The sequence below is a fragment of the Streptomyces sp. NBC_00659 genome, assembly GCF_036226925.1.
Classification (GTDB): Bacteria; Actinomycetota; Actinomycetes; order Streptomycetales; family Streptomycetaceae; genus Streptomyces.
In genome coordinates, this window is record NZ_CP109031.1 from 6,830,465 (window position 1) to 7,061,150 (window position 230,686).

Genomic DNA, 230,686 nt, shown 5'->3' on the forward strand with positions numbered 1-230,686 from the left:
GGGAGAAGGAGATCTCCTTCGACCTGCTGGTCGAGGCGATCGAGTCGGCCCTCCTCATCGCCTACCACCGCACCGAGGGAAGCCGCCGGCGCGCGCGCGTGAAACTCGACCGGGAGACCGGCCATGTGACCGTGTGGGCGAAGGAGGACCCCGAGGACCTGGAGGAGGGGCAGGAGGCCCGCGAGTTCGACGACACCCCCTCGGGGTTCGGCCGGATCGCCGCCACCACCGCCAAGCAGGTCATCCTGCAGCGACTGCGGGACGCCGAGGACGACGCGACCCTCGGCGAGTACGCGGGCCGCGAGGGCGACATCGTCACCGGTGTGGTCCAGCAGGGCCGCGACCCGAAGAACGTGCTCGTCGACATCGGCAAGCTGGAGGCCATCCTGCCGGTGCAGGAGCAGGTCCCCGGCGAGAAGTACGAGCACGGCCTGCGGCTTCGCTCGTACGTCGTACGGGTGGCCAAGGGCGTCCGCGGTCCGTCCGTGACCCTGTCCCGTACGCACCCCAACCTCGTGAAGAAGCTCTTCGCGCTGGAGGTGCCGGAGATCGCCGACGGTTCCGTCGAGATCGCCGCCATCGCCCGTGAGGCCGGCCACCGCACGAAGATCGCCGTCCGGTCCAACCGCAGCGGTCTGAACGCCAAGGGCGCCTGCATCGGCCCGATGGGCGGCCGGGTGCGCAACGTGATGGCCGAACTGAACGGCGAGAAGATCGACATCGTCGACTGGTCGGACGACCCGGCGGACATGGTGGCCAACGCGCTCTCCCCGGCCCGTGTCTCCAAGGTCGAGGTCGTCGACCTCGCCGCCCGCTCCGCGCGCGTGACGGTCCCCGACTACCAGCTGTCGCTGGCGATCGGCAAGGAGGGCCAGAACGCCCGCCTCGCCGCACGCCTCACGGGCTGGCGGATCGACATCCGTCCGGACACCGAGCAGCCCGGCGAGCAGCGCGGGGAATAGTCCGGGAATAGATCCGGCCCGCGCATCGCTTACATCACGACAACAACCGTTCGATTCTTGCCCCAAAGGGGTGAGGTCGGTACGGGGAGGTAGACTCAAGAGTGTCTGGCCGGACGCGAGCCCGCGCATGCCCTGAACGCACCTGTGTGGCGTGCCGGGAGCGAGCGGCCAAGAGAGACTTGCTGCGCATCGTGGCGGTCGAGGGCGAATGTGCCCCCGATCCTCGCGGTACGCTGCCCGGCCGGGGTGCGTACGTGCATCCCGTTCTGGTCTGTCTCGATCTGGCGGTCCGCCGCCGGGCGATCCCACGGGCGCTGCGCGCCCCGGGACCGCTCGACACCGAGGCGTTGCGCCTCTACGTCGAGCAGGCAAACCCGTAAGAGAGCGTCGTGCGGAACCTCCGTGCGGCCCTGGTATTCCGCGAGTTGGAAGTAGGTCGAGATTGCGATGAGCACTCGATGAGCACGCGATGAGTACGCCCATGAAGTAGCGACGGTCCGGACGCAGACCCGGACCTAAAAGGAGCGAAGTGGCTAAGGTCCGGGTATACGAACTCGCCAAGGAGTTCGGCGTAGAGAGCAAGGTCGTCATGGCCAAGCTCCAAGAACTCGGTGAATTCGTCCGTTCGGCGTCCTCGACGATCGAGGCCCCCGTCGTACGTAAACTGACAGATGCCCTCCAGCAGGGCAACGGTGGCGGCAAGCCCGCCCCGCGCAAGGCTGCCCCGGCGAAGCCGGGCGCCCCCTCTCCGGCGCAGGCGGCCCGTCCGGCCGCCCCGCGCCCGCCGGCCCCGAAGCCGGCCGCGGCCGAGACGCCCGCGGCTGCTCCGGTCACCCCGGCCGCAGCGGGCCCGCGCCCGACGCCGGGTCCCAAGCCGGCCCCGAAGCCCGCTCAGGCGGCTCCGGCCCCGGTCGCGGCCGAGTTCACGGCACCGCCGTCGGCGCCGGTCGCGCCGCAGACCCCCTCGGCTCCCGCCGCGGGTGCTCCCCGTCCGGGCGCCCCGCGTCCCGCGGGCCAGGCTCCGCGTCCCGGTGCCCGTCCGGCCGGTGGTCCCGGTCAGGGTGGTCAGGGTCGTGGCGACCGTCCCGAGCGCGGCGACCGTCCCGAGCGCGGCGACCGTCAGGGCGCCCCGCGTCCCGGCGGCCAGGCTCCGCGTCCGGGTGCCCGTCCGGCCGGTCCCCGTCCGGGCAACAACCCGTTCACCTCTGGTGGCTCCACCGGCATGGCGCGTCCGCAGACGCCCCGCCCGGGTGGTGCCCCGCGTCCCGGTGGCGCCGGTGCCCCCGGTGGTCCGCGTCCGCAGGGCGCGGGCGGCCAGGACCGTGCTCCCCGTCCCCAGGGCGGTCCCGGCGGCGCTCCGCGTCCGCAGGGCGGTCCGGGCGGTGCCCGTCCCACTCCGGGCGGCATGCCCCGTCCGCAGGCCCCGCGTCCCGGCGGCGGTCCGGGCGGTAACCGTCCGAACCCCGGCATGATGCCTCAGCGTCCGGCCGCGGGCAGCCCGCGTCCCGGCGGCGGCCCCGGTGGCCGCGGTCCCGGTGCCGGTGGCGGTCGTCCCGGTGGTCCCGGTGGCGGCGGCGGTCGTCCGGGTGGCGGCTTCGCCGGCCGTCCGGCCGGTCCCGGTGGCGGCGGTGGCGGTTTCGCCGGTCGTCCCGGTGGTCCCGGTGGCGGTGGCGGCGGTTTCGCCGGTCGTCCCGGTGGTCCCGGTGGCGGTGGCGGCGGTCGTCCCGGCTTCGGCGGTCGTCCGGGTGGTCCCGGTGGCCGTGGTGGCACACAGGGTGCGTTCGGCCGTCCCGGCGGTCCCGCGCGTCGTGGTCGCAAGTCGAAGCGGCAGAGGCGCCAGGAGTACGAGGCCATGCAGGCCCCGTCCGTCGGCGGCGTGATGCTGCCTCGCGGCAACGGACAGTCCGTCCGCCTGTCGCGCGGTGCCTCCCTCACCGACTTCGCCGAGAAGATCGGCGCCAACCCGGCGTCGCTCGTCGGCGTGATGATGAACCTCGGCGAGATGGTCACTGCCACGCAGTCCGTCTCCGACGAGACGCTGAAGCTCCTCGCGGACGAGATGAACTTCGTCCTCGAGATCGTCAGCCCCGAGGAGGAGGACCGCGAGCTGCTCGAGTCCTTCGACATCGAGTTCGGCGAGGACGAGGGCGACGAGGACGACCTCGTGGTCCGTCCGCCGGTCGTGACCGTCATGGGTCACGTCGACCACGGTAAGACCCGCCTTCTCGACACCATCCGCAAGACGAACGTCGTCGCGGGCGAGGCCGGCGGTATCACGCAGCACATCGGCGCGTACCAGGTCGCGACCGAGGTCAACGGTGAAGAGCGCAAGATCACCTTCATCGACACCCCCGGTCACGAGGCGTTCACCGCCATGCGTGCCCGTGGTGCCAAGTCGACCGACATCGCGATCCTCGTGGTGGCGGCCAACGACGGCGTGATGCCTCAGACGATCGAGGCGCTGAACCACGCCAAGGCGGCCGACGTGCCGATCGTGGTCGCGGTCAACAAGATCGACGTCGAGGGTGCCGACCCGACCAAGGTGCGCGGTCAGCTCACCGAGTTCGGTCTGGTGGCCGAGGAGTACGGCGGCGACACGATGTTCGTCGACATCTCCGCCAAGCAGGGTCTGAACATCGACGCCCTGCTGGAGGCCGTGGTCCTGACCGCGGACGCCTCGCTCGACCTGCGGGCCAACCCGGAGCAGGACGCGCAGGGTATCGCGATCGAGTCCCACCTCGACCGCGGCCGCGGTGCCGTTTCGACGGTCCTGGTCCAGCGCGGCACGCTGCGAATCGGCGACACCATGGTGGTCGGCGACGCGTACGGCCGTGTCCGGGCGATGCTCGACGACAACGGCAACAACGTCGAGGAAGCGGGTCCGTCGACCCCCGTCCTGGTCCTGGGTCTCACCAACGTCCCGGGCGCCGGCGACAACTTCCTGGTTGTCGACGAGGACCGCACGGCGCGTCAGATCGCCGAGAAGCGCGCGGCGCGTGAGCGCAACGCCAACTTCGCCCGCCGGGGTGTCCGGTTCTCCCTGGAGAACCTGGACGAGGCCCTCAAGGCCGGTCTGGTGCAGGAACTCAACCTCATCATCAAGGGCGACGCGTCCGGTTCGGTGGAGGCTCTCGAGTCCTCGCTGCTCCAGCTCGACGTCGGCGAAGAGGTCGACATCCGTGTCCTGCACCGCGGTGTGGGTGCGGTCACCGAGTCCGACATCAACCTGGCGACCGGCTCCGACGCCATCGTCATCGGCTTCAACGTCCGCGCTGCGGGCCGCGCGGCGCAGATGGCGGAGCGCGAGGGCGTCGACGTCCGGTACTACTCGGTGATCTACCAGGCCATCGAGGAGATCGAGGCGGCCCTCAAGGGCATGCTCAAGCCGGAGTACGAGGAGGTCGAGCTCGGCACGGCGGAGATCCGCGAGGTCTTCAAGTCGTCCAAGCTGGGCAACATCGCCGGTGTCCTGGTCCGCTCGGGCGAGGTCAAGCGCAACACCAAGGCGCGCCTCATCCGCGACGGCAAGGTCATCGCGGAGAGCCTCAACATCTCCGGGCTGCGTCGCTTCAAGGACGACGTCACCGAGATCCGCGAAGGGTTCGAGGGCGGTATCAACCTCGGCAACTTCAACGACATCAAGGTCGACGACGTCATCGCGACGTACGAGATGCGCGAGAAGCCGCGCTCGTAAAGCGGTTCCCAGGCTGGCCGGCGGTGAGCAGTCACCGCCGGCCAGCCTGGCTTTTGCGAGATCACGCGATTCCCCGCGTCCCTTCCCGGGGCGCGGGGAATCGCGTGACCGGCCCCGGCCGGCCGCCGTGCCGGGTCACCCGTCCGGCTACGGCCCGGGCCCGGAAACCCCGTCGAGCGAGCCGACGGTTCGTTGTACGGTTCTGATGTCCCTGCCAAGCGCATTGGCAGGCCATCTACCCCGTACCGGCGGGACATCCGGTTACACATGTATGTGGGGACACTGTCCTTCGATCTGCTCCTCGGCGACGTCCACTCGCTCAAGGAGAAACGCTCTCTCGTCCGGCCGATCGTCGCCGAACTCCAGCGGAAGTACGCGGTGAGTGCCGCCGAGACGGGCAACCAGGACCTTCACCGCAGGGCCGAGATCGGCCTGGCGGTGGTATCCGGGGACACCAAGCACCTGACGGACGTACTGGACCGGTGCGAACGACTGGTCGCGGCGCGACCGGAGGTGGAACTGCTGTCGGTACGACGCAGACTCCACACCGACGAAGACTGACGAAGACCGACGCAACACGCAAGGCGAAGAAGGAGACGGACCAGTGGCCGACAACGCGCGGGCGAAGAGGCTGGCGGACCTCATCCGAGAGGTGGTGGCCAAGAAGCTGCAGCGCGGGATCAAGGACCCGCGGCTCGGCACTCACGTCACCATCACGGACACCCGGGTCACCGGGGACCTCCGGGAGGCCACCGTCTTCTACACGGTGTACGGGGACGACGAGCAGCGTGCCGAGGCGGCCGCGGGCCTGGAGAGCGCCAAGGGCGTGCTCCGCTCGGCCGTCGGCGCGGCGGCGGGCGTGAAGTTCACGCCGACGCTGACGTTCGTCGCGGACGCCCTGCCGGACACCGCCAAGACCATCGAGGACCTGCTCGACAAGGCACGGGCCTCGGACGAGAAGGTGCGCGAGGTCTCGGCCGGCGCGTCCTTCGCGGGTGACGCGGACCCGTACAAGAAGCCGGGCGAGGACGACGAGGACGAGGACGACTCGGCTCGATGACGCAGAAGACCAAAACGCCCGACGGGCTTGTCATCGTCGACAAGCCGTCGGGCTTCACCTCGCACGACGTGGTCGCCAAGATGCGCGGCATCGCCAGAACCCGCCGGGTCGGCCACGCGGGCACCCTCGACCCCATGGCGACGGGCGTGCTCGTCCTCGGTGTCGAGAAGGCCACCAAGCTCCTCGGTCACCTCGCGCTCACCGAGAAGGAGTACCTCGGCACGATCCGGCTCGGCCAGAACACGCTGACCGACGACGCCGAGGGCGATCTCACCTCCTCGACGGACGCCTCCGGTGTGAAGCGTGACGCGATCGACGCCGGGGTGGCCAAGCTGACCGGCGCCATCATGCAGGTGCCGTCCAAGGTCAGCGCCATCAAGATCGACGGTGTGCGCTCGTACAAGAGGGCACGCGAGGGCGAGGAGTTCGAGATCCCGGCCCGCCCGGTGACCATCTCGTCCTTCGCGGTGTACGACATCCGTGACGCGGTCGCCGAGAACGGCACCCCGGTGCTCGACCTGGTCGTCTCCGTCGTCTGCTCGTCCGGGACGTACATCCGGGCGATCGCCCGCGACCTCGGCGCGGACCTGGGCGTCGGCGGTCACCTCACCGCCCTGCGCCGCACCCGCGTCGGCCCGTACAAGCTGGACTCCGCGCGCACCCTCGACCAGCTCCAGGAGGAGCTGACGGTGATGCCGCTCGCGGACGCGGCCGCGGCCGCGTTCCCGCGCTGGGACGTGGACTCCAAGCGGGCCCGGCTGCTGCTCAACGGCGTCCGGCTCGAGATGCCCGACGAGTACGCGGGCAAGGGCACCGTGGCGGTCTTCGACCCCGAGGGCCGGTTCCTCGCGCTGGTCGAGGAACAGAAGGGCAAGGCCAAGAGCCTCGCCGTCTTCGCCTGAGGACCGCGCGCCCCTGCCGGGCGCGCGGCCGGGCGGACACTTCTGCCCGTGGAGCGGCGGTCACGGGGTCTCGTGCCCGCCGCTCCACGGTCCCCCCTCGGTTCCCCCACCAAGGGTGTATCCATCCGATCTGCCGTATTCACCCCATCGGGCGGGCGCTCGGAGTGAACCGGGGGAGTAGAGGGGGGCGCGTTCGCCGCGCGATCTGTCCCGCTGATCATCTCACCCCTACCGTCGGAGCAGGAGCGCGGCGGGGAGGTTCGAGTATGGCGGGGCGTGGCCCGCGGACCGGGAACGATGAGGCGGCGGACGACGCCGGACAGACGGGGGACGACGCCCTCGTACGCGTCTGCGACCTGGCCGGCCGCCCACGCGGCACGGGATTCGCGGCCGACCACCACGGGACCGTGATCACCAGCCACGAGGCCGTCGACGGACTGGCCCGGCTCGTCCTGCACGCCCCCGGCGACCGCACCTGCGTGCTGGGCGCCGAGGCCGTCACACCGCTGCCCGGCCTCGGTCTGGCCCTCGTACGCACCGAAGGTCTCGGCCTCGGCCCGCTCCCCGTCACCGTGCGGGACCGCGTCGCGACCGGCACGTACGTCAGGATCGCCGCGGGCGGCTGGCGCGAGGCGCGCGTGCTGGGCTCCGCCCCTGTGGCGTACCCGGTCCTCGGCGGCGCCCATCTCCTGCACGGCGCACTGGAGTTGGCGATCGGCACGGCGGGCGCGGACGCGCTCAGGCCGGGCGGCGGAGCGACCGGAGGGCCGGTCCTCGACGCCCGCACCGGCGCCGTGGTGGCGGTCGTCTGCGCCGCCCTGCGCGCCCGCACCCCGGACGGCACCGCGCCCGGGGAGACCCCGGCGGGCCATCGGGCGCCCGGACTCGCCGTTCCCCTGCGGCGCGGCGCGGGGCCGCTCGCCGAACTGCTGGCCCGTAACGCGGCCACCGTGCCCGCGTACGGCGCCGATCTGAACCTCGCGGGCGCGCTGGAGCTCACCGCGACCTCGGTGGGCTCGGACGGGCCCCGCCCGCCGGTTCCGTCCGGGACCGTGGGCGCGCAGCCCGGAATCGTCGAACGGGCCGACGTCGGCAGGGAGTTCGCGGCCTTCGAGAGCGGCACCGCCGTCGTCCTCGGGCTCGTCGGCCCGCCCGGCAGCGGCCGTACGACGGAACTGGCCGCCCTCGCCGCCCGCCGCCTCCGGGGTCCCGAACCGGCTCCCACCCTCTGGCTGCGCGGCGCAGATCTGCGCGCCGACGACATCTCGGTGGCCGACGCGGCGACGCGTGCCCTGGAGCGCGCCGGACGGATCGTGGCCGCGTCGCGGCGGAGCCCCGGAGCGACCGGGACGGCGGCCGCGCGGCGGGCCCCGGCCGACACGAGCGTGCTGCCTCCCGAGGGATACGGCGGCGAACTCGGCGACATCGCGCCGGACCGCCTGGCCGAGCCCGCACACGCCGGTGGCCGCCCGCTGTTGTTCCTCCTCGACGGCCCCGAGGAGATGCCCCCCGAACTCGCCCACCGCCTCCCCGCCTGGACCGAGGCGACGGCGGACTGGCTGACCCGGACCGGCACCCGACTCGTGGTCGCCTGCCGCGCGGAGTACTGGGAACGGGCCGGGGCGGAATTTCCCGCGGTCCTGCTGCACCGCCCGGCACCGGACCCGGACGGCCGCCGGACGCCGGACCCGGACGGACCCGCGTCGCCGGACGTCGGCGGGACTCTGCCCGCGTGTGTGCCGCTCGGTGATCTGACCGAGGAGGAGGGGCGGCTGGCGCGGGCGCGTGCCGGGATTCCGGACGGTGTCCTCGTGCCGGCCGACGCCCGTCGTCCGCTGGTGCTGCGCCTGCTCTCCGAGGTGCGGGCCGCGCCCGTGGACCTGCCGGCCCGGCAGCTCGACCGCGACGACGTGTTCGCCGCTCACCTCGACCTGATGTGCCTGCGCGTCGCCGTCCGGCTCGCCGCGGCGAACGGACTGCGCGGCGCCGCCGTGCGCCGGCTCGCGGCCCGTGTCTCCGGCCAGGTGCACGAAGCCGCTCGGTGCTGTCTGGGCCCCGGACAGGGCCAGCTGGACCGGGCCTCCTTCGAGAGCGTCTTTCCCTGGGGCCCCGCCCGGGGACCTCTCGCGGGCATCACCGGCTGGGCGTCCGCCGTCCTCACCGAAGGACTCCTCGTCCCCGCCGGCGACGGCTACCGCTTCGCCGACGAGGAGCTCGCCGACTGGATCCAGGGCACCCACCTCGACCTGGACGCCGCGCTGGACAGCCTGGTCCACCGCAGGCGCGGCAGCGGAACCGGCGCGGATACCGGCAGCGGCATGGTTACCGGCAGCGGAACCGGCACGGATACCGGCATCGACGCCGGCCGTACGGAGACCACGGTGTCCGGCCGCCGGCCCGTTCGGCGTACCCGGTCCGCCTCTCCCGACGCCGGGGCCCGTGACTCCAGGACCGCCGCCGACGGAACGAGCACCCTTCCCGTCCCCGGCCACAGGATCGGCCCCGTCGTCGAGACCCTGCTCCTGCTGGCCCGTCAACAGGCCACCGCCGAACTGACGCTCCACCTCGAGGACCTCGTCCACGCGGTCGACGACCTGCTGCCCGAAGCGCCGGACCGGCTCACCGCCCGCCACGGCGACCCCCTCTGGTGGGCGACCCGGCTCTGCACGACCGTCCTGCTCCGCGTGCCCGACGCGACCCCGTACCTGGGCGCGCTCCGGCTCCTCGCCGAGCGGATCGTGGTGTGGCGGCGGCAGGACAGAGCCGTACCGGCCGCGTTCGGTCCGGCCTTCTGGGTGGCGCTGCCCGTCCCGGACACGGAACGCTTCGACCTGCTCAGGCGCCTGGTGGCCGCCGACCCCCGCCGGGCCCCGGCCACCGAGCTCCCGCACCCGGGCGAGGCCCCCGCCGCCCCGCGCCATCTCGACACCGTCTCCCGCCTCCTCGCCGCCGACCCCGTCGCCGTGCACCGCCACCTCACCCGCTGGTTCGACGACGAGCGGCCCCTGCCCGCGACACCGGACGCGACCGTGGCGACGGCCGCGCAGGCACTGCTGTACGCGCACCGGCGGCGCGCCCCGGACGATCTGACCGAGGCCCTCATGGCCGGCGCCCATCCACGGGGCGACGAACTGCTGGCCGTGCTGGCGGAGGAGGAGCCGTCGGCCGTGTGCCGGGCGGTCGACCGGTGGGCGGGCGACGAACGGCCCAAGCGGCGCGCGGCGGCCCTCACCCTCGGGCTGCGCGCGGCACCGTTCGCGGCCACCCCGGCCGACCGCGAGCTGCTGCGCCACGCCGCTCTCACCCTGCTCGCCCGTCCCGCCGACCGCACTCTGCACGGCGGGGCGCTCGGCATCCTCGTACAGGATCCGCTCGCGCGTGCCCGTTGCCTGCCGCAGGCTCTGGAACGCTTCGCGGCCGGTGACCCACGGCTGCCGCCGAGCGCGCCGGCCGCCGCGCTCGCCACCGACCCGGAACCCGTGCTCGCCGCGTTCCGCGAACGGCTGCGGCGGCTCGGCCCCGACACGGGCGAGCTGCTGCGCGCCCTCGCCGACGTCACCACCCCCGAGCTGGCCCGCCCGGTCGCCGCCCTGGTGCGCGAGACCGTGGAGCTGTGCCCCGCGGTCGCGGCCTACGTGGCCGCGGACGTGGACCGCCGCATCGACCACGGAAGTGCTCCCCAAGAGGCGCTGTTCCCCCTGGTCAGCGGACTGCTGGAGACGTGCGGCCCGCCGGTGCGGAGCGCGCTCGCCCAGGTCCTCGCGTCGCCGGGAGACCAGGCGTCGGCCCCGTTGCGGCGCGAACTGCTCGATCTGCTGCTGGCGCACGAGCGAGATCCGGCCGTTCTCGGCACCGTGCTGAGGACCGCCGCCGACGGCCTCGACCGCGGGGGTGAGGGACCCACGCGTGAGCTGGTGCACCGCGTCGGCCTCCTTCTCGTCCGCACCCCGGCCGGGGCCACCGCCTTCGAACGGGGCCTGGCCGACCTGGCCCGGTGCGTTCCGGGCTTCGCCGCCCTGGTGGCCCGCTGGGTGACCGGCGCTCCCGAGGAGTGGTACGGCGTGGTCGGCCCCGGGACCCGCCACCTGATCGAGAGCCTGGCCGGGGCAAGGGCGCCCGTCTGAACCACGCCCACGCAACGGACTCCGCACCGCACCGGGCCCACCGCCGCGCGCCGGGCCGAACCCCGCACCGGACCCGGCGGCCGCACCTCGTCGGACCCGGCACGGCACCCCGCGGCGCTGAGCGATCGGTCACAGCCTGATGCCGATGCAAGCCGAGAGCGCACGGCATGGCACCCTTAGAGCTGCGAATAAGGCAATCACGGACACGGGTTCGACAAGGAGCGGTCACAGTGCAGCGCTGGCGTGGCTTGGAGGACATCCCCGAGGACTGGGGGCGCAGCGTCGTCACCATCGGTTCCTACGACGGGGTGCACCGCGGACACCAGCTGATCATCCGGCATGCCGTGGACCGCGCACGTGCTCTGGGCGTCCCCTCCGTCGTGGTCACCTTCGACCCGCACCCCAGCGAGGTCGTCCGCCCCGGCAGCCACCCGCCCCTGCTCGCCCCGCATCACCGCCGCGCCGAACTGATGGCCGAACTGGGCGTCGACGCCCTGCTCATCGTGCCGTTCACCACCGAGTTCTCGAAGCTGTCGCCCGCCGACTTCGTGGTCAAGGTGCTGGTCGACAAGCTGCACGCCAGGGCGGTCGTCGAGGGCCCCAACTTCCGCTTCGGCCACAAGGCCGCGGGCAACGTCGGATTCCTGCGCGAGCAGGGGGAGACGTACGACTTCGAGGTCGAGGTCGTCGACCTCTTCGTGTCCGGTGAGGCGGGCGGCGGCGAGCCGTTCTCCTCGACCCTCACACGGCGCCTCGTCACCGAGGGCGATGTCGAGGGCGCGCGCGAGATCCTCGGCCGGCCGCACCGCGTCGAGGGCGTCGTCGTCCGCGGCGCCCAGCGCGGCCGCGAGCTCGGCTTCCCCACGGCGAACGTCGAGACCCTCCCGCACACCGCGATCCCCGCCGACGGCGTCTACGCCGGCTGGCTGCACGCACAGGGCGAGGCCATGCCCGCCGCGATCTCCGTGGGCACGAACCCGCAGTTCGACGGCACCGAGCGCACGGTGGAGGCGTACGCCATCGACCGTGTCGGCCTCGACCTCTACGGTCTGCACGTCGCCGTCGACTTCCTCGCGTTCGTCCGCGGCCAGGCCAGGTTCGACTCCATCGAGGCGCTGCTGGTGGCCATCACCGACGACGTGAAGCGCTCGCGGGAACTGATCGAGGCGTACGACGGGGAGTAGCCCCTCCTCCCGCCTTCCTTCCGTTCCTGCCCGGTCCTTCCCCGGACCCTCTCCCGTACGTACGCGAAGACCCGCACCGTCCATGGACGGTGCGGGTCTTCGCCGTGTCCGGCCCCTCGGAGGAGCCGGCCGGACCCTACTGCTGCGGGGGTGCCGGAGGCGGCGGGTTCTGCCCCGGGTTCGGCGGGTAGGCCTGTCCGGGCTGGAACTGCTGCCCCGGCTGCGGCGGTTGCGGGTATCCCTGCCCCGGCGCCTGCGGATACGGCTGACCGGGCTGCTGCGGGTAGGGCTGTCCCGGCTGGGCGTACGGCTGCTGGGGTTGCTGGGGTTGCTGCGGAGCCTGCCCCGGCGCGGGCTGACCCGGAACCTGCTGCCCGGGAACGTACTGTCCGGGAGCCTGCTGCCCGGGGACGTACTGACCCGGCATCGGCGGCGCGGCCACCGGCGGCGGGTTGCCGTCGTTCGTCCACAGCCCGTGCGACTGCTGGTGCCGCGCGATGTCCTCGGCGACCATCGCGGAGAGGTTGAAGTACGCCTCCCGCACCTTGGGGCGCATCATGTCGAGGTCGACCTCGGCGCCCGCGGACAGGTGCTCGTCGAACGGCACGACCACGACACCGCGGCAGCGCGTCTCGAAGTGGCTGACGATGTCGTCGACCTTGACCATCTTGCCGGTCTCGCGCACTCCCGAGATGACGGTGATCGACCGCGCGACGAGGTCCGCGTACCCGTGTGCCGACAGCCAGTCCAGTGTCGTACTGGCACTGCTCGCCCCGTCCACCGACGGTGTCGAGATGATGATGAGCTGGTCGGCGAGGTCGAGCACCCCGCGCATGGCGCTGTACAGCAGACCCGTTCCGGAGTCGGTCAGGATGATCGGGTACTGCTTGCCCAGGACGTCGATCGCGCGCCGGTAGTCCTCGTCGTTGAAGGCCGTGGACACGGCGGGGTCGACGTCGTTGGCGATGATCTCCAGCCCGGAGGGCGCCTGGGAGGTGAACCGCCGGATGTCCATGTACGAGTTGATGTACGGGATCGCCTGCACGAGGTCACGAATGGTGGCGCCGGTCTCGCGACGCACCCGGCGGCCGAGCGTACCCGCGTCGGGGTTGGCGTCGATCGCGAGGATCTTGTCCTGTCGCTCGGTGGCGAGCGTGGAGCCGAGCGCGGTGGTCGTGGTCGTCTTGCCGACACCGCCCTTGAGACTGATGACGGCGATCCGGTAGCAGGAGAGCACCGGGGTCCGGATCAGCTCCAACTTCCGCTGCCGCTCGGCCTCTTCCTTCTTCCCGCCCAGCTTGAAACGCGACGACGCGGCGGCCGGACGACCGCTCTTGGCCTTCTGCCTCTTGTTGTTGAGCAGCCGGTCGGAGGACAGCTCCACCGCCGCGGTGTAACCGAGCGGGGCCGCACCGGGGTTGGTCGGCTGCCGCTGATCGTGCCGCACGGGCTGCGGCCAGGCGGTACCGGTCCGCGGGTCGACCGGGGCGGTCGGCGCGGCGGGCTGCTGCTGCACGGGCGGCGGGCCCGGCTGGTACGGAGCCTGCGGCTGTGCCGGCGACGGGTACGGCGGGGCGGCCGATGCCGGGGCCTGCGGCTGCGCGAGGCCGTAGCCCGGCTGCGGCGCGGGTGAGCCGTCCGCCGACTGCGGGAATCCGTAGCCCTGCTGAGGAGCTGGAGCCGGAGCGTGCGGCGGCACGGCACCCGACAGGGGCGGGGCGACCGGGGCCGGTTGGCCAGGTGCCTGCTGCTCCGGGGCCGGGGCGGGCTGAGGGAATCCGTAGCCGGGGGCCTGCTGCTCCGGGGCGTTCTGCTGCGGGAACCCGTAGCCGGGGGCTTGCGGGGCGGCGGGGTGGGCCGGCTGCTGGTCCTGGGGCGCGGTGTTCGGCTGGGGGAAGCCGTAGCCCGGTGCGGGGGCGGGCCGGCCGGGGGCCTGCTGCTCGGGGGCCGTGGCCGCGGCGGGCTGCGGGAATCCGTAGCCCGGTGCCTGGGCAGGCGGGGCCGCCGGAGCGGGCGGGCCGGGCTGCGGGAAGCCGTAGCTGCCCTGCGGGGCGGAGACGGGGTCCGGGGCGCCGGACTGGGGGAAGCCGTAGCTCCCCTGCTGAGGCGCTCCCGGGGCCCCGGGAGCGGGAGCGGGTGCTGCCGAGGGCGAGGGATGGGCGGCCTGCGGGGGAGCAGGCACGGCGTTCTCGAATTCCGCCGACGGTACCGGCGCGGGCGCCTGAGGCGAACCCGCAGGACCGGGAGCGCCGGGCGAGGACCACGCCGACGGCACGGGCTGCGGTGCCGGGGGCTGGAAGGGCTGGCCGGGGGCGGGCGCGGGCGCCGACGCGGGCGGCTGGAAGGGCTGGCCGGGCGCGGGTGACTGTGCGGCCGGGGGCTGGAAGGGCTGGCCGGGGGCGGGCGCCGGTACCGAGGCGGGCGGCTGGAAGGGCTGGCCCGGGGCCGGTGCCACGGGCGCCTGGTACGGCACCTGGCCCTGGGCGGCCGGCGCGGGCTCGGTGGAGGCGGGCCAGTGCGGAGCGGGTGCGGGGGCCGCGGGCTGGTAGGCGGGCGGCAACGGCGGCAGCCCACCCTGCGGCAGCGGCGGCGGAGCCCAGACGGGAGGGGTGTCCTGCATCCTCTCGGGCTCCTCCGGCCGGACCACGGGCACCGCGTCCTGGGGCTCGCTGTCCTGGGACGAGGCGTCCTGGAGCTCGAAGTCGCCGCCCCCGGGGGCGGCGGCGTCCGTACCGGCCTCGTCGTCCGACGATCCCGGCGGCACGGCGTCGGCGGCCCCGCCCGGGGCTTCGGCGTCGGCGGCCCCGCCCGGGGCTTCGGCGTCGGTCCCGGCCGAGGCGGCGCCCGCTTCGGCGACGGACTCGGCGCCGGGGGAAGCGGCGACGGCGTCGGCCGCGGCCGCCCGGTCCGCCACCGGTGCGTCGGCGACGCTCGCGCGCTGGGACTGGGAGGCCGCCTCCAGCGACTGATAGGCGAGCACGGGATCGATGACAGGCGCGGGCGCGGGCGTGGGCTCGGGAGCGGCGACGGGCGGGGCGGGCACCGGCTGTCCGGACCGGCCCACGTGGTGATCAGGCCGGACCACGGTCAAGGCCGCGCCCGGGGCCTCGGTTTCGTCCTCGCCCCGCACCGTGCCGTCGTCACCCCGGTCGTCACCGTCACCTTCGGCGGTGCCGGCCTCGGCCTGAGCGTCCGCGGCCGGAGCGTCCTCGGCCCCGGCATCCTCGGAAGCCGTCCGTTCCGCGATCTCACGCTTCAGTGCGACAGCGGAGAACCGCATGGTCGCCCCGCTGTCGAGGTCCCCGCTCCCGGCATCCTGTGCGTCGGGAGCGGCATCGGAGGCGACGGGCGGAGCGGCAGGCGTCCACGGAGCCGGGAATCCGCCCGCGGGGAGGTGCGGCAGAGCGCTCGGGCCACCGGCATCGGCGACCGGTGCCGCCACGGGCGCGTGGGGCTGCACGACGTCAGGCCTGACGACGTCGGGCTGTGCGAAGTGGGGTGCGACGTCGGGCTGTCCGGCATGAGGCTGTACGACGGCCGGCAGGAGGGCCTCGGGGCCGTCGACGGGCGCCGGGCCGGTCACCGTCACCGGAGCGGCAGACGGTCCGTCCGAGGCCGTCGCGTCACCCGCAGGTGCCGAATCCTCCGGCTCCCGCGACTCCCGCGGCTCCTCGGACTCCCTCACGTCCCCGGACTCCTTCGGGCCGTCGGATTCCTGCGAGTCCTGCGGACCTTCCGCGTCGCCCGCGTCGCCCGTGCCCCCGGAATCCCCGGAACCGCCCGAGGCGTTCTGCGTGTACCAGGCGGGCGGCGCGTAGTCGATGGTGAACTCGCCCGTCGTCTCGACGGCGGACTCGGCGTCGGACTGGTCATCGCCGGGCGTCGCCCAGCCCCCGCGGATCCCGTCCCGATCGCTGTTCACAATTCCTCCTGGTGTGGTCGAGCACCCTCAAGCCGTGCCGGGTCGACCGTCTGCTTGTCGTCCGCTGACGTTCACGGACGACCGAGGCCGCCCGAAGTGCGTACGAGACCGCCCGAATTGACCGGCCCCCCGGATAACGCGAGCCCCCCGTCCACGGGTTCAGGCGTCGCGCCCTGTCCCAGCCTAATCACCATGACTGTTCGCGGGGCAGGCCCGTCCACCGCACCGCTGCGACCCGTTACGGCACACCCTGCCCAGAAGTGGCGTACGTACGCTCACTATTGACCCCGAAAGCGGACAAACAACGGCACCCGGACGGCCACTTGCCGCCCGGTCGCTCACTCGGTGTTCACGCGCCTCCCGCGGACGCGCCGCCGGGCGGACAGACGAAAGGGCCGCCGCGGCATGTCTCCGCACCGGCCCCTGAGTTCCCGACGGCCCGCTACTCCGTGGCCGGACCACCCGCGTGCGGAGCCGGCTCCAGGTCGAACTCGCCGTCCCGCGCACCCAGCACGAAGGCCCGCCACTCCGCCTCCGTGTACCGGAGGACCGTCCCCGGGTCGAGCGACGACCGCATGGCCACCGCGCCCCCGGGCAGATACGCGATCTCGACCCGCTCCTCGTGCTCCTCGGTGCCCGGCGCGCTCTCCCACGCGACCCCCGAGATGTCGAGCGCGTAGAGCTCGTCCTTCTCCCGCTCCTTGCGCGCCTTGGCGTCGTTCTCCGGCTCCTCGGCCATGTTCGCCGGCCCCTTCCCCACGTACGGATGACCTCTGCCGTCACCCTAGTGGCCCGGTCCGCGCCGTCCGGGAAGGTTCGTGGACCCGGACAGACGTATCCGCCCAGGCTGGTACCCTGTGTAACGGCCGTTTGTGTACGCACCCCCGGAGCGCTGCTCTGGAGGCCGCGCCCAGCGGATCCCCGCCTTCCGAGTCACGGAAGCTCCCCTGAGAATTCGACCAGGGGCACTCGGTGGCAGACACGAGACTACAAGGAGTAAGCGTGCCGCTCGACGCCGCTACGAAGAAGCAGCTCATCAGCGAGTTCGGTCAGAAGGAGGGCGACACCGGCTCCCCCGAGGTCCAGGTCGCCATGCTTTCGCGCCGGATCTCGGACCTGACCGAGCACCTCAAGACCCACAAGCACGACCACCACTCCCGCCGTGGTCTTCTGATCCTGGTCGGCCAGCGTCGCCGCCTGCTTCAGTACCTGGCCAAGAAGGACATCCAGCGCTTCCGTGCGCTGGTCGACCGCCTGGGCATCCGCCGTGGTGCGGCCGGCGGCGCCAAGTAAGACGCCGTGAAGGGAGCGGTTCCCACTTCTTGGGAGCCGCTCCTTTTGCTGTATGTGCTGCCTCAGGTGCTCTCTACGTGCGGAGTGTCACCGACGCTTTGTAGTGTGGTAGCACAACGCAATACGCAGGAAACAGCACGGACGAACACAGCGTGACGACGCCGTACCCGCCGGGTAGGGCATCTCACGACAACGAACGAGGGGAAGCGCGCCTCAACGCCGCCGGTCCTCGGTAGTGGCCCCCGGGCGACAGAGCCCCGGGTGCTTCGATCGAAGACCGGCCCGCACGAGAAGGAGCGCTTCTCCGCCACCGTCCCCCTGCCACACGGGCAGGACGGGACGAAGACGAGGAGAAAACGCTAGTGGAGAACGAGACCCACTACGCCGAGGCCGTTATCGACAACGGTTCCTTCGGCACCCGCACCATCCGCTTCGAGACGGGCAGGCTGGCCAGGCAGGCCGCCGGCTCCGCCGTCGCGTACCTGGACGACGACACCATGGTGCTGTCGGCCACCACCGCTTCGAAGAAGCCCAAGGACCAGCTCGACTTCTTCCCCCTGACGGTGGACGTCGAGGAGCGGATGTACGCCGCGGGCAAGATCCCCGGCAGCTTCTTCCGCCGTGAGGGCCGTCCCTCCGAGGACGCCATCCTCACCTGCCGTCTGATCGACCGCCCGCTGCGCCCGTCCTTCAAGAAGGGCCTTCGCAACGAGATCCAGGTCGTCGCCACGATCATGGCGCTCAACCCCGACCACCTGTACGACGTCGTGGCGATCAACGCCGCCTCCGCGTCCACGCAGCTGGCCGGTCTGCCCTTCTCCGGCCCGGTCGGCGGCGTCCGCGTCGCGCTGATCAACGGCCAGTGGGTCGCGTTCCCGACGCACACCGAGCTCGAGGACGCCGTTTTCGACATGGTCGTCGCCGGTCGCGTCCTGGAGGACGGCGACGTCGCGATCATGATGGTCGAGGCCGAGGCCACCGAGAAGACGATCACGCTCGTCCAGGGTGGCGCCGAGGCGCCGACCGAGGAGGTCGTGGCCGCCGGTCTCGACGCCGCGAAGCCCTTCATCAAGGTCCTGTGCAAGGCGCAGTCGGACCTCGCCGCGAAGGCCGCCAAGCCGACCGGCGAGTTCCCGATCTTCCTGGACTACCAGGACGACGTCTTCGAGGCCCTCACCGCCGCGGTCAAGAGCGAGCTCGCCCAGGCGCTCACCATCGCCGGCAAGCAGGACCGCGAGGCCGAGCTGGACCGCGTCAAGGAGATCGCCGCCGAGAAGCTGCTCCCGCAGTTCGAGGGTCGCGAGAAGGAGATCTCCGCCGCGTACCGCGCGCTGACGAAGAAGCTCGTCCGCGAGCGCGTCATCAAGGACAAGGTCCGCATCGACGGCCGCGGCGTCACGGACATCCGTACGCTGGCCGCCGAGGTCGAGGCCATCCCGCGCGTGCACGGCTCGGCGCTGTTCGAGCGTGGCGAGACCCAGATCCTGGGCGTCACCACCCTCAACATGCTCCGCATGGAGCAGCAGCTGGACACCCTTTCCCCGGTGACCCGCAAGCGCTACATGCACAACTACAACTTCCCGCCGTACTCCGTCGGTGAGACGGGCCGCGTCGGCTCCCCGAAGCGCCGCGAGATCGGCCACGGCGCGCTCGCCGAGCGCGCGATCGTGCCGGTCCTGCCGACCCGCGAGGAGTTCCCCTACGCGATCCGTCAGGTGTCCGAGGCCCTCGGCTCCAACGGCTCGACGTCCATGGGCTCGGTCTGCGCCTCGACCATGTCGCTGCTCAACGCCGGTGTGCCGCTGAAGGCCGCCGTCGCGGGTATCGCCATGGGCCTGATCTCCCAGGAGATCGACGGCCAGACGCACTACGTCGCCCTCACCGACATCCTCGGTGCGGAGGACGCCTTCGGTGACATGGACTTCAAGGTCGCCGGCACCAAGGAGTTCGTGACCGCCCTCCAGCTCGACACCAAGCTGGACGGCATCCCCGCCTCCGTCCTGGCCGCGGCCCTCAAGCAGGCCCGCGACGCCCGCCTCCACATCCTCGACGTGATGATGGAAGCGATCGACACGCCGGACGAGATGTCCCCGAACGCCCCGCGGATCATCACCGTCAAGATCCCGGTGGACAAGATCGGTGAGGTCATCGGCCCCAAGGGCAAGATGATCAACCAGATCCAGGAGGACACCGGCGCCGACATCACGATCGAGGACGACGGCACCATCTACATCGGTGCCCAGCAGGGCTCGCAGGCCGAGGCCGCGCGCGCCACGATCAACGCGATCGCCAACCCGACCATGCCGGAGGTCGGCGAGCGCTACCTGGGCACCGTCGTGAAGACGACGACCTTCGGTGCGTTCGTGTCGCTGCTCCCGGGCAAGGACGGTCTGCTGCACATCTCGCAGATCCGCAAGCTCGCCGGCGGCAAGCGCGTGGAGAACGTCGAGGACGTCCTGGCCGTGGGCTCCAAGGTCCAGGTCGAGATCGCCGAGATCGACTCCCGCGGCAAGCTCTCCCTGATCCCCGTGGTCGAGGGCGAGAGCGACGATGAGAAGAAGGACGACACCGACCAGTGACGTCGAGTAGCTCCACGACGACGGCCCGCACCTCTTCGGAGGCGCGGGCCGTCGCCCGTACCCAAACCCTGATCAAGGGCGCGAACGGCATCGGCACGGTCCGCAAGACCACCCTGCCCGGCGGGCTGCGCATCGTCACCGAGACGCTCCCCTCCGTGCGCTCGGCCACGTTCGGCATCTGGGCGCACGTGGGCTCCCGCGACGAGACGCCGACCCTGAACGGCGCGACGCACTATCTGGAGCACCTGCTCTTCAAGGGCACCAGCCGCAGGTCCGCCCTGGACATCTCCTCGGCGATCGACGCGGTCGGCGGCGAGATGAACGCGTTCACGGCCAAGGAGTACACGTGCTACTACGCACGCGTGCTCGACACCGACCTGCCATTGGCCATCGACGTCGTCTGCGACATGCTGACCGGCTCGCTCATCCTCGAGGACGACGTCAACGTCGAACGCGGCGCCATCCTCGAAGAGATCGCGATGACCGAGGACGACCCGGGCGACTGCGTGCACGACCTGTTCGCGCACACCATGCTCGGCGACACCCCCCTCGGCCGCCCGGTCCTCGGTACGGTCGACACGGTCAACGCCCTCACCGCGGACCGGATCCGCCGCTTCTACAAGAAGCACTACGACCCGACGCACCTCGTCGTCGCCTGTGCGGGCAACGTCGACCACAACAAGGTCGTACGCCAGGTCCGCGCCGCCTTCGAGAAGGCCGGCGCCTTCAAGAACGCCGAGGCGGCCCCCATCGCCCCGCGCGACGGCAACCGCAGCATCCGTACCGCGGGCCGCGTCGAACTGCTCGGCCGCAAGACCGAGCAGGCCCACGTCGTTCTCGGCATGCCGGGTCTGGCCCGCACCGACGACCGCCGCTGGGCCCTCGGCGTCCTGAACACCGCCCTGGGCGGAGGCATGTCCTCGCGCCTCTTCCAGGAGGTCCGCGAGAAGCGCGGCCTGGCCTACAGCGTGTACTCGTACACCTCGGGCTTCGCCGACTGCGGCCTCTTCGGCGTCTACGCGGGCTGCCGCCCGAGCCAGGTCCACGACGTCCTCAAGCTCTGCCGCGACGAGCTCGACCAGGTCGCCGAGCACGGACTCTCGGACGACGAGATCGGTCGCGCCATCGGCCAGCTCCAGGGCTCCACCGTCCTCGGTCTGGAGGACACCGGCGCGCTGATGAACCGGATCGGCAAGAGTGAGCTGTGCTGGGGCGAGCAGATGTCGGTCGACGACATGCTCGCCCGGATAGCGGCGGTCACCCCGGACGAGGTCCGCTCCATCGCCCGGGACGTCCTCGGGCAGCGCCCCTCGCTGGCGGTCATCGGCCCGGTCAAGGACAAGCAGGCGTCCCGACTGCACGACGCGGTCGCGTAGATCCCGTCTCGAATCCCGTCTCGGTAAGGAACGAAGCAATGAGCAAGCTGCGCGTGGCGGTCCTCGGTGCCAAGGGCCGGATCGGAGCCGAGGCGGTACGAGCCGTCGAGGCCGCCGAGGACATGGAGCTGGTGGCCGCACTGGGCCGCGGCGACAAGCTGGAGACGCTGGTCGAGGCCGGCACCCAGGTCGTGGTCGAGCTGACCACCCCGGCCTCGGTGATGGGCAACCTCGACTTCTGCGTCCGGCACGGCATTCACGCCGTGGTCGGCACGACCGGCTGGACCGACGAGCGTCTCGCGCAGCTCGGCACCTCGCTCGCCGCGTCCCCGGAGACGGGTGTGCTCATCGCGCCCAACTTCTCCATCGGGGCCGTCCTGACGATGAAGTTCGCCGAGGTCGCCGCGCCCTACTTCGAGTCCGTCGAGGTCGTCGAGCTGCACCACCCGAACAAGGTGGACGCCCCCAGCGGCACCGCCACGCGCACCGCTCAGCTCATCGCGGCGGCCCGGGAGCGCGCGGGCAGCGCCCCGCAGCCCGACGCCACGGTGACCGCCCTGGACGGCGCCCGCGGCGCCGACGTCGACGGCGTCCCGGTGCACGCGATCCGGCTGCGCGGCCTCCTGGCCCACCAGGAGGTCCTGCTCGGCGGCGAGGGCGAGACCCTGACCATCCGCCACGACTCCCTCCACCACAGCAGCTTCATGCCGGGCATCCTGCTCGGCGCCCGCCACGTGGTGACCACCCCGGGTCTCACCTTCGGCCTGGAACACTTCCTCGACCTCGGCTGAGCCGGGGACGTACGACAGTTAGCCGGCAGACATGCGCGCGAAGATCACCTATGCCATCACGGCCGCCGTCCTGGTCGTCTATTTCGTCCTGGTCGGCAGCCGGGGCGTGCTGCTCATCCAGAACGGCACCCTGATCACCGTCACCTTCGGGGTCGCGGTGCTCATCCTGCCGGTCATCGGCATCTGGTTCCTCTGGCAGAACACCCAGTTCGTCCGGAAGGCCAACCGGCTCTCCGCCGTGCTCGACGCCGAGGGCGGACTGCCCGTCGACGAGCTGCGGCGCACCGAGGGCGGACGTATCGACCGCGACTCGGCCGACGAGGTCTTCGCCCGCCGCAAGGCCGAGACCGAGGACTCCCCGGACGACTGGCGGAGCTGGTTCCGCCTCGCCGTCGCCTACCACGACGCCCGGGACACCCCGCGCGCCCGCAAGGCCATGCAACGGGCCATCGCCCTCCACGAGGGCAGGACCCTGGAAGCCTGACCAGGCCGTACGGCGAAGGGGCCGGTCCGCACACCGTGCGGACCGGCCCCTTCGCCGTGATGTCTCAGGCCCGGCGGTACTCGTCGGCCCACACCTCTATGACGTCCGCCGCCCGGTCGAAGGCCTCGGTGCGCGCCAGGAAGTCGGCGTTGTGCGTGGTCATCAGCGGCGGTACGTCCCCGGGCTCGCGGCCCGCGCTCACCAGCGTCAGGGCCTGGCCCTGGACCGTACGGGGCAGCCCCAGCCAGCGCACCGGCTGCTGCACCGTGCGCACCGCCACGACCTGCTCCCACGGAGTCGTCCGCGTGACGAAGAAGCCCACCCGGCGTAGCCCTCGGGCGCTGACCCACACCCCCATGCGCAGCAGCCGCAGAGCGCACAGGATGACGGCCGTCGCGCCGGCCATGCAGGCGGCGGCGCCGGGCAGCGTCCCGGCGACGGCGATGATGACGGCCGCGACAAGCACGTACGAGGCGAGCAGCAGGACGAGCGCGGCCGCGCCCACCCGCCAGGGGCCGGGCCGGTAGGGGCGCCGCCAGCGGTCGCGGTCGTCGAAGGGCAGCGCGACATCCTCCGCCGCCTCGTCAAAGGCGCGGTCCGCCGTCAGGAAGGGCAGGGGCACGACTGATCCTCACTCGCTCCACGATGGGCTGTGCCCGGTGAGGTTATCGAGCCGGTTACCGGCTCACCACCCTCGGGGGTCCGGAAGAGTCAGCGGCCGTCCGACGCCACGGAGTGCTGCGTCTGCGCAGGTGACGGATCCTGGGACAGGGCGGGCATGCCGAGGATCAGGGCGCCGGCGATCCCGGCGGCCAGGGTGAGGCCGAAGAGGCATCGGCCGGCTATCTGTCCGGCGGAGGACCGCTCACGGGGCGGGGGAGCGACATTGCTGCGGAACGGGTCGGCTTCGGCGGTGAAGGCGAACGGGACGGGCTCGCGCCGACGGAACATGGGCGGTGCTTCTCCTCTGGGGACTTCTCCGGGCCCAGTGACGCGATCCGGGTGATCCGGGTGACCTGGGCGATCCGGTGGCAAGTGGTGCGATCGGCTCGAACGGCTCGAACGCATCGCTCCCACTCATACAGACGGCCGAACGTTACAAGAGGTGCCCGGAATCACCGAATTCGCAGAAGTTCGCCGATGAATGTCGCGGCGGGCACCGAACGCCCGGTTGCGGAAGCCGGGTGGACGCCGGGCCGTAGAGTGGTCGCCGCCCGAGCCAGTGATGGGAAGGACCCCGCGCACCGTGACCGACACCCCAGCCGACGACCTCAAGCCCTTCTTCCGCAGCGATGTCACCGTCGAGCTGATCAAGCACACGGCCTCCGACGCCGACGTGCTGTTCGCCGCCCGTGTCTCCACCGCGGGAGAGCAGTCGCTGGCAGAGCTGCAGAAGGACCCGGAGCGCTCCAAGGGCCTGATCAACTACCTGATGCGGGACCGGCACGGCAGCCCCTTCGAGCACAACTCGATGACTTTCTTCGTCAGCGCCCCGATCTTCGTCTTCCGTGAGTTCATGCGGCACCGCGTGGGCTGGTCGTACAACGAGGAATCGGGCCGCTACAGGGAGCTGGAGCCGGTCTTCTACGTTCCCGGTGAGGACCGCAAGCTGGTCCAGCAGGGGCGCCCCGGCAAGTACGAGTTCGTCCAGGGCACCCCCGAACAGCACAGGACCGTCACCACGGCCATGGAGGAGTCGTACCGGCAGTCCTACGCCGCGTACCAGGAGATGCTGAAGGCCGGTGTCGCCCGCGAGGTCGCCCGCGCCACTCTTCCGGTCGGACTCTTCTCCTCGATGTACGCCACGTGCAACGCCCGCTCCCTGATGCACTTCCTCGGACTGCGCACCCAGCACGAGCTCGCCAGGGTGCCGTCGTTCCCGCAGCGGGAGATCGAGATGGTCGCCGAGAAGATGGAGGCGGAGTGGGCCGGGCTCATGCCGCTCACGCACGCGGCGTACAACGCCAACGGGCGCGTGGCGCCCTGACACGCCACTGAGCACCGGTCCGGCACAGATGTACGGATCATCCGAGCGAAGTGTCCGTATTGCGGCATTTCGCGAAGTTCATCTAGCCTGATCAAACGGACCCGGTACTGCTTGAACCCCCGAGCAGGCAGTGCCGGGTTCCACCTTTGTCATGCTTTGTCGTGGCCCCCGAGGGCAGACCACGCGGTGAGCAGCGAGTAGCGTATTACCCATGGCTCCGACCTCCACTCCGCAGACCCCCTTCGGGCGGGTCCTCACCGCCATGGTCACGCCCTTCACGGCGGACGGCGGACTCGACCTCGACGGCGCTCAGCGGCTCGCGACCCACCTGGTGGACGCAGGCAACGACGGCCTGATCATCAACGGCACCACCGGTGAGTCCCCGACCACCAGCAACGCGGAGAAATCGGAGCTGGTACGCGCCGTGCTGGAGGCGGTCGGCGACCGCGCCCACATCGTCGCCGGTGTCGGCACGAACGACACCCGCCACAGCATCGAGCTCGCCCGCGACGCCGAGAAGGCCGGCGCGCACGGCCTGCTCACCGTGACGCCGTACTACAACAAGCCCCCGCAGGAGGGGTTGTACCGGCACTTCTCGGCCATCGCCGACGCGACCGAACTGCCGGTCATGCTCTACGACATCCCCGGCCGCAGCGGCGTCCCGATCAACACCGAAACCCTGGTGCGGCTCGCCGAGCACCCGCGTATCGTCGCGAACAAGGACGCCAAGGGGGACCTGGGCCGCGCCAGCTGGGCCATCGCCCGCTCCGGCCTCGCCTGGTACTCCGGCGACGACATGCTGAACCTGCCGTTGCTCTCCGTCGGCGCGGTGGGCTTCGTCTCCGTCGTCGGTCACGTCGTCACCCCGGAACTGCGCGCGATGCTCGACGCGTACATCTCGGGGGACGTCCAGAAGGCCACCGAGATCCACCAGAAGCTGCTCCCCGTCTTCACCGGCATGTTCCGCACTCAGGGCGTGATGACGACCAAGGCCGCACTCGCCCTCCAGGGCCTGCCCGCCGGTCCGCTCCGCGCCCCGATGGTCGAACTGTCGCCCGAGGAGACCACCCAGCTCAAGATCGATCTTGGCGCCGGCGGGGTAGAGCTCTGACCACAGACTTCACAACTGAATACGCCCGACCGCAGGCCACGGGCCTGCACCCCACATAACAGCTACTGCACGAACGTCACGCGCGCCACGTGCCTTGCCAGGTACGTGGCGCGCGTGGTGAGGAGAGTCTTTTGAGTCATCCGCATCCTGAACTCGGCAAACCGCCGGTCCTCCCGAAGGGCGGCCTGCGGGTCACCCCGCTCGGCGGCCTCGGTGAAATCGGCCGGAACATGACGGTCTTCGAATACGGAGGCCGTCTCCTGATCGTCGACTGCGGAGTGCTCTTCCCCGAGGAGGAGCAGCCCGGAATCGACCTGATCCTGCCGGACTTCACGTCCATCAGGGACCGCCTCGACGACATCGAGGGCATCGTGCTCACGCACGGCCACGAGGACCACATCGGCGGCGTCCCGTTCCTCCTGCGCGAGAAGCCGGACATCCCGCTGATCGGCTCCAAGCTGACCCTCGCGCTCATCGAGGCGAAGCTCCAGGAGCACCGCATCCGGCCCTACACGCTCGAAGTGGCCGAGGGCCACCGGGAGCGCATCGGCCCCTTCGACTGCGAGTTCGTCGCGGTCAACCACTCCATCCCGGACGCCCTCGCGGTCGCCATCCGCACTCCCGCGGGCATGGTGGTCCACACAGGCGACTTCAAGATGGACCAGCTCCCGCTGGACGGCCGTCTCACGGACCTGCATGCGTTCGCCCGGCTGAGCGAGGAAGGCATCGACCTCCTCCTCTCGGACTCCACGAACGCCGAGGTCCCGGGCTTCGTCCCGCCCGAGCGCGACATCCAGAACGTGCTGCGCCAGGTCTTCGCCGGCGCCAGCAAGCGGATCATCGTGGCGAGCTTCGCCAGCCATGTGCACCGCATCCAGCAGATCCTCGACACCGCCCACGAGTACGGCCGCAGGGTCGCCTTCGTCGGCCGCTCGATGGTCCGCAACATGGGCATCGCGCGCGACCTCGGCTACCTGAAGGTCCCGCCGGGTCTGGTGGTCGACGTCAAGACGCTCGACGACCTTCCGGACCACGAGGTCGTCCTCGTCTGTACGGGGTCCCAGGGCGAGCCGATGGCCGCGCTCTCCCGGATGGCGAACCGCGACCACCAGATCCGGATCGTCCAGGGCGACACGGTGATCCTGGCGTCGTCGCTGATCCCGGGCAACGAGAACGCGGTCTACCGCGTCATCAACGGTCTGACCCGCTGGGGCGCGAAGGTCATCCACAAGGGCAACGCCAAGGTGCACGTCTCCGGACACGCCTCCGCGGGCGAGCTGCTGTACTTCTACAACATCTGCAAGCCGCGCAACCTGATGCCGGTCCACGGCGAATGGCGTCACCTTCGGGCCAACGCCGAGCTGGGCGCCCTGACCGGTGTCCCGCACGACCGGATCGTGATCGCCGAGGACGGCGTCGTCGTCGACCTGGTCGAGGGCAAGGCGAAGATCTCCGGCAAGGTCCAGGCCGGGTACGTCTACGTCGACGGTCTCTCGGTCGGTGACGTCGGTGAGCCCGCGCTCAAGGACCGCAAGATCCTCGGGGACGAGGGCATCATCTCGGTCTTCGTGGTGATGGACGCCAGCACCGGCAAGCTCACGGCCGGCCCGCACGTGCAGGCACGCGGCTCCGGCATCGACGACGCGGTCTTCGCCGACGTCATCCCGAAGATCACGGAGGTCCTGGAGCGGTCGGCCCAGGACGGTGTGGTGGAGCCCCATCAGCTCCAGCAGCTCATCCGCCGCACGCTGGGCAAGTGGGTGTCCGACACCTACCGCCGACGCCCGATGATCCTCCCGGTCGTCGTCGAGGTCTGACCTCCGGCAACGCCCCAACCTGGAGCGGAGCACCTCGATTTGCATCGTGGCGCTCCGCTCCAGTACGTTTACGTCTCCACCCGAACGGGAACCCCGAAGCTTCATGCTCCGGAGGCACTCCCCGAACGGGGTGGAAATTCCGACTCAGAGAATCTGATAAAGTCGGAGCCGCTGGAAAGGGAAACGCGAAAGCGGAAACCTGGAAAGCGCCGAGGAAATCGGATACGGAAACGGTCTGATAGAGTCGGAAACGCAAGACCGAAGGGAAGCGCCCGGAGGAAAGCCCGAGAGGGTGAGTACAAAGGAAGCGTCCGTTCCTTGAGAACTCAACAGCGTGCCAAAAATCAACGCCAGATTTGTTGATACCCCGTCTCCGGCCGTTCGGTCGGGACGAGGTTCCTTTGAAAAAGTCCTGCCGGGCATTGTTCCGGCAGGCGCATCAGCGAGGACGCTGTGAACGCCGGTCCTATTCCGACCGGTTGTTCCGCTCTCGTGGTGTAGCCCCGACGTAGTCGGGAAAACATTCACGGAGAGTTTGATCCTGGCTCAGGACGAACGCTGGCGGCGTGCTTAACACATGCAAGTCGAACGATGAAGCCCTTCGGGGTGGATTAGTGGCGAACGGGTGAGTAACACGTGGGCAATCTGCCCTTCACTCTGGGACAAGCCCTGGAAACGGGGTCTAATACCGGATAACACTCCTGCCTGCATGGGTGGGGGTTAAAAGCTCCGGCGGTGAAGGATGAGCCCGCGGCCTATCAGCTTGTTGGTGAGGTAGTGGCTCACCAAGGCGACGACGGGTAGCCGGCCTGAGAGGGCGACCGGCCACACTGGGACTGAGACACGGCCCAGACTCCTACGGGAGGCAGCAGTGGGGAATATTGCACAATGGGCGAAAGCCTGATGCAGCGACGCCGCGTGAGGGATGACGGCCTTCGGGTTGTAAACCTCTTTCAGCAGGGAAGAAGCGAAAGTGACGGTACCTGCAGAAGAAGCGCCGGCTAACTACGTGCCAGCAGCCGCGGTAATACGTAGGGCGCAAGCGTTGTCCGGAATTATTGGGCGTAAAGAGCTCGTAGGCGGCTTGTCACGTCGGGTGTGAAAGCCCGGGGCTTAACCCCGGGTCTGCATTCGATACGGGCTAGCTAGAGTGTGGTAGGGGAGATCGGAATTCCTGGTGTAGCGGTGAAATGCGCAGATATCAGGAGGAACACCGGTGGCGAAGGCGGATCTCTGGGCCATTACTGACGCTGAGGAGCGAAAGCGTGGGGAGCGAACAGGATTAGATACCCTGGTAGTCCACGCCGTAAACGGTGGGAACTAGGTGTTGGCGACATTCCACGTCGTCGGTGCCGCAGCTAACGCATTAAGTTCCCCGCCTGGGGAGTACGGCCGCAAGGCTAAAACTCAAAGGAATTGACGGGGGCCCGCACAAGCAGCGGAGCATGTGGCTTAATTCGACGCAACGCGAAGAACCTTACCAAGGCTTGACATACACCGGAAAGCATTAGAGATAGTGCCCCCCTTGTGGTCGGTGTACAGGTGGTGCATGGCTGTCGTCAGCTCGTGTCGTGAGATGTTGGGTTAAGTCCCGCAACGAGCGCAACCCTTGTTCTGTGTTGCCAGCATGCCCTTCGGGGTGATGGGGACTCACAGGAGACTGCCGGGGTCAACTCGGAGGAAGGTGGGGACGACGTCAAGTCATCATGCCCCTTATGTCTTGGGCTGCACACGTGCTACAATGGCAGGTACAAAGAGCTGCGAAGCCGTGAGGCGGAGCGAATCTCAAAAAGCCTGTCTCAGTTCGGATTGGGGTCTGCAACTCGACCCCATGAAGTCGGAGTTGCTAGTAATCGCAGATCAGCATTGCTGCGGTGAATACGTTCCCGGGCCTTGTACACACCGCCCGTCACGTCACGAAAGTCGGTAACACCCGAAGCCGGTGGCCCAACCCCTTGTGGGAGGGAGCTGTCGAAGGTGGGACTGGCGATTGGGACGAAGTCGTAACAAGGTAGCCGTACCGGAAGGTGCGGCTGGATCACCTCCTTTCTAAGGAGCATCTAGGCCGCCGGGCTTGCCCGGTGGTCCAGGGCCATTACGTCGGCAGATGTCCGACGGTGGTTGCTCATGGGTGGAACGTTGATTATTCGGCACTCTCAGTCATCTCGGGCTGCAAGTACTGCTCTTCGGAGCGTGGAAAGCTGATCATGAGTGGCGAGGGTGCCGGGCACGCTGTTGGGTGTCTGAAGGTACGGCCGAAAAGGCTGCCTTCAGTGCCGGCCCCAGTGCACTCCGGTGGAAACCGGGGGTGATGGGTGGTTGGTCGTTGTTTGAGAACTGCACAGTGGACGCGAGCATCTGTGGCCAAGTTTTTAAGGGCGCACGGTGGATGCCTTGGCACCAGGAACCGATGAAGGACGTGGGAGGCCACGATAGTCCCCGGGGAGCCGTCAACCAGGCTTTGATCCGGGGGTTTCCGAATGGGGAAACCCGGCAGTCGTCATGGGCTGTCACCCATACCTGAACACATAGGGTATGTGGAGGGAACGCGGGGAAGTGAAACATCTCAGTACCCGCAGGAAGAGAAAACAACCGTGATTCCGGGAGTAGTGGCGAGCGAAACCGGATGAGGCCAAACCTCAAGCGTGTGAGACCCGGCAGGGGTTGCGCTTGGGGGGTTGTGGGATCTCTCTTTCACAGTCTGCCGGCTGTGAGACGAGTCAGAAACCGTTGATGTAGGCGAAGGACATGCGAAAGGTCCGGCGTAGAGGGTAAGACCCCCGTAGTCGAAACATCAACGGCTCGTTTGAGAGACACCCAAGTAGCACGGGGCCCGAGAAATCCCGTGTGAATCTGGCGGGACCACCCGCTAAGCCTAAATATTCCCTGGTGACCGATAGCGGATAGTACCGTGAGGGAATGGTGAAAAGTACCGCGGGAGCGGAGTGAAATAGTACCTGAAACCGTGTGCCTACAAGCCGTGGGAGCGTCGCGCATTGAGTTTACTCAGTGCGTCGTGACTGCGTGCCTTTTGAAGAATGAGCCTGCGAGTTTGCGGTGCGTTGCGAGGTTAACCCGTGTGGGGAAGCCGTAGCGAAAGCGAGTCCGAACAGGGCGATTCAGTAGCGCGCTCAAGACCCGAAGCGGAGTGATCTAGCCATGGGCAGGTTGAAGCGGCTGTAAGAGGTCGTGGAGGACCGAACCCACCAGGGTTGAAAACCTGGGGGATGACCTGTGGTTAGGGGTGAAAGGCCAATCAAACTCCGTGATAGCTGGTTCTCCCCGAAATGCATTTAGGTGCAGCGTCGTGTGTTTCTTGCCGGAGGTAGAGCACTGGATAGGCGATGGGCCCTACCGGGTTACTGACCTTAGCCAAACTCCGAATGCCGGTAAGTGAGAGCGCGGCAGTGAGACTGTGGGGGATAAGCTCCATGGTCGAGAGGGAAACAGCCCAGAGCATCGACTAAGGCCCCTAAGCGTACGCTAAGTGGGAAAGGATGTGGAGTCGCACAGACAACCAGGAGGTTGGCTTAGAAGCAGCCACCCTTGAAAGAGTGCGTAATAGCTCACTGGTCTAGTGATTCCGCGCCGACAATGTAGCGGGGCTCAAGCGTACCGCCGAAGTCGTGTCATTGCAGCGTATAGCCCCAACGGGTGTTGTGATGGGTAGGGGAGCGTCGTGTGCCGGGTGAAGCCGCGCCGGAAGGCAGTGGTGGACGGTTCACGAGTGAGAATGCAGGCATGAGTAGCGATACACACGTGAGAAACGTGTGCGCCGATTGACTAAGGGTTCCTGGGTCAAGCTGATCTGCCCAGGGTAAGTCGGGACCTAAGGCGAGGCCGACAGGCGTAGTCGATGGATAACCGGTTGATATTCCGGTACCCGCTGTGAAGCGTCAAACATCGAACCAGGCGATGCTAAGTCCGTGAAGCCGCCCCGGAGCCTTCGGGCAAAGGGGAGTGGTGGAGCCGACGGACCAGACCTGTAGTAGGTGAGTGATGGGGTGACGCAGGAAGGTAGTCCATCCCGGGCGGTGGTTGTCCCGGGGTAAGGGTGTAGGCCGTGTGATAGGCAAATCCGTCACACATCAAGGCTGAGACCTGATGCCGAGCCGATTGTGGTGAAGTGGATGATCCTATGCTGTCGAGAAAAGCCTCTAGCGAGTTTCATGGCGGCCCGTACCCTAAACCGACTCAGGTGGTCAGGTAGAGAATACCGAGGCGTTCGGGTGAACTATGGTTAAGGAACTCGGCAAAATGCCCCCGTAACTTCGGGAGAAGGGGGCCATCACTGGTGATCCGATTTACTCGGTGAGCTGGGGGTGGCCGCAGAGACCAGCGAGAAGCGACTGTTTACTAAAAACACAGGTCCGTGCGAAGCCGTAAGGCGATGTATACGGACTGACGCCTGCCCGGTGCTGGAACGTTAAGGGGACCGGTTAGTCACTCTTCGGGGTGGCGAAGCTGAGAACTTAAGCGCCAGTAAACGGCGGTGGTAACTATAACCATCCTAAGGTAGCGAAATTCCTTGTCGGGTAAGTTCCGACCTGCACGAATGGCGTAACGACTTCTCGACTGTCTCAACCATAGGCCCGGTGAAATTGCACTACGAGTAAAGATGCTCGTTTCGCGCAGCAGGACGGAAAGACCCCGGGACCTTTACTACAGTTTGATATTGGTGTTCGGTTCGGCTTGTGTAGGATAGCTGGGAGACTGTGAAGCTTGGACGCCAGTTCAGGTGGAGTCGTCGTTGAAATACCAGTCTGGTCGTGCTGGATGTCTAACCTGGGTCCGTGATCCGGATCAGGGACAGTGTCTGATGGGTAGTTTAACTGGGGCGGTTGCCTCCTAAAGAGTAACGGAGGCGCCCAAAGGTTCCCTCAGCCTGGTTGGCAATCAGGTGTTGAGTGTAAGTGCACAAGGGAGCTTGACTGTGAGACCGACGGGTCGAGCAGGGACGAAAGTCGGGACTAGTGATCCGGCGGTGGCTTGTGGAAGCGCCGTCGCTCAACGGATAAAAGGTACCCCGGGGATAACAGGCTGATCTTCCCCAAGAGTCCATATCGACGGGATGGTTTGGCACCTCGATGTCGGCTCGTCGCATCCTGGGGCTGGAGTCGGTCCCAAGGGTTGGGCTGTTCGCCCATTAAAGCGGTACGCGAGCTGGGTTTAGAACGTCGTGAGACAGTTCGGTCCCTATCCGCTGTGCGCGTAGGAATATTGAGAAGGGCTGTCCCTAGTACGAGAGGACCGGGACGGACGAACCTCTGGTGTGCCAGTTGTCCTGCCAAGGGCATGGCTGGTTGGCTACGTTCGGGAGGGATAACCGCTGAAAGCATCTAAGCGGGAAGCCTGCTTCGAGATGAGTATTCCCACCCCCTCGAGGGGTTAAGGCTCCCAGTAGACGACTGGGTTGATAGGCCAGATCTGGAAGCCCGGCAACGGGTGGAGGTGACTGGTACTAATAGGCCGAGGGCTTGTCCTCAGTTGCTCGCGTCCACTGTGTTGGTTCTGAAACCACGAACAACCCCACGTTTGTCACAGAGCGTGGTCCGGTTGACAGTTTCATAGTGTTTCGGTGGTCATAGCGTGAGGGAAACGCCCGGTTACATTCCGAACCCGGAAGCTAAGCCTCACAGCGCCGATGGTACTGCAGGGGGGACCCTGTGGGAGAGTAGGACGCCGCCGAACAAATTTTAGAGAGCTGGTCCCCGAACTTCGGTTCGGGGACCAGCTCTTTTTTGTTTTGCGTCACTTTAAGTTCACGTTGCGCGACCAATATCCCCATCATGAGTACTGCTGCAATGCTCACAGCCGCGGGCGTCGGAGCCGGTGACGAGGTCGTCGTTCCGGCCTTCGGGAACGTCGAGGTCGCCGACGCCGTCACCGAGGCCGGCGCCATCGTCGTCTTCGCCGACATAGACCCCGTGACGTACTGCCTCGACCCCGAGGCGGTGGAGGCGGTCATAACTCCCCGGACGGCTGCGTTCGTTGTCGTGCACCGCTTCGGGCGGACCGCCGACATGGTGCGATTGCGGGAGCTGGGGCAGCGGCATGAGGTGCTGGTCCTGGAACAGGGCGAGTCCGAGGCGCCGTACGACGAGATCGCGCAGCGCAGGGAGCGGGCCGCCTACCTCGACGGCCGGCTCAGGGGCGTACGCACACCCGTCAGCGGCGACGGACACACCTACCAGCAGTACGTCGTACGGGTGCCCGGCAACGGGCGTCCGGACCGCGACGCCTTCGCACGGGCCGTACGGGCCAGGGGAGTCGAGTGCCGGGTTCCGGTGAAGACGCCGGTGCACCGGCTGCCCGGCTTCCGTCGGGACGTACACCTTCCCGAGACCGAGCGGGCCGCCGACGAGACCCTCTCGCTGCCGGTGGACGGGACGTTGACGAAGCGGGAGATGCAGCGGATCGTCTCCGCGTGCAACGCGCTCGGCGGACTGCTGCAACCGGCCTTCTGATCAGGTCCGGACGGGTTGGGAGCACGGTCCAATTCAGGGTATGATCTCTCTTGTTGCCGCGAGGGAAACCTCTGAAGCGACAGGCCCCCCTAGCTCAGTCGGCAGAGCGTCTCCATGGTAAGGAGAAGGTCAACGGTTCGATTCCGTTGGGGGGCTCAGACTGAAAAGGCCTCCGCCCTTGTGGGCGGGGGCCTTTCGCATGTCCCGGGACTCGGGTCCCCGGAACATGCGAAAGGCCCCCGGGACCGGAGTTCCGGGAGCGTCGGTCGCCGGGTCTCAGTCCGTGTGGAGCCCAGGGACGCGCATCGCCAGAATCGCCATGTCGTCGGATGGGGCGTCGGAGGCGAAGCGTTCGACCGCGCGCATGATGCGCGCGGCGACAGCGCCGGCCGTCAGCCCCGTGCACGTGGTGAGGACATCCGCGAGACCGTCGTCGCCGAGCATGCGAGTGCCCTCGCGCCGCTCCGTGACCCCGTCCGTCACGCACAGCAGGACATCGCCCGGATCGAGCGTGACCGTCTGCTCGTACAGCTCCAGGTCCTCCATGACACCGAGGAGCGGCTGCGGTTCGGCGGCCGGCTCGACCGTTCCGTCCTGGCGCAGACGCAACGGGAGCGGATGGCCGGCGCAGACGACCTTCAGGATGGCGCTGCCGTCCTCCTGGGGCCACAACTCGCCGTAGAGAAGCGTCAGGAAGCGGCTGCGGGCGCCCTCGTCGAGGATCGCCGAGTTCAGCCGCTCCAGGACCGCGGGGCCGCCGTAGCCCTCGCGGGCCAGCAGGCGCAGTGCGTGCCGGGCCAGGCCCGTGACCGCCGCCGCCTCCGGGCCCGTACCACAGACGTCGCCGATGGCGAAGCCGTACGCGCCGTCACGGATCGGGAAGAGGTCGTAGAAGTCGCCGCCGACCTCGTTGCCCTCGCCGGCCGCACGGTAGATGACCTCGACCTCGACGCCCTCGATCTGGGGGAGTTCCGGGGGCAGCAGGCTGCGCTGGAGGGACTGGCTGATCGCCGTGCGCTCCGAGTAGAGGCGGGCGTTGTCCAGTGCGAGAGCCGCTCGCCGGGAGAGGTCCTCGGCCAACTCCAGGATCTCCTGGCGGAAATGCTCGTCCGACGGTTTGCCGAGGGTCAGCATGCCGATGACGCGGTTGCGGGCGACCAGGGGAAGGACGACGGTCTCCCCGCCGACAGCGGCGGCCGTCGCCAGGGTCGGGCCGATGCTGGAGCTCATCGACGTCTGCCCGCCGAGGCCCAGGCTGCGCATCGAGGTCCGCAGGGCCGCGTCGTGAGCGGCCGCGGCGGGAGCCGACCAGACACGGGCGCCCGGGGTGGGCACCGGGTCCGGTGGGGCGATCTTCGAGAGCAACGCCTTGAGGCCGTCGATGAGTTCCTCGTCCTCGTGCAGGACGTACGAGAGGTAGGGATCGGAAGCCTGGTCGGCGATCGTGTACACGGCGCACCAGGTGGCGAGGGTCGGGACCGTCATCTGGGCCATGAGGGCGAGCGTCTGGTCGCGGTCCAGCGTGCCGGCGAGCAGGTCGGAGGCTTCGACGAGGAACGACAGCGAGCCGCGGCGCAGGCGTTCCAGCTCGCCGAGGCGGGCCGATTCCACCGCGAGGGCGATGCGGTCGGCGGCGAACTGGAGCCGCAGGGCCTCCTCGTTGGAGTAGCGGCCGGGTGATTCGGCCGCGACGCCGAGGGAGCCGGTCAGGCGGCCCTCGACCTTCAGTGGGACCGTGACGACCGAGCGCATGCCGGTGCCGCCGAGGAGCGGTACGGCGCCGGGGACGAGCGTCAGGTCCTCGTGGACGGTGGGCATCCGGGCCGAGCCGTAGCGGCCGGGGCCCGCCTCGACGGGGACGCGGGCGAAGCGCTGGCGTGCGGAGGGCAGTCCCGTGGAGGCGCGTACCTCCAACTCCGTCTCGTCGTCGGTCGCGAGGAGCAGGAACGCGGAGTCGCCGTCCAGCATGTCGCGGGCCCGTTCCACCGTGCGCTGGAGAAGACCGTCGAGGTCGTCCGGGGCCGGCGAGCCGATGAAGACCTCGAACGGATCCGTGGCCTGACCCTCCGCGTGGGTGCCCGCGTCGGAGGCGGGACCGCGCAACGGGGTCTGCAGGACGGCACGTTCGTGGTCGCGTACGAGGAGGCAGACGGTGGAGGGCTCGCCGCTCGTGTCACGGACCCGCAGGTGCGAGGCGTACACCGGAGTGACGCGGCCGTCCGCGCAGCGGACGCCGTAACTGCCTTCCCAGCGCGAGAGTTGGAGGGCTTCGACGATGCCGGTGCCGGTGCCGGGGGTGTGCGGCCAGGCCGCGAGGTCGGTGAGCGGTTTGCCGGTGACCTGGTCGGCCGCGTACCCGAAGAGCTCCTCGGCGTCCTCGTTCCAGGCGTTGATGGCGCCGGTGCGGTCGATCTGGACGACCGCCACGCGCACGCGGCCGTCGGCCAGCGGGAGGAGGTCGGCGGGGAGCGGGGGGCCGGCGGTTCGGGTGCCGATCGCGCGCTCGGGGAGGTCGAGCTGGAACCAGACCTGCTTGTGGGTGGGCGTGTAGTCGACGCCCCAGCGGCGGGCGAGGGCCGCGCAGAGCTGGAGGCCGCGGCCGCCCTCGCGGTCGGGGCTGCCCATGTTGACGGCCGTGGCCTGGAGTGGGATCTCGCGTTCCGGGTAGCGGTCCGCCACCTCGATGCGCACGCCGTCGTCGCTGCGCAGACACAGGACGTCGGCGGAGGTGCCCGCGTGCACAACGGCATTGGTGACCAGCTCGCTGGTCAGAACGACGGCGTCGTCGACGATGTCGGCGAAGCCCCAGCCCTGGAGGGTGTCCCGGACGAACGAGCGGGCGGTCGCGACGGACCGTCCCACGGGTTCGAAGCTGGCGGCCGCGCGCGCGGTGATCACAGAACTCCTCGTCCGGTCGTCGGCATGCGGGGTTCCGTGGCCGGCCCGCTCCTGCGTGGGCAGAGCGTGGTTCCCTGTCGGCCGGGGATCCTGGGGTGTCCCTCCAGGATGCAGTCCGGTGGTCATGGTGCGGTGCCCCTCCGATGCCTGCCCGCTCGTACTCGTGCCACCGCCCAGGCCGGACGGGACCGGCACGGCTGGACAGCCGCTTGCAAGGTTACTTACCTTCGCGGGCCCTGCGGATGCCGGTCACGGGTGTTTCCGTCCTGAAGAGTGCGCTGTTTCCGTTCGGACAGGTGCGTGTGATTGCCTGCGGCCGGGGCCGGAGGACTGTCCCGTGGGTGTGCGGACGATGTGCGAAGCTGCCGAACTGTTATGGCCTGGTTCGGCCGGGGTGAAACACTGGGCAGGCTCCAGGAACAGGTCCGGGCAGGTCGCGTACCGCCCGCGGACCACGAACAGAAGTACCCGACAGAAGTACCCGAGTACGCCGAGCAGTATTGGTCGACCCTTGCGGGAGGGACACAGTGGAGTCTGGCGCAGCGACGCGGGGCGGTAGGACGCGCGCGAAAGGCGGACAGTCCCTGAACAGCGGGCGCACACCGCGCACCGGCACCACCGAGGTGGACACGGCGGCCCTGAACCGGTTGCTGGCAGCCCTGGTGGCGATGAGGGACGGCAACTTCCGTAAGCGGCTCACTGTTTCCGGTGACGGCGTGATGTCCGAGATCTCGGCGGTCTTCAACGAGGTCGCCGACCGGAATCTGCACCTGACGGGCGAGCTGTCGCGGGTACGGCGTGTGGTGGGCCGTGAGGGCAAGCTCACGGAGCGGCTGGAGGCAGGCGCCGGCGAGGGTGCCTGGGCGGCCGCGATCGACGCGTCGAACGCGCTGGTGGACGATCTCGTACGGCCTGTCTCCGAGGTCGGCCGGGTGCTGTCCGCCGTCGCGGAGGGCGATCTGTCGCCGCGTATGGACCTGCGAGCGCAGGCGGCGGACGGGAACGGGCATCCGCTGCGCGGTGAGTTCCTGAAGGTCGGCCGGACCGTCAACAACCTGGTGGACCAGCTCTCGACGTTCACCGACGAGGTCACCCGGGTGGCCAGTGAGGTGGGTACCGAGGGCAAGCTCGGGGGACAGGCCCGGGTCCGCGGTATGTCCGGTTCGTGGAAGGACCTCACGGACTCGGTCAACACGATGGCGCACCGGCTCACCGCGCAGGTGCGTGACATCGCTCTCGTGACGACGGCGGTCGCCAAGGGTGACCTGTCGCGGAAGGTCACGGTTCACGTGGCCGGCGAGATGCTGGAGCTGAAGAACACCGTCAACACGATGGTGGACCAGCTGTCCTCCTTCTCCTCCGAGGTGACCCGCGTCGCGCGCGAGGTGGGTACGGAGGGTGAGCTGGGCGGCCAGGCGCAGGTGCCCGGTGTGGCCGGTGTGTGGAAGGACCTCACCGATTCGGTGAACCTCATGGCCGGCAACCTGACGGCCCAGGTGCGCGGGATCGCCCAGGTGACCACGGCGGTCGCGAGCGGTGACCTGTCGCAGAAGGTGACCGTCTCCGCACGGGGCGAGGTCGCGCAGCTCGCCGAGACGATCAACCAGATGACCGAGACGCTGCGGACGTTCGCCGACGAGGTCACGCGAGTGGCCAACGAGGTCGGTGGCGAGGGACGGCTCGGCGGTCAGGCGAACGTGCCGGGGGCGGCGGGAACGTGGAAGGACCTCACGGACTCGGTCAACACGGTCTTCCGCAACCTCACGACCCAGGTGCGTGACATCGCCGCCGTGACCACCGCCGTGGCCAACGGCGATCTGTCGCAGAAGGTGAGTGTCCAGGTCGCCGGCGAGATGCTGGAGCTGAAGAACACCGTCAACACGATGGTCGACCAGCTGTCGTCGTTCGGTGTCGAGGTCACGCGCGTGGCCCGCGAGGTCGGCGTCGAGGGTGAACTGGGCGGCCAGGCACAGGTTCCGGGAGTGGCCGGCACCTGGAAGGACCTCACGGACTCCGTCAACACGGCGTTCCAGAACCTGACCGGCCAGGTGCGCAACATCGCGCAGGTGACCACGGCGGTGGCGAACGGTGACCTGTCGCAGAAGGTGACCGTCGAGGTCGCCGGGGAGATGCTGGAGCTGAAGGTCACCGTGAACACCATGGTGGACCAGCTGTCGAGCTTCGCCGACCAGGTGACCCGGATGGCCCGTGACGTGGGTACGGAGGGCCGGCTCGGTGGCCAGGCCCGGGTGGACGGCGTGTCCGGCACCTGGAAGGAGCTCACCGACTCCGTCAACTTCATGGCGGGGAACCTGACTTCGCAGGTACGGCAGATCGCGCAGGTGACCACGGCGGTGGCCCGGGGCGACCTGTCGCAGAAGATCGACGTGGACGCGCGCGGCGAGATCCTGGAGCTGAAGAACACCATCAACACGATGGTCGACCAGCTCTCCGCGTTCGCCGACCAGGTGACGCGGGTGGCCCGTGACGTGGGTACGGAGGGCCGGCTCGGCGGTCAGGCGCAGGTGCCCGGCGTGGCCGGTGTGTGGCGCGACCTGACCGACTCGGTGAACGGCATGGCCGGCAACCTCACCGCGCAGGTGCGCAACATCGCGCAGGTCGCGACCGCGGTGGCGCGGGGTGACCTGTCGCAGAAGATCGACGTGGACGCGCGCGGCGAGATCCTGGAGCTGAAGAACACCCTCAACACGATGGTGGACCAGCTCTCGAACTTCGCCGAGCAGGTGACGCGGGTGGCCCGCGAGGTGGGCACGGAGGGCATCCTCGGCGGGCAGGCCGAGGTGCAGGGTGTCTCGGGCACCTGGAAGGACCTCACCCAGTCCGTGAACTTCATGGCCAACAACCTGACCATCCAGGTGCGCAACATCGCCGAGGTCACGACCGCGGTCGCCATGGGAGACCTGTCCAAGAAGATCACCGTCGACGCCAAGGGCGAGATCCTCGAACTGGTCACCACCGTCAACACGATGGTCGACCAGCTGTCGTCGTTCGCCGAGCAGGTGACCCGGGTGGCCCGCGAGGTTGGCACCGAGGGCCAGTTGGGCGGTCAGGCGCGGGTGCCCGGGGTCACGGGCATCTGGAAGGACCTGAGCGACAACGTCAACCTGATGGCCTACAACCTGACCATGCAGGTGCGGAACATCTCGCAGGTGGCGGCGGCCGTCGCCAACGGCGACCTGACCCGGACGGTGACGATCGAGGCGCGCGGTGAGGTCGCGCAGCTCGCCGACACCTTCAACACCATGGTGAAGACGCTGAGTTCGTTCGCCGAGCAGGTCACCAAGGTGGCCCGCGAAGTGGGTACGGACGGCATCCTCGGCGGTCAGGCGCACGTACCGGGAGTCGCCGGTACGTGGAAGGACCTCACCGAGTCGGTGAACGGGATGGCGTCCAACCTGACCGGCCAGGTGCGCAACATCGCGATGGTCACCACGGCCATCGCCAAGGGCGATCTGACCAAGAAGATCGACATCGACGCGCGCGGCGAGATCCTGGAGCTCAAGACCACCATCAACACGATGGTCGACCAGCTGTCGTCCTTCGCGGAGGAGGTCACCCGAGTCGCCCGGGAGGTGGGTACCGAGGGGCAGTTGGGCGGTCAGGCGCGCGTCCGTGACGTCGACGGCACCTGGCGCGACCTCACCGAGTCGGTGAACGAGATGGCCGGGAACCTGACCCGGCAGGTGCGTGCCATCGCGCGCGTGGCGACCGCGGTGACCCGCGGTGACCTGAACCTGAAGATCGACGTGGACGCCTCCGGCGAGATCCAGGAACTCCAGGACTACATCAACAAGATGATCGCCAACCTGCGCGACACCACCATCGCCAACAAGGAGCAGGACTGGCTCAAGGGCAACCTCGCCCGTATCTCCGCCCTGATGCAGGGCCGCCGCGATCTCGACGACGTGGCCTCGCTGATCATGAGCGAGCTGACGCCGGTCGTCTCGGCCCAGCACGGCGCGTTCTTCCTGTCGATGCCGCTGGTCGACGGCAAGGACGCGGGCACGGAGGACGAGGAGGCGTACGAGCTGCGCATGCTCGGGTCGTACGGCTACTCGATGGGCTCCATGCCGACGTCGTTCCGGCCCGGTGAGGCGCTGATCGGGACGGCCGCGCAGGAGAAGCGCACGATCCTGGTGGAGAACGCGCCGAGCGGCTATCTGAAGATCTCCTCCGGGCTCGGCGAGGCGCCTCCGGCACAGGTCATCGTGCTTCCGGTGCTCTTCGAGGGGACCGTGCTCGGTGTCATCGAGCTGGCGTCGTTCACGCCGTTCACGCAGATCCAGAAGGACTTCCTGAACCAGATCGCGGAGATGATCGCGACGAGCGTCAACACGATCTCGGTCAACACCAAGACGGAGGTGCTGCTGCGGCAGTCGCAGGAGCTCACCGAGCAGCTGCGGGAGCGGTCGGCGGAGTTGGAGAACCGGCAGAAGGCGCTCCAGGACTCGAACGCGGAACTGGAGGACAAGGCCGAGCTGCTGGCCCAGCAGAACCGCGACATCGAGGTCAAGAACACCGAGATCGAGGAGGCGCGCCAGGTCCTGGAGGAGCGCGCCGAACAACTCGCGGTCTCGATGCGCTACAAGAGCGAGTTCCTGGCGAACATGTCGCACGAGCTGCGGACACCGCTCAACTCGCTGCTGATCCTGGCCAAGCTGCTCGCCGACAACGCGGACACCAACCTCACGCCGAAGCAGGTCGAGTTCGCCGAGACGATCCACGGCGCGGGCTCCGACCTGCTCCAGCTCATCAACGACATCCTCGACCTGTCGAAGGTCGAGGCGGGCAAGATGGACGTGTCGCCGACCCGTATCGCGCTCGTCCAGCTCGTCGACTACGTGGAGGCGACGTTCCGTCCGCTGACCGCGGAGAAGGGGCTCGACTTCTCCGTACGGGTCTCGCCGGAGCTGCCCGCCACCCTGCACACCGACGAACAGCGTCTTCTCCAGGTGCTGCGCAACCTGCTGTCCAACGCGGTGAAGTTCACCGATTCCGGAGCGGTCGAGCTGGTGATCCGGCCCGCCGGGGCGGACGTGCCGGTGGCCATCAGGGAACAACTGCTGGAGTCGGGGTCGCTGCGGGACGCGGACGCCGACCTCATCGCGTTCTCCGTGACCGACACCGGTATCGGGATCGCGGCGAGCAAGATGCGGGTGATCTTCGAGGCCTTCAAGCAGGCGGACGGCACGACGAGCCGCAAGTACGGCGGTACGGGGCTGGGGCTGTCCATCTCTCGGGAGATCGCGCGGCTGCTGGGCGGCGAGATCTACGCCCAGAGCGAGCCGGGCCGCGGCTCCACCTTCACGCTGTACCTGCCGCTGTACCCGAGCGAACTGCCGCCGCAGGGCTACGGGCAGCTCGCGCCGGCGCTGGAGGCCGGGGAACTGCTGGCCTCCGAGGGCGAACTGCACAGCATCGGGATGCCGGCCGAGGTGAAGTCGTATCAGGACGCCCAGAACGGGCCCGCCGCGCTGTTCAGGAGGCGCCGCAGGGCGCTGCCCACGGCCGAGCAGCGCGCGGACGTGTCGGGCCAGCCGGACGGTGCCGCGGGCGCCGCTCAGGAGCCGTGGGGGGCCGCGGGGCAGCAGGACGCGGGGCAGCAGCAGGGCCGGGGTATTCGCTTCGAGGGCGAGAAGGTGCTGATCGTCGACGACGACATCCGCAACGTCTTCGCGCTGACCAGCGTCCTTGAGCAGCACGGACTTTCGGTGCTGTACGCGGAGAACGGCCGTGAGGGCATCGAGGTCCTGGAGCAGCACGACGATGTGACGGTCGTTCTGATGGACATCATGATGCCCGAGATGGACGGCTATGCCACGACCACGGCGGTCCGGCGGATGCCGCAGTTCGCGGGGCTGCCGATCATCGCGCTGACGGCGAAGGCCATGAAGGGGGACCGGGAGAAGGCGATCGAGTCGGGCGCCTCCGACTACGTGACCAAGCCGGTCGATCCCGATCACCTGCTGTCGGTGATGGCGCAGTGGATGCGCCAGGGGTGACACACTCGGGGGAGCGACCCGGGTCGTCACGGTGTGACCGGTATCGGCACACCGTGCGGCACGGCCGTTCGGACGGCCCGGCGTCGGATGACTGACTGTGGCGGAAGCCGTGTAGAAGCACGGGATACGGGGAACCTTCTGGTCCCCTGCCGCGTTTTTGCTACGTGCACAGTGACATCACGGTGACAGGGTGTGGCGACGGGCGGGGTGCGGCTAGCATGACCGGCACAAGGACGGGCGGCGCAAGGGAGTCGTCCCCAGGGGCGGCGCCCGGCGCTTCCCCAAGTCCTGCGGACAGGGGAGGCCCCATGCCGGGGCGAGGAGGGCGGGCCATGGTGCAGAAGGCCAAGATCCTCCTGGTCGATGACCGGCCGGAGAATCTGTTGGCGCTGGAGGCGATCCTCTCCGCGCTCGATCAGACACTGGTACGGGCATCGTCCGGGGAGGAAGCGCTCAAAGCGCTGCTCACGGACGACTTCGCGGTCATTCTGCTGGACGTTCAGATGCCCGGCATGGACGGATTCGAGACCGCCGCGCACATCAAGCGGCGGGAGCGGACCCGGGACATCCCGATCATCTTCCTCACCGCCATCAACCACGGCCCCCACCACACCTTCCGGGGGTACGCGGCCGGCGCGGTGGACTACATCTCCAAGCCCTTCGACCCGTGGGTGCTGCGCGCGAAGGTCTCGGTGTTCGTCGAGCTCTACATGAAGAACTGCCAACTCCGTGAGCAGGCGGCCCTGTTGCGGCTCCAGCTCGAGGGCGGCGGCAAGGCGGCGCTCGGCGAGGCCAAGGAGCCCGCCGGACTCCTCGCCGAACTCTCCGCGCGCCTCGCGGCCGTCGAGGAGCAGGCCGAGGCGCTGTCCAAGCAGCTCGACGACGACTCCGCGGACGCGGCGGCGGTGGCGACCGCGGCTCATCTCGAACGCAAACTCACCGGGCTGCGCAGGGCGCTGGACGCGCTGGAGCCGGGCACGGGGAGCGGGGCACCCTCGGTGCCGTCGCAGGGCTGAAGCCCGTACGGGCATGCGCGGTCTGCCCCGCCGGACCTTGAGGAAGCTTCAGTTCCGTTTCTGGCGAGGGTGACACGATCGGGTGAAACTCGGCGTCCCCCCTGTTCGAGCGAAGTCGAGAACTTGGGGGAGGCACACGTGTCGCCGCCATCTCCACCGGTAACCTCACACACATGGCCTCACGTCAGTCCGCAGCCAAGAAGCCGCCCGCGAAGAAGGCGGCCGCTCCGACGAAGGCTCCGGCGAAGAAGGCCCCGGCGAAAAAAGCTCCCGTGAAGAAGGCGGCCGCCGGCAAGGCGCCCGCCAAGAGGGCCGCCGCGAAGAAGCCCGCCCCCCCGCCGGCGCCCAACCCGACCGCGGGTGTGTACAGACTCGTACGCGCCCTGTGGCTGGGCATCGCCCATGCCGTCGGAGCCGGCTTCCGCGGGATAGGGCGCGGCGCCAAGGGGCTCGACCCGGCGCACCGCAAGGACGGACTCGCGCTCCTGCTGATCGGTCTCGCGCTGATCGTCGCGGCGGGTACGTGGTCCAACCTGCGCGGTCCCGTCGGCGATCTCGTCGAGATGCTCGTCACCGGCGCCTTCGGCCGCCTCGACCTCCTCGTCCCGATACTTCTCGCCCTGATCGCGGCGCGGCTCATCCGGCACCCCGAGCAGCCCGACGCGAACGGCCGGATCGTGATCGGTCTGTCGGCGCTCACGATCGGCGTGCTCGGGCAGGTGCACATCGCGTGCGGTTCGCCGGCGCGCAGCGACGGGATGCAGGCGATAAGGGACGCCGGCGGGCTCATCGGCTGGGGGTCGGCCACCCCGCTGACGTACACGATGGGTGACGTCCTGGCCGTACCGCTCCTGGTGCTGCTCACGATCTTCGGGCTGCTGGTCGTCACGGCGACCCCGGTCAACGCGATTCCGCAGCGGCTGCGGCTGCTCGGACAGAAGCTCGGCATCGTCCAGGCCGACTTCGACGAGGACGCGTTCCGTGAGGACGAGGAGCGCTACGACGAGCAGTGGCGTGAGGGGATCGCTGGGCGCTCCGGCGGGCGCACGCGCGCCCCCGAGTCGTACGACCCCGACAGTGTCGAGCAGGAGGCGCTCACCAGGCGCCGGAGCCGCCCCCGGCGGCCCGGCGCGCAGCAGCCCGACATGAACCGGCCGATGGACGCCGTGGACGTCGCGGCGGCCGCCGCCGCGGCGCTGGACGGCGCCGTGCTGCACGGGATGCCACCCTCGCCGCTGGTCGCCGATCTGACGCAGGGCGTCAGCGTGGAACGCGACGGGTACGAGGAGACGGCACCGGTGCCTGCCGCCCGCGCCAAGGTCGTCCCGGGCGCCAAGCGGCCCAAGCAGGAGGCCCTGCCGGTCGAGTCCGTCGTGCCCGACCTCACCAAGGCCGCGCCCGACGCCCCGCGCGAGCTGCCCCCGCGCGCGGAACAGCTCCAGCTCTCCGGGGACATCACCTACGCGCTGCCCTCCCTGGACCTCCTGGAGCGCGGCGGCCCCGGCAAGACCCGCAGCGCCGCCAACGACACGGTCGTCGACTCCCTGCGTCAGGTCTTCGCCGAGTTCAAGGTGGACGCCGACGTCACGGGCTTCACCCGCGGACCGACGGTCACGCGGTACGAGGTCACGCTCGGCCCCGCCGTGAAGGTCGAGCGGATCACCGCGCTGACCAAGAACATCGCGTACGCGGTCGCCAGCCCCGACGTGCGGATCATCAGCCCGATTCCCGGCAAGTCCGCGGTCGGCATCGAGATTCCCAACACCGACCGCGAGATGGTCAACCTCGGTGACGTGCTGCGCCTCGCGGACGCGGCGGAGGACGACCATCCGATGCTGGTCGCGCTCGGCAAGGACGTCGAGGGCGGCTACGTGATGGCCAACCTGGCGAAGATGCCGCACGTCCTGGTCGCCGGAGCCACCGGTTCCGGCAAGTCGTCCTGCATCAACTGCCTGATCACCTCGGTCATGGTCCGGGCGACCCCCGAGGACGTGCGGATGGTCCTCGTGGACCCCAAGCGCGTCGAGCTGACCGCGTACGAGGGCATCCCGCACCTGATCACGCCGATCATCACCAACCCGAAGCGGGCCGCCGAGGCGCTGCAGTGGGTCGTGCGGGAGATGGACCTGCGCTACGACGACCTCGCGGCGTTCGGGTTCCGGCACATCGACGACTTCAACGAGGCCATCAGGAACGGCAAGGTCAAGCTGCCCGAGGGCAGTGAGCGGGAGCTGACCCCGTACCCGTACCTCCTGGTGATCGTCGACGAGCTCGCCGACCTGATGATGGTCGCGCCGCGCGACGTCGAGGACTCGATCGTGCGCATCACCCAGCTCGCGCGCGCGGCCGGCATCCATCTGGTGCTCGCCACGCAGCGGCCGTCCGTCGACGTTGTCACCGGTCTGATCAAGGCGAACGTGCCCTCCCGGCTGGCCTTCGCGACCTCGTCGCTCGCGGACTCGCGGGTCATCCTCGACCAGCCCGGTGCCGAGAAGCTGATCGGCAAGGGCGACGGACTCTTCCTGCCGATGGGGGCCAACAAGCCGACGCGTATGCAGGGCGCCTTCGTCACCGAGGGCGAGGTCGCGGCGATCGTGCAGCACTGCAAGGATCAGATGGCGCCCGTCTTCCGGGACGACGTCACCGTGGGCACCAAGCAGAAGAAGGAGATCGACGAGGACATCGGCGACGACCTCGACCTGCTGTGCGCGGCCGCCGAGCTGGTCGTCTCCACGCAGTTCGGGTCCACCTCGATGCTCCAGCGCAAGCTGCGCGTCGGCTTCGCCAAGGCGGGCCGTCTCATGGACCTCATGGAGTCGCGCGGGATCGTCGGGCCCAGCGAGGGGTCCAAGGCGCGTGACGTCCTGGTGAAGGCCGACGAGCTGGACGGGGTGTTGGCAGTGATGCGCGGGGAAGCAGAAGCGTAGGAGTCCCCGGCGAGGGGGGACGGGACAACCGGCAACGGCGCGGTGAGCGCGTGGCCGTCGCTCAGGAAGCGGCCGCACTGTCGGGCGGATGGCGGAACGTCATGTTCCGAACCCGGCTGATATGTGAATGTGACTCACCCGTAAGGAGTTGGTGAGCAACCGTTTCGCCTTGTCGCACGTCAAGTTGAGCGAAGGGGCGCCACCATGTCCCTATATCAGGATGACCGGCCATTCTGATGGCGTACAAAGTCCCACCGCCCGGTTGCCCCACCCTTTCGTACCCCCCCTAGACTGAACTTCCAGCACAGGTGGCTACACGCTCGAAAGGCGCCCCCGTGTCCATCGTCAACTCACCTGACGGCAACTCCCCCGAAGACGAGCGTCCGTTCGAAGACGACCCTACGGCTGAACGGCTCTCGATCGGACGTGCCCTCCAGAAGGCACGCATCGAGGCCCATCTGACCGTCGACGACGTCAGCAACGCCACCCGCGTCCGCATCACGATCATCCACGCCATCGAACAGAACGACTTCGCTCCCTGTGGTGGCGATGTCTACGCGCGCGGGCACATCCGTACCCTGGCCCGCGCCGTCCGGCTCGACCCGGCTCCGCTGCTCGCGCAGTACGACGCCGAACACGGCGGACGTCCCGCGCCGACGCCCGCCGCCCCGCTGTTCGAGGCGGAACGCATCCGCCCCGAGCGCCGCGGGCCGAACTGGACGGCCGCCATGGTCGCCGCGATCGTCGCGGTGATCGGCTTCGTCGGGTTCACCATGGTCAAGGGCGGCGGCGACGGCGACGACTCGAAGACCCAGGTCGCCGAGGGGTCCACGCCGACCACCAAGAAGTCCGCCGCTCCGTCCGCGACCGCCACCAAGCCGGCCGACCCGAAGCCCGAACCGTCCGACAGCGCCATCGCGGCCGCCCCGCAGGACAAGGTGACCGTCCAGGTCAGCGCCGCGGACGGACGCAGCTGGATCTCCGCCAAGGACCACAACGGGCGGATGCTGTTCGACGGGCTGCTGAAGCAGGGCGAGTCCAAGACCTTCCAGGACAGCTCCAAGATCAACCTCATCCTCGGCGACGCCGGAGCCATCCAGCTCTTCGTCAACGGCAAGAAGATCGAGGATCAGTTCCGGCCGGGCGCGGTGGAGCGTCTGACGTACACGAAGGGCGACCCGCAGGTGGGATAGGGGTCCCCAGCAGCACACCGTCGACGGGGTTGGCCAAGATCGGCCAACCCCGTCGACGTGGGGTGTCGGCCAGACAAAGTAGTCTTGAGCCCATGCCTGAACGCCGTACCGTCGCACTCGTCACCCTTGGCTGCGCCCGTAACGAGGTGGACTCGGAGGAGCTCGCAGGCCGCTTGGAGGCGGACGGCTGGCAACTCGTGGAGGACGCCGAGCAAGCGGACGTCGCCGTCGTCAACACCTGCGGGTTCGTCGAAGCCGCCAAGAAGGACTCCGTCGACGCCCTCCTCGAAGCCAATGACCTCAAGGGGCACGGCAGAACCCAGGCCGTGGTCGCGGTGGGCTGCATGGCCGAGCGCTACGGCAAGGAACTCGCCGAAGCGCTCCCCGAGGCCGACGGCGTGCTCGGCTTCGACGACTACGCCGACATCTCCGACCGCCTCCAGACCATCCTGAACGGCGGCATCCACGCCTCCCACACCCCGCGCGACCGGCGCAAGCTGCTGCCGATCAGCCCGGCCGAGCGGCAGAGCGCCGGCGAGGAAGTGGCCCTTCCCGGCCATGGCACCCCCTCCGACCTCCCCGAGGGCGTCGCCCCGGTCTCCGGCCCCCGTGCGCCCCTGCGCCGCCGCCTGGACGGATCCCCGGTCGCCTCGGTCAAGCTGGCCTCCGGCTGCGACCGCCGCTGCACGTTCTGCGCCATCCCCTCCTTCCGCGGTTCGTTCATCTCGCGCCGCCCCAGCGACGTCCTGAACGAGGCGCGCTGGCTGGCCGAGCAGGGCGTCAAGGAAGTGATGCTCGTCTCCGAGAACAACACCTCCTACGGCAAGGACCTGGGTGACATCCGTCTCCTGGAGACGATGCTCCCCGAGCTGGCCGAGATCGACGGCATCGAGCGCGTGCGGGTCAGCTACCTCCAGCCCGCCGAGATGCGCCCCGGGCTCATCGACGTCCTGACCTCGACGCCGAACGTCGCGCCCTACTTCGACCTGTCCTTCCAGCACTCCGCGCCCGACGTGCTGCGCTCGATGCGCCGATTCGGTGACACCGACCGGTTCCTGGAACTGCTCGACACCATCCGTGCCAAGGCCCCGCAGGCCGGCGTGCGCTCCAACTTCATCGTGGGCTTCCCCGGCGAGAGCGAGGCCGATCTCGCGGAGCTGGAGCGCTTCCTCACCGGAGCCCGCCTCGACGCGATCGGCGTCTTCGGGTACTCCGACGAGGAGGGCACCGAAGCGGCGACGTACGAGAACAAGCTGGACGAGGACGTCGTCGCCGAGCGCCTCGCGCGGGTGTCCCGGCTCGCCGAGGAACTGGTCGCCCAGCGCGCGGAGGAACGCGTGGGCGAAACCGTGCACGTGCTGGTCGAGAGCATCGACGACGAGGACGGCGCGTACGGCCGCGCCGCGCACCAGGCGCCGGAGACGGACGGCCAGGTCCTGTTCACGAGCGGCGAAGGTCTGATCGTCGGCCGTATCGTCGAGGCCAAGGTGGTCGGCACGGAAGGTGTCGACCTGGTGGCCGAGCCGCTTCCGGGCTCGCTCGCGAGCGCTGAGGAGGCGGCCAGATGACCGGAGCCCCGGCATCCGCGGCAGGCGGCTCCCCGGGCGCCAAAGGTGCGGCGGGCGCCCCCGGCGCATCCGGTGCTCCGGGCGCGGGCGGTGGCTCGGGCGCATCCGGCACCTCGGGTGCGTCGAGCGCTCCCGGCACCTCCGGTGCTTCGGCTGCGTCCGGCGCTCCGGAAGGCCCGAAGACGCCTCGTGGCGGCAAGCTGGGCGCCGCGGCCGTCAACCAGGCCAGCCTCTGGAACATCGCCAACATCCTGACCATGATCCGGCTCGCCCTCGTGCCGGGTTTCGTGGCGCTGATGCTGGCCGACGGCGGCTACGACCCCGCCATGCGGGCATGGGCCTGGGCCGCCTTCGCCGTGGCCATGATCACCGACATCTTCGACGGTCATCTGGCGCGCACGTACAACCTGGTCACCGACTTCGGGAAGATCGCCGACCCCATCGCCGACAAGGCGATCATGGGCGCGGCGCTGGTCTGCCTGTCCGCCCTCGATGACCTGCCCTGGTGGGTCACCTTCGTGATCCTGGGCCGTGAGCTCGGCGTCACCCTGCTGCGCTTCGTCGTGATCCGCTACGGGGTCATCCCGGCGAGCCGCGGCGGCAAGCTGAAGACGCTGGCCCAGGGCACGGCGGTCGGCATGTACATCCTGCCGCTGACCGGGGCGCTGGCCACCCTGAGGTTCTGGGTGATGGCCGTCGCGGTCGTGCTGACCGTGGTCACCGGCATCGACTATGTGCGGCAGGCCGTCGTGCTGCGCCGCCGCGGAATCGCCGAGCGGCGGGCGGCCGCCGCGGAGGCCGAGCGGTGAGTCCCACGGCCGCCGAAGTGGTGCGACTACTCACAGTCAGGGGCGAGACGCTCGCCGTCGCCGAGTCGCTCACCGGTGGCCTGGTGGCCGCGGAGATCACCGCGGTGCCGGGTGCCTCGAAGGCGTTCCGGGGCTCGGTGACCGCGTACGCCACTGAACTGAAGCACGAACTGCTCGGCGTCGATGTCACTCTTCTGGCTGAACATGGTGCGGTGGATGCCCAGGTCGCGGCACAGATGGCGGCCGGGGTGCGCAAGGCGCTCGGAGCCGACTGGGGGATCGCGACCACCGGCGTCGCCGGTCCCGAACCGCAGGACGGGCAGCCGGTCGGTACGGTCTACGTGGCCGTCGACGGCCCCTTCCCGGCGCCTTCCGGCACCCTTCGCGATGGGAAAGTGGTGCCACTGCGGTTGAACGGCGACCGGGCGGAAATCCGTATGGAGAGTGTACGCAGCGTACTCGCGCTGCTTCTTCGGGAGCTCGCGGGCGAACAGACCGGGAATGAGCGGGCACAGGATACGGAACAGAACGGGGGGTTTTGATGTTTGCAGCCCTGAGTGAACACGACATCGCTCCCCGCACGGCCGCGGCGCAAGGCGGTACGGTGGGGCGTGAAGGATGCGGCTACGCGGTCCGAGGAGGGAGCCACCGATGATTCTGCTCCGTCGCCTGCTGGGTGACGTGCTGCGTCGGCAGCGCCAGCGCCAGGGCCGTACTCTGCGCGAAGTCTCCTCGTCCGCCCGAGTCTCACTCGGCTATCTCTCCGAGGTGGAGCGGGGGCAGAAGGAGGCATCCTCCGAACTGCTCTCCGCGATCTGCGACGCGCTGGACGTACGGATGTCCGAGCTCATGCGGGAAGTGAGCGACGAGCTCGCCCTCGCCGAGCTGGCACAGTCGGCTGCGGCCACCGCACCGGTGTCCGCACCGGTGCGTCGCCCGATGCTCAATTCCGTATCGGTGACCGGTGTGCCACCGGAACGGGTCACGATCAAGGCGCCTGCCGAAGCGGTCGACGTCGTCGCCGCCTGACGCTCACCAGCTCGCGTTTCCTGAGCTGAGAGACGTTCCACCGAAGCCCCGGCCGGGGCTTCCCCGGGGAGACCCGGAGAAGCCGGCCGGGGCTTCCGTGTTCCCCGCGGTCCCTCATGGGCCCATTTGCCGGTATCCGGCGCGGCCTCCATGGTGGAGGGACCCGGTGAAGCCGACGCCGGCCGTCGTGACCGCCGCGGCCCGCGAGGCCGGCCGGCGGAGGCGTCGTGAATCGGAGGATGCGGATGTACGTCGTGAAGAGCTCCCTGTCCGACGCGGACCTGAAGACCGTCGCCGAGGCGCTCCAGGGCGCCCTGGTCGATCTGGTGGACCTCTCCCTCGTGGCCAAGCAGGTCCACTGGAACGTGGTGGGGCCCCGCTTCCGTTCCGTCCACCTCCAGCTCGACGAGGTCGTGGACATTGCGCGACTGCACTCCGACACCGTGGCGGAGCGTGCCTCGACCCTGGGTGTCCCGCCGGACGGGCGGGCCGCCACCGTGGCGTCGAGCAGCGGCGTCGGAGACACGCCCGCGGGCTGGATCAAGGACGCCGACGCCGTACAGACGCTCGTGGAGGCGCTCGGTGCGGTGATCGTACGGATGCGGGACCGGGTCGCCGTCACCGCGGACCCGGATCCGGTGAGCCAGGACATCCTCATCGGGATCACGGCCGACCTGGAGAAACATCACTGGATGTTCCAGGCGGAGAACGGGTGAGCGCCCGGGAGCCGCTTCTCCCGGGCCGGTGCCGTGTGCCGCCGGTGTGCCCTGCTCGCGCGTGAGATCGGCGGCCCGGTGCCGCGCCGGAGGAGGTGCCATGGCAGGGCGAACAGTGCGCCGGGGGGCTTGCCTGGCGCTCGGCGCGCTGTGGTGGTTCAGCGTGCTCCGGCTCGCGCTCGCGCCCGGTGCCGGGGTCCTCGAAGGAGCGGTCGCCGCGGGCGGGTGGGGGCTCAGCCTGCTGCCGGTGCACTGCGTCCCGAAGTCCCGGGCCGCCGGTGCCATGGGATCGGACCGGTGGCGGGACCGCCGGCGGGGTGGCCGGCGCGGGTACGGGCGTGGTGGCGGGTGGGCTACCAGGGCATGGCGACGCCGCCGTTGGGGCGGAGGATCTGGCCGGTGGTGAATGCCGAGGCGTCCGAGGCCAGGTGGAGAACGGCGTGGGCGATGTCCTCGGGCTCCCCGACGCGGCCCAGCGGTGACAGACGTGCCATGAACGCCTCGGTATGCGCCTGGCGCTCGCCGTGACGGTCGGTCATGGGCGTGCGGATCCAGCCGGGTGCCACGGCGTTGACGCGTATGCCGTGCGGGCCGACCTCGGTCGCCAGCGTCTTCGTCAGCTGTACGACGGCCGCCTTGGCCGCGCTGTAGCACAGCAGACCCGGACCGCCGGAGTCGATGGCGCCCGATGCCATGGTGATGACGCTGCCGCGGACACCGTTCTCGATCATGGATCGTGCGGCCTCCTGGCAGGCGTACAGGACCCCCTTGAAGTTGACGTTCAGCACCCGGTCCAGATCCTCGTCCAGAGTCTCCAGGACCGGGCTGCTGTGCATGATCCCGGCCACCGCCGCCATGACGTCGACACGGCCGCACGACGCGACGGCTTCTTGGACCCGGGCCCGGTCGGTGACATCGAGCGGGTGACTGAGCGCGGTGCCGCCCCGGCCCTTGATCAGCGTCGCCGTCTCGTGCAGGCCCGGCTCGTCGACGTCCGCGCAGTGCACGGTGGCGCCCGCCTCCGCGAGCAGGACGGCCGCCGCGCGGCCGATGCCGCCGGCCGCGCCGGTGACGAATGCGGTGCGTCCGGTGAGGTCGTACGCGGAGAGGCCCATGAAGGGGACGGTACGAAGGGATCTGACGGTCCGTCAATCGGTCGCGCGCGAGTTGATGCGGGGCCGGACGGCAGGCCGGGCGGCAGGGCGGACGGACAGGCGGGCGGGCCGGATGAGGTGGGACGCGTGGCCTGCGGTGCGGTGCCGGTACGACGCGGGGCTGGGCGGTGGTTCCAGGGGCCGTTCTGTCCGAGGCTCAGCGATGCGGTCGGCCGGGTGCCTGGGACTCGTGCCCGGTGGGACGGTGCGCCCTGACGGTGCGCCGGCCGGCGCCCGGTCGTGGGGTGGGGCCCGTCTGGCAGTAGGGACACCAGTACGTGGGGCGCTCACGGGATCCGTCGCCCTGGTTCCCCGAGCGGACCGGTGTCCCGCAGCGCAGACATGGGCGCGGGGTGCGCCCGTACACGAACAGGTTCTGTTCGCGGCGCCCGGTGGTGACACGGACCGGACGGTCGCGGTTGAACTCCAGCAGCTTCTTGGCGAGGGCCGGCAGTTGGGCGGCACGGCCGGCGGGCAGCGCGCCGACGGACAGCCAGGGGGTGACGCCGAGCAGGAAACACAGCTCGCTCTTGTACACGTTCCCGATGCCGGCGAGATTGCGCTGGTCCAGGAGGGCCTCGCCGAGGGCGCGGTCGGGGTCGCGAAGAAGGTTCTCCAGGGCTCTGTCCGGGTCCCAGTCGGGACCCAGGAGGTCGGGGCCGAGGTGACCGACCGCGCGGGTCTCGTCGGTGGTGCGGAGCAGTTCCAGCACGGGCAGGCGGTAGCCGACCGCCGTACGGTCCGCCGTGCCGAGGACGGCCCGGATCTGGTGTGCGGGGCCTCCGCTCCAGGGTCGGCCGGTGTCGTACACCTTCCACGAACCGTCCATCCGCAGATGCGAGTGCAGGGTCAGACCACCCTCGATCCGGGTGAGGAGGTGCTTGCCGCGCGGGGTGACGTCCAGGACGGCGCGACCGGTGAGGTCGGCCGTGGCGTACCGGGGCACCCGCAGGTCGGAACGGGTCAGGACCTTGCCCGCGAGGGCGACGTGCAGGCGCCTCGCGGCCTGCCAGACCGTGTCTCCTTCGGGCATGACTCCAGGGTGGCACGGGTGGGGACGGTCGGTCAGGCGCGAAGGCGGAGTCCGCGCGGGGTGGCGATGAAGCCCGCTCCTTCCAGGAGAGTGCCGAGGGGTGAGGTGAGGGCCGAGGCGCCGTTGACCCGCTCGACGGTGACCGTGCCGAGCGAGCCCGCGCGGGCGGCGGCGGCGAGGGCCTCCGACGCGGCGCCCAGGCGGGTGTCCTGCGCGAGGGGGCTGTCCGGGTCGGCCGGCCAGGCCAGCAGTGTCTTGCCGCCGCGTTCCATGTACAGAGCCAGTTCACCGTCGACCAGGACGACCAGGGAACCTGCCTTGCGGCCCGGCTTGTGGCCCGCTTCGGTCGGGGACTCGGGCCACGGGAGGGCCGCGCCGTAGGCGTTCGCGGGGTCGGCGGCGGCCAGCACGACGGCCGGGGAGGCGGTACGGGAACGGGAACGGGCGCCAGGGAAACCCGCACCGCCGGGGTAGCCGGAACCGTTCGCCGGGTACGGCGAGCCGCCGCGGTCGGACCGGGCGTTCCGGCTGTGGGGCGCGCCGGGGTGGGACACATCGGGGTGCGGGGAGCCGGCCGTGAGCGCGGAGTCGCCGGAGAAGGTGTGGTCGTCGCCGAAGTCGAGGTCGAGGGCGGATCCGGGGCCGAGCGGGGAATCGGGGCCGAGGGCGAGGTCGCGCGTGAGGTCGTTCAAGAAGTCCGGGCCGTCGGAGACATCGTCCCGGTCCACGGAGGACTCGCCACGGTCCTTGCCGCCGAAGCCCGAGCCGGAAGGCGGGAAGGCGGCGGTGTCCGGGAAGCCGTGGGCGGCCGGGGAGTTGTCCGGGACACCGGGGCCGAAGAGAGCGGCGCCCCGGTCACGCGCGTTCGCCGCGGCCCGCAGCCGGTCCACCGCGCCGTCCATGGCGAACTGGGCGGCGCCGAGCCCCTCGACCACATAGCCCCGCCGTGCCTGGCCGCTGTCCTCGAAGGCCGACAGGATGCGGTACACCGCCGAGAACCCTCCCTCGACACCTTCCGCCGCGACGGCTCCCCGGGTCACCACCCCGTGCCGGTCGAGCAGCGTGCGGGCCAGGGCGTGGGCGCGGACGGTGGTGTCGGGCTCACGCTCGGGCAGCAACGACCAGCGGCCCGCCACGGTGGGGGGACCCGTACGCGACTGGGGGCGCGCCCCTCCCGTCAGGGAGCCGTAGCGCCCGCGGGGGACCGAGCGCTTGGCGCGGTGGGCGGTCGATCCCGCGGTGCGGCCCGAACCCAGCAGGGAGCGCATCGGCGCGAGCGTGTCGTTCGTCAGTCGCCCGGACCAGGCCAGTTCCCAGATCGCGTCGGCGAGCTGCGGATCGGTCGCGTCGGGGTGCGTGGTGGCGCGGACCTGGTCGGCGATCTGACGGAAGAACAGGCCGTAGCCCCCCGAGAGGGCGTCGAGGACCGACTGGTGCAGCGCGGTCGGTTCCAGGGGGTGCGCGGCCGGAAGGAGCAGAGGGGCGGCGTCCGCGAGATACAACGACACCCAGCCGTCCTTGCCCGGCAGCGAACCCGCCCCGGCCCAGACCACCTCACCGGCGGCCGTGAGCTCGTCGAGCAGCGCGGGCGTGTAACCGGCGACCCGGGACGGCAGCACGAGCTTCTCCAGCGCGGACGCCGGCACCGACGCGCCCTGCAACTGTTCGACGGCACGCACCAGTCCGTCGATGCCGCGCAGCCCGTGGCCGCTGCCCACGTGCTGCCACTGCGGCAGGAACTGGGCGAGCGCGGCGGGCGGGACCGGCTCGAGTTCATGGCGCAGCGCCGCGAGCGAACGGCGGCGCAGCCTGCGCAGCACCGCCGCGTCGCACCACTCCTGGCCGATGCCCGCCGGATGGAACTCTCCTTGGACGACCCGGCCGTTCGCCGCGAGACGATGCAGCGCGCCGTCGGTGACGGCCGTGCCGAGACCGAAGCGGGCGGCGGCCGTAGCCGAGGTGAACGGGCCGTGGGTGCGCGCGTACCGGCCGAGGAGGTCGCCGAGTGGATCCTTGACCGGCTCGGTGAAGGCTTCCGGGACGCCGACGGGCAACGCCGTGCCGAGCGCGTCGCGCAGCCGGCCCGCGTCCTCGATCGCCGCCCAGTGGTCGGCTCCGGCGATCCGGACCCGGATGGCGCGGCGGGCGGCCGCCAGCTCCTTCGCCCACCGCGGCTCCGCGCCCCGCTCGGCCAGCTCGGCCTCCATGAGCGGCCCGAGCAGCCGCAGCAGGTCGGCGACACCCTCCACGTCCTTGATGCGGCGGTCCTCGGTGAGCCACTGGAGCTCGCGCTCCAGCTCGGTCAGGACGTCGGCGTCCAGGAGCTCGCGCAGTTCGGCCTGGCCAAGCAGCTCGGCCAGCAGGCGCGAGTCCAGCGACAGCGCGGCGGCCCGCCGCTCGGCGAGCGGTGAGTCGCCCTCGTACAGGAACTGGGCGACGTACCCGAAGAGCAGGGAGCGGGCGAAGGGGGAGGGCTCGGGGGTGGTGACCTCGACGAGGCGGACCTTGCGGGACTCGATGTCGCCCATCAGCTCCGTGAGACCCGGGACGTCGAAGACGTCCTGGAGGCATTCGCGCACTGCTTCCAGGACGATCGGGAACGAACCGAACTCACTGGCGACCTGGAGCAGCTGGGCGGCGCGCTGGCGCTGCTGCCACAGCGGGGTGCGCTTGCCGGGGCTGCGGCGCGGCAGGAGCAGGGCGCGGGCGGCGCATTCGCGGAAGCGGGCGGCGAAGAGGGCCGAACTGCCGACCTGGTCCGTGACGATCTGGTTGACCTCGCCCTTGTCGAAGGCGACGTCCGCCGCTCCGACCGGCGCCTGCTCCGCGTCCCACTCCGTGCCCGCCTTTGTGGGCGCCTGGTCGAGCAGGTCCAGGCTCATCAGGTCGGCGTCGGGCAGCCGCAGCACGATGCCGTCGTCCGCGTGCATGACCTGGGCGTCCATGCCGTAGCGCTCGGAGAGTTTGGCGCCCAGGGCGAGGGCCCAGGGAGCGTGGACCTGGGCGCCGAAGGGGGAGTGCACGACCACACGCCAGTCGCCCAGTTCGTCGCGGAAGCGCTCGACGACGATCGTGCGGTCGTCCGGGACGTGCCCGCACGCCTCGCGCTGTTCGGTGAGGTACGCGATGACGTTGTCGGCGGCCCAGGCGTCCAGGCCGGCGGCGAGCAGACGCAGGCGGGCGTCGCCCTCGGGGAGCGAGCCGACCTCGCGGAGGAACGCGCCCACCGCGCGGCCCAGTTCGAGCGGGCGTCCGAGCTGGTCGCCCTTCCAGAAAGGCAGCCTGCCGGGGACTCCGGGCGCCGGGGAGACCAGGACGCGGTCCCGGGTGATGTCCTCGATGCGCCAGGAGCTGGTGCCCAGGGTGAAGACATCGCCCACCCGGGACTCGTAGACCATCTCCTCGTCGAGTTCGCCGACCCGGCCGCCGCCCTTCTTGGGGTCGGACCCCGCGAGGAACACCCCGAAGAGTCCGCGGTCGGGGATGGTGCCCCCGGAGGTGACGGCGAGGCGCTGGGCGCCGGGGCGGCCGGTCACCGTGCCCGCGACACGGTCCCACACCACCCGCGGCCTCAGCTCGGCGAAGGCGTCCGACGGATAGCGGCCCGCGAGCATGTCGAGCACGGCGGTGAACGCCGACTCGGGGAGCGAGGCGAAAGGGGCCGCCCGGCGGACCGTGGTGAGCAGATCGTCGACCTGCCAGGTGTCGAGCGCCGTCATGGCGACGAGCTGCTGGGCCAGTACGTCCAGGGGATTGGCGGGGACCCGGAGGGATTCGATGGAGCCGGTACGCATCCGCTCGGTGACCACCGCCGCCTGCACCAGGTCGCCCCGGTACTTCGGGAAGACGACACCGGTGGACACCGCGCCGACCTGGTGACCCGCACGGCCCACCCGCTGGAGCCCCGAGGCCACGGACGGCGGCGACTCCACCTGGACGACGAGGTCGACCGCGCCCATGTCGATGCCCAGTTCGAGACTGGAGGTGGCGACCACGGCGGGCAGACGTCCGGCCTTCAGGTCCTCCTCGACCTGCGCCCGCTGCTCCTTGGAGACCGAACCGTGGTGAGCGCGGGCGATGACCGGCGGGGCCCCCTGCGCCGCGCCCGAGCCGCCCATCAGCTCGGCCGGCGCGTGCGCCTCGTCCAGGGGCTCGCCCGTCGCCCTCTCGTACGCGATCTCGTTGAGCCGGTTGCACAGACGCTCGGCCAGGCGGCGCGAGTTGGCGAACACGATCGTCGAGCGGTGGGACTGGACGAGGTCGGCGATCCGCTCCTCGACGTGCGGCCAGATGGACGGCTTCTCCGCGCCCTCCTTGCCGTCGGCGGCCGGGGACCCGCCCAGCTCGCCCAGGTCCTCCACGGGGACGACCACGGACAGGTCGAACTCCTTGCCGGACGGCGGCTGGACGATCTCCACCTTGCGGCGGGGCGAGAGATAGCGCGCAACCTCGTCCACGGGACGCACCGTCGCCGAGAGACCGATGCGCCGGGCCGGCTTCGGCAGCAGCTCGTCGAGGCGCTCCAGCGTGAGCGCGAGATGGGCGCCGCGCTTGGTGCCCGCGACCGCGTGCACCTCGTCCAGGATCACCGTCTCGATGCCGGTCAGCGCGTCGCGCGTGGCCGAGGTCAGCATCAGGAACAGCGACTCGGGGGTCGTGATCAGGATGTCCGGCGGACGGGTGGCCAGCGCCCGGCGCTCGGCGGGCGGGGTGTCGCCGGAACGGATGCCCACCTTCACCTCCGGCTCCGGCAGCCCGAGCCGCGCGGACTCCTGCCGGATGCCGGTCAGCGGGCTGCGCAGATTGCGCTCCACGTCGACGGCGAGCGCCTTGAGCGGCGACACGTAGAGAACCCGGCAGCGCTTCCGCGGGTCCGCGGGAGGCGGAGTCGAGGCCAGCTGGTCGAGCGCGGCGAGGAACGCGGCCAGCGTCTTGCCTGAACCGGTGGGGGCCACGACCAGCACGTCCGAGCCCGCGCCGATGGCCGCCCATGCCCCGGCCTGGGCCGCGGTGGGCGCGGAGAAGGCCCCCGTGAACCAGCCTCGGGTCGCGGGGGAGAAGCCGTCGAGCGCTCGGTGTGCGGAGCTGACCATGCGTCCATCCTGCACCCGCCCACTGACAACCGAGCTGACCTGCGAGAACGCCACGGCTGAGCGGAGCGGGGGCGCGGTGCGCCGCCGGATCCGGGCAGAAGCGGGCACAGCGGGCAGGCGTCGGCGGTCGGTCCCGGCACGGTGGCGGACAATGAGGACGTGGCAGGTTCGGGGCAGGAGCGGGCACGGCACTGGCAGTACGCGGAGCTGCCCGGTGTCGATCTGCTGCGAGCCCGCTACGTCGAGAAGATCTTCGTGCGCCACACCCACGAGAACTTCGTCATCGCCGCCGTCACCGAGGGCGTCGAGGTCTTCCACCACGGCGGCGCCGACCGGTACGCGGGACCGGGTTCGCTGGCACTGGTCAACCCCGACACACCGCACACCGGACGCGCAGGCGTTCCCGAGGGATGGAGATACGGGGCTGTGTACCCCTCGCCGGACATGGTCGCCGAGATCGCCGCCGAGACCACCACCCTTCGAGGCACCCCCGGCTTCAGCCGCCCGGTACTCGACGACCCGTATGCGGCGGGCCTGGTCCACCAGGTGCTCAGGGCCGCGGAGGAGGGCAACGCGCTGGCCGCCGACACCTTGCTGAGGGTCGCCGTGACCCGGCTGCTGCGCCTGAACGGAGGGCCACTGCCGCAGCGGGCCGTGCGCACCGCGGGTGCCCGGCTCGCGGCACGCGCGCGTGGCGTGCTGGACGAGCGGATGGCCGAGCCGCCGACCCTGGAGCGGCTCGCGGCGGATCTCGGCACCAGCCCGTTCGCGCTGCTGCGCGCGTTCCGGGACGCCTACGGCATGCCGCCCCACACCTGGCTGACCGATGCGCGGGTGCGCCGCGCACGGCACCTCCTGGACGCCGGGTCCACCCCCGCCGAAGCGGCCGTCGCCGTCGGCTTCACGGATCAGCCGCACCTCAACCGCCACTTCGGCCGGATCGTGGGCGTGCCTCCGGGCGCCTACCAGCGGGAGCGCAAGAACGTACAAGACACCGAGGGGCGACTCCTCGTACCGTCCGACGCGTGGCACAACAGACAGCTCTCCCAGACATACGCAGTGAAGAAGGCGGAAAACCCGACACGGCCGTCGTCCGCGACGCCCTTGGAGTCGGGGTCGCCGTCGGACTGTCCGGTTTCGCCTTCGGGGTGACCTCGGCCGGCAGTGGGCTCAGCCTGCTCCAGACCTGCGCCCTCAGCCTCCTGGTGTTCACCGGGGCGTCGCAGTTCGCGCTCGTGGGCGCGCTCGCGGCCGGAGGCAACCCGCTCACCGCGGCCGCCGGCGCGTTCTTCCTCGGGGTCCGGAACGCGTTCTACGGGCTGCGGCTGTCCCAGCTGCTGGCCCTCCCGCGCGCGGTACGCCCGTTCGCCGCGCAGTGGGTGATCGACGAGACAACGGCCGTGGCGCTCGCACAGCCCACCCGCCGCAGCGTCCGGATCGGCTTCACCGTCACCGGCCTGTCCCTCTACCTGCTGTGGAACCTCACCACCTTCCTCGGCGCGGCCGGGGCCGAGGCCATCGGGGACACCGACGCGTGGGGCCTGGACGCGGCCGGGCCCGCGGTGTTCCTTGCGCTGCTCGCGCCGATGCTGAAGACCGCCACGGAACGTGCCGTCGCCGGAATCGCGGTCCTTCTCGGGCTCGGGCTGCTGCCCGTGCTGCCCGCCGGAGTCCCGGTGCTGGTGGCCGCCCTGGCCGCCCCCGCCGTGCTCTACGCGACGGGGCACCGCCGCGCGGACACAGCCCGCGACGCCTCCGCGGGCGGGTCGGACGAGGCACCGGCCGGCGCGGTGAGCGGGTCACCGGCCGGTGCGCACGACGACGGGTCGGACGGGTCAGGTTCGGACGTGTCAGGAGACGTGCGGTGAACATCTGGATCGCCATCGGCGTCACCGCCGTCGGCTGCTACGCCGTCAAGCTCATCGGTCTGCTGATTCCCGCGGGCGTCCTGGAGCGGCCGCTCGTCCAGCGCCTCGCCGCTCTGCTGCCCGTCGCGCTCCTGGCCGCTCTCACGGCCCAGCAGACCTTCGCCGACGGGCGTGTCCTCGTCCTCGACGCGAAGGCCGCCGGGCTCGCCGCGGCGGCCGTCGCGCTGATCCTGCGCGCCCCGTTCCTGGTGGTGGTCGCCGCGGCGGTGGTGGTGACGGCCGGGGTCCGCGCGCTGACGGGCTGAGAACCGGGCGAGGTGCTCCGCAGGGGCACTCCGGAGCACCTGGCACGCCGGAGTGCCCCTGATGTCCGGCGCGCACCAGCAGGCTTGGACGCCCGACGCGCCGCCGGCCCGGACACCAGCGCGCCGGCCGGCCCCGGCACCTCGGCGCAGCGGAGCGACCGGCAACCGGGCCCGGTGACCTCAGTCGACGGTCCGGCCGTACGCACTGAGCGTGCGCAAGGCCTCGATGGTCACCATGGGGCGGCACTCAAGGGCCGTGCCCGGTGCCCACTGGCGCCAGTGGACCGGCCACCCGCCGTCCTCCTGCTGCTCGTCCGCGAGGTGGTCCAGTGAGCGGGCCATCTCCTCGTCGGTGAACCATGCGCGCGCGAGCGAGTCCGGCGTCCGCGCGTAGTCGTGCGGGAAGTGGTGCTCACCCGGCGCGTACCCGGGTGCGACGGGGTAGGCCTCCAGTCGCCCGGGGTCCAGCGCGGCGAGCCGCTGCTCACGGACGAGCCGGCCCAGCCGGTCGGCGTTCGCCTGCGCGCGCGGGCGGTCGGTCGCGGAGTCCAGGAAGGCGACCGCCGCCTCGATCTCGTACGGATGGGACTTCTCCAGGGACTCCACCGCCTGCCAGCAGAAGTCCGTGGCCCGGAACAGCCAGGCGTTCCACACCTCGTTGCGGTGCAGCAGGCCCACGACGGGGCCGGTGGCGAGGAGTTCGCTCGGCGGATCGTCGACGACGGGAACGAAAGGGGCCGCCGGATAGCCGCGCTGGCTGGGATGGACTGCGGGCAGCGCGCCGTCCGCCGTCGACACGGAGGTCAGATAGCGGCACACCCGCTCCACCCGCTGCCCGCCGCAGCGCCCGATCGAGTCGAGGACACGCAGCGCGTGAGCGGTGTGCAGCGGCTGGCTGACCGGGCCGCGCAGATCGGGTTCGAGCGCGTGGCCGTATCCGTCGTCGTCGTTGCGGTAGGCGGCCAGCGCCGTCTCCACCGCGTCGGCATCGCCTCCGAGGAAGTGATAGGCGAAGCGGCGCTGCTCCAGCACGCGCGCGGTGAGCCAGACGAAGTGCTCGGCACGGGCCAGGAGGGAGTGCGCGGGGGGCTTCTGGGGGAGTCGAGATGCTCCGGTTTCGGCCATGCGTCAGACCGTAGGGCGGAAAGCGGTCTCGGCACGCGGTCCCGGCTCGGGCCCACTCTCAGGGGCGGGATACTGGAGTCATGCGGTTGACGGTCTTCTGGCAGCGAATGGCTGATCACTTCGGCGCGGGCACCGCCGAGACGTTCGCGCGCGATCATGTGATGTCGGAACTCGGCGGGCGCACCGTCCACGAGGCGCTGGACTCGGGCTGGGAGGCCAAGGACGTGTGGCGCGTGGTGTGCGCGAACATGAATGTTCCGCACGAGAACCACTGAACGGAGCCCAGGACCGGGAAAGACCGGGGGGACGTGGATCCGGTGTCGGTGGCGTGGGCCAGACTTGGCGGGTGGCCCCGACAGATGAGAACACGCAGGTCGATCAGCAGTCATCACCGCTCGGCACGACGCCGCCCGGTCCGCCGGGCGCCGACGCCGCCGGGCAGGGCGCGCGCATGCCGCGCTGGCTGCCCCGCGCCATGGTGCTCGCCCTGGCGCTCATCGCCGTGTTCCAGCTCGGCAGTTGGGCGTTCCACCAGCTCACCAACCTGCTGATCAACATCCTGATCGCGTTCTTCCTCGCGCTCGCGATCGAACCCGCGGTCAGCTGGATGGCCTCACGGGGCATGCGCAGGGGGCTGGCCACCTTCCTTGTCTTCCTGGGCTCGTTGATCATGGTCGCCGGGTTCGTCACCCTGCTCGGCTCGATGCTCGCGGGCCAGATCATCAAGATGATCGAGGGTTTCCCCGACTACCTCGACTCGGTCATCAACTGGATCAACACGCACTTCCACACCGACCTCAGACGGGTCGACATCCAGGAGGGCCTGCTCCACTCCGACTGGCTGCGCAAGTACGTGCAGAACAGCGCCACCGGCGTCCTGGACGTGTCCGGACAGGTGCTCGGCGGCCTCTTCCAGCTGCTGACGGTCGCCCTGTTCTCGTTCTACTTCGCCGCCGACGGACCCCGGCTGCGGCGCGCGCTGTGCTCGGTGCTGCCGCCGGCCCGGCAGGCCGAGGTGCTGCGCGCCTGGGAGATAGCCGTCGACAAGACCGGCGGGTACCTGTACTCACGCGGCCTGATGGCGCTGATCTCGGGCGTCGCGCACTACATCCTGCTGGAGGCGCTGGGCGTGCCCTACGCGCCCGTGCTCGGTGTGTGGGTCGGTCTGGTCTCGCAGTTCATCCCGACCATCGGCACCTATCTCGCGGGCGCCCTGCCGATGCTGATCGCCTTCACGATCGACCCCTGGTACGCGCTGTGGGTGCTCGTCTTCGTCGTGGTCTACCAGCAGTTCGAGAACTACGTGCTCCAGCCCAAGCTGACCTCCAGGACGGTGGACATCCACCCCGCGGTCGCCTTCGGGTCCGTGATCGCGGGCACCGCGCTCCTCGGGGCCGTGGGCGCGCTGATCGCCATCCCCGCCGTCGCCACCCTGCAGGCGTTCCTGGGGGCGTACGTGAAGCGCTACGACGTCACGGACGACCCACGGGTGCACGGGCACCGCACCCGCGGCTCGGCAGGCATCCTCGCCGGCGTGCGGCGGCGGCTCGGCCGGTGACGTCCGCGGTGGCCCGGCCGGTGGTGACGTTCACCAGGTGAGGACGGCCTGGACACCGGCGGCCACGACGGCCGCCGTGTAGAGGCCGACCGCTCCCCGCACGATCCGCCGCCAGACCTCCTCGCTCCAGCCGGTGCGGGAGAGCAGCCAGGCCAGCGCGGGCAGCACGAGGACGGCGTGCAGGCTCACTCCGTGCAGCGGCTTGAGCGGAGCCGTCGAGTGGTACGCGGCCTCCTGGTGGCCGGTCCTGGTGAGGACGACCCCACGCGCGATCATCACGGCGCCCGAGGCCAGCGCGACGAGCAGGATCGCGAACCCCGAGCGCACGGCGAGCGGCATGCCCGCGGGCCCCGTGGGCCGGTCGCGGAAGGAGGCGACCGCGAACGCGGTCAGCACCACGACCAGAATCCCGCCGCCCACCGCGAGCATCATGGACACCGCCGTGTCGAAGCCGGTCTCCATGTCGAGATGCGAGGGAACCCGGCGCCACGCCTGAAGAGTGATCCCGCCGACCTCCAGCACGCAGTCCGCGGCGAACACGAGGAGCAGCGCGGTGCGCCGCCTCGCCTCCATCCGCACGTACGACGTGACCCAGGTGATCGCGATCAGGGTCAGGCCGAAGGAGAGCCCGAAGGTGACGGGCTTGCGCCAGGAGACGGGGCCGTCCCACGGACCGCCGTCGACGGCGAAGACCAGCAGATGCAGCAAGCCGGAGAGGACGAGCAGGGCGCCCGTCACCCGGCAGAGCCGCTCTGCCGGCCGGAGCGAGGGCTTCGGCGGTGTCGGTGCAAGGGTCGTCGTCGGCATGGCCCACAGCCTGCCGGGCGGGGCCGGCGGTGTCGTCGTACGGCCGAAGGCGCCGACCCTACGCCCCGGGGAGTAGCCCCGGTCCGGGCGGGTAGCGGGTTCCGGAGATGCGCCGGGGCGGGGTCCGGGGCCCGGAACCGAGGGATCCTCGGTCGTGGTCGGAGCGCGAACGTAGTCTCGGAAGAGTCGTGTGGTGCGCTTGACACGAAAATCGAACATCCATTCTTATGGAGGTTCCGGCGAAGCTTTCGACGGGTGATTCGGCATGGTTTCGACAGAGATATGCCCGAGTTATCCACAGGCTGGACGGGCGTCGGGGCGCATTGTCAGTGGCAGGCGTTAGCGTCTTTGACGTGAAGCGATCGACTCAAGCAAACCGGGTGGAACCCATGGCAGGAAACGACCGCGAGAAGGCGCTCGACGCCGCGCTCGCGCAGATTGAACGGCAGTTCGGCAAGGGCGCAGTGATGCGCCTGGGCGAGCGGCCGAATGAGCCCATCGAGGTCATCCCCACCGGGTCGACCGCGCTCGACGTCGCCCTCGGCGTCGGCGGCCTGCCGCGCGGCCGAGTGGTGGAGGTGTACGGCCCGGAGTCCTCCGGCAAGACGACCCTCACCCTGCACGCGGTGGCGAACGCGCAGAAGGCCGGCGGCCAGGTGGCGTTCATCGACGCCGAGCACGCCCTCGACCCCGAGTACGCCAAGAAGCTCGGCGTCGACATCGACAACCTGATCCTGTCGCAGCCGGACAACGGCGAGCAGGCCCTGGAGATCGTGGACATGCTGGTCCGCTCTGGTGCGCTCGACCTCATCGTCATCGACTCCGTCGCCGCCCTGGTGCCGCGGGCCGAGATCGAGGGTGAGATGGGCGACTCGCACGTGGGTCTGCAGGCCCGTCTGATGAGCCAGGCCCTGCGCAAGATCACCAGTGCCCTGAACCAGTCGAAGACGACGGCGATCTTCATCAACCAGCTCCGCGAGAAGATCGGCGTGATGTTCGGCTCCCCGGAGACCACGACCGGTGGCCGGGCGCTGAAGTTCTACGCCTCGGTGCGCCTCGACATCCGCCGCATCGAGACGCTGAAGGACGGCACGGACGCGGTCGGCAACCGCACGCGCGTCAAGGTCGTCAAGAACAAGGTCGCGCCGCCCTTCAAGCAGGCCGAGTTCGACATCCTCTACGGGCACGGCATCAGCCGCGAGGGCGGCCTGATCGACATGGGCGTGGAGCACGGCTTCGTCCGCAAGGCCGGCGCCTGGTACACGTACGAGGGCGACCAGCTCGGCCAGGGCAAGGAGAACGCGCGCAACTTCCTGAAGGACAACCCCGACCTCGCCAACGAGATCGAGAAGAAGATCCTGGAGAAGCTGGGCGTCGGTGTGAGGCCCACGGCGCCCACCGCCGAGCCGGGCGCGGACGCGGCGGTCTCGGCCGCCCCGGACGACGCCGCGAAGACGGTGCCCGCTCCGGCTGCCAAGACCACCAAGTCCAGGGCCGCGGCGGCCAAGAGCTAGTCCATGACACGACGAACCGACTGGGCCGAGTACGCCTATCCCCTCACCCCCGACGGGCCGGGGCAGGGGTACGACGGGGGTGACGGCGGTCCGGCCGGAGACGGTGACAGGCCGTACGGCGGTGCCGGGGGGTACGGAGGCCATCCGTACGGCACCGACGGCGGGTTCCACGAAGCCGACGGTTTCTACGGCGTCGCTCCGGAGGAACGGGATCCGGACGGCGGAGGTTCGACGGGCGGTGACGCACGGCACGGTGACGGCCTGCCGCGCGGTCACGGCTCGCCGGACGCGGTCTCCCGGCGCGGTGGACGCGCCGACGGCGGACCGCGTGGTGGAAGGGGTCGTCGACGGCGCGGCGGTTTCGGTGAACCGTCCGGCGACCCGCGGGACGGAGACACCCCCACCTCGTCGAGGGCCGAGAAGGGGGAGTCCCCGGGGGACCCGGCTGAGCGGGCGCGAGCGATCTGTCTGCGCCTGCTCACCGGGACCCCGCGCACGCGCAAGCAACTGGCGGACGCGTTGCGCAAGCGCGAGATCCCCGACGAGGTGGCGGACGAGGTGCTGTCACGGTTCGAGGAGGTCGGGCTGATCAACGACAGCGCCTTCGCGGACGCCTGGGTCGAGTCCCGGCACCATGGCCGGGGGCTGGCCCGGCGGGCGCTCGTCCAGGAACTGCGGACCAAGGGCGTGGAATCGACGCTGATCGACGAAGCCGTCGGACAGCTCGACGCCGAGCAGGAGGAGGCGACCGCGCGCGAGCTGGTCGCGCGCAAGTTGCGCTCCACCCGCGGACTGGACCGCGACAAGCGGCTGAGACGCCTCGCCGGCATGCTCGCCCGCAAGGGCTACTCCCAGGGCATGGCCCTGCGTGTGGTCCGCCGGGCGCTGGAGGAAGAGGGCGAGGACACGGAAGGGCTCGGGGACGAGGGATTCTGATCCGACGGGCGCCCGTCCGCGAGGAGCGCGGTCAGCTCCCCGTGCCGGTGGCCGTCACCGGAAGGCCCGCGCTCTTCCACGCCTGGAAGCCGCCGATCAGATCGGTGGCCCTGTGCAGTCCGAGCCGGCGCAGGGACTCGGCGGCCAGGCTGGAGGCGTACCCCTCGTTGCAGAACAGCACGACCCGCAGGTCATGGCTCGTGGCCTCCGGGGCGCGGTGACTGCCCGTGGGGTCGAGCCGCCACTCCAGTTCGTTGCGCTCGACGACGAGGGCGCCGGGGATCAGGCCGTCCCGTTCCCGCAGGGCGGCGTACCGGGTGTCGACCAGAAGGGCTTCTCCACTCCGCACGGCCTCGTAGGCCTCCTCGGCCTCCACCCGGTCCAGGCCCGCGCGGACCTGCTCCAGCAAGGTGTCGATGCCGACGGGCTGCCGGGTGTCACTCACTGCCAGTCCTCCGGACGTTCGACATGCTCCAGACGCAGGACCGGGCCCGTACGGCTGTAGCGGCGGATCTGCGGGAGCGGCGGGTAGTAGGCGTGGACCGAGATCGCGTGCTCCTCGGCGGACTCGTTCAGTACCTCGTGCACGTGATGGCGCCCGAAGCCGCGGCCGGTGCCCGCCGGCAGTTTCCGCTGCCGGTCGATGTCCTCGGTGAGTTCCAGGGTCTTCCAGCCGTCGGCGGGCAGCCGGGCGGCGAGGGAGTTCTCCTTGAGTTCGCCCCGCGCGGTGAGGAAGGCGCCCACCGATTCGGCGTGGTCGTGCCAGCCGGTTCCGGTGCCCGGCGGCCAGCCGATGAGCCAGGCCTCACTGCCGCCGGGGCCTTCGAGCCGCACCCAGGTACGGCCCTCGGGGTCGAGGGGGAGCGAGGCGATCAGCTCGGCGTCGGCTGCCGTGCGGCGTACGAAGGCCAGCAGGTCGGCCTGCGTGGGGGTACGGGGTGCGCCGGATACCGCGGAGGCGGCGGCTGCCGAGGCAGACGTGGAGACAGGGGGTGGTACAGACACTCGGACCGTCCTGAGAGTTCGCGAGAAAGACGCGGCGGCACGGCGGCTGCGCGCGGGAGATGAGGATGCGAAGTCAGAAGGACGGACGACACACGCAGCCCGCATAGCGGACGAGGTCCATATGGACCCTCCGCCACAGGCGCACACAGGTGTCGGTCACGATCCGGAGTAGACCATGGCGGCGGGGACCGGTCAACTCACCGTCACTATGTGGACCATGGAGGCCCGAAGGACCGGGAAACCCCGGGCCGGACGGTCACGGGGTGTTCATCTCCTGCCCGCGGTCGCCTCCGCGGCGCTCTCCGCGTCCACCTGGGCCGCCGGACCCCCGAGGGTCGCCTCGGCCGCCTCGTACAGGTCGGCCGGCCGGACCCCGCTGAGCGCGGTGACCAGGTGCCCGTCGGGGCGGACCAGCAGCACGGTGTGCGCCGCCGCGCCCGGGTAGCTCTCCGCGACGAGCAGTTCGGCGGGGTGCGGCAGCGCGGTCACGGCGGCGGCGAGCCGGGGCATGACGCCGGCCGTCACCCAGTGCTTGCGGGCCCACACCCCCGTACCCGGAGCGATCAGCACGACGAGCAGGACCCCGCGCCCGAGCCGTTCCCGCAGCGGTACGAACGAACCGTCCTCCGCAGTCACCCGGACATCGACGACCGGAGCACCGGGCTCGGTGTCGACAGGGGCGTGCGACTCGGCGGGCGGAGGCATGAGAGGGGAGTGGGCGTACGCCCCCGGCGCACCCAGCGGGCCGCGACCCAGGTGGCCGTCCGTGAGCAGGGCGTCGTGGCCGCGGGCGGCCCCGGGGACGTAGGCGCGCAGACCGCCGCCGCTGCGCAGCAGGGGCAGTGCCTGGTCGGCGGCGCGCAGCCGGGCGGCGACCACCGCGCGCCGTTCCGTCTGGTAGCTGTCGAGGAGCGCGGGGTGCGGGCCGTGGTGCCAGGTGAGCGCCAGCTTCCAGGCGAGGTTGTCGGCGTCCCGCAGCCCCTCGTCCAGGCCCTGGGTGCCGAGGGCGCCGAGCAGATGGGCCGCGTCCCCGGCGAGGAAGACCCGACCGGCGCGCCAGCGGCGGGCCAGCCGGTGGTGGACGGTGTGGACTCCGGTGTCGAGCAGTTCGTACGCGGGTGTGGCGCCGCCGCTCCAGCCCCCGAGGGTCTCCCGGATGCGGGCCACCAGCAGGTCAGGCGTGACGAGGTCCTTGCCCGGTGGCAGCAGCCAGTCAAGACGCCAGACGTCCTCGGCGAGCGGACGGGCGCTCACCTCGCCGGCCGAGGGGCCGGAGCTGCGCCACGGCATCATCCGGTGCAGCAACGCCTCCCCGGGCCAGGGGAGTTCCGTGCGCAGGGCCGCCACGGCGTGGCGTTCGACGGCGGTGCGCCCGGGGAAGCGGATGTCCTGGAGCTTGCGCACCGTCGAGCGCGGTCCGTCGCAGCCGACCAGGTAACTGCCACGCCACCAGGTGCCGTTGGGTCCCCGGGTGTGCGCCGTGACGCCGGAGGTGTCCTGCTCGACGGAGTCGAGGCGGCTGTGCACGGCGACCTTGATGAGCCGCTCGTGGATGATGGCCTCGCGCAGGGCGCCGGTCAGCGCGTGCTGGGCGATGTGCAGGGGGGCGCTGAACTCCTCACCGTCCGCGGCGCTTTCCGTATCCCGGGACGGGCCGGTGCCGCGTGGGGCGACGATCCCCCGAGGATCGTCGCCCCACGCGGCACCGGCGCCGAGAGGATCGGCGACGCCCTTCGTGCTCCCGGGAGTCTTCCCGTCGAAGGTGATCTCGCGCATCACCTGCCTGCGCCGCATCGACCGCCATCCGGCCCAACGGAAGCCGGCGTCGTCGAGAGGCAGTCCTGTCAGCCGTTCGACCAGCGCGACCGTGTCCTCGCGCAGCACCACGGTCCGCGCGAGCCGCTGTTCGTCCTTGCCCGGTCCCTCGTCGAGGACCACGGAGGGGACTTCCTGGCGAGCCAGCGCAAGGGCCAGCGTGAGCCCCACGGGCCCCGCTCCGACGATGATCACCGGGTCCACGGCGCGGTGCCCCCTGCACGGAGCTGTGTCCTGAGGGACGTACGGGAACAGGCAGGTGGAGCAGGGTGCACGATCACAGAACGTATGCAACCCATTGCCGCTGCTTGCGTCAAGTGACGGGGTCAGTGGCGGTCCCGTCACTGACCCCTTCGGTCACACCGATCGACTGATGTTCGGACGATTCGTCAGATCGCGCCCCCGCCAGCACCCGTGGCCGTCGTACCGGCGATGGTCGCGTCGTTCGGCGAGAGCACCGCGCCGGTCGACTTCTTGCCGCGGCGCAGTCGCCCCTCCAGCCAGGAGGCGAAGCTGGTGATCGCGAAGTTCACCACGATGAAGATGACGGCGACCACGATGAAGCTCGGGACGACGTTGGCGTAGTTGGCCGCGAGGGTGCTGCGTGCGACGAGGAGTTCCGTGTAGCCGATCATCACACCGCCCAGCGCGGTGTCCTTCACGATGACGACGAGCTGGCTGACGATCGCCGGGAGCATCACGGTGACCGACTGCGGCAGCAGGATACTGGTCATCGTCTGGCCCTTGCGCAGCCCGATCGCGTACGCGGCCTCCGTCTGTCCTCTGGGGAGCGCGAGGATGCCCGCCCGTACGACCTCGGCGAGGACCGCGGAGTTGTAGAGCACCAGACCGGTGACGACCGCGTAGAACGGACGGTCCTCGCTCGCGACGTTCGCGGACTTGGCGTAGAGCTCGTTCGCGAACAGCATGAGCAGCAGGACCGGGATGGACCGGAAGAACTCGACCACGGCGCCCACGGGAACCCGCACCCAGCGGTGGTCGGACAGACGTGCGATACCGAGGGCGGCGCCCAGGGGAAGGGCGATCACCATGCTGAGCGCGGCGGCCTTCAGTGTGTTCCAGAGACCCGGCAGCAGATACGTGTTCCAGGCGTCGGCTGTGGTGAACGGCTCCCACAGGTCCCACTTGAGCTGGCCCTTGTCGTCCATCACCAGCCAGATCCACCACAGGAGCAGTCCGAGCAGGACGACGAAGAGCACCGAGAGGACCACATTGCGGCGCTTGGCGCGGGGGCCGGGGGCGTCGTAGAGGACGGAGGTCATCGCTTTACCGCCAGTCGCTTGCCCAGCCAGCCGAGGACGAGGCCGGTGGGGAGGGTCAGGACCACGAAGCCGAAGGCGAAGACCGCGGCGATGAGGACCGTCTGGGCCTCGTTCTCGATCATCGTCTTCATCAGGCTCGCGGCCTCGGCCACGCCGATGGCGGCGGCCACGGTCGTGTTCTTGGTCAGTGCGATCAGCACGTTCGCCAGCGGGATGATGACGGAACGGAACGCCTGCGGCAGCACGACGAGCCTCAGGGTCTGGCTGAAGCTGAGCCCGATCGCGCGGGCCGCCTCGGCCTGTCCGACCGGCACGGTGTTGATGCCGGAGCGCAGCGCCTCGCAGACGAACGCCGCGTGGTAGCCGACGAGACTGAGCACCGCGAGCCGGAAACCCTGGACATCGAAGTTGTCGGACGCGCCCATCGTCACACCGAAGATGTCCGCGAGGCCGAGCGAACTGAACACGATGATGACCGTCAGCGGGATGTTCCGGACGATGTTCACGTAGGCGGTGCCGAATCCGCGCATGAGCGGGACCGGGCTGACCCGCATCGCGGCCAGCAGGGTGCCCAGGACCAGGGAGCCGAGGGCGGAGACGACGGTGAGCTTCACCGTCGTCCAGAACGCCCCCAGGACGTCATAACCTTGAAGAAAGTCGAACACGATCTCCCGCGCTTCCGGGTGGTGGCGTACGTGGCGGACTGGGCGGGCGCGGCATGCCGCCGCCGTGATCGCGACGGACGGCGGCACACCTGCGCAACCCCGTGTGAACCGCGGATTCCCGCGTCGTCCGAGGTCCCTGCGTTTCTCGCGGTGCCCGTGTCACCGGGCGGTGTCCGCGCTACTTGACGATGACGCCGACCTTCGGGGCCTGCTCGTACTGGTACTTCGCCGGGCCGAAGTTCTTCTCGACCGCCTGCTTCCAGGCGCCGTCGCTGACCATCTTCTCCAGCGCGGTGTTGATCTTCTTCTCCAGCTCGGCATCGCCCTTCTTGACGCCGATGCCGTAGTTCTCATTGCTCAGCTTGAGGCCGGCGAGCTTGAACTGGTCCTTGTACTTGTCCTGCGCGGCGAAGCCCGCGAGGATCGAGTCGTCGGTGGTCACCGCGTCGACGGCACCGCTCTGCAGGGCGGCGATGCACTCCGAGTAGCCGCTGTACTTCTTCAGGTTGGCCTTCGGGGCGATGGTGTCGTGGATGTTCTGCGCCGAGGTCGAACCGGTCACGGAGCAGAGCTTCTTGCCGTTGAGGTCCGTGGCCTTCGAGATGTTCGCGTCCTTCTTGACCAGCAGGTCCTGGTGGGCCAGCAGGTACGGGCCCGCGAAGTCGACCTTCTGCTTGCGCTCGTCGGTGATCGAGTAGGTGGCCGCGATGAACTTCACGTCGCCGCGGGCGAGCGCGTTCTCGCGGTCGGCGCTCTTGGTCTCGATGAACTCGATCTGGCTGGGCTTGTAGCCGAGTTCCTTGGCCACGTAGGTCGCGACGTCCACGTCGAAACCGGCGAAGGAGCCGTCGGGCTGCTTCAGGCCGAGACCGGGCTGGTCGTACTTGATGCCGACCTTGACCTTGCCGCCGCCCGAGGGCGAGGACCCGCTGTCGTCCTTGTCGCTCGAACCGCACGCGGTGGCGGTCGCGGCGAGTGCGAGTACGGCGGCCGAGGCGGCGGCTGCCTTGCGGAGCTTCATGGTGAACATCCTTTGAGTCAGGGCGAAGTACGGGCCGTCGACGGGCGGGATCCCCGTGGACCGGGACGTGGTCCCCCCGCAGGGGGAGGCGGTCTCCCGGCGCGGAGACATCAGTGGTGGAGGATCTTCGAGAGGAAGTCCTTGGCACGGTCGCTGCGCGGATTGCTGAAGAACTGGTCCGGCACAGCCTCTTCGACGATGCGGCCGTCGGCCATGAAGACGACCCGGTTGGCAGCCGAACGGGCGAAGCCCATCTCATGGGTGACGACGATCATGGTCATGCCGTCCCGGGCGAGCTGCTGCATGACCTCGAGGACCTCGTTGATCATCTCGGGGTCCAGCGCCGAGGTCGGCTCGTCGAACAGCATGACCTTCGGGTCCATCGCCAACGCCCTTGCGATGGCGACGCGTTGCTGCTGGCCGCCCGACAGCTGCGCCGGGTACTTGTCCGCTTGCGTGCTGACGCCGACGCGGTCGAGCAGGGCGCGCGCCTTCTCCTCCGCCGCCTGCTTGCCGCTCCTGCGGACCTTGATCTGCCCCAGCATCACGTTCTCGAGCACGGTCTTGTGCGCGAAGAGGTTGAAGGACTGGAAGACCATGCCCACATCGGCGCGGAGCCGGGCGAGCGCCTTGCCTTCCTGGGGCAGCGGCTTGCCGTCGATCGAGATGTCACCCGAATCGATCGTCTCCAGACGGTTGATGGTGCGGCACAGGGTGGACTTCCCGGACCCGGAGGGCCCGATGACCACGACGACCTCGCCACGCGTGATCGTCAGGTCGATGTCCTGGAGCACGTGCAACGCGCCGAAGTGCTTGTTGACGCTCTTCAGGACGACCAGTTCGTCGGTCCCGGCCGTGGCGTCCTTGGCCGCCGATGCTTCGGTCATCGCTTTTGGGCTCCGTCCTCCTCGTTTCGGAGGACAGTAGTAACCCCTCACGACCAGCGTCATTACATCTGAGGGGAACTTGAGCATCACGATCCGGTAGCAATCGGACACGTGTCGTAGCAGTCGTACGGACGCGCGTACCGGCTGGGTAACGGAAGCCCCGGGCAACCCGAAGCCCCTTGACGCCGTCCTTGTCCATCGGCGTGACTTCCTTGGTGCACGCGCGCGTGCACCGACGTTCTTGAAAAGGACCGTTCGACCGATGAGACCCGAGACCGTACGACCGACGAAACGGGTACGACCGATGAACCGGAGGGGGCCGGAATGAGACTGCTCCTCGTAGAGGACGACAACCATGTCGCCGCCGCCCTGTCCGCGGTGCTGGCACGGCACGGCTTCGAGGTCACGCATGCCCGGAGCGGCGAGGAGGCCCTTCAGGCCCTCGTCCCGGAGAGCGACGGCTTCGGCGTCGTCCTGCTCGACCTGGGACTGCCCGACCAGGACGGCTACGAGGTCTGCGGCAAGATCCGCAAGCGGACCGCCACGCCGGTGATCATGGTCACCGCGCGCGCGGACGTACGGTCCCGCATCCACGGCCTCAACCTCGGCGCCGACGACTACGTCGTGAAGCCCTACGACACCGGGGAACTGCTCGCCCGGATCCACGCCGTCAGCCGGCGCAGCGCCCACGACGACGTGTCGGCTTCCGGCGAGACCATGGTGCTGCTCGGCCCCGTACGCATCGAACTCCCGAACCGCCAGGTCACCGTGGACGGTTCGACGGTCCAGCTGACCCGCAAGGAGTTCGACCTGCTCGCTCTGCTGGCCCAGCGCCCCGGGGTGGTGTTCCGCCGGGAGCAGATCATCAGCGAGGTGTGGCGTACGAGCTGGGAAGGAACCGGCCGCACGCTGGAGGTGCACGTGGCGTCGCTGCGCTCCAAGCTGCGCATGCCGGCGCTGATCGAGACCGTACGAGGCGTCGGGTACCGGCTCGTCGCCCCGGCCGCGTAGCGGGCACGGTGCGTACCCGTCTGCTGCCGCTGCTCATCGTCCTGATGGCGGCCGTGCTGCTCGCGCTCGGCGTCCCGCTCGCGGTGAGCGTCGCCGCGGCGCAGCAGCAGCGCGTGGTCGTCGACCGCATCGACGACACCGCGCGCTTCGCGGCCCTGGCCCAGTACGTCACCGACTACCCGAGCCGTTCCCGGGCCGGCTTCCCCGACGAGCGCGGCGAGACCCTGCGCGCCGAACTCACCCGCTACCGCGAGGTGTACGGCATCCGGGTCGGCGTCTTCTACCGCGACGACGAGCCGATGGCCAACGCGCCGGCGAACTGGTTCCTGCCCAAGGCCGGAGCGGCCCGCGGCGCCTTCAAAGAGGCGCTCGTCAGCCGCCGCAGCCACGATCCCGAACAGGTCTGGCCCTGGCAGCACCACCGTCTCGTCGTCGCCTCCCCGGTCGTCAGGGACGGTGACGTCGTCGCCGTCGTCGTCACCGACTCGCCCACCGGGCAGATGCGTTCCAAGACGCTGAACGGATGGCTGATCATCGGCGCGGGCGAGATCGCCGCGATGCTGCTCGCGCTCGGTGCCGCGCTGCGCCTCACCGGCTGGGTGCTCAAGCCCGTACGCGTTCTCGACGCCACCACCCACGACATCGCGACCGGCCGGCTGAAGTCCCGGGTCGCGCCCGCCGGCGGACCGCCCGAACTCCAGCGCCTGGCAAGGTCGTTCAACGAGATGGCGGACAACGTCGAGAGCGTGCTGGAACAGCAGCGCGCCTTCGTCGCGGACGCCTCGCACCAACTGCGCAACCCGCTCTCGGCGCTGCTGCTGCGAATCGAGCTGCTGGCCCTCGAACTCCCCGAGGGCAACGAGGAGATCGCGTCCGTCCGCACCGAGGGCAAGCGGCTGACCCAGGTGCTCGACGACCTGCTCGACCTGGCACTCGCCGAGCACGCCGAAGCCGATGTGCGCCTGACCGACATCGGCGCGCTGGCCGCCGAGCGCGTGGCGTCCTGGCAGCCGGTCGCCGACAGCAGAGGCGTCCGGCTGGCGGGGAACTGCCCGCCTACGACCGCCTGGGCCGACCCCATCACGCTGTCCAGCGCCCTGGACGCGGTGATAGACAACGCGGTCAAGTTCACGCCGGAGGGGGAGACGGTCGAGGTGACGGTCGCCTCGAACGGCGCGTCCTCCACCGTCGTCGTCACCGACGGCGGCCCCGGCCTCGGCGACGAGGACCTGGCCCGCATAGGCGACCGCTTCTGGCGCAGCGCGGCCCATCAGAACATCAAGGGATCGGGCCTCGGCCTCTCCATCTCCCGGGCCCTGCTCGCCGCGGGCGGCGGCTCCATCGCGTACGGCCACCACGAACCGCACGGTCTGCGGGTGACGGTGACCGTGCCCAGGTCGGAGCCGGTGACCTGACGGATCCCGCGGCGAGCCCCCACCGCGGGTGCCGCTACGGCTTGATCGACCGGTAGTAGCGGCGCGCGCCCTCGTGCAGCGGCAGCGGGTCCGTGTAGATCGCCGTGCGCAGGTCCACGAGCTGGGCCGCGTGCACCACGGCGCCGATGCGGTCGCGGCTCGCGATCACCGTGCGGGTGAGCGCCTCGGTGAGGTCCGCGTCCGTGTCCTCCCGGGTGATCAGGAAGTTCGCCACGGCCAGAGTCGGCACTGCGGAACCACGCTGCGACGCGGGATAGGCGTCCGCGGGCATCACGGCCGAGCGGTAGTAGCTGGAGGCACCGCCCTGCGCGTGCAGCTTCTCGACGAGGTCGCTGCCGATCGGTACCAGCCGGATGTCATCGGTCTCGGAGAGGTTCTGGACGGCGTTCGTCGGCAGACCGCCCGACCAGAAGAACGCGTCGATCTTGTGCTCTTCGAGCAGGCCGGGCATGGTCGCGATGCCCTCGTCGAGGGGCGTTATGTCCGTCTCGGGGTCGAGGCCCGCCGCCTCGAGCACATGGTTCGCGATCAGCCGGACCCCGGATCCGCCCGGTCCCACGGCGACCTTCATGCCCTTCAGGTCCTCGACGGACTGCACGGGCGAGGAGCGCGGGACGACCAGGTGCACATAGTCGTCGTAGAGCCGCGAGCAGCCGCGCAGCCGGCGGGCGCCCGGTTTGTGCTGGTGGAGGTACGTCTCCACGGCGTCGGCCGCCGCGATGGTGAAGTCGGCCTTGCCGGTGGCCACACGGCTGATGTTCGCCTGCGATCCGTCGCTGTCCCACAGCCGCACGTTCAGGTCGGGCATGTCCTTGGCGATGGCGCCCTGCAGGAGCTTGCCGTACATCTGGTAGACCCCGGTCGCGGTGCCCGTGCTGAAGGTGATCGTCCCGCTCGGGGATTCCTCGCCCAGCGGCAGCAGCCACCACAGCAGCAGCCCGACGACCGCGAGGACGGCCGCCGAGCCGGACAGCGCGAGTCGCCGGCCGATACGGGTCAGTGCCTGGAACATGCGCGCGATCCTGCCAGCCCGGGCCCGGTCCTGGCCAGGCCGGGCCCGGGAGGGGCGCGGCGGATCGGTAGGCTCGTCGAATGCAGTCGCCGCCGCCGTTGCCGTCGCAGGTCCCACCGTCCGGTTCTTCCGTGTCCACGGTCCCACCGTCCGGTTCTTCCGTGTCCACGGTCCCGCCGTCCGGTTCGCCCGTGTCCTCGGTTCCGCCGTCCGGTTCTTCCGTGTCCACGGTCCCACCGTCCGGTTCTTCCGTGTCCACGGTCCCGCCGTCCGGTTCGCCCGTGTCCTCGGTTCCGCCGTCCGGTTCTTCCGTGTCCACGGTCCCGCCATCGCCCTCCCTGGCTTCCCCGGCTTCCCCGGCCTCACTGGTCCGTGAGTTCCATCTCGCCTTCGGCCTCGATGTCCGCGGCACCCCGACCGAGGTCTCCCCGAAGCTCGCCGCACACCGGGGCGAGCTGCTGGCGGAGGAGGCCGCCGAGGTCGCCGAGGTCTCGGTCGGCGGCCCGCTCGACCGGCTGGCGCACGAGCTCGCCGATGTCGTGTACGTGGCGTACGGCACGGCCCTCGTCCACGGGGTCGACCTCGACGCGGTGATCGCCGAGATCCACCGGGCCAACATGACGAAGCTCGGCCCCGACGGGCACGTCGCCCGCAGAGCCGACGGCAAGGTCCTCAAGGGCGAGCACTACCGGGCACCGGACGTGTCGGAGGTGCTGCGGCGGCAGGGGTGGAGCGCGCCGGACGCGTAGGACCCGGGGCGCGCCCACGGCGGAGGCCGTACGGGCCGCCGCCACCAAACGGGCCGCCCCGAGGGGAGGCCGAACGGGCACAGCGACGACCAGGAGAGCGCATGAACGAGCCGGCCGGGTCCGACCTGCCCGTCGAGGGCGGAACCCTCCGCGTCCTGAGGTTCGGCAGGGGGCCGCGGATCGCTCTGGCGGCACACGGCATCACCGGATCCGGGATGTCCTTCCGCGCCATGGCCCGTCACCTCCCCGACGAGTGGAGTCTGTTCGCACCCGACCTGCGCGGACGCGGCGGAAGCGCGGACACCCCCGGCCCGTACGGCCTCGACCGGCACGCCATGGACCTGTGCCGTCTGGCCCAGGACGTGGGCGGCGGCCGGCCGGTCGCCCTGACCGGGCACTCGATGGGCGCTTACACCGCGCTGAGAGCGGCCGCGCTCCGTCCCGCGCTGTTCGACCGGCTGCTGCTCGTCGACGGCGGTCTGCCGCTGCCCGTCCCGCCCGGCACGGATCTCGACGCCGTCCTCGACACCACGCTCGGACCCGCGCTGGCCCGCCTCGGCCGGACGTACGAGACCGACGCGGCCTACGTCGACTTCTTCCGCGCGCATCCGGCGCTCGGACCGCACTGGAACGCGGACATCGAGACGTACGTGCGCTACGACGTCACGGGCCCCCGGGGTGCCAGGCGCTCGAAGGTGCGGGAGGAGGCCGTGCGGCACGACGGGCGCGATCTGCTGACATCCGCCGACCTGTTCGCCGCCGGCCTCACGGGGCTGGGCGTCCCGGTCCTGCTGCTGCACGCGTCCCTCGGACTGCTCGGCCAGGAGCCGCCGATGCTGGAGGCGTCCGTCGTCGCACGCTGGACCGGCGGGCCGGTGAACCTCCCCGCCGAGCTGGTCGAGGGCTCCAACCACTACACGATCCTGCTCGGAACCGCCGCGAGGACCGTCGCCGAGCGGTTCGTCGCGCTGGGCGGGTGACGGAGGGGTGCGGGGGAGGAGGGGGTGCCGGAGGCCTCCGACCGCACGCCGGGTGCCGGAAACCGCACGTCGTGTGACGGGCAACGGGTGGCCCCGGCTCCGGCGTCCGGACGTACTCCCGGCACCGCCTACCCTTGTCCCATGAGCAGCGGCGACCGGAGTCAGGCAGTGGACGTTCAGGAATCCAAGACGTACGAAGTGCGCACCTATGGGTGTCAGATGAACGTCCACGACTCCGAACGGCTCTCCGGGCTCCTCGAAGGCGCCGGTTACGTGCGGGCGCCCGAGGGCGCGGACGGGGACGCGGACGTCGTCGTCTTCAACACCTGCGCCGTACGCGAGAACGCCGACAACAAGCTCTACGGCAACCTCGGCCGCCTCGCCCCGATGAAGACGAAGCGCCCCGGCATGCAGATCGCCGTCGGCGGCTGCCTCGCCCAGAAGGACCGCGACACCATCGTGAAGCGGGCGCCCTGGGTGGACGTCGTCTTCGGCACGCACAACATCGGCAAACTGCCCGTCCTCCTGGAGCGCGCCCGCGTTCAGGAAGAGGCGCAGATCGAGATCGCCGAGTCCCTGGAGGCCTTCCCCTCCACGCTGCCGACCCGCCGCGAGAGCGCGTACGCGGCCTGGGTGTCGATCTCCGTCGGCTGCAACAACACCTGCACGTTCTGCATCGTCCCCGCGCTGCGCGGCAAGGAGAAGGACCGCAGGACCGGCGACATCCTGGCCGAGATCGAGGCACTGGTCGGCGAGGGCGTCTCCGAGATCACCCTCCTCGGCCAGAACGTCAACGCGTACGGCAGCGACATCGGCGACCGCGAGGCCTTCAGCAAGCTGCTGCGCGCCTGCGGGAAGATCGAGGGCCTGGAGCGCGTGCGCTTCACCTCGCCGCACCCGCGCGACTTCACCGACGACGTGATCGCCGCCATGGCGGAGACGCCGAACGTGATGCCGCAGCTGCACATGCCGATGCAGTCCGGATCGGACACCGTCCTGAAGGCCATGCGCCGCTCGTACCGCCAGGAGCGCTTCCTCGGGATCATCGAGAAGGTCCGGGCCGCCATCCCGCACGCGGCGATCACCACCGACATCATCGTGGGCTTCCCCGGCGAGACGGAGGAGGACTTCGAGCAGACCCTCCACGCGGTCCGCGAGGCCCGCTTCTCGGCGGCGTTCACGTTCCAGTACTCCAAGCGCCCCGGAACTCCGGCGGCCACCATGGAGGGGCAGATCCCCAAGGAGGTCGTCCAGGCGCGCTACGAGCGTCTCGTCGCCCTCCAGGAGGAGGTCTCCTGGGACGAGAACAAGAAGCAGGTCGGCCGCGTCCTGGAGCTGATGGTCGCCGAGGGCGAGGGCCGCAAGGACGGCGCCACCCACCGCCTCTCGGGCCGCGCCCCCGACAACCGGCTGGTCCACTTCACCAAGCCCGACGCACAGGTCCGCCCCGGTGACGTGGTCACCGTCGAGATCACGTACGCCGCCCCGCACCACCTGCTCGCCGAGGGCGCCGTCCTGGACGTGCGCCGCATGCGCGCGGGGGACGCCTGGGAGAAGCGCAACGCCGCCGAGACCGCCAAGCCGGCCGGCGTCATGCTGGGCCTGCCGAAGATCGGCGCCCCCGAGCCGCTTCCGGTCGCCACGGGCAGCGGCCGCGGCTGCGACTGACCGGGACCGCCGGGGCGGACCGGGCGGTGTGCGGCGATACGCTGCGGCTCATGCTTGTAGCCGCCGCAGTCTGCCCCTGCCCTCCGCTGCTCGTCCCCGATGTCGCCGCGGGAGCGGCCCCCGAGCTGGACGCCGCGCGCGCCGCGGTCACGGACGCGCTGGGCGTGCTCGCCGCGTCCCGTCCCGACCTGCTGGTGGTCGTCGGCCCGGCCGAGAAGAGTGGTCGCGGAGTCCATCCGGAGGGCACCCGCGGCTCCTTCAGCGGCTTCGGGGTCGACCTCGACGTGTCCCTCGGCCGTCCGGACGCCGGCGACGCGAACCGCGACACGGACGGCGAGGGTTCCGGTTCACCGGAACGTGAGCTGCCGCCCTCCCTGTCCGTCGCCGCATGGCTGCTGGAGCGCACCGGCTGGTCCGACGCCCCGGTGGAGGGGCTCGGAGTCGGGGAACCCCTGGAGGCCGAGCGGTGCGTCGAGACCGGGGCGCAGATCGGCGGGCGGGCCGGGCGGGTGGCCCTGCTGGTGATGGGGGACGCCAGCGCGTGCCGGACCCTCAAGGCGCCGGGCTATCTCGACGAGCGCGCGGTGGCCTTCGACGCGGAGGTCGCGCGGGCGCTCGGAGCGGCCGACCTCGCGGCCCTCAAGGCGCTGGACATCGATCTGGCGTACGAGCTGAAGGCCGCGGGGCGCGCGCCCTGGCAGGTCCTCGCGGGCGCGGCCGAGGGCGCGGGACTCGGCGGCGCCCTGCTGTACGACGACGCTCCCTACGGGGTGGGATACCTGGTGGCGGCCTGGTCGTAGGCCGGGGTCGGATGCCCGGCCGCACGCGGCGGACCGCCTGGGCGTGCTCCTCGGACTCCCCGCCGCTTTCTCGGACGCACCAGCCGACACGCCGTCACCGGACGCGGCGGACGGCCGGAAGCAGCCTGAGCTCTTCGCGGCCGTCCGCCGATGCGCGGGTCGTTCAGGACGCCGGGGGCGGGGCCGGCATGTCCGACGGATTCGCGTCCCCGCCGCCGCCCTTGTGCGCGAGGCTGTCCATGGCGTCCTTCGCCTTGCCGGTGCCTGTATGGATCGTGCCGCTGTACTTGTGCCTGGTCTTGTCGTCGACCACCTTCGCGGCCTTGTCGAGACCGTGAGCGACCTTGTGCCCGTGCTGTTGCGCGAGCCCGGAGACCTTGTCCTTGGCGGGCTCCAGCTTGGCTTTCAGATTGTCCATCAGACCCATGGTTCGCCTTCCCTCGCGGGACAGTCAGGTGCGGGAGCCCTTGTCGGCCTCGTTGTCGGCGGCCTCTTCGGGGGTCTGCTGCCGGGGGATGCCGGCGTCCTCCGCGGCGGTGGCCCCGGCGGTCCGAGCCGTCGCCTCGCCCTCGTTGCCGGACGAACCCTCGGCCTGCACCGCTCCCCGCGCCTCGACAGCCGGTGCCTCGACGGCCGGCGCCTCCTGGGTGGCCTTCGACCTCCGGAGAAGTCGTTCAAAAACGCCCATATCAGCTCCATACGTTACTCGTGAGGGCGAAATTCCGCGTCGCCCGGTGCGGCCCATTGCGTCAACCGGGTCACCGGTCCTCGGAACCGGCGGCCGGAACCTCGCTTGAGGGAACGAACCCGGAAGCCTGGCGTCACGCTGCTCGTTGCCGGAGAGGTCCCAGGGTTTGCGAGACTGGGACCGTGAGCAGCACACCCCCCGCACCCCGGGTCATCGCCGTCGTCGGACCGACCGCCGCAGGAAAGTCCGATCTGGGCGTCTTCCTCGCCAGGCGTCTCGGCGGTGAGGTCATCAACGCCGACTCGATGCAGCTGTACCGCGGGATGGACATCGGCACCGCCAAGCTGACGCCCGCCGAGCGCGGCGGTGTCCCGCACCACCTCCTGGACATCTGGGACGTGACGGTCGCCGCCAGCGTCGCCGAGTACCAGCGGCTCGCCCGAGCCCGGATCGACGCGCTGCTCGCCGAGGGACGCTGGCCGGTCCTGGTGGGCGGCTCCGGACTTTACGTCCGCGGAGCCGTCGACAAGATGGAGTTCCCGGGGACGGACCCCGCCGTGCGCGCCCGCCTGGAGGAGGAGCTCACCCTGCGCGGCTCCGGAGCCCTGCACGCACGGCTCGCCATGGCCGACCCCGGGGCCGCCCAGGCGATCCTGCCCAGCAACGGCCGCCGGATCGTCCGCGCCCTCGAGGTCATCGAGATCACCGGCAAGCCCTTCACCGCCAACCTGCCAGGCCACGACTCCGTCTACGACACCCTCCAGATCGGTGTGGACGTGGCCCGCCCCGAGCTCGACGAGCGCATCGCGCGGCGGGTGGACCGGATGTGGGAGGCCGGGCTCGTGGACGAAGTGCGCACGCTGGAGGCGCACGGCCTGCGCGCCGGGCGCACGGCCTCCCGCGCGCTCGGATACCAGCAGGTCCTCGCGGCGCTCGCCGGGGAGTGCACCGAGGACGAGGCCCGCGCCGAGACCGTTCGCGCCACCAAGCGCTTCGCGCGCCGTCAGGATTCATGGTTCCGGCGCGACCCCAGGGTGCATTGGCTCAGTGGGGCTGCGGCAGATCTCACAGAACTTCCGGAACTCGCACTGGCGTTGCTCGAACGACCGGTCACAGCCTGATCACGTCATGGCATCGGGACGCTCCGGCCGTCATCCGGGCCTCCGGCGCCGTGCCATCATCAAGCTTCGATCGACCAGTGAAGTCCGAGTTGGGAGGGCGCGTGGCGATGGAGGCCGGCCCTCGCGACACTGCACGAGGCACCGAGTACGGTGCTGATCGGGACGGAGTTCGTCTGAGCATCGATCCGGACGCCGACCTCGGCGTCGAGCCGGAGCTGGGCGGAGAGCGACTGAGCTCCGACGGCCCCGAGGACGCCCCCGGCGGGGTGATCGCCGACGGCCCCGGCCCCGGCGAGATGTCCCCTGAGCCGGAGGTCGAGGTAGAGCTGCGCCCGCAGCGCCTGCTGCGCATCTGGCAGCTCGCGCCCATCGTGGCGCTGGCCGCGACGGGCTCCCTGATGTTCGCCTTCCCGCTCGCCTTCGAGTTCGGCGACGGCGGTGCCGTGGTCGCCATGCTCGGCCTGCTGATCTGCCTGTGCGCCGCCGGCTGGGGCCTGATGGCCGCCCGCCGGGTCGGCTACGCGCTGCCCGGCTTCCCGCCGCGCGGCTCCGGCCGACGCGCCGACTGGCGGGTGGTGCTCGCCTACGTCGTGATCGTCGCCGCGGTGGCCGTGCTCGCCGTGGGACGCGTGGCCCGACTGCGCTGACCCCGGGCCTGTTCCACGGTGGACCACTGCGGGCCGGTGCCGGCGTGAGCGCCGTCCCGGCACCCGCACCGCGCGGGCAGGGCTGTCGTGGCGACCCCGTACGATCGAGGAATGAGCACGCGGATCGCCTTCCTCAAGGGCCACGGGACCGAGAACGACTTCGTGATCATCCCGGACCCGGAGAATGTCCTCGACCTGTCTCCCGCCGCCGTCGCCGCCCTGTGCGACCGCCGCGCGGGCATCGGCGGAGACGGTCTGCTGCACGTCGTGCGGTCCGCCGCGCACCCCGAGGCCGAGAAGATGGCGGCCGAGGCGGAGTGGTTCATGGACTACCGCAACGGCGACGGTTCGGTCGCCGAGATGTGCGGCAACGGAGTGCGTGTGTTCGCCCACTATCTCCACCGCGCCGGACATGTGGCCGAAGGGGACACCGCGATCGCCACGCGCGGCGGCGTGAAGCCCGTCCACATCGCCAAGGACGGAGACGTCACCGTCGGCATGGGCAAGGCACGCCTCCCCGAGGGCGAGGTCACGGTGAGCGTCGGCGCGCGCAGCTGGCCCGCGCGCAACGTGAACATGGGCAACCCGCACGCGGTCGCCTTCGTGGACGACCTCGCGCACGCCGGCGATCTCTTCGCACCGCCGCCGTTCACCCCGGCCTCCGCCTACCCGGACGGGGTCAACGTCGAGTTCGTCGTCGACCGCGGGCCGCGCCATGTCGCCCTGCGGGTCCACGAACGCGGCTCGGGCGAGACCCGCTCCTGCGGCACGGGCGCCTGCGCCGTGGCCGTCGCCACCGCCCGGCGCGACAACGCCGACCCCGCCGTGACCGGCACCCCGGTGACGTACACCGTCGACGTGCCCGGCGGACGCCTGGTCATCACCGAGCACGCGAACGGCGAGATCGAGATGACGGGCCCCGCCGTGATCGTCGCCGAGGGCGAGATCGACGCGGAGTGGCTGGACGGTGCGCCGCGCTGAGCAGCAGGGGACGGACGTCGTACGTCCTTGCCGTCCGTTCCAGGAAATCGAAACCGTAAACCCCAAAACCTTCGCTCGATCGGGTGATCCGTTTCACGCTCGGCGAGAGGCGGTCAACCGGGCGTGGTGGGGTCGGTAGCATCAAGCACCGGCCCGGACGGGGGATCGACACCATCCCCTGAGCCGAGTACGCCATGGGGCACCCGTCCGCCGGTCTGACGCAGCCGGAGGTGCCCATGAGTGCGGAGGCGACGAATCCCGCGAAGCCAGGCCCTGCCACGCCCGCCGACCGGCGCCCGGCGTCGCTGGAGCCCGGGGTGCCCCCGGCGCACCGCAAGAAGGCACGGGCCCGGATCGACCTGCGCCGGCTCGGGCGGGCCGCGCTGCTCGGGCCCGCGGCCCGCGACCGGCTGCCGGACGCGATCGGGCATGTGGCCGAGGCCCACCGCGCCCACCACCCCGACGCCAAACTGGAGCCCCTGCGCCGGGCTTACGTGCTCGCGGAGTCCTCGCACCGCGGCCAGATGCGCAAGAGCGGCGAGCCGTACATCACCCACCCGCTCGCCGTGACCCTGATCCTCGCCGAACTCGGCGCGGAGACGACGACGCTGACCGCGTCCCTGCTCCACGACACCGTCGAGGACACGGAAGTGACGCTCGATCAGGTCCGTGAGGAGTTCGGCGACGAGGTCTGCTACCTGGTCGACGGTGTCACCAAGCTGGAGAAGGTCGACTACGGCGCCGCCGCCGAACCGGAGACCTTCCGCAAGATGCTCGTCGCCACGGGCAACGACGTCCGGGTCATGTCGATCAAACTCGCCGACCGGCTGCACAACATGCGGACCCTCGGGGTCATGCGCCCCGAGAAACAGGCGCGCATCGCCAAGGTGACCCGGGACGTGCTCATCCCGCTCGCCGAGCGCCTCGGCGTGCAGGCCCTCAAGACCGAGCTGGAAGACCTCGTCTTCGCGATCCTGCACCCCGAGGAGTACGAGCACACCCGGGAGCTGATCGTCGAGAACGCGAGCCGGTCGGACGACCCGCTCGCGGAGATCGCCGAGGAGGTGCGCGTCGTCCTGCGCGACGCGGGCATCCAGGCCGAAGTCCTCATAAGGCCGAGGCACTTCGTCTCCGTGCACCGTGTGTCGCGCAAGCGCGGCCCGATGCGCGGTGCCGACTTCGGACGCCTCCTGGTGCTCGTGAACGAGGACGCCGACTGCTACGGCGTCCTCGGCGAACTGCACACCTGTCTCACCCCGGTGGTCTCGGAGTTCAAGGACTTCATCGCCGTCCCCAAGTTCAACCTGTACCAGTCGCTGCACACGGCCGTCACCCGCGGCGACGGCCAGGTCGCCGAAGTCCTCATCCGCACCCACCAGATGCACAAGGCCGCCGAGGCCGGAGTCATCGCGCTCGGCAATCCCTACGCCCCGCCGTCGGAGGAACAGCCGGACGGCGGAGGCGAGCGCTTCTTCGACGGCGAGCGCGCCGACCCCACCCGCCCCGGCTGGCTCTCGCGGCTCCTCGACTGGCAGCAGGGCGCCCCTGACCCGGACACCTTCTGGTCGACGCTGCGCGAAGACCTCGCCCAGGACCGTGAGATCACCGTCTTCCGCGCCGACGGAGGCTCGCTCGGCCTGCCGGAGGGCGCCAGTTGCGTCGACGCGGCGTACGCGCAGTATGGCGAGGACGCGCACGCCTGCATCGGCGCCCGCGTCAACGGCCGCCTGGCGACGCTGAGTACGGTCCTGAGGGACGGCGACACCGTTCAACTGCTCATGGGCCAGGACCCCGCCTCCGAGCCCTCCAGGGAGTGGCTGGAGCACGCGCACACGGCCGCCGCGCGGATCGCCATCCAGCGCTGGATGGCCACACACCCCGCACCCGGCGACGAGGAGGCGGCCCGGGCCTCCGCCGCGGGCCCCCGGCCGCCCGTCGCGGTCCCGCCCCGCCCCGTCGAGACGCAGACCGCCCGCCCGGCGAGCGCTGTCGCCGACCCGCCCGGCGCGTCCGTACGCATGGCCGGCTGCTGTACGCCCGTACCTCCCGACGAGGTGACCGGCTTCGCCGTCCGCGGGGGAGTGGTCACCGTGCACCGCGTGGAGTGCGCCGGAGCGGCGCGCATGAAGAGCGCGGGGCGCCCGGAGGTGGGAGTGCGCTGGGGCGACACCACTGAGTTCCGCGTCACCCTGGTCGCCGAGTCGTTCGGGCGCCCGCATCTGCTCGCCGACCTCACCGAAGCCATCGCGGGAGAGGGGGTCGCCGTCGTCTCCGCGACCGTCGAACCCCCGAGCCAGCAGCGGGTACGCCACACCTACACGCTCCAACTCCCGGACGCGGCCCACCTCCCGGGCCTGATGCGCGCGATGCGCAACGTGCCGGGCGTGTACGACGTGAGCCGCGCCCAGCATCCGGCGACCGCGGCACAGTAGACCGGGCTTCACGCGGTCGTCCGGCGGCGGGGGCGAAAACGGCGGCCCGGGCGGCCGGGCACGGGATGCCGGGTCCGGAAGCCGCGCGCTGCCCCCAAAGAGTCCTGGGACCTACTCGTTCGGGTGGGCCGGGTGCGAGTCGGCCGCGCGGAGGAGGTGCGCGCTGGTAGCCGTGGTCCATGCCGCACAACCCCACCCCCACGCCCGCACGCCCGAGAAGCCGCCGCGTCACGGCGGCCCTGCTCGCCTCGGCCGTCTCCGTCTGCCTGATCGCCGCGAGCGCCCCGGACCCGGCCGGGCCCCTGGGGGTCGGCGACCGCCTCTTTCCGACCCTCGGCAACCCCGGGTACGACGTCGAGTCGTACGACCTCGACTTCGTCTATCCCGGCCGGAACGACAAGCTGCTCACCGCCGTGACCACGATCGACGCCGTGACCACCGAGTCGCTCGACCGGGTCAACCTCGACTTCGCGCACGGAAGCGTCCGGTCGGTCGAGGTCGACGGAGCTCCCGCCCGCTTCACCAAGGCCGGCGAGGATCTGGTGGTGACACCGGCCGAACGGCTGCCCGCCGGGAGCCCGGTGCGCATCACCGTGCGGCACACCAGCGACCCGGTGAGCGCGAAGGGTCAGGACGGCGGCTGGGTACGGACCAAGGACGGGCTCGCGATGGCCGGTCAGGCCGACGCCGCGCACCTGGTCTACCCGTGCAACGACCACCCCTCCGACAAGGCCGTGTTCACCGTCCGTGTCACGGCCCCGGACGGGTACACGGTCGTCGCCAACGGACTGCCCCGAGGCACCCGCAAGGCCCGCGGTGCCACGACCTGGACGTACCGGACCGAGCACCCCATGGCCACCGAGCTGACCCAGGTGTCCATCGGCCGCTCGGCCGTGCTGCACCGGCAGGGGCCGCACGGCCTGCCCGTCCGGGATGTCGTCCCCAGCGCCGACCGCGCGGCGCTCGAACCGTGGCTGCGCAAGACCCCCGGCCAGATCGCCTGGATGGAGAGCAAGGTCGGACGGTATCCCTTCGAGACCTACGGGCTGCTGATGGCCCAGGCGCAGACCGGCTTCGAGCTGGAGACGCAGACGCTCTCGCTCTTCGAGAAGGAGCTCTTCACCCAGCCCGCCTACCCGAAGTGGTACGTCGACTCGATCATGGTGCACGAGCTGTCGCACCAGTGGTTCGGCGACAGCGTCACCCCCCGCACCTGGTCCGACGTATGGCTCAACGAAGGCCACGCCACCTGGTACGAAGCCCTGTACGCCGAGGAGAAGGCGCACAAGCCCATGGAGAAGCGGATGAAGGCGGCCTACCGGCTGTCCGACTCCTGGCGCGCCAGCGGCGGTCCGCCCGCCAGGCCCAAGGGACCCAAGCCCGGCCAGAAGATCAGCATCTTCCGGCCGAACGTCTACGACGGGGCGGCCCTGGCCCTGTACGCGCTGCGCCAGGAGATCGGGCGCGCCGACTTCGAGCGCCTGGAGCGCACGTGGGTGAGCCTCAACCGCGACGGCGTGGCCTCGACGGCCGACTTCGTGGACCTCGCCTCCGCCGTTGCCGCACGCGATCTGAGCGGCTTCTTCAAGGAGTGGCTGTACGCCGCGAAGACACCGCCGATGCCGGGGCACCCGGACTGGAAGAGCGACGCACCGAAGAAACGCAAGAGCGCGTGAGGCCCGCGCAGGGGGTCCCGGAGCGTCGGGAGTGCCCCCGGAACCCCGGGGCCGGGCCTGCCGCGGCATCCCGCGGGCAGCGATGCCCGCGGGTGTCCGGCGGGTCACGATAAGTCGCGTGACGGGCCAGGCCGTGCCGTGCGACCATCTTCGAGCCGGCGGCGCGGCCCCCCATGGAGGGTTGGTCCGGCCGGAACCGGGAATCTCCCGGTGGCCACGCGCGTTGTTCCCTTTGCGGGGCGGCGTCCGTCGGCCCGCGGCTCAGCCCATCTACGTAAGGATCCAATGACCTCCTCTTCTTCCCCTTCCCAGGACGCGCAGACTTCCGCGCAGAACTACCCCGAAGGTCTTCGGGCCGATGCCCTGATGGAAGAGGACGTCGCCTGGAGCCACGAGATCGACGGAGACCGGGACGGCGAGCAGTTCGAACGCTCCGAGCGCGCGGCCCTGCGCCGTGTGGCGGGCCTCTCCACCGAGCTCGAGGACGTCACCGAGGTCGAGTACCGACAGCTCCGTCTGGAGCGCGTCGTCCTCGTCGGTGTCTGGACCTCGGGGACCATCCAGGACGCGGACAACTCGCTGGCCGAGCTGGCCGCGCTCGCGGAGACCGCGGGAGCGCTCGTGCTCGACGGCCTCGTCCAGCGCCGTGACAAGCCCGACGCGGCCACGTACATCGGTTCCGGCAAGGCCAACGAGCTCCGGGACATCGTGATCGAGACCGGCGCCGACACCGTGATCTGTGACGGTGAACTGAGCCCCGGCCAGCTGATCCACCTCGAGGACGTCGTCAAGGTCAAGGTCATCGACCGTACGGCCCTGATCCTCGACATCTTCGCCCAGCACGCCAAGTCCCGGGAGGGCAAGGCGCAGGTGGCGCTCGCGCAGATGCAGTACATGCTGCCGAGGCTGCGAGGCTGGGGTCAGTCGCTGTCCCGTCAGATGGGCGGCGGCAAGGGCGGCGGCCTCGCCACCCGTGGTCCCGGTGAGACCAAGATCGAGACGGACCGGCGTCGTATCCGCGAGAAGATGGCGAAGATGCGCCGGGAGATCGCGGAGATGAAGACCGGCCGCGAGATCAAGCGCCAGGAGCGCCGCCGCAACAAGGTGCCCTCGGTCGCCATCGCCGGTTACACGAACGCCGGCAAGTCGTCCCTGCTCAACCGCCTCACCGGCGCGGGCGTCCTCGTCGAGAACGCGCTGTTCGCGACCCTCGACCCGACCGTGCGCCGGGCCGAGACCCCGAGCGGGCGGCTGTACACGCTGGTCGACACGGTCGGATTCGTACGCCATCTGCCGCACCACCTGGTCGAGGCGTTCCGCTCCACCATGGAGGAGGTCGGCGACTCCGACCTGATCCTGCACGTCGTGGACGGTTCGCACCCGGCACCGGAGGAGCAGCTGGCCGCGGTCCGCGAGGTCATCGGTGACGTCGGCGCGACCAAGGTGCCCGAGATCGTCGTGATCAACAAGGCGGACGCGGCGGACCCGCTGGTGCTCCAGCGCCTGCTGCGGATCGAGAAGCGTTCCATCGCTGTCTCGGCGCGTACGGGCCAGGGCATGGACGAACTGCTCGCGCTGATCGACAACGAGCTGCCGCGCCCCTCGGTCGAGGTCGAGGCGCTCGTTCCGTACACGCACGGCAAGCTCGTCGCCCGCGCCCACACCGAGGGCGAGGTGATCTCCGAGGAGCACACCGAGGAGGGCACCCTGCTCAAGGCGCGGGTGCACGAGGAGCTGGCGGCGGACCTCGCACCGTACGTCGCGGTGCCGGCCCTCCGGTAGGCGACCGGATCGGCACCCCGGCGGGCGACCGCTCGGCATGCGCGAAGGCCCGCCCCCTCCCGAGGGGGCGGGCCTTCGCGCATGCCGGCCTGTCACGTCGTGCGGGTCAGCGCCCGGCGAACTTCGCGCTCACCGAGTCGTACACACCCTTGGCCACATCGCCCAGCCGCGGGCCCGCCAGCCAGCCGAACTTGACCGGGCCGATCGAGGTGTTGGACACCAGAGCCGGCTTGCCGTCCGAACCCGTGGCCACCCAGCCGCCGCCCGAGGAACCGCCGGTCATGGTGCAGCCGATGCGGTACATGGTCGGGTCGGACTGCGCGACCGACAGCCGTCCCGGCTTGTCCGTGCACTGGTACAGCTTCTGGCCGTCGAACGGCGCCGCGGCCGGGTACCCGGTGGCCGTGATGCTCGACACCTGGGGCACGGCCGGAGCGTTGAAGTTCACCGGCAGCGCCGAACCCACCGTCTCCTCGAGGGACTTGCCGTTGCCGCCCTTCTCCGGCGTCACATGCAGCACCGCGTAGTCGTACGAGGCTCCCTGGCCGCCCGTGGAACCGCCCTGCTCGATCCACTGGTCCGAGGTCTGCGCCCAGTCGCTCCACCACACACCGTACGGAGCGACCTCCTGGCGCGGGGCGCTCTCCAACTGCGCCTCCGTCCTGCCGGCGTCGTTGTACGAGGGCACGAAGGCGATGTTGCGGTACCAGCCGCCCTTCTTGCCGGCGTGCACACAGTGGCCCGCGGTCCACACGAGGTTGGACTTGCCCGGGTGCGCCGGGTCCTCGACCACCGTCGCCGAGCAGACCATCGTGCCCTCGGGGGCGTCGAAGAACACCTTGCCCGCCTCGGGCACGCCGGCGTGGTACGACGCCTTCACGGCCTGAGCCGTCACCGGGGCCGGTTCCGGGTCGGTGACGCCCTGGTCACCGGTGAGGTCGGCGTCGTCGACGCCCTTGTTCTTGTCCGGGTCGTCCGCGCCGCGCATGCGGGCCGGGTCCCAGAGGTCCTTGATGATCGGGTTGATGAAGTCGTCGGCCTGGCGCAGCCATTCGTCCTTGTCCCAGTTCTTCCAGGCGCCGTCCTTCCACTTGTCGACATCGATGCCGTGCTCTTTGAGCTTGTCCTTGATGTCGTCCGGGATCTGGATCTTGCCGTCACCACCCTGGGACGCGGAGGCGGTCGGCTCACCGCTCGCCGTGTCGCTGCCCGAGTCGCAGGCGGTGGCCGTCAGCGTCAGGGCCGCTGCGAGGCCGACGGCGGCCAGGAGGGGGGACGTTCTGCGGCGCGCGCTCCTGCCTCGACGGGTGGCGAAGGGCGGGCGTATGGATCGCATGGTGTAACTCCCCCTGGAATCATGGGAACGGTGCGGTGCGTCTGCGGGTGCCTGAGCGGCTTGTTCGGCAGGGCCGAACGGCATCACAGACTATGCGGTCGCCATGAGGGACGGCCGACGGAACGGCAACGGTTCAGCTACGGGGGCGCTCCCGCGGTACCCGGCGGTCTCTGACGGAGAGCCATCGCGCGCGCCGCCGATCCACCCCGGCGAAGAACCGGCGAAGAACCCGGCGAGGAACCTCGAATTCACCCGCTTCCCAACGCGACCGGCGTCGTTGGTACGTACGGGGGGCCTGCCGCCTGCGTCCGGACCCTTCTGCCAACTCGCCTCTGAACAGCGGGAGGACCTGAAGTCGTGGCCGTGACCGAGTCAGTGGTGGTGCCGGTGGAGGCGCCAGGGGCATCCGAGAGGGCGCGGGACACCGGCGCCGAGGCGCCCGAGCGGGCGCGCGCCGCGCACGAAGGTATTCTGCGGCGCCAGTCGGCGCGCGAATCGGCGGCTCGCACCTACGCGCGCGCCCTTCCGATCGTTCCCGTACGGGCCCGCGGACTGACGATCGAGGGTGCCGACGGGCGCCGCTATCTCGACTGCCTCTCCGGAGCCGGGACCCTGGCCCTCGGACACAACCACCCCGTCGTCCTGGAAGCGATCAGAAAGGTCCTCGACTCGGGCGCGCCCTTGCACGTCCTGGACCTCGCGACACCGGTCAAGGACGCCTTCACCACCGAGCTGTTCAGCACCCTTCCGCCGCGGTTCGCGGACCGCGCGCGGGTCCAGTTCTGCGGACCGGCCGGGACGGACGCCGTGGAGGCCGCGTTCAAACTGGTGCGCGCGGCCACCGGCCGCACCGGAATGCTCGCGTTCACCGGCGCCTACCACGGGATGACCGCGGGGGCGCTGGAAGCGTCGGGCGGCGCGACCGACGTACGCGTCGCGCGCCTGCCCTATCCGCAGGACTACCGCTGCCCGTTCGGCATCGGCGGCGACCGCGGCGCCGAACTCGCCGCGCGCTGGACGGAGTCCCTCCTGGACGACACCAAGTCGGGCGTCCCGCTCCCCGCCGGGATGATCTTCGAGCCCGTCCAGGGCGAGGGCGGGGTCATTCCCGCGCCGGACGCCTGGACACGGCGGATGCGCGAGATCACACAGAACCGGAACATCCCGCTGATCGTGGACGAGGTCCAGACGGGTGTGGGCCGGACCGGCACCTTCTGGGCGGTGGAACACAGCGGGATCACCCCGGATGTGATGGTGCTGTCCAAGGCCATCGGCGGCAGCCTGCCACTGGCCGTCATCGTCTACCGCGACGACCTCGACGTCTGGGAGCCCGGCGCCCACGCCGGCACCTTCCGCGGCAACCAACTGGCCATGGCCGCCGGCACGGCCACCCTGGCGTACGTCCGCGAGCACGGCCTCGCCGAACGCGCGGCGACCGTCGGGGCCCGCATGCTGGACCGGCTGCGCGCGCTCGCCACGGAGTTCCCCTGCGTCGGCGACGTTCGCGGCCGCGGTCTGATGATCGGCGTCGAACTCGTCGACCCCGAAGGGCCGCCGCAGCCCACGCCCGACGGTCCCACGCCCGACGGCCCCCGCCCCGCCGCCCCCGAACTCGCCGCCGCCGTCCAGCGGGAGTGCCTGAGCCGGGGCCTGATCGTGGAACTCGGCGGCCGCCGGTCCAGCGTCGTACGACTCCTGCCTCCCCTGACGATCAGCGACGAACAGGCGTCGGCCGTGCTCGACCGGCTTGCCGACGCGGTGAGCGCGGTGAGCGCCACGGCCCTGCGCGACCGGAGACCCGGGAGGGACGGGACACGGGGTGCCGACGGTCCTGAGTGACGGCCCGGCCTCCGCCGCACCGGGCGTACGCATTCCGGTGTGACCCGCCGGAACACCCGCCCGAGGACACCACGGACCCGGCGGGCCAGGTCGGAGCGGAACCACCCGCGCCCACCGCCCTCCCCGCCCCACCGACCGACCAGGAACGCAGAGCGTGCGACGCCCGTCGGTTCCGCCCCGGTCCCGTCGCCGCACGAGCCCGAACGACCCGCAAGGAACTTCTCGTGAACACCACACCCGCATCCGACAGCCTTCCCTCCCCGTACGACAGCCCTCCCGTCCCGTACGAGCGAACGGCCGCCGGCACACCGGCCCCGTACGTGCCCGGCCCGGAGTCCGTCCCCCGGCAGACCGAGGCGGCCAGGGCGCCCGTACGGCCGGGCGGGGCCACGGTCGACCTGCTGGACCTCCTCGACCACCCCGACATCCGGACGGCGGCGCAGGCGGCGGCGGTCGAGAACCTGCTGCGCTGCTGGGCACGGGAGAACAACCTGGCCGCCCCTCACGACGGCACCCTGCGCATCCCTCTGCCGGCCAGCGGAGCGACCCTGCTCGTTCCCGTCCACCACTGGTCCCCCTCCGGCTGGCACCGCTTCGGGCTCCCCCTGCTCGCCGGAGCTCCCGCACAGGCACCGGCCGTCGACGCGGTGACCGTGGCGGCCCTCTTCGCACGGCAGACGGCCCCCGGAACACCGGCCGCGGAGACGCGTCTCCCGGCACCGCCGGCACCCCCGGCCCCCCGCGGTGAACCGGCGGCAGCCGTCCCGGACGAAGTCGACGCCCGGGACACGGACAGCCCGGCCGGTGAAGGCGCCGACCTCGTCGGCCGCGTCGCCGACTCGGTCCGGCGCACCGCCGTGTTCATCAGGGACCGCAGGGAGCACCCCGCCGACCCACCCGACCTCTTCCTCGCCGCGGAACAGGCGCTCCTCCTCGGCCACCCCCTGCACCCGACGCCGAAGGGCCGCGACGGCCTCTCCGATGCGGAGGGCAGGCTCTACTCACCCGAGCTGCGGGGCTCCTTCCCCCTGCACTGGATGGCGGTCGCCCCCTCGGTACTGGCCTCCGACTCGGCCTGGACGGAACGCGGCCGCCCGGTGTCGGCGGAGCAGCTGACCATGCGGCTGGCCGGGCCCGGACTGGCGCTCCCCGAGGGCTACGCCGCCGTACTGCCCCTGCACCCCTGGCAGATGCGCGAGGTCCGGCACCGCCCCGGGACCGCCGCCCTGCTGGATGCCGGGCTGCTCCGCGACCTCGGTCCGCAGGGCACCCCGTGGCACCCCACCTCCTCCGTCCGCACGGTCTACCGCTCCAGTGCCCCCGCGATGCTGAAACTGTCGCTGGGCCTGCGCATCACCAACTCCCGTCGGGAGAATCTCCGCAAGGAACTCCACCGCGGCGCGGAGGTCCACCGACTCCTGCGCGGCGGCCTGTTCGAGGAGTGGCACTCCGTCCACCCGGGCTTCGACATCGTCCGCGACCCGTCCTGGCTCGCCGTCGACGACCGGGACGGCAACCCGCTTCCCGGGCTCGACGTGATGATCCGCCACAACCCGTTCCGGCCCACGGACGACGTCGGCTGTGTCGCGGGTCTGGTCTCACCCCGGCCGTACGCGCGACTGGGCACGCACAACCCGGCCGAGCGCGGCCCCTTCATGCGCTCCCGGCTCACCGAGATCGTCACCGGGCTCGCCGGCCGGACCGGCCGCCCGCGCGGCGCCGTCGCCACCGAATGGTTCCTGCGCTACCTCGAACAGGTCGTACGCCCCGTGCTCTGGCTGGACAGCGAGGCGGGCATCGCGCTGGAGGCGCACCAGCAGAACACCCTGCTCCTGCTGGACGCGGACGGCTGGCCCACCGGCGGCCGCTACCGCGACAACCAGGGCTACTACTTCCGCGCGTCCCGGCGCGCGGAACTCGACCACCGGCTGCCCGGCATCGGGGCGCACAGCGACACCTTCGTCTCCGACGAGGTCACCGACGAACGCTTCGCCTACTACCTGGCCATCAACAACGTGTGCGGTCTCATCGGAGCCTTCGGCTCCCAACGGCTCGCCGACGAAAGCCTGTTGCTCGCCGCGTTCCGGCGCTTCCTCGGCGGCGTGGCCACCGGCCCGGCCCGGCTGCGTACTCCGCTGCCCGCCCTGCTGCTCGACTCACCCGTCCTGCGCTGCAAGGCCAACCTGCTCACCCGGCTGCACGGCCTCGACGAACTCGTCGGCCCCGTCGACACCCAGTCCGTCTACGTCACCATCACCAACCCCCTTCATTCCTGAGGGGCTTGGCCCACTCCGTCTCCCGAGAGGAGCGTCGTCGTGCCTCCCACCGACGAGAGCACCGACGCCGGCACCGCCCGCGCCGCCCGAGCCGCCCTGGGATCGGCGCCAGGATCCCGCACGGGCACCGGCTTCGACCCCGGCGCCGGCACAGACTGCGAGGACACGCTCGACCTGCGCCTTTCGGACGAACTGATCGCACTGTTCGCCGGGGACACCGGCTCTCGGGACGGGACCGTGGACGGGACCGCTCACAGGACCACGGAGGGCGCCGTCCACGGGGCTCGGAGCGGATCTCGGGAAGAGACCCCGGACGCGGACGATCTGCTCGACCGGGTCGGCGGCTGGGGACCGGCCAGGACGATCGCGGGCGCCCTCCACCTCGTCCCGGTGCGTGCCGGCCGCGATCTGGCTCTCGTCCACCGCTGGATGAACGACCCCGCCGTCGCGGAGTTCTGGGAGCTGGCGGGGCCCGAGGCCGTGGTCGAGGACCATGTGCTCCGCCAGCTGGACGGCGACGGACGCAGCGTGCCGTGCATCGGGGTGCTCGACGGCACCCCGATGAGCTACTGGGAGATCTACCGGGCGGATCTCGACCCCTTGGCACGCCACTACCCCGCCCGACCCCACGACACCGGGATCCATCTCCTCGTCGGCGGTGTCGCCGACCGAGGGCGAGGTCTCGGCTCCATCCTGCTCAGAGCCGTCGCCGACCACGTGCTCGACAGGCGCCCCTCGTGCGCTCGGGTCGTCGCGGAACCGGACCTCCGCAACACCCCCTCCGTGTCCGCTTTTCTGAGCGCGGGCTTCCGGTTCTCGGCCGAGGTCGACCTGCCCGGCAAAAGAGGGGCTCTCATGATCCGGGACCGGTCCTTGCGCGATCTGCTGTAGAGCCGTGGCTCTCGGCCCACGGGGCGACCCGGAGTAGAACCGTCACTCTCGGTTCGCCGGTCAGTCCTCTGTGGAGCTGTGGAGCTGTGGAGCTGTGGTTCGTGGGCCACCGACCGCCCATCGACCGCTCGTCCCGATCCGGTCCCCGTCGAGGAGTCTCCGTGTCCCACCCATCCGTCGTCCCGGACGCCCGGGAGACGCCCGCCTTGATCACGGCGTCGGTTCCCGCCTTGATCGCTCGGTTGTCAGTGGCGCCCCGTAGGCTGGCAGCGCTATGACAAAGCCCTCACTCCCCGAACTCCTGCATGCTGCCGTCACCGCTGTCGGCGGCACGGAGCGCCCCGGCCAGGTGACCATGGCCGAATCCGTCGCCGCCGCCATCGACGACAGCTCCCACCTGCTGATCCAGGCGGGCACCGGCACCGGAAAGTCGCTCGGCTACCTGGTGCCCGCGCTCGCGCACGGCGAGCGGGTGGTCGTGGCGACCGCCACCCTGGCGCTCCAGCGCCAGCTCGTGGAACGGGACCTGCCGCGCACCGTCGACGCGCTGCACCCGCTGCTCCGGCGCCGCCCCGAGTTCGCGATGCTGAAGGGCCGGTCGAACTACCTGTGCCTGCACCGCCTGCACGAGGGCGTGCCGCAGGACGAGGAAGAGGGCCTCTTCGACCCGTTCGAGGCGGCGGCGCCCACCAGCAAGCTGGGACAGGACCTGCTGCGGCTGCGCGACTGGTCGGACGAGACCGAGACCGGCGACCGGGACGACCTCACACCCGGTGTCTCCGACCGGGCCTGGGGCCAGGTGTCGGTGTCCTCCCGGGAGTGCCTCGGCGCCACGAAGTGCGCCTACGGAGCGGAGTGCTTCGCCGAGATGGCCCGCGAGCGGGCCAAGCTCGCCGAGGTCGTCGTCACCAACCACGCGCTGCTCGCGATCGACGCCATCGAGGGCGCACCGGTGCTGCCGCAGCACGAGGTACTGATCGTCGACGAGGCCCACGAGCTGGTCTCCCGGGTCACCGGCGTCGCCACCGGCGAGCTCACACCGGGGCAGGTCAACCGTGCCGTGCGCCGCTCCGCGAAGCTCGTCAACGAAAAGGCCGCCGACCAGCTCCAGTCCGCCGCCGAGGGCTTCGAACGCCTGATGGAGCTGGCTCTGCCGGGCCGCCTGGAGGAGATCCCCGAGGACCTCGGGTACGCGCTGATGGCGCTGCGCGACGCCGCACGCACGGTGATCACCGCCCTCGGGTCCACCCGCGACAAGTCCGTCCAGGACGAGGACGCCGTACGCAAGCAGGCCCTGGCCTCCGTGGAATCCGTGCACGCCGTGGCGGAGCGCATCGCCAACGGCTCCGAATGGGACGTGGTCTGGTACGAGCGTCATGATCGCTTCGGAGCCTCGCTCCGGGTCGCCCCGATGAACGTGTCCGGGCTCCTCAGGGAAAAGCTGTTCGCCGACCGCTCGGTCGTCCTGACGTCCGCGACCCTCAAGCTCGGCGGCGACTTCAACGGCGTGGGAGCGTCGATGGGGCTCGCCCCCGAAGGCACCGAGGGCGAGGACGTCCCTCAGTGGAAGGGCATCGACGTCGGTTCGCCCTTCGACTACCCCCGGCAGGGCATCCTGTACGTCGCCCGGCATCTCTCGCGCCCCGCGCGGGACGCCGATCGCGGGGACATGCTCGACGAGCTCACCGAGCTGATCCAGGCCGCCGGCGGTCGCACGCTCGGCCTGTTCTCCTCGATGCGCGCGGCCCAGCTCGCGGCGGAGGAACTGCGGACCCGCATCCCCGAGTACCCGATCCTGCTCCAGGGCGAGGAGACGCTCGGCGAGCTGATCAAGAATTTCGCGGCCGACCCGAAGACCTGTCTGTTCGGCACGCTCTCGCTCTGGCAGGGCGTGGACGTGCCGGGCCCCAGCTGTCAGCTGGTCGTCATGGACAAGATCCCCTTCCCCCGCCCCGACGACCCGCTGATGAGCGCACGCCAGAAAGCAGTCGAGGAGAACGGGGGGAACGGTTTCATGGCTGTCGCCGCCACCCACGCCGCGCTCCTCATGGCCCAGGGCGCCGGGCGTCTCGTCCGGGCCTCCGGGGACCGGGGGGTGGTCGCGGTGCTGGACCAGCGTCTGGCCACGGCGCGTTACGGCAGCTACCTGAAGGCCTCGCTCCCCGACTTCTGGTACACCACCGACCCGAACCAGGTCCGTAGATCCCTCGCGGCGATCGACGAGAAAGCCCGGGTGGCCGAGGAGTCCGCGGCGACGGCCAACGACGCGGCAGGCCAGGCGGACGAGATCGAGGCGGTCGAGGCGGAGGACGCGTAGCGCACCTCCACGAGTCCGTCCGGCCGGCCGCCTGGCCACCGGACGGACCGGCGAGCGAACGAACAGGACCCCGGAACCGGCGCAGTTGGTTCCGGGGCCCGGTCAGGGGCGGGGGCGGCGGACCGCCCGTCGCGGTGTCACACCCGGCGCAGCACGGCGACGACCTTTCCGAGGATGGTCGCCTCGTCACCGGGGATCGGCTGGTACGCCGAGTTGTGCGGCAGCAGCCACACGTGTCCGTCCTCGCGCTTGAATCGCTTCACCGTGGCTTCGCCGTCCAGCATCGCGGCGACGATGTCGCCGTTCTCGGCGACCGGCTGGCGGCGGACCGTCACCCAGTCCCCGTCGCAGATGGCGGCCTCGATCATCGAGTCACCGACGACCTTCAGGACGAACAGCTCCCCGTCGCCGACGAGCTGGCGGGGGAGGGGGAACACGTCCTCCACCGACTCCTCGGCGAGGATCGGGCCACCGGCGGCGATACGGCCGACGAGCGGAACGTAGGACGCGGCCGGCTTGCCCGCCGTGTCCGTCGGCTGCACCGACGACTGGTCGGACCCCCGTACCTCGTACGCGCGCGGGCGGTGCGGGTCTCGCCGCAGGAAGCCCTTGCGCTCCAATGCCATCAGCTGGTGTGCGACGGAGGAGGTGCTGGAGAGGCCCACGGCCTGCCCGATCTCCCGCATCGACGGCGGGTAGCCGCGCCGCTGCACGGAGTCCCGGATCACCTCGATCACCCGGCGCTGCCGGTCCGTGAGTCCCGAGCTGTCGGCCCGGATGCCTGGAGGTCGGCCAGGCAGGGAACGCTTTGGCCCCTCATGATTCGCGGCTTCGTTCATCGCATGCACCGGCTCGAGTCGGCCCTGGGAGCGGTCCTGGGCGGTGATGGTGGCGCTGTCTGCGGTGGTGGTCACGTCGGCCCCTCTCGATGGTCTCCCTGCTGGACAACGGTAGTTGCTTTCGAAAGGTTGCGCCAAACACACGTTCGAGTGAAAAAAAGCGAATTGCCTGACGTGGGCATGTGTCTGGGTGTATGGCTGGGCGATGCGCCTTACGGGCGAAAGGGTCCATTGCTGCACCCTCCACCGCCGGAGGCGGCGGCCGTGCCGGCTGGCCTGGGCCGCCGTCCAGTCTGCCACCCGATGGCCGGCAGGCCGGGAACCGGCCCTCTTTCCGTGTGCCGACCACGCTATCCCCGTGTGTCCGGGATGGGTATGCCTGTGCGGCACGTGCCCTTACGTGTACGACACGCAGGTCGTGGGCGAATTCGCGAGCCGATCCCCACATCTAGTGGTTGGATTGCGGAGGCATCCCAGAAGTTGTGGTCCCCCGGGTCTCCGGGCCCTCGGGCATCGCCTATGCTTGAGGCTGCTTCGAGGGACCGGTGAGGTCCCGCGAGGTTCCTGAGTCGTGCTGTGAAGGAGGGTTGGAGCCATGCACTGCCCCTTCTGCAGGCACCCGGACAGCCGCGTCGTCGACAGTCGTACGACCGACGACGGCACGTCGATCCGCAGGCGCCGCCAGTGCCCCGACTGTTCCCGTCGTTTCACGACCGTGGAGACGTGCTCGCTGATGGTGGTGAAGCGCTCCGGTGTGACCGAGCCCTTCAGCCGCACCAAGGTCATCAACGGTGTGCGCAAGGCCTGCCAGGGACGGCCCGTCACCGAGGACGCGCTCGCCCAGCTCGGTCAGCGGGTCGAAGAGGCCGTGCGGGCCACCGGGAGCGCCGAGCTGACCACCCACGACGTGGGGCTGGCCATACTCGGACCCCTGCAGGAACTCGACCTCGTGGCCTACATGAGGTTCGCGTCCGTGTACCGGGCCTTCGACTCGCTCGATGACTTCGAAGCCGCCATCGCGGAACTCAGGCAGGTGAATCAGCGCCCCGCCGCGGACGACGACGTCCCGGACGTGGTGCGCCAGGAGACCGATCGCGGGTCCGGTGGAACCGCTGAGGTTCCCGTGCCCGCCACCGCCGCCGACTGACCGCGGACCGGACCCTTCCGGGCGTCCGGGCCCGCCCGCGGGCGGCGACCACAGACTTGCAGCGCACGGCCGTACCAGCGGCGCGCGCGGCATCAGACACAGACCGTGCCACGGGAAGTTCGCGGCACTTCAGCGCGTTTTAGCCTGTTACAGGGAGGCGGCAATGACAGAGACGACGAGCGGTCCGGCACGAGGTTCCCGCGCGAAGAGCGGAGCCAAGGCCAGCAAGGGACTGCGCATCGAGCGCATTCACACCACCCCCGGCGTGCACCCGTACGACGAGGTGGAGTGGGAGCGCCGTGACGTCGTCATGACCAACTGGCGCGACGGCTCGATCAACTTCGAGCAGCGTGGCGTCGAGTTCCCCGGCTTCTGGTCGGTGAACGCGGTCAACATCGTCACCAGCAAGTACTTCCGCGGTGCCGTCGGCACCCCGCAGCGCGAGGTGGGCCTCAAGCAGCTCATCGACCGCATCGTGAAGACGTACCGGAAGGCCGGCGAGGACTACAAGTACTTCGCCTCGCCCGCCGACGCCGAGATCTTCGAGCACGAGCTGGCGTACGCCCTCCTGCACCAGATCTTCAGCTTCAACAGCCCCGTCTGGTTCAACGTCGGGACGCCGCAGCCCCAGCAGGTCTCCGCCTGCTTCATCCTGTCCGTCGACGACTCCATGGAGTCGATCCTCGACTGGTACAAGGAAGAGGGCATGATCTTCAAGGGCGGCTCCGGCGCCGGCCTGAACCTCTCCCGCATCCGCTCCTCCAAGGAGCTCCTGTCCTCGGGCGGCAACGCCTCGGGTCCCGTCTCCTTCATGCGCGGCGCCGACGCCTCCGCGGGAACGATCAAGTCGGGCGGCGCCACCCGCCGCGCGGCCAAGATGGTCATCCTCGACGTCGACCACCCCGACATCGAGAACTTCATCGAGACCAAGGTCAAGGAGGAGGAGAAGATCCGCGCCCTCCGTGACGCGGGCTTCGACATGGACCTGGGCGGCGACGACATCACGTCCGTCCAGTACCAGAACGCCAACAACTCGGTCCGTGTGAACGACACGTTCATGAAGGCGGTCGAGGAGGGCGGCAAGTTCGGCCTCACCTCGCGCATGACCGGCGAGGTCATCGAGGAGGTCGACGCCAAGTCGCTCTTCCGCAAGATGGCCGAGGCCGCCTGGGCCTGCGCCGACCCGGGCATCCAGTACGACGACACGATCAACAACTGGCACACGTGCCCGGAGTCCGGCCGTATCAACGGCTCGAACCCGTGCAGCGAGTACATGCACCTGGACAACACGTCCTGCAACCTCGCCTCGCTGAACCTGATGAAGTTCCTGAAGGACGACGGCAAGGGCCGCCAGTCCTTCGAGATCGAGCGCTTCGCCCAGGTCGTCGAGCTGGTCATCACCGCGATGGACATCTCCATCTGCTTCGCGGACTTCCCGACGGAGAAGATCGGCGAGAACACCCGCGCCTTCCGTCAGCTGGGCATCGGCTACGCCAACCTCGGCGCCCTCCTCATGGCGACCGGCCACGCGTACGACTCCGACGGCGGCCGCGCGCTCGCCGGCGCGATCAGCTCCCTGATGACGGGTACGTCGTACAAGCGCTCCGCCGAACTCGCCGCGGTCGTCGGCCCGTACGACGGCTACGCCCGCAACGCGCAGCCCCACCAGCGCGTCATGAAGCAGCACGCCGACGCCAACACCGCGGCCGTCCGCGTGGACGACCTGGACACCCCGATCTGGGCCGCCGCCACGGAGGCCTGGCAGGACGTGATCCGCCTCGGCGAGAAGAACGGCTTCCGCAACGCGCAGGCCTCCGTCATCGCGCCCACCGGCACCATCGGTCTCGCGATGTCCTGCGACACCACCGGCCTCGAGCCCGACCTCGCGCTGGTCAAGTTCAAGAAGCTGGTCGGCGGCGGCTCGATGCAGATCGTCAACGGCACCGTGCCGCAGGCCCTGCGCCGCCTGGGATACCAGGAGGAGCAGATCGAGGCGGTCGTCGCCCACATCGCCGAGAACGGCAATGTCGTCGACGCCCCCGGCCTCAAGCACGAGCACTACGAGGTCTTCGACTGCGCCATGGGCGAGCGTTCCATCTCCGCGATGGGCCACGTCCGCATGATGGCCGCGATCCAGCCGTGGATCTCCGGCGCGCTCTCCAAGACGGTCAACCTGCCGGAGACGGCGACCGTCGAGGACGTCGAAGAGGTCTACTTCGAGGCGTGGAAGATGGGCGTCAAGGCGCTCGCGATCTACCGCGACAACTGCAAGGTCGGCCAGCCCCTCTCCGCCAAGACCAAGGAGAAGGAGAAGACCGAGGTCACGGCCAAGGCCGAGAACACCATCCGTACCGCGGTCGAGAAGGTCGTCGAGTACCGCCCGGTCCGCAAGCGTCTGCCCAAGGGCCGTCCCGGCATCACCACGTCCTTCACGGTCGGCGGCGCCGAGGGCTACATGACCGCCAACTCCTACCCCGACGACGGTCTCGGCGAGGTCTTCCTGAAGATGTCGAAGCAGGGCTCCACCCTCGCGGGCATGATGGACGCCTTCTCGATCGCCGTCTCGGTCGGCCTTCAGTACGGCGTGCCGCTGGAGACGTACGTCTCGAAGTTCACCAACATGCGCTTCGAGCCGGCCGGCATGACGGACGACCCGGACGTGCGGATGGCGCAGTCGATCGTCGACTACATCTTCCGTCGCCTGGCGCTGGACTTCCTGCCCTTCGAGACGCGCTCCGCACTCGGCATCCACTCCGCCGACGAGCGCCAGCGCCACCTGGAGACGGGTTCCTACGAGCCCACCGACGACGAGCTCGACGTCGAGGGCCTGGCCCAGTCCGCGCCCCGCGCGCAGGAGCTGAAGGCCGTCGCCGCCCCCAGGGCCGAGGCCGTCGTGGCGGTGCCCGACCCGAAGCAGGTCCGCACCAGCGCCGAGCTGGTGGAGATGCAGCTGGGCATCCAGGCCGACGCGCCGCTGTGCTTCTCCTGCGGTACGAAGATGCAGCGGGCCGGGTCCTGCTACATCTGCGAGGGCTGCGGTTCGACGAGCGGCTGCAGCTGACACCGGGCGCCGGTCCGGCGAGCGGTCGCGGCTGACACCGGGCGCCCTTCGGGCGTGAACAGCTGATCAGGGCGGTGGAGCGGGCAGTCGGCTCCACCGCCCTCGGCGTTGCCGTCGGGGGCGGCACCGCGCCCCGCGGCGGGCCCGTCGTGTGCGCGCTCACCCGTCCGGCGGCGAGCCTGTCGTGCGCGCCGCCTCCCGGTGTCCCGGGTGCCGCGCGGCGACGGCCCGGGGCCCGGCGGAATTCGCCTTTCATACGAAACGATCAACGGTTAGTCTCCCTCCGCGCGCATGGAGCGCGATGGGGAGGCGGGGGACATGACCGACAAGGTGACCGGTTCGAGGAGAGGCCTGAACACGGGGGTTCAGGCCGTCGCGGCGGTGGTGCTGGTCGCGGGCGTCACGGGGGGCATATGGGGGCTTTCGCGGGTCCTTCCGAACAGCAACGGCACCAACGACCCGGCCAGGTGCTCCGACCGGCTCAGCACCCCGCCGCCGCCGAAGCGCGTCTCCGGTGAGCAGCTGTGCCAGGCGCTCAACCGCGCGGACCTGCCGGCCCTCCTCGGGACGCCCGACGAGCACGCGCAGACGGCCGACGGCGACGACAGCTGGATCACCCTCGACGGCGGCACCAAGATCGCCAGCCCTGAAGCGAACGTCACGCTGAAGACCTACTCCGTGAAGCTGTCGGCCTCGGACGACCGGCTCTCCGTCGCCCAGGGCCTGGATCTGCTGCCGAAGGCGGAGCCGAGGCAGATCCTGGGCCACCCGGCGGTCCTCTACTCGGACCGGACGATCGCCCTCAGCTTCGGCGGGGGCAAGGCCGAGAGCGGCCCCGGCGGCGTCGCCCGCAGTCTGCTGGTCGCCAGGGACGCCAAGGGGGGCGGTGGTTCGTTCGAGATCTCCGTCTGGCGTCAGGACGATGTGGTGCCCGACGACGCGGCGCTGTTCCGCGTCGCCGAGCTGGTGCTGCCGACGGTCCCGGGCTGGAAGAGCGGCTGAACACCCGCTGCTGGACAGGCCCCCGGGCGGGTCCGGGACCGACGGCCGGCACAGCGCGGACAGGAGGACACCGGGCTGTGCCTCACGCCTCCTGCGGGCTGCCCATGACCCGCGCGAAGGTCGCCGGATCGGTGTCGTAGCCGTGGATGCCCGGGTGGAACGTCCATTCTCCGGAGTGGTCGCGCACGAACTCCCCGATGGTGGCCGCCGTCGAGCCCAGGACGTCGCCGAAGTCGCCCTGCGTCAGGACGGTGTAGCCCTCACGCAGGCGGAAAGCGGGGTTGAGGACACCGACGAAGGTCCGGGCCTCGGTGCGCTGCTGGATGAGGACACCGACGACCACGCGCCCGTAACGGCTGTCCAGGCGCTCGAGTTCCAGGGTCATGACCTCGTCCCAGCCGAAACCCTTGCCGTCCTTGCTGTCGCGGTTCAGATAGATGGTGCCGTCCGGAGAACGGCTGCCGAAATACACTACGTAGTCCGGGTTTCCGTGCGGCGCGGACGCCAGGTACGTCGCCGCGACGATGTCGAGATCGGTCGCGGGCTCACCCGTGGGACTGGGATCCCATTTGACCGCCAACTCGGCTTTGCGGATTCCCTTGTTGAGACCGTTCACCGGATGTCCCCTCCCCGTTCCTCAACAGTGGCCAAACCAACTCCCCTGAGAGTAGGGCCGGTTGTCCATCGTGCCACGCACACCGGGGCGTGCGCCCGGATCCACTCCGCCCGAGCGTGACCGGCGCCACGTTCCGGGGCCTTACGATGGCGCGGTGCTGGTCAAGTGGATTCGCTGCACCGTGGTCGACCGCCGCGGTTTCGAACGGGGGCAGCGAAAGTGGGCGGGGCTTCTGGGAGAGCCGGGATTCCGGGGACAGGGGGGAGGGTGGAGCGCGGGGCGGTCCGGCGTCGCTCACATCTTCTCCTTCTGGGAGAGCCGCGCCTTCTACGACTCCTTCATGGCCCGGTCCCATGACCGGCTCGCCGCATCGCAGTCGGGCACTTTCAAGGACTCCCAGGTCAAGCTGTTCGACTACCGCTTCGACGTGAAGACGGGCTTCGAGCCGCGCTTCACGGACTCGGACGTGGTCCGGGTCGCGCACTGCCGTGTCCACGAGGAGCGCGCGGAGCACTTCGCGCTCATGCAGGAGAAGGTCTGGAACCCCGCGATGGCCGGTTCGCCCGGCATGATCCGGGGCATGTTCGGCGAGGCGCCCGGCAGCGAGTTCCTGGTCCTGTCCATGTGGCGGTCGGCCGCCGAGCACGGCAAATACCGCGCCGAGCGGCTGGAGAGGCTCGCGCTGCGCGCCCAGCTGGACGCCGACATAGCTGCTCTCGCGGGGGACGTCGTACAGCTGGAACCCGGCTGGATCGTCTGACGGGACCCTCCCTTCCGGCGAACTGATGTGCGGGAACGGTGTGACCTGCGCCTTATGAGACCGTACGACTGCTCGAACGGTGCTGGCACGATCTAGGGTTTTGGCATGGCACGACCACGGCGCATCGTCCTTGTCCGGCACGGCGAGTCGGTGGGCAATGCCGACGACACCGTGTACGAACGCGAGCCCGACCACGCTCTGGCGCTCACGGAGACGGGGTGGCAGCAGGCGGAGAACACCGGCAAGCAGTTGCGCGAACTTTTCGGAAGGGAGCGCGTAAGCGTTTACGTCTCGCCTTACCGCCGTACCCACGAGACGTTCCGGGCCTTCCATCTCGACCCCGGGCTCGTCCGGGTGCGCGAGGAACCGCGCCTGCGTGAGCAGGACTGGGGCAACTGGCAGGACCGTGACGACGTACGTCTTCAGAAGGCGTATCGCGACGCGTACGGGCACTTCTTCTACCGGTTCGCGCAGGGCGAGTCGGGCGCCGACGTCTACGACCGGGTCGGCGGCTTCCTGGAGAGCCTGTACCGGAGCTTCGAGGCCCCCGACCACCCGCCCAACGTGCTCCTGGTGACCCATGGCCTGGCCATGCGGCTGTTCTGCATGCGCTGGTTCCACTGGTCGGTCGCCGAGTTCGAATCGCTCTCCAACCCGGGGAACGCGGAGGTGAGGATGCTCGTTCTGGGGGAGGACGGCCGGTACACCCTCGACCGTCCCTTCGAGCAGTGGCGTGATCCGGAAATCGTACGGAGCCACCGGATAGAGTGGCAGGGCGATGATCGCTGACACCTCTCCCGACGGGCGCTTCGAGCGCGCCCTCGCCAGCCTGCGCGGAATCGCGGTGGGAGACGCGCTGGGCTCGCAGTTCTTCGTGCCCGCGAACTACCCGCTGCTCAAGCGCCGAGAGCTGCCGCCCCAGCCCTGGCAGTGGACCGACGACACCGAGATGGCCTGCTCCGTGGTCGCCGTCCTGGCCACGCATTACCGCATCGACCAGGACGCGCTGGCGCACTCCTTCGCCCACCACCACGACTTCGACCGGGGCTACGGCCCGGCGGTCAACCGGCTGCTGCGGCTGATCCGGGAAGGCGGAGACTGGCGCGAGCTCGCGTCTGCCCTCTTCAAGGGGCAGGGCTCCTGGGGCAACGGCGCCGCGATGCGGATCGCCCCGCTGGGTGCCTGGTACGCCGACGATCCGGAGCAGGCGACCCACCAGGCGGAGATCTCCGCCTACCCGACGCACCAGCATCGCGAGGCCGTGGTCGGTGCCATGGCCGTCGCCGCGGCCGCCGCGCTGGCCGCCGACCCGGCGGGACCGCCGAGCGCCGAGGCCCTGCTGGACGGCGTCATCGCGCTCGTACCGCGCAGCGCCGTGGGGGCCGGCCTGAGGCGCGCCCGCGACATGCTCGACTACGGGGACGCCGCGACCGTGGCCGCCGTACTGGGCTGCGGACGGCGTACGTCCGCCCACGACACCGTGCCCTTCGCCCTGTGGTCCGCGGCCCGTGCCCTGGGTGACTACGAAGAGGGCTTCTGGACCACCGCCCAGGTCGGTGGCGACGTGGACACGACGTGCTCCATCGTGGGCGGCGTGGTCGCCTCCGGTAAGGCGGGAGTGCCCCCCAGGGCATGGCTGGACGCCACGGAGGCGCTGCCGGAATGGCTGCCCGGGCTCCCGTCCGGAAGTGGCGCAGGCGCCGCGTAGGGCGTACGGCAGGGGGTTGCCGGGCTCCTGGGCCACCGAGTGTGCGGGCGGCGTGCGGGGGCGCGGGCGGCGGGCGCAGAGGGGGCGCTGGGCTGTGTCACAGGCTTGCTACAGCCCCGCAGCGCCCTCGTGAGCCGCTTTGCCCCCGGATACCGTGTGCGCCACGCCGCCCGTTGATCATGACGGGCGTGTGCCGACGAAACACCGGCCGACAGCCTCCCCGCCCCAGTGGCGCAATCCGGGCTGCCCGGTGACCGGCTGGGAGGGGATCCCTTGTCCGACATACCGTCCACGCCCGAGCCCGTAGAGGGGTCATCGGCGCAGCGGAAGAGCCCAGAAGCGAGCGAGGAGAATCCGGGAGCCGAGTCCCGGCCCACGCGGACACCGGAGCCCGCGGACTCCACGAGCCCGGCCGAACCGGGATCCACGGTGCGGCGACCGGAGACCGGTCCCGGCGCGATGGCGAAGTCGGCCGAACTGGGGGGCGCGGACGGGCCTGGGGGTAAGGCTGCGTCCGGGGGTACGGAAGAGTCTGAGGGTGTGGCCGAACCGGGGGGTGCGGACGGGCCTAAGAGTGTGGTCGAACCGGGGGGTGGCGACGAGCCTGAGGGTTCTGCCGAGCCGGGGAGTGCGGCCGAGCCGGTGGGTGCGGACGGATCCGAGGGCGGGGATGTGTCCGGCGGTGGGGACGAGCCCGAGGGTTCGGACGCCTCCGGGGATGACCGGTCGACCGGCGGCGGGCTAGAGCCTGGCATGAGGTCCTCGTCCGAGCGGGTGGCCAGGGTCGACGGCCAGCCGCGTTCCCAGGCCTCCCGATCGCCGCAGGCGAGGACCGGCAAGACGGCTCCGTCGGCCGCCCCCGAACTGTGGTCACCGGAGTTGTGGGCCACGTCGCCCGCCCCGGTGCGTACGCCCACGCTGTGGGCCGTGCTCGCGACCGGCCTGCTGAGCATGCTGCTCCTCGACGGCGGTCTGGCGGTCAACCTTCTGCTGGTCGCGATCCCCACAGCACTCGCCGCGTACTTCGCGGGCCGGGACGCGGGGCGCCGCACGCGCGCGTGGAGCGTGGTCTGGGGCGTCGGCGGCATCGGTCTGCTGGCCGTGCCCGCTCTGCGGGACGCGGACTGGCCGTCGTTCCTGGCCGTCGTGACGGCGATCGGGCTCGGCTCGCTCGCGCTGAACGGCGGCCGCACCTGGCCCGCGGTTCTGCTCGGACCCGTCGGCGTGGTCAACTCGGTGGTCACCGGTGTCGCCTGGGGCTGGCGCGGGCTGCGGGAACGATTCGGCGGAGCCCGTCGGGGAGTGGGTGTCGGGCTGCGCGCGTTCGTGGTGAGCGCCGTCCTGCTGCTCGTCTTCGGGGCGTTGTTCGCCGGAGCCGACGCCGCCTTCGCCGATCTGCTCGGCGACCTGGTGCCGGACACCTCGGTCACCGGTGGACCCTGGCGCGTGGTGCTTCTGGTGTCGGGCCTGGTCGTGGCACTGTCCGTGGCCCACACGGCGGCCGCACCGGTGCGACTGGACCGGGTCGTGGTGCGACCCGGTCGCCCGCGCAACCGTGTCGAGTGGGCCCTCCCGCTGATCGTGCTCACGGTGCTCTTCGCGGCCTTCAACGCGGTCCAGCTCGTCGTGCTCTTCGGCGGTTATGACGCGGTGCTGAAGAAGACCGGCCAGACGTACGCCGAATACGCGCGCCAGGGTTTCTGGCAGCTGCTGTTCGTCACGCTGCTGACCCTGCTCGTCGTGGTGTTCGCGCTGCGCTGGGCACCGCGGGACGGCGCCGGCGACCGGAAGCTGGTGCGCGGTGTGCTGGGAACTCTGTGCGGCCTGGCGCTCGTTGTCGTGGCATCCGCTGTGCGGCGTATGGACATGTATGTGGAGGCTTATGGGCTGACGCGGCTGAGGATCTCGGTGCTGGCCGGAGAGCTGTGGCTGGGCCTGGTCATCGTGCTCATCATGGCGGCCGGTGTGTGGGGCGCCCGCTGGCTGCCCCGCGCCGTCGCGGCCAGTGCGGCGGCCGGCGTCCTCGCGTTCGGGCTGATGTCGCCCGACAGCCTGATCGCCGAGAGGAACGTCCAGCGGTACGAGGACACGGGCAACTTCGACGTCCTGTACGCCCGCGATCTGTCGGCCGACGCCGTACCCGCCCTCGACAAGCTCAAGGAGCCGATGCGTTCCTGCGTGCTGAGACCGATCGCCGACGAACTGGACCAGGACGACGCGCCCTGGTATGCGACCAGTTGGGGTGAGGCCCGGGCCCGGGACATCCTCCGGGACCACCCGCCCGCCAAGTCCATCAGCGAGAGCGAGTGCGACTCGTTGACGGAGTTCCCCGAGTACCGCTGAACGCGTTCTTCCGATGCGTCCATGTCCAAGTCCGCGTCCACGTCAGGTTCGCGTCCAGGTCGACGTCGACGTGGACGGGCCTGGCCACCGGCTCCGTGTCGCGGACGGCCGGATCGTGGTCACCCCGGGTCTCCCTGACCCGGACCACGGCCCGGCCCTCCGCGGGGCCGCCCGGAGCCGCTTTCAGCCCGCGGCCGCTCTCGGCCCGGAGCCCCTTTCAGCCCGCGGCCGGTCCCGCCGTACCGGCGAGAGCGTCCAGGTCGCTCTTCCTGACCTTGATCACCAGCGTCGCGGTGGTCAGGGCCAGCAGAGCCATGCCCACCGCCGGCACGAAGGCGGTCGAAATGCCGTGGGCGAGCACGTCATGACCCCAGGGGGCGGGCAGCTGCTGGGTCTTGGCGAACGCCGCCTTCTGCTCGGCCGAGCCGTCCGCCAGGAACTTCGGTACCTGCTTCTGCGCCTCGTCGCGGCTGGCCGTGCCGAAGACCGTGGTGAGGATGGAGAGGCCGAGCGAACCGCCCACCTGCTGCGTGACGTTGAGCAGACCGGAGGCCGCCCCCGCCTCGTGCTGGGCGACACCGGAGACGGCGGTGACCGTCAGCGTCACGAAGTTCAGGCCCATGCCGAAGCCGAACAGCAGCATCGGGCCGAGGACTCCGCCGGCGTACGAGTCGTCGGGGCTGATGAAGGTCAGCCAGCCGAGCCCGAGGGCGACGAGTGACGAGCCGGTGACCATGAACGGCTTGGGGCCGAGCACCGGCAGGAAGCGCTGCGACAGACCCGCGCCGACCGCGATCGCGACCGTCACCGGGAGGAAGGCCACACCGGCCGAGATCGGGGTGTACCCCAGCACGTTCTGCACGAAGAGCACGATGTAGAAGAACATGCCGAACATCGCGGCGGCGAGGCTCAGCATGATCAGATACGTGCCCGAACGGTTGCGGTCGGCGAACATCCTCAGCGGGGTGATGGGTTCCCTCGCGCGCGTCTCGATGATCCCGAAGGCCAGCAGCAGGGCCACGGCCGCGCCGAACGACCCGATCGCGAGACTGTCCCGCCAGCCGTTCTCCGCCGCGCGGATGAAGCCGTAGACCAGGGACGCCATACCGGCCGTCGAAGTGACCGCGCCCGCGATGTCGAAGCGTCCCGGGTGGCGCTGGGACTCGTTGATGTACATCGGCGCGAGAACGGCGATCAGGATGCCGATGGGCACGTTGACGAACAGGACCCATCGCCAGTCGAGCCACTCCGTGAGCATGCCTCCGGCGAGCAGGCCGATGGCGCCGCCACCGGCCGAGACCGTCGCGAAGACGGCGAACGCCCGGTTCCGCTCCGGGCCCTCGGGGAAGGTCGTCGTGATCAGGGCCAGCGCTGTCGGTGAGGCGATCGCGCCACCCACGCCCTGAAGGGCCCGCGCCGCCAGCAACTGCCAGGGCTCCTGGGCGAGTCCGCCGAGCAGCGAGGCCAGGGTGAACAGCAGGATGCCGGTCATGAAGACCCGGCGCCGGCCGAGGATGTCGCCGGCCCGTGCGCCGAGAAGCAGCAGGCCACCGAAGGTGAGGGTGTAGGAGCTGATCACCCATGTCAGGTCGGTGGTGCTGAAATTGAGGGCGTCTTGAATGTGCGGGAGTGCGATGTTCACAATCGTCGCGTCGAGTACCACCATGAGTTGGCAGGCCGCGATGACGGTGAGGGCGATGCCGGGATGTCCCTCCCGGCGGGCCGCACCCGGCTTGCTGTCCTTAATCAACTGAGAGGTTGTCACTATGCTTCCCCCACAAGTGAGTTAGTGAACGCTCGCGTTCACTTGCGCGTCAACGGTAGTGACTCCCCTTCAGTGAACGCAAGCGTTCACTGAAGTCGCTGCCCGCTGGCGACGAGCCGGTCATCCGTCCCGCACGGAAGCCCGGCTCCTCCGAATACCGCTCCCTGTACGACGGAGAACTCTGATGGCTACTTCGCGTTGGACGGCCGCCCCCGCTCAGGCGCCACCCTCGCGCCGGCGCGGCGCCGTGCTCGAGCGCGCGATCCTGGAAGCCGCGCTGGAACAGCTCGGCGCGGTCGGCTGGAACGGCCTCACCATGGAGGGGGTGGCCGCCGCTGCGCAGACCGGCAAGGCCGCGGTCTACCGTCGCTGGCCCTCGAAGGTGGACCTGGTCGCGGACGCGCTCCAGGCCGGACTGCCGGATCTGACTCGGGCTCCCGACCTCGGCAGTGTCCGGGAGGACCTGCTGCAGGTGTGCCGGAGGGTACGTGAGGCGATGTTCTCACCGCCGGGAATCGCACTTCGCTCTGTGCTTCACGAATGCGATGTGAGGCAGGCCGAGCGCTTCAACCGAGTCATCCGCGGCGGGGTCGTCGAGCCCACCCTGCACCTGCTCCGCGAGGTCGTCCAGCGCGGGATCGAACGGGGAGAGGTGCGTCCCGACGCAGCGAACTCGTACGTCTTCGACGCCGTCCCGGCGATGATGATGTACCGCTCCAAGGTGTGCGCGAGCGAATGGAGCGAGCTGGATCTCCAGGAGATGATCGACCAGATGATGGTCCCGCTGCTGTGTGTACGCGTCGCCTGACCGGCCTGACCGGCCTGACCGGCCTGACCGGCCTGACCGGCCTGACCGGCCTGACCGGCCTGACCGGCCCTGCGCGGGTCGGTCGGCCGGTGTACGGGAGCGGGTTAGCCGGTGCGGGCGGGCCGGGTCGGCTGGTGCGGGCGGGCTGGTGAGCGGGTGTGTACGGGCCGGTCGGCCGGTTGTACGGGAGTCGGTCGGCCAGTGTGGGCGGGCCTGCTCGCCGACGCAGGGGAGGGCTTTACGGCGGCCCGGGGGCCTGGGTGTCGCGAGGCGCTCCGGGCGGCGTAGTCTGAGGGCGCCATGCCGTACGAACCCCCCACTCATACCGTCGAGCGCTCCCTCCGCGCCACGACCGGAGCGAAGGTCATCGCCGGTGTCGACGAGGTGGGGCGCGGTGCCTGGGCGGGCCCTGTCACCGTCTGCGCCGCCGTCACCGGACTGCGCCGCCCGCCCGAAGGGCTCACCGACTCCAAGCTCCTGACCGTCAAGCGCAGGACCGCGCTCGCCGTGGAGTTGGAGAAATGGGTGACGGCGTACGCTCTCGGGCACGCCTCCCCGGAGGAGATCGACCGGCTGGGCATGACGGCCGCCCTGCGCCTCGCGGCCGTACGCGCCCTGGATGCCTTGCCGGTCCGCCCCGACGCGGTCATTCTCGACGGGAAGCACGACTATCTCGGCGCTCCCTGGAAGGTCCGTACGGTGATCAAGGGCGACCAGTCCTGCATCGCCGTCGCGGCGGCCTCGGTGATCGCCAAGGTGCGGCGCGACAAAATGATGGCCGAACTGGGTGTCGACCATGCAGACTTCGGCTTTGCGGCCAACGCCGGGTACCCGGCGCCGGTCCACAAAGCCGCGCTGGAGGAGCGGGGCCCCACCCCGTACCACCGGTTGTCGTGGGCGTATCTTGATGCGCTGCCCCAGTGGCGGCACCTCAAGAAGGCCCGCAGCTTGGCGGACGGACGCGTTCCGGAGATCGAGGGCCAGCTCGGCTTCGATTTCTGACGATTCCGTTCGCACTCATGTGCCACCCGCCGGGGCGAGTCGTACCGGCGTTTGATAGATATCAGCTCATGCCTCTCATTCCCGAGGAGCCTCAGATTCACGAGAGTGCCCAGGGTCCCCGCGTCACTCCGGCCAGTGGCCGCACCGCGCCGACCCCTCGCCCTGTACCCGGTCCCCGTCCCGCGGCTCCGCCGCGTCCCGGCCGTCCGGGTCCTGTCCGGCCCATGCCGGCCCAACGCACCCCGCGCGAGCCGGTCGTGGCCGCACCGGGGCCGTCCCCCAAGCCGGCCGCACCCGTGGCCGGCGCCCCGCAGATCCAGCTCGTCCCGGCCTCGGCCGACGGTGCGCTGGACGCGGCGGAAGAAGCCGTCGACCTGCTGCTGGAGTCGGGCCGCGTTCCCGGTGAGGTGCTGGTGATCACCACCGGCGATCCGCACCCGTGGGCCGCGCACGAACTCTCGTTCGGCGAGGCCGCCTACTGGGCGCAGCACGACGCCGGCGACGACGTCTTCTACACCGACGCCGCTGCCGCCCGTCGCGCCGCTTCCCGTCCCGTGGTCGTGGTCGCGGTCAACGGTGGTTCCGGCGAGGTCGCCGCGACCGCCCTGCCCCTGGCCCTCGGCCGGGCCGGTGCCCTGCTGATCGTCTGCGGCGACCCGCAGCAGATCAACTCGGTCCTGGCCGCAGGCGTCTGAGCGCGTTCCGGACCCGGTCCGGAACGCGCCCGGCGGGACGCTGAGGGTGCCGCCACGGCGGCACCTCCACGGCGGTCGCCTCGGCGTACCCGTATGCGTTCGCGCCCTCAGGCTGCTCGCCTGCCGCTCGTTCGTGTGATGTCGAGGCGGCATGACGCCGGCCTGCCGCTCGACTGAGGACCTTCGGGCTCCCGGTAGGTGTCACCGGGGCCTCTGGTGGGTGTGACAGGGGGCTTCCGGTGTGTGTCACCGGACCGGGAGGCCGACCGCTCTCCGCGTGCGTTTCCCCGATCGCTCGCCTGTGCGCGCATGGGTGCTTCGTGTTTCGTCCCGCAGGCGCAGAGTCATCCAGCGTGCCCCTGCTCGCTGTGTGACCTCCTGGCCGCCGAGCGTGGGTGCGCCCCGGATCCGAGCCACACGTTGGTGCCGCACCGGCGCATGGGTGGTACCACCTGTACCGCCCCGCCCTGGTGCCCGTCCGGCCGAGCGTGTGCGGTCCGCCTTTCCCCCGGCGGGCCGCCGCCCACGACTCGCCCGCCTCTCAGCGGGCGGCCGCCCGGCGCATCACCTCGGAAGCGACGCCTCCGGTGCGGGGCAGCGGCGGCATCACCTCACCCACATAGAACTCCGGCGCCGAGTCGGAGTTGGGGCGGCGTCCGCCGCGGCCCTCGCCCAGAACCTGCCAGCCGTCACGTGTCAGCGTGATGTACGCGCCGCACCGCAGTCCGTGGAGCGTGCAGGCATCGCGCAGTCCCCACATCCAGGCCCCGTCCTCCTCCGTCCAGCGCGCGTCACCGTCCCGGCAGTACAGCAGTACGGCCGTGCGCGCGGGAGTGCGGCGCCGCAGGTCGTGCGGGATGACCCGGCGCAACTGTGCGAGCAGCGCGTTGCGGAACATCCAGCCGTCGGCGGGTGCCGAACGCCGGGTGAAGGACGCGCTCGCCATCAGCCGTTCGTCGTGGTCGAGCACGGCGACGACCGCGGTCGACGGTCTGGGCCGGTGCCGGGCGTGAAGGCCGCTCACGACCTCACGGGGATCGCGCAGAAGCGGAATTCCGGCCGAGGCCCATTCGGCGGGTTCCAGCATGCGGGTCAGTGGGTTGGTGGAAGCGGCGGACAGGTCGGGAGACGTCGACATGGTTGCCGCCGAGGACGGAGCGAATCCGAAGGTCACGGTCCTCCCTTCGGCTACGTGCCCATACAGCGGGCGGGGTCGGACTTGGGGGATGGCACGCCGCAGCAGAGCCCTACCGGACCACGGGCAAACCGTGCGGGGAGCGGAGCTCAATTCTTCCTGTCGAACTGGAATGCGGCAACGAGCAATTGGGGCCACGGACCACTTTCAGGCGATTAGTGGCTTATATACCTGCCCGGTGTTCCGAATCGCGACACGCGGGTCACGCCTGTACGGCGAGGACCAGCGGCAACACTGCCTCGGCACCCGCTCTGCGTAGCATCCGCGATGCCACCGCCAGCGTCCAGCCCGTGTCCGTGGCATCGTCCACCAGCAGGACCGGACCCTGCGCTTCTCTCAGGGCGTCGGCCAGCCGCGGTGGCACGGTCAGGGCCCCGTCCAGCGCCTTCAGTCGCTGTGCGCTGTTGCTCCGGGAGATCTGGGCCGCCTCGCCGACGTACTCCACGGAGCCCAGCAGCGGCAGTCGGCCGATCTCCGCGATCCGCGACCCGAGCGAGTGGATCAGCTGCGGCCGCGAGCGCGAGGCGATGGTCACCACGCCGACCGGGCGTGGCTGGGCGTCGGTCTGCCCCGAGGCCCAGCCGCCGGGGCCCTTCGCCCAGTCGGCCAGGACGCCGACCACGGCTTGGGCGACATCGTCCGGAATGGGCCCGTCCGGGGCCTGCGGGGTGAGCATCGGCCGCAGCCGGTTGCCCCAGCCGATGTCCGAGAGCCGTCCCAGGGCACGCCCCGGAGCGGCTTGTTCGCCGGCCGGGATGCGGCCCTTCAGCTCGACGCCGACCGCGGCCAGCCCGGTCGGCCACATCTTCCGGGGCTCGACCTCGACGCCCGCGCGGTCCAGCTCGCCGTTCGCCGCGTCCAGCGCGGCGGCGGACACGGATGCCTGGAACCGCCCGCCGGCACAGTTGTCGCAGCGCCCGCACGGCGCGGCGCCCTCGTCGTCCAGCTGCCGCCGGAGGAACTCCATGCGGCAGCCGGTCGTCGACACGTAGTCCCGCATCGCCTGCTGTTCAGCCGCCCGCTGTTTGGCCACCCAGGCGTAGCGCTCCGTGTCGTACGTCCAGGGCATGCCCGTGGAGATCCAGCCGCCCTTGACCCGGTGCACGGCCCCGTCCACGTCGAGAACCTTGAGCATGGTCTCCAGGCGGGACCTGCGCAGCTCGACCAGTGGTTCCAGCGCGGGCAGGGAGAGCGGGCGCTCGGCCCGGGCCAGTACGTCCAGAGTGCGTCGCACCTGCTCCTCCGGGGGGAAGGCGATCGAGGCGAAGTACTCCCAGATCGCCTGGTCCTCCTTGCCCGGCAGAAGCAGCACCTCCGCGTGCTCCACACCACGGCCCGCGCGTCCCACCTGCTGGTAGTAGGCGATCGGGGAGGAGGGGGAGCCCAGGTGCACCACGAAGCCCAGGTCGGGTTTGTCGAAGCCCATGCCCAGCGCCGACGTGGCGACCAGCGCCTTGACGCGATTGGCGAGCAGGTCCTCCTCGGCCTGCTGGCGGTCGGCGTTCTCGGTCTTCCCGGTGTACGACGCCACGGTGTACCCGCTCTGGCGCAGGAACGCGGTGACCTCCTCGGCCGCGGCCACGGTCAGCGTGTAGATGATTCCCGAGCCCGGCAGGTCGTTCAGGTGCTCGGCGAGCCAGGCCATCCGGTGCGCGGCGTCCGGCAGCCGCAGCACGGCGAGACTCAGGCTCTCTCGGTCCAGGGGGCCGCGCAGAACCAGAGCGTCGGTGCTCACACCGGTGCCCAGCTGCTCCGCGACATCGGCCGTCACGCGCGCGTTGGCCGTCGCGGTCGTGGCCAGTACCGGGGTGTCGGGCGGGAGGTCGGCGAGCATGGTGCGCAGGCGACGGTAGTCCGGCCGGAAATCGTGGCCCCAGTCGGAGATGCAGTGCGCCTCGTCGACCACCAGCAGACCGGTGGCCGCGGCCAGTTTGGGCAGCACCTGGTCGCGGAAGTCGGGGTTGTTCAGCCTTTCCGGGCTCACCAGGAGGACGTCGACCTCGCTCGCCGCCACCTCGGCCTGGATGGTCTCCCACTCCTCCGTGTTGGAGGAGTTGATCGTCCGTGCGCGGATTCCGGCGCGGGCCGCCGCCTCCACCTGGTTGCGCATCAGCGCGAGAAGCGGTGAGACGATCACCGTCGGCCCGGCACCCGCCTCGCGCAGCAGCGCGGTCGCGACGAAGTACACCGCGGACTTGCCCCAGCCGGTGCGCTGCACGACCAGCGCTCTGCGCTTGTCGGCCACCAGCGCCTCGATCGCGCGCCACTGGTCCTCGCGCAGCCGTGCCTCCCCCGCCCGCGCGCCGACCAGGCGGGCAAGGACGGCGTCGGCCGTGGCGCGGAGGCTTTCGCGGGAGGCGTCGTGTGCGTTGTCGGGGACTGGTGTGGGTCGCGGGTCTTCGTTGGTCATGGCTCCATGCAACCGGATGGGTCCGACAAAGCGCGAACGAGCCGTCGAGCTGTGGACAACTTCTGGCGTGATCATGCGGACTGTTATCCACAGGCTCAACCGGAATTCGGCGATCCGCGAGATGGTCGCCGCATGACGAATCACGACGAATCGGCCGGTACGTCCGGCGACAAGAACATCAGCCCGGAAGTCCACGACGGTACGGCCATTCCCGGCGGGCTGCGCCATGGTGGCGGCGGGGGCCGTGCCCGCGACAACCGACACGCGGGCGGTGTGAGCCTCCCGGGCGGGGAGCATCAGGTGACTCTCCGTACCCCGGCAGAGCTGGCCGACGCGCTGCCCTATCTCCTCGGGTACCGCCCCGACGACAGCATCGTGCTGGTCGCCCTGCACGACCGGGAGCGGCGGGGCCGGTTCGGCGGCCGGGCCCGACTCGGTATCCCGGCCCACGCCGAGGACTGGCCGTCCGCCTCCGATCAGCTCGCCCAGGGACTGGTGAAAGGGGGCGAGCGCCGAGGCGCCCGCCCCGAGAGCATGGTGGCGTATCTGTGCCAGGAACCCGGGAACGGTGAATCGGGACGGGACGTGATGGAACGACTGCGCCCGCTCGCACAGCTGCTGCGGACGGCCTGCGGACGTCTCGACGTTCCGGTGATCGAGGCACTGTGCATCTCCGACGGCCGTTTCTGGACCTACACCTGCCCAGGTCAGGGATGCTGCCCGGCGGAAGGCACCTCGATGGGGCTGCCGGGCACGTCCGTCCTCGCCGCTGCCGCGACGTACGCGGGCCTTCAGGTGCGCGGATCCCTGAAGGACCTGACAGCCAGGTTTCTTCCCTGGGAGTCCACCGCCGCGCTGGGCCAGGAGGTGGCGCTGGACACGGCCAGCATGGCTCTCGTACCGAGGATCTTGGAGGAGCGCAGCCGAGCCGAGGTGGCCGAGGAGGCCCTCGCGCTGGCCCGGCGGATCAAGGACCGGTTCGTGGCAGCCTTCCCCGTGTCGGGAACGCGTCCGTCGGACCTGCGCGACGACGGACTCCTGGAGAACGACGAGGCCGCCACGCTGATTCTCGGCCTGCAGGACCGCACCACCCGTGACCGCGCCGCGCAGTGGATGGAGGGCGACGAGGCCGCCCCGGCGCTGCGCCTGTGGCGGGCACTGGCCCGTCGCTGCGTCGGCCCCTACCGCGAGCACGCGGCGGCACCCCTCACCCTCGCGGGATGGGTCGCCTGGTCCATGGGCGACGAACTGGAGGCACGGGAAGCGCTCGCCATGGCGCTCGGCGCCGATCCCGACTATCTGTTCGCCCGCCTTCTCCACCAGGCATGCAACGAAGGACTGGATCCGGAATCCGTCCGGCGCTGTCTGCGCGCCGAGCGCACGGACCACGGCCCGACCGGCACGGAGCGGCCGATCGACTCCGGCAGGCCACTGCCGGAGGACGGCCTGACGGTGCCCGGTTCCGCCCGGGAACCGGCCGGCCCGAAGACGACCGGCTCCCACGCGCCGGACACCCCGCCCCCGGCGCCCGGCGCCCGGCGTCGCCGCAGGCCCCGACCGGCCGCGATCGGCGGCGGCCGACCGGGCCGTCGAGGTCCCGGGACCTCGAACAACCAAGGGTGCCGCCCGGAGGGCGGTGCCTCACCGGCCGGGGACCGGCCACGGCGAGCGGCGGACCGGGCGGACGGCCGGCCGCGCAGGCGGGGCGACAGCGAGCGGCATGGTGCCGGGGAGGACTCGTGAGCGGCTGGGGTACAGCACGGCGGGTCAGGTCCGGGACGAAGTCCGGCCGACATGCTCGGCCGAGGCGGGGCGGAGTTCCCGACGCCCCGAGGGCGGGCCGCGTCCCCGTCCCACCGCTGCCGGACGGTGCGTTTTCCGCCGGGCCCGGTCACCTTCCGCGCGGTTGGCGACCGCTCGACCGGTGCTCGTGCAACCGATGGGCCGCCCCACCGCCATTCGGTCGGCTTCCTGGGCACATGCGTGACCCCGGACAGGGCTGTCCCGTTCACCTGAGTGGCGGAATCCCTGGCCGGATTGCGCCGCCGCAACGCCCGCGACCCCGCGGAGCCCCCACCCGGAGCAGAGCGCGCTCCAGGCGCACCGAGCGCGGAGGAAGCCACCCCATGCCCATGCCTCATCCGTCCTCGGCACCCGACGGCGGCCGTCCGACCGGGCACGAGCCCGCACGGCCCGCCGGACGCGGGGGCGCTCCGGCGGCCCCACGACCGGGCCGCGACGCGGGTGCGCCCTTCGTCCCGGCAGGGCGCGGACCCGGCACTCTCCGGACAGCCCTTCCCGTGCCGGGCCGGCCGGCGGACCTGCCGCCGGCCCACACCACCCTGATCTGTGCCGCCCTTCCCGGACTGGTGATCTCGACGGAGGAAGGACAACTGACCGGCCGCGGCCTCGAGGGCTTCTACATGGCGGGCCGGCGGACTCTGTCCCGCTGCCTGGTCCGGGTCGCGGGCCGGGAGCCGCTCGCGATGCAGGCCCGGATGCTCGCGGCCGACCGGGCCCGCTTCGTGGGCACGCTGCGCGCCGCCCCTGACACCGGACCGGATCCGGACGTGGTCGTCGAGAGAACCCGCCTTGCGGAGGGCATCGAACGGATCACCCTGCGCAGCTCGGCCCTTCGGGCCCTGCGCCTGCCCGTCGAGGTCGCCCTCGGGACTGACCTCGCGGAACTGGGCGACGTCGCCTCGGGACGGGGAGGGCCCGAACTGCCCGCCACTGTCCACGCCGCCGGCCTGCGCTGGTCCTGCCCCGCCGGCCACGTGACCGTCTCCGCCGACCCGCCGCCCACCGACGCGCTGGCCTCGGCGGGGATGCTGCGCTGGGAACTCGAACTGCCACCGGGCGGCACCCTCACACTGGAACTGCGCGTCAGACCGGACGGTCAGGGGCCGGTCAGGGCGGTGGGCCGCGGCGCGGCGAGCCCGTTCGCCGAGGCCCGGGTGCTGAGCGACGAGCCCGGAGCAGAAGCGCTTCTGAGCACCTGTGTCGATGACCTGCGGGCCCTGCTGCTGCGCGACCCCCGGCATCCGGCCGACACACACCTCGCGGCGGGAGCGCCCTGGCGCTGCGGACTGGCGTCGGCCGAGGCGCTGGCCGCGGCCCGGATGACCCTGCCGCTCGGCACGCGTCTCGCCGCGGGCACGCTGCGCACCCTCGCCCGCACCCAGGTCGCCGGTCCGGGACCGCACTCCGGACTGATTCCGGGACCGCTCCGGGACAGCGGGCCGCACCTGCCGCCGGGCTGCACGGCGACCGAGGCGACCCTGCTGTTCCCGGTCCTGCTCGCGGAGGCCTGGCGTTGGGGGCTGGCCGAGCGGGACGTGGAGGAACTGCTGCCCGCGGCCGAGCGCTGTCTGGAATGGCTGCGGACCACGGTCGGCGACGGCACGTATCTGCCCGACCCGCAGCCGGGCGGACCGTTCCGCTGCGAGACGCAGGCACACGCGCATCGCGCGGCCCTGCTCGGCGCCGGTCTGCTCGACGCACACAATCGGACCGGTGGCACGGGGCTGCGGCAGTGGGCCCAGGCGATGCGGGCGGCGTTCCATGACGACTTCTGGGTCGAGGACCCGACCGGTGGCCGACCAGTCGCCGCCCGTACCCAGGACGGGTGCCTCGTGCCCCAGCTCGGTTCGGTCACCGCCCATCTCCTCGACACCGGCTTGTCGGGTTCGGGAGAGACGGCTCCCGGTCTGCTCGACAAGGCGCGGACCGAACAGCTCGCGAGGCTCCTCGGCAGCCCGGCCATGGACTCGGGCTGGGGGCTGCGCAGCCTCGGGGCGAAGGAGGCGGCATACAACCCGTTCGGTCATCGCAGCGGGGCGGTGCGCGTCCACGAGACGGCCGTCGCCGTCACGGGGCTCGCCGCCGCGGGCCACGAGAAGGAGGCCGGCTCGCTGCTGCACGGCATCCTGGCGGCGGCCGAGTTCTTCGGCGGCAGACTGCCCGAGATGTACGCGGGGGAGCAGCGCACGCGGGGGAGCGCACCGCTTCCCCATCCGGCCGCCTCCCGGCCCGCGGCCACCTCGGCCGCCGCCGGGGTGATGCTGCTCTGCTCCCTGGCCGGCATCCGCCCCGATGCGCCCGCGGGCACGGTGACCCTGCGCCCGTTCCGGGCCGCGCACCTGGGAGAGATCGTGCTGACGGGCTTGAGGATCTCGGGTGCTCCCTTCTCCGTGCGCGTCAGCAGACTCGGGCTCGCCATGGTCGAGGAAGCGGACGACGGACTGCAGTTGCGGGTGTGACGTCGCGATACGCGTCCCTGACCGGCAGCCCCGCCGGCGAGGCTGCCGGTCAGGGACGGAAGTCGATCAACCATGGACCGGGCTCCCCAAGGAGGTGTTTATCGTCAGGAAGACGACTATGATCGCGGCATGCCCTACGACCCGTCAGCCTTTCCGCCCTTCGCCGTGACCGTGGACCTGGTCGTGCTGACCGTGCGCCGCCATGCCCTGTGCGCGTTGGCGGTACGGCGGGGCGAGCAGCCGTTCCAGGGGCGATGGGCACTGCCCGGCGGCTTCGTGCGCACCGACGAGGACCTGGCGCAGGCCGCGGCACGCGAGCTGGCCGAGGAGACGGGCCTGTGCGCCCACGACCCCTCCGTGCCCGCACAGGACAACGGCGCACACCTCGAGCAGCTCGCGACCTACGGCGACCCCAAGCGCGACCCCCGGATGCGTGTGGTCAGCGTCGCGCATCTCGCCCTCGCCCCCGACCTCCCCGCTCCCCGCGCGGGCGGCGACGCGAACAGCGCGCGCTGGGCACCGGTCGAGGAACTGCTGCAGCAGGGCGGGTACGGGCGGGACGGGGAACAGGCGGCGCCCCTCGCCTTCGATCACGCGCAGATCCTCTCGGACGGTGTGGAGCGCGCCCGGTCCAAGATCGAGTACTCGTCGCTGGCGACCGCCTTCTGCCCCACCGAGTTCACCGTCGGCGAGCTGCGTCGCGTCTACGAGGCCGTGTGGGGCGTGGTGCTCGACCCGCGCAACTTCCACCGCAAGGTGACCGGTACGCCAGGCTTCCTCGTGCCCACCGGGGGCACGACCACGCGCCAGGGCGGCCGCCCCGCCCAGTTGTTCCGCGCGGGTGGCGCCACGCTGCTCAACCCCCCGATGCTGCGCCCCGAGGTCTGAGGGAGGCGGCGAACACGGTTCCGGGCCCACGGGTCTCGGCGAGCTCGCCGGACCTGCGAGGCCCGCCGGAGGCGAGCCGCATGGTGCCCGGAAAATCCGAAATGTCGCGCTATCTTGCTGTAAGTGATCCAGGCCATCGGACTGACCAGCAACATGCGCAAGGCGCGTCCGCCCGCCGTCGACGACGTGTCCTTCGAGGCGCGCGCGGGCCACGTCACAGCGCTCGTCGGAACCCCGGGCGCGGGCAAGACGACGGCGCTGAGGCTCATGCTCGAACTCCAGCAGGGTCGCGGAATCACCTACTTCCGCGGCCGGCCTCTGCATCGGATCGCCCATCCCTCGCGTGAGGTCGGCGTACTCCTGGGCGAGGTGCCGGGCCATCCGGCACGTACGGTCCGCGGCCAGCTCCGCATGCTGTGCGCCGCCGCCGGGGTGCCCGTGCGCCGCGCGGACGAAGTCCTCGAAGTGGTTGGGCTCGTCAGCCTGCGGGACGAGAGTCTGGGCACGCTGTCCCGTGGCATGGACCGCCGGCTCGGACTGGCCTGCGCGCTCCTGTCCGACCCTCACACCCTCGTGCTCGACGGCCCCGCGGACGGCCTGTCGGCCAGGGAAGGACGATGGCTGCACGGGATTCTGCGCGCCCACGCGACCCAGGGCGGCACGGTGCTCTTCACCACGGACGACCCCAAGGAGGCCGCGCGAACCGCCGACCGGGTCGTCACGCTGGAGCAGGGACGCCTGGTCGCCGATCAGGAGGCCGCGGAGTTCGCCCGCACCCGGCTCCGGCCGCGCGTGGCCGTTCGCAGTCCTCACGCCGCCCGGCTCGGCTCCCTCCTGACCAAGGAAGCCCGCACGGCGCGGCGCTCCGTGGAAGTCGTGCGTGAGGAGGGCAACCGGCTCTCGGTGTACGGCAGCACCTGCGCCGACATCGGCGAGACGGCCTTCCGGCACGGCATCCTCGTACACCAACTCGCCGACGAGACAGGGGACATGGGTCCAGCGTCGGCCGCGGTGTCCTCGAACGAGGGCGAGTACCCCGCCGAGGAGCCGGGCCCCGCCGATACACCAGCCGCGGACGCCCTGTCCGTCCTTCCGCCCCCCATCGCCGTACGCCAGGCCCGGAGCCCGCTGCGCCCCCTGCGCTACGAACTGCGCAGGGCCGCCGGTGTCAGCACCGGCTACCTCACCGCCGCCGCCGTTCTCGTCACCTCGGTCCTCCTGTCCGTCCTCCTGGCCAGAATCGGTCACACGCCTCAGCCGCGCCTGCTGGCCGCGTGGCCGCGCGAACTCCCGCTTCCGCCCGCCGCGCTCGGCGCCGGGCTGCTGGGCGCCGTCGCCTTCGGCGAGGAGTTCCGCCACCCTGCCCTGGCCGCGGACCGCGGCACCGTCCCGCGCCGGCTGGGACTGCTGACCGCCAAGCTCCTCGTCGCCTCGGCCACCGCGTTGATGCTGGCGTTCCTCACCGTGGGATGCGACCTCGAAATGCTCTACCTCGTCTACGGACGGGAGCTCACCGGAGTTCCGTCGGACTGGCTCTCACTGAGCGCGAGTTGGTTCGGCCTCGTGATGGGCTGCGCGTGGGCGGGTGTGCTGGCGGCCGGCATCTTCCGGTCCACCGCCGCCGGGCTCGCGGCGGTCCTTGCCGTGCCGGTCGTCGTCGTACCCCTCGTACAAAAGGTTCTGTGGGGGCCGTCTGTGCGGTCGGCAGCCGGATTCCCGGAGCGGCTTCGGGAACTGGTTCTCGTGCAGTGGCCGTTCGGCGGGGAGCGCTACCTGGCTGCCGGTGTGCGGGTACTGGCCCAACCCGTAGGCGGAGCACTGCTGTTGTCACTGACCGCACTGCTCTGCGCATATCTGCTCACGACCCTGCGGAGCCGAGTCCGATGACGACCGTCCGCACCCTTCCGTTCTCCCTGTGCGCACAACTCCCCGAAGAACGCCCATTTCTTTCCGATAAGGCGTCAATTGCGACGGTGTGAGCGATCACCCTTTCGTGTGCTTTTCACCAAAGACCTCAAGGCAGTTGGAGTAGGCGCCGACAAAAGACCCGTGAGTACCCTTGCGCAGACCATGATGACCGCCGCCCGTTCCTCAGACTCCGGCCTCGCCGGACCGGGCGAACTCGACCGTTACCCCTATACCGACGCGTCCGGTGCCGACCGCGTCGGCCCTTCTGTGTGGGAGAGCGCCGAACCGGAGCTCGGCCGTGTCGGCCGACGCGCCACCGGCAGCCGCGGACGCGGACTGCACGGCCAGCTCGTCCAGCAGCTCGGCCAGATGATCGTCTCCGGAGACCTCGGTGCGGACCGCCCGCTCGTGCCCGAGGAGATCGGCCAGCGGTTCGAGGTCTCCCGGACCGTCGTCCGTGAGTCCCTCCGCGTACTGGAGGCCAAGGGGCTGGTCAGCGCCCGCCCGAACGTCGGCACGCGCGTGCGTCCCGTCAGCGACTGGAACCTCCTCGACCCGGACATCATCGAATGGCGGGCCTTCGGGCCGCAGCGGGACGACCAGCGGCGCGAGCTGAGCGAGCTCCGCTGGACCATCGAGCCGCTCGCCGCGCGCCTCGCCGCCGGACATGGGCGTGAGGAGGTCCAGCAGCGGCTCGGCGACATGGTCGAGATCATGGGCCATGCCATGACGCAAGGTGACGCCCTCACCTTCGCGCGTGCCGACACCGAGTTCCACTCGTTGCTCATCCAGCTCGCGGGCAACAGGATGCTGGAACACCTCTCGGGGATCGTGTCGGCGGCGCTCCAGGTCTCCGGTGGCCCGGTCACCGGCTGTGACCGGCCGAACGAGGCCTCGCTGGGTCACCACGCGCGCATCGTCGACGCCCTCGCGGCGGCCGACGGCGCGGCGGCCGAGACGGCCATGCGGCAGCTCCTCATCGTCCACCCCGAGGTGGAGCGTGTCGTGCCCGCGCCGCGCGAGCACTGATCGCGCGCCGAGGGTGACGCGGTCCGGGGCGCGTCAGCGTCCGTGGCGGCGTCGGACCCGTGAGTCATCACCCGTCGGGATCTCGCCAAATCCTTCGTGGATGAGGTGGGGTCCCGACGGTGCGACCGGTCGGCGGATCATGAACTAACCTGGCTTGATAGGATCTGTCATCTTTTGGGCACTTACGGGGTGTGACTCGGGCCACGCAGATTGGGCGTAACGCTCTTCGGAGCAGCGCGATGACCTAAGAGGTGATAGCCGAGGAAGGAATACAGACGCCGTGTGTGGCGCTGTGCATCTTCCCGGCCCCGCCCGCGCCGTCGGCCCATCCCCAGTCGGCGGTCGTCGGTTCCTGTCCGCAGTGGACGGGACCGGAAGCCGTTTTCCAACGTTCCGAGAGGTTGTTCGTGTCGGCCAGCACATCCCGTACGCTCCCGCCGGAGATCGCCGAGTCCGTCTCTGTCATGGCGCTCATCGAGCGGGGAAAGGCTGAGGGGCAGATCGCCGGCGATGACGTGCGTCGGGCCTTCGAAGCTGACCAGATTCCGGCCACTCAGTGGAAGAACGTACTGCGCAGCCTCAACCAGATCCTCGAGGAAGAGGGTGTGACGCTGATGGTCAGTGCCGCGGAGCCCAAGCGCACCCGAAAGAGCGTCGCAGCGAAGAGTCCGGCCAAGCGCACCGCCACCAAGACCGTGGCGGCCAAGACGGTGACCGCCAAGAAGGCCACCGCCACGGCGGCTCCGGCTGCCCTCGCCGACGATTCGGCTGAGGACGCCTCCGCAGGCAAGCCCGCCGCAGCCAAGAAGACGACGGCGAAGAAGGCCGTCGCCAAGAAGACAGTCGCCAAGAAGACGGCGGCCAAGAAGACGAGCGCCAAGAAGGACGACGCCGAGCTCGCCGACGACGAGACGGCCGAGGAGACCCCGGGCAAGTCCGGTGCGGAGGAGCCCGCCGAGGACGGCGCCCAGGGCTTCGTCCTGTCCGACGAGGACGAGGACGACGCGCCTGCGCAGCAGGTCGCCGCCGCCGGTGCCACCGCCGACCCGGTCAAGGACTACCTCAAGCAGATCGGCAAGGTCCCGCTGCTCAACGCCGAGCAGGAGGTCGAGCTCGCCAAGCGCATCGAGGCCGGTCTGTTCGCCGAGGACAAGCTGGCGAACGCCGACAAGCTCGCCCCCAAGCTCAAGCGTGAGCTCGAGATCATCGCCGAGGACGGCCGCCGCGCCAAGAACCACCTTCTGGAGGCCAACCTCCGTCTGGTGGTCTCCCTGGCCAAGCGCTACACCGGTCGCGGCATGCTCTTCCTGGACCTCATCCAGGAGGGCAACCTCGGCCTGATCCGCGCGGTCGAGAAGTTCGACTACACCAAGGGCTACAAGTTCTCCACGTACGCCACCTGGTGGATCCGTCAGGCGATCACCCGCGCCATGGCCGACCAGGCCCGCACCATCCGTATCCCGGTGCACATGGTCGAGGTCATCAACAAGCTCGCGCGCGTCCAGCGCCAGATGCTCCAGGACCTGGGCCGTGAGCCCACCCCGGAGGAGCTGGCCAAGGAACTCGACATGACCCCCGAGAAGGTCATCGAGGTCCAGAAGTACGGCCGTGAGCCCATCTCCCTGCACACGCCGCTGGGCGAGGACGGCGACAGCGAGTTCGGTGACCTCATCGAGGACTCCGAGGCCGTCGTGCCGGCCGACGCGGTCAGCTTCACGCTCCTCCAGGAGCAGCTGCACTCCGTGCTCGACACCCTGTCCGAGCGTGAGGCGGGTGTGGTCTCGATGCGCTTCGGTCTCACCGACGGTCAGCCGAAGACCCTCGACGAGATCGGCAAGGTGTACGGCGTGACCCGTGAGCGGATCCGCCAGATCGAGTCCAAGACCATGTCGAAGCTGCGTCACCCGTCGCGTTCCCAGGTGCTGCGCGACTACCTCGACTAGGCCTCGGCCGCACGTCGGCGAGGGCCCGACCTCCTGTGGGGGTCGGGCCCTCGCCGTATGCGCGGAGTGCGTGCCTTCGCTCGCTGGATCACTCTGGGTGTTCCAAGACCCTCCCAGTGTGAGGAGCGCGCATGCGCCGTCCCTACGCCCCGACCTTGGCCCTTGCGGCCGCCGCAGCGGTGATATCACTGACGACCCCCGCCCTGGCGTCCTCCGACAGCGTTGTCATAGGAAGCCGTCCGGTCCAGATCTCCGAGAGCCCGTGGACGGTCGCGCTGTCCAGCCGTGACCGGTTCGGGGGTACCCGCGCGGGACAGTTCTGCGGAGGAGTGGTCATCGGCCCGACCACGGTCCTGACCGCGGCCCACTGCCTGGGCGAGGATGTGCTGGGGGCGCCACCGCGCGACGCGGGCGATCTGAAGGTCATCGCCGGACGCGGGGACCTGGCGTCCGAGGACGGCGAGGAGATCCCCGTACGAGACGTCTGGGTCAATCCGCACTACGACAGTGAGACGAACGCCGGGGACTTCGGCGTACTGACGCTCGCCGAGCCGCTGCCGGCCTCCTCCGTGATCCGTATGGCCGCTTCGGGGGACCGGGCGTACGAGCCGGGGACCGCCGCCGTCGTCTACGGCTGGGGCGACCTGACGGGCGGCGGTGACTATGCGAGCAGCCTGCGTGCCGCCGACGTGCACGTGCTTCCCGACGCCGCGTGTGAGCGGGCCTACCCCGGTGACGAGTCCGGGACCTACGACGCGGCGTCGATGGTCTGCGCGGGAGAGCCGGCGGGCGGCCGTGACGCCTGCCAGGGGGACAGTGGCGGGCCGCTGGTCGCCCAGGGCCGTCTCATCGGCCTGGTGTCCTGGGGGAGCGGCTGTGGGCGCGCGGAGAGCCCTGGTGTCTACACGCGGGTGTCAGAGGCTGTCCAGGCGCTGAACGCGGGCCGCTGAGAGCTCTCGGCGATGCGATACGAGTGCGGGCGGTCACACCCTGTGTCCAGGGTGTGACCGCCCGCTCACCGGCCTGTCGCCGGTACCCGCTCGTCGTTGATGCGAAGGGTCAGCGATCTTCGTCGTTGACGCTCTCGGGAACGGACGTGAGCCGCTCCGTCTCGTCCTGTATCTCAGCGGCGATCTTCTTGAGTTCCGGCTCGAACTTGCGACCGTGGTGGGCGCAGAAGAGCAGTTCTCCGCCGCTCAGGAGGACGACGCGCAGATATGCCTGGGCGCCGCAACGGTCGCAGCGGTCAGCGGCCGTCAGCGGGCTCGCGGGGGTCAGAACAGTAGTCACGTCGCCTCTTCTCTAGCTCGACGAGCTGTCGTACCAGGGTCAACATCCAACCAGGCCGAAAACGTTCCCGCTCGCGGCTTTTCCTCGAAATTTTCTTTCGAGCCGGCTGTCTGCTGCCGGTTGGCGGCGAATGAGCCGTATTGCGTGTCTTTGTGTCTGTACGGGTTCGCGCTGTCTGTCAGGTGTCGGTCCTCCCGGCTGGATTGCCGGTTGTTCATGAGGACGTGCCCGGAGCCTAAATGGTTCATGCCTCGAAGGGAACGTGATATGTACTTCACTCCATCGAGGGATCGAACACCCATGCGATCCTGGACTAGGGTGAGTTCGTGCGAGGGTGGTGCTACAACGGCTCTACCAGGCCTCGGTACCCTCTGAACGGCGACCGAAGCCGGGCCCTTACCCAAAAGGGTCTCCCATGAAATTCAGCGAGGAGCGAACCGCGTGACCGCCGATACGTCCGTGCCGTCCACAGCGCTGCTGACCGGAGCAGACCGTGACGGTTCCAACTACACCGCGCGGCACCTGCTCGTCCTTGAGGGGCTCGAGGCAGTGCGGAAGCGCCCGGGCATGTACATCGGGTCGACCGACAGCCGTGGCCTGATGCACTGCCTGTGGGAGATCATCGACAACTCCGTGGACGAGGCCCTCGGGGGCTACTGCGACCACATCGATGTGACCCTGCACGACGACGGCTCCGTCGAGGTGCGGGACAACGGCCGCGGCATCCCCGTCGACGTGGAGCCCAAGACCGGCCTCTCCGGCATCGAGGTCGTCATGACCAAGCTGCACGCCGGCGGAAAGTTCGGCGGCGGCTCGTACGCGGCCTCCGGCGGTCTGCACGGTGTGGGCGCCTCCGTGGTGAACGCGCTCTCCGCCCGTCTGGACGTCGAGGTGGACCGCAGTGGGAACACCCATGCCGTGAGCTTCCGCCGAGGCACCCCGGGAGTCTTCAAGGCCGACGGCCCCGACGCCGCCTTCGACGCTTCGAGCGGGCTGCGCAAGCTCAAGCGGATCCCGAAGACCCGCACCGGCACGCGCGTGCGCTACTGGGCCGACCGCCAGATCTTCCTCAAGGACGCCAAGCTCTCCCTGGAGCACCTCCACCAGCGCGCCCGCCAGACGGCCTTCCTGGTGCCGGGCCTGACCATCGTCGTCCGTGACGAATTCGGGCTGGGCGAGGGTGGCAGCAAGGGTGAGGAGTCGTTCCGCTTCGACGGCGGCATCAGCGAGTTCTGTGAGTTCCTGGCCGCCGACAAGCCGGTCTGCGACGTCCTCCGCTTCCATGGGCAGGGGACCTTCAAGGAGACCGTCCCGGTCCTCGACGAGCACGGGCAGATGACCCCCACCGAGGTCACGCGTGAGCTGGGCGTCGATGTCGCGATGCGCTGGGGCACCGGATACGACACGACTCTGAAGTCGTTCGTGAACATCATCGCCACGCCCAAGGGCGGCACCCATGTCGCCGGCTTCGAGCAGGCCGTCGCCAAGACCATGAACGAGGTCCTGCGGACCAAGAAGCTGCTGCGGGTCGCCGAGGACGACATCGTCAAGGACGACGCGCTGGAGGGCCTCACGGCCGTCGTCACCGTGCGTCTCGCCGAGCCCCAGTTCGAGGGGCAGACGAAGGAGGTCCTCGGCACCTCGGCCGCCCGCCGCATCGTGACGAACGTGGTCACCAAGGAGCTCAAGGCGTTCCTGACCTCCGCCAAGCGGGACGAGGCCGCGCAGGCGCGGGTCGTCATGGAGAAGGCCGTCGCCGCCGCGCGCACGAGGATCGCGGCCCGGCAGCACAAGGACGCGCAGCGCCGCAAGACGGCCCTGGAGTCCTCCTCGCTGCCCGCCAAGCTCGCCGACTGCCGCAGTGACGACGTCGAGCGCAGCGAGCTGTTCATCGTCGAGGGCGACTCCGCGCTGGGTACGGCGAAGCTGGCCCGGAACTCCGAGTTCCAGGCGCTGCTGCCGATCCGGGGCAAGATCCTCAACGTTCAGAAGGCGTCCGTGACGGACATGCTGAAGAACGCCGAGTGCGGTGCGATCATCCAGGTCATAGGGGCCGGTTCCGGCCGGACCTTCGACATCGACGCCGCGCGCTACGGGAAGATCATTCTCCTCGTCGACGCCGATGTCGACGGCGCGCACATCCGGATTCTGCTGTTGACGCTGTTCCAGCGCTACATGCGGCCCATGGTCGAGGCGGGGCGGGTGTTCGCGGCGGTTCCGCCGCTGCACCGGATCGAGCTCAGCCAGCCCAAGAAGGGGCAGGACAAGTACGTCTACACGTACTCGGACCGTGAGCTGCGGGAGACCGTGCTGGAGCTGCAGCGCAAGGGTGTGCGTTACAAGGACTCGATCCAGCGGTACAAGGGTCTCGGCGAGATGGACGCCGATCAGCTGGCCGAGACGACGATGGATCCGCGGTTCCGGACGCTGCGCCGGATCAACATCTCCGACCTGGAGGCGTCCGAGCAGGTGTTCGACCTGTTGATGGGTAACGACGTGGCGCCGCGCAAGGAGTTCATCTCCAGCTCTGCCGCGACGCTGGACCGGTCGCGTATCGACGCGTAGCCCTCCGGGCGTATTCCGGGTGGGTCCGCCAGGTGGATGGGAGCCGTGCCGGTACATCCGCCCGTCGCCGTCGGATCAGATGCGGGCTTCGCAGGGAGCCACAGCTCGATCCGGACGTGAGCGGCGGGCACGCGATGTACAGGCACGGCCCTCCCGCGTGTCACCGTCTGCGGGTGCATCGTGGGTCCCGAGGGCCCTCCGGCTGCTCCGACCACGGGTGCGTGGGGGCCTGGGCGTGGTGCCTCGCGTGCGTGAAACCAATCCGCTCCGGCCGGCCTTTCGGCCGCGGGTCAGATTTCCGCCCCTCCGGCGCACCCATCGGCTCCGGTGCGTCTCTCGGGTACGGGGGAAATTCGGCCCCTCCGGCGCTTGAGGAGCGGGGTCTGGGGCCGGAGCCCCAGGTACGGGACGGGTAGGGCGGAGGGGGCGAACCAAGCTTTTAGGTCCCCTGGGTCCGGGCTCGGGCCGCCTGGTCGGGGCACTGTATGGGTGGGATCCACCCGTGGGTGGAGAGACGCGGGTGCGGGGGATCCACCCACGATCCACCCGGGCGCCGATCTGCCAGGTGCTCGATTTCCGTAGCGTCGATGGGGTCGGCAGCGCTCGCTGCGGACACCCGAATCCCGCTCACGGAGGCCGCGCATGTCCGGGCTCATGAATGCAGTGGTGATCTTCGCTGTCGCCGCAGTGGTGATCGCGCGCCAGTTCAGCGCACGCCGGATCAGCTCGGACCTGCGCTGGTGGATCGTGCCCGCCGTTCTCGCCGTCATGGCAATGCGCGAGCCCGGCCTGATCGACCCGCACCACCAGACCGAGGCGTCCCTCCTGCTCGGCACGGAACTGGTGACGGCGCTGGCCATCGGAGCCGGATGGGCGTGGACGACGCGGATATGGACCGAGCCGGACGGCGCCGTGTGGAGCAGGAGCACCAAGGCCGCCGGAGCCGTCTGGGGCGCGGGTATCTGTCTGCGGCTGGGCCTGTTCGGCATAGGTGCCCTGCTCGGTGTGCACCAGAACTCCTCCGCCCTGATGCTCGGCCTGGCGGCCACCCTGCTGGTCCGCTCCGGGCTCCTGACCTGGCGGGTGCAGTCCCTGCGGCCGACGGTGACCGGGCAGGGCCCGGCGTACGGTGACGGGGCCGGCCGCGTTCTGAGGAAGGAGCGCCTGTGACGGACAACGCCTGGATGCACTGGCCCTCTCGTGAGGCGCTGTCACGTATGGGCGTGCACAAGGCCCGCCGTGTGCTCTCCCGGGTCACGCGCGCCATCGTCCTCGGCATGCTCGTCGCGACGACACTCACGAACCCGGAGCTCAGCGGCTGGGCGCTCGCCGGAGGCATCACGGGGATCGCGGTGTGCGGGTTCCTCGCCCGGTGCTTCTGGCGGACCACACTGGAACACCGTCTGCTGCCGTCGCTGGTACTGCTCGCTCTGCTCCTGGCGGCCGCGGCCGCGGGACACAGTGCGGGCTTCCGGATTCCGGCGCTCGTCCTGCTGTGCGGGATTGCTGTCGCCGCCATCGAACGGCTGCCCCTCGCGGCGGCCCTCCCGGCGATGGCGGTGGCGCTGGGCGCTTACGCGATGTTGGACAACGACGCCTGGCTGACCACGGCGGCCACCACCGTGGGCCTGGCGCTGGCGGGATACGTCCTGCGCCTCGACGCGGAAGCACGGGCGAGTGCCCAGCGGCTGCTGGCCCAGGAACGCGTGGCCCGCGCGGCCGAGGCGGAGACCGCGGCCCTCGCGGAGCGAGCGCGGATAGCCAGGGAGATCCATGACGTCCTGGCCCACAGCCTGTCCGCGCAGCTCGTGCATCTGGAGGCGGCACGACTGCTCATCGAGACAGGAGCGGACCGGGAGCTCATCCTCGAACGGGTCGTGGCGGCACGGGGAATGGCCCGGGAGGGGCTTTCGGAGACCCGGCAGGCACTCTCCGCGCTCCGGGGTGAGATGTCTCCGCTGGAGGATTTCCTCGGCGAACTCGTGGCCACCGCCGACCGCGCCGGTGTCACGGTGACCGGGGAGCGTCAGCCGCTGCCGGCGGAAGCATCCCAGGCGGTGCGCCGAGTCGCCCAGGAGGCTCTGACGAACGTACGCAAACACGCTCCGGGAGCCGAGATTCACATCCGGCTGGACTACGGAGAGCACGAAGTGACGCTGGATGTACGGGATTCGGGTGGAAAACCGGGCGAACTCAGCGGTTCGGGTGCCGGGTACGGTCTGCTGGGGATGCGGGAGCGCGCAGAGCTGCTCGGCGGCTCGCTGGACGCAGGACCGGGCGAGGAGGGGTTCGTGGTGACGTTGAAGGTGCCGGTATGACCGAGCGGGCGGAGGGCAGGGCACCGGCGCGGGTCGTGGTCGCGGACGATCAGACGGTCGTGCGCGAGGGCATTGTGATGCTGCTGGGACTGCTGCCCGGGATCGAGGTCGTCGGAGCGGCCGGTGACGGTGCCGAAGCGGTGGAGCTGGTGGCCGAACTCGCCCCGGACGTCGTGCTGATGGATCTGCGCATGCCTCGCTGCGACGGGGTCGAGGCGACCCGGCGCATCCGTGCCGAGCATCCCGGGACTCAGGTCGTCGTGCTCACGACGTTCGCGGACGACGAGTCGCTGTTCCCCGCACTGCGCGCCGGAGCCCGCGGCTATCTGACCAAGGACGCGGGAGGCGACGAGATCGTGCGGGCCGTGGAGAGCGTGCTCTCCGGGGACGCGGGGCTCTCGCCGAGCATCCAACGACGGCTGCTGGAGCGGCTGTCGGACCCGGAACCGGAGCCCGGCCCGCCTCCGGAGGCCCCGGACGGGCTCACCTCGCGCGAGACGGAGGTGCTCCTGCTCATCGCCGAGGGCCTCAGCAACCACGAGATCGCCCGCAAGCTCCATGTGTCCACGGCCACCGTGAAGACCCACATCAACAATCTCTTCGCCAAGGCAGGTCTCAAAGACCGTGCTCAAGCAGTCCGTTACGCCTATGGCAAAGGTCTCGTACGGCCGCCCGCGGGATGAAGTCACCTGATGGGGTGAAGAGCGCGGAGACAGGAGTCAGGGAGCCCTCCGATCTGCACATCCTTGGGTACGCGGCAGCAACGGGTCGCGGACAAGGAGAGTTCGGTGGACAAGCACGACGGCGGCGACACGGGGGAGGTCCGGTTCGACGACCCCTGGTACGACGCGCTCGCTTCCGGCTGGGGCGAGTTGGACGGTACGGGCGCGCTCGCTCCCACCGTGCCGGCCGCTCGCTCGGAGCACCAAGGACGACCGGGCGGGACCGCCCTCGTCTACCTGGAGGTGCAGCGCAGTGCCGCCTTCCAGGAAGTACGCGGCCGGTACCGCAGGTTCGTGATTCCGGCCGTCGCCGTCTTCTTCCCCTGGTACGTGGGTTATGTGGTGACCGCGACCACCGCGCCGGGGTTCATGGCGCGGCCTGTCGTCGGTGTCGTGAACGTGGCACTGCTCGCGGGACTCGGACAGTTCCTCACGACATTCCTGCTCGCCTGGGCGTACGCGCGGCACGCGCGGCTGCGCCGTGACCGGGCCGCGCTGGAACTGCGCTGGAACACCCAGGAGATGACGCGGAACGCCAGGAGTGGTGAGCGGTGAGCGGCCACCATCAGACCCTGGCCCTGCTCCTGTTCAGCGCGTTCGTCGCGGTGACACTAGGGATCACGACATGGGTGAGTCGCCACCGGCACGGTTCGGCCGAAGAGTTCTACGCGGGCGGGCGGCTGTTCTCGCCGATGGAAAATGGATTTGCCCTCTCCGGGGACTACATGTCGGCTGCTTCCTTCCTCGGCATCACGGGACTCATCTCCCTGTACGGCTACGACGGTCTGCTGTACGCCGTGGGATTCCTGGTGGCCTGGCTGGTCGTTCTCTTCCTCGTCGCCGAGCTGGTGCGCAACTGCGGCCGGTTCACGCTCGCGGACGTCGTCGCGGCCCGGATGGACGCGCGGCCCGTGCGGGTCGCGGCCGGAACGTCCTCGGTGGTGGTGTCCGTTCTGTATCTGGTGGCGCAGATGGTGGGCGCGGGCAGCCTGGTGTCGCTGCTGCTGGGAGGTACGAGTGACGCGGCGCGCAACTGGACGGTGATCGGGGTCGGCGCGCTCATGGTGATCTATGTGTCGATGGGAGGGATGCGGGCGACGACCTGGATCCAGATCGTCAAGGCGGTTCTGCTCATCGGCGGGGCCATCGTTCTCACCGTGCTGGTCCTGATGCGGTTCCACGGGGACATCAACGAACTGCTGCGCACGGCCGCGGGGCGCAGCGGCCACGGCCAGGCCTTTCTCGCACCCGGCCTCAAATACGGCGGTGACTGGACGGCACGCTTCGACTTCATGAGCCTCGGGCTCGCACTCGTGCTCGGCACCGCCGGGTTGCCGCACATCCTGTCGCGCTTCTACACCGTGCCGACCGCGCGAGCCGCCCGACGCTCGGTGCTGTGGTCGATCGGGCTCATCGGCGGCTTCTACCTGATGACGATCGTGCTGGGCTTCGCTGCCGCTGCCGTCGTCGGTCCCGAGGCGGTGCGCGGATCGAACGCCGCAGGGAACACAGCCGTTCCGCTGCTGGCCCTGGATCTGGGCGGCGGGGCCAACTCCACGGGAGGAACAGTGCTGTTCGCGATCGTCGCTGCCATCGCCTTCGCCACGATTCTCGCGGTCGTCGCAGGAGTCACCCTCGCGTCCTCGGCGGCCGTGGCCCACGACCTGTACGCCTCGTCGCGTCGCCGCCGCGCCAAGCCGCACGGCGAGGTCGCGGTGGCGCGTGCCGCGTCGGTCGGCATCGGCGTGATCGCCATCGGCCTGAGCCTCCTGGCCCGCGACCTCAACGTGGCCTTCCTGGTCGGGCTCGCCTTCGCCGTCGCCGCGTCCGCGAACCTGCCGGTTCTGCTGTTCTCCTTGTTCTGGCGGTCCTTCACGACGCGTGGCGCCGTGTGGGCCGTCTACGGCGGCCTGGTGCCCGCGGTGGTGCTCGTGCTGCTGTCGCCGGTGGTGTCGGGCAGTCCCGAATCGCTCTTCCCGGGCGTGGACTTCCAGTACTTCCCGCTGCAGAACCCGGGGCTCGTCTCGATCCCCCTGGGCTTCGTCGCCGGCTGGCTCGGCACCGTCACCTCGGCGGAGCCGCCGGACGAGGCCAAGCACGCCGAGATCGAGGTCCGCGCGCTCACGGGCGCCGGGGCCGTCTGAGGGCCGCAGGCGACCGCCCTGAGACGGCATGATCCAGACGGCATCCAGCTGTCGGGGAGTGCCGGCTCAGGGCGCCACCCATGCGTACCGGTGTTCCGGGCGCCCCGTGTCGCCGTACTTGAGGGAGAGGCGCAGCCGCCCCGCTTGTTCCAGGTGCCGCAGATAGCGCTGGGCGGTGGATCGGCTCAGGCCGGTCTCGGCGGCCACCTCGTGGGCCGACAGCGGCTGCTTCGCCTGGTGCAGCACATCGCAGATGAGGTCCGTGGTCGGCTCCGAGTGGCCGCTGGGGAGCCCGGGGGAGGACGGCGCGGGTGCGGTGCGCAAGGCCCCGAAGATCCGGTCGACCTGCTCCTGGCCCGTCACGCCGCGGCCGCCCACCCGGTCGACGGTACGGCGCAGGGCGGCGTAGGAGTCGAGGCGTGTGCGCAGGGCGGTGAACGTGAACGGTTTGATCAGGTAGTGCAGGGCACCCAGGCGCATCGCCGCCCGTACGGTGGCCACATCGCCGGCCGCGGTGATCATGATGACGTCGGTGCCGTGACCGTTCTCCCGCATCCGGTGGACGAGTTCGAGTCCCGTCCTGTCCGGCAGATAGTGGTCGAGCAGCACCAGATCGACCGGAGTGCGCTCGATCGCGGCCAGAGCCTGGGCGGCACTGTGCGCGCGGGCGGCCACCCGGAACCCGGGAACCTTGCTCACGTACTTCGCGTTGATCTCGGCGACGCGGAAGTCGTCGTCCACGACCAGGACGTCAATCATCGGGCCTCTTTCTCTCAAGGCCTGGGCGTATGTTGCGCCCGTGTTTCGGCTCCGCTGTTGTAGCGCGAGCAAAATGAGCACAACAGACCCTTGCGAGCAGAAGAACTCCTTGCGCCCACAAGACTGATGCTGTGGCCCGCACCACATCTACCGTCCCGGGCCATGAGCACAGACACCAGCCCCGCCATCGAGCTGCGGGGCGCGAGCAAGATCTTCAAGACCCCGTCGGGGGGTTTGCACACAGCCGTCAGGGACCTTGACCTGACCGTCGGCCGCGGCGAGTTCGTGGCGGTGGTAGGACCGACCGGCTGCGGGAAGTCCACGACGCTGACCCTGGTCAGCGGTCTCGAGGAGCCCACCGAGGGCGAGGTCCTGGTCGCCGGGGAGCCGGTCGTCGGCGTCGGGGACAAGGTCGGTTTCGTCTTCCAGCAGGACGCAACCTTTCCCTGGCGCACGGTGCTGTCCAACGTGATGGCCGGGCCCCGGTTCCGTGGCGTGCCCAAGGCCGAGGCGAGGGAACGCGCCAGGGAGTGGCTCGCCAGGGTCGGGCTCGCGGCCTTCGAGGACCGCTATCCGCACCAGCTCTCCGGTGGTCAGCGCAAGCGCGTCGCCCTCGCCGCCACCTTCGTCAACGACCCCGAGATCCTGCTGATGGACGAGCCGTTCTCGGCGCTCGACGTGCAGACCCGGGCGCTGATGTCCGACGAACTGCTCGAGCTGTGGGCAGGCACGGGCGCCTCGGTCGTCTTCGTCACCCACGACTTGGAGGAGTCCATCGCGCTCGCCGACAAGGTCGTGGTGATGACCGCGGGCCCCGCCACCGTGAAGCAGGTCTACGACATCGATCTGCCGCGGCCGCGCAAGGTCGAATCGGTGCGCCTGGAGCCGCGGTTCATCGAGATCTACCGCGAGATCTGGGAGTCCCTCGGCGAAGAGGTCCGCATCACCCGTGAAAGGGGCGCCGCTGATGTCGCCTGACGTTCTCAGTGCTCCGGCCGTCGAAACGGCCAGGACTCCGGGCCGTGCGCACACCCGTGCCCGTGCCGCCCGCAGACGCAGGATCGTGGTGGGCACCGCCCGGGTGCTGCTCCTAGTCGCCGTACTCGGACTGTGGGAGGTCCTCTCGCGGGCCGAGGTCATCGACCCGTTCAACTTCTCGATGCCCTCGAAGATCTGGGAACAGATCCAGACCTGGGTGATGCACGGGACCGCGCTCGGTTCTCTCGGCGAGCAGATCTGGTACACGCTTCACGAGGCGCTGCTCGGCTGGGTCATCGGTGTGGTCGCCGGTGTGCTCTTCGGTATCGCCCTGGGGCGTATCACCTTGCTGGCAGACATCCTTGGTCCATACATCAAAGTGCTCAACTCCATACCGAGGATCGTCCTCGCGCCCATCTTCGTGATCTGGTTCGGGCTCGGACCCGCCTCCAAGGTCGCCTCGGCCGTGGTGCTCGTCTTCTTCCCGGTGTTCTTCAACGCCTTCCAGGGCGCCAGGGAGGTCGACCGGAACCTGGTGGCCAACGCCCGGATCCTGGGAGCGAGCGACCGCAGGGTGACGCTGCAGGTCGTCATACCGTCCGCCACCTCGTGGATCTTCACCAGCCTCCATGTCAGCTTCGGCTTCGCGCTCATCGGCGCGATCGTCGGCGAGTACATCGGCGCCACCAAGGGCATCGGCCTGCTCGTCGCCCAGTCGCAGGGCACCTTCAACGCGGCGGGGGTGTACGCGGCGATGGTCATCCTCGCCGTCGTCGCCCTGCTCGCCGAAGGACTGCTGACGTTCGGTGAACGCCGCATCTTCCGCTGGAAGCCGTCGGAATCCGACCGCTGACTTCACCCCGGCAAGCGCGTACGACCTCTTCCTCGCACACGTACGAGTCCGCCCGTACGCACGATCCCGCCTCACCGGTACGCACCATCCCGCCGTACGCACGGCCTCCCCTCCACTCACAAGGACGTGAACCACCATGCGCAAGACCGCCAGATACTCCGCGCTGGCAGCTGCCGGTCTCCTCGCTCTCTCCTCGCTCACCGCCTGTGCCAATGACGCGGCGAGCACGACGGCCGACTCCGGCAGCGGCGGGGGTGGCGGCAAGGGGGAGCACGTCAAGATCATGGTCGGTGGGCTGGACAAGGTCATCTACCTGCCGGCGATGCTCACTCAGAGGCTCGGCTACTTCGAGGACGCCGGTCTGAACGTCGAGCTCCTCAGCGAGCCGGCCGGTGTCCAGGCCGAGACCGCCCTCGTGTCGGGACAGGTGCAGGGAGCTGTCGGCTTCTACGACCACACGCTCGACCTGCAGACCAAGGGCAAGGCGGTGGAGTCCGTCGTGCAGTTCTCACACGCTCCCGGTGAGGTCGAGATCGTCTCCGCCAAGCGCGCGGGCGACATCACTTCACCCAAGGACTTCAAGGGCAGGAAGCTCGGCGTCACCGGACTCGGCTCCTCGACCGACTTCCTCACGAAGTACCTCGCGGTCAAGAACGGTGTGCGGGTCAGCGAGTTCACGCCGGTCGCCGTCGGTGCCGGCCCGACGTTCGTCTCCGCTCTCCAGAAGGGCGCCATCGACGGCGGCATGACGACAGATCCCACCGTCGCCACGGTCATGGAGAAGAAGCTCGGCAAGGTACTCATCGACATGCGCACGCCCGAGGGCTCCCAGAAGGCACTCGGAGGGCCGTACCCCTCGTCAAGTCTGTACATGCAGACGGACTGGGTCAACGGTCACAAGGAGACGGTCCAGAAGCTCGCGAACGCCTTCGTGAAGACCCTCCGGTGGATGGCTGCGCACAGCGCCTCCGAGATCGCCGCCAAGATGCCCGCCGACTACTCGCAGGGCAGCCAGACGCTGTACGCCGGGGCGATCGAGAGCACGCTGCCGATGTTCACCGAGGACGGGGTGATGCCCGAGAACGGTCCCGAGACCGTCGAGAAGGTCCTCAAGGCGTTCAACCCGAACATCAGGAACGCCGATGTGGACCTGAGCAAGACGTACACCACGGAGTTCGTGAAGAAGGCGGCCGGCTGACCGCCCGCCGCCGATAACACGCGGAGCCGCCCCGCCGCCCGTACGACCGTGCTCCCCCGCCGGTCGTCCGGGCGACGGGGCGGCCGTTCCCCCGCTTCGTCGGGGGTGTCCCTCAGGTGTGGGCGACCCAGGCGTAGCGGTGCTCCGGGCGGCCCGCGTCGCCGTATCGGAGGGTCAGACGAGCCTTCCCCGTACGCTCCAGGAGCTTCAGATAACGCTGGGCGGTCTGCCGGCTCAGTCCGGTCGCCTCCGCGACCTCCTGGGCCGACAGCGAGCCCTCCGCGTTCAACAGGGCGCGCCGTACGAGTTCGGCCGTCGGCGGGGAGTGGCCCTTGGGCAGGTCGGGCACGACGCCTGACGAGAGGGCCCCGAAGATCAGGTCCACATCGGACTGCTCGGCCGTGCCGCCGCGGTCGAGCGTGCGTCGCAGATCCGCGTAAGTCTCCAGTTTGGCGCGCAGCCCGGCGAACGAGAACGGCTTGACCAGGTACTGGAGCACGCCCTGTCGCAACGCCGCACGGACGGTCGCGAGGTCACGTGCGGCGGTCACCATGATCACATCGATCTGATGCCCGCGTCGGCGCATCTCCTGGACGACCGCGAGACCTGTCTCGTCCGGCAGGTGATGGTCCATGAGGACGAGGTCCGGGTGCGGAACTTCCTCCATGCGGCGCAGCGCCTCGGCCGCGCTGTGCGCCTGCCCCACGACACGGAAGCCCGGCACCCTCTCGACGTAGGCGGCGTTGACGCGGGCGACCCGCGTGTCGTCGTCCACGACCAGGACGTGGATCATCACGACTCCCCGTAGGGGTACCCGGTGCTCCGGTCGGTCCCTGTGTTCTCGGCACTCCAGGTGGTCCCGGTGGTCCCGGTGTTTTCGGTGGCGTCCTTCTGCGCGAGCGACGGGTCGGTCAGCGCCTCCGGCAGGACGACGACGAACTCCGCGCCGCCGCCGTCCGCGTCGGCCACCTTCGCGCTGCCGCCCTGCCGCTCGGCGAGGCGCCGCACCAGCGAGAGGCCGATTCCACGCTTGCCGTGTGCGGGCGGCTGCTTGGTGCTCCAGCCGTCCGTGAAGATCAACTCCCGCCGCTCCTCAGGGATGCCGGGCCCGGTGTCCCGTATCCGCAGCACGGCGGTCCGCCCCTCGGCGCGCAATTCGACCTCCACGCGCGCGTGCGGTGTGCCCGCGACGGCGTCGAGCGCGTTGTCGACCAGGTTGCCGACGACGGTGACGAGCCCACGCGGGTCGACCAGCCGGTCCGGCAGCAGCGTCCGGTCCGAGACCCACAGTGCCACTCCACGCTCGGTCGCCACGGTCGCCTTGCCGACCAGAAGGGCGGCGAGCAGCGGATCGTGGATCTTCTCGGTGACCTGTTCCGAGGTGACCCTGTGGTCGCCGACCACCTCCCCGATGAACTCCACGGCGTCGTCGTACATCTCCAGTTCGAGCAGCCCCAGGAGCGTGTGCATACGGTTGGCGTGCTCATGGTCCTGTGCGCGCAAAGCGTCGATCAGGCCGTGCGTGGAGTCGAGCTCACGGCCGAGCTGCTCCAGTTCGGTCCGGTCGCGCAAGGTGGCGACAGCTCCGCCGTCCTCGGTGGGCATCCTGTTCGCGACCAGGACGCGCTGGCCGCGGACGGTGAGCAGGTCCGTGCCGGTGACGCGTCCCGCCAGCACATCCGTCGTACGGCCCGGGCCGAGCGCGTCGTCGAGCGGCCGCCCGATGGCCTCGGCGCCGACCCCGAGGAGCCGCTGCGCCTCGTCGTTCAGAAGACGTACGCGACCGCCGCGGTCCAGGGCGACCACGCCCTCCCGGATGCCGTGCAGCATCGCCTCGCGTTCGGCCAGCAGCGCCGCGATATCGGAGAAGGCCAGGTCACGGGTCTGTCGCTGGACCCTGCGGGAGATCAGATACGCGGCCAGCGCGCCGACGGCCATGGCTCCGCCCGCGTACGCGAACAGTCCCGGGATCGCGTCGATCAGCCGGGCCCGCACACTGTCGTACTTGATACCCACCGACACCGCGCCGACGATCCGGTCGCCGGCGTCGCGCAGCGGCACCTTGCCCCGTGCGGACCGCCCCAGGGTTCCGGTGTCGATCTCCATGACATCCCTGCCGGCCAGGGCCTGCTTCGGGCTCGTCGAGACCGGTTTGCCGATCTGGGCGGGGGATCTGTGCGACCAGCGGATGCCTCGCAAGTCCATCACGACGACGTACTCGGCACCGCTCGCCTTCCGTATCCGCTCGGCCTCGGCCTGTACGGGGCCGGTCCTGGAGGGGGCCGTCCGCTGGAGGTCCACGGCGATCTGCGGCTGGGCGGCCGTGGTCTGCGCGATCGCGAGAGCGCGCCGCATGGCCTCGTCGTCCAGCTGTGCGCTCAGCGGGGCCAGGAACAGCCCGGTGGCGAGTACCGCGACTCCCACCGCGATCGCGATCTGCATCAGCAGCACTTGGGCGAACACCCGCCGCGGCAGACCGAGGCGCAGTCGTCGTGCGAGGGGAGTGGGGCTCATGGCCACGACGGTACGGGGGAGTGCGCGTCCCTCCGAGGGGAGTGTGGTGTGGATCTCTTGATCAATGGATGATGCGGCTGTCGGTTCAGCACAGCGCCGCGGGTCGGATGGTGGGGGCCTGACACGACCTCTGGCCGGTTCGTGCGTCGCACCCCGGCCCCGTGGAACTATGGTCTGTGTGATGTCGTGATCAATCGGCTGCTGGGCGGAGAGCTGGGGAGTCTCCTTCGAGAAACTCAACAGGGAAGCAATTGCAGAGGATCGCCCGTCAGCGGCTGGTTCGCCGGTTCCTGCTCACTGTGGCCGGCCTTCCACGATCCGCCGCATCGACCCCGATGTTGGAACGGATCACCGCGCAGCCCACGGAACCGGACCAACGCGCAGCACAGTCTGAGTCGGAGCCCCCTGGGCCGAGCCGTCCTTGGAGGCATACTCCGGGCTTTCCACGATGACGGACAGAGCCCATGATGGCGGCATGGCTGCCAGCGAAGACCTGCTCTGGGACGCGGACGACAAGAGCATGCAGATGGTTCCGCGGCTCCGGCGCATCGGGGTGACGGTCGGCTGCCTCGGCTTCCTCGGGGCGCTGTGGGCAGACTCGGACGCCACATGGGTCCTCTACGCAGGTGCTCTCTACCTACTGGGGGAGATCGCGTACTGGGCGTGGGATTGGCGGCGTCTGGTCGAGGCGCACATCGTCCCGGGCGAAGCCGACGGCCCTGCCAGACTCCGTCTCCGCCGCGTCGGCGGACAGATCACCGAACACGACCCCCACCACGTAGCCCGCGTCCTCCTCATCCACGACAACGTCCACGACCTGGCAAGACTCCGCCTGGGCCTGCACGGTCGGCAGCTCCTCTTCGGACGCCCGGGCCGTCCCCCGGCCCTCACCACATGGCGCCAAATCTGCCCGAAAGCCCAGGTCAGCGACAGAGCCGCCCAATGGGGCATGCCAGGAATCCCCGACTAGGGCCTGCGTGATGTCGTGATCAGGCGGTTGCCTGCAGCAGGTCATTGATCCAGATCATCGAGGCGCGGAGGTGGAGGCCGGCGAGGTAGCTCTCGGGCATCTTGATGCCCCTATGGATGTCAAGCTGCGAGGGCCTGGTCGCGGGGCCGAGCGTGGGCTCGGATGATGGTCGTGTAGAGCTCTCGGGCGACGTAGCGTTTCAGGCATCGGATGGCTTCGCGTCGGGTTTTGCCTTCGGCGACGCGTCGCTCGACGTAGCTGCGGCTGCGTGTCTCCCAGCGGAGTCGAGCAAGGACGATCGTGTAGAGAGCCGAGTTGGCCTGACGGTCACCGCCTCGGTTGAGCCTTCTGCGCTGTGTCTTGCCGGAGGAGGCTTCGACCGGGCTCACCCCGCAGAGCGAGGCGAACGAAGCCTCGCTGTGGAGTCGTTCGGGATTGTCGCCTGTGGCGATGAGCAGTGCTGCGGCGGTATCCGGGCCTACGCCGTAGCAGTCAAGCAGCGGCGGGACGTGCTGCCTGATCATGTCGGTGATCTGCTGCTTGAGAGCGGTGATCTCATCGTCGAGTTCCTCGACTCGACGGGCGAGCAACCGCAGGGTGAAGACCGCGGCCGCCGTGGCCGTGCCGGCCATAGACCTGTGCAGTGACTTGCAGGCTCGGACCAGTTTGGGAATGGTCAGCCCGTCAAGGGGTTCTCGCAGTTCTGGACTGGCCGTCACGAGTACGGCTCTGAGCTGGTTGACGGCCTGTGTGCGGGCTTTGACCGCGGAGTCCTTGGCCATCTTGAACAGCCGGAGAGCTTCAACGGGACCGTCGGCGAGCTTGGCTGTCGCAGTGGCTCGGCCGGACAGCACAGCGTGGGCTGCAGCTTCGGCATCGATGGTGTCGGTCTTGCCGCGACGGCGGCGTGTCGCCTTGTCCGGCTGGTTCACCGTCGATGACGGTCAGCTCGTTGGTGCGCAGAAATCGGCTCAGCGCGGCTCCGTAGGAACCGGTGCACTCGACGCCGGCGCGGCTGACCAGACCTGATGAACGGGCCCAGCCCAGCAGTTGCTGGTAGCCATCGGCCGTGGCAGGAAAGCTCCGGGAGCCGATCAGCTTGCCCGTTGTCGAGATCACGGCTGCCACATGAGCGTCCTTGTGGGTGTCGACCCCCAGGACGACCTCACGCTGGCAGTCCTGAAAACGGATCGGCTGGGTCGTGTTGGTACTGGTCATCGGTCTCCTGCCATCGAACCGGAGCTGGTGGCTGCTGCCGGGCCGGCAGGGTGGTCAGGACTGTGACGGTGCCTGTCGCGAAGGCCCCTATCGGGACACATCCGCCGGTCTGGCGACAGCGAGTGCCGTCCCGGACAGTGACCGACAGATCAAGACTCAGGACATGACAGTCAGTCGTATCGCGGGTCAAGCCACCACCGAGACGGCACCGTTATCCTCACAGTCGTATCGAGTCGCGATGCCCCGCCAGGCTTTCAGCTTGCTGATCAGACGCTCGACGGTGTTCCGCTCCTTAGCTTCGCTTTTATCCCTGTGAGTGTCGGATCGCAGGTCTTGCGGCTGTTTTGACTGCGGGGTGGCGGGTGGCTGGGCCTCGTCGGGTGCCTTGTGGACGGCCTGTGGAGCGTCCGCAGGGTTGTGGCGGCTTGGCCGGTGTTCCCACTGCTGTCTGAACGTGACGAAATCGTCGGCGGACGCGGCCGGGTGTGAGATGGGTCTGCGGCAAAGGCTGTTCCCAGGGCAGCCGATGGTCGGCCACCAGGGAGCGGGCAAGGCGGAGTTGGGTGTAGGCGGCGATGACCAGCCAGGTCCATCGGTCGGCCTGCTCCGGAGTGCGGGGCCGGGGCAGAGTCCAGTTCAGGGTCTGGCGGGCGAACCGGAAGGTGTGCTCGATGTCGAACCGGCGGGTGTAGGCCCGCCAGAGCAGGTCCGGATCGGGGGTCTGGCCAAAGGGGCCTGTCCACCACAGCCACAGAGTCTTCGGGGCCCGGCTCCGGCCGGGCAGCCGGTCGACGGTGAGCCGGACCAGGGTGCCGGGGACGATGGGGCGAGGGCCTCGGCTGCCGTGTCCGTCGTGCTGCTGGGTCTTGGCGTGCAGGCGGTGCCACATCTGCACGCTCACCGCGCCGTATTGCTCGTCCGCGCAGGTGTGGACGGCGTCCGGGACCGGCCAGGTGGTGGGGTCGGGACAAGTGAACTTCGCGCCGTGGCGGCGCGGCCGCCCCGAGCCTGTCGCCCTGATGGGTGGCGGGTCGGCGTAGAACGACCGGTCGGAGCGGACCCGGACCAGGATCTGGGCCGCAGTTCCGGCGAGTTCGAGAGCCAGGCGGACGGAATCGTAGCCGCCGTCGAATACGAACAGCGGGGTCTTGAGGCCAAGTTCGGGACTCCGTCGCAGCAGACCGTGGATCTGGAGGGCGGCGACCGTGCTGGGATTCTGCCCCGGCAGCAGCCGCTGGGCATCTACTGGCGCGGTCCACGAGTTCGTCGTCAGCTCCAGGCCAACGAGCCAGGAGTAGGCCCAGCCGGCAACGATTGGCTGTCCCGCCGAGTGCTTGGAGGGGTGGTAGTAGTAGCCGCGGTCAGGCGAGCACTCGGCATCGCTGCGGACCCACACGCTCACGTCCACCGCGAACACAGGGCACGAAGCACCGGGCAGCGAGGCAGCGAGCAGCTCACGCACCTTTTCGGCATCCACGTAGCCTTCAGCCAGGGCCGCATAGGTACTCCCGTGGCCGCGGCGGTGCAGCCCATCGAGTGACAGGTAGGGCAGCGAGATGACCGGGCCGGCCGCCAGCAGGGCATCCGTCAGCTCGAACAACGCGTCACCCCGCCGGGCCAGGCAGTCGTACCAACCCCTGCGGAACCGCGCCAAGTTGGTCCCGCTCTGGCGGCCCACCCCCGCCCCGAGCACACTGACAGCGACGGCCATCGCACCCTCCCCTGGTCTTCACCTACCTGGAGAGTCCCGCGATGGCCGTTCCACGTCCCGGCTACCGAGCAACCAACCATGCACGACCAGAGCACACGGATAAAAGCGAAGCTTAGAACTCCTAACGAAATGATCTTCGGGGTGGTTGGATCACTCCGGGACTGGTGATCTGGGGGTGCGGGTGGCTCGGCCGAAGCCGTGGGAAGTTGACGACGAACTGTGGGCGGTGATCGAGCCGCTGCTGCCCAGGGTCGAGCGGCGGAGCCGGCATCCGGGACGCAAGCGGCATCCGGACCGGCTGGTGTTCCAGGGCATCCTGTTCGTGCTGCACACCGGGATCGCCTGGGAGCACCTGCCGCAGGAACTCGGCTTCGGCTCGGGGATGACCTGCTGGCGCCGCCTGGCCGAGTGGACCAAGGCCGGGGTGTGGCCCCGGCTGCACGAGGTTCTTCTGGCCGAGCTGCGCGGTGCGAACGCCCTGGACTTCTCCAGGGCGGCGGTCGACGGCTCCCACATCCGGGCGTTAAAGGGGGCCCAAGACGGGACGAAGCCCTGTCGACCGGGGCAGGGCGGGCAGCAAGCACCATTTGATCACCGATGCCACCGGCATCCCGCTCGCCGCTACCCTGACCGGCGGCAACCGCAACGACGTCACGCAGTTGATCCCGCTGCTCCAGGCCGTGCGGGGCAAGCGCGGGCGGCCCCGCCGCCGCCCGGACGTTGTGCTGGGCGACCGCGGCTACGACCACGACAAGTACCGCCGACTGGTCCGGGACCTCGGCGTGAAGCCGCTGATCGCCCGCCGCGGCACCGAGCACGGCTCCGGCCTGGGCACCCAACGCTGGGTCGTGGAACGCGCGTTCGCCCACCTGCACTGGTTCCGCCGCCTGCGGATCCGCTGGGAGATCCGCGACGACATCCACGAAGCCTTCCTCACCCTTGGGTGCGCACTGATCTGCTGGCGGCGCCTGAAGTCATCGCACTAGGTGTTCTTACAGTTCGGCGTCGCCCCACTCCTGGACGACCACCTCGTCGCCGACCGACAGCTTCCCCGGCCGTATCACGGAGAACTTCGCGCCGAACACTACGCCCCCGCTCGCCGCTCGCCGGTAGCCCGCGAGCGTGCGCAGGGGCTCCCGCCCCCGCCGCGCTCCGACCTCCTGCTCAACCAGAGTGACCGCACAGCGCACCGCGAGTTTGGCATAGCCCAACTCGGCCCCGCCGATGGTGATGCGGCGTGCGCGGTCCTCGGCGTGCGGTACGGCTGCCCAGTCGCCGCCGTCACTGTCATGACCGTGACCGTCGCGGCTGTCGACGACGATGTTCGGGCGAAAGCGGTTCATCGACAGGGGCGGGGCGCCACGCTCGGCCATCCGCCGGTTGAGGAGAGTGAGGGAGGCGCGGGACAGCAGGTGCACGGCGCTGCTGTCGGCATAACCGGAGGGGCCAGGGGTCAGGCCGTCGGCGACCCGGTCGTGCTCCGGCGGCACGCGGACCAGACGGCTGGAGGTGCCGAGGACCTCCGAGAGCCAGGCAGCGACGTCGTCACCCTGGTCAATCCCCTGGAAGGCGGCGCCGAACAGATCGATGTCGCGGCGCGGCGCGGACGTGGTCACGTCGAGGCGCACCGTGCCGTAACGGCCTGTGCTGTCGGCCGAGTCGAGCGTGAGTCGAGTGCCGTCGGCGCTGACGGCGGGCCGGATCAGGGCGAGGCGCGGGTGGCGGCGCTGGGTTCGGTAGACCCCGTCCTCGCTGATGACCATGAAGCTGCGGTCGTGCGCGAGGCCCGCCGGCGTGAGGAGCGCATCGCTCATCGAAGTGCCTGCGCATCCCTTGATGGGGTAGCAGATCAGATCCATGACGTCAGCCATGTGCCGCCTCCTTCGGTCGACGGCCACATTAGAACGTCAGTCTTGCTGAGGTGACGTCATCGGTCCCGGAGTGATCCAACCACCTCGTAGATCATTTCGTTAGGAGTTCTTAGCCCGCCACGGGACCTGCCGAGCAGGGCTTCCTTCAGGCGGAGCCTGCGCCGTCGTCTGATGTGCCGGCGTTCTTCCCGACCGGGGGCGTCCCTTCCGCCCTGTCCGTTCTGTTCCGGCGGGCCGCCCCCTTTTGCCGGGCCCGTTCCCGGTCGGCGGCGGCTTCCTCAAGAGCATCCATGACCTCCCTGCCGATGCGCATCCCGGCGGCGTCGTGGTGGGCGCGGGCGGTGGTGGAGTCCACACTGACCAGGGACAAGTCCGTCTTCCCCTGACGGGCGGCCTCAGCGATCACGCCTTCCAGCAGTGCGGTGAAAACGCCGGCGTCCCTCCAGACCCGGAAGCGGCCGTAGACCGTCGGCCACGGGCCGAACTCACCCGGCATCTCCCGCCACTGACTACTGGTACGGAACCGCCAGATCACCCCCTCGAACTGCTCACGCAGCCGCTCAGGGTACGGGCCGTACTCGCCTATCGGCAGAAACGGCTCGATCGACTTCCATTGCTCGTCGGTGAGTTGCCTGCGCGTCACGATCGCCTTCCTACCGGATCCGCCTTCCAGACGGATCCGGATCGGCAAGATTGATCACGACGTCACACAGGCCCCAGGGGCCCGGGTCGTCAGCAGGCCACGGCGACAGCCGTCTCCTCCAGTTGCCGTACAGCCACCACGTCCATCCGCGCCGGTGAACCGAGTGCCGAGCCGCAGCTTTCCGGGCGAGGCGGCAGAGAGGCGCCCCGCGCCACGACGACCCGCCACAGGCGGCCGTCGGAGTGGGCGACGGTCACCTCCCAGCGCGGCGCGGTGCCGTCCGTGCGGATCACCGTCAGGACATCGGCGGCGTGCTCCCCCGACGCCGTCCGTACGGCCAGCTCGGCCGCCTGGCCGGGGCGTTCCCAGGCGGAGTTCCCGCGACACCCCTCGGTGACGACCCGGCCCTCCCGGACGCCTTGGAGGATCTCCTTGACGGCATGGGCCTCGGCACGGCCGTACGCGTACCCGTACGGAAGGATCAGCACGGTGGGGGAGAAGCGATGACCCCCCAGATGGGTGACCTCCCAGGTGCCGCCGACGCCGGAGGCGGCCAGTTCCGCCGCCAGCGGGCGTCCGAGCAGGGCGCAGCAGCGGTCGCGCTTGCCGTTGGTGCAGACGAGGGCCAGCGGATCGCCGGTATGGGGCCGCCCTTGGAGAACCTCTTCGAAGGAGCGCGGATCGCCCGCGCCGAGCGCGGCGAAGTCGAGGTCGAGCAGGTGTCCGGGGTCGTGCGTCATGGCGCTGTGCAGCCATACGTTTCCCGGAGTGGTGTGGGCCACGTACACATGCCGATCAGCGGGAGAGCCGCAGTCGGCATGGCGCCCGGGACGCCGGATCAGGGCGATCCGTACCCCTGTGCCCTGCGCGGCCGCTTCGAGGGCGCGGCCGAGCGTGGGATCCAGGTGGCTCGAAGTGAGCGCCTTGGCACCCCAGGGGCCGGACTGCTCGATGAGCAGCCATGTCCTCGCAGTGGCCGCGGTTCCGGAAATCGGCTCGTCGAGCTGCCGTGACGCGGTCGTGCACGTACTCACAGAGGTGAGCCTAACCTGACTTCGCCCGGGGTGACTTCCCGCCGTCCGCAGGGGGCGCCCCAGGGGTGGTCCGGTCGCGTGGCGAGGCGTACGGAAGCGCGGGCGGGGAGGCGGCGCTCGGAGGGGGTGCAAAGACCCTCTATGCGCGCCCGGCGCGCGCTGTCTAGCTCCGGCGGGGGAGGGGCTGGGGCGGCCGCTCGCCCACGTAGTGGCCGCTCGGCCGCATGCGCAACGGGCGCTCCGCGTACTCCTCCAGGGTGTGGGCGATCCAGCCGGCCGTCCGTGCGACAGCGAAGATCGTCTCTCCCGCAGCGGCCGGCATCCCGGACGAGACGGTGAAGACGGCCAGCGCCAGATCGACATTGGCGTGCAGAGGGGTGTGCCGGGCCGTGGTGGTCACCACGTCATGGGCCGCCTCCAGTGCGGGTGCCGCGCCGGGCACCTCTTCCAGGAGGGCGAACAGGGCACGCGCGCGTGGGTCTTCGCCGGGGTAGAGCCGATGGCCGAGTCCGGGGACACGGCGCCCTGCGCGCAGTTCGTCGGCGACCACGGGAGCGGCGGTGCCCTGGTCCAGGACGTCCAGCAGCAGTCGGTGAGCGAGCCCGCTGGCCGCCCCGTGCAGGGGCCCTTCGAGGACGCCGAGGCCCGCCGACACGGCCGCGTACGCGTGGGCGCGCGCCGACGCCGCGACCCGGACCGCCAGCGTCGAGGCTGCCAGGTCGTGGTCGACGAGCAGCCCGAGTGCCGTGTCCAGCACCCGCACCGACGCGTCGTCGGGTTCGCGCCCGCTGAGCCGTGCCCACAGCCGACGGGCCAGCGGGCCTTCGTCGCGGTGGTCGAGCCGCACGGTCGGAAGCGCGGCGACGAGGGTGGGAATGAGGGTGCGTCCGGTGCCGAGTACGGCGTTCTCGGAGAGGTCGAAGCGCAGCGGGTCGGCGGCCGCCGCGGCGATCGCCGCGACGCGCAGCCGGTCGGTCGGGCCGCTGTGCTCGGGCAGCGCTTCGACGCCGCGTCGGGCGGCGGTCACGGCTGCCTCCGGGGCCGTGAACGTGACGCCGGGGCGCAGTTCGCCGGTCCACAGCCATTCGGCGATCTCCTCGTAGGAGTACCGCGCGGCCAGTTCCGTCGCGTCGACGCCCCGGAAGTAGTACCGGTCCTTGTCGATCAACGTGATGCGGGTGCGGACGGAGAGCTCGCCGCCACTGCTCGAACTGCCGCCGCCTTCGCGTCTGTTGCGCCGCGCGAGGGCCTCGACCTCCTTGGGGTCGAACGTGCTCCCGCGCCCTCCCTGCTCCCGCCTGCTGCTGAGCTGACCCCGGCTCACATACGCGTACACGGTCTCCGGCTTCACGCCGAGCAGTTCGGCGGTCTCCTTGGTGCTGAGCCGCCGGCCCTCGTGCGCAGGTACTGCCGCTTCTCGATCCCTCATGAGCGCCACCGTATCTGTGGATCAGCATATTGATTGGATCAATATTGACAGTTATAGAGTCAAGCATGGACAGTCGAATCAAGTCCAGGGAGGAAACATGCCGATCAGCCAAGCCGCGTCCACCTCTGCCGTCGTATCTGCCGATGTTCCACGAGGTCTCGCCGGCGTAGTCGTCACCGACACCGAACTGGGTGACGTCAGGGGGTTGGAGGGCTTCTATCACTACCGCCAGTACTCGGCCGTCGACCTCGCGCAGGCGTGCGGCTTCGAGGAGGTCTGGCACCTGCTGGCCCACGGTGAGCTGCCCGACGAGCCCCGCCGTGCCGCCTTCACCGCGCGGACCGCGCGGTTGCGCAGACTGCCGGACGACGTGCGCGACGCGCTGCCCGCGATCGCGGCGGCGACCGGACCGTCGGGCCCCCTCGCCGGGCTGCGCACCGCGTTGTCGCTGCTCGGGGCCTCCCTGGGCTTCCGGCCGGTGTACGACATCGACGCCGGGCGGCGCCGCGACGACGGCCTCGCGGCGACGGCCGCCGTGCCCACACTGCTCACCGCGCTGTACCGGATCGGGCAGGGACTGGACCCGGTGGAGCCGCGCGAGGATCTGGGATACGCCGCCAACTACCTGTACATGTTGACGGGTTCGGAGCCGGACGCAGCCCGCGCTCGAGCGGTCGAGCAATACCTCATCTCAACCATTGACCACGGATTCAATGCATCAACGTTCACGGCACGGGTGATCGCTTCCACCGGCGCGGATGTGGCGGCCTGCCTCGTGGGCGCGGTCGGGGCTCTCTCCGGTCCTCTCCACGGAGGCGCTCCCAGCCGAGCGCTGGACACCCTCGACGCGATCGGGACGCCCGACCGCATCGACCCCTGGATCCGCGAACGTGTCCTCGCCGGCGAGCGCATCATGGGCTTCGGACACCCCGTCTACCGCACCGAGGACCCGCGCTCGCGGATGCTCCGAGGGATGGCTCAGGAGTTCGGTGGCCCGCTCGTGGAGTTCGCGGTCGAGGTGGAGCGACAGGTGGAAGCGATTTTGGCCGAACTCAAGCCGGGCCGGGAGCTGCACACCAACGTGGAGTTCTACGCCGGTGTGGTCATGGAACTCTGTGGGCTGCCCCGAGAGATGTTCACACCCACCTTCGCCGCCGCCCGCGTGGTCGGCTGGAGCGCGAACATCATGGAGCAGTCGGAAGACTCGAAGATCATCCGCCCGGCGGCTCGCTATGTGGGTCCGGTTCCGCCGGTGGCGGTGCCTGCTCGCGGCTGACCAGAGACCGAGCCGACCGGAGATCGAAACGGGCTCGGCAACAAGCTGTTGCCGAGCCCGGGTGGAGGTTGCTCCGAAAACGCCTCCGCTAGGCCGGGGGAATGTCGTCCTTGGCCCGCAGGAGTGTCTCGCGTGTGATGACCACGATCCGCTCGTAGTCGGCTCGTGCGGCATCGGACGGGAGCTCTGGCTCGAGCTCCAGGGTTGCATCGCGCCCGATGACGGCGAAACTGCCGTCGCTCAGCTCGAAGATGTCGGGACAGGACTGACCTGATGCGCTGCCTCGTGCACGGGGAGGGGCACCAATCCGACGGATGACAGTAGTCATTGTCTTGAGCCTTTCGTGCGGTGATCGTGAGGTCAAGGTGTGGATCGTCCCGTGAGCGCCCACCACGCAGGAGTGGCATGCGGAACCGGGCTACCAAGGGCGAAGCGAACGCACGACGACGTGTGGGTTGTGCCGATGCTCGAGTGAGAGTGTGGTGTTCAGCCGCCTATGCGTCGGGAATATCCGCCTTCGCGTGAATGAGGGTTTCGCGGGAGACTACGACGATGCGCTCGTAGTCTGCGCGGGAAGCGTCGAAGGGCAGTTCGGCGTCTAGCTTCTCGGTGACATCTGTTCCGATCACAGCGAACGTACCGTCGGACAGTTCGAAAATGTCCGGGCAATTAGCACCAGAAGAACTTCCCCGCATGGTGGGGGGAGTGCCGATCCGACGGATGATGTGACTCACTGTTCTCGGTCTTCCTTTGGTCTCGAGGTGGGATGGCCTGCGCGCTGTTGCTGCGCGGCGCGATGCGGCCCTGTGGGGCCGCGACCTCGGTCCGGCGGCTGGAGCGACTTTCGGTGGGGATCGGCCCGATACGTGATTGCGCAGTATTCAACCCTGTTGGCATCTGGGGAAACGCGCAGGTTTACTGGTTCGTTATCGCCCGACCGTGTGATTCGCTCGGCAGGGTGGCGTGGGTGAACGGGTTTGCGCCGGAGCGCGACAAACGAAAGGCGCTACTCGCCGGGTGGTTCACCCACCACCCACCACTCGTCCGCGTCCGCCTCCTCGAGCTGCGCGAGCAGATCTTCGACCATGAGTCCGATTTGAGCTTCTTCTGATGTGCTGATCAGGGTTGCCCGATGAGGGCGTGTTGCGTACCAGTACTCGCGAAAGATCGGGTTTTGGAGCCATCCGCGGGCAAAGCCGAAGAATTCCTCCCGGGTCATGTTGCCCATCCGGTAATAGCAGAGCGCGTTGGTGTACAAGGCGTTACTGAACAGGAACTGGCGCTGTTTCCTCGGGGACACGGTCCCGTCGTACGCGTCCAGGACCTCCGCCAGCTCGGGATCGTCCATGGCCTTGCTCAGCAGCTCCCAGTGGAGTCGCTGCTGGTGCGCGAGATTGGCCTGTCGCTGGGTCTGGGCGGCCTGCTCCAGCAGTTCGATCCGCGCGTGCAGCGCGTCAAGCGTGGATCGCTGCGCGACGAGGGTGACGGCGGCCCCCGCGAGCAGGCCGACCGCCGCCGCGGCGGCGGCGCGCAACCCGTGAACCTTGACTTTCAGTGTGGCCATGTCAACCCCCGAATCAGGCGACCGTCCGCCGGTCGTCGGTTGTGGGGCGACAGGGAGCGGACCGGCGAGCGGTGGGCGGCGCGCTTGCCGTCTCCCAGTGTTGCCGAGCGGCTCTGATCGGCGGGGAGGCGGAGAAGAGGCGCACGGAGGGATGTGCGGGTCTCATCCACCGGCGCCATGTCCAACGTGTGCCCCGCGAGCGCCGCTAACAATCGTTCACTTCGGGGCGATTCCCCCCACTCGTATGCTGGGTCGGCATTCATTCCCCGTGTGAGCGCCGGTCCCGTCAGCCGGTGTACGCACAGCTTCAGAAAGGGCGCGTGGTGAGTCGGTCGAGTACCCGCCAGATCCCGGTCATCGTTCTCGCCGGCTTCCTGGGTTCCGGCAAGACCACACTGCTCAACCATCTCCTGCACCGCAGCGGTGGCAGTCGCATCGGAGCCGTCGTCAACGACTTCGGCGCGATCGAGATCGACGCGATGGCCGTGGCCGGAGCGCTCGGCGACTCCACCGTCTCGCTCGGCAACGGGTGTCTGTGCTGTGCGGTCGATGTCAGTGAACTTGATCAATATCTGGACAGGCTCGCTCAACCCTCCGCCCGGATCGACGTCATCGTCATCGAGGCGAGCGGGCTCGCCGAGCCCCAGGAACTCGTACGCATGGTGCTCGCCAGCGAGCACCCCGGGATCGTGTACGGCGGGCTCGTCGAGGTCGTCGACGCCGCCGAGTTCGCCGGCACGCGCGAGAGGCATCCCGAGATCGACCGGCACCTCGCTCTCGCCGATCTCGTCGTCGTCAACAAGACCGACCGGGCCGAGGACGCCGGACGTGTACTGGGTGTCGTCCGGGAGCTCACCGACCGTGCCGCGGTCGTCCCCGCCACCTACGGCCGAGTCGATCCTGAGTTCCTCTTCGACTGCAGGCCCAGCGAGGAGCGCATCGGACAGCTGTCCTTCGACGATCTCCACCGGCACGACGAGGGCGACGGCGAGGCGGACGGTCCGGGAGAGGGCGGTCATGAGGATCACGGCCACCTCGGTCACCTCCACTCCGCCTACGAATCCCTCTCCTTCAGCTCCGCAGCGCCTCTGGGGCCACGGCAGTTGATGGCTTTCCTCGACAGCCGGCCCGAGGGGCTCTACCGGATCAAGGGGTACGTCGACTTCGGCGTCCAGGACATTCGCAACCGGTACGCCGTGCATGCCGTCGGGCGGTTCCTGCGCTTCTATCCGGAGCCCTGGACCGACGCGGACGAGCGGCTCACCCAGCTCGTCCTCATCGGCTCCGGGATCGACACGGTGGCGCTGGCCAAGGAGCTGGAGGCATGCAAAGAGGACGCCCCGCATGCCGACGAACACAGCATGTGGGGCGTCCTCCGCTACGTACAGGAGCCCAGCCCGGAGGGCTGACCGCGCACTACACCGGGCCCGCCACCACCGAAACCGGCTTGCCGAGCGAGATGCCCGAGCCGTCACGGCGCGGGTCGATCTCCGGCAGGTCGACGGGCATACCGGTCTTCTGCGCCGCGCGTCCCGGCACCGGGCCGGCCCAGGCCAGCGACAGGCAGTCCTCGCCCTTCAGGAACCGCTGGCAGCGCACACCGCCGGTGGCACGGCCCTTGCGCGGATACTGGTCGAAGGGAGTCAGCTTCGCCGTGGTCTGGACGGAGTCGTCCAGTGTTCCGCGCGAACCCGCCACCGTGAAGACCACGGCGTCTACCGCCGGGTCCACCGCGTTGAACGAGATCACCTTCGCGCCGTCCGTCAGCTTGATGCCCGCCATGCCGCCCGCGGCACGGCCCTGTGGGCGTACCTGCGAGGCCTGGTAGCGCAGCAGCTGGGCATCGTCAGCGATGAAGACCAGGTCCTCCTCGCCGGTGCGCAGCTCGACGGCGCCGACGATCCGGTCGCCGTCCTTGAGGGTGATGACCTCCAACTCCTCCTTGTTCGAGGGGTAGTCGGGCACCACACGCTTGACGACACCCTGCTCCGTGCCGATCGCGAGGCCCGGCGACGTCTCGTCGAGCGTCGTCAGACAGATCACCGTCTCGTCCGGATCGAGGGAGGACAGGAACTCCGTGATCGGAGCGCCCCCGGAGAGATTGGGCGCCGACGCCGTCTCGGGCAGCTGCGGCAGGTCGATCACGTTCAGGCGCAGAAGGCGGCCCAGGGACGTGACCACGCCGATCTCGCCGCGTGCCGTCGCGGGCACCGCGGAGACGATCACGTCGTGCTTGGTGCGCTTGCCGTCCGGGTCCTCCCCGAAGGGGTCACCGGTCGCCGTACGCGCCAGCAGCCCCGTGGAGGACAGCAGGACGCGGCACGGGGCGTCGGCGACCTGGAGCGAGACGGTCGCGGCGGGAGTTCCCGCGGACTCCAGGAGAACCGTGCGCCGGTCGGTGCCGAACTTCTTGGCCACCGCGGCCAGTTCGCCGGAGACCAGCTTGCGCAGCTCCGAGTCCGAGTCCAGGATGCCGGTCAGCTCGTCGATCTCGCCGTTGAGGCGGTCGCGCTCCGACTCCAGCTCGATGCGGTCGAACCGGGTGAGCCGGCGCAGCGGCGTGTCCAGGATGTACTGCGTCTGGATCTCGGAGAGCGAGAAGTGCTCGATCAGGCGTTCCTTGGCCTGCGCCGAGTTGTCGCTGGAGCGGATGAGGCGGATGACCTCGTCGATGTCCAGGAGAGCGACGAGGAGGCCTTCGACCAGGTGCAGCCGGTCGCGCTTCTTGGTGCGGCGGAACTCGCTGCGGCGGCGTACGACGTCGAAGCGGTGGTCGAGATAGACCTCCAGCAGCTCCTTGAGGCCCAGGGTGAGCGGCTGACCGTCCACCAGTGCCACGTTGTTGATGCCGAAGGACTCCTCCATCGGCGTCAGCTTGTAGAGCTGTTCGAGGACCGCCTCCGGCACGAAGCCGTTCTTGATCTCGATGACCAGGCGCAGGCCGTGCGCGCGGTCGGTGAGGTCCTTGACGTCGGCGATGCCCTGCAGCTTCTTCGAGCCGACCAGGTCCTTGATCTTGGAGATCACCTTCTCCGGACCGACGGTGAAGGGCAGTTCCGTGACGACGATGCCCTTGCGGCGCGCCGTGACGTCCTCGACCGACACCGTGGCGCGGATCTTGAAGGTGCCGCGGCCCGACTCGTACGCGTCCCTGATCCCGGAGAGACCGACGATCCGGCCGCCGGTGGGCAGGTCGGGGCCCGGGACGTGCTTCATCAGCGTCTCGAGGTCGGCGCCCGGGTAGCGGATGAGGTGCCGGGCGGCGGCGATGACCTCGCCGAGGTTGTGCGGCGGCATGTTCGTGGCCATGCCGACGGCGATCCCCGACGCGCCGTTGACCAGCAGGTTCGGGAAGGCGGCCGGAAGGGCCACCGGCTCCCGCTCCTGGCCGTCGTAGTTGGGCGAGAAGTCGACGGTGTCCTCGTCGATCGACTCGGTCATCAACGACGTCGCGTCGGCCATCCGGGCCTCGGTGTAACGCATCGCGGCCGGCGGGTCGTCGTTGCCGAGCGAACCGAAGTTCCCGTGGCCGTCGACCAGGGGCAGACGCATGGAGAAGGGCTGCGCCAGACGCACCAGGGCGTCGTAGATCGACGCGTCGCCGTGCGGGTGCAGTTTACCCATGACCTCGCCGACGACACGGGCACACTTCACATAGCCGCGCTCGGGACGCAGGCCCATCTCGTTCATCTGGTAGACGATGCGACGGTGAACCGGCTTGAGGCCGTCGCGGGCGTCCGGCAGGGCTCGCGAGTAGATGACCGAGTACGCGTATTCGAGGAAGGAGCCCTGCATCTCGTCCACGACGTCGATGTCGAGGATCTTCTCCTCGTACGAGTCGTCGGGCGGCGGGGTCTTCGTGCTGCGGCGGGCCATCGCTGCTGCGGCTCCTTCACAGTCTCTGCCGGGGCATGAACGGGTTCTGACGCGCACCATTGTGGACCGCCCCACTGACAACGCCGACCGCGACCCGTCCGTAGCGCCCCTGCGGCGCGCTGCACGGGCCTCGCGGGGACCGCTCCCGGACGGCCGTCCGGCCCGGTGCCAGACGGCCCCGAGCGCGTTCGCGGCGGTTCCCGGTGGGCTTCCCCAGGTGTGTCGGCAACACGCACAAGTCTCGCTCTCGGCGTACGAGGTGCGGGAACTTCGCCAGCCGTCCGCGCGCTTGCATACAGTGGCAGGACCGACAGGAATGACGTAGTTCCGCGATCGAAGGGACGTACATGCCCATGGGTCACACGGCCACAGCTGAGGCAGGCTCCGGCGGCCTGACAGCGACCGAGCACCGCCTGGCCAACGGCCTGCGCGTGGTGCTCTCCGAGGACCATCTGACCCCGGTCGCCGCGGTGTGCCTCTGGTACGACGTCGGCTCGCGCCACGAGGTCAAGGGCCGGACCGGTCTCGCCCACCTCTTCGAGCACCTGATGTTCCAGGGCTCCAAGCAGGTCCACGGCAACGGTCACTTCGAACTCGTCCAGGGCGCCGGCGGCTCCCTCAACGGCACGACGAGCTTCGAGCGCACCAACTACTTCGAGACCATGCCCACCCACCAGCTGGAGCTCGCCCTCTGGCTGGAGGCCGACCGCATGGGGTCGCTGCTCGAGGCACTGGACGACGAGTCCATGGAGAACCAGCGCGATGTCGTGAAGAACGAGCGCCGGCAGCGTTACGACAATGTGCCGTACGGCACCGCCTTCGAGAAGCTCACCGCGCTCTCGTACCCCGAGGGCCACCCGTACCACCACACCCCGATCGGGTCGATGGCGGACCTGGACGCGGCCACCCTGGAGGACGCCCGCGCGTTCTTCCGCACCAACTACGCGCCCAACAACGCGGTCCTGTCGGTCGTCGGCGACATCGACCCGGAGCAGACGCTCGCCTGGGTCGAGAAGTACTTCGGCTCCATCCCCGGGCACGACGGCAAGCCTGCTCCGCGGGACGGATCGCTTCCCGACATCATCGGCGAGCAGGTGCGCGAGGTCGTCGAGGAGGACGTACCCGCGCGCGCCCTGATGGCCGCCTACCGGCTCCCGGAGGACGGCACGCGCGCGTGCGACGCGGCCGACCTGGCGCTCACCGTCCTCGGCGGCGGCGAGTCCTCCCGGCTCTACAACCGGCTCGTACGCCGTGACCGCACAGCCGTCGCGGCCGGGTTCGGCCTGCTGCGGCTCTCCGGAGCACCCTCCCTGGGATGGCTGGACGTGAAGACGTCCGGCGACGTCGAGGTCCCGGTCATCGAGGCCGCCGTCGACGAGGAGCTCGCCCGGTTCGCCGAGGAGGGCCCCACGGCCGGTGAGATGGAGCGCGCCCAGGCCCAGTTGGAGCGCGAATGGCTCGACCGGCTCGGCACCGTGGCGGGCCGCGCCGACGAACTGTGCCGGTACGCCGTCCTGTTCGGCGACCCGCAGCTCGCCCTGACCGCCGTGCAGCGCGTTCTCGACGTCACGGCGGATGAGGTCCGGGAGGCCGCCAAGGCTCGCCTGCGCCCCGACAACCGCGCGGTGCTCGTCTACGAGCCGACCACCGCCGAAGCAGCCGACGCGGCTGACTCCGCCGACGAGACCGACGAGGAGGCGGCGAAGTGACCGAGCTCGCCACCATGGACTTCCACCCGCAGCCCCAGGCCGGCCAGCCGAAGCCGTGGGCGTTCCCCGCCCCCGAGCGGGGCACCCTGGACAACGGTCTGACCGTGCTGCGCTGCCATCGCCCCGGCCAGCAGGTCGTGGCCGTCGAGGTGAACCTCGACGCGCCGCTGGACGCCGAGCCGACGGGCCTGGACGGCATCGCCACGATCATGGCGCGCGCCTTCTCCGAGGGCACCGACAAGCACTCGGCCGAGGACTTCGCCGCCGAACTGGAGCGCTGCGGCGCCACGCTCGACGCGCACGCCGACCACCCCGGTGTGCGCCTGTCCCTCGAAGTGCCCGTCTCGCGCCTGGCCAAGGCCCTCGGCCTGCTCGCCGACGCGCTGCGGGCCCCCGCGTTCGCGGACAGCGAGGTCGAGCGGCTGGTGACCAACCGGCTGGACGAGATCCCGCACGAGACGGCCAATCCCGCCCGCCGTGCCGCCAAGGAGCTCTCCAAGGAGCTGTTCCCGGCGAGCGCGCGCATGGCGCGCCCGCGGCAGGGCACCGAGGAGACCGTCCAGAACATCGACTCGTCGGCCGTTCGCGCGTTCTACGAGAGGCACGTGCGCCCCGTCACGGCCACCGCCGTCGTCGTCGGTGACCTGACCGGTGTCGATCTCGACGAACTGCTCGCCGACACGCTCGGTTCCTGGACCGGCTCGGCCGCCCAGCCGCGCCCCGTGCCGCCGGTGAGCGCCGACGACACCGGCCGTGTGGTCATCGTCGACCGCCCCGGCGCCGTCCAGACGCAGCTGCTCATCGGCCGGGTCGGCGCCGACCGGCACGACCGCGTGTGGCCCGCGCAGGTCCTCGGCACCTACTGCCTCGGCGGCACCCTCACCTCGCGCCTGGACCGCGTCCTGCGCGAGGAGAAGGGCTACACCTACGGCGTGCGGGCGTTCGGACAGGTCCTGCGCTCCGCGCCGGACGGCACGGGCGCCGCGATGCTCGCCATCAGCGGCTCGATCGACACCCCCAACACCGGTCCTGCGCTCGACGACCTGTGGACGGTGCTGCGGACCCTCGCGGCCGAGGGCCTGACCGACGCGGAGCGCGACGTCGCCGTGCAGAACCTGGTGGGCGTCGCGCCCCTCAAGTTCGAGACGGCCGCGGCGGTCGCGAGCACGCTCGCGGACCAGGTCGAGCAGCACCTGCCGGACGACTATCAGGCGACGCTCTACCGGCAACTGGCCGCCACCGGCACCGTGGAGGCCACCGCGGCGGCCGTAAGCGCCTTCCCGACGGACCGTCTGGTGACCGTCCTGGTGGGCGACGCGGCGCAGATCGCGGAGCCGGTCAGGGCCCTCGGAATCGGTGAAGTCACCGTGGTGGCCGCCGAGTAGAGCCCGAGCGACGCGGGAGGGCCCTGACGGCTGAAGAGCCGTCAGGGCCCTCCTTTTTCCGGAAGCCGCTCCCAAGATGTCCGTATTCGTATGACGGTCACCCTTCTGCCCTGTGGGATGCGTTACAAAAATCGTGATCCGTTTGTTGTTCGAAAGTTGCCCCGCTTAGCGTCAGTGCGGCTGTTCGTCACGCAGTGCGCCGCGCCCGCGGCACCGGACAGTCATCGCCGAGTCCCCCATGACGCGAGTCAGGGGAGCCGGGGACCCACACGTAGTCCCTGGGGTGAATCGGACGCCCTCTCCGGAGGGGGCCCGTAGGAGACCTTCCTGCTCCGAACCCGTCAGCTAACCCGGTAGGCGAGAGGGAAGGAAAGGATCAGCCCCTACATGGCGTTCACCTGTGGCACCGGCAAGCACCGTCGTACGAGCCGCGTGCACAGCACGACCACCACGACCGCCGTCGGGGTCGCGGCGCTCACCACCACCGGTGTCATCGGAACCCTGGCCGCCCCCGCGTTCGCCGCGGAAGCCTCCGTCGAGCAGACCGGACTGACCCAGACCGTCACCCTCAACGACACGGTCGCCGACCAGATCGACGCCCAGGCCTTCGCGCAGCTGCGCGCCGCCGACGAGGCCGCCGCGCGCAAGCAGGCCGAGCAGACCGCGCGCAAGCAGGCCGCGGAGCAGGCACAGAAGCTGCGCGAGACCAAGGAGCGCGCCGCCCGCGAGGCCGAGCGCAAGCGCCTGAACACGTTCGTCATGCCGATCGCCGGTTCGTACGTCTCCACCGGCTACCAGGCCAGCAGCAGCCTCTGGTCCTCCGGCAGCCACACCGGCGTCGACTTCCACGCCGCGTCCGGCACCTCGGTCCACGCCGTCGGCTCCGGCACGGTCGTCACGGCCGGCTGGGGCGGCGCCTACGGCAATCAAGTCGTGATCAAGATGCACGACGGCACGTACACCATGTACGGCCACCTCTCGTCCATCGGTGTGTCCGTGGGGCAGACGGTCACTCCGGGGCAGCAGATCGCTCTGTCGGGGGACACCGGCAACACCACCGGTCCGCACCTTCACTTCGAGGCCCGTACGACCGCCGAGTACGGATCGGACATGGACCCGGTCGCGTACCTGCGCTCGCACGGCGTCAACGTCTGACGACCGCTTCGCGGCTTCTTCACCGCTTTCGATGCCCCGGCTCACCGAGCCGGGGCATCGTCGTTTCCGGATGCCGTCTGTCCAAAAAATATCCATGGATTCAGGCCTGCCATCGGAAATTCAGGCTTCCTGCAATAGAGTCACTGAACAAGCGTCAATCGACGGCGTTTCACGGGGATTAAAGCGGAGGTCGGTCATGCGTATTCCGGCGCACTCGGTGTGCACGGCGATCCGTGACGACATCGTCGCGGGTGTCTACGAGCGCGGCGGCCGTCTCACCGAGGAACTGCTCGCACGCCGATACGGCGTCTCGCGCGTCCCCGTGCGCGAGGCCCTGCGCACGCTGGAGGCCGAGGGGTTCGTGGTCACCCGCCGGCACGCGGGCGCGTGTGTCGCGGAGCCTTCCGAGCTGGAGGCCGCGGACCTCCTGGAGATGCGCATGCTGCTGGAACCGCTGGGTGCCGCGAGGGCCGCGCAGCGGCGCACGGAGGCCCACCTGAAGGTGCTGCGGGGTCTGGTCAGGCTGGGGCAGGAGCGCTCCAGGCGAGGCCACAGCGAGGATCTGCGCTCTTTGGGCGGCTGGTTCCACGAGACGCTCGCGCAGGCGTCCGGCAGCCCCGCGCTCACCTCGACGCTCGCCCAGCTGCGTCACAAGATCGCCTGGATGTACTCGGTGGAGGCGCCGGCCGACCCCGCGGAGTCCTGGGCGGAACACGGCGGCATCGTGGACGCGGTCGCCCGCGGGGACAGTGAGCGGGCCCGCGCGATCACGGCCCTGCACACCGAGCGCGCCACGGCCGCGCACCGGCTCCGATTTCCCGGCGGCGACCGGCCGGACCGTGTGAGAAGTTCGCAACATCCCGTAAACATGACGGGCCCGCGTCATTAACACGGGCGCCGTATACAAAGAGGGATATTCGGCAGGGGCTCATTTCTGATGCCCTTTTATGCGTGTGTCCGGAATTTCGGCGCACGCCATTCCCGTGGTCATGGCGCGAGGTCGTACGTGGCATGTGGGGAATTCCGAGCGAGGGTACGGAAAAACGGCCGAGCCGCGCCACCCGGCGAAGGGGGGCGCGGCTCGGCCGTGTGTGTCCGGGTGCCTCGTGGGCGGCTCAGACGGTCTCGGGGAGCTCGTCGAGTCCCTCGGCGACCAGCTTCGCCAGGCGGTCGAGAGCGGCATCCGCGCCCTCGGAGTCCGACGTGAGGACGATCTCCTCGCCGCCCTGGGCACCCAGGCCGAGGACCGCGAGCATGGAGGCCGCGTTGACGGGGTCCCCGTCGACCTTGGCGATCGTCACGGGGATGCCGGAGGCCGTGGCGGCCCGGACGAAGATGGAGGCGGGGCGGGCGTGGAGGCCCTCGGTCCAGCCGACGTTGACGCGGCGCTCAGCCATGTGATGCTGCCCTTCGGGTGTTCAAGGTTGTCTAGACCATTCTTTCATATCGCGAGGCGTGCCCGGACGGTCCCGGATCTCACCCGCCGCGGTGTCGGCCGAGGACCCGCTCCGACGCCCGTCACCCTCAGACTGCCTCGCGCCGTTGTCGTACGCGAGCCGTACTCTGGGGCCCATGCAGACCTCGGCGGACCGGCACGAGTACCCAGCCCACTGGGAGGCCGACGTGGTGCTGCGCGACGGCGGCACCGCACGCATCAGACCCATCACCGTCGACGATGCCGAACGCCTGGTCAGCTTCTACGAACAGGTGTCGGACGAGTCGAAGTACTACCGCTTCTTCGCGCCCTATCCGCGGCTGTCCGCCAAGGACGTCCACCGCTTCACCCACCACGACTTCGTGGACCGCGTGGGCCTCGCGGCCACGGTGGGCGGCGAGTTCATCGCCACCGTGCGCTACGACCGGATCAACGCGGACGGCATGCCCGCCTCCGCGCCCGCCGACGAGGCCGAGGTCGCCTTCCTCGTGCAGGACGCCCACCAGGGCCGCGGTGTCGCCTCCGCGATGCTCGAGCACATCGCCGCGGTGGCCCGCGAGCGCGACATCCGCCGCTTCGCCGCCGAGGTGCTGCCCGCCAACAACAAGATGATCAAGGTGTTCACGGACGCCGGATACACCCAGAAGCGCAGCTTCGAGGACGGTGTCGTACACCTGGAGTTCGACCTCGAACCCACCGACCGGTCCCTGGCCGTGCAGCGCGCGCGGGAACAGCGCGCCGAGGCCCGTTCCGTGCAGCGACTGCTCGCCCCCGGCTCCGTGGCCGTCATCGGCGCCGGGCGCACACCGGGCGGGGTGGGCCGCAGCGTCCTCGACAACCTCCGGGAAGCAGGGTTCACCGGGCGCCTGTACGCCGTGAACGCGGCCCTCCAGGAGAAGGAACTCGACGGAGTCCCGGCCCACCGCTCCATCAGGGACATCACCGAACCCGTCGACCTCGCCGTCGTCGCCGTGCCCGCCGAACACGTCCCCGAGGTCGTGACGGAATGCGGCGAACACGGCGTACAGGGACTGGTGGTGGTCTCCGCCGGCTATGCCGAGAGCGGCCCCGAGGGACGCGAGCGCCAGCGCGAACTCGTACGGCACGCCCGCACGTACGGGATGCGCATCATCGGGCCCAACGCCTTCGGTGTCATCAACACATCGCCCGACGTGCGCCTGAACGCCTCGCTCGCCCCCCAGATGCCCCGCCCCGGACGCATCGGCCTGTTCGCGCAGTCCGGAGCCATCGGCATCGCCCTGCTGTCCCGGCTGCACCGGCGCGGCGGAGGTGTCACGGGTGTGACCGGGGTGTCGACCTTCGTCTCCTCCGGTAACCGCGCGGACGTCTCCGGCAACGACGTACTGCAGTACTGGTACGACGACCCGGACACCGACGTCGCCCTGATGTACCTCGAATCCATCGGCAACCCGCGCAAGTTCACCCGGCTCGCGCGGCGGACGGCGGCCGCGAAGCCGCTGGTCGTGGTCCAGGGGGCACGGCACGGCGGGGGCGCTCCCCAGGGGCACGCCGTACGGGCCACGCGACTGCCGCACGCCACCGTGTCCGCGCTGCTGCGCCAGGCCGGAGTGATCCGGGTGGACACGATCACCGAACTCGTCGACGCGGGCCTGCTCCTGGCCCGCCAGCCGCTTCCCCGGGGACCCCGCGTGGCGATCCTCGGGAACTCCGAGTCCCTGGGGCTGCTGACGTACGACGCGTGTCTCGCCGAGGGACTCAGGCCGCTGCCGCCCCGGGACCTGACCACGGCGGCCTCGGCGGAGGACTTCCACCGGGCCCTGTCCCAGGCGCTCGCCGACGACGGCTGCGACGCCGTTGTCGTGACGGCCATACCGACGGTGGGGGAGACCTCGGCCGCCGACGTGGCACTCGCCGAGGCGCTCCGCTCCTCCGCCCTGGAGGCTCCGGCGAAACCCGTGCTCGTGGTGCACGTCGAACTCGGCGGACTCGCCGAAGCCCTGTCCGCCGCCGCGAGTACCGCCCCGCAGGCCTCCGCGACGGCGCCCGGCGCGGCGCCCGGCGCCCGCTTCCACCCCTCGGACCGGTCGCCCGCCGCGGTCCGTGCCGAGCCCGCGCCGGACTCCCGGCTCATCCCCGCCTATCCCGCCGCCGAACGTGCCGTCCGCGCCCTCGCCGAGGCCGTCAAGTACGCCCAGTGGCGCACGGATGCCGGCGAGCCCGGCAAGGTGCCCGAGTACGAGGACATCGACGAGAAGGGCGCCGCCCGGCTGATCGACGACCTCCTCGCGCGCGGGGAGGGTCTGACCCTGGGAGGCGAGCAGACGGCGGAGCTGCTCGGGCTGTACGGCGTCGACGTGCACAGTGCCCTGCCCGCCCCGACTCCGGACGACGCGGTGGCGGCCGCGCACGCCATCGGATACCCCGTGGCCCTCAAGACCACCGCCCCGCACCTGCGGCACCGCGCGGACCTCGGCGGCGTACGCCTGGACGTGGCGGACGAGGAACAGCTGCGACGCGCGTACGCGGAGCTGACCGAGCTGTTCGGGCCACCCACGGTGCTGCGCCCGGTCGTGCAGGCGATGGCACCGCGCGGTGTCGACACGGTCGTCCGCGCGGTGATCGACCCGGCGGCCGGGGCGGTCCTCTCCTTCGGGCTCTCCGGAGCCGCCTCCGAACTGCTCGGGGACACCGCCCACCGGCTGATCCCGGTCACCGACCGGGACGCGGCCTCGCTGGTCCGGTCGATCAGGACGGCGCCGCTCCTGTTCGGCTGGCGGGGCTCCGCGCCGGTCGACACGGCGGCCCTCGAAGAGCTGATGCTGCGCATCTCCCGACTGGTCGACGACCACCCGGAGGTCGTCGCGGTCTCGCTGGAGCCGGTGGTGGTCGCCCCGGCCGGCCTGAGCGTCCTCAGCGCCACGGTGCGGCTGGCCCGCGCCCCGCTCCGGGACGACCTCGGCCCCCGGACACTGCCTGTCGTCTGAGCAGTCCGATCCGCCTGAGCCGTCCGGGCCGTCCGGGCCGTCCGGGGCGCCGGAAGGGGCGGCACTGTGACGGCGGGCACCCCGCCCGGACGCCTGCCGTGCCCGCGTCGCACCGGTCACCCTGCGCAATTCGGTCTGATCCGTCCACGACAGACCCGAGCGAGCGGTGCCTCGCAGTCAGTGGGCCCCCGTAGGATGGACGTCATGGCCAAGACCAGTACGACGACCCAGGGGCTGCGAGCGGCGATCGAGCGCAGCGGCTACTACCCGGCCCTCGTGGCCGAGGCGGTGGAGGCCGCGATCGGCGGCGAGACCATCCGGTCGTACCTGGTCCACCAGGAGACGACGTTCGACGCGAACGAGGTGCGGCGGCACGTCACCGTGCTGGTCCTCACCGGCAACCGTTTCATCGTGAGCCACACGGACGAGCAGAACGCGGACACCACCTCCCCGACCCCGTACGCCACGACCTCGACGGAATCGGTCAAGCTCGGCCGGATCTCCTCGGTCGTCGTCAGCCGCGTCGTCGCGAACCCGGAGTCGTACACGCCCGGCACCCTGCCCCGTGAAGTGGTCCTGACCATCGGCTGGGGCGCCGTCTCCCGCATCGACCTGGAGCCGGCCGCCTGCGGTGACCCCAACTGCGAGGCCGATCACGGCTACACCGGCAACTCGACGGCGGACGACCTGAGCCTGCGGGTCAGCGAGGCGGGCGACGGTCCGGAGACCGTCCGCCAGGCCCTCGTCTTCGCGCAGTCCCTCTCCGAAGCTACCGCGGACGTCGCCCGCTGATGGCCCTGCCCACCTGGGATCACCCGGAACCGCTCGCCGTCGACTCCGCGCCCGTCCCCGAGTACGGCTCCGGTTCGCTGGCCGATCTGCTCCCTACGCTCGCCGCCGGCATGTCCGTTCCCGGCGCGACCGCCGCCATACCCGAGCTGACCGCAGCCGACCGGAACTGCGTGTTCCTGATCGACGGTCTGGGCTGGGAGCAGCTCAAGGCTCACCCGGACGAGGCACCCTTCATGACGTCGCTGCTGGCGTCCTCGCGCGGCGGTACGGGACGCCCGATCACCGCCGGCTACCCGGCCACCACCGCGACCTCCCTCGCCTCCGTGGGCACCGGCCTGCCCCCGGGCGCCCACGGCCTGCCCGGCTACACCGCGCGCAACCCCGCCACCGGCGAGCTGATGAACCAGCTCCGCTGGAACCCGTGGACCGAGCCGCGCGCCTGGCAGCCCTACCCCACGATCTTCCAGCTGGCCGACGCGGCCGGTGTGCACACTGCCCAGGTCTCCTCGCCGACCTTCCAGAACACTCCGCTGACGAAGGTCGCGCTGAGCGGCGGGACGTTCCACGGCCGGCTGTCCGGCGAGGAGCGCATGGACTTCGCCGCCGAGCAACTGTCCGCCGGTGACCGCTCGTTGGTCTACACGTACTACGCGGAGGTGGACGGCAAGGGCCACCGCTTCGGCGTCGACTCCGACCCCTGGCGCGGCCAGCTCATGTACGTCGACCGGCTGGTCCAGCGCCTCGCGGAGCAGTTGCCGCCGCGCACGGCCCTGTATGTCACCGCCGACCACGGCATGATCGACATCCCGTTCGACGAACAGCACCGCATCGACTTCGACGAGGACTGGGAGCTGCGCGCCGGTGTCGCCCTGCTGGGCGGAGAGGGCCGTGCCCGTCATGTGTACGCGGTCCCGGGCGCCGAGGCGGACGTGCTGACCTGCTGGCGCGAAGTGCTGGGCGAGCAGTTCTGGGTCGCCTCCCGTGACGAGGCGATCGACGCGGGCTGGTTCGGCCCGCGGGTCGACGAGCGGGTCTACGCCCGGCTGGGTGACGTCATCGCCGCCGCCCGGGACGACGTCCTGATCATCGCGTCGGAACGGGAGCCGAAGGAGTCGGTGATGGTCGGCAACCACGGCTCGATGACCCCGGTCGAGCAGCTGGTGCCCCTCCTCCAAGTACGCTCCTGACGCCCTCCCCCTTCCCTGTTGCCCGAAAGGTGCTCAACTCCCCATGCCCGAGCTGGTGTTCTTCTCCGGAACGATGGACTGCGGGAAGTCCACGCTGGCTCTCCAGATCGAGCACAACCGCTCGGCCCGGGGGCTGCAGGGCATGATCTTCACGCGTGACGACCGCGCGGGCGAGGGCAAGCTCTCCTCGCGTCTCGGGCTGGTCACCGACGCGGTCGAGGTCGGAGACGACCAGGACCTGTACGCCTATCTGGTGGACCACCTCTCGCAGGGCGGCCGGGCCGACTACGTGATCGCGGACGAGGCGCAGTTCCTTGCCCCCGCGCAGATCGACCAGCTGGCCCGTGTGGTGGACGACCTGGACGTCGACGTCTTCGCCTTCGGGATCACCACCGACTTCCGGTCCAAGCTCTTCCCCGGCTCCCAGCGCCTCGTCGAACTCGCCGACCGGGTCGAGGTGCTCCAGGTCGAGGCCCTGTGCTGGTGCGGCGCCCGCGCCACGCACAACGCCCGCACCGTGGGCGGTGAGATGGTCGTCGAGGGCGCCCAGGTGGTCGTCGGTGACGTCAACCAGCACGAGAGCATCGGCTACGAGGTCCTGTGCCGCCGGCACCACCGACGTCGTATGACAGCCGCCACGGCCCGCGCGAGCGCCCTGTCCCCCGACGTCCTGCCGATCGCCCCGGGCTGAGGCCTGTACCGGAACTCCGTCTCCGGAAAGCTGCCGTCTACGGAAAGCTGCGGGGCCAGGAAAGCTGCGAGGCCAGGAAAGCTGCCGGGTCGGGAGAGCTGCTGGGTCACGAGACGGCGTGGATCAGGGAGAAGACGGCGCCCTCCGGATCCGCAACCGTCGCCACGCGGCCGTACGGGGAGTCGTGGGCCGCCCGAAGGAGGCGTCCGCCGAGTTCCGTGACGAGGCGGACGGTGTCGTCCGGTTCGGCGGCCTCGAAGTACGTCAGCCAGTGCGGGCCCCGGTCGCGCGGCAGAGTGTTCCCGACGCCGTGGACGCCGGCCACCGGCCGTCCGTCGATGTGCAGGGTCACGTAGTCGAAGCCGGGCGAGCCGGCCGGTTCCAGGTCGTAGCCGAAGACCGCCTGGTAGAACTTGACGACGCTCTCCGTGTCGCGCGTCACGAGCTCGTTCCACGCCGGGGTGCCCGGCACGCCGGTGAGCTCCGTGCCCAAGTGGGCCATCCTCTGCCAGATCCCGAAGACCGCGCCCGACGTGTCGGAGGCGATCGCCAGGCGGCCGGCCTCGGCGGCGTCCAGCGGTCCCACGCCCACGGTTCCCCCGCTGTACCGCACCTTCTCGGCGGTCCGGTCCACGTCGGCCGACGCGAAGTAGGGCGTCCAGGCGATCGGCAGATGCCGGTCCGGCGGCAACTGGCCGATCCCGGCCACCTCGCGGCCGTCGAGCAGCGCCCGGGCGTAGGGGCCGAGCTGCGGGGGGCCGGGCTGGAACTCCCAGCCGAACAGCGCTCCGTAGAACTCCTGGGTCGCGGCCGTGTCATGCGCCATCAGGCTCACCCAGCAGGGTGTCCCGGGCGTGTGCCGAGCGTGCGTGGTGCCGTTCGGGCCGGCCGATTCCCGTGCCTCGGTCATCGTCACTCTCTTCTCGGCCCCTCGCGGTGGCCGGTCACCTTCCGCCTGCGAACACGCGTACTCAGTCGCGTGCGTGCGCGCCCGTGCCGATGCTCGCACCACCGGTCATGCCGGAGGTCCCTCCCGCGCCGCGGTCGAGCGGTGCGGGAACGGACGACGTCCGATCCGCCGCCTCTCCTCCGTCGCGGAGCGATTGCCGTGCGGTGCCCATCGGTTGTACAGCATGTGCCCGATCCCGTACGCCTGGTGATCGGACCTGCCCGGCGGAGCAGAGTAACCGGACATGGACGAAGCGGCCACCCCGTGCGCAAGGATGGGGCCATGAACGCCATCATCACGGCACCCGAACTCGCCAGTGACCTGGCCGGGCCGACCCCGCCGGTCCTCCTCGACGTCCGCTGGCGGTTGGGCGGTCCCAACCTGCGCTCCGAGTACGAGAACGCGCACATCCCCGGTGCCGTCTTCGTCGATCTGGATTCCGAACTCGCTGGTCCGGCCGGTGCGGCGGGCCGGCATCCGCTCCCCGACCCCGAGGTCTTCGGCGCGGCGATGCGGGCCGCGGGAGTGTCCCGGAACCGCGATGTCGTCGTGTACGACGGCGGGCAGGGCTGGGCGGCCGCGCGCGCCTGGTGGCTGCTGGGCCATTCGGGTCATCCGTCGGTACGCGTGCTTGACGGCGGGTTCGCCGCCTGGAGCGGGCCGGTCTCCTCGGAGGTCCCCTCGCCGGCGCCCGGAACGTTCGTACCGACGGCCGGCGACCGGCCGTCGCTCGACGCGGACGGGGCGGCCGCGCTCGCCCGCACCGGGCTGCTGCTGGACGCCCGCGCGGGGGAGCGGTACCGGGGCGAGGTCGAGCCGATCGATCCGGTCGGCGGTCACATCCCGGGTGCCGTGTCCGCGCCAACCACCGAGAACGTCACGGAGGACGGACGGTTCCTGCCGGCGGACGAACTCGCCGACCGTTTCAAGTCACTCGGGGTGACACCGGCGTCCGAGGTCGGTGTCTACTGCGGTTCCGGCGTCTCGGGCGCCCATGAGGTGCTGGCCCTCGCCGTGGCCGGCATTCCCGCGGCGCTGTACGTGGGTTCGTGGTCGGAGTGGTCCCAGGACACGGACCGCCCCGTCGCGGTGGGCCCCGATCCGCAGTGACACCCGCAGTGACACCCGCGGTGGCGAGCGCGGGGACGCCGGGGGAGGACCACCCGTAGGAACGCTGCGGGGGCGTCCACGGGAACACGCGCATGACGACGGGGACCGTACCGGATCGGTGCGGTCCCCGTCGTCATGGAACTGGCCAGTCCTGCTTCTTCTGGCTAATCCTGCTTCTTACGGCGTGTGCCGAAGACGATCTCGTCCCAGCTCGGGACCGCCGCTCTGCGGCCCGGACGGACGCCGTCGGCCTCGGCCTGGCGGTCGGTCGCGCCGACCAGCCGGTCGCGGTGGCTGCCCACCGAGCGGGGCATGAGCACGTCCGCGTACGCGGAACCGGCACCCGCCGAGGCGGCGGGAGCCGGGGGCTCCTCCTCCTCGGGCTCGGGGACGGGCTCCTCGGCCGCGGGGCGCTCGGCGGGGGCGGGCCGCTCGGGCACCACCATGTCGCCCCGGAAGCTGGGCACCGCCTCCAGAAGGCTGGTCAGCGAGTCCCGGTCCTCGGCCTCTTCGGAGGATTCCGGAGACGCCGGGGGCAGACTCGGCCGCTCCGTCTGGCGGTCCAGGGCGCGGTCCAGCGGACGGTCACGGGGCAGCCGGGCGATCCGCGGTACGAACGGGAAGCTCGGCTCGGGCGCGGCGAGATCGTCGGACTCGCCGATCAGCGAGCGCGCCTCGTCGTCGACGGCCTGGACGAGCCGCCGGGGCGGGTCGTAGGTCCAGCTCGCCGCGTGCGGTTCGCCCGCGACCCGGTAGACCAGCATGACTTCCCAGGTGCCGTCGTCGCGGCGCCAGGAGTCCCACTGGACGGTGTCCTTCTCGGCGCCCCGGATCAGCAGCCGCTCCTGGACGGCTTCACCGAGCTGGGGACCGGCGTTCTCGCCGGGGCGGCGGACGGGAGTCTTCCTGGCGCGCTCGGCCATGAAGGCGCGCTCGGCCAGCACGGGTCCCTCGAAACGGCGTACGCGATCGACGGGGATGCCGGCGAGCTGGGCGACTTCCTCCGCGGAGGCACCGGCGCGTATACGCGCCTGGATGTCGCGGGGGCGGAGATGGCTCTCCACCTCGATCTCGATCTGGCCGAGGCGGGGACGGTCGCCGCGTACGGCGGCGCGCAGCCGCTCGTCAATCGGAAGCGTGTATTCCGTACTGTCCGCAGCCTTCAGCACCAGCCGTGTGCCGTCGTTAGAGACGGCCACGACACGCAGTTCGGGCATGGGGACCTCCCGGGTGGTGCCTGCCGACGTCACGTGCGTCGCTGCTTCCGCTAGTCGAGTGTGGCCTGCCCGGGTGCAGCCTGCCACAACCTTGCCGAGTTGCCCGGCGTGTCGGGCGCGGGCCCGGGGTCGCCGTTATGGCACGGTTACCTATTCGCAACGCTAAGTGACGAACTCCATCACCCTGTGCAACGAGCCCCCTCCCGGTGGTCCTGCAAGGCCCCGGACACCCTGGCGGGAGTCCGGACCCAGGGCTCGCAACAGTACTCCATTCGGGCCACTTGCGTGGATCGGCACGCCGCCCAACTTCTAGCGGGGGGTGCTAGTTGGTCGATCCTGGCGCACTTTCGGCGGCCGGGCGCTGTGGCACAGTTCACGCAATCGGCAGAAACGGAACTTATCGTTTCGCCTGTACGTCCCTTTCTCGTGCGGTCGGTCGATCGAGTACGGGAAAGGCAGGCAAGGTCCGGGAATGCGTGAGAAGCCGGAAGTCGGCGGCGAACAGCCGGGTGCCGACAGGGAACCGAGGAAGAGGCGGCTGGACCTGAGCGTCCCCCAGGTGGCGGGGAGCGCGGTCGCCGCGGTGGTCGCGGCGAAACTGGCGTCGTACTTCGGCGTCTACGGGACGATCCTGGGCGCCGGGCTGGTCAGCGTCGTCGCGACCTGCGGAGGAACGCTGTTCCAGCACTTCTTCAGGCGCACCGGCGAACAGTTCCGTGACGTGACGGTGCAGCCGAGACCGATGCCCCGGCAGCTGCCCGGTGCGCCCGGGGAGTTCGGCGAAGGGACCGTGTACCGCGCGCGGGTCAGGAGCTGGAAGAGGCCGCTGGTCGCGACCGCTCTCGTCTTCGGCGTCACGATGGCCGGAATCACCACGTACGAAGCGGTCTCGGGGCAGAGCTTCAGCGGCGACGGCACCAGCACGACGGTCGGCGACGCCTTCAAGGGGAACAACGCCGGCTCGGGGAAGCGGGAGCCGGGCACGGCACCGTCGACCGGGTCCTCGCCGTCCTCGCCGGCGGCCTCTCAGGAGGCTCCGACGCCTTCCGGCGGCACCGCCGGTTCGGGTGACACGGGCGGTGACGGCACGGCCACCGCGCCGGCCCCGGGGGACGGCACGGCATCGGAGCCGGAAGCCGGGGACGGCACCCCGGCTCCCGAAACCAGCGAGACCGCTACGACCCCAGAACCCTCCGCAAGTAGTCGTTCGCAAAGCGCCGGTCAGGATCAAGACGGTCCCGCAGCGCGGTGAACTCGCCGAAGCGCGGATAGGCCCGGGAGAAGTACTCCGCGTCGCGGGTGTGCACCTTGCCCCAGTGCGGCCGGCCCTCGTGCGCGGTGAAGATCCGCTCGGCCGCGGTGAAGTACGCCTGATAGGGGGTGCCCTTGAACATGTGGACGGCGATGTACGCGCTGTCCCGCCCGGACGCCGTGGAGAGGGTGATGTCGTCGGCGGGCGCCGTCCGCACCTCCACGGGGAAGCTCACCCGCAGGGTCGAGCTGTCGACCATCGCCTTCAGCTCGCGCAGCGTCTCGACCAGGGCCTCGCGCGGCACGGCGTACTCCATCTCCACGAACCGCACGCGGCGCGGAGAGGTGAAGACCTTGTACGGGATGTCGGTGTAGGTCCGCGCGGACAGCACGCGGCTGGAGAATCCGGCGATCGACGGGATGGCCGCGGGAACGGCCCGACCGAGCAGGTTGGCCACCTGGAAGGCGCCGTTGGAGAGGAACTCGTCCTCGATCCAGCCGCGGACGGGGCCGACCGGGTTCTCGGGGCCCGCGCTGCGGTTGTTGCGCTTGGTGTTGCAGTTGCCGGTGTGCGGGAACCAGTAGAACTCGAAGTGCTCGTTCTCGGTGAAGAGTTCCTCGAAGTCGGCGGTGACCTTGTCGAAGGTCATCGGCTCCTCGCGGGCCGTGAGCAGGAAGACGGGCTCCACGGAGAACGTGATCGCGGTGACGATTCCCAGGGCGCCGATGCCTATGCGGGCCGACGCGAAGACCTCCGGGTTCTCGCTCTCGGAACAGGTGAGCACCGAGCCGTCGGCCGTCACGAGTTCAAGTCCCGTGATCTGGGCGGCGATCGAGGCCGAGTCCCGCCCGGTGCCGTGGGTTCCGGTGCTGGTCGCCCCTGAGACCGTCTGCTCCATGATGTCGCCCATGTTCGTGAGCGACAGGCCCTCGCGAGCCAGGGCCATGTTGAGCCTCTTGAGCGGGGTGCCGGCCTCGACGGTGACCGTCATGGCCGCACGGTCGATCTTGCGGATCCCGGTCAACAGTTGAGGGCGGATCAATACGCCGTCGGTCGCGGCGGCGGCCGTGAAGGAGTGCCCGGTGCCGACGGCCTTCACCGTCAGACCGTCCTCGGCCGCCTTCCGTACGGCGGCGGAGAGTTCGTCCACCGAGGCGGGGGTGACCTCCCGTACGGGAAGGGCGGTGACGTTGCCCGCCCAGTTACGCCACGTGCCGCTCTTCTCGCTCACTGCGGTGCTCATGAGACCCTCCCCGCTGCAGAACCGGCCTGCTGAGCCGGCGGTAGCCGAGGAAACCGACCGCGACCGCGACGGCCCCGGACACCGCCGGAACCCCGTACCCGGCCTTCGCGCCGGCGGAGTCGATCACCCAGCCGGCCACGGAGGAGCCGAGCGCGACCCCGACGGCGAGCCCTGTACTCACCCAGGTCATGCCTTCGGTCAGTTTCGCGCGAGGTACGTGCTGCTCGATGAGGGACATCGTCGTGATCATCGTGGGAGCGATGGACAGGCCCGCAACGAACAGCGCCACGGCCAGGAACGGCAAGTTTCCGACCAGTAGGAGGGGGATCATACTCACGGCCATCGCGCATATGCCCAGCAGCCACCTGCCTTCCGCCGACCCCTTGAAGTGCAGCAGTCCGAAGACCGCTCCCGCGAGGCAGGAGCCCGCCGCGTAGAGGGCCAGGACGATGCTCGCGGCGCCCTTGTGGCCCTGCTCCTCGGCGAAGGCCACGGTGACCACGTCGACGGCTCCGAAGATCGCCCCCGTCGCCACGAACGTGGCCACCAGGACCTGGAGTCCCGCGGAGCGGAGCGCCGAGCCGCCGCTGTGCTGTCCGCGCGGATGCGGCTGGGGCTCGGTGGCGCGCTGGGAGGTCAGCCAGAAGACCCCGGCCGTCAGGAAACAGGCGGCGAGCAGTGGTCCGGCCTCCGGGAACCACACCGTGGACAGGCCGATGGAGATGATCGGTCCGAAGATGAAGCAGATTTCGTCCACCACGGACTCCAGGGAGTACGCGGTGTGCAGTTGCGGGGTGCCTCCGTAGAGCGCCGCCCAGCGGGCCCGGATCATCGCGCCGATGCTCGGGACGCAGCCGATCCCGGCCGAGCACACGAACAGGACCCAGTCCGGCCACTTGTAGTGCGCGGCGACCAGCAGCATCCCGGCCGCCGCGAGCGCGAAGACCGTCACCGGGCGCAGGATCCGCCGCTGACCGTGCAGGTCCACCAGGCGGGAGACCTGCGGGCCCATCGCCGCGGCCGCCAGCGCGATGGTCGCCGACAGGGCGCCCGCGAGGCCGTAGCGCCCGGTCAGCTGGGAGATCATCGTGACGACGCCGATGCCCATCATGGACAGCGGCATCCGGCCGAGCAGGCCCGCGGCGGAGAAGCTCTTGGAGCCGGGAGCGGCGAACAGGGCGCGGTACGGGCTGGTCACGAGGGTCTCCGTCGGCTCCGTTCGGCCCGCCCCGTCACGTGGGCGGCCCGAACCTGGGTAAGGCGTGAAGGTGGCCGATACAGCTTACTGGTTAGGTAACCCTAACGCAGCCTCTCGTGGCTGCCCGACGGCGCTGCCCGTCCCGTCCGTCCGACACGGAGTCCAGGGTGCCCGTCCGGCAACGCAGCCCCTCGTGCCCCTCCGGCCGTCTGTCCGGGCGGCGCCCGTCCGGGCACGCTCCCGCCGCGCGCCCCGCCGTCGTCGTCCGCACGCCACCCCGCCGGTTATCGCCTGTCAGTGACGGGTGGCAGGATCGGATCCATGCCAGAAGTGCTCGATGCCACCCCCTACGACGCCCTGCTCCTGCTCTCGTTCGGCGGTCCGGAGGGCCCGGACGACGTGGTCCCGTTCCTGGAGAACGTGACGCGGGGCAGAGGCATCCCCAGGGAACGCCTCAAGGAGGTCGGGCAGCACTACTTCCTGTTCGACGGAATCAGCCCCATCAACGGCCAGAACCGCGCCCTGCTCGACGCGCTGCGCAAGGACTTCGCCGAGCACGGTCTGGATCTGCCGGTCTACTGGGGCAACCGCAACTGGGCGCCCTACCTGACCGACACGCTGCGCGAGATGGCCACCGACGGGCGGCGCAGGATCCTGGTACTGGCCACCAGCGCGTACGCCTCGTACTCGGGCTGCCGGCAGTACCGCGAGGATCTGGCGGGGTCCCTGGCCGTCCTGGAGGCGGAGGGGCTGGAGCCGCCGAAGGTCGACAAGCTGCGGCACTACTTCAACCATCCCGGGTTCGTCGAGCCGATGACCGAGGGCGTCCTGAGGTCGCTCGCGGAGCTGCCCGAGGAGGTCCGAACGGGCGCGCACCTGGTGTTCACCACGCATTCGATCCCGGTCGCCGCGGCGGACACGTCCGGTCCGGCCGATGGACACGGCGACGGCGGTGCCTATGTCCGGCAGCACCTGGACGTGGCCCGGCTGATCGCGGAAACGGTGCGCGAGCAGACCGGGACCGACCGGCCGTGGAAGCTCGTGTACCAGTCGCGCTCCGGGGCCCCGCACATCCCCTGGCTGGAGCCGGACATCTGCGACCACCTGGAGGAGCTGCACGGGGCAGGAGCCCCGGCGGCGGTGATGGTGCCGATCGGCTTCGTGTCGGACCACATGGAGGTCCTGTACGACCTGGACACGGAGGCGCGGGCGAAGGCGCGGGAGCTGGGGCTGCCGGTGAGCCGTTCGGCCACGGTGGGCTCCGATCCCCGGTTCGCCGCGGCGGTCCGTGACCTGGTGCTGGAGCGTGCCGCGGCCGAGAGCGGCCGACAGGTGACACGGTGTGCCCTGGGCGCGCTGGGCGCGAGTCACGACCTGTGTCCGGTGGGCTGCTGTCCGGCCCGTTCGCCCAAGCCCGCCGTCGCGGGCGCCGACAGCCCTTACGCATGAGGAGCCACGTGACCGACCCGCTGCACACCGAACTCCTCCAGCTCGCGCACGAGGCCGCCCGCCGTGCGGGTGAGCTGCTGCGCGACGGCCGCCCGGCGGACCTCACGGTCGCCGCCACGAAGTCCAGCCCGATCGACGTCGTCACCGAGATGGACATCGCCGCCGAGAAGCTGATCACTTCGCTGATCGCCGAACACCGGCCCCGTGACGGCTTCCTCGGCGAGGAGGGCTCCGCCACCGAGGGCACCAGCGGAGTCCGCTGGATCGTCGACCCGCTCGACGGCACGGTCAACTACCTGTACGGGCTGCCGACCTGGGCGGTGTCCATCGCGGCCCAGCAGGACGGCGAGACCGTCGTCGGCGTCGTGGCGGCACCCATGCGCGGCGAGACGTACCACGCGGTCCGCGGCCGGGGCGCCCGGGCCTCCGGCGCCTGGGTCGGCGAACGACGGCTGGCCTGCCGTCCGTCCCCGCCGCTCGACCAGGCCCTCGTCTCGACGGGCTTCAACTACGTGACCGAGGTCAGGACCCATCAGGCCGATGTGGCCCAGCGGCTGATCCCGCTGGTGCGCGACATCCGGCGCTCCGGCTCGGCGGCGGTCGACCTGTGCGACGTCGCGGCCGGCCGCCTCGACGGCTACTACGAACGCGGTCTGCACCCCTGGGATCTGGCGGCGGGGGACCTGATCGCCAGGGAAGCGGGCGCGGTGACCGGTGGACGCCCCGGAGAGGGCCCTACGGGCGATCTCGCGGTGGCCGCCTCCCCGGGCGTCTTCGAGCCCCTCCAGCGGCTCCTGGAGGACTTCGGGGCCTGGCACGACTGACGCACCCCTGACGGCACGCCCGTCAGCGCCCGTCGGCCGCCGATCAGGGACGGCGCAACGCGCGAACGAGAACGAGAGCGGGGCCCCGGTACTGGATCGATACCGGGGCCCCGCTCTCGTACGTGCTGATCAGACGCGTGTGGCGCCGACCTCCACACCGTGCTCGGCGGCAAGGCGGTGCAGGTCGTCGAGCTCGGCCTGCTCGACCTCCGCGAGGAAGTCGTCGCCTGTCTCGCGAGCCCGCGTCAGGTCGGACTCGGTCGTCCTTATGCGCTGCAGAAGTCCTGTGGTGAATGCGTCCATGCTGCGCCCCCTCGTCCTGGGTCGTGGGTCGTGGGTCGGGTGGCACGGGGGTGTGCCGATGGAAAGGGGCGATCACGTCTCCGAATGGGGTGCCCAGCGCTGCCCGCTCTGGGCGGCGACGGTGCCGGACATCCACGCCCGCTCTGCGGAAGCGGTTGGACGTACCACAATGTGGCTTGCCACATGCAGAGCGTGATCGCGGGGTGTAAAGCCGTCCTCCCCCCGCTCTCTTCCACGGAAACCTCAACCCGACGAGAAAATCTCGCATTCCCGGCCCCCGGGACGCGCCTCCCTGGCGCCTCCCCCGTCTTACAGCCGGTTTATGGCCGAAACGGGCAGGATGGAGCTCTCATCCGTGACGGACCCGCCCGCGTGGTGCGCTGAAACGTGCCCGCCGGTGACAGAGGAAGGACAAGCGACGTGCGCGTACTCGTCGTCGAGGACGAGCAGCTGCTCGCCGATGCGGTGGCCACCGGACTGCGCCGGGAGGCCATGGCCGTCGACGTCGTGTACGACGGCGCGGCCGCGCTGGAGCGCATCGGGGTCAACGACTACGACGTCGTCGTCCTCGACCGAGACCTCCCGCTCGTGCACGGCGACGACGTCTGCCGGAAGATCGTCGAGCTCGGCATGCCCACACGCGTGCTGATGCTGACCGCGTCCGGCGACGTCAGCGACCGTGTCGAGGGCCTGGAGATCGGCGCCGACGACTACCTCCCCAAGCCGTTCGCGTTCAGCGAGCTGACCGCACGCGTGCGTGCCCTCGGACGTCGTACGAGCCTGCCGCTGCCGCCGGTCCTGGAGCGTGCCGGGATCAAGCTCGACCCCAACCGCCGCGAGGTCTTCCGCGACGGCAAGGAGGTCCAGCTCGCTCCCAAGGAGTTCGCCGTCCTGGAGGTGCTGCTGCGCAGCGAGGGCGCCGTCGTCTCCGCGGAACAGCTCCTGGAGAAGGCCTGGGACGAGAACACGGACCCGTTCACCAACGTGGTGCGCGTGACCGTCATGACGCTGCGGCGCAAGCTCGGCGAGCCCGCCGTGATCGTCACCGTGCCCGGCTCCGGGTACAGGATCTGATCCACCGTGGCCACCACCCCCGCGCCGCCCGTGGCGCCTCCGAAGCCCACCTGGGACCCGAGAAGAGCGGAACCGCCCTTCCCCTGGCTGCGCCCCACGATCCGCATACGGCTCACGCTGCTGTACGGCGGCATGTTCCTGATCGCCGGCATCATGCTGCTGTCGATCATCTACCTGCTCGCGGCGCAGGCGCTGAACGTCGGCAGCGAACTCCCCTTCAAGATCATTTCCGGACAGGTCGGCAGCAGCACCTGCAACCTCCCGACGCAACCCTCGGCGGACGAGCTCAACCGCGCGATGGCCGACTGTGTGAACCAGCAGCGCCAGCACGCCCTCGACGACCTGCTCAGCCGCTCCCTGCTGGCCCTGCTCGGCCTCGCGGTCATCGCCTTCGCGTTCGGCTACGCGATGGCGGGCCGCGTCCTGTCGCCGCTCGGCCACATCACCCGCACCGCGCGCGCGGTGGCCGGCTCCGACCTGTCCCGGCGGATCGAGCTGGACGGTCCGGACGACGAGCTGAAGGAGCTCGCGGACACCTTCGACGACATGCTGGAGCGGCTTCAGCGGGCCTTCACCGCCCAGCAGCGGTTCGTCGGGAACGCCTCCCACGAACTGCGCACACCTCTCGCGATCAACCGCACGCTCCTGGAGGTGCACCTCTCCGGTCCCGGGGTGCCGACGGAGATGCAGCAGCTCGGCAAGACGCTGCTCGCCACCAACGAACGCAGCGAACAGCTCGTCGAGGGCCTGCTGCTGCTCGCCCGCAGCGACAACCAGATCATCGAGCGCAAGCCGGTGGACCTCGCCGAGGTCGCCTCGCAGGCCGTCGACCAGGTGCACGCCGAGGCGGAGGCCAAGGGCGTGGAGATCCGCGGGCTGCGCGCCCCGGTGGTCGTCCAGGGCAACGGCGTCCTCCTGGAGCGGATCGCCCTGAACCTCGTCCAGAACGCCGTTCGGTACAACGTGCCGCAGGACGGCTGGGTCGAGGTCACGACCGACACGGAGCACGGCCGGGCGGTCCTGGAAGTATCGAACACGGGACCGGTCGTTCCCGCGTACGAGGTCGACAATCTTTTCGAACCCTTCCGACGGCTGCGCACGGAGCGCACGGGCAGCGACAAGGGTGTGGGCCTTGGCCTGTCGATCGTCCGGTCGGTGGCCCGCGCGCACGGGGGTCACATCGTCGCCCGGCCCCGAGAAGGAGGTGGGCTCGTGATGCGCGTCACCCTTCCCATCTGAGACCATGTCGCGCACACACGGCGATGTTCGCTTTGCGCGGAATTTTCGGGTCACCCACCCGAGTGACCCGTGTGTGATCGATCACAAGGGCGATTTTCTGTCCATCCACTCTCCGTGATCATGTGGACTGCCGGAAAGCCGGGAAAATCCGGGTTTTCGGGGGTCCTGATCACGGGAAGTACACGGTGGGGCGCCTTTGAAGTGCGACCTCAGGACCGTGTACGGTCCGCATCGCCATCCAAGCCGATCACTCTTGATGAGTCCGGTTGGGTGTCGATTGAGTAACAGACCTTGATGTGAGGCAAAATCTCCGCCTCGGGTCGGGCACAAGTCCGGCCTCTCACGCGTTACGTGCGCTGGAGACACCGAAGACACCCAGAGGGGGAGAGCGACAATGGCAACGGATTACGACACCCCGCGCAAGACCGACGACGACGTCGACTCGGACAGCCTTGAAGAACTGAAGGCTCGCCGGAACGACAAGTCGACCTCGTCCGTCGACGTAGATGAGTTCGAGGCCGCGGAAGGCCTGGAACTGCCCGGTGCGGACCTCTCGAACGAAGAGCTGGCCGTCCGGGTGCTGCCCAAGCAGCAGGACGAGTTCACCTGCATGAGCTGCTTCCTGGTGCACCACCGCAGCCAGCTGGCCCGCGAGAAGAACGGTCAGCCGATCTGCCGCGACTGCGACTGAGGCAGGGTCGGCCGTGACCGGCTCGACCCCACCTTGGAAGCGCCGCCTCCCCTCCAGGGCGGCGGACGAAGGGCCCTCCAAGGGCCCTGAAGGCGTGCGTGACGACGAGCGGGGCTCTTCCGAACAGGGATCAGCCTCGCTCGACCGAGCGGGCGTTACAGACGGCCTGACGGCCCCCACGGACACTCCCTCGCCTGCCGCGAGGCGTCGCGTGGAGGCTGTCCGGGACGGCGTCAAGAGGGGCGTCACGAGGAGCGGCGTCCGGGCCAGGGCGGGCCTCGCGTTCGTCACCGACCGCATCATCGACATCGCCCCACGGGTTCCCGTACGGGACCTGGCCACCCTCCGCAGACAGTTCCCGGGCCTCGGCCCCGAGGAGCTCGCGGACAAGCTCGTCGCGGGCGCCGCCGCCGCGACGTCCACCGTCGGCGCCGGCATCGGCGCCGCCGCGATGCTGCCGGTGCCGCCCGCCATGCCCACGGAGCTGGCCGCCGAGATCACCGCCGTCGCCGCGATCGAGCTGAAGCTGATCGCCGAACTCCACGAGGTCTACGGCCTGCGCCCGCAGGGCAACCTCAAGCAGCGCAGCACGGCCTATCTGCACTCCTGGTCGGGCGAGCGCGGTATCGACGTGGCCAAGCCCATGACGATCAACGCCGCGCTGGGCGGCCAGATGAAGCGCGAGCTGCGCCAGCAGATCATGAAGCGAACGGTCCGGGACCTGCCCAACCTGATGCCGTTCATGGTCGGAGCGGCCGTGGGCGCGGTGATGAACCGCCGCGACACCAAGCGTGTGGCGGGCCACATCCGCAAGGACCTGCGCAGGATGCAGGTGCCGTGGGACGCGCTCCCGCAACTGCCACCGCTGGAGAAGCCGACGGATCCGGTGCGGATCGGAGAGATTCCTACGGACCTGGGGGACTGAAGGCCTCTCGCACGCCGACCGCGACCGTTCACCCGCGCTCGGCGGACCGCGCCCGTCGCCGGCGCGCCGACCCGGGCGCCGGCCACGGCTGTCTCAGCTCTCCGCGGGACGGGCCGACTCCCGTGCCGTCTCCAGGGCGGCGGCCAGGCGCTCCGGCTCCCGTGTCGACAGGTACAGGTAGGGCGTCGGGTCCGCCGGGTCCGTGACCTGGACGCGCAGCGCCGTGGGGATGTACGAGCGCAGGAGCATGAAGGCGCGGGTGTCGGCCTTGTAGGTGCGCCAGGCGCGCGCTTCCTCCGGGTCCATGATCTCCGCGTCGCCCAGGGCCGAGACCGGGATCCTGGCGTCGCCGGCGATCAGCGCGTCACCGACCACGCGGATGCGGATCGAGCCGTACGCGCTGGCCGCGACCGCCGCGACCGCGGTGCCGCCGACGAGGGCTCCGAGCATCGGCAGAGTGCCGAACGGGAGGAACACCAGGGCCAGCGCGAGCCCGACCAGAAAGCTGATCACCCACCACGAGCGGGGTGCGGTGAGGCGTTCTTCGTACGGGGAGGCGGAGAGCTGCATGACGTCAAGCTTGGCACGGTGCGAAGACTCGGTGGACGCGCGGGTAAGGTCTGCGGCTGTGAGTGGTACTTCCGCAGCTCTGACGCCTCCCGCCGACGCCGTCGCGCCGGTGCGGCACCCCGACGCGCCCGCCCCCGGAGAGCTCCTCGGAGCACACTACGAACACTGTTTCGGGTGCGGTGGAGCACAGCCCCACGGGCTGCATCTGGAGGCCCGCGCGGGCGAGGGTGTCAAGATCACGGCGGAGTTCACCGTGCGCCCCGTCCACCAGGGCGCCCCGGGGCTCGCGCACGGCGGTGTTCTCGCCACCGCGCTCGACGAGACGCTCGGCTCGCTGAACTGGCTGCTGCGGACGATCGCCGTGACAGGACGCCTGGAGACCGACTTCCGCCGTCCTGTACCCGTCGACACCGTGCTGTATCTGGAGGCCGAGGTCACCGCGGTGGCCGGCCGGAAGATCTACTGCACCGCCACGGGGCGGATCGGCGGCCCCGAGGGGCCCGTCGCCGTCCGTGCCGACGCCCTCTTCGTCGAGGTGAAGGTCGACCACTTCATCGACAACGGCCGCCCGGAGGAGATCCGCGCGGCGATGAACGACCCGGACCAGATCCGGCGAGCCCGTGCCTTCGAGGTGAACCCGTGACCCGTAGCCCCGGGGCCAGTGAGCCCCGTCCAGAAGTCGCCGTGATGATCAGGCGCGTCGATCCCGACGTCCCGCTTCCCGAGTACGCGCACCCCGGTGACGCGGGAGCCGATCTGCGCACCACCGAGAGCCGCGAGCTCGAGCCCGGTGAACGGGCCGTGCTGCCGACGGGAGTGTCCATCGCTCTGCCCGAGGGGTACGCGGCCTTCGTGCACCCCCGCTCCGGCCTGGCCGCCCGCTGCGGCGTCGCCCTCGTGAATGCCCCGGGGACGGTTGATGCCGGGTACCGTGGGGAGATCAAGGTGATCGTGGTGAATCTCGATCCGCGCGAGTCGGTGCGGTTCGAGCGCTTCGACCGGATTGCTCAACTGGTCGTCCAGCAGGTCGAGAAGGTTCGCTTCCAGGAGGTCGCGGAACTCCCCGATTCTGCGCGGGCCGCAGGGGGCTTCGGGTCCACGGGCGGTCATGCCGCCGTGGACAGCACGACGGGTGGGAATCGATACGCTTCGGTCGTATCCGACCGGGAAGGACAGTGACGTGTTCGGACGTCGCAAGAAGGGCAGTGCCGCCGAGGACGCGGCGGGCGAGGCCGAGCAGGTCGTCGACGGCGTCGACACTGAGGCGGACGAGGAGCGCGAGCGCGTGAGGCTCGAGCCCGAGCCGCGCCCCGACGGGCCCTGGGACAGCACGGAGGTCCGTGAACCGGCCGAGGGCCGGGTGGACCTCGGAGGTCTGTTCGTGCCCGGAGTCGACGGTATGGAGCTGCGGGTCGAGGTCGCGGGCGACGCGATCGTCGCGGCGACCGTCGTCGTCAACGACAGCGCCGTGCAGCTCCAGGCCTTCGCCGCTCCCAAGCGCGAGGGCATCTGGGGCGAGGTGCGCGAGGAGATCGCCTCCGGGATCACCCAGCAGGGCGGTGTCATCGACGAGGTCGAGGGCCCGCTCGGCTGGGAGCTGCGGGCGCAGGTACCGGTCCAGCTGCCGGACGGCACGGGCGGTTTCCAGGTCGTGCGGTTCGTCGGCGTGGACGGACCCCGCTGGTTCCTGCGCGGAGTGATCTCCGGGCAGGGCGCGGTGCAGCCGGGGGCCGCGGGTCTGCTGGAGCAGATCTTCCGGGACACGGTCGTCGTCCGCGGTGAGGGGCCGATGGCCCCGCGCGACCCGATCGTCCTGAAGCTGCCGAACGACGCGCAGATGGTCCCCGAGAGTGTCCAGCAGGAGGACCAGAGCGGCTCCCGCTTCTCCGGCGGCATGGGACAGCTCCAGCGCGGACCGGAGATCACCGAGGTTCGCTAGACGGATCAGGGACAAACGAAGAGCCGGGCAACAGGAGGGCCGCATCCCCAGGGATGCGGCCCTTTCCCGTGCGCGGATCCTCCGGGGCGCACGCCTCGCCGCATTCCTGTACGTGAACGACGGCTGAGCAGCGGCTCTTTCCTCAAGTCTTGACGGAAGTCTGGTCCGTACCTATGGTCACCGGCCAGCACCTCATGTTCAGCATCCCGTGTGTAGTTCACATACAAGAATGGATGGCTCTGCATGTCCGACACCCCCACTCGGCATCGCCGCAGACGGCGCCCGGCCTTCCTCGTCACCGTCGCCGCCGCGACCGCCGCACTCGTCGGCACCCTCCTGTCCTGGCCCGGCGCACACCGGGCCGACGCGGCGCCCGCCGCCTTCGTCCACCCCGGAGTCACCGTCTCCAGGGGACAGCTGGACTTCGCCCGCACCGAGGTCCTGGCCGGCGCCCAGCCCTGGAAGGGCGCCTACGACCAGATGACGGCGAGCAAGTACGCCTCGCTCACGCGCACCCCCACGCCCCGCGCGACCGTCGAGTGCGGCTCGTACTCCAACCCCAACTACGGCTGCACGGACGAGCGCGAGGACGCCATCGCCGCGTACACCGACGCCCTCGCCTGGTACATCACGCGCGACGACCGGTACGCCAAGAAGGCCATCGAGCTGATGGACGCCTGGTCCGCGGTGATCAAGTCCCACACCAACAGCAACGCACCCCTCCAGACCGGCTGGGCGGGCTCCTCCTGGCCCAAGGCCGCAGAGATCATCAAGTACACGTACACCGGCTCCTGGGCGAACTCCGGCCGCTTCGCGAGCATGCTGCGCGACGTCTACCTGCCCCAGATCATCAACGGTTCCAACTCCAACGGGAACTGGGAGCTGTCGATGATGGAGGCGGCGGTCGGCATCTCCGTCTTCCTGGAGGACAAGACGTCGTACGACAAGGCCATGGCGAAGTTCCGGACGCGCACCGCGGCGTACGTCTACCTCTCGACCGACGGCGCCGTGCCCAAGACCGTGCCGAGCCAGAACCTCGACACCACCGCGAAGATCGTCAGCTACTGGCAGGGGCAGTCCACGTTCGTCACCGGCCTCACACAGGAAACCTGCCGCGACCTCACCCACACCGGCTACGGCATCTCGGCCATCTCCCACATCGCCGAGACCAGCCGCATCCAGGGGCAGGACCTCTACGGCACCGACGTCGGCGAGCGGCTGCGCCAGGCGCTCGGCTTCCAGGCGAAGTACCAGCTGGGTACGGCCGTGCCGAGCTGGCTGTGCGGCGGCTCGCTGAACCTCGGGCTCGGCCCGGTCACCGAGGTCGGCTACAACGCCCTGCACAACCGCCTGGGCATCGCGATGACCAACACCCAGGCGCTCACCCAGCAGAACCGTCCGGCCGGCAGCAACAACCTCTTCGTCGCGTGGGAGACGCTGACGCACGGCGACAATCCCGCGTGAACCGGATCCGGGGTCTCGTCCGATGAAGCAATGAGGGACCGGGCGTCCGGCCGGGACACCGGCGCCCGGTCCACCGGGGATCACGGGTATCACGGGGAGAGAACATGAGCCGGACCGTCACCAGCACCACCGTCGCTGTCACCGGCGCCGCCACCACCACTGTCACCGGCGCCGACATCACTGTCACCAGGGCCACCGTCACCGGCGCCGGCCCCCGACGGGCCACATGGAACCGTGCCGGGCCGCGCGGGGCATCAGGGTTGCGTCAAGGACGTTCCCCGGCGGGGCGATCGTCCTGTTCACCGGGAATTCCGGCCGTAAGGTCGACGCTGCGTACACAGTGGTGACAGGAAGACAATAGGCACATGGGACGCGGCAAGCTTCGGATCTACCTCGGTGCGGCACCGGGCGTGGGCAAGACCTACGCGATGCTCTCCGAGGCGCATCGCCGCGTCGAACGCGGGACGGACTGCGTGGTGGCGTTCGTCGAGCACCATCACCGGCCCCGCACCGAAGTGATGCTCCACGGCCTGGAGCAGGTTCCGCGCAAGGAGCTGGAGTACCGGGGCGGGGTCTTCACCGAGATGGACGTCGACGCCGTGCTCCGCCGCGCCCCGGCCGTCGCCCTCGTGGACGAACTCGCCCACACCAACGTGCCCGGCTCCCGCAACGCCAAGCGCTGGCAGGACGTGGAGGAGCTGCTCGCCGCCGGCGTCGACGTCGTCTCCACCGTCAACATCCAGCACCTGGAGTCACTGGGCGACGTCGTCGAGTCGATAACGGGTGTGCGGCAGCGCGAGACCGTGCCGGACGAGGTGGTGCGTCGGGCGGACCAGATCGAGCTGGTCGACATGTCGCCGCCCGCGCTGCGCCGCCGGATGGCGCACGGCAACATCTACAAGCCCGACAAGGTCGACGCGGCCCTGTCCAACTACTTCCGGCCCGGCAATCTCACCGCCCTGCGCGAGCTCGCGCTGCTGTGGGTGGCCGACCGGGCCGACGAATACCTGACCGAGTACCGCAGCGAACACCGGGTCTCCAAGATCTGGGGATCCCGGGAGCGGATCGTCGTCGGGCTGACCGGCGGTCCGGAGGGCCGGACGCTGATCCGGCGCGCCGCGCGGCTGGCCGAGAAGGGGGCGGGCGGCGAGGTCATGGCCGTCTACATCGCCCGCAGCGACGGCCTCACCTCCGCCTCGCCGAAGGAGCTGGCCGTCCAGCGCACCCTGGTCGAGGACCTCGGCGGCACCTTCCACCACGTGGTCGGCGACGACATCCCCGCCTCCCTGCTGGACTTCGCGCGGGGGGTCAACGCCACCCAGATCGTGCTCGGCTCCTCCCGGCGCAAGACCTGGCAGTACGTCTTCGGTCCGGGCGTCGGCGCCACGGTCGCCCGGGAGTCCGGCCCCGACCTGGACGTCCACATCGTCACCCACGAAGAGGTCGCCAAGGGGCGCGGTCTGCCGGTGGCCCGCGGAGTACGGCTCGGGCGCTCCCGGATCATCTGGGGCTGGGCGATCGGCATCGGCGGCCCCGTCGTCATGGCCCTGCTGCTGAACACCATCGACCTCGGCCTCGCCAACGACATGCTGCTGTTCCTGGCGGTGACGGTCGCGGCCGCCCTGCTCGGCGGGCTGCTCCCGGCCCTCGCCTCGGCCGCCTTCGGCTCGCTGCTCCTGAACTACTTCTACACACCGCCCCTGCACCGGCTGACCGTCGCCGACCCGAAGAACATCGTCGCCATCGTGATCTTCGTGGGCGTCGCAGTCTCCGTGGCGTCCGTGGTGGACCTGGCGGCCCGCCGTACGCACCAGGCGGCGCGGCTCCGTGCCGAGTCGGAGATCCTCTCCTTCCTGGCGGGCAGCGTGCTGCGCGGCGAGACCAGCCTGGAAGCCCTGCTGGAGCGCGTCCGGGAGACCTTCGGGATGGAATCGGTCGCCTTGCTGGAGCGCGCCGGTGACGTCGACCCGTGGACGTGCGCGGGCAGCGCCGGACCGGCGCCCGCGACCCGCCCCGAGGACGCCGACGTCGACATGCCGGTCGGCGACCACATGGCGCTCGCCCTGTCCGGACGGGTGCTGCCCGCCTCCGACCGCCGGGTGCTGGCCGCCTTCGCCGCGCAGGCCGTGGTGGTCCTGGACCGCCAGCGCCTCCAGCACGAGGCGGACCAGGCCAAGGTGCTGGCCGAGGGCAACCGCATCCGTACCGCCCTGCTGGCCGCCGTGAGCCACGACCTGCGCACCCCGCTCGCCGGGATCAAGGCGGCGGTGTCGTCCCTGCGCTCCGACGACGTGGCCTGGTCCGAGGAGGACCGGGCCGAGCTCCTCGCGGGCATCGAGGACGGCGCCGACCGCCTCGACCACCTGGTGGGCAACCTGCTGGACATGTCCCGGCTCCAGACCGGCACGGTCGCTCCGCTGATCCGGGAGATCGACCTGGACGAGGTCGTCCCGATGGCACTCGGCGGTGTCCCCGAGGACAGCGTGGTCCTGGAGATCCCGGAGAGCCTGCCGATGGTCGCCGTCGACGCCGGACTGCTGGAGCGCGCCGTCGCCAACCTCGTCGAGAACGCCGTCAAGTACAGCCCCCTCGACGAACGCGTCCTGGTCGCCGCGAGCGCCATGGCCGACCGCGTGGAGGTCCGCGTGGTGGACCGCGGCCCCGGTGTCCCGGACGACGCCAAGGACCGGATATTCGCGCCCTTCCAGCGGTACGGAGACGCCCCGCGCGGCACCGGAGTGGGCCTCGGCCTCGCGGTCGCCCGAGGCTTCGCCGAGGCGATGGGCGGCACCCTCAACGCCGAGGACACCCCAGGCGGCGGACTCACCATGGTGCTCACGGTGCGGGCGGTGGACCGCCGGCCCGACCTGGCCGCCCGATCAGCAGTCGCAGAAAGGCAGGCTTCATGACCCGGGTCCTCGTGGTCGACGACGAGCCGCAGATCACCCGAGCCCTCGTCATCAACCTGAAGGCACGCAAGTACGAGGTCGACGCGGCCCCCGACGGAGCCACCGCGCTCCAGCTCGCCGCCGCGCGTCACCCCGACGTCGTCGTGCTCGACCTCGGCCTGCCCGACATGGACGGCGTCGAGGTGATCAAGGGGCTGCGCGGCTGGACCCGGGTGCCGATCCTGGTGCTGTCCGCCCGGCACTCCTCGGACGAGAAGGTCGAGGCACTCGACGCGGGCGCCGACGACTACGTCACCAAGCCCTTCGGCATGGACGAACTGCTCGCCCGGCTGCGCGCCGCCGTCCGCCGCGCGGAGCCCACCGGGGGCGGTGAGGACGACGTGATCGTGGAGACCGCGGGGTTCACCGTCGACCTGGCGGCGAAGAAGGTGCACCGCGACGGGCGGGACGTCCGGCTCACCCCCACGGAATGGCATCTGCTGGACGTGCTGGTCCGCAACACCGGCCGGCTCGTCAGCCAGAAACAGCTGCTCCAGGAGGTCTGGGGCCCGTCCTACGGGACGGAGACGAACTATCTGCGGGTCTACATGGCCCAGCTGCGCCGCAAGCTGGAGGTGGACCCCTCGCACCCGAAGCACTTCATCACCGAGCCGGGTATGGGATACAGGTTCGAACGGTGACGCGATCACGCCCCGCGGATCGTCCGTGCGAGACGCGGCGGTCGCCCGATCGAGCGGATCCCGCGGCAGGTTCGGGGAGCGGCGCCGCGGGTACGAAGCTGTCAGCACCCCCCGGTACGCTTTCGGTATGAGTGCTGTTCCTCGTTCCGAAAAGCCGGCGGGCCGCTTCCGGCGCATGATGGACCGGCTCTCCTCGTCCCAGCAGGACCTGGAGTCCGAGGAGCTGCGGGAGGACACCGCGACCGCGGGCTGTACCCGTATCGGTGACTGCCACGACCGGCAGATCGTCACGGTTACTGGTACTTTGCGCACGGTCACTCTGCGGCCGAGAGCCGGTGTCCCGGCTCTGGAGGCCGAGCTGTTCGACGGCTCGGCCGCCCTGGACGTGGTCTGGCTCGGCCGCCGCTCCATCGTCGGCATCGAGCCCGGACGCAAGTTGATCGCCTCGGGCCGTATCGCGATGAGCCGGGGCCGTAGGGTGTTGTTCAATCCGAAGTACGAACTCAGACCCCTCGGACGGGAGTAGCCGGTGACGTCGCTCGACAAGCCGACCGAAGACGCCCAGGACGCCCAGCAGGATGCACGGGCGGTGACCGAGGCCGCACTCTTCGAGGCGTTCGGCGGCGTGCGCGGCATGGTGGAAACCGTGGTGCCGGGCCTGCTCTTCGTCACCATCTTCACGATCAACAAGGACCTGCACTGGGCGGCGATCGCCGCACTCGCGGTGTCCCTGCTGCTCGTCGTGGTCCGCCTGGTGCGGCGCGACACCGTGAAGCACGCCTTCAGCGGTGTCTTCGGCGTCGCCTTCGGCGTGGTCTTCGCGATGATGACGGGCAACGCGAAGGACTTCTACCTGCCGGGCATGCTCTACACGCTCGGTCTCGCCATCGCCTACATCGTCACCACCCTCGTGGGCGTCCCGCTGATCGGCCTGATGCTCGGCCCGGTCTTCAAGGAGAACCTCTCCTGGCGCACCCGCAACCCCGGCCGCAAGAAGGCGTACGCGAAGGCCAGTTGGGCCTGGGGCCTGATCCTGCTCGCCAAGTGCGCGGTGCTCTTCCCGCTCTACTGGTGGGGCGACACCGCCCAGTTCGGCTGGGTCCTGATCGCTCTGAAGATCCCGCCGTTCCTGCTCGCCGTCTGGCTCACCTGGGTCTTCCTCGCCAAGGCGCCGCCGCCCATCGACGTGTTCGCGGAGATGGAGGCCGAGGAGCAGGCGGAGAAGGAGCGCAAGGCCGCCCTCGCCCAGGAACGCGGCGACGCCCCGGCTCCGGCCCGCCACCGCCGCGAGGCGTGAGCCGGGTGCTTGTGCGGACGCCTCCGGGCGACTGACCGTGGTACGACGATGGGGGCGCCCGGAGATTCTCCGGGCGCCCCCATCGTCGTACCACGGCGCGCATCCTCTTCCCGCCGGCGGACGGCCGTATCGCCGTACCGCCGACGGAAGGGAACGGCTACTTCGTCGTGCTCGTGTCGCGGCGGACCGACAGCAGGTCCTCGAGCTGTTCCTCACGGGCCTGGGCGGCCACGAAGAGGAGCTCGTCGCCCGCCTCCAGGGAGTCCTCCCGGGAGGGCGTCAGGACGCGGGTGCCGCGGATGATGGTCACCAGCGAGGTGTCCTCCGGCCACGCGACGTCGCCGACGGTCGTGCCGGCCAGGGCGGACTCCGGCGGCAGGGTCAGCTCGACGAGGTTGGCGTCGCCGTGGCTGAAGCGCAGCAGCCGTACGAGGTCGCCGACGCTCACCGCCTCCTCCACGAGCGCCGACATCAGACGCGGGGTGGAGACGGCGACGTCCACGCCCCAGGACTCGTTGAACAGCCACTCGTTCTTGGGGTTGTTCACGCGGGCGACGACGCGCGGAACCCCGTACTCGGTCTTCGCGAGCAGCGAGACCACGAGGTTGACCTTGTCGTCCCCGGTGGCCGCGATGACCACGTTGCAGCGCTGCAACGCCGCCTCGTCCAGGGAGGTGATCTCGCAGGCGTCGGCGAGCAGCCACTCCGCCTGCGGGACGCGCTCGACCGAGATGGCGGTCGGCGCCTTGTCGATCAGCAGGATCTCGTGGCCGTTCTCCAGCAGTTCGCCCGCGATCGAGCGGCCCACGGCACCGGCACCGGCAATGGCGACTCTCATCAGTGCCCCGCCTCTTCCTCAGGGCCCTTGGCGAACGCCGCCTCGACCTTGTCCACCTCGTCGGTGCGCATCATCACGTGCACCAGGTCGCCCTCCTGCAGCACCGTCTGCGAGCTGGGCAGAACGGCCTCACCCAGCCGGGTGAGGAAAGCGACGCGTACGCCCGTCTCGTCCTGGAGGCGGCTGATCTTGTGGCCCACCCACGCGACGGAGGTGTGCACCTCGGCGAGCTGCACACCGCCCGTGGGGTCGCGCCACAGCGGCTCGGCACCCGAGGGCAGCAGCCGGCGGAGCATCTGGTCGGCCGTCCAGCGGACGGTGGCGACGGTCGGAATGCCGAGGCGCTGGTAGACCTCGGCGCGGCGCGGGTCGTAGATGCGGGCGGCGACGTTCTCGATGCCGAACATCTCGCGGGCCACCCGGGCGGCGATGATGTTCGAGTTGTCACCGCTGGAGACCGCCGCGAAGGCGCCGGCCTCCTCGATGCCCGCCTCGCGCAGGGTGTCCTGATCGAAGCCGACTCCGGTGACACGACGGCCGCCGAACCCGGAGCCCAGCCGCCGGAAGGCGGTGGGGTCCTGGTCGATCACGGCGACCGTGTGCCCCTGTTGCTCCAGGTTCTGGGCAAGAGCGGAACCTACTCTTCCGCAGCCCATGATGACGATGTGCACGACCGTCCTTCCGCATGAATGGTTACGGCTCAGGCTAAACAGGGTCTCAGACCGCCGCCCAAGCTACACACGCACGGTCGGCCGGGGGCACCGTTGCGCGGGTTCACCTGTGCCTTTTTCGCGGAACGTTCGGGGAGCGGCGATGAACGGCGGTGAGTGACGGTGGGCGGCGGTGAGTGACGGTGAGTGGGGTTCAGCGCCGTGTGATGCTGCGAACACTCGCGAGGGTGAGGATTCCGAGGCTGGCCAGTGCGACGGCCGCGCCGACGAGCTCAGCGGTCAGATGCATGGGTCCTCCAGGACGGTCGGCGGTGGCGTTTTGTCATATAGACACGTGGATCTCCGGTGCTGCGGAATCCGCAGCCGGAGCCCACCCCGTTTTCACCCGGAGAGCAGATGATGTGGCGAATGGGGATGGCGGGTGGGCGACAGCCAGTTCGAACCTTTACGATTCCCTGTTGTGTCCAAACTGACCGACGTGCCCAAGCGGATCCTCATCGGGCGTGCACTGCGCAGCGACCGACTGGGGGAAACGCTTCTGCCGAAGCGCATCGCCCTCCCCGTCTTCGCATCCGACCCGCTCTCCTCCGTGGCGTACGCGCCCGGGGAAGTGCTGCTGGTGCTCTCCATCGCGGGCGTGTCGGCCTACCACTTCAGCCCGTGGATCGCGGTCGCGGTCGTCGTGCTGATGTTCACGGTGGTCGCCTCCTACCGCCAGAACGTGCACGCCTACCCGAGCGGCGGCGGCGACTACGAGGTCGCCACCACCAACCTGGGTCCGCGGGCCGGTCTCACCGTCGCCAGCGCGCTGCTCGTCGACTACGTCCTCACCGTCGCCGTCTCCATCGCCTCCGGCATCGAGAACCTCGGCTCCGCGGTGCCGTTCGTGGTGGAGCACAAGGTCTCCTGCGCGGTCGCCGTCATCGTGCTGCTCACGTTGATGAACCTGCGCGGAGTCAAGGAGTCCGGAAAGCTCTTCGCCATTCCGACGTACGTCTTCGTCGCCGGTGTCTTCATCATGATCGCCTGGGGTGCCTTCCGCGGGCTCGTGCTCGGCGACACCATGCAGGCGCCGACCGCCGAGTACCACATCAAGGCCGAGCACCAGGGGCTCGCGGGCTTCGCCCTCGTCTTCCTGCTGCTGCGCGCCTTCTCGTCCGGCTGTGCGGCGCTCACCGGCGTCGAGGCGATCTCCAACGGTGTCCCCGCGTTCCGCAAGCCGAAGTCGAAGAACGCCGCGAGCACGCTCGCGGCGATGGGTCTGCTCGCCGTCACCATGTTCTGCGGCATCATCGCCCTGGCCATGGCCACCAACGTGCGCATGGCCGAGAACCCCGCCACGGACCTGATCCACAACGGTGTCGCGGTCGGTGCCGACTACGTCCAGAACCCGGTGATCTCCCAGGTCGCCGAGGCCGTGTTCGGCAAGGACAGCTTCCTGTTCATCCTGCTGGCCGCCGCGACCGCCCTCGTCCTGTTCCTGGCCGCGAACACCGCGTACAACGGCTTCCCGCTGCTCGGCTCGATCCTCGCCCAGGACCGCTACCTGCCGCGCCAGCTCCACACCCGCGGCGACCGCCTGGCCTTCTCGAACGGCATCGTGCTGCTGGCCGGCGCCGCGAGCATGCTCGTCATCATCTACGGGGCCGACTCGACGCGCCTGATCCAGCTCTACATCGTCGGCGTCTTCGTCTCCTTCACCCTCAGCCAGACCGGCATGGTCCGCCACTGGAACCGCCATCTGGCCAGTGAGACCGACCAGGCCAAGCGCACCCACATGATCCGCTCCCGCGCGATCAACGCCTTCGGCGCCTTCTTCACCGGGCTGGTCCTGGTCGTCGTCCTCGTCACCAAGTTCACCCACGGCGCCTGGGTCGCCCTGCTCGGCATGGTGATCTTCTACGCGACGATGACCGCGATCCGTAAGCACTACGACCGCGTCGCGGAGGAGCTGGCCGCCCCCGATGGACCGTCCGACGACAGCGTCCGCCCCTCCCGCGTCCACTCCGTCGTTCTCGTGTCCAAGATCCACCGCCCGGCGCTGCGCGCCCTCGCCTACGCCAAGCTGCTGCGCTCCGACACCCTCGAAGCGCTCAGCGTCAACGTGGACCCGGCCGAGACCAAGATCCTGCGCGACGAGTGGGAGCGGCGCGGCATCGACGTACCGCTGAAGGTCCTCGACTCGCCCTACCGCGAGATCACCCGTCCCGTCATCGAGTACGTGAAGGGCCTGCGCAAGGAGTCGCCGCGCGACGCGGTCTCCGTGATCATCCCCGAGTACGTGGTCGGCCACTGGTACGAGCACCTGCTGCACAACCAGAGCGCCCTGCGTCTCAAGGGCCGCCTGCTGTTCACCCCGGGCGTCATGGTGACCTCCGTCCCCTACCAGCTGGAGTCGTCCGAGGCCGCCAAGCTGCGCGCCCGCAAGCGGCAGGACTGGAACGCTCCGGGCGCGGTGCGCCGCGGCCCCGCCCAGGTGCGGCCCAAGGAGCCCACCCAGAAGGACTGACGGGGGCGGGAAGCGCGTCGCGAGTTCACGGACGGGGCGGGGCGGCGCCGTGACCACGTAGACTGGACGGCTGTTGTCCGGCCGTTTCCCCCCTCTCATCTGGAGTCACCCCACCATGCAGGCAGAACCGAAGAATTCGCTGGTGGGGGACGAGTACGAGGTCGAGATCGGCCCCGTGGCGCACGGCGGGCACTGCATCGCCCGGACGGACGAGGGTCAGGTCCTGTTCGTCCGGCACGCGCTGCCCGGTGAGCGCGTCGTCGCCCGGGTGACCGAGGGCGAGGAGGGCGCGCGGTTCCTGCGCGCCGACGCCGTGCGGGTCATCGACGCCTCCAAGGACCGTGTCGAGGCGCCCTGCCCGTACGCGGGCCCCGGCCGCTGTGGCGGCTGCGACTGGCAGCACGCCAAGCCCGGAGCGCAGCGCCGTCTCAAGGGCGAGGTCATCGCCGAGCAGTTGCAGCGCCTCGCGGGCCTCACGCCCGAGGAGGCCGGCTGGGACGGCACGGTGATGCCCGCCGAGGGCGACAAGCTCCCCGCGGGCGAGGTGCCGCAGTGGCGCACGCGCGTGCAGTACGCCGTCGACCCGGACGGCAACGCCGGACTGCGCCGCCACCGCTCGCACGAGGTCGAGCCGATCGAGCGCTGCATGATCGCCGCCCCGGGTATCACCGAACTCGGCATCGAGGAGCGCGACTGGTCCGGCATGGAGGCCGTCGAGGCGATCGCCGCGACGGGCTCCCAGGACCGCATGGTGATCCTGGAACCCCGGCCCGGCGCCCGTCTGCCCCTCGTCGAACTCGACAAGCCGGTCTCCGTGATGCGGGTCGCCGAACAGGACGGCGGCATCCACCGCGTCCACGGCCGCGCGTTCGTGCGCGAGCGCGCCGACGGCCGCACCCACCGGGTCGGCAGCGGCGGCTTCTGGCAGGTCCACCCGATGGCCGCCGACACCCTGGTCAAGGCCGTCATGCAGGGCCTGCTGCCGCGCAAGGGCGACATGGCCCTCGACCTCTACTGCGGTGTGGGCCTCTTCGCCGGCGCCCTCGCCGACCGCCTCGGAGACCAGGGCGCGGTCCTCGGCATCGAGTCCGGCAAGCGTGCGGTGGAGGACGCCCGGCACAACCTCGCCGGCTTCGACCGCGTCCGCATCGAACAGGGCAAGGTCGAGGCGATCCTCCCGCGCACCGGCATCTCCGAGGTCGACCTCATCGTCCTGGACCCGCCCCGCGCGGGCGCCGGCAAGAAGACGGTCGAGCACCTGACGTCGCTGGGCGCGCGAAAGATCGCCTACGTGGCCTGCGACCCGGCGGCGCTGGCCCGGGACATCGCGTACTTCCGGGACGGCGGATACAAGGTGCGGACGCTGCGGGCGTTCGATCTTTTCCCGATGACGCATCACGTGGAGTGCGTGGCGATTCTGGAGCCGGTGAAGAAGGACGCCTGACCTGCGGTTCTGCCACATCGGATCCGTCAGTCTGCTGTGTGCGTGAGTTCGGCCCTGCCGCCGGTGAGATCGATTCGCAGCCCGCTGTCGGTGACCGTGACCTCCGTCAGCCGAAGGCCGAGCGCATCGGTGGCGCCCTTCTGGCCTCTGGGTCTGTCCGGTGCGGGGAGGGCGTCGATGGCCGACTGCACGCGGTCGAGCAGCGCCGGCGGGGCGGCGGAGCCGAACACCTGACCGTCGGTCACCGAGAGCTTCATCCTGCCGTCGGTCACGGTGGGCCGGACCTGGATCGTGGCGAGGCCGCCCTGGACGGCCAGATCCAGGGTGCCTGCCGCGGGATCCGCGGTGACGGCGGAGACCATGCCCGCGCCCTTGCCCTTCCCCGTGCCCTTGCCGTCTCCTGAGGTGATCCGCCGGGTCACGGCGTCGGTGGACACCTCGGCGGTGACCTGGGAGCCGGACACCCGGGTGGTGTGCCGGGCCCGGTCGACGGTGACATCGGAGAGCCGCACGGTGACAGGTACGCCGGTGAAACCGGCCGCGTCCGCCTGTCCTGCGATGGTCACGGAGGGAAGCGTGCCGTCGAGGAGGGCCGGCAACGCCGGACGTGACCCGAGTGAGACGTCCGGCCGGTCGCCCAGGCGGCCGTCGAGGGCGGTGGACACCCGGTCGGCCACGGAGTGCCGGACGACGGCCTCGCCTGTTCCGCAGACGACCGTCAGCACCGCCACCGCGGCCACGGCAATGCGTTGCGGGCGCCCGCGACGGGCCGATAGGCATCGGCCCCTCACCGGTCGCCGTCCTTGGTGAGCACTCCGACGGCCGCTGTCGCCGGGTCCTCGTCCGGGTCGGCCGTGTGCGCTGTGACCGGTGCGGCCGGTGCAGAGCCTTCGGTGTCGACGTGCGGGAGCAGTCGGTCCAGCCACTTCGGCAGCCACCAATTCGCCGTGCCCAGCAGGTACATGGCGGCGGGGACGAGCACGAGGCGGACGACCGTCGCGTCCAGCACGATGCTCAGCGCGAGGCCGAGGGCGAGCATCTTGACGACGATGCTGTCGTTGAGCAGGAACGCCAGGAACACACTGGTCATCACGAGGGCGGCGCAGGTGATCACCCGGGCGGTGGCGGCCAGTCCCTCGGCCACGCTGGTGTGGGTGCTCTTGCCGGCCAGCCACAGTTCGCGGACCCGGGACAGCAGGAAGATCTCGTAGTCCATGGAGAGGCCGAAGACGATCGCGAACATCAGCGCCGGGACGTAGGGCTCGATCGGGACCCGCTCATGGACGCCGAGGAGCGAGGAACCCCAGCCCCACTGGAAGACGGCCACCAGTACGCCCCATGCCGCGCCGATGGACAGCAGGTTGAGCAGGGCCGCCTTGAGCGCGAGGACAGGGGCCCGGAAGACCAGCGTGAGCAGGGCGAAGGCGGCCGCCGCGACCACGCCGACGACCAAGGGCAGCCGGTCGGCCAGCTGGTCGCGGAAGACGATCTGCCCGACGGTCGGTCCGGTCAGGTAGCGGTGTGCGCCCTCGGGGCCGAGGGTGCGGGGCAGGACGGTGTCCGTGAGGTCGTGGACCAGGTCGGCGGTGTCCTGGTCCTGCGGGGCGCTGCGGGGCTTGATCGTGGCGGTGAGCAGGGCTTTGTCCGCGGTGGCGGTGGGTGTGCCGACGGACGCGACGCGTGGGTCCGCCGCGATCGCGCTCCTGAGGTCCTGTGCGATGCGGGAGCGGTCGGCGTCGGGGTCCGGGGCGAGGGTGACGACGAGGGTGAGCGGGCCGTTGGCGCCAGGTCCGAAGGCGTCGGACACCAGGTCGTACGCCCGGTGTGCGGTGGTGTCGGCCGCGGCGGCTCCGGAGCCGATGTGGGCGGTGCGCATGGACAGGGCGGGCACCGCGAGGGTGCAGAGCAGTACGAGTCCTGCGGCCAGCGCCTGGATCGGGCGGCGGCGGATGCCGTCGGCCCACTGGTGCCAGAAGTCCCGCCCGCCGTCCGGTTCGTCGACGGGGCGGCGGACGCGCCAGCGGTCGACGCGCGGGCCGAACCAGCCGAGCAGCGCGGGGGTGAGGGTGAGGGAGGCGAGCGCGGCGGTGACGACGGTGACGCAGGCGGCGGCGCCGAGCGCGCCCAGGAAGTCGATGCCGGAGGCGGCGAGTCCGGCCAGGGCGACGGCCACGGTGCAGGCGGCGACGAGGACGGCGCGTCCGCTGGTGGACACGGCACGGCCGGCCGCCTCACCGACGCTGCCGGTGTCGCGCAGCAGGCGTCGGTGTCGGGTGGCCAGGAACAGGGCGTAGTCGAGGCCCACGCCGAGGCCGATCATGCTGGCCAGGGTGGGGGCGGTGGTGGCGAAGTCCACCTGTGAGGCGAGGATCTTGAGGCCGAGGAGGCCCACGCCGAGGCCGGCGACCGCGGCCACCAGCGGTATACCGGCCGCGGCGACCGATCCGAAGCCGACGAGCAGGACGAGGACGGCGGTGCCCAGGCCGATGAGTTCGGGCAGCCGGTCGGGGCTCGTGTCCTTCACGGCCTGCCCGAGCTGTCCGCCGTACTCGACCTGGACGCCGTCGTCGCGCAGATCCTGTACGGCCCGGTCGACCTGGCCGAGCCAGTCGGCGTCGTAGGTGGCGGGGTTGGCGTCGAGGGACAGTTGGAGCAGCGCGGTGCGGCCGCCGGCGGAGAGCGACCCGGCCTCGGCCGGGGCGGCGAACGGGTCGAGAACGCCTAGGACGTGGGGCAGTTCGCCGAGGTCCGCGGCGGCTGCCTCCACCTGCTGTCGGTGGTCGTCGACGGTGCCGTGCGCGGTGTGCAGGACGAGGGGTGACTGGCTTCCCCTGCCGACGCCGGAGGCGTGCACCTTCAGCAGGTCGGTGCCGGTCTGCACCTGGGTTCCGGGCAGGGAGAACTCGTCGCTGTAAGCGCCGCCGAAGGCGTGGGCCAGGCCGAAGGCGGCGGTGAGCAGGAGCAGCCAGGCGGCCACGACCCGGCGCGGACGCAGCGCACACCAGCGACCGGTGCGATACAGCACGCCCGGCCGGCGGCCGGACGGTGGCGGGGAGGAGTCGGCGGAGGACTGTGCGGTGGACATTGCTTCCTTGAAGGCAGGGGACGGGGGTGCGGCGATGCCGCGGCCACAGTCTCGTGCCGGGTCACGAACGCAGTGTTCGGCGAATGTTCGGGGAGTGTGAGGCCGTATCGCCGGGGCCGGGGAGGCGCGTTCGGCCGCGTTAGCATCGCAGGACGAAAGCGCTGGTCCGCAGGCACACCGAGCGGACGCGGCCCGGTGTGCCTGCCGGGTCGACCCCGGCCGCCGGAGCCGAGAGAGGGCGAGCAGCCTATGCCGACCGAGGACCCCGCCGACGCGATACCGTCCGGCCCGCCCGAGCCCGGGTCCCGCGCCGGGCACGGACTGGTGCTGGTGGTGGAGGACGAGCGCGGGATCGCCGAGCTGGAGCGGCTCTATCTGGCCCGTGAGGGTTTCGGGGTGCATGTCGAGGCGGACGGTGAGACCGGTCTCGCGCAGCTGGCCCGGCTGCGGCCGGTCGCGGTGCTGGTGGACATCGGTCTTCCCGGCGCCGTGGACGGGGTGGAGTTCTGCCGCCGGATGCGGGCCGCCGGCGACTGGACTCCGCTGCTGCTCGTGACCGCGAGGGACGAGGAGGCCGACCGCGTCCTGTGCCTCGAACTGGGCGCAGACGACTACGTCACCAAGCCGTTCTCCCCGCGGGAACTCGTCGCCCGGGTGAAGGCGGTATTGCGCCGCACCGCCGGGCCTCCGACGCCGGGGCCGCTCGTCCGGGACCGGATGGTCGTCGATCCGCTGCGCCGCGCCGTGCGAGTGGACGGCACCGCGGTGGAGCTGACCACGACCGAGTTCAACCTGCTGCACCATCTGGCGCGCAGCCCCGGTCAGGTGTTCAGCCGGGCCCAACTGCTGGCCTCCGTATGGGGCCACGCGGACTATGGCGACGGGCGGGTGGTGGACGTCTACGTCTCCCAGCTGCGGTCCAAACTGGGCGACGCCGTGCCGATCCGTACCGTGCGCGGCGTCGGCTACAGCTACCGAGTGGCCGGGTGAAGGGCGCCGTGCCGGGCGACCGGAGCGCGGCGCCGCGGTACGAGGAGGAGCCCGCGCGGAAGCCGGGTTCCGGCGCGGATCTTCCCGCCGGTGCACGGCCGGAATCGGACCGGTGTCCCACGTGCCGCCCCGCCGGGACGCGGGGCGGGCGCCGGCCGGGGTTCCCGTTCAGGCGCTGGTCGCGCGGCGAGCGCCGAACGGCGTCGCTGCGCCGGGTGCTGGTCGCGCTCACCAGCGCGGTGGCGCTGGTCGCGGTGGGCCTGACCGGGGTGGCCGCCTGGCAGGCGGCGGGCCGCCAGGCCGAGTACCGGGAGCGCGATCAGCTCGGGCACCAGGCGCAGGTGCTGGCCCAGCTGCCGGGTGTGTCGGCCGCCTTGGCCCGGAGCGCCGGCCCGTACGCCGGGGTCGCGGGGGTCCGGGTTGCGGCGGTCGCACCGGACGGCTCCGTCAGCGGATCGGCCGCCGCCGTGCTCGACCACGACGACCGGGACGCTCTCCTCGCCGCTCACCGCCTCTCCACCTGGGGAACACTCGACGGCGAGCGGCTCCTCGTCGAGGGTCGTCCGGGCCGGGACGGCGGCGCGACCGTGCTCACCCGCCCCGCCACCGACGTCGCGGAGGCCGTCGACGGAACACGGCGGGCACTCGTTCCGCCCCTGCTGATCGGCCTGCTCGGTGCGGCGCTGGCCGGCGCCCTCGCGGCTCGGCGGATCGCCCGCCCCCTGGCGACGGCGGCCTCGGTGGCGGGGCGGCTCGCCGCCGGTGAACGCGGACTGCCTCCCGAGCCCCCGGGCGGCACGGTCGAGGCAGCGGAACTGGAGCGGGCCCTGTCCGTGCTGGACAGCGCGCTGGCCGACGGGGAGCGGCGCCAGCGAGATTTCCTGCTGTCGGTCTCGCATGAGATCCGCACACCCCTGACCGTGGTCAGCGGGTATGCCGAAGCCCTCGCGGACGGGGTGGTCGGGGCCGGGGAGACAACCGAGGTGGGAGCGACGCTGCTGGCCGAGACGCGTCGTCTGGAGGCGTTCACCAGCGACCTGTTGGCACTGGCCCGGCTGGAGGCCGATGACTTCCGGCTCGCCCCGGCCCGCACGGATCTGGCCGAGGTGGTACGGGAGGCGGCCGCCGCCTGGAGGGCCCGCGCCGACACCTACGGCGTTCCGCTGCGCACAGAACTCCCCGACGGCCCCGTCCGGATCGTGACCGACGGGTTCCGGGTCCGACAGCTCCTCGACGGTCTGATCGGCAACGCACTGCGCGTCGTACCGGCCGGCGCTCCCGTCGTCCTGGCACTGCGGACGGACGGCGCCGGCCTTGAACTCGAGGTCAGGGACGGCGGTCCCGGCCTCGAACCGGAGGACGAGGTGGTGGCCTTCGAGCGTGGTGCCCTGCGTGACCGTTACCGGACGACCCGTCCGGTCGGCAGCGGCCTGGGCCTTGCCATCGCCGCCCGGCTGGCAACCCGGCTGGGCGCCACGATCAGCGTGACCGGCCACGGCCCGGAAGGCGGCGCCTGCTTCGCCGTACGCCTGCCACCGGACCGTGCTCCCGTAGCTGCCGACGCCACCTCGTAGTCGCGCTGAGAGCGGCGACTCACGGCAATAGGGAGTGGAGCGCACCGTTGCCGGCCGTCGCCCCGGCCGCCGCCGGGGTATCAGGGGCGGGGATCGGTACGGAGTCGGCATGGTCGGGGGTGGGCGGGGGCCGGGGGTCCGGCTTCGGACGGCTGGTGCGCTGTCCCCCTGTCCTGTCACTGTCCGGTCCACCTGTGCTGTCTGCTCCGGGCGTTCGCTTCGGCGACCAGGGCGCTCAGCAACTCGGCCGGGGTGAGGTGGCGGAGGCGGTCCGGGTCGGCGTCCCATTCGACGCCACCGGCGAGCGGGCGGAGTCGGACGTACGGGCCACTGTGGCCCATGACCCGTCCTACGCGGTCGCGGGCGGTGTCGTGGACGGTCGCACCGACGGCGGGGACCCCGTCGGCGTCCTCGGTCACCCGGCGATCCCCTTCGTGATCACGTCCGCGAGCAGGAGGGCGACGGAGGCCGAGCACACACCGAGATGGACGAGTGCGTAACGGGCTTCGGCCTTGCGGTCGTCCGCCCAGGGGGTGCGGATGTCCATTGCGGGAAGCTGGATGCCGGCCTGGGACAGGGCGTCGGCGAGCGCGTCGCGGGCATCGAGGGCTTCCTGGATCTTCGGGGTGTCGGTCGGAGGGCGGTGCCGAGTGGTGGCGGGGTGGGGCGTCGTCACGTGGTCCGGGTGTCGGGGCGTGGGGGGCATCGGCATCCTCGTCGGTTCGGTCCTGCGGAATCCGTCATCCGGCTGCGCTGGACGAATTGCGCCGCGCAGTCGGGGTGTTACGAGAATGCGGTCGGATGCGGACGGCCGCTGCGTGGATGGGGCTGTGCTTCCCCGCGGCACGATGGTCGTTCCACACCTTCCACACCGGCGGCGAGTCTTTCGGAGGCGGGTCGTGCCGGACCGTGCGGCGGGAGCGTCCCACGTCGGCAGGAGTGGGCCTCCCGCGCGCCGTCGGTCCTGAGTCGGTTGGGCACGTTGTCGAGCTGTCGGGGAATCGTTCCGGACGAAGATCAGGCGGATGGTGCTCCTGCTCGGCATCTCGGTTGCCTGGAGGTCGGAGCCGAACTCGAAGCCGATCGCCGTGATCTTGTCGGATTGGCTGCCTTCAAAGCAGCCGAGGAGGAACTGGGCGTGGCCTGGTCGACGGAGAGGCCGCTCACCGTTCCCTCGCTCCCGTTCCGATGGTGTGTCCTCGTCTGCCACCGCGGACTGATCCGGATCAGCGGTTGACGGACTGGATCTCCTGGACGTTCATGTCCTGGGTGGTCTCGAACGTGCCGTCCGGCAGGTTCCCCGCCGCGCCGCCGCTGCCCTGCCAGGAGATCTGCCAGGTGATGGACGCGCTCAGCCGGTACGGCTTCCCGTCCGTGGCACGCAGGTAGGTGATGCCGCACGGCGGGGTCCTGCCGGCGTCGCCCTTGGTGTACGGGGTGCCGATGGAGCCGTCGTCGTTGATCGCGCAGTCACCGGAGGCGGGGGAGGTCTGGGCGTCGCCCGTGCCCGGGTTCAGGTGGAGGGCGACCGGCTTCGCCGTCGTCTCCGCCCACACTCCGGCGGCCGCCAGCTCCGCGCGCACCTTGACCGGCTTGAAGGTGCCCTTGTCCAGCCACACCCAGGTCGGCACGTTGACCGTGGACTTGGCGGCCGGCTTCAGCTCGATCTCGGTCTCGGGAACCTTGATCTTGTTGTAGGCGTAGGCGGCGAGGACGTCAGGGGTGGGGGCGTGCTTGTTGGCGGGGAGCGTCCTGGCGTTCTGCCAGAACAGGGTGTCCTCGCAGTCGTACGACGCCGGGTCGTTCGCCCTGTCCTGATTGATCACCCCGCGCCAGAACATGCCGTCCTTGCCGAGGTTGTAGTTCTCGTAGCCGTCCCCGCTGCCGTTCTCCGCCTTGCCCTTCTCGTAGTGGTCCACCATCAGGTCCTCGCCCCAACTGAGCGTGGGCGTGACGGGCACCAGGTCCGTGTTGGGGTTCTTCTTGAGGCGGTCCACCGCCGCCTTGAGTGCCTTCGGCGTGGCCACCGGTTCGTACCAGCACGCCGGGGGCTTCCAGTTGGGGTCCACGGGGGCGAGGGCCTTGGGTGAGGTGCCCGAGGTGCTGCCGTTCGACTGCGTGACCTTGATCTGGGTGGCGGTGGCTTTGGCGGTCAGCGTGCTGCCGGACGAATCGCCGGACGGGCCCGAAGGCGGGGGCGCCTGGCCCTTCTTGTCGCCGATCGAGAAGGCCGCCGGGGAGGCGAGAAGCAGAGCGGAAACGGATACGACGACGAGGCCGCAGGCCCTCGCTGTGGACCGCATCAGTTGCAGCCTCCGGCGACTGTCGTCAGCGACACGTTCTTCCAGACGCCCTGTGAGGTCTTGTCCAGCCTTGCGCGGTACTGCAGCACGGACTCGGGCTTGTCGGGTGTGGCGGTGACCTTGCCGGTTTTGCGGTTCTTCGTGGAGGCCTTGCGTTCGTCGACGCAGTAGAAGAGCACGCCCGAACCGCTGTCGTTGATGTGGACCTGTGGGTTGTAGGCCGTGACCTTGCCGATCAGACCGTCGTCGGTGTCGGTGAAGCTTTTGATCCACTTACGGGCGGACGTCAGGGAGGCCCCCGAGTTGTAGAACGCCACGGCGTCAGAGTCCGGGTTCGACTCGATGATGGCCGCGTACTTCGACCTCAGCTCCTCCCGGCCGTCGTTCAGGATCGCCTGGAGCTTCGGATCGCTGTTCGTCCAGCCTTCGAAGTTCGCCTGGAACTCCTTGGAGAGCGTGATCTCCGGTCGCCCGGCGGCGTCCTGTGAGGCTGGAGCCGAGGAGCCGGCTGAGGTCTTCTCGCTACCGGCGTCCGCTCCCTTGATCTTGTCCGAGGACGAGTCGTCGTCCCCTTCCGAGCCGCAGGCGGTCAGCAGCAGGGCCGTGGATGCGGTGAGCGCGACTACGACGAGCCGGGCGGGGCGGTTCACTTGGGACTCCTGTTGAGGTGGGGGTTGCGCAAGTAAACCAACGCTATCCGTGGGGCATGTCGCGACACCAGTTGAGATTCCGTCAGGAAGGGGCAACTGGCGGTCGGCATAAGGTGGTCTGTCGTCACGGACCTACCCGATAGCAACCAGGACGGTGACGCGCGTGTCGGGGCTTCTGAAGGCTTCACCGCTGTCGTCCCGGTACCACCCGGATGCGCCGGGTGAATTACGCTGTGTAGTCCAGTCGTTACGAGAATCAGCCGTGCCTGAGTGTGGCGGCCGGGCTGTGGGCGGGGTCGTGCTTGCCCGTCGCGCGGTGGTGGTTCCACGCACGTTGCACATCGGTTATGCGAACGTCCCGGAGGGAGCGGTATGCCGCAGCGTCGCGTCATCACCGGCCGTAGCCAGGAACCCCGTCAACGGTTCGCCGAGGAGTTGCGGACCCTGCGGGCCGGGAGTGGGACGAGTCTGCGGGCGCTCGGCGAACGGCTGGGCTGGGACTGGTCGTTGTTCGGCAAGATGGAGAAGGGCGAGACGCTCGGCAGCCCGGAGGTCGTCCAGGCGCTGGACCAGCACTATGGGACGCCGGGTCTGCTGCTGGCGTTGTGGGAGCTGGCCGCAGGGGACCATACGCAGTTCCGGGAGCGGTACCGGCGGTACATGGCGCTGGAGGCGGAGGCGGTGAGCCTTTGGCACTTCGCGGTGAGCGTCCTGCCGGGGTTGTTGCAGACGCCGGGGTACGCCCGGGAGGTGCTGGCGGCGGGCGGGCTCAAGGGGAAGGAGCTCGAGCAACAGGTCGAGGCTCGAATGGGGCGGCGGGAGTTGTTGGAGGGGGAGGACGCGCCCAGGTTCCGGACCATTCTTTCCGAGGCGGTCTTGCGCATGGCGCTGCTGAACACGCCTGAGTGGCAAGGGCAGTTGGAGTACCTGGCTGAGATGGCGGAGCGCCGAAACATTGTGGTGCAGGTGCTGCCCTTCAGTGCTGGGCCGTACGGACTCGACAGCACCGACGTGTGGTTCCTGCGTCTGCCGCACGGACGTACCGTGGCTTACACGGAGAATGCATACAAGGGTGACCTGATCGAAGACGGCGCTGCGGTTGAGAAGCTGCAAGGTGCCTACGATGCAGTCCGTGACCTGGCGTTGCTCCCGGCCGAGTCGCGGAAGTTCGTCCTGCGCATGTTGGAGGAAGTGCCGTGCGATCCATCGACCTGAGCGTCGTGACGTGGCGCAAGAGCTCTTACAGCAACTCGGACGGTGGCGCTTGCGTCGAGGTCTCTGACGACTTCGCCGCCGTCGTCCCGGTACGGGACAGCAAGGTTCCGCACGGCCCCGCGCTCGTGTTCCCGGCGGCCGGCTGGGCCTCCTTCGTTTCAGCCGTCAGGGACAGGAATTTGGGCGACTGACGACGGCTACTCCACGTCCGGCTCGCGTGGGTCGGCGGACGGTACGGAGTCCCGTGGCGGTACGACCTCGGGCCCCGGGGACGGGGGCGTCGTCTCCGTCCGCCGGGCCGGGGTCCGTGCCTGGGCCCGCAGTCTGCGCCGGTGGCCGGCGCGGTCGGGGCGGCCCTTGTAGCCCGTGGGCTGCCACTTGTTGCCGTGCCAGAGGTCGGACGGAACCCAGCGGGAGCATGCCTGTTCGACGTCCGTGGTCACGTTGGCGATATTGGTGAGCTCGACGCGGTAGCGCAGCCTCGGGAGACCGTCGGCGGGCGGGTCGGCGTCCCGTACGCGGCGCCACAGCAGGGGGTGATCACGGTCGAAGTCCCCGCGGGGAAAAGTTCGAGTAGGCGAGAAGCCATCGAGCCACTTCGTTGTTGACCAGCGCGGCTCCCGACAAGCCGACAGCGGCCACCGACAGAGCGACCGCGGCGACGATCAGGCCGGGCGGGACCTCCTTCTGCCCGTACCGCACAACGGTCGCGTCGTCGGACGGCCGTCCCGGCAAGCTCCCCCCGGTGCTCATGGGCGCCACGGTACCGGCCGCGGTCAGTCCACGGAATCCGCTCCGTTCCGAGCTGCCGAGTTCATTTCCGAGACCCTCGTATGCTGGGCGTGTGAGGCGGACTTCTTTTGCGAACTGGCCCTGTTCCATCGCGCGAACGATGGATCTGCTCGGCGACTGGTGGACGCCTCTGGTGTTGAGGGAGGCGTTCTACGGGATCAAGCGGTTCGACGCGTTCCAGCAGGAGCTCGGCATCGCGCGCAACACGCTGACCGACCGGCTCCGTCGGTTGGTCGACGAGGGGCTCATGGAGAAGCGGGCCTACCAGACGGACCCGGTGCGGTACGACTACGTGCTGACCGAGATGGGCCGGGACTTCTTCGGGGTGCTGGCCGCCATGAACAGCTGGGGCAACCGCTGGCTCAGCGGTGAGCAGGGGCCTCCTGTCGTCTTCCACCACGACCGCTGCGGGCACGAGAGCGAGGCCGCGGTCGTGTGCGCCGACTGCGGTGAGCCGATGACTGCCGAGGACACCCGTCCGCGGCTCGGCCCCGGCTACCCGCCCCACCTTGCCGAACGCCCGGACATCCAAAGGCGCTTCACCGCCTGAGCGCGCGACGGCTTCCGGGTCCCTGGGCCGTCCGTTTCCGAGTCGGCTTCCGGGTCCGTCGGCCGTCCGTTTCCCCGCCCCTCCAGGCCTTGTGTCGGGCGGGGTTTTCCTTGACATGACAGTCTATCTACGCAACTCTCAAGGTCAGAGCCCTAGGGGTGAGCTTTCTGGGGGACGAGAGGAAGGCCGGAGACTCATGGAGTGGACGGGCGCCCGCTATGCGGACCTGCCGACCGTCGAGGTGCGGACACGGATCGAGGCTCCACCGCGGCGGGTGTGGGACCTCGTCTCCGACATCCGGCTGATGCCGGGCCTGAGCGCGGAGCTGCAGTCGGTCGCGTGGCTCGACGACGTGACGGAGCCGCGCGTCGGCGCACGCTTCGTGGGGCGCAACAGGCATGAGTCGCTGGGGGAGTGGGAGACCACCTCGTACGTGGTCGAGTGCGAGCCGTTCCGGGCCTTCGCCTGGGCCGTCGCGGACCCCGAACACCCCAGCACCGTATGGCGGTTCGGCCTGGAGGGGGCGGACGGCGGCACGGAGCTGACCCAGTGGATGCGGATGGGGCCGGGCCGTTCGGGGTTGTCCTTCGCGATCGACCGGATGCCGGAGAAGGAACAGAAGATCGTGTTCGTACGGCTGCGGGAGTTCGAGCGGAGCATGACGGACACCGTCGAGGCGATCAGGAAGCTGGCCGAGAGCGCGGAAGGGGTTGGTGCGTGATGCGTACCTCCACGACGATCGAGGCGTCGGCGGGCGACTGGCGGGAGACCGTCGACTTCGTGGTCGAAGCCGAGAAGCTCGGGATGGACATCTGCTGGGTCGCGGAGGCCTGGGGCTCCGAAGCACCCTCTCCGCTGGGCTACTTGGCGGCACGGACCGACCGGTTGCTGCTCGGCTCCGGGATCATCCAGCTCGGGACCCGCACCCCGGCGGCCATCGCCCGTGCCGCGATCACGCTCTCCAACATCTCCGACGGACGCTTTCTCCTGGGTCTCGGACCGTCCGGCCCTCAGGTGATCGAGGGGCTGCACGGCGTGCCGTTCGCGCGCCCGCTTTCCCGGATGAGGGAAACCGTGGAGATCGTCCGGCAGGCGGTCGCCGGGGAGAAACTCTCGTACGAGGGACGGGAGTTCACCATTCCGCTGCCGGGCGGGGAGGCGCGGCCCATGCGGATGTCCGTGCGGGCCGAGCACGAGCTGCCCATCTATCTCGCCACGCTCTCGCCGAAGATGCTCCACCTGACGGGCGAGATCGCCGACGGCTGGCTGGGCACCAGTTTCGTGCCCGAGGGCGCCAAGGAGGCGTACTTCGACCACCTGGACGCGGGCCTCGCGGCGGCGGGCCGCGGTCGCGCCGACCTCGACATCTGCCAGGGCGCGGAAGTCGCCTTCGCGGAGGACGAGGACGCGCTGCGTGCCATGGTCGCGGGCCGGAAGAAGGAACTCGCCTTCAGCCTGGGCGGCATGGGCTCCGCCACCACCAACTTCTACAACGCCGCCTACAGCAGGCAGGGCTGGGCGGAGATCGCCGCCGAGATCCATGAGCGCTGGCAGGCCGGGGACCGGGACGGCGCCGCCGGGCTCGTGAGCGACGAGATGGTCCTCGGGACCACCCTGATCGGCACCGAGGACATGGTCCGCGAACGGCTCCGCGTCTGGCGCGCGGCGGGCGTCGACACCGTCCGCCTCTACCCCGCGGGCGAAACCCTGGACGAGCGGCTCACGACGCTGGGACGCGCGCTGGCCCTCGTGGCGGAGGAGAACGCGGTGATTGCCGAGTAGTTCCTCGGACCTTTGTCTCTGTCTCTGTCTCTGCCTCGGTCTCGGTGCAGGGCCGGGCCGGTGCCGCGCGGCACCGGCCCGGCCGTCGTGCGCAGCGCGGCCCGGTGACGGCCGTCGAGACCGTCACCCGATCGGCGGAGCCCCCGTGGCGGCGGGGGAGCGGCGGGCGGACGCTCGAACTCCCCGATGCTTCCGGCACGGGGACGGCCGGCGGCCGACAGCGCAGCGAGGTGGTCGAGCATGAGCCAGGATTCTTCGAGACCTCAGGGCCCCCCGCCCGGTGGAGGCACGGGATCCCAGCCCAGCGGCGGCGACATGCCGCTGTGGGGAGACCAGTGGTCCGGAGCCGCTCCCGCCGCGGGAGGCATGGGGCCGCCGCCCTCGGGCAGCAGTGGCTGGGCGGCGGGTGGAGTCACCTTCGCGGGCGTCCTCCTGCTGGTGAACGGCGGCCTCAACATCCTCCAGGGCATCTCCGCGATCGCCAAGGACGATGTCTACACGCGCGTGAACAACTACGTCTACCGCATCAATCTCACCGGCTGGGGCTGGATCCTGCTGATCCTCGGCGCGATCGCCGTCGTCACCGGCTGGGGGATCCTCAAGGACGCCGGGTGGGCCCGGATCACCGGCATCGTGCTGGCCTCGCTGAGCATGCTCTTCCAGTTCATGTTCCTGCCGTACGCGCCGATCTGGTCGGTCATCCTGCTGGCCATCGACGTCTTCATCATCTGGGCGCTGGCCACGTACCGGCCCGACCGTCCGCGCTGACGCGCCCTTCTTCCGGCCCACCGCCGGGGCGAGCGCCGCCGAGAAGGGGGCCGTCCCAGTGCCGTCGAACCCACGAACCGGACCGAGCGGAACGAGACACGCCATGGACGACGTGATCGACCGGACGCGAGCGGGCGTGCCCGCCCGCGGCGCCGCGGGCACCGTCGACGATCCGGAGACGACGTGAGCACCGGAGACGTGAGCGGCGGCGCGAGCGGTGCCGGCGAGGGCGGCGCGCACGGGCGGGAGCTCGCCGAACTGCGGGCCCGGGTCGCCGAACTGGAGCGGCGCGAGCCGAGACGCGAGCACCACCGCGTCCGGTCGACCTTCGCTGTCGTGCTGGTCCTCCTCGCCGCCCTCCTCACCCCGCTGAGTGCCGTGGCGGCCTGGTCGAGCGATCTGATCGGCAACACCGACCGGTACGTGTCCACCATGAAGCCGCTCGCCTCCGACCCGGACGTCCAGGACGCCGTCGCCAAGCGGGTGACCGACGCGGTGATGCAGCACGTCGACGTCCAGTCGCTGCTCGAATCCGTCGCCCCCGCCGACCGGCCCGTACTGACCAAGGCGATCGGCCCGCTGAGCGGTCCGATCACCAGCGGCCTCACCGACTTCGTGCACACCGTGGCGCTGAGGTTCGTCAGCAGCGACGCGTTCGCCACCCTGTGGACCGAGCTGAACCGGAGAGCGCACGCCGCCGTGGACAAGGCGCTGACCGGAAGCGGCGGCGGAGCGGTGAAGCTCACCGACGACGCCGTGGTCATCGACCTCGCCCCCGTCATCGACCAGGTCAAGCAGTCGCTCGTCGACCAGGGGCTCGCCCTCGCCGCGAAGATCCCCCAGGTGCACACGAACTTCACCGTGCTGACCTCCGACTCCATCGGCAAGGCCAAGAAGATCTACCGACTGCTCCAGCTCGTCGGGTTCTGGCTGCCGGTCCTGACCCTGCTGCTGGCGGCCGGCGGTGTGCTGCTCGCCGTACGCAGACGTCGTGCCCTCGTCACGGCGGCGCTCCTGGTGGCGGGTGGGGCGGCGGTCCTCGGCATCGCGCTGTGGATCTTCCGGGCGATCTATCTCGACGGTCTCCCGGCGGCGGTCTCCCAGCCCGCGGCCGGGTCGGTCTTCGACACCCTGGTGCGCTACCTGCGGACGTCGGTACGCCTGATCATCACCCTCGGCATCATCGTGGCCCTGGCGGCCTGGCTGACCGGCGGCGGCCGGGCGGCCAAGCGGGTCCACGCCGCCTGGACCGGCGGTATCGGTGCCGTGCGGACGGCGACCGGGGCCGAACTCGGCGCGGTCGGCGCGTGGGTGCACCGGGTCAAGACGTGGCTCAACTGGACCGTGGTCGCGGTCGCCGCCGTCGTCCTGCTGGTCTGGAACTACCCCACGGCCGTCGTCACCGTCTGGATCGCGGTGCTGGCCCTGCTGGCCCTGGCGGTGGTCGAGTTCCTCGACGACGACGGCACCCCGCACCTGATCGACGTCGGCAGCGGCCCGACGGCGGGGCCCGCGGCCAAGGCCCCGGCCTGACCCATCGGTGTTCGTCGGCGTCCGCCCATGTCCATGGCCGGTCCGGACGTCCGCCGGTGTCTGCGGCCGGTCCGGCGATTGCCGACTGGCGTCCATGGCCGGTGCGGAGTGCACCGGCGTCCGGGTCCGGTCCGGTCCGGTCCGGCGCCCGTGTCCGGGTCCGGTCCGGCGTCCGGCGTTCGGGTCTGGTCCGGCGTCCGGCGTCCGGCGTTCGTCGGCGGGCGCCGGGTGGGCCGCGGCCGAAAAGCACCTGACAGATCGTCGGGGCCGGGTTACGCTCCCCGCGATGATGACTTCCTCCGCAATCAGATGGGGGGACCCGTCCGCGCAAGGTGAGTGCTGATGCTCACTTCGACCGCGTACGAGGATTCCCTCCTCTCCTTCTGGCCGCGCGTGCGGGACTTCGCCGTGCCGCCCACCATGATCGAGACCGCGACCGCCCGCCGCCGCCACGGGGACTGGGCGGGGGCCTGCGCCGCCGCCGGCGTCGACATCGACTTCGATCTGCGTTCGCTGGCACGTACGCACGGCAGCGAACTGGCGTCCCGAATCCGCCGCGATCTACGCCATCTGGCTCCCGACCTGCTGCGCTGGCACATGCCGAGAGTCGCCCCCGACGGGCTGCTGCGCCCCGGCCTGACCATCACGCTGGCCCGGTACGACCGTGCCGCGCGCGATGGCGTGCGTCCCGTACGGCCTGTGCACCTCGTGGTCCGTACTCCGCCGGCCTGGGCGGACGGCGGCCAGCGGATCAGCCTCGCGCTCTGGGACGGAGCTCCCGGCGGTTCCCGCGACCGCTTCTCCTTCGACACCGGTGCCCGCCGCCATCCGCACCCCCGCCCCAGCCGCCGGTACCGCCTGGATCTGCACCGCCACCTGTGGGACACCCGCAGGACCGATGAGCTGCGGGTCCGTTCCGGCGCCGACCTGCCGACGGACGACATCCGTCGGGGAAGCGCGGATCCACCGGGGCCGGTGCCCGGGGACCCCGGCTGCGCCGTCGGCCGGTGGGCGGACGAGGCGGCGATCCTGCTGCGCGACGAGGGGCGCGCGGCCGGCACGGTCACCGTGTGGCTCGGGGCCCGCCGGCGGCTGCTCCTGGAGCTGTCCGCGGGCCCGGCACGTGTCGGTCCGCCTCCACTGCGGATCACCGCCGTGCCCGCCGACGGGGGCGGCGTCGACTTCGCGGTGCCGGCCCTGCCCGACGCCGCGACCTGGGTGCTGCCCGACCTGGCACTGATCCGCGCCGGGGTCATCGGGCCCGAGCGGCTGCATCCGCTGGTCGCCTCGGCGCTCGTACCGGACCACACGCCCGCCGGGTCCCGTGGGAACGCGGACCCGACGGGAGCGCCACGCCTGGTGGACTGCCGGGGAGCCCGGCACCGGATCGGCCTGGTCGACGGCTTCCTCGTGCCGCTCGACCACGATCCCGCCGAGATCCGCCGGGAAGAGCTGCTGGTCGCCCTGACCGGCACACCCCTTCCCTGCCTCCGGGCCATCGACGACACGCACCGGCAGCCGCAGGGCCTCTCCGGCGTCCGTGAACGGCTGCGCCACGGCGACACCGCCGGGGCGCTCGCCGTGGTCGAGGGGCTGTTGGGCCCCGAGGCGGTGCTGCGTGGCGGCGCCCTGCGCGACGAACTCCGGGCCGCCGCGCGGCGGCGTCTCACCTACGGGCTGTTCAGGGCCGGACTGACCGGTCCCGGACCCGAACGCCTCGTCCCGGGGTCCGCCCGGCCCCGCTGGCACCGCTCCCACCCGCGTGAAACAGCCGGTCGCTGACCGTTCCCGGTCGCCGACCGTTCCCGGCCGCCGACCGATCGTCGGCCGCTGACCATTCGTCGGCCACTCGCCGTCCGTCCAAAGCCAGTTGACCGCCCCGGGGTCAAACCCCGTGCACAGGCGGCCCGTTATCGAACCCAAGGTGATCAGACATGCCCACGAACAGCACGCTCGCCGAAGCCTCCGCCGTCGCCGACCCGGCCCACACCGCCCGCCTAGACGTGGCCGACGCCCCCGTCGACGTGGCCGACGGCACCGAACCCGCCGTGCTCGACGCCCGCGTCGATCCGCCCGGCGTCACCCAACTCGACGTGGCCGACGCCCTGTCGGCCCTGCTCCGTGACACCGGTACCGAGCCACGTCCCGACAGCCAGCTGGAGGCACTGACCCTCGCCGTCGCCGCCGACCTGCCCGTACTCCTGTGGGGTGAACCGGGGATCGGCAAGACCGCGGCCCTGACCCAGCTCGCCGAGACCCTGGACCTGCCCCTGACCACGGTGATCGCCAGTGTCCACGAGCCCTCCGACTTCTCTGGACTGCCCGTCCTCGGTGACGACCCCGCCGAGCAGGGCGTGCCCATGGCCCCGCCGGACTGGGCGGTGCGCCTCGTACGCGCCGGCCGCGGCCTGCTGTTCCTGGACGAACTGTCCACCGCGCCCCCGGCAGTTCAGGCCGCCCTGCTCCGTCTCGTCCTGGAACGGCGCATCGGATCCCTTCAACTGCCGCCCGGGGTAAGAATCGTGGCCGCGGCGAACCCGCGCTCCTCGGCGGCCGACGGCTGGGAACTGAGCCCGCCGCTCGCCAACCGGTTCGTCCATCTCCAATGGGCCCATGACCACGACGTCGTCGTACGCGGGCTCGGTGGCACCTGGCCCCGTGCGACCCTGCCACGCCTCGACCCGCACCGGCTCCCGGACGCCGTGGACTTCGCCCGCCGCGCGGTGTGCGGACTCCTCGCCGCCCGCCCCGCGCTCGTCCACCGGCTGCCCAGCAGCGAGACCCGCCGGGGCGGCGCCTGGCCCTCGCCCCGGAGCTGGGAGACGACCGTGCGGCTCGTCGCCTTCGCGCACGCGGCCGGTTCCTCACGGGAAGTGCTCTCCCTGCTGGTCAGAGGCGCCGTGGGCGACGGCCCGGGGCTGGAACTCCTGGCGAGCGTGGACCGTATGGACCTGCCCGACCCCGAGACCCTGCTCGCCGACCCGGCGGGCGCCGTCCTGCCCGAGCGGGGGGATCTGCGCCAGGCCGTCCTCGACGGCGTGGTGGCCGCGGTCCGCAAGCGGCCCGACAGGGCGCGCTGGGACGCCGCCTGGGCGCTGCTCGTGCGGGCGCTGGACACCGGAGCCCCGGACCTGCTGGTGGTTCCCGCGACCACCCTCGCGACGCTGCGCCAGGAGGACTGGGACGTCCCGGAGTCCATCGAGCGGCTGGCCGGAGCGGTGGCCATCTCGCGGCGCGCGGACGACGCGGCGGCCCGCGTCGCGGTCGCCGCCGGGGCGCGACGATGACGGCGACCGCGCCAGGGGTTCTGGACCGGGAGAAGCTCTACGCCGCCCGGCTGCACGCGGCGCGGGCGCGGCCCTACCTCGCGACGGCGCTGTTCGCCCTGCACACCGTCGAGTCGCGGTGGGTGCCGACGATGGCCGTCGACCGGCACTGGCGGTGTTACGTCTCGCCCGGGTTCGTGGACCGCACCTCCGTGGAGGATCTGGCCGGTGTCTGGGTGCACGAGGTGTCGCACCTGCTGCGCGACCATCACGGCCGCAGCGAGCGGTTCGCCCGCGAAAACGGACTCACCGGCCCCGCGGAGCGGCTGCGGATGAACATCGCCGCCGACTGCGAGATCAACGACGACGCGTTCGGTACAGGGCTCGTGCGGCCCGAGGGCGCCGTCATGCCGCAGCTCCTGGACCTGCCGCCGGGCGAGCTCATGGAGGACTATCTGCGCCAGTTCCGGCTCGGGCCGCGCACGGAGGCCATGGCCTGGCTGGACTGCGGCAGTGGCGCCGACGGACGCGAGCGGGAGTGGGACCTCGGACCGGACGGCGCGCACGGCCTCAGCGCGCAGGAACGCGACGCCGTCCGTTTCCGGGTCGCGCAGGGCATCAAGGCCCGCCCCGGGAGGAGCCCGGCAGGATGGGAACGGTGGGCCGAGGACGCCTTCCATCCGCCGCAGCCGTGGCGGGAGTTGCTGGGGGCCGCGGTCCGCTCCGCGGCCTCGGGGCCCGGCGCGGGGGAGGACTACACCTACGGCCGGCCGTCGCGGCGCTCGGCCTCCGTACCCGGTGTCGTCCTGCCGAGCCTGCGCCGCCGGCCGCCGAGGGTCTCGGTGGTCATCGACACCTCCGGGTCGGTCAGCGACGCGGAACTGGGCAGCGCCCTTCTGGAGGTCTCCGCGATCGCCCGTGCCGTGGGCGGCCGCCGCGACCTGGTCACCGTGGTCTCGTGCGACGCTGCGGCCGGGGTCGCGCAACCCCTGTGCCGGGCCGAGGGCATTCCGCTGCTGGGCGGCGGCGGTACGGATCTGCGCTCGGGATTCACCGTGGCACTCAGGGCACGGCCATGCCCCGACGTCGTGGTGGTCCTGACCGACGGACAGACTCCCTGGCCGGAATCGCGGCCCCCGTGCCGGACGGTCGTGGGCCTTTTTCCGCGCGGGGACGGCTCCTGGGACGAGGACGATCCCGACTACGTACCGGACGAGCCGCCGGCCTGGGCCCGCGTGGTCGAGATCGGCTAGGACCTGTCCGGTCGAGCAGGGTGGAGGATGCCGACGGCAGCTGGTGGGCCCGGCACTGACGGCGACCGGTGGGCGCCGGTGCCGAGGCCGCCTGGTGGCCGCCCCGTGTCCTCGCCCCGACCGGCCGGACAGGGCCCAGGGAGAATGCTTCTGACGCTTCCTCAGACACCCGGACACCCGGACACCCGGACACCCGGACACCCGGACACTCAGACGCTGTACCCCCCGTCCACCCCCAGCGCCTGTCCGGTGATGAAGCCCGCGCGGTCCGAGGCCAGGAACGCGACGGCCTCGGCGACGTCCCGGGCGGTGCCGAAGCGGCGCAGCGGGGTGTTGCGGCGTGCGATCTCCAGTGCCGTGTCGTCGAGTTCGCCGGAACCGATGAGACGGGCCGCGTTGCCGTCGGTCAGCATGCCGGGTCCGACGCAGTTCACCCGGACGCCGTAGCGCCCTTCCTCGGCGGCCAGGGCGCGGGCGACCGCCTCGACCGCTCCTTTCGGCCCCGAGGAGAGTCCGTCGCGCACCGGGAACCGGCGCGTGGCCACCGTGGTGACGGCGACGACGCTGCCCCGGCTCTCCCTGAGCAGGGGCAGCGCGGGATGCACCAGGTTGAAGAACGCGCCCGCGTCCGCGTCGAGTTGGGTGCGGAACTCGCTCGGGGTGACCCTGCTCAGATGCACCATCGGCACATGCGGGCCCGCCGCGTGGACGAGGGTGTGCAGTCCGCCGAGCTCCGCGGCCGTCTCGGAGACCGCGGCGGCGACTGCCCGCTCCTCGCCCAAGTCGAGTCGCAGAGCTCGTACTCGGCGGTCCGGCTCCGCGAACTCCCGCGCGATCTCCGTGGCGAGCGCGTCGGCGGCGGTCCGGCTGGAGCGATACGTGAACACCACGTCACTGCCTCGCTCGGCGAGGATCCGCACGACCTCCGCGCCGATGCCTCCGGTGCCGCCCGTGACGAACGCGACGCCTTTCCGGTGCGAGAAGTCAGCGCGCTGTGAGCGATCCGCCCGGTGTGAGCGATCCGCGCGGTGCGAGGGGTCCGACGGTTCCGACATGGGTGTCACCGTCCCAGGGAAGGCGGGGGACGGGTCATTTCAGCACGCCCGCGTCGTCGGCACCAGAAGGCGGACGGGGCGAGGGAGAGAAGGAGAGGGAGAGAATCGGACGGAGTGCTCAGGGGCGGGTCGCCGGCAGGTGGAGGTCCGTGCTCGACAGGGTCATCGGCGCTGCCGAGACGGCTCGCAGACGTACGCGTACGCCGGCTCGCGGAAGCGTGAACGTCCCGTCGGGCGGCCGGAGTTCATAGCGTCCGAAGGCATGGCCGGCCAGGGTGGAGGGACCGGAGGTCACCGACCAGTAGCGGCTCATGCCCTGGCCCGTGGTCAGCGTGAAATGCGGACTCAGCGCCGCAGCACCGAGGTTGGTGACGCCGACCGTGAGTCCGGTCAGGGTATGCGCGGCGCGGCGCGTCTCGGTGACCCGCATGCGCAGCGGCGGTGACCCGGTGGCCGCCAGGCTCACCGCCGCCGCCGAAGGGGCCAGCAGCAGGGCGACCGCGGCCACCCGGGCCCCGCGCCGGTGCGGACCGCGCAGGAAGGCGGGGCGGGGCTGCCACGCGGTCCGGAAGGACTGCCAGGGCGCGGTGATCGCGGCGGCCACCCACAACGGCGTCATCAGCAGGTAGTAGCCGTCCTGCGAACGGGTGGCCGCGTAGAACGCGCACCAGGGCAGCACCGTCGCCGCCGGCCCCAGCCGCCGTACGAACAGCACGAACAGCACCAGCAGACCCGCCGCCAGCAGCAGGCTCGCGTGCGCGTACCAGGCGAGGCGGTCGCTGCCGTCGGTGAGGTACAGCGAGATGCCGACCAGGCCCTGTCCGTGGATGTCCGCGTCCTGGGTGAGGGGCAGAGCGATCCCGGAGAGCCAGGCGCGCGGCTCGCTGACGATGAAATACGAGTTGATCAGCAGCCAGGTGATGGCGGCGGTGCCGGTGATCCGGCCCACCGCGATCGCGGCCGCCCGTGCGCCCAGGTCGCCGCGGCGCAGCGCGTACACCCCGGCCAGCAGGAACGGCGTGAGGAACCAGGGGAGTTGCTGCGCCGCGCAGGCCGCCCCGAGGCAGGCCGCCCGCGCGAGGTCGCCGCGTCCGCCGCCGCCCATCCGGGTCCAGCCCACCACCACCGGGATGAGCAGCGCGCAGGCGAGGATCGCCGGGTAGCCGAGCCGCGCGTACGTCGGCAGCAGACCGAAACCGAGACAGGTCACGGTCGCGGCGGACCGCCACGGCACCGGCAGCATCCGCCACATGACGACCGCGCCCGCGATCACGGCCCCGGTGCCGACCAGCGTGGCGGCGGCCGAACCGTGGCCCACCCACAGCAACGGCGCGGTGAGCATCGGCGCGAGCGGCGGATAGCCGTACGTGAAGTCGTAACCGCCGTTCATCGTCGCGGTGAGGGCGACGCCGTGGCCGAAGAGCCAGGGCCAGGGGCGGCCGTACACCTGGTGGCCGGCGAGGAACTCGTGGGCGGCCCGGGCGGTGAGGACCGACTCGTCGCTGCCCCGGTGGTTCATGACCAGCCCGCACACGACGAGTGTCACCGCGGTCACCAGGACGACGAGGTCGAGCCGCGCCAGCGAGCGGCCCCGGCGCACGACGAGGGCCAGAACGCCCGTCGCCAGGATCGAGGCGTAGCAGAGCGAGACGATCGAGGCCACGAGGAGCCGGTGGCTCGCGGCCTGCGCCCACAGCGGGCGCGTGCCGATGAACAGGCTGATGTCGGCCAGGAGGGTCAGGACGCGGTGCCACTGCGCCGGCGCCTCGTCCGGGTTCCGTCGCGCGACCGCCTCGCCGGGCGAGACCTTCGAGGGGGCCTGCCGGCGGACGGGCGCCGGCGTGATTTCTGCCGAGTACACGACGCCATAAGCTAGTTGTCGCAGGTGAGCGAGGTGCGACGGGGCGTGAAGAGTCCGGTGTGAGCCCAGTAAGAGCCGGCCGGGCGCGTCAGGCGTTGGCCAGGGACACCTCGGTGGACTTGATGAGCGCGACGACCTCGGAGCCGGCCACGAGGCCCAGGTCGGAGACCGCGTCCCCGGTGATCGCCGAGGTCAGCTCGCCGCCCGCGACCTGGACCTTGACGCGGGCCATGGCGCCGCCGGAGGCGACGTCGGTGACCGTGCCCGGCAGTTGGTTGCGGATGCTCAGCCCGTCCACCGGGCCGGTCGCGAGGGAGACCTCGGTGGACTTGATCAGGGCCCGCACGGCGGAGCCCGGCGCCAGGCCGAGTTCCCGTACGGCCTCCAGGGTGACGGCCGCGGTGATCTCCTGTCCGGCGTCGAGCCGGACCTTCACCGTCGCCATCACCTCACCGGGGGTGACGGATGTGACGGTGCCGGGGAGTTGATTGCGGATGCTCAGGCTCATGGGGAGGCCTCACTTGCTGAGATGCGTGATGGATACGGGCTTATATGCGTAGTTTGCCGCACGCGTCGGCTCCCGGTCCGGGGCGCGGATCGTGTCGCTGTTGGGCCGAACGGGTGACCATGCGTAAGAATTGCCCGGTGCAGACAACGAGTGCGAGCCAGGGCGGGGTGGATCGATGAGCGGCCACGACGTCACCGATGAACAGTGGGAAGGGCTCGCCCAGGTCGTTCCGTTGCGCGGCCGCGACGCCTGGCCGTCCGCGGTGCGGCACCGGTCGATCCCCGAGGCCGAGACCGAGACGCGGCGCCGCTTCGTGGTCCTGCGGGTGAACGTCTTCGCGGACGCCCGCGATGTCGCCGAGACGCTCATGTCCGGCGTCCCGGTGCTCCTCGACCTGACCAGCGCGGAGACCGAGGTCGCCAAGCGGGTCCTGGACTTCAGTACGGGCGTGGTCTTCGGCCTGGCCAGCGGCATGCACCGGGTCGACCGGAACGTGTTCCTGCTGACGCCCCCGGGAACCGAGGTGCGGGGTCTGATGGAGGGGGTCGGCGTTCCGGGTCTCTGACGGCCCACGGCCTCGCGGGCGTCGTCCGGTCACGGGTCCGACGGGCATGCCGGGCGGTCGGTCGAGGGGGCCCGGCTGCGCGAGCGGGGGTTTCGTCCCCCGATCGTAGGAAGGTCCCCCGGGCGTAACGGTTCGCCTCCGCGCGGCGGCCTACCGTCCGCATATGACTCTGTCCTCGCCGGAAGCCCCCACGGCGGTGGAGCCGCGCCCGGTCCGTCCCGGCGTCACCGAGCTGCGGCTCGCCGCCTTCGCCGCCCACCGCCGCGTCCGGTTCCCGCTCGGACCGCTCACCCTTGTCGCCGGCCCCAGCGGCAGCGGCAAGACGGCCGCCCTCAGGGCCTACGAGGCGCTGGCGCGGCTCGGCGCCGGTGCCGGGCTCCCCGAGGTGTTCCCGGACCCGGTCGCCTGTGTGCCCGAGCGGTCCCGGCCCGATGCCCAGCACCGCCGGGGCTTCCGTATCGGCTGCACGGTCGACGGACCCGAAGGCCCGGTCCGGCTCGACGTCGCCGTTCAGGCCGAGCCCCAACTGCGCATCGTGGGCGAGCGGTTGTCGGCGGGCGGGCGGACCCTGCTGGAGACGGCGCTGCGCGACCCGGGCCGCCCGTTCGTCCAGGCGGCCTGGCACACCGGTGGATCCGTGTCGGTGACCCGGGTCCCGCTCCCCGACGACCGTCTCGGCACCGCGCTGCTGCCTCTGCGGGTCGCGGGCCGTACCGCCGGGGAGCGCCACGTCCTGGCCGCGGCCGAGCAGGTGGTGCTCGCACTGCGGTCCGTCTACGTCTGTGATCCGGACCCGGACTCCATGCGGGCCCCCGTTCCGCTCGGCTCGGGGCGGCTGCTGCGCGGCTGCGGCAACCTCGCCGAGGTGCTGTGGCGCACAAGGTCGGAGTGCGTTCACCGCTACGCCCACCTGGTCGCGGCGGTACGCGCCGGATGCGCCGGACCGGTCACGGACGTCCTGGCCGAGGTGCTCGGCGACGGCACCGTGCGGGCGCTCCTCGACCGTGGCGACGGCGTCCGTACGCCGTTGGGGCTGCTCGGGGACGGCGAGTTGAGGTATCTCGCGCTCGCCCTCGTGCTGCTCACCGGGCCCGGAGTCCTGGAGGTCGACCCGGCGGGCGAGGTGCCGGCCGCCTTCCAGTCGCTGACGGTTCTGGCCGACGGCCTCGGCCGTGGACTGGACGCCCGGCAGGCCGGGGAACTGGTGCGGCTGGCGGCGCGGATGTGCGAACGGGGACACATCCGGCTGCTGGGCACGGTGAGCGACAGGACTCACGCGCTCGGAACGGCCGGGGTCACGGTGGTGGATCTGACGGCGTGAGGGAAGCGGGCGCGGTGGTGGGTTTGACGGCGTGCGGGAAGGGGGCGGTGATGGACCTGACGTCGTGAGGGAGGCGAGGCGCGGTGGTGGATCCGGCGGCGTGAGGGAAGCGGGTCACGGTGGTGGGTCTGCCGTCTTGAGGGAAGGGGGGACGGTGCTGGACCTGACGCTCCTCGGCGGCCCGGGGCGGAGTGGTAGACCTGACGCCGTGAGTGAACTGGACGTAGCGACGCTGCAGCGCAGACTGGCCGAGTTCGCGGCCGCGCGGAACTGGCAGCCGTACCACACCCCCAAGAACCTGGTCGCCGCCCTGAGCGTGGAGGCGTCCGAACTCCTCGAGATCTTCCAGTGGTTGACACCTGAGGAGTCGGCCGGCGTGATGCAGGACGCGGACACCGCGCACCGCGTCACCGACGAGGTCGCGGACGTCCTCGCGTATCTGCTCCAGGTCTGCGAGGTGCTGGGCATCGACCCGCTCGCGGCCCTCGACGCGAAGATCGACCGGAACGAGCGCCGGTTCCCGGTGCCGGAGAATCCCTGACCGGCCGGCCGTCACCTGCCGCGCGAAACGGAATCCGGCACTCTCTGTAGTCTTCGTATCCTTCCGATGCGATTCCGTGTCCACAGATTTCGGTCTTCCTCTGGCTTTTCGTCTCAAGGGACTTCACTCTGGGTAGTGAACAAGGGAGTTCGAGTTGACGTGCGAGAGCGCGTCGGACAGACGGGGGCAGCGCATGGAAGCGGTGCGGCTCATCGCGGCGAACAGACGTGCCCTGGCGGAGAGCGGCGAGACTCCGGAGGTCATGGCGGAGGCATGGCAGGCGCATTCCCTGGCACAGGCGATCGGCAGCCGCCTTGCCGTGTCCGGCCCCCCTGAACTCCGGGGCGAGGCCCTGGGGTTGACCGAGCTGGCGGGCCGTGGCTGCGGAGTGCTCGGCGACCACGCCCTCGGGGTCGGTGCCTTACGGGCCGCCCAGCTCACGGAGCTGGGCGACGCACGCGAGGCCCTGCTCTGTCTCGGCGCGCTCCTCGCCGAGGTCGGCATATCCCTGGTCGGCATCGCCTGCGCGGCGGACGGCGAGGGAACGTACTGGCAGTGCATGGAGGCGATCGACGCGGCGGACGAGTCCCGGGACCGCGTCCTGGAAATGCTGAGACGCCTCGCGGTCCGGGACGAGAAACGTGTGGTGGAGCGGGATTCGGCCGCGGGGTAGGCGATCGGGAAGTCTGTGCCGCCGCCCTTCGGCGCGCGGTCCGGCGCCATCCTGTTCCTCTGCCGGACCGGCCCCGGTCATGGCGGGTCACCCGACCGGAACCGCTCGCGGTACCCGGCCGGTCAGCCGAGCTGCGGTGCCACCGCGGAGGCGATCAGGTCCAGGTGGTCCAGGTCGGTGAGGTCCAGCATCTGGAGGTACATCCGCTGCGAACCGACCGCCTGATACCGGGCGATCCGTTCGACGACCTCCGCCGGGGAGCCCGCGAGCCCGTTGGCCTTCAGCTCGTCGACATCGCGGCCGATGGCGTCCGCCCGTCGCCTCACCTCGCTGTCGGTGCGGCCGACGCACACCACCAGGGCGTTGGAGTAGACGAGTTCGTCGGTCTTGCGCCCGGCCTGCCGCAGCGCCGCACGCACCCGCCCGAACTGCGCCTCCGAGTCGGACACCGAGGCAAAGGGGATATTGAACTCGTCGGCGAAGCGTGCCGCGAGCGCGGGGGTCCGCCTGGCGCCGTGGCCGCCGATCAGGACGGGCACCTTCGACTGCGCGGGCTTGGGCAGCGCGGGCGAGTCCTTGAGCTGGTAATACGTCCCGTCGAAGGTGAACCGCTCGCCGACCGGCGTGCCCCACAGCCCGGTGACGACGGCCAGTTGCTCCTCCAGTCGGCCGAACTTCTCCTTCGGGAACGGAATGCCGTACGCCGTGTGCTCGGCCTCGTACCAGCCGGCGCCCAGGCCGAGTTCGACACGGCCGCCCGACATCTGGTCGACCTGGGCGACCTGGATGGCGAGGACCCCGGGGAGGCGAAAGGTTCCGGCGGTCATCAACGTACCCAGGCGGATACGGCTCGTCTCGCGGGCGATGCCGGCCAGGGTGATCCACGCGTCGGTGGGACCGGGGAGCCCGTCGGCGGATCCCATGTGCACATAGTGATCAGAGCGGAAGAAGGCTCCGTAATGGAGGTCTTCGGCGGCCTTGGCGACGCGGAGCAGCGTCTCGTAGGTCGCGCCTTGCTGCGGTTCTGTGAAGACTCGAAGATCCATGCATTCATGATGCACCGGTCGCAACTGGCGTCCCGTGCCGAACCGCTGGCGCATCTTCCCTGTCGCCGGGCGTCTTCGCCCGCCGGGTCCGCCGGGGGCGGGGCGGCCCGGAGGCGAAGTCCGCGCCGGTCCAACCGCTGCTCCCCGGAGGCGAAGTCCGCGCCGGGCTACCGCTGCTCCCCGGAGAGCTGGGGGTACAGGGCGCTCAGCTCGCCGGAGAGGCCGGCCTTGACCTGGCGGGTGAGCGCGTCCGCGAGGACCTCGTGGGCGTTCCACTCGATCCCGTCGAGCGCCTGTCCGGCGACACTGCCCGGGGTGACCTTGGGTACGTCGAGGCTCGCGGTCAGATCCGTGTCGACGTAGCCGACGTGCAGTCCGGTGACCTTGATGCCACGCGGCTGGAGCTCCAGTCGCAGGGCGTTGCTCTGGGACCACAGGGCGGCCTTGGCGGCGCTGTAGCCGTCGGCGCCGGGCACCGTGACCCACGACAGCACCGAGTGGACGGTGAGGATGTGCCCGTCGCCGTTGCGCTCCAGGACCGGAACGAAGGCCCGGGTGGCAAGGAGCGGCCCGAAGAAGTTGATGTCGAACTCGCGCCGTATGTCCTCGACAGGGGAGTTCAGGAAGGACGTGGGGGCCGTCGAGCCCGCGTTGTTGATCAGGAGGGTGACGTCCTGGGCCCGCGCGGCGGCGGCCGCGACCGAGGCGGGGTCGGTGACCTCCAGGGCGAGCGGCACCGCGTCGGGGTGCGTGATCGTCCGCGGGTCGCGGGCCGTCGCGTAGACCTTCCTGGCGCCGCGCTCGTAGAGAGCGTCCACGAAGGCCTTGCCTATGCCGCGGCTGCCGCCCGTCACGAGTGCCACGGAGCCGTCGATGCTGGTCATGAGCTTCTCCTCTGGAGGGCCGCTTCCGGAAGCGGGGGAAACGGAGCGGCCGAAGGGTGGCGGCGGTTTCGTCCACCGCGCCGCACCTATCGTAAACCGATCGGTTTTCCTCGTTGCCCGCACTGTAAACCGATCGGTTTCCGCGAGGCAAGCCGAGAACGTAAGCTGGGCTCATGACACAGGCGACCTCGACCGCGACCGCCGGTTCACCGACCCGCGACCGACTTCTCGACGCCGCGGCCGAGCTCTTCTACCGCGAGGGCGTCGGCGTCGGTGTCGAGGCGCTGTGCCGGGTGGCCGGGGTGTCCAAGCGCTCGATGTACCAGCTCTTCGACAGCAAGGACGGCGTGCTGGCGGCGAGCCTGGAGCGCAGCGCGCCCGCGTACCTGGCCTTCCTGCTGCCCCCCGACGACGACCGGCCGCCGCGTGATCGCGTCCTGCACGTCTTCGAACGCCTGGAGGAGATGGCCGCGCGCCCGGACTACCGCGGCTGCCCCTTCGTGGCCGTGACCGCCGAGCTGAAGGCGCCGGATCACCCCGCGAGCGTGGTGGCCCGCCGCAGCAAGGACGCGCTGACCGCGTTCTTCCGGCAGGAGGCGGAGCGCGGCGGAGCCGGGGACCCCGAGCTCCTCGCGCGCCAACTGACCGTCGCCTTCGACGGATCGGGCGTCCGGGCCGTCATGCAGGGCCAGGGCCTCGGCGGACTCGCCCTCGCGACCGCCGCCGCCCTGCTCGCCGCCGCGGGCGTGAACGGCGGGGACGACCCCGAGCGCCGCGGGCCGGAAACCTCCGGCTGATCCCGGCCGGGCCGTCCGCGCGCGGCGAAAAACCCCGGGTCCACCTGGGGTGTCCGCTGTACGTTGTGGGGGCGCGCCGAGGGCAGGCGTCGCCCCTGCGGTCGGCCGCGGCGCGGCGTGGCCACGGGCCACGGGGGCCGTGGCGGAGCCGGGAGCGGCGACGGCCGAGGCGTGCTCGCCCACGCCGTGGTTCCTCGGCGTCCGGCCGGTGCGCACCGCGCACCGGCCGGACGGCCCGCCGGGTCCACGGCTCAGAAGACGTTTCGAGGCAGACACACCGTGTTCCTGACGATCAGTACCACCGGTACCCCAGAGCGGCCCGCGACCGACCTCGGCTTTCTGCTGCACAAGCATCCGGACAACGCGCAGAAGTTCTCGACCTCGTACGGGACGGCGCATGTGCTGTACCCCGAGGCGACCGCCGAGCGGTGCACGGCCGCCCTGCTCCTGGAGGTCGACCCGGTGGCGCTGGTCCGGCGGGGCAAGGGGAAGGGGCGCGGCGGCGCCCCCGACGCGGCACTCGCGCAGTACGTCAACGACCGCCCGTACGCCGCCTCCTCACTGCTCGCGGTGGCGCTCAGCGCCGTGTTCTCCAGCGCGATGAAGGGCCAGTGCAACGCCCGGCCCGAACTGCCCGCCGAGACCAGGCCCCTGCTCATCGAGGTGCCCGCGCTGCCCGCGCGCGGTGGTGCCGACCTGGTGCGAGGGCTCTTCGAGCCGCTGGGCTGGACGGTGACGGCCGAGCCGGTGCCGCTCGACGAGAGCTTCCCGGAGTGGGGCGACTCCCGCTACGTACGCCTGGAACTGACGTCGGAGGAGCTGACGCTCGCCGAGGCCCTGCGGCACCTGTACGTGCTGCTCCCGGTCCTCGACGACGCCAAGCACTACTGGGTGTCGTCCGACGAGGTCGACAAGCTGCTGCGGGCCGGCGAGGGCTGGCTGCCGGACCACCCGGAGCACAAGCTGATCACCAGCCGTTATCTCTCCCGGCGCTGGTCGCTGACCCGGGAGGCCATGGAGCGGCTCGAACTCGCCCGGCTCGCCGAGACCGACGACCTCGCGGTCGAGGAGATCGACAACGCCGTCGACGAGGAGACCGACACCGAGGAGAAGCCGGTACCTCTCGCCGTGCTGCGCCGGGACGCGATCCTCGCCGCGCTGCACGCCTGTGGCGCGAGCCGCGTCCTCGATCTCGGCTGCGGACAGGGCCAGTTGGTGCACGCCCTGCTCAAGGACGTCCGGTTCACCGAGATCGTCGGGGTCGACGTGTCCATACGCGCGCTCACCATCGCCTCGCGCCGCCTCAAGCTGGACCGCATGGGCGAGCGCCAGGCCGCGCGCGTCCAGCTCCTCCAGGGCTCGCTCGCCTACACCGACCGCCGCCTGAAGGGGTACGACGCCGCCGTGCTCAGCGAGGTCATCGAGCACCTCGACCTGCCCCGGCTTCCCGCCCTGGAGTACGCGGTGTTCGGCTCCGCCCGCCCGCGGACCGTCCTCGTGACGACCCCGAACGTCGAGTACAACGTCCGCTGGGAGACCCTGCCCGCCGGCCACTCCCGGCACGGCGACCACCGATTCGAGTGGACCCGCGAGGAGTTCCGCTCCTGGGCCCGCGCGGTGGCCGGACGGCACGGCTACGACGTGGAGTTCACCCCTGTCGGCCTCGACGACCCCGAGGTCGGCCCGCCCACCCAGATGGCCGTCTTCACCCTGGCCACGAGTACGACCGGCACGACCGGCACCCCGAACGCGAAGGAGGAGAAGGCCGCATGAGCGAGCACACCGACCAGGGGCGTGTCCTGCCCGTCACCGACCTCTCCCTCGTGGTGCTGATCGGCGCCTCGGGCTCCGGCAAGTCCACTTTCGCCCGACGGCACTTCAAGCCGACGGAGGTCATCTCCAGCGACTTCTGCCGGGGTCTGGTCGCCGACGACGAGAACGACCAGAGCGCCAGCGGCGACGCCTTCGACGTCCTGCACTACATCGCCGGCAAGCGGCTCGCGGCCGGCCGCCGGACCGTCGTCGACGCCACCAGCGTCCAGCAGGACAGCCGCCGCCAGCTCATCGAACTCGCCAAGAAGTACGACGTGCTGCCCATCGCCATCGTGCTCGACGTGCCCGAGGACGTCTGCGCCGAGCGCAACGCGGGACGCACCGACCGCGCCGGGATGCCGCGCCGCGTGATCCAGCGCCACATCCGCGAACTGCGGCGCTCGCTGCGCTCCTTGGAGCGCGAGGGATTCCGCAAGGTGCACGTCCTGCGCGGGGTGGCGGACATCGAGAACGCGTCGGTGGTGACCGAGAAGCGCTTCAACGACCTGACCCACCTCACCGGCCCCTTCGACATCGTGGGCGACATCCACGGCTGCGCCTCGGAGCTGGAGAGCCTGCTCGGCAAGCTCGGCTACGTCGACGGCGTGCACCCCGAGGGCCGTACGGCCGTCTTCGTGGGCGACCTCGTCGACCGCGGTCCGGACTCGCCCGGTGTGCTGCGCCGCGTGATGTCCATGGTCGGTTCGGGCAACGCCCTGTGCGTGCCCGGCAACCACGAGAACAAGCTCGGCCGCCATCTCAAGGGCCGCCAGGTCCAGCACACGCACGG

General features: G+C 70.5%; 184 protein-coding genes, 1 tRNA gene, 3 rRNA genes, 3 pseudogenes and 1 riboswitch (2 of these 192 cut by a window edge). Of the genes and pseudogenes, 128 read left to right on the forward strand and 63 right to left on the reverse strand.

Going from position 1 to position 230,686, the window contains the following annotated elements; translation table 11 throughout:
- The 8 genes from nusA to OG410_RS29970 form a co-directional block, all read left to right on the forward strand.
- Positions 1-962 carry the 3' portion of a transcription termination factor NusA gene (gene nusA / locus OG410_RS29935; protein ID WP_329301938.1) on the forward strand. The gene continues 37 nt to the left of window position 1, outside the view, so only the last 962 of its 999 coding nucleotides appear in the window; its start codon lies off the left edge, out of view; its stop codon occupies positions 960-962.
- 101 nt (positions 963-1,063) lie between these two features.
- Positions 1,064-1,342 carry a YlxR family protein gene (locus tag OG410_RS29940; protein WP_329301939.1) on the forward strand — a complete coding sequence of 93 codons (279 nt, stop codon included), beginning with the start codon at positions 1,064-1,066 and terminating at the stop codon, positions 1,340-1,342.
- A 149-nt stretch (positions 1,343-1,491) separates the two neighbouring features.
- Positions 1,492-4,656, forward strand: a complete 3,165-nt coding sequence (gene infB / locus OG410_RS29945) for a translation initiation factor IF-2 (RefSeq protein ID WP_329301940.1) — start codon at positions 1,492-1,494, stop codon at positions 4,654-4,656.
- Positions 4,657-4,923: 267 nt separating this feature from the next.
- Positions 4,924-5,217 carry a DUF503 domain-containing protein gene (locus tag OG410_RS29950; protein ID WP_326785157.1) on the forward strand — a complete coding sequence of 98 codons (294 nt, stop codon included), beginning with the start codon at positions 4,924-4,926 and terminating at the stop codon, positions 5,215-5,217.
- Positions 5,218-5,260: 43 nt separating this feature from the next.
- Positions 5,261-5,716 (forward strand): 30S ribosome-binding factor RbfA, encoded by a 456-nt coding sequence (gene rbfA / locus OG410_RS29955; RefSeq protein ID WP_329301941.1) that lies wholly within the window; start codon positions 5,261-5,263, stop codon positions 5,714-5,716.
- Positions 5,713-6,618 carry a tRNA pseudouridine(55) synthase TruB gene (gene truB / locus OG410_RS29960; protein WP_329301942.1) on the forward strand — a complete coding sequence of 302 codons (906 nt, stop codon included), beginning with the start codon at positions 5,713-5,715 and terminating at the stop codon, positions 6,616-6,618. Before rbfA ends, truB begins: the two co-directional genes overlap by 4 nt.
- Before the next feature lie 266 nt (positions 6,619-6,884).
- On the forward strand, positions 6,885-10,742 hold the full coding sequence (locus tag OG410_RS29965; protein ID WP_329301943.1) for a serine protease: 3,858 nt from the start codon (positions 6,885-6,887) through the stop codon (positions 10,740-10,742).
- A 230-nt stretch (positions 10,743-10,972) separates the two neighbouring features.
- Entirely contained in the window at positions 10,973-11,926 is a 954-nt protein-coding gene (locus OG410_RS29970; protein WP_329301944.1) for a bifunctional riboflavin kinase/FAD synthetase, read from the forward strand.
- 136 nt (positions 11,927-12,062) lie between these two features.
- Here OG410_RS29970 and OG410_RS29975 read toward each other — a convergent pair whose 3' ends face one another.
- Both OG410_RS29975 and OG410_RS29980 read right to left on the reverse strand, forming a co-directional pair.
- Entirely contained in the window at positions 12,063-15,848 is a 3,786-nt protein-coding gene (locus OG410_RS29975) for an SCO5717 family growth-regulating ATPase (protein ID WP_329301945.1), read from the reverse strand.
- Between the two features lie 442 nt (positions 15,849-16,290).
- Entirely contained in the window at positions 16,291-16,587 is a 297-nt protein-coding gene (locus tag OG410_RS29980; protein WP_329301946.1) for a DUF397 domain-containing protein, read from the reverse strand.
- Between the two features lie 263 nt (positions 16,588-16,850).
- Between OG410_RS29980 and rpsO the strand changes: the two genes are divergently transcribed.
- The 5 genes from rpsO (at position 16,851) to OG410_RS30005 (ending at position 22,371) form a co-directional block, all read left to right on the forward strand.
- Entirely contained in the window at positions 16,851-17,141 is a 291-nt protein-coding gene (rpsO, locus tag OG410_RS29985) for a 30S ribosomal protein S15 (protein ID WP_081219736.1), read from the forward strand.
- A 362-nt stretch (positions 17,142-17,503) separates the two neighbouring features.
- A complete protein-coding gene (locus OG410_RS29990) occupies positions 17,504-19,720 on the forward strand; it encodes a polyribonucleotide nucleotidyltransferase (protein ID WP_328447423.1) in 2,217 nt (738 codons plus the stop codon).
- Complete coding sequence (locus OG410_RS29995; protein WP_329301947.1) at positions 19,717-21,096, forward strand: M16 family metallopeptidase; 1,380 nt, start codon at positions 19,717-19,719, stop codon at positions 21,094-21,096. The genes OG410_RS29990 and OG410_RS29995 overlap by 4 nt, the downstream gene beginning before the upstream one ends.
- Positions 21,097-21,134: 38 nt before the next feature.
- Positions 21,135-21,887, forward strand: coding sequence for a 4-hydroxy-tetrahydrodipicolinate reductase (gene dapB, locus OG410_RS30000; protein WP_329301948.1), 753 nt, complete (start codon positions 21,135-21,137; stop codon positions 21,885-21,887).
- 31 nt (positions 21,888-21,918) lie between these two features.
- Positions 21,919-22,371: a hypothetical protein gene (locus tag OG410_RS30005; RefSeq protein ID WP_329301949.1), complete on the forward strand. Its 453-nt coding sequence runs from the start codon at positions 21,919-21,921 to the stop codon at positions 22,369-22,371.
- Between the two features lie 64 nt (positions 22,372-22,435).
- On the opposite strand, the gene OG410_RS30010 is transcribed toward OG410_RS30005, so the two are convergent.
- Together OG410_RS30010 and OG410_RS30015 are read right to left on the reverse strand one after the other, a co-directional pair.
- A complete protein-coding gene (locus OG410_RS30010) occupies positions 22,436-22,993 on the reverse strand; it encodes a hypothetical protein (RefSeq protein ID WP_329301950.1) in 558 nt (185 codons plus the stop codon).
- Between the two features lie 89 nt (positions 22,994-23,082).
- Positions 23,083-23,322: a hypothetical protein gene (locus OG410_RS30015; RefSeq protein WP_329301951.1), complete on the reverse strand. Its 240-nt coding sequence runs from the start codon at positions 23,320-23,322 to the stop codon at positions 23,083-23,085.
- Between the two features lie 295 nt (positions 23,323-23,617).
- On the opposite strand from OG410_RS30015, the gene thyX reads away from it, so the two are divergent.
- The 8 genes from thyX (at position 23,618) to OG410_RS30055 (ending at position 33,909) form a co-directional block, all read left to right on the forward strand.
- Entirely contained in the window at positions 23,618-24,358 is a 741-nt protein-coding gene (thyX, locus tag OG410_RS30020) for an FAD-dependent thymidylate synthase (protein WP_328671870.1), read from the forward strand.
- A gap of 211 nt (positions 24,359-24,569) precedes the next feature.
- A complete protein-coding gene (gene dapA, locus OG410_RS30025; protein ID WP_326785143.1) occupies positions 24,570-25,469 on the forward strand; it encodes a 4-hydroxy-tetrahydrodipicolinate synthase in 900 nt (299 codons plus the stop codon).
- 131 nt (positions 25,470-25,600) lie between these two features.
- Complete coding sequence (locus OG410_RS30030) at positions 25,601-27,286, forward strand: ribonuclease J (RefSeq protein WP_329301952.1); 1,686 nt, start codon at positions 25,601-25,603, stop codon at positions 27,284-27,286.
- Between the two features lie 523 nt (positions 27,287-27,809).
- A 16S ribosomal RNA gene (locus OG410_RS30035) occupies positions 27,810-29,335 on the forward strand.
- A gap of 313 nt (positions 29,336-29,648) precedes the next feature.
- Positions 29,649-32,771, forward strand: a 23S ribosomal RNA gene (locus tag OG410_RS30040).
- 89 nt (positions 32,772-32,860) lie between these two features.
- Positions 32,861-32,977: ribosomal RNA gene (gene rrf / locus OG410_RS30045) — 5S ribosomal RNA — on the forward strand.
- The 16S, 23S and 5S rRNA genes sit together here, the layout of an rRNA operon.
- A 113-nt stretch (positions 32,978-33,090) precedes the next feature.
- Positions 33,091-33,753, forward strand: a complete 663-nt coding sequence (locus tag OG410_RS30050) for a DegT/DnrJ/EryC1/StrS family aminotransferase (RefSeq protein ID WP_329304295.1) — start codon at positions 33,091-33,093, stop codon at positions 33,751-33,753.
- A gap of 83 nt (positions 33,754-33,836) precedes the next feature.
- A tRNA-Thr gene (locus tag OG410_RS30055) sits at positions 33,837-33,909 on the forward strand.
- A gap of 120 nt (positions 33,910-34,029) precedes the next feature.
- Here the strand turns inward: OG410_RS30055 and OG410_RS30060 are convergent.
- Positions 34,030-36,777, reverse strand: a complete 2,748-nt coding sequence (locus OG410_RS30060; protein WP_329301953.1) for a SpoIIE family protein phosphatase — start codon at positions 36,775-36,777, stop codon at positions 34,030-34,032.
- Positions 36,778-37,178: 401 nt separating this feature from the next.
- Here OG410_RS30060 and OG410_RS30065 point away from each other — a divergent pair, with 401 nt between their 5' ends.
- From OG410_RS30065 to OG410_RS30105, 9 genes are all read left to right on the forward strand, one after another.
- Complete coding sequence (locus OG410_RS30065; protein WP_329301954.1) at positions 37,179-42,674, forward strand: HAMP domain-containing protein; 5,496 nt, start codon at positions 37,179-37,181, stop codon at positions 42,672-42,674.
- A 332-nt stretch (positions 42,675-43,006) separates the two neighbouring features.
- Positions 43,007-43,690 carry a response regulator gene (locus OG410_RS30070; RefSeq protein WP_151468805.1) on the forward strand — a complete coding sequence of 228 codons (684 nt, stop codon included), beginning with the start codon at positions 43,007-43,009 and terminating at the stop codon, positions 43,688-43,690.
- Between the two features lie 173 nt (positions 43,691-43,863).
- The gene (locus OG410_RS30075; RefSeq protein WP_329301955.1) at positions 43,864-46,617 is read left to right on the forward strand and encodes a DNA translocase FtsK; all 2,754 of its coding nucleotides are present in this window, start codon (positions 43,864-43,866) and stop codon (positions 46,615-46,617) included.
- A gap of 335 nt (positions 46,618-46,952) precedes the next feature.
- Entirely contained in the window at positions 46,953-47,810 is an 858-nt protein-coding gene (locus OG410_RS30080) for a helix-turn-helix domain-containing protein (RefSeq protein WP_329301956.1), read from the forward strand.
- Positions 47,811-47,902: 92 nt separating this feature from the next.
- Positions 47,903-49,378: a 30S ribosomal protein S12 methylthiotransferase RimO gene (gene rimO, locus OG410_RS30085; RefSeq protein ID WP_329301957.1), complete on the forward strand. Its 1,476-nt coding sequence runs from the start codon at positions 47,903-47,905 to the stop codon at positions 49,376-49,378.
- The gene (pgsA, locus tag OG410_RS30090) at positions 49,375-50,187 is read left to right on the forward strand and encodes a CDP-diacylglycerol--glycerol-3-phosphate 3-phosphatidyltransferase (RefSeq protein WP_329301958.1); all 813 of its coding nucleotides are present in this window, start codon (positions 49,375-49,377) and stop codon (positions 50,185-50,187) included. Before rimO ends, pgsA begins: the two co-directional genes overlap by 4 nt.
- Positions 50,184-50,729, forward strand: a complete 546-nt coding sequence (locus OG410_RS30095; RefSeq protein ID WP_329301959.1) for a CinA family protein — start codon at positions 50,184-50,186, stop codon at positions 50,727-50,729. Before pgsA ends, OG410_RS30095 begins: the two co-directional genes overlap by 4 nt.
- A 109-nt stretch (positions 50,730-50,838) precedes the next feature.
- On the forward strand, positions 50,839-51,216 hold the full coding sequence (locus OG410_RS30100; RefSeq protein WP_326785134.1) for a helix-turn-helix domain-containing protein: 378 nt from the start codon (positions 50,839-50,841) through the stop codon (positions 51,214-51,216).
- 245 nt (positions 51,217-51,461) lie between these two features.
- Positions 51,462-51,932: a Dps family protein gene (locus OG410_RS30105; protein ID WP_329301960.1), complete on the forward strand. Its 471-nt coding sequence runs from the start codon at positions 51,462-51,464 to the stop codon at positions 51,930-51,932.
- 353 nt (positions 51,933-52,285) lie between these two features.
- Here the strand turns inward: OG410_RS30105 and OG410_RS30115 are convergent, their stop codons facing one another.
- The 3 genes from OG410_RS30115 to OG410_RS30125 all read right to left on the reverse strand — a co-directional run bounded on the left by OG410_RS30115 (position 52,286) and on the right by OG410_RS30125 (position 59,212).
- Positions 52,286-53,047: an SDR family NAD(P)-dependent oxidoreductase gene (locus tag OG410_RS30115; RefSeq protein WP_329301962.1), complete on the reverse strand. Its 762-nt coding sequence runs from the start codon at positions 53,045-53,047 to the stop codon at positions 52,286-52,288.
- 196 nt (positions 53,048-53,243) lie between these two features.
- Positions 53,244-54,119: an Fpg/Nei family DNA glycosylase gene (locus tag OG410_RS30120; RefSeq protein ID WP_329301963.1), complete on the reverse strand. Its 876-nt coding sequence runs from the start codon at positions 54,117-54,119 to the stop codon at positions 53,244-53,246.
- Between the two features lie 32 nt (positions 54,120-54,151).
- A complete protein-coding gene (locus tag OG410_RS30125; protein ID WP_329301964.1) occupies positions 54,152-59,212 on the reverse strand; it encodes an ATP-dependent helicase in 5,061 nt (1,686 codons plus the stop codon).
- Between the two features lie 159 nt (positions 59,213-59,371).
- Here OG410_RS30125 and OG410_RS30130 point away from each other — a divergent pair, with 159 nt between their 5' ends.
- Genes OG410_RS30130 through OG410_RS30140 form a run of 3 tightly spaced genes read left to right on the forward strand, consistent with a single transcriptional unit; the run spans position 59,372 to position 61,385 of the window.
- Complete coding sequence (locus tag OG410_RS30130) at positions 59,372-60,364, forward strand: AraC family transcriptional regulator (protein WP_329301965.1); 993 nt, start codon at positions 59,372-59,374, stop codon at positions 60,362-60,364.
- Positions 60,265-61,080 (forward strand): AzlC family ABC transporter permease, encoded by an 816-nt coding sequence (locus OG410_RS30135; RefSeq protein WP_329304296.1) that lies wholly within the window; start codon positions 60,265-60,267, stop codon positions 61,078-61,080. The genes OG410_RS30130 and OG410_RS30135 overlap by 100 nt, the downstream gene beginning before the upstream one ends.
- The gene (locus tag OG410_RS30140) at positions 61,077-61,385 is read left to right on the forward strand and encodes an AzlD domain-containing protein (RefSeq protein ID WP_326785127.1); all 309 of its coding nucleotides are present in this window, start codon (positions 61,077-61,079) and stop codon (positions 61,383-61,385) included. The genes OG410_RS30135 and OG410_RS30140 overlap by 4 nt, the downstream gene beginning before the upstream one ends.
- 180 nt (positions 61,386-61,565) lie before the next feature.
- Here OG410_RS30140 and OG410_RS30145 read toward each other — a convergent pair whose 3' ends face one another.
- Positions 61,566-62,510: a hypothetical protein gene (locus OG410_RS30145; RefSeq protein WP_329301966.1), complete on the reverse strand. Its 945-nt coding sequence runs from the start codon at positions 62,508-62,510 to the stop codon at positions 61,566-61,568.
- An 80-nt stretch (positions 62,511-62,590) separates the two neighbouring features.
- Between OG410_RS30145 and OG410_RS30150 the strand changes: the two genes are divergently transcribed.
- Positions 62,591-62,785 (forward strand): DUF3046 domain-containing protein, encoded by a 195-nt coding sequence (locus OG410_RS30150; RefSeq protein ID WP_329301967.1) that lies wholly within the window; start codon positions 62,591-62,593, stop codon positions 62,783-62,785.
- A 71-nt stretch (positions 62,786-62,856) separates the two neighbouring features.
- Positions 62,857-64,068: an AI-2E family transporter gene (locus tag OG410_RS30155; protein WP_329301968.1), complete on the forward strand. Its 1,212-nt coding sequence runs from the start codon at positions 62,857-62,859 to the stop codon at positions 64,066-64,068.
- A 30-nt stretch (positions 64,069-64,098) separates the two neighbouring features.
- Here the strand turns inward: OG410_RS30155 and OG410_RS30160 are convergent, their stop codons facing one another.
- The gene (locus OG410_RS30160) at positions 64,099-64,875 is read right to left on the reverse strand and encodes a hypothetical protein (RefSeq protein ID WP_329301969.1); all 777 of its coding nucleotides are present in this window, start codon (positions 64,873-64,875) and stop codon (positions 64,099-64,101) included.
- Positions 64,876-65,264: 389 nt separating this feature from the next.
- On the opposite strand from OG410_RS30160, the gene recA reads away from it, so the two are divergent.
- Positions 65,265-66,389 (forward strand): recombinase RecA, encoded by a 1,125-nt coding sequence (gene recA, locus OG410_RS30165; RefSeq protein ID WP_329301970.1) that lies wholly within the window; start codon positions 65,265-65,267, stop codon positions 66,387-66,389.
- A 3-nt stretch (positions 66,390-66,392) separates the two neighbouring features.
- Entirely contained in the window at positions 66,393-67,325 is a 933-nt protein-coding gene (gene recX, locus OG410_RS30170; RefSeq protein WP_329301971.1) for a recombination regulator RecX, read from the forward strand.
- Between the two features lie 31 nt (positions 67,326-67,356).
- Here the strand turns inward: recX and OG410_RS30175 are convergent, their stop codons facing one another.
- From OG410_RS30175 to OG410_RS30205, 8 genes are all read right to left on the reverse strand, one after another.
- Positions 67,357-67,770, reverse strand: coding sequence for a rhodanese-like domain-containing protein (locus OG410_RS30175; RefSeq protein ID WP_329301972.1), 414 nt, complete (start codon positions 67,768-67,770; stop codon positions 67,357-67,359).
- Positions 67,767-68,330 (reverse strand): cysteine dioxygenase, encoded by a 564-nt coding sequence (locus tag OG410_RS30180; protein ID WP_329301973.1) that lies wholly within the window; start codon positions 68,328-68,330, stop codon positions 67,767-67,769. Before OG410_RS30180 ends, OG410_RS30175 begins: the two co-directional genes overlap by 4 nt.
- 73 nt (positions 68,331-68,403) lie before the next feature.
- Positions 68,404-68,490 carry a putative leader peptide gene (locus OG410_RS42650; protein ID WP_318722129.1) on the reverse strand — a complete coding sequence of 29 codons (87 nt, stop codon included), beginning with the start codon at positions 68,488-68,490 and terminating at the stop codon, positions 68,404-68,406.
- A 107-nt stretch (positions 68,491-68,597) separates the two neighbouring features.
- Positions 68,598-70,349, reverse strand: a complete 1,752-nt coding sequence (locus OG410_RS30185) for an FAD-dependent monooxygenase (protein WP_329301974.1) — start codon at positions 70,347-70,349, stop codon at positions 68,598-68,600.
- 185 nt (positions 70,350-70,534) lie between these two features.
- On the reverse strand, positions 70,535-71,428 hold the full coding sequence (locus tag OG410_RS30190) for an amino acid ABC transporter permease (RefSeq protein WP_329301975.1): 894 nt from the start codon (positions 71,426-71,428) through the stop codon (positions 70,535-70,537).
- On the reverse strand, positions 71,425-72,093 hold the full coding sequence (locus OG410_RS30195) for an amino acid ABC transporter permease (protein WP_326785117.1): 669 nt from the start codon (positions 72,091-72,093) through the stop codon (positions 71,425-71,427). The genes OG410_RS30190 and OG410_RS30195 overlap by 4 nt, the downstream gene beginning before the upstream one ends.
- 178 nt (positions 72,094-72,271) lie before the next feature.
- Entirely contained in the window at positions 72,272-73,114 is an 843-nt protein-coding gene (locus OG410_RS30200) for a glutamate ABC transporter substrate-binding protein (RefSeq protein WP_329301976.1), read from the reverse strand.
- Positions 73,115-73,224: 110 nt separating this feature from the next.
- Entirely contained in the window at positions 73,225-74,001 is a 777-nt protein-coding gene (locus OG410_RS30205) for an amino acid ABC transporter ATP-binding protein (protein ID WP_329301977.1), read from the reverse strand.
- Between the two features lie 324 nt (positions 74,002-74,325).
- Here OG410_RS30205 and OG410_RS30210 point away from each other — a divergent pair, with 324 nt between their 5' ends.
- Together OG410_RS30210 and OG410_RS30215 are read left to right on the forward strand one after the other, a co-directional pair.
- On the forward strand, positions 74,326-75,012 hold the full coding sequence (locus OG410_RS30210; RefSeq protein ID WP_326785114.1) for a response regulator transcription factor: 687 nt from the start codon (positions 74,326-74,328) through the stop codon (positions 75,010-75,012).
- Positions 75,013-75,020: 8 nt separating this feature from the next.
- Complete coding sequence (locus tag OG410_RS30215; protein WP_329301978.1) at positions 75,021-76,427, forward strand: HAMP domain-containing sensor histidine kinase; 1,407 nt, start codon at positions 75,021-75,023, stop codon at positions 76,425-76,427.
- Positions 76,428-76,461: 34 nt separating this feature from the next.
- Here OG410_RS30215 and OG410_RS30220 read toward each other — a convergent pair whose 3' ends face one another.
- Complete coding sequence (locus tag OG410_RS30220; RefSeq protein WP_329301979.1) at positions 76,462-77,460, reverse strand: TAXI family TRAP transporter solute-binding subunit; 999 nt, start codon at positions 77,458-77,460, stop codon at positions 76,462-76,464.
- Between the two features lie 311 nt (positions 77,461-77,771).
- Here OG410_RS30220 and OG410_RS30225 point away from each other — a divergent pair, with 311 nt between their 5' ends.
- From OG410_RS30225 to OG410_RS30240, 4 genes are all read left to right on the forward strand, one after another.
- Positions 77,772-78,209: a hypothetical protein gene (locus OG410_RS30225; protein WP_329301980.1), complete on the forward strand. Its 438-nt coding sequence runs from the start codon at positions 77,772-77,774 to the stop codon at positions 78,207-78,209.
- A gap of 101 nt (positions 78,210-78,310) precedes the next feature.
- The gene (locus OG410_RS30230) at positions 78,311-79,189 is read left to right on the forward strand and encodes an alpha/beta hydrolase (RefSeq protein ID WP_329301981.1); all 879 of its coding nucleotides are present in this window, start codon (positions 78,311-78,313) and stop codon (positions 79,187-79,189) included.
- A 141-nt stretch (positions 79,190-79,330) separates the two neighbouring features.
- The gene (gene miaB / locus OG410_RS30235; RefSeq protein WP_329301982.1) at positions 79,331-80,857 is read left to right on the forward strand and encodes a tRNA (N6-isopentenyl adenosine(37)-C2)-methylthiotransferase MiaB; all 1,527 of its coding nucleotides are present in this window, start codon (positions 79,331-79,333) and stop codon (positions 80,855-80,857) included.
- A gap of 50 nt (positions 80,858-80,907) precedes the next feature.
- Positions 80,908-81,657, forward strand: a complete 750-nt coding sequence (locus OG410_RS30240; protein ID WP_329301983.1) for a class III extradiol dioxygenase subunit B-like domain-containing protein — start codon at positions 80,908-80,910, stop codon at positions 81,655-81,657.
- A 163-nt stretch (positions 81,658-81,820) separates the two neighbouring features.
- On the opposite strand, the gene OG410_RS30245 is transcribed toward OG410_RS30240, so the two are convergent.
- Together OG410_RS30245 and OG410_RS30250 are read right to left on the reverse strand one after the other, a co-directional pair.
- Positions 81,821-82,084, reverse strand: a complete 264-nt coding sequence (locus OG410_RS30245) for an antitoxin (protein ID WP_329301984.1) — start codon at positions 82,082-82,084, stop codon at positions 81,821-81,823.
- A 24-nt stretch (positions 82,085-82,108) separates the two neighbouring features.
- The gene (locus tag OG410_RS30250) at positions 82,109-82,345 is read right to left on the reverse strand and encodes a hypothetical protein (protein ID WP_329301985.1); all 237 of its coding nucleotides are present in this window, start codon (positions 82,343-82,345) and stop codon (positions 82,109-82,111) included.
- A gap of 182 nt (positions 82,346-82,527) precedes the next feature.
- On the opposite strand from OG410_RS30250, the gene miaA reads away from it, so the two are divergent.
- The 6 genes from miaA (at position 82,528) to hflX (ending at position 90,984) form a co-directional block, all read left to right on the forward strand.
- Entirely contained in the window at positions 82,528-83,466 is a 939-nt protein-coding gene (gene miaA / locus OG410_RS30255; RefSeq protein ID WP_329301986.1) for a tRNA (adenosine(37)-N6)-dimethylallyltransferase MiaA, read from the forward strand.
- 107 nt (positions 83,467-83,573) lie between these two features.
- The gene (locus OG410_RS30260) at positions 83,574-84,113 is read left to right on the forward strand and encodes a hypothetical protein (RefSeq protein ID WP_329304297.1); all 540 of its coding nucleotides are present in this window, start codon (positions 83,574-83,576) and stop codon (positions 84,111-84,113) included.
- Positions 84,114-84,224: 111 nt separating this feature from the next.
- Positions 84,225-85,094: a diaminopimelate epimerase gene (gene dapF / locus OG410_RS30265; protein ID WP_329301987.1), complete on the forward strand. Its 870-nt coding sequence runs from the start codon at positions 84,225-84,227 to the stop codon at positions 85,092-85,094.
- 236 nt (positions 85,095-85,330) lie between these two features.
- Positions 85,331-87,526, forward strand: coding sequence for a RelA/SpoT family protein (locus OG410_RS30270; protein ID WP_329301988.1), 2,196 nt, complete (start codon positions 85,331-85,333; stop codon positions 87,524-87,526).
- A gap of 179 nt (positions 87,527-87,705) precedes the next feature.
- Entirely contained in the window at positions 87,706-89,202 is a 1,497-nt protein-coding gene (locus tag OG410_RS30275; protein WP_329301989.1) for a M1 family metallopeptidase, read from the forward strand.
- A 285-nt stretch (positions 89,203-89,487) separates the two neighbouring features.
- Positions 89,488-90,984 carry a GTPase HflX gene (hflX, locus tag OG410_RS30280; RefSeq protein WP_329301990.1) on the forward strand — a complete coding sequence of 499 codons (1,497 nt, stop codon included), beginning with the start codon at positions 89,488-89,490 and terminating at the stop codon, positions 90,982-90,984.
- Positions 90,985-91,090: 106 nt separating this feature from the next.
- Here hflX and OG410_RS30285 read toward each other — a convergent pair whose 3' ends face one another.
- Positions 91,091-92,320, reverse strand: a complete 1,230-nt coding sequence (locus tag OG410_RS30285) for a trypsin-like serine peptidase (RefSeq protein ID WP_329301991.1) — start codon at positions 92,318-92,320, stop codon at positions 91,091-91,093.
- A gap of 387 nt (positions 92,321-92,707) precedes the next feature.
- On the opposite strand from OG410_RS30285, the gene OG410_RS30290 reads away from it, so the two are divergent.
- From OG410_RS30290 to OG410_RS30305, 4 genes are all read left to right on the forward strand, one after another.
- Entirely contained in the window at positions 92,708-94,159 is a 1,452-nt protein-coding gene (locus tag OG410_RS30290) for a diaminobutyrate--2-oxoglutarate transaminase family protein (RefSeq protein WP_443063915.1), read from the forward strand.
- A gap of 224 nt (positions 94,160-94,383) precedes the next feature.
- Positions 94,384-96,435, forward strand: a complete 2,052-nt coding sequence (locus tag OG410_RS30295) for an IucA/IucC family protein (protein WP_443063813.1) — start codon at positions 94,384-94,386, stop codon at positions 96,433-96,435.
- 39 nt (positions 96,436-96,474) lie between these two features.
- The gene (locus tag OG410_RS30300) at positions 96,475-97,326 is read left to right on the forward strand and encodes a GNAT family N-acetyltransferase (RefSeq protein WP_329301992.1); all 852 of its coding nucleotides are present in this window, start codon (positions 96,475-96,477) and stop codon (positions 97,324-97,326) included.
- A gap of 274 nt (positions 97,327-97,600) precedes the next feature.
- The gene (locus OG410_RS30305; protein ID WP_329301993.1) at positions 97,601-99,643 is read left to right on the forward strand and encodes an ATP-dependent DNA helicase; all 2,043 of its coding nucleotides are present in this window, start codon (positions 97,601-97,603) and stop codon (positions 99,641-99,643) included.
- Positions 99,644-99,780: 137 nt separating this feature from the next.
- On the opposite strand, the gene lexA is transcribed toward OG410_RS30305, so the two are convergent.
- Positions 99,781-100,557 carry a transcriptional repressor LexA gene (lexA, locus tag OG410_RS30310; protein ID WP_081219793.1) on the reverse strand — a complete coding sequence of 259 codons (777 nt, stop codon included), beginning with the start codon at positions 100,555-100,557 and terminating at the stop codon, positions 99,781-99,783.
- Positions 100,558-101,077: 520 nt separating this feature from the next.
- Between lexA and nrdR the strand changes: the two genes are divergently transcribed.
- The 3 genes from nrdR to OG410_RS30325 all read left to right on the forward strand — a co-directional run bounded on the left by nrdR (position 101,078) and on the right by OG410_RS30325 (position 105,692).
- Entirely contained in the window at positions 101,078-101,629 is a 552-nt protein-coding gene (gene nrdR, locus OG410_RS30315; protein ID WP_329301994.1) for a transcriptional regulator NrdR, read from the forward strand.
- A gap of 163 nt (positions 101,630-101,792) precedes the next feature.
- Complete coding sequence (locus OG410_RS30320) at positions 101,793-104,690, forward strand: vitamin B12-dependent ribonucleotide reductase (protein WP_329301995.1); 2,898 nt, start codon at positions 101,793-101,795, stop codon at positions 104,688-104,690.
- Between the two features lie 318 nt (positions 104,691-105,008).
- Positions 105,009-105,692 carry a DUF6215 domain-containing protein gene (locus tag OG410_RS30325; protein WP_329301996.1) on the forward strand — a complete coding sequence of 228 codons (684 nt, stop codon included), beginning with the start codon at positions 105,009-105,011 and terminating at the stop codon, positions 105,690-105,692.
- An 82-nt stretch (positions 105,693-105,774) separates the two neighbouring features.
- Here OG410_RS30325 and OG410_RS30330 read toward each other — a convergent pair whose 3' ends face one another.
- Positions 105,775-106,308, reverse strand: a complete 534-nt coding sequence (locus tag OG410_RS30330) for a TerD family protein (RefSeq protein WP_329301997.1) — start codon at positions 106,306-106,308, stop codon at positions 105,775-105,777.
- Between the two features lie 154 nt (positions 106,309-106,462).
- Between OG410_RS30330 and OG410_RS30335 the strand changes: the two genes are divergently transcribed.
- The 4 genes and pseudogenes from OG410_RS30335 to OG410_RS30350 all read left to right on the forward strand — a co-directional run bounded on the left by OG410_RS30335 (position 106,463) and on the right by OG410_RS30350 (position 111,119).
- A complete protein-coding gene (locus OG410_RS30335) occupies positions 106,463-107,068 on the forward strand; it encodes a YdbC family protein (RefSeq protein ID WP_326785093.1) in 606 nt (201 codons plus the stop codon).
- 105 nt (positions 107,069-107,173) lie between these two features.
- Positions 107,174-107,834, forward strand: a pseudogene (locus tag OG410_RS30340) (histidine phosphatase family protein).
- A 12-nt stretch (positions 107,835-107,846) separates the two neighbouring features.
- On the forward strand, positions 107,847-108,776 hold the full coding sequence (locus OG410_RS30345; protein ID WP_329301998.1) for an ADP-ribosylglycohydrolase family protein: 930 nt from the start codon (positions 107,847-107,849) through the stop codon (positions 108,774-108,776).
- A 753-nt stretch (positions 108,777-109,529) separates the two neighbouring features.
- The gene (locus tag OG410_RS30350) at positions 109,530-111,119 is read left to right on the forward strand and encodes a DUF4153 domain-containing protein (RefSeq protein WP_329301999.1); all 1,590 of its coding nucleotides are present in this window, start codon (positions 109,530-109,532) and stop codon (positions 111,117-111,119) included.
- A 217-nt stretch (positions 111,120-111,336) separates the two neighbouring features.
- On the opposite strand, the gene OG410_RS30355 is transcribed toward OG410_RS30350, so the two are convergent.
- Positions 111,337-112,884, reverse strand: coding sequence for an MFS transporter (locus OG410_RS30355; RefSeq protein WP_329302000.1), 1,548 nt, complete (start codon positions 112,882-112,884; stop codon positions 111,337-111,339).
- A 184-nt stretch (positions 112,885-113,068) separates the two neighbouring features.
- Here OG410_RS30355 and OG410_RS30360 point away from each other — a divergent pair, with 184 nt between their 5' ends.
- The 3 genes from OG410_RS30360 (at position 113,069) to OG410_RS30370 (ending at position 115,389) form a co-directional block, all read left to right on the forward strand.
- Positions 113,069-113,692 (forward strand): TetR/AcrR family transcriptional regulator, encoded by a 624-nt coding sequence (locus OG410_RS30360; RefSeq protein WP_329302001.1) that lies wholly within the window; start codon positions 113,069-113,071, stop codon positions 113,690-113,692.
- A gap of 300 nt (positions 113,693-113,992) precedes the next feature.
- The gene (locus OG410_RS30365; protein ID WP_329302002.1) at positions 113,993-114,694 is read left to right on the forward strand and encodes a ribonuclease HII; all 702 of its coding nucleotides are present in this window, start codon (positions 113,993-113,995) and stop codon (positions 114,692-114,694) included.
- A 68-nt stretch (positions 114,695-114,762) separates the two neighbouring features.
- Positions 114,763-115,389, forward strand: coding sequence for a hypothetical protein (locus OG410_RS30370; RefSeq protein WP_329302003.1), 627 nt, complete (start codon positions 114,763-114,765; stop codon positions 115,387-115,389).
- A gap of 541 nt (positions 115,390-115,930) precedes the next feature.
- Here OG410_RS30370 and OG410_RS30375 read toward each other — a convergent pair.
- Both OG410_RS30375 and OG410_RS30380 read right to left on the reverse strand, forming a co-directional pair.
- Positions 115,931-116,563, reverse strand: coding sequence for a hypothetical protein (locus OG410_RS30375; protein WP_326785087.1), 633 nt, complete (start codon positions 116,561-116,563; stop codon positions 115,931-115,933).
- A 223-nt stretch (positions 116,564-116,786) separates the two neighbouring features.
- On the reverse strand, positions 116,787-118,994 hold the full coding sequence (locus OG410_RS30380; RefSeq protein ID WP_329302004.1) for a RecQ family ATP-dependent DNA helicase: 2,208 nt from the start codon (positions 118,992-118,994) through the stop codon (positions 116,787-116,789).
- Positions 118,995-119,126: 132 nt separating this feature from the next.
- Here OG410_RS30380 and OG410_RS30385 point away from each other — a divergent pair, with 132 nt between their 5' ends.
- From OG410_RS30385 to OG410_RS30415, 7 genes are all read left to right on the forward strand, one after another.
- A complete protein-coding gene (locus OG410_RS30385; RefSeq protein ID WP_329302005.1) occupies positions 119,127-120,737 on the forward strand; it encodes a DUF4192 domain-containing protein in 1,611 nt (536 codons plus the stop codon).
- Positions 120,738-121,126: 389 nt separating this feature from the next.
- A complete protein-coding gene (locus OG410_RS30390; RefSeq protein WP_443063916.1) occupies positions 121,127-123,256 on the forward strand; it encodes a glycogen debranching N-terminal domain-containing protein in 2,130 nt (709 codons plus the stop codon).
- 129 nt (positions 123,257-123,385) lie between these two features.
- Positions 123,386-124,144: an NUDIX hydrolase gene (locus tag OG410_RS30395; protein WP_261707644.1), complete on the forward strand. Its 759-nt coding sequence runs from the start codon at positions 123,386-123,388 to the stop codon at positions 124,142-124,144.
- A gap of 123 nt (positions 124,145-124,267) precedes the next feature.
- On the forward strand, positions 124,268-126,031 hold the full coding sequence (locus OG410_RS30400) for an ABC transporter ATP-binding protein (RefSeq protein ID WP_329302007.1): 1,764 nt from the start codon (positions 124,268-124,270) through the stop codon (positions 126,029-126,031).
- A 162-nt stretch (positions 126,032-126,193) separates the two neighbouring features.
- Positions 126,194-127,081: a FadR/GntR family transcriptional regulator gene (locus OG410_RS30405; protein WP_329302008.1), complete on the forward strand. Its 888-nt coding sequence runs from the start codon at positions 126,194-126,196 to the stop codon at positions 127,079-127,081.
- Between the two features lie 407 nt (positions 127,082-127,488).
- A complete protein-coding gene (locus OG410_RS30410) occupies positions 127,489-129,024 on the forward strand; it encodes an RNA polymerase sigma factor (RefSeq protein WP_329302009.1) in 1,536 nt (511 codons plus the stop codon).
- Positions 129,025-129,155: 131 nt separating this feature from the next.
- Positions 129,156-129,974 (forward strand): S1 family serine peptidase, encoded by an 819-nt coding sequence (locus tag OG410_RS30415; RefSeq protein WP_329302010.1) that lies wholly within the window; start codon positions 129,156-129,158, stop codon positions 129,972-129,974.
- Positions 129,975-130,083: 109 nt separating this feature from the next.
- Here OG410_RS30415 and OG410_RS30420 read toward each other — a convergent pair whose 3' ends face one another.
- A complete protein-coding gene (locus OG410_RS30420) occupies positions 130,084-130,314 on the reverse strand; it encodes a DUF7455 domain-containing protein (RefSeq protein ID WP_103549626.1) in 231 nt (76 codons plus the stop codon).
- A 441-nt stretch (positions 130,315-130,755) separates the two neighbouring features.
- Here OG410_RS30420 and OG410_RS30425 point away from each other — a divergent pair, with 441 nt between their 5' ends.
- The 6 genes from OG410_RS30425 to OG410_RS30450 all read left to right on the forward strand — a co-directional run bounded on the left by OG410_RS30425 (position 130,756) and on the right by OG410_RS30450 (position 138,063).
- Positions 130,756-132,879 (forward strand): DNA gyrase/topoisomerase IV subunit B, encoded by a 2,124-nt coding sequence (locus OG410_RS30425; RefSeq protein WP_329302011.1) that lies wholly within the window; start codon positions 130,756-130,758, stop codon positions 132,877-132,879.
- Positions 132,880-133,521: 642 nt separating this feature from the next.
- A complete protein-coding gene (locus OG410_RS30430) occupies positions 133,522-134,049 on the forward strand; it encodes a DUF1453 domain-containing protein (RefSeq protein ID WP_329302012.1) in 528 nt (175 codons plus the stop codon).
- The gene (locus tag OG410_RS30435; RefSeq protein WP_329302013.1) at positions 134,046-135,197 is read left to right on the forward strand and encodes a sensor histidine kinase; all 1,152 of its coding nucleotides are present in this window, start codon (positions 134,046-134,048) and stop codon (positions 135,195-135,197) included. Before OG410_RS30430 ends, OG410_RS30435 begins: the two co-directional genes overlap by 4 nt.
- Positions 135,194-135,880 carry a response regulator transcription factor gene (locus OG410_RS30440; protein WP_328447226.1) on the forward strand — a complete coding sequence of 229 codons (687 nt, stop codon included), beginning with the start codon at positions 135,194-135,196 and terminating at the stop codon, positions 135,878-135,880. Before OG410_RS30435 ends, OG410_RS30440 begins: the two co-directional genes overlap by 4 nt.
- A gap of 105 nt (positions 135,881-135,985) precedes the next feature.
- Positions 135,986-136,474: a DUF485 domain-containing protein gene (locus OG410_RS30445; RefSeq protein WP_329302014.1), complete on the forward strand. Its 489-nt coding sequence runs from the start codon at positions 135,986-135,988 to the stop codon at positions 136,472-136,474.
- Positions 136,471-138,063 carry a solute symporter family protein gene (locus tag OG410_RS30450; protein WP_329302015.1) on the forward strand — a complete coding sequence of 531 codons (1,593 nt, stop codon included), beginning with the start codon at positions 136,471-136,473 and terminating at the stop codon, positions 138,061-138,063. The genes OG410_RS30445 and OG410_RS30450 overlap by 4 nt, the downstream gene beginning before the upstream one ends.
- A 66-nt stretch (positions 138,064-138,129) precedes the next feature.
- Here the strand turns inward: OG410_RS30450 and OG410_RS30455 are convergent, their stop codons facing one another.
- The gene (locus OG410_RS30455) at positions 138,130-138,822 is read right to left on the reverse strand and encodes a response regulator (protein ID WP_329302016.1); all 693 of its coding nucleotides are present in this window, start codon (positions 138,820-138,822) and stop codon (positions 138,130-138,132) included.
- Positions 138,823-138,984: 162 nt separating this feature from the next.
- Between OG410_RS30455 and OG410_RS30460 the strand changes: the two genes are divergently transcribed.
- The 3 genes from OG410_RS30460 to OG410_RS30470 all read left to right on the forward strand — a co-directional run bounded on the left by OG410_RS30460 (position 138,985) and on the right by OG410_RS30470 (position 141,851).
- Positions 138,985-139,800 (forward strand): ABC transporter ATP-binding protein, encoded by an 816-nt coding sequence (locus OG410_RS30460; protein WP_329302017.1) that lies wholly within the window; start codon positions 138,985-138,987, stop codon positions 139,798-139,800.
- Positions 139,790-140,653 (forward strand): ABC transporter permease, encoded by an 864-nt coding sequence (locus OG410_RS30465; protein ID WP_329302018.1) that lies wholly within the window; start codon positions 139,790-139,792, stop codon positions 140,651-140,653. The genes OG410_RS30460 and OG410_RS30465 overlap by 11 nt, the downstream gene beginning before the upstream one ends.
- Before the next feature lie 136 nt (positions 140,654-140,789).
- Positions 140,790-141,851, forward strand: a complete 1,062-nt coding sequence (locus OG410_RS30470; protein WP_329302019.1) for an ABC transporter substrate-binding protein — start codon at positions 140,790-140,792, stop codon at positions 141,849-141,851.
- Between the two features lie 112 nt (positions 141,852-141,963).
- On the opposite strand, the gene OG410_RS30475 is transcribed toward OG410_RS30470, so the two are convergent.
- Both OG410_RS30475 and OG410_RS30480 read right to left on the reverse strand, forming a co-directional pair.
- On the reverse strand, positions 141,964-142,644 hold the full coding sequence (locus tag OG410_RS30475; protein ID WP_329302020.1) for a response regulator: 681 nt from the start codon (positions 142,642-142,644) through the stop codon (positions 141,964-141,966).
- Positions 142,644-144,365, reverse strand: a complete 1,722-nt coding sequence (locus OG410_RS30480; RefSeq protein WP_329302021.1) for a sensor histidine kinase — start codon at positions 144,363-144,365, stop codon at positions 142,644-142,646. Before OG410_RS30480 ends, OG410_RS30475 begins: the two co-directional genes overlap by 1 nt.
- Positions 144,366-144,840: 475 nt before the next feature.
- Here OG410_RS30480 and OG410_RS30485 point away from each other — a divergent pair, with 475 nt between their 5' ends.
- Positions 144,841-145,335 carry a hypothetical protein gene (locus tag OG410_RS30485; RefSeq protein ID WP_329302022.1) on the forward strand — a complete coding sequence of 165 codons (495 nt, stop codon included), beginning with the start codon at positions 144,841-144,843 and terminating at the stop codon, positions 145,333-145,335.
- A 119-nt stretch (positions 145,336-145,454) separates the two neighbouring features.
- Here the strand turns inward: OG410_RS30485 and OG410_RS30490 are convergent.
- Both OG410_RS30490 and OG410_RS30500 read right to left on the reverse strand, forming a co-directional pair.
- Positions 145,455-146,553: pseudogene (locus OG410_RS30490) on the reverse strand (IS110 family transposase).
- A 304-nt stretch (positions 146,554-146,857) separates the two neighbouring features.
- Entirely contained in the window at positions 146,858-148,264 is a 1,407-nt protein-coding gene (locus OG410_RS30500) for an NF041680 family putative transposase (protein WP_329302024.1), read from the reverse strand.
- A gap of 181 nt (positions 148,265-148,445) precedes the next feature.
- Between OG410_RS30500 and OG410_RS30505 the strand changes: the two genes are divergently transcribed.
- Positions 148,446-149,250, forward strand: a protein-coding gene (locus tag OG410_RS30505; protein ID WP_443063814.1) for an IS5 family transposase whose coding sequence is annotated in 2 segments (ribosomal slippage) — positions 148,446-148,804 and positions 148,803-149,250 — 807 coding nt in all. Because the reading frame shifts where the segments join, the coding sequence is not laid out codon by codon here.
- 6 nt (positions 149,251-149,256) lie between these two features.
- Here OG410_RS30505 and OG410_RS30510 read toward each other — a convergent pair.
- The 4 genes and pseudogenes from OG410_RS30510 to OG410_RS30525 all read right to left on the reverse strand — a co-directional run bounded on the left by OG410_RS30510 (position 149,257) and on the right by OG410_RS30525 (position 153,241).
- Positions 149,257-150,135 carry an MOSC domain-containing protein gene (locus OG410_RS30510; protein WP_326789549.1) on the reverse strand — a complete coding sequence of 293 codons (879 nt, stop codon included), beginning with the start codon at positions 150,133-150,135 and terminating at the stop codon, positions 149,257-149,259.
- Between the two features lie 110 nt (positions 150,136-150,245).
- Positions 150,246-150,778, reverse strand: a pseudogene (locus OG410_RS30515) (transposase); the annotation flags it as partial.
- Positions 150,779-150,867: 89 nt separating this feature from the next.
- Entirely contained in the window at positions 150,868-151,812 is a 945-nt protein-coding gene (locus tag OG410_RS30520) for a sucrase ferredoxin (protein ID WP_329302026.1), read from the reverse strand.
- Positions 151,813-151,975: 163 nt separating this feature from the next.
- Complete coding sequence (locus tag OG410_RS30525; protein ID WP_329302027.1) at positions 151,976-153,241, reverse strand: citrate synthase; 1,266 nt, start codon at positions 153,239-153,241, stop codon at positions 151,976-151,978.
- A 97-nt stretch (positions 153,242-153,338) separates the two neighbouring features.
- On the opposite strand from OG410_RS30525, the gene OG410_RS30530 reads away from it, so the two are divergent.
- A complete protein-coding gene (locus OG410_RS30530; RefSeq protein WP_329302028.1) occupies positions 153,339-154,517 on the forward strand; it encodes a citrate synthase/methylcitrate synthase in 1,179 nt (392 codons plus the stop codon).
- An 88-nt stretch (positions 154,518-154,605) separates the two neighbouring features.
- Here OG410_RS30530 and OG410_RS30535 read toward each other — a convergent pair whose 3' ends face one another.
- The 3 genes from OG410_RS30535 to OG410_RS30545 form a co-directional block, all read right to left on the reverse strand.
- On the reverse strand, positions 154,606-154,845 hold the full coding sequence (locus tag OG410_RS30535; protein WP_328671941.1) for a hypothetical protein: 240 nt from the start codon (positions 154,843-154,845) through the stop codon (positions 154,606-154,608).
- A gap of 166 nt (positions 154,846-155,011) precedes the next feature.
- Positions 155,012-155,212, reverse strand: coding sequence for a hypothetical protein (locus tag OG410_RS30540; RefSeq protein ID WP_329304300.1), 201 nt, complete (start codon positions 155,210-155,212; stop codon positions 155,012-155,014).
- A 311-nt stretch (positions 155,213-155,523) separates the two neighbouring features.
- Positions 155,524-156,081 (reverse strand): DUF6082 family protein, encoded by a 558-nt coding sequence (locus tag OG410_RS30545; RefSeq protein ID WP_329302029.1) that lies wholly within the window; start codon positions 156,079-156,081, stop codon positions 155,524-155,526.
- A gap of 323 nt (positions 156,082-156,404) precedes the next feature.
- Here OG410_RS30545 and OG410_RS30550 point away from each other — a divergent pair, with 323 nt between their 5' ends.
- Positions 156,405-157,490, forward strand: a complete 1,086-nt coding sequence (locus tag OG410_RS30550) for a CobW family GTP-binding protein (protein WP_329302030.1) — start codon at positions 156,405-156,407, stop codon at positions 157,488-157,490.
- Positions 157,491-157,497: 7 nt separating this feature from the next.
- On the opposite strand, the gene OG410_RS30555 is transcribed toward OG410_RS30550, so the two are convergent.
- Positions 157,498-159,957 carry a DNA gyrase/topoisomerase IV subunit A gene (locus tag OG410_RS30555; RefSeq protein WP_329302031.1) on the reverse strand — a complete coding sequence of 820 codons (2,460 nt, stop codon included), beginning with the start codon at positions 159,955-159,957 and terminating at the stop codon, positions 157,498-157,500.
- Positions 159,958-160,304: 347 nt separating this feature from the next.
- Here OG410_RS30555 and OG410_RS30560 point away from each other — a divergent pair, with 347 nt between their 5' ends.
- The 4 genes from OG410_RS30560 to OG410_RS30575 all read left to right on the forward strand — a co-directional run bounded on the left by OG410_RS30560 (position 160,305) and on the right by OG410_RS30575 (position 165,095).
- Positions 160,305-161,666 carry a M16 family metallopeptidase gene (locus tag OG410_RS30560; protein ID WP_329302032.1) on the forward strand — a complete coding sequence of 454 codons (1,362 nt, stop codon included), beginning with the start codon at positions 160,305-160,307 and terminating at the stop codon, positions 161,664-161,666.
- Positions 161,663-163,051 (forward strand): M16 family metallopeptidase, encoded by a 1,389-nt coding sequence (locus tag OG410_RS30565; protein WP_329302033.1) that lies wholly within the window; start codon positions 161,663-161,665, stop codon positions 163,049-163,051. The genes OG410_RS30560 and OG410_RS30565 overlap by 4 nt, the downstream gene beginning before the upstream one ends.
- Positions 163,052-163,266: 215 nt before the next feature.
- Positions 163,267-163,426: riboswitch (cyclic di-AMP (ydaO/yuaA leader) on the forward strand.
- A 12-nt stretch (positions 163,427-163,438) separates the two neighbouring features.
- Positions 163,439-164,206 (forward strand): M23 family metallopeptidase, encoded by a 768-nt coding sequence (locus tag OG410_RS30570; protein ID WP_329302034.1) that lies wholly within the window; start codon positions 163,439-163,441, stop codon positions 164,204-164,206.
- A gap of 196 nt (positions 164,207-164,402) precedes the next feature.
- The gene (locus OG410_RS30575) at positions 164,403-165,095 is read left to right on the forward strand and encodes a GntR family transcriptional regulator (RefSeq protein WP_326785057.1); all 693 of its coding nucleotides are present in this window, start codon (positions 164,403-164,405) and stop codon (positions 165,093-165,095) included.
- A 226-nt stretch (positions 165,096-165,321) separates the two neighbouring features.
- On the opposite strand, the gene OG410_RS30580 is transcribed toward OG410_RS30575, so the two are convergent.
- Positions 165,322-165,603 carry an HPr family phosphocarrier protein gene (locus tag OG410_RS30580; protein ID WP_329302035.1) on the reverse strand — a complete coding sequence of 94 codons (282 nt, stop codon included), beginning with the start codon at positions 165,601-165,603 and terminating at the stop codon, positions 165,322-165,324.
- 175 nt (positions 165,604-165,778) lie between these two features.
- Between OG410_RS30580 and OG410_RS30585 the strand changes: the two genes are divergently transcribed.
- The 4 genes from OG410_RS30585 (at position 165,779) to OG410_RS30600 (ending at position 171,277) form a co-directional block, all read left to right on the forward strand.
- Positions 165,779-168,607, forward strand: a complete 2,829-nt coding sequence (locus OG410_RS30585) for a bifunctional acetate--CoA ligase family protein/GNAT family N-acetyltransferase (RefSeq protein ID WP_329302036.1) — start codon at positions 165,779-165,781, stop codon at positions 168,605-168,607.
- Positions 168,608-168,811: 204 nt separating this feature from the next.
- Complete coding sequence (locus tag OG410_RS30590) at positions 168,812-169,399, forward strand: DUF5998 family protein (protein ID WP_328447184.1); 588 nt, start codon at positions 168,812-168,814, stop codon at positions 169,397-169,399.
- A complete protein-coding gene (locus OG410_RS30595) occupies positions 169,399-170,586 on the forward strand; it encodes an alkaline phosphatase family protein (RefSeq protein WP_329302037.1) in 1,188 nt (395 codons plus the stop codon). Before OG410_RS30590 ends, OG410_RS30595 begins: the two co-directional genes overlap by 1 nt.
- 43 nt (positions 170,587-170,629) lie before the next feature.
- The gene (locus OG410_RS30600; RefSeq protein ID WP_329302038.1) at positions 170,630-171,277 is read left to right on the forward strand and encodes a thymidine kinase; all 648 of its coding nucleotides are present in this window, start codon (positions 170,630-170,632) and stop codon (positions 171,275-171,277) included.
- Positions 171,278-171,383: 106 nt separating this feature from the next.
- On the opposite strand, the gene OG410_RS30605 is transcribed toward OG410_RS30600, so the two are convergent.
- A complete protein-coding gene (locus OG410_RS30605) occupies positions 171,384-172,187 on the reverse strand; it encodes a VOC family protein (RefSeq protein ID WP_329302039.1) in 804 nt (267 codons plus the stop codon).
- A 321-nt stretch (positions 172,188-172,508) separates the two neighbouring features.
- Between OG410_RS30605 and OG410_RS30610 the strand changes: the two genes are divergently transcribed.
- Positions 172,509-173,336: a sulfurtransferase gene (locus tag OG410_RS30610; protein WP_329302040.1), complete on the forward strand. Its 828-nt coding sequence runs from the start codon at positions 172,509-172,511 to the stop codon at positions 173,334-173,336.
- Positions 173,337-173,500: 164 nt separating this feature from the next.
- Here the strand turns inward: OG410_RS30610 and sepH are convergent, their stop codons facing one another.
- Complete coding sequence (sepH, locus tag OG410_RS30615) at positions 173,501-174,586, reverse strand: septation protein SepH (RefSeq protein WP_326785050.1); 1,086 nt, start codon at positions 174,584-174,586, stop codon at positions 173,501-173,503.
- A 439-nt stretch (positions 174,587-175,025) separates the two neighbouring features.
- Between sepH and OG410_RS30620 the strand changes: the two genes are divergently transcribed.
- A complete protein-coding gene (locus OG410_RS30620) occupies positions 175,026-175,805 on the forward strand; it encodes a hypothetical protein (protein ID WP_329302041.1) in 780 nt (259 codons plus the stop codon).
- Here OG410_RS30620 and OG410_RS30625 read toward each other — a convergent pair.
- On the reverse strand, positions 175,729-177,048 hold the full coding sequence (locus OG410_RS30625; RefSeq protein WP_329302042.1) for a D-arabinono-1,4-lactone oxidase: 1,320 nt from the start codon (positions 177,046-177,048) through the stop codon (positions 175,729-175,731). The two genes, OG410_RS30620 and OG410_RS30625, sit on opposite strands and share 77 nt — an antisense overlap.
- Entirely contained in the window at positions 177,008-178,246 is a 1,239-nt protein-coding gene (locus OG410_RS30630; protein ID WP_329302043.1) for an MFS transporter, read from the reverse strand. The genes OG410_RS30625 and OG410_RS30630 overlap by 41 nt, the downstream gene beginning before the upstream one ends.
- A 321-nt stretch (positions 178,247-178,567) precedes the next feature.
- On the opposite strand from OG410_RS30630, the gene OG410_RS30635 reads away from it, so the two are divergent.
- Both OG410_RS30635 and OG410_RS30640 read left to right on the forward strand, forming a co-directional pair.
- On the forward strand, positions 178,568-179,695 hold the full coding sequence (locus OG410_RS30635; RefSeq protein ID WP_329302044.1) for a ferrochelatase: 1,128 nt from the start codon (positions 178,568-178,570) through the stop codon (positions 179,693-179,695).
- Between the two features lie 8 nt (positions 179,696-179,703).
- Positions 179,704-180,519, forward strand: a complete 816-nt coding sequence (locus OG410_RS30640) for an inositol monophosphatase family protein (RefSeq protein WP_329302045.1) — start codon at positions 179,704-179,706, stop codon at positions 180,517-180,519.
- Positions 180,520-180,648: 129 nt separating this feature from the next.
- Here OG410_RS30640 and OG410_RS30645 read toward each other — a convergent pair whose 3' ends face one another.
- Complete coding sequence (locus OG410_RS30645) at positions 180,649-180,822, reverse strand: hypothetical protein (protein WP_167455614.1); 174 nt, start codon at positions 180,820-180,822, stop codon at positions 180,649-180,651.
- Positions 180,823-181,242: 420 nt separating this feature from the next.
- On the opposite strand from OG410_RS30645, the gene OG410_RS30650 reads away from it, so the two are divergent.
- The 4 genes from OG410_RS30650 to OG410_RS30665 all read left to right on the forward strand — a co-directional run bounded on the left by OG410_RS30650 (position 181,243) and on the right by OG410_RS30665 (position 184,751).
- Positions 181,243-181,896: a response regulator transcription factor gene (locus OG410_RS30650; RefSeq protein ID WP_037745430.1), complete on the forward strand. Its 654-nt coding sequence runs from the start codon at positions 181,243-181,245 to the stop codon at positions 181,894-181,896.
- 6 nt (positions 181,897-181,902) lie between these two features.
- On the forward strand, positions 181,903-183,135 hold the full coding sequence (locus OG410_RS30655; protein ID WP_329302046.1) for a sensor histidine kinase: 1,233 nt from the start codon (positions 181,903-181,905) through the stop codon (positions 183,133-183,135).
- A gap of 394 nt (positions 183,136-183,529) precedes the next feature.
- Entirely contained in the window at positions 183,530-183,826 is a 297-nt protein-coding gene (locus OG410_RS30660) for a DUF4193 domain-containing protein (RefSeq protein ID WP_003997302.1), read from the forward strand.
- A gap of 13 nt (positions 183,827-183,839) precedes the next feature.
- Positions 183,840-184,751: a hypothetical protein gene (locus tag OG410_RS30665; RefSeq protein ID WP_329302047.1), complete on the forward strand. Its 912-nt coding sequence runs from the start codon at positions 183,840-183,842 to the stop codon at positions 184,749-184,751.
- 93 nt (positions 184,752-184,844) lie between these two features.
- On the opposite strand, the gene OG410_RS30670 is transcribed toward OG410_RS30665, so the two are convergent.
- Positions 184,845-185,321 carry a DUF3093 domain-containing protein gene (locus tag OG410_RS30670; protein ID WP_329302048.1) on the reverse strand — a complete coding sequence of 159 codons (477 nt, stop codon included), beginning with the start codon at positions 185,319-185,321 and terminating at the stop codon, positions 184,845-184,847.
- A gap of 58 nt (positions 185,322-185,379) precedes the next feature.
- Between OG410_RS30670 and OG410_RS30675 the strand changes: the two genes are divergently transcribed.
- From OG410_RS30675 to OG410_RS30710, 8 genes are all read left to right on the forward strand, one after another.
- Complete coding sequence (locus tag OG410_RS30675; protein WP_328671961.1) at positions 185,380-185,964, forward strand: PaaI family thioesterase; 585 nt, start codon at positions 185,380-185,382, stop codon at positions 185,962-185,964.
- A gap of 44 nt (positions 185,965-186,008) precedes the next feature.
- The gene (gene dut / locus OG410_RS30680) at positions 186,009-186,500 is read left to right on the forward strand and encodes a dUTP diphosphatase (RefSeq protein WP_328458050.1); all 492 of its coding nucleotides are present in this window, start codon (positions 186,009-186,011) and stop codon (positions 186,498-186,500) included.
- Position 186,501: 1 nt separating this feature from the next.
- The gene (locus OG410_RS30685; RefSeq protein ID WP_329302049.1) at positions 186,502-187,260 is read left to right on the forward strand and encodes a DUF3710 domain-containing protein; all 759 of its coding nucleotides are present in this window, start codon (positions 186,502-186,504) and stop codon (positions 187,258-187,260) included.
- A gap of 243 nt (positions 187,261-187,503) precedes the next feature.
- Complete coding sequence (locus OG410_RS30690) at positions 187,504-188,724, forward strand: alginate lyase family protein (RefSeq protein WP_329302050.1); 1,221 nt, start codon at positions 187,504-187,506, stop codon at positions 188,722-188,724.
- Between the two features lie 365 nt (positions 188,725-189,089).
- On the forward strand, positions 189,090-191,633 hold the full coding sequence (locus OG410_RS30695; protein WP_329302051.1) for a sensor histidine kinase: 2,544 nt from the start codon (positions 189,090-189,092) through the stop codon (positions 191,631-191,633).
- On the forward strand, positions 191,630-192,313 hold the full coding sequence (locus OG410_RS30700; protein WP_329302052.1) for a response regulator: 684 nt from the start codon (positions 191,630-191,632) through the stop codon (positions 192,311-192,313). Before OG410_RS30695 ends, OG410_RS30700 begins: the two co-directional genes overlap by 4 nt.
- A 127-nt stretch (positions 192,314-192,440) precedes the next feature.
- Positions 192,441-192,839, forward strand: coding sequence for an OB-fold nucleic acid binding domain-containing protein (locus tag OG410_RS30705; protein WP_326785035.1), 399 nt, complete (start codon positions 192,441-192,443; stop codon positions 192,837-192,839).
- Positions 192,840-192,842: 3 nt separating this feature from the next.
- Positions 192,843-193,610, forward strand: coding sequence for a DUF3159 domain-containing protein (locus OG410_RS30710; RefSeq protein WP_329302053.1), 768 nt, complete (start codon positions 192,843-192,845; stop codon positions 193,608-193,610).
- A gap of 157 nt (positions 193,611-193,767) precedes the next feature.
- Here the strand turns inward: OG410_RS30710 and OG410_RS30715 are convergent, their stop codons facing one another.
- Both OG410_RS30715 and OG410_RS30720 read right to left on the reverse strand, forming a co-directional pair.
- A complete protein-coding gene (locus OG410_RS30715; RefSeq protein WP_326785033.1) occupies positions 193,768-194,448 on the reverse strand; it encodes a potassium channel family protein in 681 nt (226 codons plus the stop codon).
- Positions 194,448-195,119 carry a potassium channel family protein gene (locus tag OG410_RS30720; protein ID WP_326785032.1) on the reverse strand — a complete coding sequence of 224 codons (672 nt, stop codon included), beginning with the start codon at positions 195,117-195,119 and terminating at the stop codon, positions 194,448-194,450. Before OG410_RS30720 ends, OG410_RS30715 begins: the two co-directional genes overlap by 1 nt.
- Before the next feature lie 460 nt (positions 195,120-195,579).
- Between OG410_RS30720 and OG410_RS30725 the strand changes: the two genes are divergently transcribed.
- A complete protein-coding gene (locus tag OG410_RS30725; RefSeq protein ID WP_329302054.1) occupies positions 195,580-197,628 on the forward strand; it encodes an APC family permease in 2,049 nt (682 codons plus the stop codon).
- Between the two features lie 115 nt (positions 197,629-197,743).
- Positions 197,744-199,072, forward strand: coding sequence for a class I SAM-dependent RNA methyltransferase (locus OG410_RS30730; RefSeq protein ID WP_329302055.1), 1,329 nt, complete (start codon positions 197,744-197,746; stop codon positions 199,070-199,072).
- Positions 199,073-199,098: 26 nt separating this feature from the next.
- Here OG410_RS30730 and OG410_RS30735 read toward each other — a convergent pair whose 3' ends face one another.
- Positions 199,099-199,812, reverse strand: coding sequence for an LmeA family phospholipid-binding protein (locus OG410_RS30735; RefSeq protein WP_329302056.1), 714 nt, complete (start codon positions 199,810-199,812; stop codon positions 199,099-199,101).
- A gap of 47 nt (positions 199,813-199,859) precedes the next feature.
- Positions 199,860-202,157, reverse strand: a complete 2,298-nt coding sequence (locus OG410_RS30740) for an MMPL family transporter (protein WP_329302057.1) — start codon at positions 202,155-202,157, stop codon at positions 199,860-199,862.
- 249 nt (positions 202,158-202,406) lie between these two features.
- Here OG410_RS30740 and OG410_RS30745 point away from each other — a divergent pair, with 249 nt between their 5' ends.
- Both OG410_RS30745 and OG410_RS30750 read left to right on the forward strand, forming a co-directional pair.
- The gene (locus OG410_RS30745) at positions 202,407-203,147 is read left to right on the forward strand and encodes a response regulator transcription factor (protein WP_329302058.1); all 741 of its coding nucleotides are present in this window, start codon (positions 202,407-202,409) and stop codon (positions 203,145-203,147) included.
- 215 nt (positions 203,148-203,362) lie between these two features.
- On the forward strand, positions 203,363-204,721 hold the full coding sequence (locus tag OG410_RS30750; protein ID WP_329302059.1) for a sensor histidine kinase: 1,359 nt from the start codon (positions 203,363-203,365) through the stop codon (positions 204,719-204,721).
- Between the two features lie 176 nt (positions 204,722-204,897).
- Here OG410_RS30750 and OG410_RS30755 read toward each other — a convergent pair whose 3' ends face one another.
- From OG410_RS30755 to OG410_RS30770, 4 genes are all read right to left on the reverse strand, one after another.
- Complete coding sequence (locus OG410_RS30755; protein ID WP_329304492.1) at positions 204,898-205,140, reverse strand: hypothetical protein; 243 nt, start codon at positions 205,138-205,140, stop codon at positions 204,898-204,900.
- Positions 205,137-205,427, reverse strand: a complete 291-nt coding sequence (locus OG410_RS30760; protein WP_443063815.1) for a hypothetical protein — start codon at positions 205,425-205,427, stop codon at positions 205,137-205,139. Before OG410_RS30760 ends, OG410_RS30755 begins: the two co-directional genes overlap by 4 nt.
- A 520-nt stretch (positions 205,428-205,947) precedes the next feature.
- Positions 205,948-207,024: a hypothetical protein gene (locus OG410_RS30765; RefSeq protein WP_329302061.1), complete on the reverse strand. Its 1,077-nt coding sequence runs from the start codon at positions 207,022-207,024 to the stop codon at positions 205,948-205,950.
- Positions 207,024-207,674, reverse strand: a complete 651-nt coding sequence (locus OG410_RS30770; protein ID WP_329302062.1) for a hypothetical protein — start codon at positions 207,672-207,674, stop codon at positions 207,024-207,026. The genes OG410_RS30765 and OG410_RS30770 overlap by 1 nt, the downstream gene beginning before the upstream one ends.
- A gap of 372 nt (positions 207,675-208,046) precedes the next feature.
- Here OG410_RS30770 and OG410_RS30775 point away from each other — a divergent pair, with 372 nt between their 5' ends.
- Both OG410_RS30775 and OG410_RS30780 read left to right on the forward strand, forming a co-directional pair.
- Positions 208,047-208,889 (forward strand): helix-turn-helix domain-containing protein, encoded by an 843-nt coding sequence (locus tag OG410_RS30775; protein ID WP_329302063.1) that lies wholly within the window; start codon positions 208,047-208,049, stop codon positions 208,887-208,889.
- The gene (locus OG410_RS30780; protein WP_329302064.1) at positions 208,871-209,080 is read left to right on the forward strand and encodes a DUF397 domain-containing protein; all 210 of its coding nucleotides are present in this window, start codon (positions 208,871-208,873) and stop codon (positions 209,078-209,080) included. The genes OG410_RS30775 and OG410_RS30780 overlap by 19 nt, the downstream gene beginning before the upstream one ends.
- 6 nt (positions 209,081-209,086) lie before the next feature.
- On the opposite strand, the gene OG410_RS30785 is transcribed toward OG410_RS30780, so the two are convergent.
- Positions 209,087-209,332, reverse strand: coding sequence for a hypothetical protein (locus OG410_RS30785; protein WP_329302065.1), 246 nt, complete (start codon positions 209,330-209,332; stop codon positions 209,087-209,089).
- A 97-nt stretch (positions 209,333-209,429) separates the two neighbouring features.
- Entirely contained in the window at positions 209,430-209,642 is a 213-nt protein-coding gene (locus OG410_RS30790; RefSeq protein WP_329302066.1) for a hypothetical protein, read from the reverse strand.
- A 139-nt stretch (positions 209,643-209,781) separates the two neighbouring features.
- Here OG410_RS30790 and OG410_RS30795 point away from each other — a divergent pair, with 139 nt between their 5' ends.
- From OG410_RS30795 to OG410_RS30830, 8 genes are all read left to right on the forward strand, one after another.
- Positions 209,782-210,231 carry a winged helix-turn-helix transcriptional regulator gene (locus OG410_RS30795; protein WP_326785027.1) on the forward strand — a complete coding sequence of 150 codons (450 nt, stop codon included), beginning with the start codon at positions 209,782-209,784 and terminating at the stop codon, positions 210,229-210,231.
- 196 nt (positions 210,232-210,427) lie between these two features.
- Positions 210,428-210,952, forward strand: coding sequence for an SRPBCC family protein (locus OG410_RS30800; protein ID WP_329302067.1), 525 nt, complete (start codon positions 210,428-210,430; stop codon positions 210,950-210,952).
- A complete protein-coding gene (locus OG410_RS30805; RefSeq protein ID WP_329302068.1) occupies positions 210,952-212,013 on the forward strand; it encodes an LLM class flavin-dependent oxidoreductase in 1,062 nt (353 codons plus the stop codon). The genes OG410_RS30800 and OG410_RS30805 overlap by 1 nt, the downstream gene beginning before the upstream one ends.
- A gap of 240 nt (positions 212,014-212,253) precedes the next feature.
- Positions 212,254-212,781 carry a DUF7144 family membrane protein gene (locus tag OG410_RS30810; RefSeq protein ID WP_443063816.1) on the forward strand — a complete coding sequence of 176 codons (528 nt, stop codon included), beginning with the start codon at positions 212,254-212,256 and terminating at the stop codon, positions 212,779-212,781.
- A 183-nt stretch (positions 212,782-212,964) separates the two neighbouring features.
- Positions 212,965-214,314 (forward strand): hypothetical protein, encoded by a 1,350-nt coding sequence (locus OG410_RS30815; RefSeq protein WP_329302069.1) that lies wholly within the window; start codon positions 212,965-212,967, stop codon positions 214,312-214,314.
- Between the two features lie 342 nt (positions 214,315-214,656).
- Positions 214,657-216,096: a hypothetical protein gene (locus OG410_RS30820; RefSeq protein ID WP_329302070.1), complete on the forward strand. Its 1,440-nt coding sequence runs from the start codon at positions 214,657-214,659 to the stop codon at positions 216,094-216,096.
- 152 nt (positions 216,097-216,248) lie between these two features.
- Positions 216,249-217,601, forward strand: a complete 1,353-nt coding sequence (locus OG410_RS30825; protein ID WP_329302071.1) for an AAA family ATPase — start codon at positions 216,249-216,251, stop codon at positions 217,599-217,601.
- Positions 217,598-218,833: a vWA domain-containing protein gene (locus OG410_RS30830; protein WP_329302072.1), complete on the forward strand. Its 1,236-nt coding sequence runs from the start codon at positions 217,598-217,600 to the stop codon at positions 218,831-218,833. Before OG410_RS30825 ends, OG410_RS30830 begins: the two co-directional genes overlap by 4 nt.
- 209 nt (positions 218,834-219,042) lie before the next feature.
- Here the strand turns inward: OG410_RS30830 and OG410_RS30835 are convergent, their stop codons facing one another.
- The 3 genes from OG410_RS30835 to OG410_RS30845 all read right to left on the reverse strand — a co-directional run bounded on the left by OG410_RS30835 (position 219,043) and on the right by OG410_RS30845 (position 222,257).
- Positions 219,043-219,888, reverse strand: coding sequence for an SDR family NAD(P)-dependent oxidoreductase (locus OG410_RS30835; protein ID WP_329302073.1), 846 nt, complete (start codon positions 219,886-219,888; stop codon positions 219,043-219,045).
- Positions 219,889-220,006: 118 nt separating this feature from the next.
- Positions 220,007-221,749, reverse strand: a complete 1,743-nt coding sequence (locus tag OG410_RS30840; RefSeq protein WP_443063817.1) for a hypothetical protein — start codon at positions 221,747-221,749, stop codon at positions 220,007-220,009.
- A gap of 88 nt (positions 221,750-221,837) precedes the next feature.
- The gene (locus tag OG410_RS30845; protein ID WP_329302074.1) at positions 221,838-222,257 is read right to left on the reverse strand and encodes a TOBE domain-containing protein; all 420 of its coding nucleotides are present in this window, start codon (positions 222,255-222,257) and stop codon (positions 221,838-221,840) included.
- 175 nt (positions 222,258-222,432) lie between these two features.
- Here OG410_RS30845 and OG410_RS30850 point away from each other — a divergent pair, with 175 nt between their 5' ends.
- The 4 genes from OG410_RS30850 to OG410_RS30865 all read left to right on the forward strand — a co-directional run bounded on the left by OG410_RS30850 (position 222,433) and on the right by OG410_RS30865 (position 225,357).
- Positions 222,433-222,822, forward strand: a complete 390-nt coding sequence (locus OG410_RS30850; RefSeq protein ID WP_329302075.1) for a cell division protein SepF — start codon at positions 222,433-222,435, stop codon at positions 222,820-222,822.
- 163 nt (positions 222,823-222,985) lie between these two features.
- Entirely contained in the window at positions 222,986-224,143 is a 1,158-nt protein-coding gene (locus OG410_RS30855; protein ID WP_329302076.1) for an AAA family ATPase, read from the forward strand.
- Between the two features lie 208 nt (positions 224,144-224,351).
- On the forward strand, positions 224,352-224,684 hold the full coding sequence (locus OG410_RS30860) for a nucleotide pyrophosphohydrolase (protein WP_329302077.1): 333 nt from the start codon (positions 224,352-224,354) through the stop codon (positions 224,682-224,684).
- 193 nt (positions 224,685-224,877) lie between these two features.
- Positions 224,878-225,357 carry a DUF6099 family protein gene (locus OG410_RS30865; RefSeq protein WP_329302078.1) on the forward strand — a complete coding sequence of 160 codons (480 nt, stop codon included), beginning with the start codon at positions 224,878-224,880 and terminating at the stop codon, positions 225,355-225,357.
- 122 nt (positions 225,358-225,479) lie between these two features.
- Here the strand turns inward: OG410_RS30865 and OG410_RS30870 are convergent, their stop codons facing one another.
- Together OG410_RS30870 and OG410_RS30875 are read right to left on the reverse strand one after the other, a co-directional pair.
- On the reverse strand, positions 225,480-226,403 hold the full coding sequence (locus OG410_RS30870) for an LLM class F420-dependent oxidoreductase (RefSeq protein ID WP_329302079.1): 924 nt from the start codon (positions 226,401-226,403) through the stop codon (positions 225,480-225,482).
- A gap of 167 nt (positions 226,404-226,570) precedes the next feature.
- Entirely contained in the window at positions 226,571-227,287 is a 717-nt protein-coding gene (locus OG410_RS30875) for an SDR family oxidoreductase (protein WP_329302080.1), read from the reverse strand.
- A gap of 173 nt (positions 227,288-227,460) precedes the next feature.
- On the opposite strand from OG410_RS30875, the gene OG410_RS30880 reads away from it, so the two are divergent.
- The 3 genes from OG410_RS30880 to OG410_RS30890 form a co-directional block, all read left to right on the forward strand.
- A complete protein-coding gene (locus OG410_RS30880) occupies positions 227,461-228,084 on the forward strand; it encodes a TetR/AcrR family transcriptional regulator (RefSeq protein ID WP_329302081.1) in 624 nt (207 codons plus the stop codon).
- Between the two features lie 279 nt (positions 228,085-228,363).
- Entirely contained in the window at positions 228,364-229,857 is a 1,494-nt protein-coding gene (locus OG410_RS30885) for a 3' terminal RNA ribose 2'-O-methyltransferase Hen1 (protein WP_329302082.1), read from the forward strand.
- On the forward strand, positions 229,854-230,686 hold the 5' end (the start) of the coding sequence (locus OG410_RS30890; protein ID WP_329302083.1) for a polynucleotide kinase-phosphatase. It continues 1,711 nt past the right edge of the window; the window shows 833 of its 2,544 coding nt (coding positions 1-833); the start codon lies at positions 229,854-229,856; the stop codon falls past the right edge of the window. The genes OG410_RS30885 and OG410_RS30890 overlap by 4 nt, the downstream gene beginning before the upstream one ends.

Excerpts from the sequence above, each read along its gene's own strand:
- miaB (WP_329301982.1), top strand. The coding sequence starts at position 79,331 with ATGAGCAGCGGCGACCGGAGTCAGGCAGTGGACGTTCAGGAATCCAAG.
- OG410_RS30475 (WP_329302020.1), bottom strand. The coding sequence starts at position 142,644 with ATGATCCACGTCCTGGTCGTGGACGACGACACGCGGGTCGCCCGCGTC.
- OG410_RS30390 (WP_443063916.1), top strand. The coding sequence starts at position 121,127 with ATGCCTCATCCGTCCTCGGCACCCGACGGCGGCCGTCCGACCGGGCAC.
- OG410_RS30360 (WP_329302001.1), top strand. The coding sequence starts at position 113,069 with ATGGCTACTTCGCGTTGGACGGCCGCCCCCGCTCAGGCGCCACCCTCG.
- OG410_RS30835 (WP_329302073.1), bottom strand. The coding sequence starts at position 219,888 with ATGTCGGAACCGTCGGACCCCTCGCACCGCGCGGATCGCTCACACCGG.
- OG410_RS30810 (WP_443063816.1), top strand. The coding sequence starts at position 212,254 with ATGAGCCAGGATTCTTCGAGACCTCAGGGCCCCCCGCCCGGTGGAGGC.
- OG410_RS30250 (WP_329301985.1), bottom strand. The coding sequence starts at position 82,345 with ATGGGCGTTTTTGAACGACTTCTCCGGAGGTCGAAGGCCACCCAGGAG.
- hflX (WP_329301990.1), top strand. The coding sequence starts at position 89,488 with ATGACCTCCTCTTCTTCCCCTTCCCAGGACGCGCAGACTTCCGCGCAG.
- OG410_RS30370 (WP_329302003.1), top strand. The coding sequence starts at position 114,763 with ATGCCTCTCATTCCCGAGGAGCCTCAGATTCACGAGAGTGCCCAGGGT.
- OG410_RS30260 (WP_329304297.1), top strand. The coding sequence starts at position 83,574 with ATGGAGGCCGGCCCTCGCGACACTGCACGAGGCACCGAGTACGGTGCT.
- OG410_RS30715 (WP_326785033.1), bottom strand. The coding sequence starts at position 194,448 with ATGAGAGTCGCCATTGCCGGTGCCGGTGCCGTGGGCCGCTCGATCGCG.
- OG410_RS30415 (WP_329302010.1), top strand. The coding sequence starts at position 129,156 with ATGCGCCGTCCCTACGCCCCGACCTTGGCCCTTGCGGCCGCCGCAGCG.
- OG410_RS30275 (WP_329301989.1), top strand. The coding sequence starts at position 87,706 with ATGCCGCACAACCCCACCCCCACGCCCGCACGCCCGAGAAGCCGCCGC.
- OG410_RS30555 (WP_329302031.1), bottom strand. The coding sequence starts at position 159,957 with ATGGCCCGCCGCAGCACGAAGACCCCGCCGCCCGACGACTCGTACGAG.
- OG410_RS30875 (WP_329302080.1), bottom strand. The coding sequence starts at position 227,287 with ATGACCAGCATCGACGGCTCCGTGGCACTCGTGACGGGCGGCAGCCGC.
- OG410_RS30585 (WP_329302036.1), top strand. The coding sequence starts at position 165,779 with ATGCAGACCTCGGCGGACCGGCACGAGTACCCAGCCCACTGGGAGGCC.
- OG410_RS30535 (WP_328671941.1), bottom strand. The coding sequence starts at position 154,845 with ATGACTACTGTCATCCGTCGGATTGGTGCCCCTCCCCGTGCACGAGGC.
- OG410_RS30510 (WP_326789549.1), bottom strand. The coding sequence starts at position 150,135 with ATGGCTGACGTCATGGATCTGATCTGCTACCCCATCAAGGGATGCGCA.
- OG410_RS30595 (WP_329302037.1), top strand. The coding sequence starts at position 169,399 with ATGGCCCTGCCCACCTGGGATCACCCGGAACCGCTCGCCGTCGACTCC.
- OG410_RS30145 (WP_329301966.1), bottom strand. The coding sequence starts at position 62,510 with ATGGCCGAAACCGGAGCATCTCGACTCCCCCAGAAGCCCCCCGCGCAC.
- OG410_RS30115 (WP_329301962.1), bottom strand. The coding sequence starts at position 53,047 with ATGGGCCTCTCCGCGTACGACCTCACCGGACGCACCGCATTCGTCACC.
- OG410_RS30240 (WP_329301983.1), top strand. The coding sequence starts at position 80,908 with ATGCTTGTAGCCGCCGCAGTCTGCCCCTGCCCTCCGCTGCTCGTCCCC.
- OG410_RS30605 (WP_329302039.1), bottom strand. The coding sequence starts at position 172,187 with ATGACCGAGGCACGGGAATCGGCCGGCCCGAACGGCACCACGCACGCT.
- OG410_RS30160 (WP_329301969.1), bottom strand. The coding sequence starts at position 64,875 with ATGCCGACGACGACCCTTGCACCGACACCGCCGAAGCCCTCGCTCCGG.
- OG410_RS30575 (WP_326785057.1), top strand. The coding sequence starts at position 164,403 with ATGCGTATTCCGGCGCACTCGGTGTGCACGGCGATCCGTGACGACATC.
- OG410_RS30580 (WP_329302035.1), bottom strand. The coding sequence starts at position 165,603 with ATGGCTGAGCGCCGCGTCAACGTCGGCTGGACCGAGGGCCTCCACGCC.
- OG410_RS30150 (WP_329301967.1), top strand. The coding sequence starts at position 62,591 with ATGCGGTTGACGGTCTTCTGGCAGCGAATGGCTGATCACTTCGGCGCG.
- OG410_RS30590 (WP_328447184.1), top strand. The coding sequence starts at position 168,812 with ATGGCCAAGACCAGTACGACGACCCAGGGGCTGCGAGCGGCGATCGAG.
- OG410_RS30765 (WP_329302061.1), bottom strand. The coding sequence starts at position 207,024 with ATGCGGTCCACAGCGAGGGCCTGCGGCCTCGTCGTCGTATCCGTTTCC.
- OG410_RS30610 (WP_329302040.1), top strand. The coding sequence starts at position 172,509 with ATGAACGCCATCATCACGGCACCCGAACTCGCCAGTGACCTGGCCGGG.
- OG410_RS30320 (WP_329301995.1), top strand. The coding sequence starts at position 101,793 with ATGACAGAGACGACGAGCGGTCCGGCACGAGGTTCCCGCGCGAAGAGC.
- OG410_RS30245 (WP_329301984.1), bottom strand. The coding sequence starts at position 82,084 with ATGGGTCTGATGGACAATCTGAAAGCCAAGCTGGAGCCCGCCAAGGAC.
- OG410_RS30210 (WP_326785114.1), top strand. The coding sequence starts at position 74,326 with ATGAGACTGCTCCTCGTAGAGGACGACAACCATGTCGCCGCCGCCCTG.
- OG410_RS30820 (WP_329302070.1), top strand. The coding sequence starts at position 214,657 with ATGCTCACTTCGACCGCGTACGAGGATTCCCTCCTCTCCTTCTGGCCG.
- OG410_RS30855 (WP_329302076.1), top strand. The coding sequence starts at position 222,986 with ATGACTCTGTCCTCGCCGGAAGCCCCCACGGCGGTGGAGCCGCGCCCG.
- OG410_RS30440 (WP_328447226.1), top strand. The coding sequence starts at position 135,194 with ATGACCGAGCGGGCGGAGGGCAGGGCACCGGCGCGGGTCGTGGTCGCG.
- OG410_RS30660 (WP_003997302.1), top strand. The coding sequence starts at position 183,530 with ATGGCAACGGATTACGACACCCCGCGCAAGACCGACGACGACGTCGAC.
- OG410_RS30120 (WP_329301963.1), bottom strand. The coding sequence starts at position 54,119 with ATGCCCGAAGGAGACACGGTCTGGCAGGCCGCGAGGCGCCTGCACGTC.
- OG410_RS30230 (WP_329301981.1), top strand. The coding sequence starts at position 78,311 with ATGAACGAGCCGGCCGGGTCCGACCTGCCCGTCGAGGGCGGAACCCTC.
- OG410_RS30845 (WP_329302074.1), bottom strand. The coding sequence starts at position 222,257 with ATGAGCCTGAGCATCCGCAATCAACTCCCCGGCACCGTCACATCCGTC.
- OG410_RS30190 (WP_329301975.1), bottom strand. The coding sequence starts at position 71,428 with ATGACCTCCGTCCTCTACGACGCCCCCGGCCCCCGCGCCAAGCGCCGC.
- OG410_RS30285 (WP_329301991.1), bottom strand. The coding sequence starts at position 92,320 with ATGCGATCCATACGCCCGCCCTTCGCCACCCGTCGAGGCAGGAGCGCG.
- OG410_RS30635 (WP_329302044.1), top strand. The coding sequence starts at position 178,568 with ATGCCAGAAGTGCTCGATGCCACCCCCTACGACGCCCTGCTCCTGCTC.
- OG410_RS30670 (WP_329302048.1), bottom strand. The coding sequence starts at position 185,321 with ATGCAGCTCTCCGCCTCCCCGTACGAAGAACGCCTCACCGCACCCCGC.
- OG410_RS30430 (WP_329302012.1), top strand. The coding sequence starts at position 133,522 with ATGTCCGGGCTCATGAATGCAGTGGTGATCTTCGCTGTCGCCGCAGTG.
- recA (WP_329301970.1), top strand. The coding sequence starts at position 65,265 with ATGGCAGGAAACGACCGCGAGAAGGCGCTCGACGCCGCGCTCGCGCAG.
- truB (WP_329301942.1), top strand. The coding sequence starts at position 5,713 with ATGACGCAGAAGACCAAAACGCCCGACGGGCTTGTCATCGTCGACAAG.
- OG410_RS30480 (WP_329302021.1), bottom strand. The coding sequence starts at position 144,365 with ATGAGCCCCACTCCCCTCGCACGACGACTGCGCCTCGGTCTGCCGCGG.
- OG410_RS30525 (WP_329302027.1), bottom strand. The coding sequence starts at position 153,241 with ATGAGGGATCGAGAAGCGGCAGTACCTGCGCACGAGGGCCGGCGGCTC.
- OG410_RS30305 (WP_329301993.1), top strand. The coding sequence starts at position 97,601 with ATGACAAAGCCCTCACTCCCCGAACTCCTGCATGCTGCCGTCACCGCT.
- OG410_RS30830 (WP_329302072.1), top strand. The coding sequence starts at position 217,598 with ATGACGGCGACCGCGCCAGGGGTTCTGGACCGGGAGAAGCTCTACGCC.
- OG410_RS30470 (WP_329302019.1), top strand. The coding sequence starts at position 140,790 with ATGCGCAAGACCGCCAGATACTCCGCGCTGGCAGCTGCCGGTCTCCTC.
- OG410_RS30760 (WP_443063815.1), bottom strand. The coding sequence starts at position 205,427 with ATGCCCCCCACGCCCCGACACCCGGACCACGTGACGACGCCCCACCCC.
- OG410_RS30325 (WP_329301996.1), top strand. The coding sequence starts at position 105,009 with ATGACCGACAAGGTGACCGGTTCGAGGAGAGGCCTGAACACGGGGGTT.
- OG410_RS30880 (WP_329302081.1), top strand. The coding sequence starts at position 227,461 with ATGACACAGGCGACCTCGACCGCGACCGCCGGTTCACCGACCCGCGAC.
- OG410_RS30790 (WP_329302066.1), bottom strand. The coding sequence starts at position 209,642 with ATGAGCACCGGGGGGAGCTTGCCGGGACGGCCGTCCGACGACGCGACC.
- dut (WP_328458050.1), top strand. The coding sequence starts at position 186,009 with ATGATCAGGCGCGTCGATCCCGACGTCCCGCTTCCCGAGTACGCGCAC.
- OG410_RS30200 (WP_329301976.1), bottom strand. The coding sequence starts at position 73,114 with ATGAAGCTCCGCAAGGCAGCCGCCGCCTCGGCCGCCGTACTCGCACTC.
- OG410_RS30205 (WP_329301977.1), bottom strand. The coding sequence starts at position 74,001 with ATGACCGAAGCATCGGCGGCCAAGGACGCCACGGCCGGGACCGACGAA.
- OG410_RS30050 (WP_329304295.1), top strand. The coding sequence starts at position 33,091 with ATGCTCACAGCCGCGGGCGTCGGAGCCGGTGACGAGGTCGTCGTTCCG.
- OG410_RS30460 (WP_329302017.1), top strand. The coding sequence starts at position 138,985 with ATGAGCACAGACACCAGCCCCGCCATCGAGCTGCGGGGCGCGAGCAAG.
- OG410_RS30560 (WP_329302032.1), top strand. The coding sequence starts at position 160,305 with ATGCCCATGGGTCACACGGCCACAGCTGAGGCAGGCTCCGGCGGCCTG.
- recX (WP_329301971.1), top strand. The coding sequence starts at position 66,393 with ATGACACGACGAACCGACTGGGCCGAGTACGCCTATCCCCTCACCCCC.
- OG410_RS30745 (WP_329302058.1), top strand. The coding sequence starts at position 202,407 with ATGCCGACCGAGGACCCCGCCGACGCGATACCGTCCGGCCCGCCCGAG.
- OG410_RS30625 (WP_329302042.1), bottom strand. The coding sequence starts at position 177,048 with ATGAGCACCGCAGTGAGCGAGAAGAGCGGCACGTGGCGTAACTGGGCG.
- nrdR (WP_329301994.1), top strand. The coding sequence starts at position 101,078 with ATGCACTGCCCCTTCTGCAGGCACCCGGACAGCCGCGTCGTCGACAGT.
- OG410_RS30865 (WP_329302078.1), top strand. The coding sequence starts at position 224,878 with ATGGAAGCGGTGCGGCTCATCGCGGCGAACAGACGTGCCCTGGCGGAG.
- OG410_RS30465 (WP_329302018.1), top strand. The coding sequence starts at position 139,790 with ATGTCGCCTGACGTTCTCAGTGCTCCGGCCGTCGAAACGGCCAGGACT.
- OG410_RS30740 (WP_329302057.1), bottom strand. The coding sequence starts at position 202,157 with ATGTCCACCGCACAGTCCTCCGCCGACTCCTCCCCGCCACCGTCCGGC.
- OG410_RS30800 (WP_329302067.1), top strand. The coding sequence starts at position 210,428 with ATGGAGTGGACGGGCGCCCGCTATGCGGACCTGCCGACCGTCGAGGTG.
- dapA (WP_326785143.1), top strand. The coding sequence starts at position 24,570 with ATGGCTCCGACCTCCACTCCGCAGACCCCCTTCGGGCGGGTCCTCACC.
- dapF (WP_329301987.1), top strand. The coding sequence starts at position 84,225 with ATGAGCACGCGGATCGCCTTCCTCAAGGGCCACGGGACCGAGAACGAC.
- OG410_RS29965 (WP_329301943.1), top strand. The coding sequence starts at position 6,885 with ATGGCGGGGCGTGGCCCGCGGACCGGGAACGATGAGGCGGCGGACGAC.
- OG410_RS30620 (WP_329302041.1), top strand. The coding sequence starts at position 175,026 with ATGCGTGAGAAGCCGGAAGTCGGCGGCGAACAGCCGGGTGCCGACAGG.
- OG410_RS30500 (WP_329302024.1), bottom strand. The coding sequence starts at position 148,264 with ATGGCCGTCGCTGTCAGTGTGCTCGGGGCGGGGGTGGGCCGCCAGAGC.
- OG410_RS30825 (WP_329302071.1), top strand. The coding sequence starts at position 216,249 with ATGCCCACGAACAGCACGCTCGCCGAAGCCTCCGCCGTCGCCGACCCG.
- pgsA (WP_329301958.1), top strand. The coding sequence starts at position 49,375 with ATGACCGGAGCCCCGGCATCCGCGGCAGGCGGCTCCCCGGGCGCCAAA.
- OG410_RS30795 (WP_326785027.1), top strand. The coding sequence starts at position 209,782 with ATGGATCTGCTCGGCGACTGGTGGACGCCTCTGGTGTTGAGGGAGGCG.
- OG410_RS30125 (WP_329301964.1), bottom strand. The coding sequence starts at position 59,212 with ATGGTCAGCTCCGCACACCGAGCGCTCGACGGCTTCTCCCCCGCGACC.
- OG410_RS30485 (WP_329302022.1), top strand. The coding sequence starts at position 144,841 with ATGGCTGCCAGCGAAGACCTGCTCTGGGACGCGGACGACAAGAGCATG.
- OG410_RS30600 (WP_329302038.1), top strand. The coding sequence starts at position 170,630 with ATGCCCGAGCTGGTGTTCTTCTCCGGAACGATGGACTGCGGGAAGTCC.
- OG410_RS29980 (WP_329301946.1), bottom strand. The coding sequence starts at position 16,587 with ATGGCCGAGGAGCCGGAGAACGACGCCAAGGCGCGCAAGGAGCGGGAG.
- OG410_RS30100 (WP_326785134.1), top strand. The coding sequence starts at position 50,839 with ATGATTCTGCTCCGTCGCCTGCTGGGTGACGTGCTGCGTCGGCAGCGC.
- OG410_RS29950 (WP_326785157.1), top strand. The coding sequence starts at position 4,924 with ATGTATGTGGGGACACTGTCCTTCGATCTGCTCCTCGGCGACGTCCAC.
- OG410_RS30730 (WP_329302055.1), top strand. The coding sequence starts at position 197,744 with ATGCAGGCAGAACCGAAGAATTCGCTGGTGGGGGACGAGTACGAGGTC.
- OG410_RS30060 (WP_329301953.1), bottom strand. The coding sequence starts at position 36,777 with ATGACCACCGGACTGCATCCTGGAGGGACACCCCAGGATCCCCGGCCG.
- OG410_RS30870 (WP_329302079.1), bottom strand. The coding sequence starts at position 226,403 with ATGGATCTTCGAGTCTTCACAGAACCGCAGCAAGGCGCGACCTACGAG.
- OG410_RS30070 (WP_151468805.1), top strand. The coding sequence starts at position 43,007 with ATGGTGCAGAAGGCCAAGATCCTCCTGGTCGATGACCGGCCGGAGAAT.
- OG410_RS30395 (WP_261707644.1), top strand. The coding sequence starts at position 123,386 with ATGCCCTACGACCCGTCAGCCTTTCCGCCCTTCGCCGTGACCGTGGAC.
- rimO (WP_329301957.1), top strand. The coding sequence starts at position 47,903 with ATGCCTGAACGCCGTACCGTCGCACTCGTCACCCTTGGCTGCGCCCGT.
- OG410_RS30105 (WP_329301960.1), top strand. The coding sequence starts at position 51,462 with ATGTACGTCGTGAAGAGCTCCCTGTCCGACGCGGACCTGAAGACCGTC.
- OG410_RS30805 (WP_329302068.1), top strand. The coding sequence starts at position 210,952 with ATGCGTACCTCCACGACGATCGAGGCGTCGGCGGGCGACTGGCGGGAG.
- OG410_RS30220 (WP_329301979.1), bottom strand. The coding sequence starts at position 77,460 with ATGTTCCAGGCACTGACCCGTATCGGCCGGCGACTCGCGCTGTCCGGC.
- OG410_RS30385 (WP_329302005.1), top strand. The coding sequence starts at position 119,127 with ATGACGAATCACGACGAATCGGCCGGTACGTCCGGCGACAAGAACATC.
- OG410_RS30540 (WP_329304300.1), bottom strand. The coding sequence starts at position 155,212 with ATGCGGGGAAGTTCTTCTGGTGCTAATTGCCCGGACATTTTCGAACTG.
- OG410_RS30545 (WP_329302029.1), bottom strand. The coding sequence starts at position 156,081 with ATGGCCACACTGAAAGTCAAGGTTCACGGGTTGCGCGCCGCCGCCGCG.
- OG410_RS30530 (WP_329302028.1), top strand. The coding sequence starts at position 153,339 with ATGCCGATCAGCCAAGCCGCGTCCACCTCTGCCGTCGTATCTGCCGAT.
- OG410_RS30005 (WP_329301949.1), top strand. The coding sequence starts at position 21,919 with ATGCGCGCGAAGATCACCTATGCCATCACGGCCGCCGTCCTGGTCGTC.
- OG410_RS30690 (WP_329302050.1), top strand. The coding sequence starts at position 187,504 with ATGTCCGACACCCCCACTCGGCATCGCCGCAGACGGCGCCCGGCCTTC.
- OG410_RS30850 (WP_329302075.1), top strand. The coding sequence starts at position 222,433 with ATGAGCGGCCACGACGTCACCGATGAACAGTGGGAAGGGCTCGCCCAG.
- OG410_RS30775 (WP_329302063.1), top strand. The coding sequence starts at position 208,047 with ATGCCGCAGCGTCGCGTCATCACCGGCCGTAGCCAGGAACCCCGTCAA.
- OG410_RS30705 (WP_326785035.1), top strand. The coding sequence starts at position 192,441 with ATGAGTGCTGTTCCTCGTTCCGAAAAGCCGGCGGGCCGCTTCCGGCGC.
- OG410_RS30270 (WP_329301988.1), top strand. The coding sequence starts at position 85,331 with ATGAGTGCGGAGGCGACGAATCCCGCGAAGCCAGGCCCTGCCACGCCC.
- OG410_RS30380 (WP_329302004.1), bottom strand. The coding sequence starts at position 118,994 with ATGACCAACGAAGACCCGCGACCCACACCAGTCCCCGACAACGCACAC.
- OG410_RS30695 (WP_329302051.1), top strand. The coding sequence starts at position 189,090 with ATGGGACGCGGCAAGCTTCGGATCTACCTCGGTGCGGCACCGGGCGTG.
- OG410_RS30645 (WP_167455614.1), bottom strand. The coding sequence starts at position 180,822 with ATGGACGCATTCACCACAGGACTTCTGCAGCGCATAAGGACGACCGAG.
- dapB (WP_329301948.1), top strand. The coding sequence starts at position 21,135 with ATGAGCAAGCTGCGCGTGGCGGTCCTCGGTGCCAAGGGCCGGATCGGA.
- OG410_RS30015 (WP_329301951.1), bottom strand. The coding sequence starts at position 23,322 with ATGTTCCGTCGGCGCGAGCCCGTCCCGTTCGCCTTCACCGCCGAAGCC.
- OG410_RS30345 (WP_329301998.1), top strand. The coding sequence starts at position 107,847 with ATGATCGCTGACACCTCTCCCGACGGGCGCTTCGAGCGCGCCCTCGCC.
- OG410_RS30700 (WP_329302052.1), top strand. The coding sequence starts at position 191,630 with ATGACCCGGGTCCTCGTGGTCGACGACGAGCCGCAGATCACCCGAGCC.
- OG410_RS30570 (WP_329302034.1), top strand. The coding sequence starts at position 163,439 with ATGGCGTTCACCTGTGGCACCGGCAAGCACCGTCGTACGAGCCGCGTG.
- OG410_RS30075 (WP_329301955.1), top strand. The coding sequence starts at position 43,864 with ATGGCCTCACGTCAGTCCGCAGCCAAGAAGCCGCCCGCGAAGAAGGCG.
- OG410_RS30455 (WP_329302016.1), bottom strand. The coding sequence starts at position 138,822 with ATGATTGACGTCCTGGTCGTGGACGACGACTTCCGCGTCGCCGAGATC.
- OG410_RS30350 (WP_329301999.1), top strand. The coding sequence starts at position 109,530 with ATGAGGTCCTCGTCCGAGCGGGTGGCCAGGGTCGACGGCCAGCCGCGT.
- OG410_RS30365 (WP_329302002.1), top strand. The coding sequence starts at position 113,993 with ATGCCGTACGAACCCCCCACTCATACCGTCGAGCGCTCCCTCCGCGCC.